We start from the raw sequence: 230,686 nt of genomic DNA, 5'->3' as shown, positions 1-230,686 counted from the left end.
GTCCTCGGCGCTGCGATAGAGATAAGCCTGGATGACGATGCCCACATGGTCGTGATTCTGCGGGCGGGAGTGCAGCTCGCGGACCAGATCGATGGTCGCCTGCGTGTACTCCGAGCCTTCCATATCCACGCGGACGAAGGTATTGGCCGCTACGGCATGGTCCACCAGATCGGAGACGATACGCCGCGCGAGTGCGTGGTCCGGATCGAGATCCATACCCATCTGGGTGAGCTTTACGCTGACGTTGGCCTTGAGCTTGCGCATGGCGATGGCGTCGAGCAGCCGGTGATAGATGTCGGCCGAGCGTTGCGCTTCCTGGGGGGTGGTGACGTTCTCGCCGAGACTATCGAGGGTAGAAGCGATCCCGTGAGCCTGCAGCGCCTCGGCGGCGGCAACGGCTTCACTGATGGTCATGCCTGCGACAAAGCGCGAGGACATGCGGCGGCCGGCTGTGGAGCTTTCAGAAAAACGGCGGAGAGGCTGATTCCGCGACAGGGCAATAAAAGCAGAACGAAGGATGGGCATCGTGACAGAAATAATCGTGAATTCGATCGGTCGAGGGCTTATCGGAAGGTGAGGGAAGCAATCCGGGGGAGGCCGCGCCAACTGGCTATTGTCTCACAGGGATGCAGTATCGGGCTGGGGTCATGCCTGCCCAAGAAAGACCGAAATGAAACCAGGGGATGCGGGGGATAGAGTGATTCCGGCGAATTTTCATCGGATACCTGTATTTGGTCAGGGGGCATCTCAAGTAGAGTTGGGCAAAAGTAGTGCCTGAAGCAGGTGCTTCGTTGGAGCAGGATTTGAGCAACGATTTGGGGCACCGGACAGTCCTATAGAAAGCACGAGAAAGTCAGCCGGGGAGATTCCCCATCTCAGGAGCATCCATGCTAAACAGTTGCGCGAATCCTGACTGTGCAAAGCCACTGCACTATCTGCGCGAAGGGCGGATCTTCGTGTTCGATGCTGTTCGTACGCCGGGAAAGGACGACGAGTCGAAGGCTCATCGTATGGAGCATTACTGGCTCTGCGGGAAATGTTCGCAGTCCATGATTCTGGAGCGGACGGCCGAGGGGGTGCGTGCCGTGAACCGCGCGCGTTTCGAAGTGCGCCGGGTAGAAGAGCTAAAGAGTCCGATCCCGCTACAGGAACAGCCTCTGGCGTCGTAGTTTTTACAGTGAAACGTGCCGCCTGATGCCGGGCAGGATTGAGAGAGAGCGCCGTCATGGCGCTCTCTCTGCTTGGAGTTAGAACTTGGTGGCGGGAATTTCGACTGGGTATTCCTTGACCTCGCGGCTGTAGACGCCGGTGAGGGCATTCCAGCGCACGTAGACCAACTCCTCGAGCATCTTGATGCCATCCTTGAGATAGCTGATGCGGGAACGTTCATCGTGCCCCCAGGTAACCGGGACCTCCTGTACGCGATAGCCGCGTTTGATGGCAATGAACAGGATCTCGGGATCGAAGCCCCAGCGCTCGATGCGCTGCAGTTGGAAGATGGTGCGCGCCGCCGGACGGGTGAAGGCCTTGAAGCCGCACTGGGTATCGGCGAAGGGTAGATTCATCACCATGCGCGTAACAGCGTTGAAGCAGCGGCCGAAAAACTGCCGGTAGAGCGGCTGATGCACGGTCTGGCGTCCGCGGTCGAGCCAGCGTGAGCCGATGGCCACATCCGCGCCATTCTGGATGGCAGCGAAGAGCCGTTCCGCCTCCTCCATCGGGGCGGAGAGGTCGGCATCGGTGAACATCACAATATTGCCGATGGCCTCGAGCATGCCGTGGCGCACGCTGTAGCCTTTGCCGCGATTACCGGGGTTCTCGATCAGGCGCAGCCGCGGATGCGAAGCCATGAAACCCTGCACGATGGCGGCGGTGTTGTCGGTGGAACCGTCGTTGACGACGAGTACTTCGGCGTCCCACTGGCGTTCGGCGATGATGCGCAGAACGTCCTCGAGCGTGCGTCCGATACGGGCACTTTCGTTATACGCGGGAACAACAATACTGATCTGAATGGGCACGGAAGAGACCTTACTGTTCACAAAACGCCATTAAATATCATACGCTTCCCTCATAAAACGGAGAGCGATTCCTCAAGTTTCGTATCGGCTGTCATCTTTTTTAGCGGGCGGAGAAGAAAATTAGTTATGCAGATGCGCGAATTTGCCGCATCTACTATTGTGTTAAGGAGTTAACTGGAGGCGAAGCGCGGCTCACCATGACAAAGGCAGACCTGGTTGAGGAAGTGACGAATCTCGGCGATCTGACTCGGCGTGACGGCGAAGTGATTGTAGATACCATCTTCGACGCAGTGATCGGGGCATTGAAGTCGGGAGACAAGATCGAAATCCGTGGGTTCGGAAGCTTCCGTATCCGGCAGCGGAAGCCCCGTATTGGCCGCAACCCCAAAACTGGGGCCAAGGTGGATGTACCCGCCAAACGTGTGCCGTATTTCAAGCCCAGCAAGGAACTTCGCGATCTTGTGAACCCTGGCGAGGCGGGAACCGGCCATGACGCCGATGATGGAGACGACGAGTCCGACGAGGACTGAGTCACACCTGCTTTGAGCAAGAGGAACCGGCCGCCGTTCAGGGGCCGGTTTTGCCTGCGCGGATGTCAGGGGAGTATCAGGGACGGCCGAAATAGGGCTGAGGAATGCTCTGCGGCACCTGGTAGGGCTCGACAGAGAGCAGATTTCCGAGTACGGTCCGCTCCTGCGGCGTAAATTGGCCGCCATAAACCTGGGAGCTCAGCAGCTGCTGGCGCTGCGCAGGAGGCATCCGGCGCAATTGCTGGAAGGCCCGGCGCACCACCTGCTGGCGATCCGGTCGCATCTGTTGTAAAGCCTGCGTGGCGCCGCGAACTTCCTGCTTGCGCTCCGGAGACAGCTTTTCGAATGCTTCGTTGCGGGCCATCCGGCGCTGACGCTCTTCCGGTGTCATGGCATCGAGTGCCTGCAGGCGGTTAATGAGCCTTTGCTGCTGGTCTGCAGGCAGGCTCTGAAAGCCGGGTTCACGGCGCAGGGCGTCGATCTGCTGCTGCGTGCTCTGGTTCCGATGGCTGTTGTACCAGTCGGGGAGATGTTGCTGGCCGGGGCGAGACGTTGCGGGGGAAGGCTGCGTACCTTGCCGCACCTCAGGCATGGATCGCTGTGCCGGGGCCGCCGCTTGGGGCTGTGCGGGACGTGTGGCCTGGGACCATGCTGCAGACAGGCTGAAGAGGCAGGTCGCAAGGACAGCATGCACACGAAGCCGGCGCAGGCGGAACAGACCTCCGCCATCCAGCCAGCGATGCTGGCCCGTCGACATGTGCTTGCGTTCCCTCATGGTCATCGTCTTCCAAGGCATGGCCGCTCTTCGGCGGCTGATGGGTGCTGCGGTGCGGAAGCAGGCAGGATCACCGGCTTCCGCGGATGGCTGTTCGGCCTACAGGCTGTTGTTTGCCGCCGGGGCGTTATCGATCTCCGTGTCCTGCTGGTCAAGTGCATTCAACTGCTGGAATACGGCCTGGTTCTCATCGAGCGACTGCAGGTCCTGAATGGTGGCCGAGGTATGCGCCGGTGCCGGGGTGGTGGACATGAGTCCGGCATAGGTGCCGCCGCCGATCAGCAGCAGCAGGGCCAGCGCTCCGACCGCAACCGGGCGCAGTTGTACATTCGAGCCGAAAAGGAGCCTGGTCTTCAGGCGTTCGAAAAACCCGGCTGGAGCCGCGGCGCGCTCTTCGCGCAGCAGCGCGGACATCCGGGCATGGAAGTAGGGCGAGGGCTCGGGCGCTTCCCAGGCGTCGAGCGCAGCCATCGTGGCTGCAAGCTCGGCCAGTTCGCCGGCGCACTCCGGGCACTGCTGCACGTGGTTGCGTGCTTCGGCTAAAGCGGGCTCGTGTCCCGTCTCGTCAGCCAGCAGGTCCATCAGGACTGTTTGGGGCAGTTTCGTTTTTGTCGTTTGGCAGGTCATTATGTCACCAGTACTGCTCTCGGGCTGATTCGCCGGAACCCCTTGTTCCGGCAGGCGCGCTCGCCGCCTCAGGCAAACTCCTTCAACTTTTCCCGCAGGGTCTGATAAGCCCGGAAGAGGAGTGATTTTGTAGCCGATTCACTCAGCTTGAGTATCTCTCCAATCTGCTTATAGTCCAGTCCCTGATATTTGTGCATCAGTACCGCATTCTTTTGACGTTCCGGAAGTGCCAGAACGTGCTGGCGGATGGCCCGCATCCGCTCATCTTTCACCAGTTCCTGCTCAACCGAGGCTGTCAGGTCGGCCACATCCGGCGTCGTTCCCGTTTCGGGATCCGGCTGGTCGAGGTACACATTCTGCGCGGTCCGCTCGTACTTCGTGTCCCGGGCATGGTTCACGCCCAGGTTGGTGGCGATGCGATAAAGCCAGGTAGTGAACTTCGCCTCTGCCCGGTAGCTCTGCCGTGAGCGATAGACGCGGAGGAACACCTCCTGGGCCAGCTCCTCGGCCACCGCCTGGTTATGCACCATGCGGAACATGAAGTGAATCATCGGCTTGTGGTACTTGTGGATCAGGTATTCGAAGCCGGAATCGTCGCCCTCGCGGACGCGGAGCATGATCTCGGCATCCGACATGGCGCTGAGCTCGCCGGCTGTGGCTGGACGAGGGGGGCTGCCGGCGGGTCTGTCCGCAGGCTGAGTCAGCGTGGAATCCAAAGTCTGATCGAGTGCCAAGGTCGCCATGTCCTCATCAACCCCGTTTTCCTCGTCAGGTTGCGCTTCGAGTTCGGTGTATTCGGGATCGAGGTCCGCATTGGCATCTTCGTCCTCGCCGGCGTGGCGCGGCGGGTGGCCGTCAGCGGGATTGTCTTCCGGATCCGGGAAGCGAGATACGGAGGATGGAGGGTGATAAGGCATTGGAAGACAAGCTCGATTGTAGCTGTTCCCGGCGGGACAGCAAGAAATGGAAGGCAGCCGGGGGAGGCAGCTTCAGCGTATATCGCTCGAAGGAAAGATGCCGTATCTGGCTCCGAGGAAGCCCTGATGGCCGGATTCTAATGTCGCAGCGATCTCCTGCCAGGTGAGCAGCTTGAGGCGGATGCGCAATTCGAGTGGCCGGATACAGCGCTGCACCTGGAGCCAGGACTCGATCAGGTCGGGTCTCCGGGCGTCGCACAGGACGGCGAAGCTGAGGCCGGTGGCATGAGCGGCAAGGGCTCCGCGAACCAGCTGGTAGCCCGGAAAGCGCCCATCCTCAAGGCGAGGAAGTGATGCGATATCAATGACTTCTTCGATATCCCGATAGCGATGGATAAGCCTTTCCGGGGCAATTTGAAAGTCCGATTCTGTGAGTTTTGCCTCGACGAGAAGATGGCCGATGCGCATATCGATCTCCGTTGTGTCGCCACGGCCTGAGGCCAGCGGAGTGCGCGGCCTGATTCCGAATTCCGGTTCGGAGCCGGCCGCTTCGCCAAGCAGGGCATGCAGCGCGGTATTCCTGCTCGATGCCGGGTGGCAGAAGATATTCATCAGTAACGCGTCCGAGCTGACCGCTGCATCGAGCTCCCGCCATGGCCAGTCGGCGCGGGCGCGGGAGCGCCGGTAGGCGGTGTGGACTTTTTCGAGCCGCCTGGCCCAGGCTGGTCGGGCGAGAATCTCCGCGTGGACTTCGGGTAGAAAATTGTCGCGCCGGCCCGCTTCGTTACAGCCGAACAGCACGCTCGAGGCTTCTCCTCCCAACTCGGCTGCCATGCACCCATGCATCTTTGCCCAGAGCCGGGCGCGGAAGTTGAGCTCATCTCGCAGGCTCATTCCTTCCGGGACGGGGATCGGTTCAGGTATCACGAATTTTATGATAGGCGAACAGAAGGCGAATTATAATTCGAAATGGGAAGCGGAGGGATTTGCCTCTGCTGGCACCTATGCTTGCAGGCCGCAAAATCGTGCACGTAGACATGGACGCTTTCTATGCGTCGGTGGAGCAGCGGGACGATCCCGCTTTGCGCGGCCGTCCGGTAGTGGTTGCCTGGCGCGGGCGCAGGTCGGTGGTTTGTGCGGCCTCGTATGAAGCTCGGAAATTCGGCGTGCGCTCGGCGATGGCGGCGTTGACCGCCGAGCGGCTCTGTCCGCATGCGATCTTTATCCCGCCGGATTTTACCCGCTATCGCGCAGCTTCACAGGCGGCGCGGCGCATCTTCGAAGAACATACGGACCTGATCGAGCCGCTTTCGCTCGATGAGGCCTACCTCGATGTGACCGAGAATAAGAGCGGTCTGCCGACGGCAACACGCGTGGCCAAGGCGATTCGAGAAAAGATTCGGCAGGAGCTGAACCTGACTGCTTCGGCGGGCGTGGCACCGAATAAATTTCTCGCCAAGATTGCCTCTGATTGGAAGAAACCCGATGGACTTTTTGTGATCCAGCCGGATGAGGTCGAAGCATTTTTGGAGCCATTGCCGGTGGGGCGCATTCCCGGTGTGGGCAAGGTGATGGAGACGAAGCTGCGCGAGCTGAGCCTCGCAACCGTCGGAGCCCTGCGCCACCAGTCTCTCAGTGAGCTCGAGGGACGCTTCGGTCGTTATGGAGCGCGTCTGTATGAGCTGGCCAGGGGCATCGACCACAACCCGGTTGTCACCGGGAGGCCGTCGAAGCAGATCTCGAAGGAAGATACCTTCGAGCGTGATCTGCCGCTCGAGGACTTGAGCGAGATTATCCGTGAGCTGGCTGCAAAGGTGTGGAAGGCTTCGCAGGGCAGTGGGCGCATCGGCCACACCGTGGTCCTCAAGCTCAAGACCAGTGGCTTCGCCATCATGACCCGCAGTCTGACGCTTGCCCAGCCGCCGTCTTCCGGAGAGGAGCTTGCAGCTATCGCACTCAGCCTGCGCGAGCGCGTCGATGTTTCCGCACGCCCGCTCTTTCGGCTTGCAGGCGTGGGGCTCAGTAATTTCCGTGATGATGAGGAGCCGCAATTCCCGCTCTTTCGAGATGAGGTTCAGGAAACGAGTGAAGCGGCAGCTCTGTCTCTTCCATCCCAGGAGCAGGAAACGAGACCTGGGGCATCCGGTTAGCGCTATGGGTGAAATACCTTCGGGTGGCTCACGGCCTGTCCGTCATCTTTGCGCAGGCTGCGGAAGACCAATGTCGAGACAATCGTCATCAGGCCGAGAGCGATCAGCGCCTTGTGCAGTCCATGGATCATGCTGACGTTCGAGGCATGTTCTTCATGCGGCAGGAAGAAGGCCGTAGCCAGGCCGGCGCAGGCTACGCCGAAGCTGACCGACATCTGCTGCATGGTGCTGGCGATCGAGCTGGCCGCGCTGGTCTGTTCCTCGGTGGTATCCGAATAGACCAGCGTGTTCATACTGGTGTACTGCAGCGAGGTGAATCCGCCGTAGAGGAAGGCCAGCAGCACGATCATCCACACCGGCGTATGCAGGCCGATGGTGGCGAAGAGCAGCAACAGGCAGCCGATGATCACCGTATTCGACACCAGCACATTGCGATAGCCGAGCCGCGCCAGCACCTTCGGCATCACAGCCTTCATGCTCATTGAAGCGACGGCCTGCGGCATGATCAGCATGCCCGACTGCACGGCGGAATATCCAAGACCGACCTGGTAGAGCAGCGGCAGCAGGAACGGCACGCCGCCGATGCCGAGGCGCGTGAAGAAGCTGCCGCTTACGGAGGCGCGGAAGGTGCGGATGCGGAAGAGTGTGAGATCGAGCAGGGGATAGGCGATGGATCGCGCGTGCAGCCAGTAGCCGAGGATCAGCACCAGCGAGATCACGAGCATGCCGGTGATTTCGCCGGCGCCGAGTGTGTGCTCGCCGAAGACCTCGAGCACATAGGAAAGCAGCGCCACGCCGGAACCGAAGAGGATGAGGCCCACGGCATCGAGTGGATGCGTGTGTTCCTCACGGAAATCCGGCAGATGCAGGTAGACCATCACCAGTCCGAGCAGGCCGACTGGGATATTGAGGAAGAAGATGACGCGCCAGTGCAGGTAGCCGACGATGAGACCTCCCGCGACGGGGCCGAGCATCGGCGCGACCAGCGAGGGGATGGAGACGAAGCTCATCTGCCGGATCAGTTCGGATTTTTCAAAGGCCCGCACAAGTGTGAGACGGCCCACCGGGACCATCATCGATCCACCCATGCCCTGCAACACGCGGCAGGCTACGAGCAGGTGGATGTTCGTCGAGAGACCGCAGAGCAGCGAGCCGAGCGTGAAGAGGCCGATGGCTGCGGAGAAGACTCGCCGCGTGCCGAAGCGGTCGGCCACCCATCCGCTGATGGGGATGAAGACAGCGAGCGCCAGCGTATAGCTGGCCAGCACGGCCTTCATGCTGAGTGGGCCTACACGCAGCGCGGCCGAGATGGCAGGCACGGCCGTATTCAGGATCGTTGTGTCCAGCGACTCCATGAAGAAGGCAACTGCGACCAGCCACGGCAGCAGCCGCCGGGTCGAAGGGGAGATCGCAGGCAGAGAGGTAGGGGGTAAAGGAGAATTCATCGCGTCGCCGTGCTCATGTGTCTTCCTGACTGGGATGCTCGCACATGCGGCTCCGTTCGTCATGGTTTTGGTAAAGGACGAGAGCGGCGATGTTCAAAGTCTGGATCATGGAGGCCGGAGCAGGCCTCAAGTTCGATCCTGTGATTCAGGATTTTGCGGAGGAGCGCAGGCTCTCCGAGAGGACAATCGCGTCCGCGACCTCTTTCATGGACTTCCGCCGCTGGCGGCTCTCCTTCTGCATCATGCGATAGGCTTCGTCCTCGGATATCTTGAGATCGCGCTGCAGGATTCCTTTCGCGCGATCAATCAGCTTCCGTGACTCAAGGCGGTCTAAGAGCTGGAGATTTTCAGTCTCGAGCCGTGCCCGTTCAATTTCTGCACCGACCAGGACGCCGATTGTAGCCAGCAGGCGGCGCTCCATATCGGTATGGAAGTAGGGCTTCTGATGTTGCAGGTTGAGCACGCCCACTACGCGTCCGGCGCAGAGCACGGGGACACAGAGCATGGCTTCGAAGGTGTCTTCCGGGAGATTGCGGAAGGGCGCGAAGCGCACGTCTTCGCTGGCATGTTCGGGGATGGAGACGGGCTCGCGGTGCTCGGCGACCCAGCCGGTAACGCCCTGTCCGACGGAAATTTTAAGGTGATCCAATTCTTCGGCGTGAGGGTTCCGCGATGCGCGCAGGACCAGTTTGTCCTCTTCGAGCGTATAGAGAAAGCACGAATCGCAGGGAACAATCGCGCAGACGCAGACGACGATGCGCGAGAGCACGACATGCAGCGGATCTGTGGAACTGAGGCTGCTGCTGACCTGTTGCAGCACGTCAAGCGGAGCGAGCCCGTCGCGAAAGCCGGCCATGGTAGATGTGGAGGTCGCTACCTGGGGAACGGAACGCTGAAGCGTGCGCGCCACCGACTGCGGAGGAGGAGAGGCTTCTGCGGCCGTGGTGCCCGGATCGATGGCATTTTCCGCGCGCTTGGCGGCCAGCACCTTGCGCGCGTATTGTGCGGCTTCATTCACCATGAAGCCCATGCGCGGCCGTGACGGCTCGAAGTCCGGCTGCAGTCCGTAGTGGAGAAGCTCCTCTGTGGTGGTAGGGCCAACCGAGATGACGACGATATGGCTGAGCGCGCGGCGTAACTCTTCGGCGACACCCATCTCCTGCGCTACGTGAAAAAGATGGATGGCCTGCACTGCGGTCATGAACAGCGCGACATCGATCGATCCATCCATGATTTCGTGAATGGCCTTTTCGAGCGGCGCGATGTCGTGGGGGAGGCCCCACTGATAAACAGGAATCTTGGTGACCGAGGCGCAGCGATCCACGAGCTCGGCGATCAGCTCCGGATTCGTGGCCCCGTATTCCTGCACGGCTACGTGATAGCTGGAGAGCTCGCTGCCGAATTTCTGATCCATCAGCGCCAGGACTTCACGCCAGGTGCTGGGTTCGGATGTGGTCACTGTGACCGGGACTTTCAGCTCCTTGAGCGCTGCTACCGGCTTCACGCCACGCGCGACAATCTTGCGTTTCCGCAACTCCTCAAGGATCGTTTCGGGGTCGAAGCTGGTACTGAGCACCTCCATCATCTTGCTGACGCCTACGCCGGTCATGAAGATGACGACATCGTATTCGCCTGCCAGGAGGCGCTTCCCAAATTCAATGCAGGCAGTATTCGAGCTGAGTGGAATCTCGCGCATCGACTGCACGACGAGGGGATCGCCACTGTACGCCCGGATGAGTTTTTCTACCTCGCGCGCACGACGGGTCTCCAGAGACAGTACTCTAAGGCCATCGAATGTGGCGTGCGGCATAGAGCTCCAGAAAATGTAGTTGAGTCGAGTGAACTATCGCAGATGATGAAAGGAGAATCAATTTCATTCTATGTCGCGTATGTGGGGTGTGCTTCCGGAAAGATGAGAGAAACGCACAGAAAGCCGTGTTTTCTTGTGCATGGAATCTGATATCGGGCGGACGAGAATGAATCCACCCGATCTGGAACTTGAAAATTTGCTTTTGCGATCGGGCTTGCATCGCAGGAATCCTGGCCCTATACTCTGCGTATTGATTCCGTCAGCCACGGCAGCTGATGGCAATCGGATGTGAGCGTGGCCCCTCGATGCGTCCGCCGCTCCTCCAGAATTGAATTTTGCACTGAAAACAAAAGCGCTCCGCGACGAGCCTGAGATCACCGCTGATCTGCGTGTGGAACTCCTGCGTTCGTAACGGGGCTTTCGTGTTTTTGCAGACTTCGCGATCTTCAGGCCGTCGTGTATCCACCGGTTCCTTTCAAAGGAGAGGATGCACATGCCATCGATGCCGTCACAACTCGAATCGCTGTCATCCGCCTTTTCGGCGGAGCAGGAGAACTATCTCCGCGGATTCTTTGCCGGTGTCATGCAGCGCCCGTTTGTCGGCCAGAATGCCGCCGGACAGCTGACCTGCCAGCCCGGCACTGGAGCGAATCTGGCCGCCCCGCAGGAAGAGATGTTTTTCGGCACGCCGGTCTCCGATCTTTGCGCCGAAGAGCTTTGGAAGTACCAGAGCAACCCGCTTGATCTGTGGGATGAACTGCTGCGGACCGCAGCCAGCAACGAAGCACCGAATGCAGAGAACCGCTTCCGGCTTAAATTTCATGGACTGTTCCATGTCGCGCCAGCGCAGGATTCCTTCATGCTGCGTATGCGCGTGCCAGGCGGCGTAATGACGGCTGCGCAGCTGCGCGGCGTTGCGCAGATTGCCGAACAGTGGGGCAATTCTCGTATCGATCTGACGACACGAGCCAATATCCAGTTGCGTGAATTTGCGCCCAAGAATGTGGTGCATGTGCTGAACAGTATTCGCAGGCTGGGCATGAGTTCGCTCGGTTCGGGCGCGGACAACATCCGCAACATCACCGCCTCGCCAATTTCCGGCTACGATCCCCAGGAACTGCTCGACGTGCAGCCCTATGCGGATGCGATGCAGAACTACATCACGCATTCGCGCGATCTGTTCGGCCTGCCGCGCAAGTTCAATATCGCCTTCGACAACGGTGGCGTGATCAGCGTACTGGCTGACACCAACGATATCGGCTTTGTCGCGGTCCGAGTGGCGGAAGGCCGCAACGTGCCTGCAGGCATCTACTTCCGCGTGCTGCTCTGCGGCATTACCGGCCACAAGCAGTTTGCGACAGACTGTGGGCTGTTGCTTCTTCCTGAGCAGGCGGTTGCCGTCGCGGCTGCGATGGTGCGGGTCTTTGCGGAAAACGGCGATCGTACGGACCGCAAAAAAGCGCGGTTGAAGTACCTTCTCGATCGCTGGGGCGTCGAACGGTTTCTGCAAGAAACCGAGAAAAAGCTAGCATTTCCTGTGTTGCGTGTTGCAGCTTCAGAATGCGAATCGCGTGGTCCTGTTGATCGCGCGGGGCATCTTGGCACGCATGCGCAAAGGCAGGAGGGGCTCTCCTACATCGGCGTTTGTGTCCCTGTGGGATTGCTGTCTGTTGAGCAGGCGCGCGCCATCGCGGAAGTCGCAGAGCGTTTCGGCTGCGGCGAACTCCGGCTGACGGTCTGGCAAAACCTGATTCTTCCCAATGTCCCCACTGCGTGTCTCGATGAAGCGCGTGCTGCCTTACTGGGCGCGGGGCTCGAGATCTCCGCCGGCACGGTGCAGAGCGGTACGGTCGCCTGCACCGGGAATCGCGGCTGCAAGTATGCGGCGGCCGATACCAAGAGCCATGCGCTTGAGATTGCCCGCTCGCTCGACAGCGCATTCCGCATTCTGCAGCCAGTCAATCTCCATGTGACAGGCTGCTCTCATTCCTGCGCGCAGCACTATGTCGGCGATATCGGCCTGATGGGCGTGAAGGTCGACGGAGACGAGGGCTACCAGGTGAACCTTGGCGGCGGAGCGGATAGCGATCAGGCGATTGCCCGTCAGCTCTTTCCCGCGATGAAGTACCGTGATCTTCTTCCTGCTTTGCATGCGCTGTTTGACCGTTACATGGCACAACGCCGTGATTGCGAAAGCTTTCTTGTTTTTACACAGCGGCACAGCATCGACGAGCTTCGCGGCATGTGCGCAACACAGCAGGGAGATATCGCATCATGACACCGCAGAATATTCCGTTTATTCCCCATGACGCGCCTTTCACGCACGATCAGCGCGCATGGCTCAATGGTTTTCTGGCGGGGCTGTTTTCGAATGCTTCTGCGGCCCAGACGATGCCTGAGAGTGCTGGACTGGAGGTCGCCGTTTACTTCGCCACGCAGAGCGGCACCGCGGAGCGGCTGGCCAAGAAGTTTTCCAAAGAGCTGAAAGATGCCGGACACACGGCAACCGTTGCGTCTCTCTCGGATGTCCATCCTGCGCAGCTGGCGCAGCAGGCCCATGCGGTGTTTTTTGTAAGCACCTATGGTGATGGCGAGCCGCCTGATCACGCAAAGAACTTTCGTGAAGCATTGATGCTCGATAGCGCGCCAGCACTTGGATCTTTGCGCTACGCCGTATTTGCGCTCGGGGATCGAAACTACGAGCAGTTTTGCGCATTCGGCACAGAACTCGATGAGCGGCTCATTGCGCTGGGAGCGCAACGCATCGTCTCCCGTGTAGAAAGCGATGTAGATGTCGACGAACCGTTTGCCGCATGGACTCCCACATGCATGATTGCGCTGAAGCGCAGTTCCGATAAAGCACCGGCAGAGGCGCGGACTGTTGCCATCTCATCCTCCAGCAAGAGCGCGCCACTCTATTCGCGCGAAAATCCATATCACGCGCAGATCGTCGAGCGCCGAGCGCTTACGGCGAGCGCGTCGGGCAAGCTCACCATGCACCTTGCGCTCCAGCTGGGTGAGGCGTTGTCCTATGAGGCAGGGGATGCCTGCGGCGTTGTTGCCTGCAACGATCCATCCCTGGTTGATGAAACGCTCTCCCTGCTGGCAATCTCTGCTGATGAGCTGGTCGATGTTCCGAAGGCAGGCAAGAGCACGGTGCGCGATGCGCTCCTTCACCACTACCAGCACACGCGGCTGACGCGCAAAATCGTGCAGGCCTTTGCCGAGCGTACTGAGTGCAAGGTGCTCTCGGCCCTGCTGCCTGCGGAGCAGTCCGCGCATCTCGATGCATTTTTGTATGGCCGTGGTCTTATCGATCTGCTACAGGAATATCCCGGCGCCATCGATACGGCAGAGACGTTGTTTGCTATGCTGCCTCGCCTCTCACCGCGCCTGTACTCCATCTCCTCGAGCCCGGCCAAGCATGGGAGCGAGCTGCACTGCACGATTGGCGTAGTGAAGTATCGTTCGCATCATCGCGAGCGGGGAGGTGTGGCCAGTACGATGCTGGCAGAGCGCATCGGCGCCAAGGAGTCCGTGCCTGTTTATATTCAGCCGAACAAGAAGTTCCGTCTGCCTGCGGATAGCAATGCGCCGATCATCATGATCGGTCCTGGCACCGGCATTGCACCTTTCCGTTCCTTTCTCCACGAACGCGAAGCGCTGGGGCACAAGGGGCGCAACTGGCTTTTCTTTGGTGAGCGCAGCGCGCAGACCGACTTTCTCTATTGTCATGAACTGCGGTCGATGAGTGAGAGCAGTCATCTTACCCGGCTTGATACGGCCTTCTCTCGCGATCAGGAGCACAAGATTTATGTGCAGGACCGCATGCTTGAGCAGGGCGAGACCTTCTGGCGTTGGCTGCAGGAAGATGCCCGCGTGTATGTGTGCGGCGATGCTTCGCGCATGGCCCAGGACGTGGATGCAGCCCTGCATGCGCTGATCGAAAAGCATGGGGCCATGAGTGCGGACGCAGCGAGGGAGTATGTCTCTCGGATGCACGACGACAATCGCTATCACCGGGACGTGTACTAGCTGTACCTATTATCAGGCCGATTAGGAGTGAACGATTTTGGGACTGCCACTGTATGAGCTGGCCGCGGATAGCGACAGCGCCGAACTGGTTCGCCTCACTCTCACCGAGAGTGGCGCGGTTTCGGTGCCGCCACTTATTCCTATGCGTCCGCTCGAGCCCGGGGAGCAATATCGCTTTCACTTCGACATGACGAAGTGCATCGGTTGCCGCTCCTGCGAGATCGCCTGCAACGAGCAGAATGGGAATCCGGCAGATATCAAGTGGCGCCGCGTCGGAGAGCTCGAGGGTGGCACATATCCGGATGTTATGCGTACCTATCTTTCGATGGGTTGCAACCATTGCCTCAGCGCGGATTGCCTGCGCGGGTGCCCGGTAGATGCGTACAAGAAAGATCCTCTAACTGGCATCGTGCTGCACTCCGCGGATGCCTGCATTGGTTGCCAGTATTGCGTATGGAATTGCCCTTACAGTGTGCCGCAGTTCAACCCGGAACGCGGCGTGGTGGGTAAATGCGATATGTGCCGCAATCGGCTGCTCGACGATCGCGAGCCGGCATGTGTGAATGCCTGTCCGGAGAACGCAATTCAGATCGAAATCATCAACAAGGATGAGTGGCGCAGAGACTATGCCGCAGCCGAGTCGCCTGGCATGCCGCCGGCCGGGCAGACGATCTCAACGACACGCATCACGCTGCCGGCGAAGCGGGCTTCCGCGGCCTGGTTGGACCGCGTCGACACGGGTGCCATGGTCTTGGAGCATGCGCACGGATCGCTGATTGTCATGACCTCTGCCATGCAGGCAGCCTTTGGCCTGCTTTGCGCCCTGCTCCTGACGCACCGTACCGATGCCATCAGTCTCGCGTTGCTGCTTGGGATCACGATCGTGGCTATTAACACCTCAATCTTTCACCTTGGCCGCCCAGCCTATGCCTGGCGCGCGTTGAAGATGTGGCGCCGTTCCTGGCTCAGCCGCGAGGTGCTCTGCTTTACGCTCTTCCTGCTCGCGTTGAAGGCAAGCACGCTCTGTGCGTGGATTCCTATACTCAAGTTGCGTGCTCTGTCGCAGCCTCTTGCTTTTGCCGCGGCACTCATCGGACTTGCAGGGACACTTGCGAGCGCTCGCATCTATCTCGTGAAGGCGCGGCCCGCATGGAATCTGATTCACACTCCGATTGACTTTGTGCTGTCTTCGTTTCTGATGGCAGGTCCACTCGCTGCGATTCTGACTGTGCCTGTGGCGTGGTCGTTTCACGAACTCCAGGCTCTTGTTCTCGTCTGGCCGGAACTTGCTCCTTATATTCCCGCTGCCGATTTGCCAGGGAAAGTGCTGAGCTGGCACTGGATCGCCATGATCACGGCGCTCTGGCTGGTCAATCAGATGGTTCGATTAATCCGCCTCCGCGCCTCACATAACTTTGAGATGCGCGCCAGCTTCCACCATCTTCGCGGGGAGCAGCTTTGGTGGAAGGTTGCGCTTAGCTGGATTGCTGCTGCGCAGTCGACAATTTTCTTTGTCGCCGGCCTGCATGGGCTATCGCTCCTCGCAGCCGTGACAGCGGTCATGCTTAATCGCTATCTCTTTTTTGTTTCGGTGGTGCCGCTCAGCATGGGATTGACCTTTATGAGACCGAAGATGGCGCACGGTGAAGCGGCATGAAGAAGCGGCGTGTGCAGTATGCGAATGCCGCGGCCAGCGATCGCTCGGCATCTCGCAAAGAGTCGTTGCTGACGAGCGCGTTGCGCTGGCTCGGCATCGATACCAGCCGCGCGCAGTATGCCTATGGAAGAGACCCGCGCTTCGGCTTCATCTCCGAATCGCGTGTTGCCGACACCTGGACCCGCACGACATGCGGCTATTGCTCGGTCGGGTGCGGCATGCTTGTCGGGACGAAAGATGGGCATCCTGTGGCCGCACGCGGCAACCCGGATCATCCGGTGAATCGTGGCAAGCTTTGCCCGAAAGGTCTGAGCGAGCATCTCATGGTGGAATCACCAGGCCGCGCTACGACACCGCTCTATCGCCGCGGTGGGCGTGGCACACAGCTGGAGCCGATTTCCTGGGATGAGGCACTGGACCTCATGACATCGCGTATCGGCTCTATACAACAGCGCTTTGGAAACAATGCTCTCGGAGTTATTAGCACAGGGCAGCTTCTGACCGAGGAGTTTTACACGCTTGGAAAGCTGGTTCAGCTTGGCTTTGGTACGCGCAATTATGACGGGAACACTACGCTCTGCATGGCCAGCGCCGTTTCGGGGTACAAGTTAAGTTTTGGTTCGGATGGTCCGCCTGGTGCATATGCCGATCTCGAGACCGCGGACGTCGTGTTGCTCATCGGTGCGAACATTGCCGACAATCACCCTATTCTTTGCAACCGGCTTCGTAAGCGACCGGGGCAGGTGCTGATCGTTGCTGATCCGCGCGTGACCAAGACTGCGATGATGGCCGATCTGCATCTTCCCGTGAAGCCACGCTCTGACATCGCATTACTCAATGGCATCGCGCACATCCTTCTCCGCGACGGACTGATCGACCGTGCATACATCGATGCGCATGCGGAAGGGTTTGAGGCATTTGTCGAGTTCGCTGCCGACTTCACTCCGGAAGCTGTCAGCGCAACGACCGGTCTTTCAACTGAAACGCTTGAGCATGTGGCCCATCTGTACGGGCGCGCATCTTCGGCCTTTATCGGCTGGACGATGGGGGTCAATCACTCTACTCAAGGTGCGGTGACTGTTGCTGCCATCAATAATCTCGCGATCCTCACGGGGAATATCGGCCGGACTGGTGGTGCGCCGTTCTCCATTACCGGCCAGTGCAATGCGATGGGTTCGCGCGAGAGCAGCTTCACCTCTGCGCTCCCCGGCTATCGGCGCTTTGAGAATGCGCAGGATCGGCGCGACCTCGCCGGGATATGGAATGTTTCCGAGGATTCTTTGCCGACGGCGCGCGGGCTGGCTTATCCCGACATCATCGAAGCCGCAGTGAAGGGGCAGATCAAGGCCCTCTGGATTATCGCGACCAACCCGGTAGTTTCCTTCCCGAACCTCAAGCTGCTTGAACAGGCCTTCGAGTCGACGGAATTCGTGGTCGTCCAGGATGGCTTTTATCCCACGCCGACGATGGATTATGCCGATCTTGTACTGCCTGCGGCTATCTGGGGGGAAAAAGAAGGTACTTATACCAACTCCGAGCGCCGTATTAGCAAGGTGAATGCGTTCGCTGTACCTCCCGGCGAGGCGCGCCGAGACTTTGACATCTTCCTGGCGCTGGCAGAGAGGCTCGGCGCGAAAGGCTCACTCTTTCTAGGATGGAGCTCAACACACGATGCATGGCTGGAGTGGCAGCGTGTTTCTGCGGGCCGTCTTTGCGACTATAGCTCCTTCACATGGCAACAGATCGAGGAGCAGGGAGGCGCGCAGTGGGGTGGTGACCGCCTGTACCGCGACGGCATTTTTCCGCGTGAAAACGGACGAGCTCTCTTGCATCGTGTGCCATGTCTCCCCTTCGTGGAGCAGCCGGATCATGAGTTCGATCTCATCCTGAATACGGGCCGCACCGTGGAGCATTGGCATACGCGGACGAAAACCGGCGCGGTCGCCATGCTGGATGCCATGCAGCCGAATGCGTGGCTGGAGATGAATCCGGCGGATGCAGAGCGGCTCTCGCTCAGCCAGCATGACCGGGTTACGGTGTGCTCGCGCCGTTCCAGCGTGCGCAATGTGGAGCTGCGCATCACCGGCATCGTTGCACCGGGGCAGGTCTTCATGCCGTTTCATTTTGCAGAGCAAAATTCCAATCTCGTGACATTGGGCGCATTCGATCCCATCAGCCGCGAGCCGAATTATAAGCAGTGTGCTGTTCGTGTCGAACGCACTCGCTGACCCTATGCTTTCCACTCGCGCCCATGGCCGCCGCGAGTATCTCTACCCAGAGCTGAACCAGGAAGTTCGCTCCTTTGCTGTCGTCCTGCCGCGACACTGCACTTCCATCCATCTGTTTTGAATAAGGAGCTTCCAGTGGCCAACATCAAGCAGTTTCTTCATTCGGGTCATCCCATGACCCTCTTTGCTTCATTCCTCTATTTTGACTTCACCTTTGCTGTCTGGGTACTGAATGGTGCCATGGGGCCATTTATCTCGGAGCAGTTTCATCTTTCGCCGGCGCAGATCGGCCTGATGGTGTCGCTTCCCACCTTCGCCGGAGCACTGATGCGTTTTCCGCTGGGTGTTCTCGGTCAGTACATCGGCCGCAAGAATGCCGCGATAGTGGAGATGAGCTGCATTATTGCGGCGCTGCTCTTCGGCCTCTTTTTTGTTCATTCCTTCTCGACGGTGCTTGCCATGGGCGTACTGCTCGGTACTGCTGGAGCCAGCTTTGGCGTTGCGCTTTCACTCGGTTCCGGATGGTTCCCGAAGCAGTACAAAGGGCTGGCGATGGGCATTGCCGGTGCAGGCAATAGCGGTACTGCTCTTGCTGCGTTCTTTGCTCCCAGGCTGGCACATGTTTACGGATGGAACCATGTCTATGGCCTGGCTGCTGCTTTCATGCTGATACCGTTGATCGTCATGGCAGTATTCGCGAAGGAGCCGCCCGATACAGAGCATCGCTCCCTGGGTGAGCATCTGAAGTGTCTTGTTGAGGCAGATGGCTGGTATTTCAATCTGATCTACATCATCACTTTTGGCGGTTTTCTTGGGCTTGCCACATTTCTGCCCTCGCTTTTCGTCGCTCAGTTCCACATCGCAAAGACACAAGCCGGGACGTTAACGATGTGTGCGACGCTGGTCGGTAGCCTGACCCGTGTATTGGGCGGATGGCTCTCGGACAAAATCGGCGGCATTCGTACGCTGTACGGTGTTTTTGCAATTGTGATCGGTGCACTCATCGGCCTGAGCACTTCGCCCGCGCTTGGCGCGACCACTGCGTTATTCATGATTGCCTTCGCTGCGCTGGGTGCAGGTAATGGAGCCACGTTCCAGCTCGTGCCGTTCCGCTGGCCGCTGGCAACCGCGGTTGCCGGCAGCATGATCGGTGAGATCGGCGCTCTCGGAGGCTCGATTCTGCCTAATGTGCTGGGACAATCCAAACAGCATCTGGGATCGTTCGGTCCGGGTTTTGCCGCCTATGCAGGTTTTGCCGCTCTGGTGCTGGTCATGATCACGGTCGTATCGCGAACATGGACTCGGACCTGGATCGGTGCCGGTGGCCTTGCTCTGCAGACTCACAGCGCGGATGCAGCTGGTGTTGCATCTGAGGATGTTGTCGCAGCATAAGCCCTGTCCTTATACCCCTCTTTCGTGAACTATGCCGAGCGAGACCGGCATGTGCCATTCCGTGCCTATTCGTCTACTTCTTTTCAGGAGCTTGCAAGTGAAGCACTTTCTTACCGCAACCCTACTTGCCGCATGCAGCTCTGTGTTGTTCGCACAGAGCGGATCGCCCACTTCGTCAGCGAGTGATGTCCACTTCAGCGCGAGTGTGCGTGAGCGGACGAACGTTACGCAATGGTTTGCTGCTACACCGAACGCCGAACAATATGCGCACCAGGACTCTTTAGTGCGTCTTGCCGTCTGGCAGCGCATGCATCATTGGGATTATCAGTTGGAATTGGGTCAGAGTGCCGAGCTCTGGCTGCCCACAGATGCCGTTTCCACCGTTTCAGCGCAGGGACAGCTGGGTCTTGGCGGTACTTATTATGCTTCCAACAGCAACAACGATATGCCCGCTGCTGCATCTTTCCGCCAGGGATTTCTGCGCTACCACTTTGCAGACGATAAGTCCGCAATTCGCATCGGACGTTTCGAGTTCTTCGAAGGCCAGGAAACAACGCCTGGTAACAGCACTCTCGCATGGTTGCAGACCAATCGTGTTGCGCAACGACTGGTCGGCAACTTCGGTTTCTCCAATGGGCAGCGTTCTTTTGACGGCGCGGATGCCAAGTTGGGCGGCAAGGACTGGGATCTTACCGCGATGGCAGGACGCGCAATACAGGGTGTCTTCAACATGAATGCGAATCCGGAACTCAACGTGGATATTCAGTACCTGGCTTACACTCGCTCGCTGGCCCGGCAGCATGTTCTTCTGCGAGGCTTCGGGCTTGGTTATCACGATGGGCGCACCGGTTTAACCAAGACAGATAATCGATCGGCCGCGGCACGTGCGCAGGACCACAAGAATATCCGCATCGGCACTTATGGCGGAGACATGATCGCCACGGCGCCCGTAGCAACAGGTGTTACTGCAGACGTTGTGCTCTGGGGTGCCGGCCAGTTCGGCTCGTGGGGAAAACTCGGGGATTCCGCGGGAGCAGTGGCTGCGGAAGGTGGATTGCACCTCGATAGCGTTCGTACGACACCCTGGATTCGCGGCGGCTATTTCCGCTCTACTGGCGACAATAACGCCACCGATGGAACCCATAACACCTTTTTTCAGGTGTTGCCTACGCCACGCGTGTATGCGCGCTTTCCTTTCTATAACCTGATGAATTCAACGGATTCCTTTGCGCAGGTGGTCGACAAGCCGTCGAAGCGAATTGACCTGCGCTCGGATTTGCATTTCCTCAAACTTACTTCTGCTTCGGACTTCTGGTATCAGGGCGGCGGAGCCTTTGATAACACCGTATTCGGCTATACCGGCAGACCGGCCAACAGTCATAACAGCTTCAGCTCTGTCTTCGATGCCAGTGCGGATATTGCTCTCACGAAGCAGCTTTCATTGGGCACTTATTATGCGCACGCTTACGGTAAGTCCGTGATCGGCGCCATTTATCCAAAAGCGACAGGTGCGAATTACGGATTCTTTGAGCTGGATTACAAGTTCCAGGGGCTATTGTCCAGAAGCTCTTATTAAAACCCTCGTTTCCTGGGACCGATTCGCGCATTACCATGTCGGAAAGATTTCCCGACGATTTTGCAGGTACAGGTGTGCCGGATCGATGCCTTTGTGCAGGAATAAGGCAGCTAGGATCGAAGAACAAGCACATTTTGCAGTTCGCGGATATTTTCTGGCCACGCATAGGGCTTCATCTCGTTGAGGCGTTGCTTGAGAATGTGGCGAATCTTTTTCCTTGTCTTTTTTGATGAACGCGCGACGAAGTGCTCCACCAGTTTGTGCTTTAAAAAGCATGTGGAGCCAGACTCACCATCCACGCAGACGATAAGCGACGCCGATCTGCACTCCACTGGGGCGAATGCCGAACTGTGGTTCATCGGTGAAGTTAGGAGAGTGGAATAGATACTGGTACTGATACTGAATCCGTGTGGACCAATGTGTATTCAGGCGGTATTCAACTCCGCCGGTGGGGGCCAGCGTAAAGAAGCTGCCATTGCCGATATCGAAGGGGTAGTGCATGCGGACGCCTCCGACTTCCAGAGAGGCATAGGGTCTCCACTTAGGGCTGTGCAGAAAGGTGTAGCGGGGGCCGATGAGATAGTCGCTCTCCGTTTCACCTTCGAAGCCCTGAAACCGCAGCCACGCGGCCTCTCCCTGTATGCCGAGATGATGGTTCCAGTTGAAGTTGGCATAAGCGCCCAACCCGCCGATGCGATAACTGCTGTCGTAGGGGAAGCCGGCGCGCAGATTGGTGTATTCTCCGCCGACCCATAGTGACTGGCCGGCACCGCTTGAGGACGCAGCGACCTGTGCGCAGGCTGGCACGGCTCCTCCGATCAGATCGAAGAGGAGTGCCATTCCAAGCACGATGCCGTGCCATGCCAGCGCTGTATTGCATGATTTCTTTCCCTGCAAAAACATGAGCCTTCTCATCCTTCGCCTCGCGGCCTGCGTTTAGAACATCGACTTCACGATGAGCGTCGTGGTGGCCGTCTTTGTTGTGGTGACGGAGCCGTCGACGGCGGTTCCTGTGACCGTGATGGTGTACGTGCCGGCGGGTGTTCCTCCGGTCAAAGTGCCGGATGAGCCGCAGCCGCTCATGCATGCAGTGGTCAGCAGCACGCCCGCGAGGGCGATCAAGAGTCCACGTACCGTTCTGCGGGCATGCCAGGGCAGAAGCAGCATCAGAAGAGCGAGGCACGTAGCCAGAAGCCCGCGGCCAGAGAGTGTTGCAATGCCTGCAGAGGATTGAGACGGCGCCGTAGTCGCGATGGTCAGCTTCGATGTGCCGCTTCCACCTGTGACGGTCGAAGGCGAGAGGCTACAGGTGGTATTGCTGGGAACGCCTGAGCAGGTGAGGGCTACGCTGAGTGTAAAGCCGCTGCCCGGAGTGACTGTGACGGTGTAGGTGGGCGACTCGCCGGTGTACACGGTATGCGAGGTGGGCGTGATCGAAAGGCTGAAGGTCGAGGTGATGACCTCTGTGACAGTGTTCGAAGTGCTGGCCCCGTAAGGCGCCGAGCCCGCATAGACGGCAGTAAGGCTGTGCGAACCGACAGAGAGGCTGCTGGTGGAATAGCTGGCCACGCCATCGCTGAGCGTTGCGGTGCCAAGCTCTGTCGAGCTGTCATAGAAAGTGACGGTGCCGGTGGGTGTGCTGGACGATCCGCTGACCGTGGCGGTGCAGGTGACCGTTGCGCCATAAGCCGCAGGATTCGGAGAGCACGCAAGCACGTTCGATGAGGTCAGCAGCGACTCGACGACCTGCGTAAGGCTGGCAGAAGCACTTTCGTGCGAGCTGTCGCCGCCGTAATCCGCGGTGATGGTGTGTGAGCCCACGCTCAACGCGCTGGTGGTGAAGGTGGCTGAGCCGGAGGACATCGTTCCAGTGCCGAGTTCGGTCGAGCCGTCATAAAAGGTGACCGTACCGGTGGGGGTGTCGCCGCTGCTCGATGCTGTCGCAGTGAAGGTGACGCTCTCGCCGTAGTAGGAGGGGTTCAGTGAGCTGGTGAGTTTGAGCGTCGTTTCGTAGGGAATGGTGATGAGGGCAAGTACGCCATCATGGCTCGAGGCGTAAAGCGCAGTGCTCGAGTCATTGAGGTCGACGACAGGGAAGTCGGCACCGAAGCGCGCATAGGAGATGCTGGTCTCGCTGCTGAGGTCCGAGGTGACGAGAATGTGATCTACCTGTTCGGCGGAACCGTCTTCGACATAGTTATAGCGGTTGGTGCTTGTGTTTGCGGTGAGAGTGGTGAGGTTCGTCAGTTCAGGCGAGGTAGAGGTCGTGCTGGCCAGGGTGACGAGGCTTGAAGATACGGGGTTGCCGACGACAGCGCCGGTAGTATCGACGTAGCCATCGGAGAACTCGAAAGAGTTGAGGCCGCCGGCTACGACGACATGCTGGCCGGCTTCCTGGTAGCCATCGATCAGCGAACTCAGGTATTCGGCCTGTGCGTTGCGTTGCGATCGAACGTCGGCGCCGAGGGAGGTGGAGTCGATGTTGGTACGGTCGAGCAGCTCGGTGTTGACAATGGTGAGGGCATAGCTTGATGAAGTGCCGCGGGAGACAGCAACTTTCAGCACCAGAGGTGGCCGCGCGAAGAGCGCGCTGCTGGTGCCGGATGAGGATGTCCAGGTAGATGAGGCGCCGGCCTGGGCAATGGATGTGAAGCTGACGCGGCCGGTCTCGTTGACCAGGAAGCCATTGGCGAGGCCGGTCGAATCGTTGCCGGCGAGCCAGTAGACAGTGTAGGTGGGGCCGCCGTCTGAGCTGATCTGGCTGGCGAGTGCGGAGAGCACAGCCTCGCTTTGCGCTTCCTGCACGGCGATGATGTCAGGGGAGTTCTCCTCGTTGACAATGGCCAGAGCCAGCTTGGCGATACGGCGTGAGAAGGCGCTTGAGCTGATCGTGCTCGTGTCGTAGAGCGCATCGAGGTTCTGCTCCGCGACGGTGATCTGTCCACTGGATGCGGCCGTGGCTGCGGTGGCTGTGACCGTATTGCTGGCCGTGAGTGAGCTGACACTTGAAGAAGTGAGCAGCAGACCCGTATAGCCGAGTGTGCTGACGTGGTAGTCGATGATGCCGACGAGGTTCGAGCTGCCGGTGTAGAGCGTGCCTGCCGCAGCGTTGATCGCGGTGCCGCCGAGAGTCGTAGTGTCGACGAGCAGAAGCTGCGGGTTGCCGGACCAGCGTGAAACCGTGGAAGGAGCCGTGGAGGGAACAGTCTCCAGTTCGCTGATGCCCGTGGCGCGGAAGGGCCGGTCGCTGGCGCTGTCACTATCGGAGAAGATCGCCCAGAACTGACCGTTGGTGGTAGCGGTCTCGCTCGAGGTGGTGACTGTGCCTCCGGTTCCCTGCGTGACCAGCAGGGAAGAGCTGGAGGGCACGTTGACGCGCATGCCTTCGAAGGGGAGCCACTCTCCAAACGTGTCAGCCGAATAAAGCGAGCAGGTGCCGTCGATGGCTTCGGACAGGGTGCTGGCCGAAACCGCGGTAGGCAGCGAGTTGCCGGTGGAGTTCGTGACGACATTCGAGGTGCTCGGCGAGGCGATATAGATCTGCGTGCCAGCGTAGCTGGAGCTGTTTGATGCCTGGACAACGCCGGTGACGGTGACACTGTTCTCGAGCACCGCATTCGAAGGCACGCCGGTGGGCGTGTAGACGTAAATCCCCTCCGCGGTGCAGACATTCGAATCGAAGTCAGCGGCCGGGTTCTCGATATAGAAACCATCGGAGAGCACGGCGATGACGATGCCGGTGGTGGTCACCGTGTCACCCAGGTAGGGGGAGCTGGGCAGATCGATCTGAATAGCGTGAATGTTGACGGTGGAATCTGCCCAGAGGCTGGGAACGCCTGCCAACAGCCCGAGAGCAATGAAGAATCGCACAACCGAGGTAAGCCCCCGTCGTTCCGTGGGATTGTGCCGCACTGTATCCTCCTCACGCATGGACGTCGCAAAGCTGCCTGACGCGCAGAAAAAATATGCGTTGAGAGAGTGGGAGCGCTATCGAATGGAGTCGTTAATTAGTGTGATTCCCGGTTTCCTGCACACGCCACGCAAGGATGGTGCTGCGGACTGCGCTTCCACTCATGTTGTTCGTGCCGAGGACAACTTCAAAGTATGGAATGCTTCCATACCTGCTTCCGATCTTTTGCAAAAAAGGGAGCAGTCTCGAATCGTCCGAGGCGAAATCCCAGGCGCACTCGGTGCCCGCCATCGATGTGCCTTCGAGGATGAGAACTTTGCCGTTACCGCTCAGGTTGGGCCGATAAGCCACCACGCAATAAACCCGATGCTCTCGATCGCTGCCGCTCGAGGAGTCCCAGGCAGCAGGCTCGCCGGATTGAGGAACCTTATTCCATACGCTGAACACATGCCGCTCGCGATCCATGTGGAATACGAAGTTCATATCCTTCTCAAAGAGAGAGACCCACGGATTCGCCTCGGTCGTTCCGATCAGAACAGCATTGCCTTCTTTGAAATCATTCGGGCGCACATCGCGGGCATAGCGAATCTGCGCAGCGCTGTTGAGCCGGACTGCAAGCTGACTGAGCCAGCTCGCAGTTTCAAGATCGACGATCGAGGTATAGCGGCCCTGTGCGAACTGCAGTCCGGTTTTTTCAGTTCCTCTGGCCTCTTCGATGGCCGTGTCGCGGAACGAACCCTTCAGATAGTCGGCGAGATCGACATTCTGCTTGGCTACGCTCTGCCAGAAAACCATTGGGCTATCGGCGGGAACAATCAGGGTAGGGTTGCCAGGCTGAAAGATCTGGCTCCAGAGGGGATGGGCGGCTGCGCCGGTGATTCTTCTCCTGGCGTCGCGCACCAGGACCGTGAGTAGCGCGAGCGCCAGCAGCGCGGCGAGTCCCCAGGCGAACTGCCCGGAACCGCGGCGGTGTGGTTGCGCCGGTACCGACGGCACATTGCTTGCAGAAGGTGAGGACGGCATCTCGAGAGGAAGGGAAGCGAGCGGCATGACGTTCACCATGGCTTCCGGCTTTTTAACCGGCAGATGGGGCACGAAGAACGGGACGTAACCGCCGCGCGGGATGACGATGCGGATAGTTTCTCCGCCACCGTCTGCTTCAAAGTACGCATCGAGTTTCTGGCGCAGGCGGCTGATCTGCGTGCGGACGATGCCATCATTTGCCGAGTCATAGTTTTGCTGCCGTCCGAAGACAGCCTGGCCGATGGACTGCTCGCTGATCTGCTCGCCGCGCCCCTCGAGGGTGAGATCGCAGATATAGATGAGCAGGCTGGAGAGCCGGCCGGATTTTACAAACCACGAAGAGGCGAGAATGCGATCGAGCAGGTCGCGGCGGGGATCGGTCGAGATGCGTTTGGCGGGTTCCTGATCGGTAAGGATCATGGGGGCATTTCCTCATCTCTTATGCAACCAGCGGCCTGTGTACACGCTATTAATGCCCTCTTAATACCGCATTAACTGAATCAGACACGCTGTATCGTTCTCCAAGTGATTGATAAGGCAATGATTAGTGGATGTATCGTCGCGTGGCAGTGAATTGGCTTTCCATGCCGACGGGCTGGGCTGATTCTGCGGCTGAGCCTCCGTGTGAATCGAGAGGCGGAATGATGAGGAGATAACAAAGTGACACGCAAGCTCTGCTTCCTGCTGTTCTTGCTCGTGACCTGCTCCGCCGCGTCGGCCTTCGGCCAGGCCAATGCTGTCGATGCCGCTGTGAACGGCTACGTCTTTGATCCTTCACGCAATGCGATTCCCCATGCTCACCTGACCCTCACCAGCATGAAGACCGGGATCAGCCAGAATGCCGAGAGCGACGGTCAGGGATACTATCGCTTTCCGCTGGTTCCGGTGGGCACATACCAGCTGGATACGGTGGCAGATGGGTTCCGGCACAGCACGCTGCAGGGAATCGTGCTGAATGTCGGGCAGGAGGCGCGGCTCGATGTTCCGCTCGAGCTCGGTGCGACCAGTCAGACTGTGGAGGTGCAGGCCGAGGCGAATATTCTCGATACCGGAAGCTCGACCGTCGGTACGGTGCTCGATCAAAAAGAAGTTGAGAACCTGCCGATCCTCTCACGCCAGGTCTATAACTTCCTGCTGCTCTCGCCGGGTGTCATCGGCATGCCGACCAGCACCTTCTCGACCACGCAGTTCACCTTCGGCGGCACGGAACGTTCGCAGTGGAACCTGGACGGTCTTGACGATACCCAGCATGGTGGCAACCGGCAGATCCGCCTCATCATTGTGACGCCGGAGGCGGTCGCGCAGACGCAGACTCTGGCCAACGGCTACTCCGCAGAGTTTGGCCGTGCAGCCGGCGGTCAGATCAACGTAGTCATGAAGTCGGGAACGAACCAGTTCCATGGCTCGGCGATAGGCCAGTGGCGTGCCACCGACATCCAGGCGATTCCCACGCTTGAAACCGAGCAGCCGGATCGCAGCTGGAACGACGAGGCCTTCACGCTCGGCGGCCCGATTCTCAAGGACAGGCTCTTCTTCTTCGGGCAGTTCGAGAACAATCCCTATACACTGCCCAACGCGATCACCATTACTCAAGCCAATGCCGAGGCTCTGGGACTGCCCAGCGATGAAATCGGCACGGCTCCGTTCGGGGAGACCTACCGCACGCTGGTAGGCAAGACGGACTACAAGCTCGGCAAGCGGAACAGCGGCTATGTGCGTTATGCGCGCTTCACCAATCATCAGCCCAACACCGCCAGCGGGCTTGCTATTGTCGATCGCGGCGCGCGCTACACGGACCACCAGAACGGCGGTGGTGCGCAGCTGGCTACGATCCTTTCCGACAGCATGTTGAATGAGTTTCGCGTGGGCGTGATTCAACGCGACACCGAGGATACGCCTGTGGTCAGCAGCTCACCGGCCGGAGACGTACTGATCAATATCAGCAGCGTGGCCGACATCGGCTTCAGCGATCTGACGACGACCACCACCACCGAACGCAGCACCAGCGTGGTGGACAATCTGACCTGGACCCATGGCCGTCACACGATGAAGTTTGGCGCCGAGTACGACCATGAGCTGTTTGCGAATCTCTCGGCAACGGCTCCCACGTTCACCTTCAGCGGTCTTGCGGCAGAGAACGGACGCGGGGCGGTCAGCGCTCTCGATCAATATCTCTACACGGTCGCTGGTGATACCGATCCGGCCACGGGCAATCCTTATACCTATACCAACCTCACGGCTTATAGCGGTGACCCGAGCATCCGTATGGCATTTAATTTCGCCTATGGCTTTGCTCAGGATGAGATCCGTCTGCGGCCCAACCTGAATGTGAACGTCGGCGCGCGCTATGAGGTAATCCTGTTCCCAACCTTCGATTCGCTTGCTCCTTATCCGCTTTCACGCAGCGTACCGAACGACTACAGCGACATTGCGCCTCGCTTCGCCTTTACGTGGTCGCCAGCCAACAACCAGAAGACGGTCGTTCATGGTGCCTACGGCATGTTCTACGATGTGCCGGGACTTTCGACCTTCTATAGCGCAGGCCAGATCAACGGTCATCGCCTGCTCAGCTATCTCGTCACCGGGGGAACGACTGGGGCTCCGACTTTTCCCAATGTGCCGAACCTGAGCGGCAGCGGCTTTGAGGTCAAGCCCAGCATCACCGCCTTCGCTCCCAACTTTCACGATGCCTATCAGCACCAGGCCAATCTTCAGGTGGAGCAGGAACTGCCGTGGAACCTGCACCTGACCGTCGGCTATATGTTTGCCGGCCTGCGCCACGGTCTCTATTACGCGGATACGAACCTGACTCCCACCGGTCAGCATCTTGCCGATGGCCGGCCAACCTATGAGGGTACCGCGAAGCGCCCCAATACCGAGTTCGGCGCCATTAACCTGATTCACTCCGGTACGAGCGCTAACTTCAACGGCGGTTTTCTGACACTGAACAAGCGTATCTCGAACGGGCTTGAATTCACGGTCAACTACATGTACTCGCACGCGCTCAACGACAACATCGGCGAAGGCGGCAGCATCACCGATCCGTCGGACCTGCATCGCGACTATGGCAATGCGGACGCCGACGTGCGGCATAACCTGGTGCTGCAGGGACTCTATCAGCCAACCTTCAAGGCCTCGCCCCTGCACTGGATGAATCAGTTCGAGCTATCGACCATCTCGTATCTGAACTCCGGCTTTCCGATCAACGTCACCGCGGGCACTGACTTGAACAACGACGGTGTGGTCAACGACCGTCCTCTCTTTGAAAGCCGCAACAGCTATCGTGGCCGAGGCTTCTCGCAGATCAGTATGCAGGTGAAGCGCTACTTCAATATCGGTGAATACGTGAAGGCCTCCGCTTATTTCGGCGCCGAAAATCTGTTTAACTCCAATAACCTGAGCTGCAACACCACAACCGGTTGCACGGGGGCCGTCGTCAGTACAGCCAATTCGAGCGATCTCTTCCGCGAGACTGCAGCTGGAACCTCGCGTAACGCGCAGGTTGGTTTTAGCGTGAAATTCTGAACTGCCCGATGGACAGGGCTGTTCCTGCAATCCGCAGCCCTGTCGTTTTTCTGCCGCTTCAGCTATCGAATTTGTGAAAATATCCCCCCTGGACACTATGTTTCGAACGATTGTCTCTGTATTTCTCGGTGCCGCTGTTTTTACCTCGAGCGCATGTGCGGCCTCAGCGCCTGAACCCCGGCCTCTGCCTCTGATAAATCCGTTGGCAGATAAAAATTTCTATCTTCTCTCCCTCTTTGATCGGCAACCGGAGTTGCAAAAAGCCCTGGTTCATGACGCTGCCCTCGCGCAGTTCGCCCGGCAGCGAATCGCAAGGAGCGCTGCTTGCAAGAACGATGCGAATTGCATCATCGCTGCTGCTCTCTGGACCGATGATGACGCAGCGACCACTGCGCACGAGTTGTCCGGGCTTTACGCACGGGATGCTGCCTTCCGCAAGGCTCTGAATGACGCGCTGCCGGCAAGCGGTGCTTATGCGCTTTATGGAGACCGTGCACCAGTGGATCTCCTCCAGCAGGCGTGGCTCACCTGCGTCCGAGGTATGAACGAGATTCTTACTGTCTATGGCCAGGGACACGATCCCCGATATCCAAAAATTGACTCCGCATCGGTTGATATGCACACCTCTGCATTCCAGCAGGCGGTTGCAGACTGGCAGACGAAATCTGCGGGTGCTGGAGGCCTGTTCTTCGAGCCAGCCATGCAGCTCTCTCTGCGCCTGTTACTGCTCAACCGTCGTGATGAGGCTGCGCGCTTTGAACCGATCGAGAACAGTGAGAATCGGGCTGCGTTGCAGGGTATGGCGCAGGTTTCATGGGGAAAATATCCCTATTCTGTGATTGTTGTTCCGGGAGCAGGCCCGGAGGACTACCAGACTGCGCTCTCAAGTGCAGGTCGCGAGCGGGTAAGACTCGCCGCGGAGGCATATCGCAAGGGCATGGCTCCCTTCCTTCTTCTGAGTGGCGGTTATGTTCATCCCTCGCAGACACACTATGCCGAGGCGATCGAGATGAAGAAGGTGCTGGAGCAGGAGGAGCATATTCCGGCATCCTCGATCCTGGTAGATCCTTTTGCCCGGCACACAACAACGAATCTTCGGAATGCAGTGCGAGAGATCTATCGGTACGGCATGCCGGTTACGCGGCCGGTTCTGATTGTCTCAGATCCATTGCAGACGGCATATATCCTGGCTCCGTTTTTCTCTGCACGATGTGAGAAAGAGCTCGGCTACGTCCCATACACTTCGCTTAAGTTCATCTCGACGACGGAAGTGTCGTTTCTGCCGAATCTTGACTCACTGGAACAGGATCCCATCGATCCTCTCGATCCATAAATTACATCGATCTATCAATGAGGCATACCGCGGCGATCTACCTTGATGAAGATGGATCACCGCAGTGGCGTGTGAAAGACGGCTATCGAAGGATAAATGTAGCTTTGAGGTTAGCCAGAGAAGAGTCGCCGGCCCAGAGGGTATAGCTCCCTGGTTCCACCACCCATTGCTGCTGAGCATTCCAGATTTGAAGATCGCGTGGTGATAGCTCGAAGGAAACTGTTTTCGTCTCTCCGGCCTTGAGATGCACGCGCAAGAATCCTTTTAATTCCCGCTCCGGTGTTTCGACGCTGCTGAAGTCACGGCGCAGATAAAGCTGCACCACATCGTCGCCATCTCTCGATCCATCATTTGTGACATCGACGGTTACATGTACTTCAGCATTGTCTCCTTGCTTTGAGGGCATTGCTGCAAGCCGGTCGTAGTGGAATGTGGTGTAGCTCAAACCCCAGCCGAACGGGAATAAGGGCTTGCCATCATCATCGACGTATTTATGCACGCGAGATGGATCGGAGCTGTAATACATCGGCAGCTGTCCTGTGCTCTTGGGGAACGTGATCGTAAGATGGCCCGCCGGATTGTTGTCGCCGAAGAGCGTCTCCGCAATGGCCTGACCGCCGAATTCTCCCGGATACCATGCCTCCAGGATGACTGGTATGTGCTGCTTTGCCCATCCGATAGTTAATGGCCTTCCATTTTCCAGAATGAGCACCATCGGCTTGCCCGTTGCTGCGACTGCCTCAAGCAATGCTTCCTGGTTGCCCGGCAGATCGAGATTCATGCGGTCGAACCCTTCGCCCTCCACTCCCTGCCATTCGCCCATTCCGAGGATTACGACGTCAGCCTGCTTCGCCGCTGCAACGGCGGAAGCAATATCTTTTCCGTCATCGAACGTTACAGAGGCTCCGGGCACCTCAGCCTTGACTCCGTCGAGAATACTTATCCGCTTGCCATTTGTTTCGCGCTCGTAGTCTCCATACCGTGCGATGTTTCCATTCGGACCGATCACGGCAATACGCTGGATTGTCTTTGCGAGTGGAAGAAGATGGTTCTCGTTCTTCAGAAGCGTCATGGACTCGCGCGCAGATCGAAGCGAGAGTGCAAGATGCGCAGGCGCGCGTTCGGTGCGCGCCATCAATGCTGGGTCCACATAGGGGTGATCGAACAGCCCCAGCATGAATTTCACGCGCAGCACACCGCGAACGGCGCGATCCAGATCTTTTATCGGCAGAGAGCCGGAGCTGACGCAGTCCTGCAATGCCTTTTGAAATACCTCGTGATCGAAATCGTAGAACTGCATGTCCACGCCGGAACGGATGGCGAGGCACGAGGCTGCCTGGGGCGACGGTGCGACACGATGGTCCTCATACAGTCTGCGGATCGCTCCCAGATCGGATAGAACAAAGCCTTGAAATCCCCACTCACCGCGAAGAATCTGCTTCAGCACGAGCGGGTCCGCAGTCATGGGGATGCCGTCGATTTCGTGATACGCGGCCATCGTGCTCATCGCATGGCCTTCTCGAAATGCAGGCTCAAAGGCTGCAAGCATCTCGGTGCGCAGTTCACGCTCGCCCATGTGAACGGGCGAGGTATTCTGTCCGCCTTCCGGAGAGCCGTGTCCGACGAAATGCTTTGGCTCCGCAATCGTTGTGTGGTCGCTCGCAAGCGTGTCGCCCTGCATACCGCGAACATAGGCCAGGCCGAGCTGACCTGTTAGATAAGTGTCCTCACCGAAGTCTTCCTCGACTCGGCCCCAGCGCGGATCGCGTGCAAGATCCAGAACCGGCCCGAGAATCATATGGACTCCATGCGAACGTGCCTCGGAGGCAATGGCCGCGCCTGTTTCGCGGGCAACGTCTCGATCCCAGGTTCCTGCCAGCCCGATCGGCGCCGGAAAGACCGTCCCGGTGTCGTACCCATGCAGCCCTTCTTCAATGAACAAGGCCGGGATTCCAAGCCGGTTATGGGAGATCACCCACCTCTGGATCGCATTCGCCTGCTCCGGAGTCGGATTCAGGTCATGAACAGCGCCGACCCCGAGATCGCCCCACAACGTCTGGGCCTTTTCGGGAACAAATACCGCATCCAGTGCAGCGTGGGTGTCATCGGTATGCATGCTCATGATCTCTCGGGCACTTGAGTACATGTCGAGTTGGCGAACTTTTTCCGGAAGCGTCATTCGCTTCAAAAGGTCGTTTACTCTCTCCTCCAGCGGAGCTCGAGCATCCCTGTATTGCGCGCCTGGTTTTGCCTGCGCATGAGCAAGAAGCGGCGATACCATCAACAGGGTCGATAAAAGCCGATATCGAACCGTTTTTCCTCGGAATGCCGGGATGACGCCACTTGCTCTTTTGAGGTTCCTGCTCATGCATGCTCCGGATCATGGATTCTGGCTCGATTTTCGAACAGCCGCGAGCCATATCCAGCCTATATAGAGAGGCGAGTCGATGAGTCAACCGCCCCCAGGCTGTTCCTGGAGATCGAGCGCCATGGGAGACGCGGGCTATGGCGAAAGAGATGCGATGACGGACTCCATCGCGCTCCTATCTTTTTACAAATTGAAATAAAGAACGAATACCCTTGGGACTCGCCCAAAATATTCGGAACAGACGATCGGAATGCAAATGCGAATGATCCAGGGATTGAAGTGGAGCCGGAGAGAATTCTTGTGGCGAGCTGTCGTCGCTGCTTTCTGCGTGGGCCTGTTCCCGTGTGTCCAGGCGCAGACAGCGGAGGCTATCCATGCTGTCCACACCATCCAGATCGATTCCGTGGGCAATGGGCCCGGCGCCACTGCGATGCGGCAGAGATTGATCCAGCGATTGAAAAAGAGCGGAAGCCTGGAGGTCGTCGAGAAAGCTCCGACCGCGGATGTTACCTTGCGCGGCACATCGAGCATCTGGCCGACGGGTGTCGTCTCCCTCAATCCACGTTCGAACAGCTCCACCGTAACGAATTATCAGGGGTATCTGTCGGTGGAGGCTGTCAGCAGGTCAGGTGAGGTCCTGTGGTCCTATCTTGTGACGCCTACCCGCTTTCATACCACCAGCATTACGAACGACCTTGCAGACCAGATCGCTTCGCGTCTGCTACAGGCGATTCATGCCGGTGTTGTGGATCCCACTTCTCCGGCTGCTGAAGCAATGACAGGGCTGCATTTGCGTGCTGCGGGAGCTACGCTTCCGGCGCCACTCTATCGGAAGTGGTTTGAATCCTCCGGCATCTCCATCACTTATGACGCAGTGGGTTCTGAAGCAGGAATTCAACAACTCAAGGATGCCAAGGTCGACTTCGCGGCATCCGATATGCCCTTGCGCGAGGATGCTTCTCCGGCGCAACTTCATCTTGTGCAGATTCCCACCGTGCTGGGAGGCGTGGTGCCGATTTACAACCTGCCTGATCTGCACGGCAGCCTCCGGCTGACACCGGAGATTCTTGTCGGCATCTATGCGGGTACGATTCGCAAGTGGAATGATCCACGGATTCTTGAAGCCAATCACGGGGCTCATCTTCCGAATGCGGATATCAGAGTGGTTCATCGCTCGGACGGGAGCGGCACGACCTTTGTCTGGACGAGCTACCTTTCGCTGAGCAGCCCTGAGTGGAAGAACGCGGTGGGGAGTGGGACTCATGTGAGCTGGCCGGTAGGCACAGGTGCGACTGGCAGTGAAGGTGTCACGGCGCTGGTTCAAAACACACCGAACTCCATTGGCTATGTCGAGTTGATCTATGCCATTCAGCATCAGTTGAATTACGCTCCCGTGCGCAATCCTGCCGGCCGTTTTATCAAGGCTGACCTTGTCAGCATTACCGCTGCTGCCATGGGTGCAGGCATATCTCCAGGCCAGGGGCAAATCCTTTCCATACTGAATGCCTCGAACAAGGATGCTTATCCGATCAGCACTTTTACCTGGTTGCTGATTCCGACGCAGGGCATAGAGCCGCAGAAGAAAGATGCAATGACTCGATTATTGTCGTGGATGCTGACAACGGGACAAAAGCAGTGTGCCTCCCTCGGATATGCACCCCTGCCGCATGATCTGGCAGCGCAGGAGCTAGAGATCATCCGGGCACTCAAGTAGGCATAGGAGATCTGTCTGCGAGCGAAGCAGGGAAGTTCCTCGCTCTGTCGCGAACGGAATTCGGCTGGCCCCATCGTTCGTGACAGGGAATATATCCGCAATCTGATTTTCGAGGTGTGATTGGTGGTCGCAGCAGGATTCGAACCTACGACTTCTTCCGTGTGAAGGAAGCACTCTACCGCTGAGTTATGCGACCCGGGGTGGGTTCGATATTCAGATTAACATTCGATGGGCCTTATGCCAACTCTTGGAGGGGACAAGGCTGTGGATCGCAGGCACAAAAAATGGCCTGCTCCTGACTCTTGCGAGTCGCGGAGCAGGCCGTATTACCGTTCATTCTCTGCCGGTTTTTAGAACTGGAAGCGTGCAGAGAATTGCAGGCGCCGCATCGAGGTTCCATCCTGCGAGGCGACGATGTCGTTGATGAGGCCAGAGGTGGTCGAGCCGCAGTCGACGCAGGCGTTGGGCTGGCCGAGATTGGCATGGTTGAAGGCGTTGAAGGCCTGCGCCTGAAGCTGCATATTCAGCTTCTCGGTGAGGAAGAACTTCTTCGTCAGGCCAAGATCGGTGTTGATGAGGCCAGGACCCCAGAGCGAGTCACGCTCGATGTTGCCAAAGGTGCCCGGATTAGGACGGCTGTAAGGACCTTCCACCTGGCCGGCGGTCGCCAGCGTGGGGTAGTTGGGGAAGTAACGGACGGTATGAGCTACCGGATCAAATGAGCCGATGTGCATGTCGGCACCCAGCTGTGAGCCAACCTTGTTCGGGCGGCAGAGCGTTCCGCCAGCGCCGTCTACGTCCTGATCTTCGGTGCACAGGCTGTAGTACGGAGTGAAGGGCAGGCCGCCTTCCCAGGTGAGCGTGCCGTTGAGGACGAAGCCGCCGATGATCTGGTTTACCCAGCCGGGGACGTTGCTGCCCACCAGCTTGTTTTTGCCAAAGGGCAGATCCCAGTTGCCGGCGGTGACGAAGACGTTGCGGCGGTTGTAGTAGCTGTTGCCGTAGTCAGCGCGCGAGTTCATGAAGAAGTAATCCGACTCGTTGGCGCGGGCGTGCGACCAGGTGTAGTGAGAGAGCAGCTGGAAGCCCTGCGAGAAGCGCTTCTCATAAACCACCTGCAGGGCCTGGTAGCTGGTGGTGGCCTGGTTGGCGTTATAGCGCAGCGACTGCGTCCAGCCGTAAGGCGCACCGAATTTCACACCGAGTTCGGACTGTGCCGTGCCGTCATAGTAGGGCAGCCGTTCGTCGTAGGTGTATGCCACACCGGTGTTGGGATTGATCGGCAGGTTGCAGCCTGCGGGAGCATTGCTGCAATCGAAACCGGCCAGTGTGTTCTGGTTCGGGTTTGCCTGGTTCGACGAGTCGAACATGTTGTGGATGCCATGGCTGCCGATATAGCCAATCTGCAATGACGAGGTTGCACTGAGCTGCTGTTGGACCATGAAGTTCCAGGCATCCAGCGTGGGGATACGCATGGTCAGCGGACGCGTTGGCTGTTCGATGCCATCCGGCAGTACATAATTGCCATTCGTCGGGATTGATGGGAAGGTATACGACGGAGGACCGTCGGTCAGGTTGAAGTTGTAGTAATAGGAATTCGGGGCGTTGAGGTTCTGGACGATTGCCGTTGGATAGGAGAAGGTCAGCACCTCACCGAAGGTGTCACCCGACCAGCCCATGCCGTAAACACGGCCGTATCCGGCGCGGACGACCGTATTGGGGCGTACCTGCCAGGCCACGCCGAGGCGCGGAGCCAAGTGTGCATACTCCATGTTCACGTTCATGGAGTTGTTGTAGCCGCCGTAGCCCGCAATGCGGACATCGCCCGTATTCAGGTCAAGCAGGCCGCCCTGGCCCTTGCCGGCAACCGACTCGGGGAAGTAGAGCTCCCAGCGGAGTCCATAGCTAAGAGTAAGAGTCTGGGTGGCGCGCCACTGGTCCTGCGCATAGAAGAACATGCGCTTCTGGCGTTCGGCAGCGCTGGTGTTCTGCAGCTCCGTACGATAGAAGCTGTAGACATCGCCCAGCATGAAGGTGGCAAAGCCGAGGCCCTGGCTGCCGGTACCGGAGGTGACCGTTCCCGGAAATTCGAATTGGCCGGAGAGCAGGTTGTTGTTGTTGACGCCGACCAGGTGGTTCATGGCATAGCGAATATCGGCGCCGAACTTGATGTTGTGGTTGCCCACCGAGTGGGTCCAGTTATTCACGCCCTGGAATTGGCTCTCGGTCTGGAGGTAGGTCTCCGCCGAGGTGCCATAGGTGACGGTCGAGCTGCCGTTGGAGCCGTTCGACGGCACGCCGATCTGGAATTGCGGCAGCCCGCCGGTAAGCGAGAGGTCGCCCTGGTTTACACCCGGGATGCCCAGAGCGGTGCCGAGAGCCTGGTCGTAGTCCGGGCCTTCCTCATTGATGTGCAGACGGAACCAGCCGAAGCGGAAGTCCGTAAGCCAGCTATTGGAGAGGGCATAGTCGCCTCCGGCGGCCACGCTCTGATCGAGTGCAGTGTCGGTTCCGGCGAAGTCGCTCAGTCCGTAGCCCGGACCACCTGCTGCGCCAAAGACCGGATCGCCATCGAGGTTCGAGTTGAAACGGGTATAACGGCCGAAGGTGTGGAACTTCGGAGTGATCTGGTAGTCGATGCGGACGTCGAACTGGTCGGTGTTGAAGCCGCCCGAGCCCGAACCGGCATAGTTGTCATAGATGCTGCCGTTGCCATAGTTCGGGAGCGGCATGTCTTTCATGAGGTTGATCGCCGGGGTGGAGAGACGGCTCGCCGGAATGATGTTGTCGGTAAAGGCCGTACGACCGGTCAGGCCGGATGTGTTCGTCTCGGGATCATAGACCTGATAGGTAGATCCGCCGCTGAGCGAGGTATTGAGGTAATCGCTCAGGTTGCAGTCGCCGGTGGTGCAGCTGGTGTGTGCGAGTGCTGTGGGTACGGTGGTCAGGATCGTGGTGCCGGTCTTCTCGCGCAGGCCCTGGTAGTCGCCAAAGAAGAAGAGCTTGTCCTTGAAGATGCGTCCGCCGAGGGAGCCGCCGAACTGGTTGTGGACGAAGGATGGGATGGAACCGGAGCCGATCTGGGTGAACGGGTCACGCGCCTGCTGTGCATCGGTGCGGCGGAATTCGAAGGCTGAACCGTGGAAGTCGTTGCTGCCCGAACGGGTCTGCGCCGTGACCAGGCCGGCGACCGCCTTGCCGAACTCGGCGTCATAGTTCTGCGAGGTGACCTTCATTTCCGAAACGGCATCGAGGTTCGGGTTGATGACTGCCACGCCCTGGATGGGGTCCTGGTTGTCCGTGCCGTCCAACTCATAGCCGGTGGCGAAGGGCAGCTGGCCGTTGACCTCGATCTGCTGGCTCTGCTGCGGGTTGGTCGACTGGCCGACGCTCCACCCGATATAGGTAGTGCCCGGGGTCAGCAGCTCAAACGAGGTGAAGTTGCGGCCCAGGTTGGGGAGATCTTCGATGGCGCGCGTATTCAGGACGGTGCTGACGTCGGCGCGGTCGGTCTGGAGCAGCGGAGCGGCCCCGGTCACCTGGACGGTCGTCGTAGCCGAGCCGATCTCGAGCTTCACGTTCACCTTGGGGGCGGTGTCGGCATACACCACCACGCCCGGTACCGCGCTGGTCTGGAAGCCGGAAGCGGCGACAGTCACGCTGTAGGTGTCCGGAATGAGGTGGTCCACGCGGTAGTCGCCGGTGGGATTCGTCTGCACATTTACCGAGGTGCCCTTGGTGGTATCGGTGATGGTGACAGTGGCTCCGGGAACCACGGCGCCGGTGTTATCGGTGACGGTGCCAAAGATGGATCCGTAAACGGCCTGCGCGAAGGCGCTGGATGAGGAGAAGAATCCAAAAGCGAAGATCAGCAGCAGGGCTGCCAGGGGGGCACGGCTGGAAAAGCACCGCGCGGGGCGGGGACGGTCTGGTAGGGACATCACTTACCTCCAAAATGTAGAGCAGCGTATGTGAAGCCCCCGGCGGCGGCTGCAGGCCTGTCCGTGGGCGAGGCAAATATAGGTATTAGGATGCAAACCCGGTCGGCAGCGCCTGTAACTACATGAAAGCCATCGACCAGTAAATTGAAACCGCTAGAAAGCCTGCGCTTTAAAATCAATATCTGACAACGTGGTTCACGGTGATTTGACCCGTGAAATGCCGTGTGAAAGACTCGATTGTTGCAATGGCAGGCGATGCTACAGCTCCTATTCCCGAGGGTCCCCAGCTGGATATTTCCGACAGCGAAGGGGTCGATGCACGTCGGGCGTTGGTGGAGCGGATTGCCGTCAGTCAACGCTTCCGGTCTTCGATCCGGCTGCGCGACTTCCTATTTTACGTAGCGGATTGCGCCCTGCGTGACGCCCCGGAAGAGGCGACCGAGCAACAGATCGGCATGCGTGTATTTGGCCGCGCAGCCGGATATAACTCGAGCGAGGACAGCATCGTCCGCACGCAGGCCCGCCTGCTGCGCATGAAGCTGACGGACTACTTTTCCGATGAAGGCGCCGGGGAAGAGCTGATCCTCGAGATCCCCAAAGGACATTATCTTCCTGCCTTCCACCTCCGGAATGAAGCCGGGAAGGCTCCGCATCCGGTGGAAGTTGCTGTCGTGGAACCTGCGGCTGCGCTTCCCCCGGCTGTGACCGAGGCTGCTTCCGACCCGGAGCGGCAGAGGCCTGCACGTCTTCCAAAATGGCTGCCGCTTGTGCTGGCCTTGGCCGCCTTGCTCGTTCTCGGTGGCGCTGGATGGTGGGGCTGGTCACACACACCCGTCAAGCGCTCCAGCCTGGAGCGCCTGTGGGGGCCGTTCTTTGCGGAAGACTCGCTGGTGATATACAGCAACGCGCTTTTTACCGGTGACTCGCGCTCCGGCCTGCGCTATGCGCCACCGGGTACACAGGCAGGTTCCGACGCCAACCTGGTCGATACTTATACCGGAATTGGCGAAACGGCTGCGGTCTACGATATCACCCGTTTATTTGACGCCCATCACGCGGATTTCACCCTGAAACGCAGCCTTCTCGTCACCTGGGATGAGGCAAAACTGCGCAATCTGGTCTTTATCGGCTCGGTGGCTGAGAATCTATCCCTCCGCGACATCACCTCGACGACCGACTTCACGCTGATGCGCGGGGATGACTTTGCCGGCATCGCCAACCACCATCCAAAACCCGGTGAGCCGGCCGTATATGCCAGGCCCGAGCATCCTCTCGACAAGGATTACGCCATCCTTGCGCTTCTGCCCGGCGTGCAGCCCGGAAAAAAGATGCTGGTCTTCAGCGGACTCACGACCATGGGCACGCAGGCGGCGGTGGAGTTTGCGTGTCATCATGAGACACTCGATGAGCTGGTAAAGGCGGCTTCCGGTGCACACGGCGAACTGCGTCCTTTCGAGGCTGTGCTCGAAACCTCCATCGGCGGTGGCGTTCCGCTGCAGACGCGCCTCGTCACCGTCCACGTCCATTAAGAGAATTACGGTGAGGGCTGCAGTTTAAGCTCGCCCGCGGCGTGGATCTTGGCCGCCGTGTCGAATTCCTGCTTCGCCTCGGCTTCCTGTCCCGAGGCGCGTAGCGCCTGCCCTATCAGCGTATGTGTGATGAAGTTGCCCGGGTCCATCTTCTCTGCGTGCCGCAGGTAGAGAAGCGCCGATTGCGGATCGTTCCGCCGCAGCAGCACCTTGCCCATCAGGATGAACGGCCCTGTCCGCGACGTGTCGAGGGAGATGGCCTTCATCAGCGCTTCCTGGGCTTCCTGATACTTGCCGACGTGGGCATAGGTGTCGCCCAACCGGTCATAGACCGGAGCATATCCGGGATTGAGCGCACGCTCTGCTTCAAATTCCTTTGTAGCTCCGTCGATATCGCTCTTGAAGAGAGCTACCTCGCCGAGGAGAAAATGCGCCATGGGCAGGTTCGGCGTTGCGACCAGTGCTTTCTGCGCCTGCGCCGCGGCCAGTTCCGGGAGATTCGCGTTGATGAGCATGTTGCCGGTCAGCAGGTAGGCCGCGCCCGAATCCGGAGCCACGCCGTACTGTGCGGCGAAGGCTCTGCGGGCGTCATCATATCGCTGCGAGTTCATGTAGCAGAGTCCGAGCACGTAGTTTGCATCAGCCTCTGAGTTGGGTGTCCACTGCCGCACCTTCTCAAGATAGGGAATTGCATTTGCCGGCTGTCCCATGCGGAAGAGTGTCAGTCCCATCATCTGTACGGACTCTTCGTCCGATGGATCGTTCTGCACTGCCCGCGAGAAAGCCTTCTGTGCCTCGGCCAGTTTGCCGGTGCGATAGTAGGCAAGGCCAAGATCGTGAAAGACGCCCTTCGGGAGCGGAGTACTCTGGCTCAGCGCTTCGAGGATCGGCACTGCGTCCTGGTTGCGCCCATGCTTCATGGCATCTTCCGCTTGAGCGAGCTGTGCCGTGGGTGTCGCGGCCTGCAGAGGAGGCGTCGCGGGCGTGGTCTGGCCGAAAGCCTGAAAGGAAAGAAAGAGTGCGACAGGTAACAGCGTGCGCATCACATAACAGGATACGCTGCTAGCATCGAGGCATGTCTGGGCGGTGCTGGTTTTTGTTCGTATGCGTTATCGGGATATGCGGGATCGCCATGGGACAGGCGCAGTCTGCGAAGTCTCAGCCTTATCCGCCGAATAGGGCACATCCTGGTCCCGCCTGGTTCGTCGACGTCGCACAAACGGCCGGTCTGACGATGCAGAACATCAACGGCGATGCGGCAACGAAGAAGTACATCATTGAGACCACCGGCGGCGGCGTTGCCATCCTCGACTACGATCACGACGGCTGGCCCGACATCTTTCTCGTCAATGGCACAGCTTTTCCCTTCGAGCCGCATCCGGATACGCCGCCGACCAGTCATCTGTATCACAACAACCATGACGGGACGTTCACCGATGTGACGAAGCAGGCTGGTCTTACGGCTACCGGCTGGGGGCAGGGCGCCTGCGTCGGAGACTACGACAACGATGGGTGGGACGATCTTTACGTTACTTACTACGGCAAGAATCGTCTTTATCACAATGAGCACAACGGCACATTTAAAGAAGTAGCCGAAACGGCAGGTGTCGCTGGCACTGGTGCCGAGTGGGGGACCGGATGTGCATTCGTCGACTATGATCGCGACGGCAAGCTCGATCTGATGGTCGCCAACTATGTCCACTTCGATCTTGCTACAATCCCGAAACCGGGCGAAGGCGTGATGTGCCTGTGGAAGGGCACGCCGGTGATGTGCGGTCCGCGCGGGCTGCCTCACACGACGAACATCCTGTATCACAATGTGGGCGACGGCAAGTTTGAGGATGTCAGCGCAGCTTCCGGCATTACCAAGACCAACGCGCACTACTGTTTCAGTGTCTCCACGCTCGATTATGACGACGATGGCTGGCCGGATATCTATGTCGCCTGCGACAGTACGCCGAGCATCCTTTATCGTAACCGTCACGATGGCACATTCATCGATGCCGCTTCGGATGCGGGTGTAGCCTACGACGAAGATGGCCGCGAGCAGGCCGGGATGGGCTCCGCCATTGGGGATTACAACGGCGATGGCCGTCCGGATATCTTCAAAACCAATTTCTCCGACGATGTTTCTTCACTCTATCGTAATGATGGCGGTGGCATGTTCACCTCTACGATTCGCGAGGCTGGACTTGGACTGAACACACAGTATCTTGGCTGGGGCGTTGCGTTTATGGATGTGGAGAATGATGGCTGGCCGGATGTGCTCATCGCGAATGGCCATGTTTATCCTGAAGTCGATACCGCACATCTTGGTTCGACATACCGAGAGCCGCGGCTCTTCTATTCGAATCGCGGTGACGGTACTTTCAAGGATCTGAGTCGTGATGCCGGACCGGGGGCAACCATGCCTGCCTCGAGCCGTGGGCTTGCAACTGCCGATCTCTGGAACGATGGCCGCGTCGAAGCGGTGATCAACAATATCGATGGGACCCCACTGCTGCTGGTGAACGAAGCCGCGAATAGCAATCACTGGATCGGAGTGATTCTTGAAGGAACAGCTTCGAATCGCGATGGCATCGGAGCCAAGGTAACGGTTCATGCGGGTAGCCGTAGCTTTGTGCAGGAGGTGCGCAGTGGCTCGACCTATATCTCGAGCAGCGATCTTCGCCTGCACTTCGGCCTGGGGAGCACCAGCAGCGCCGAGAGCATCGACGTGCGCTGGCCCAGCGGTAGGGAAGAAATATACAACCATGCCATCGTGGGCTCGCAGGTAGACCGCTTTGTCACGCTGGTTGAAGGCCGCGGAGCGTCAGCATCTGCCGTTGCAGGAAAATGATACGGTGACGGTGGCAATTCAAGATGGCGCAGCAGCCGGGGATAGACGGGAATGAAGAAGCAGAGTTGGATCGGTGGCGTCACGGTGGCAGTCAGCATGCTGGCCGTTATGCCTGTACGTGCGCAGAATGCAGATCATCTTCCGGCACGGGACCTCACGCTCTCGACCGAATCCGTAGGCACGCGATTCATCGCCGCTCATGGGCAGCGTGCTGCCATCTTCGGCTACCCGGCCCAGGGGCTCGAAGCATGGGCGTGGCCGTATCAGATCTTCGACGGTTACAAAATCAGCTTCGTCCCTGATGGATCAGCCAGTGAAATCGCAGGCGACTCCATCCTTCGCCGCGTCGAATACCGTCCTGAAAGCGTTACCCGGATTTATGTTGGCACGGACTTTGTCGTCAGAGAGAAGCTCTTTGCTCCCATCGACCAGCCGGGTACGGTCATTACTTATACCGTAGAAGGCCGTGGGCAAGTCTGCATCCGCGTCCACTTCCGTCCACAGATGAACCTGATGTGGCCTGCAGCTGTCGGAGGACAAGGGACGCAGTGGAGCGATGCGCTGAAGGGATATGTCCTTCGCGATACGCTCAACGGCTACAGTGCGACGATCGCTTCTCCGGAAATTGTCGCGCATGACGACACCGCGAATGTGGCCATTCGTACGAGCGACGATCTCGCTCTGGAGATACAGCCGCATGCTTCCGGCGAGTACACGGAACAGGCTTCGCTGGTGATTGCAGAGGATGATCCCGGAGTGGCTGCAGGCTCCGCGGCGAAAGATCTCCTGACAAAGAAAACGGTCTACATGCAACAGGCCGCGGAGCACTACGCTGCATTGCAGTCGCACTCGCTGCGCATCACTACGCCCGATGACGAAGTGAACCAAGCGCTCGCCTGGGCTGAGGTCGCGCTCGACCAGGCGTGGGTCTGTAATGCGCGTCTCGGTTGTGGGGAGGTGGCTGGCTATGGCCCTTCGCGTCCGGGACGACGGCCGCAATATGCGTGGTTCTTCGCCGGCGATGGCCTTGAAGCTGAACAGGGACTTGTCGCTGCCGGAGAATATGCGCGCGCTCGGCAGGAGCTGGAGTTCATTCTGCATTATCAGAATCATGAGACCGGGATGATCTGGCACGAGCTCTCGCAGAGCGCCGGTTTCCTCGACTGGGAGCACAAATATCCCTATATGTTTGTGCATGTCGATGTGACATTTCAGTTTCTTGCCGCGGTTGCAAACTATGTGCAGGTGAGCGGCGATAACGATTTTGCCCGCAGACACTGGATGGAAATCGAAAAAGCCTATGACTACTGCCGCGCGCTGATCGATCCCGCCACGCATCTGCCCCGGATTCCTGCGGACAAGGAAGGCAGCAACGAACAGGATCGTGAGAGCGATGAGCTGAGTCTCTCCGCGGCATGGATGGATGCTGCGGGTGCATACGCCGTCCTAGCCATGGCTGCTGGTCATCCCGATGATGCGGCGCCGGCGATCCGGCAAAAAGAAGATGCCGCGCGCGCGATAGCGGCGCGTTACTGGGATGCATCGCACCAGTTCTGGATCAGTGCGCATACCGTTGCCGGTGCGGATATCTTCAATGGTGGCAGTCGCCCAGCCGAGCTCCTTGTCGCTCCGGTCTTCACGGAGCAACAACGTAGTACCATGCTTGACCGCATTGCGTCTTCCGATTACCAGGCGGACTGGGGGACGCGTGGCATTCCGGCGTCCGCATCGGACTATGATCCCAATGCCTATGCGCATGGCAGCATCTTCGCTCTGGGCGCAACCAGCATGGCATCGGCGTACTGGCAGGCGCATCGCCCGGCCACAGCCTTTGCCATCTGGGATGGCGTTATTGCATGGAACAGTCTCGATTCGCTCGGCCATCTGCACGAGGTGACCGCAGGCGATCTCTATTACCAGGAGATGGAATCTGTTCCTGAGCAGACCTGGTCCTCGGCTGGTTTGCTGACTTCCGTCACAGAGGGGCTTCTCGGCCTCAAGATCGATGGGGCTGCGAAGCAGTTGCGCATGGCTCCGCATTTTCCTCCGCAGTGGGGTGAAGTCTCGGTCTCCAATATTGCCGTTGGTCACGGCACGCTGCAGGCGGTTCTGCAGCAGACGATCGAATCTGTATCCGTGCAGGTGACAAATACGGGAGAGGCGGTGAACGTGACCTTCGCGCCAGAGATTCCGCAGGGTGCGGAGGATCTGAGCGCGGAGTGTGACGGCCGGATGGGACCGCTAAAGACAGATCCGGCGAAGGTCATCCATGAAGAGCAGGATGAACACGCGGAGCTGAGTTTTATCGCGGCTCCCGGCGATACGAAGTGCCGTATTCACTTCCATGGAGGCGTAGCGGTGCTGCCGCCGCTCATCAAGCCGCAGGTTGGTGAAAGCAGCCGTGGGCTGAAGCTCGTAGACGTGAATCTTGCGGGGCGTCTGCTGACTTTATCCGCGGATGTGAATCCGGATGGTCCGCATGCGGTGGAACTGCGTTCATCATGGCGTGCTCTTTCTGTTGATGGTGGACTGTTGACGGACGAGGGCAACGGTCTTATCCGTGTCGAGTTCCCGCATGGAGGCGCAGAGAGCGCGTCAGATGGATATGTGCGCCGTAAACTCGTCGTGCATTTCGAGTAGTTCTGAGCATCGAGATAAGCCCTTCAGCACGGGACAGCGGCTTCGGCCGCAAATGCTGCTGTCGCGTCAGTCTGAACTCCCGCGCGTACGCACAGGACTGGGCAAGGCACATGCGCAATCACATTCAGAATCGTGCTCGAAGGGTAATCCTCTTCTGACAGCTCATTATCCGGAGCTCCGAGAACAACCAGATCGGCGTGAAGTCTGCGGGCATAGCTGGCGATCGTCTCTGCCGGGTCGCCTGGTGTGACGACATGCTCCACGGGCACGGTATGCGATTCGTTGAAGGGCGCGATGAAGCGTAACTGTTCCAGCTTGAGGGATTGCTCGTTGCCTGTGCTCGGAGAGACATGCAATGCGACCAGGTGCGAATTGGCGATGCGATGCGCCGTCTCGAGCGCTGTCAGCGAAGCAGCAGAGAAGTCCGTAGCGGCAAGCACGCGCCGCCAGTGGCCTGCCCAGGGAAGCAATGCTTCGGCATCGGGGGAAACGGTGAGGATGGGGCATGGAGCTTCGGCCAGCAGATGGCGGGCGATCATTCCCAACGCTGCGCGTCCCGCCTCTGTGCGAGCGCGTGTTCCCAGCACCAGGAGGTCAGCATGGTGGTCTTGCACTGCCTGCAGAATGCGTTCGCAGATCGTGCCGCGTGCCAGCACAGAATGCACGGGAATATTCTGCAGCCGGAGTTCGGCCTCCATGCGTTCGACCTCGTGCCGTGCCTGCTCCTCGAGTCTTGCGAATTGCGTTGTGCCCTCGGGAAAGGCATAGCCTACCGGGTCGATCACATGCACGATGATCAGCGTTGCGCCGTGCTGCCGAGCCAGGGCCTGCGCATAGCGGAGTGCCGAAGATGCGGTCATGCCGAGATCGGTAGCGAGGACGATGGTGGAGAATTTAAGACTGGTTTGCATGGCAGTTTTCCCTTCGCCATGACTATCGCGCGTTTTGGCTATTTCTGCGGTGATTCGAGTCACCGCAGCCTGTGACGAGGATCACAGGCTGCGGCTTAATCCGAGGAGGCGACCAGTCCATCCGGATCGAGGATGGTGAGCGTCGCGCCCTTGCGCAGAATGAGATGGCTCTTTTCGAAGCGGTTGAGCAGGCGCGTGACGGTCTCACGCGAGGTGCCGGCCATGCTGGCCAGCTCTTCGTGCGTCAAGGCCATGGTAAAGCGCAGCTCCGGTTTGCCGCATGCCGCAGCACGGCCCCATTCCAGCAGTAGAGTGCCTAGCCGGCTTGCCGCAGAGCCGGACAGCGCGAGCCGGCGGGCGTCGAGAAAGACTTCCTGATACTCGCGGGCCATCACGCGCGCGGTATTGTTACCCACCTGGCGATAGCTTTCGAGGAAGGCCAGAAATTCATGCCGTCGAATGGCCTTAAGACGCGTGGGTTCGAGCGTTTCCGCTGTGACTTCATGGGGAAGATTGTTCAGCGCGGCGCTGAGTCCCAGCACATCGCCGGCCGCAGCCAGGCGCAGGATCATGGTCCTGCCTTCACGTGAGGTCGCCGAGAGCTTGAGCTGGCCGTCGCAGACGATGAATACGTCGCGCAGAGCTTCTCCCTCTTCAAACAGCACGGCGCGTCCGGGCAGGGATACGAAGACACCCATGGCATCCAGGCGAAGCAGAGCCTCGTCGTCGAGGTTACAGAAAAGGCGGAGAGAACGTTGCGAGCAGTTCAGGCAGTTCTCTGCACCTGTGCGTCCGGGTAATGGCATAGGCACCAGGGGAGAGGGAATCGGCTGTTCCGAAGTCTGTCTCTCATGGTGCTCCTGATCGCTATTTCCTGCAAGGTACGCGTTCCATCTGTCTCTTCCGGGGAGATTATCCGTGCAGAACGAGTTCAGCTTCAGAGTAGGACTCCATCGGGGAGAATTCGGCATGAGGTTTACGGCGGAGCTGTTCGCCGGCGGGTCGCCAGCTCTCGACGGTCCATTCGCGGGTGCAATGCGGGCAGAGCCAGACGATTCGCTGCCGCTTTTCCTGCTTCTGGCCGCCCTGTCCGCAATCGACCGAATGCAGGCTGCCGCTGCGAAAGTATTTGGCTTCTACCTGGCATGAAGGGTTGGCGCAATGCATACGGATTCCTTTCTATCGAGCTCGATGGTTTGCCGGTCGCCGTAGCCTGGAGATTGCTCCCCGCAGCTACGGGTGAGACCTTTCACGAATAGAGCTTGCCCGCCTGGGCCGAAACTCTGCTCTCTTCCAGTGCCGCAAGCGGAGGCTTTTCCCCGATGGCTTTCCGGCCGCAGGTAAAGACCGGGCATAGTGCGCTGGCCATCAGGCGATAGGCGGTGCTTTCCTGGAGAGGCCAGTAAGGTGGCTTGGCGCCCAGGCCAGCTATAATCCAATCCGCCGAGATACGATCGGCATACTCGAGAATTTTTTCGGTCCGTTCTCCGAGGCATACCTGGATATCGACCTTGGTCTGGAGCCCGGAAGACGGCAGTAGTTCTCTGAGCGCATGTTGAGCACGAAGAACGGCTTGGTCGGTTCTCCCTGGCTGATCCGCCTCGAGAACGTGCAGCAGGGTAAGCTGTGCTCCGCAATCGGCGGCTACGGCATGGACGAACTCGGCATGCGCCAGGGAATTGCCGGTAAGCGAAACGGGGTGAAGGATCTTGCGGGGTGTTGCATGCCGCATTACCTGTGATGCGGCATGCCGGCCTACAGCGAAGATCGGAACCGTGATGCTGCGAAGCAGCTCGGCCGCTACGGAGCCAAGGGCCAGGCGGCCGAGCTTGCCCCGTCCGTGGGTGGCCACGATCAGCCGGGTCGCCTGGCGCGTTTCGATCTGCTTCCGGATCACATCGGCGCTGAAACCGTGCTCAGCTACCACATCGCAGCTGACGCCCAGAGCGCGGATGCGCGCTCCGAAATCGATGACCATGCCGGTGATGCTGCGATCCAGCCTTTCCTGCTCGGGGTACGACAGGGTGCCATCCAGTGTCAGCAGGTTCGCTGGCAGGATGGCGTGCACCAGAGTGACATGCGCGTGATGGGCGAGAGCCTGAGAGACGATGTGCGGCAGAAGAATCTCGCTGTCCGTAAGGTCGGTGGCAACGACGATCTGTGATGGTGCGATAAGCAGCTGGCGTTGCGTGTCGCTGTTTGCGAAGAGGTAGGACATAGTCCCTCCTGACAGCTCTACTATCCAGCCGCTTGCCGGTGCCTGGCAGTGACGGCCGTCACAGGCCTTGCAGAGAGGGTGCTATCGCGGTTCGGAGGGGCAAGGCTGTGCGTCGGAAAGCATGCCATGCGATACTTCAAGGAGCATGTATAAACGGGTCGTCCTCAAACTCTCAGGGGAAGCTCTGGCCGCAGGCAAGGGCTTTGGCGTGGATGTGGTCCGCGTTCACGAGATCGCAGCAGAAATCGCGGAAGTACACGCTCAGGGCGTGGAAGTGGCCATCGTCGTCGGGGGCGGGAATTTCTTTCGTGGCGTTGCCGAACAAGCAAAGGCCATGGACCGCGTTTCGGCCGACAACATGGGCATGCTGGCCACGGTGATCAATGCGCTCGCGATTCAGGATGCGCTTGAAAAGCAGGGACTGCACTGCCGTGTCATGTCCGCAATCGAGATGAATCAGGTCGCCGAGCCTTATATTCGGCGCCGGGCCATCCGGCATCTGGAAAAAGGCAGGGTGGTGATCTTTGCTGCTGGCACTGGAAATCCTTATTTCTCCACCGATACGGCGGCTTCGCTCCGGGCAATGGAGATCAAGGCCGATGTGCTGCTCAAGGCAACCAAGGTGGAAGGCATCTACAATGCCGATCCCGTTATCACCAAGGATGCCGTCAAATTCGAGCAGATTACCTACATGGAAATCCTGCGGCTGGGTCTGAAGGTCATGGATACTACCGCGGTGAGCCTGTGCAAGGATAACAATCTGCCGATGATCATCTTTAATATGAATCATTCCGGCAATATCCGCCGCGTCATCGCAGGCGAAAAAGTCGGATCGCTGGTGACGGCCTAAAGTTTCTCCGGCTAGAACTTATTCGGCCAGGAGCCCGTCCAACGGGGGAGTGGTTTTGAGTCTTTCGAACCAATTCGCGCCCACCTCCCCCGTGGCGAGCCAGCCTTCTGCCGGTTCCGCGGTGCTCGATCCTCCTATTCAGGCTGGCCAGTCACAGGCGCCTCCGGCTGCTGCCGGGAATGCCAGCCGTCCGAAAAAGGAAATCCTGCCCGCGTTGACTGGGCTGCGCTGCTTTGCGGCACTGAATATTGTCTTCTTCCACTTCTCGAATCCGAAGTGGTTCGGCCCTTTTGCCCCGATTGTCGATAACGGCTATACCTCGGTCAGTTTTTTCCTGCTGATGTCGGGCTACATCCTGGCCTACAACTATGCCGATCGCGCGGCTGCCGGCCAGTTGCGCCCGCGGCGTTTCTGGCTGGCGCGTTTTTCCCGCCTCTACCCGGTTTACGTCTTTGCGCTGATTCTTTCGCTCGGCATGCTTGCTGCTGAGTGGCAAGCACGTAGCCATGCTCAGTTCGCTCTGGGCGTGATTTTGACCCCGCTGCTGCTGCAGGCCTGGCATCCGCTGCTGGCGACCTTCTGGAATACGCCGGCCTGGACCATGTGCACCGAGGCCTTCTTCTATCTCATCTTCCCGGTCGTGGTGCTGTGGAAGCGTCCGAAGCGGATGGGAGCCTTGCTGGGCGTCATGGCCGGCTTATGGGTGCTGGGTATGATCCTGCCCAGCCTTTATATGTGGCTGCACCCGGATGGAGACCTTCACCCCGGCCGCTACACCGATGGCTTCTGGATACGGGCGCTGAAGTTCACGCCGCCGCCCCATGTGCCGTCCTTCCTTTTTGGCATTGCGCTGGCCGATCTCGACGCCATGATCCCCCGCACGAGCCTCCGACGGCTTCTGTATGGGATTCTCGGTATGTCCGGGCTCTACGCGGTGCTCTATTTTGGCGACCACATGCCGTATCCGCTGATGCATGACGGCCTGCTGATGCCGCTCTTCGCGCTGGCCATCCTCGGCCTGGCGGGACAGAACCTGATTGCCCGGTTCTTTGGCTGGCTGCCTTTCCGGACTGTGGGCAAAGCCAGCTATTGCCTCTACATCCTGCACTTCAATCTCTGGAACCTGATCCATGACTCGCATATCCTCGATCGTCTCCACCTGGCCTCATACGATCCCTGGTTGAGCTATCTTCTACTGATCGCCGGTGCGATGGTGGTCATGTTCACGGTTGAGCGACCCAGCCAACGCTGGATTCGTAGCTGGGGCGCTTCCCGGGTCTAGGTCCAGCACTGCGATCATACTTTTCCCGTGTTTGCCGATGGAGCTTTTGGAGGGCGCATTGGCAGAGGAAAAACGTCCGCCGGATGTTCCTGAGGGGTTGCAGGAGCCAAAGGAAGCGAGCGCAGCAGGAGTTGCGGAGCCTATGCCGCAGTCACCTTGCGCGGAGCGCAGGCGCGAGCCTCGCTTTCTATGTGAGGGGCACGCGGAGATCGAGGTGCCGCACATCGGCCTCAAACTTCAGGGAGAAATTCATGATTTGAGCCGCTCCGGGTGCTTCATCGAGGCACCCACAGTAAATCTGGAGCGGGGAACACACGTCGAGGTCTATTTCGAGACACGGAAGATCTGTATCCGGGTAGCCGGGAATATCCTCGTTCTGCGTCCGCGTACAGGAGTGGGGATCGCTTTTTTGCCCATGAGCCCACGTATCGCCTGGCAGATTGAGATGCTGGTGGAAGAGCTGAAGGCGCTGAATGGCGCACCGTGCCCGGAGAAGCATGAAGTGAACCCAACTCCTGAGGCTGCAGCGGAATAGATCGGAAAAGAAAATGGCCTGCCGAAATCGGCAGGCCATTTTCCTCGGTGCGGAGGGGCGATTAAGCGCCGTTTCCGGAGGTGGACTGAACGTGCTCGCCGGCGTGGTTGCCGTGGGTGACGGCAGCGACGCAGGTTGGCTGGCCAGCGCTCGGGTAGGGCGAGTTTTCCGTGCCCGTGAGCACACCGGAGTTGGTGTTCAGCTCGAAGCCCGAAACCGTATTGCCCAGGAAGTTCGTCGTGTAGAGGAACTTGCCGAAGGCCGGTTCAACCAGCACGCAGGTCGGGCCGGTGTCGGTCGAGTAGGTGGACGATCCAGCGAGACCCGAAGGTGCGCCCGTCGACTGCGTGATGGAATAGGCGCTCACGCTGTTCGAGTTGTAGTTCGAGACGTAGATGTAGCTGCCGCTCGGGTCGATGGTGATGCCGTCTGGATAGGTGCCGGTCGAGAACGGACCGTTCTCAAGCGGGGTCAGCGCGCCGGTTGAGCCGATAGTGTAGGCGATCAGCTGGTTGGTTGAGCTGTCCGTTACGTAGTAGAAGCGGCTGGTCGGATCGCTGACGCTCGCATTGGGCGTAACACCTGCGCTGAAGGGGCTGCCGCTGATGGCGGTCAGTGCGCCGGAGGTGCCTACCGAGAAGGCCGATATGGTGCCCGCGCCCGCCGAGGTGTTCTGGTTGACCACGTAAACGAAGTCGTTGTTCTCGGTGACGTTGACGCTCATGGGGTTATCCTGCACCGGGAAGTAGCTCAGGCTGCCGTTGGTGACAGCCGTACCCAGGCTTCCGTCACTGTTGATCGGATAGACCTCGATATCACCCGGGCCAGAATTAGTGTCGGTATAGCCTGGCTGATAGGTATCCACAACGTAAAGGTAGGTGCCCGCAGCATTGATCGCGATGGCCTGCGGCTCGGTACCAACTGTGTTGTAGGTATTGCGGGGATAGAGCTTGGCATCCGTGCCGACGTCGAACTTCTGAATGGTGTTGTCATCGTGATTGATGACATACAGATAGCTGCCATTGGGCGATGTCACAATGCCCACCGGATCGCGGCCAGCGGTGTAGGGCGAGTCCTGAATCTGGGTCAGAGCGCCGGACTCAAGATCGACGCGGTAGACGCTGATCTGGCCCGGGTTATTTTTGGAGGCCGTCACATAGAGATAGTCGATGGTGTTGCTTTCACCGCAGGAGGTGATGCCCAGTCCGGCTCCCAGCGAGACGGCGGCGGCCAACAACCCCTGGCTCAATTTGCTGAACTTCATGTGTTTCCTTCGTCCTGGCGGCCCAGGTGGTCGATGTCGGGAAAGCTCCCGCTTGCATTGTAAATCCCGGATATGGAGAGCTCTCGGAGCCTCTCATGGCCGGGGCTTATATGATTCGGGCGGTGCGTAAGGCCTCAATGAGCCCCGCGGCACCGCCCAGATACGGCTCCGACCTTAGTCGGTATGGCTGTCGGCCACGCACCAGGTGGGATTGCCCACCGTCGCATAGCTGGTCTTGTTCCGCAGATCGGTCAGCACGCCCGAGTTCGGGTCGAGTACGTGACCGGTCACCGTGCTGCTGGTGTAATCCGCGGTGAAGATGTACTGGTTCGAGGGATCCTCGATGATGCAGCGCGGGCTCGATCCGGTGCCGAACGGCGCCCCGCTGACACTGGCCAGCACGCCGTTAGACGCAATCGTATAGGCGCTGATGTCGCTGCTGGTATTGCCCAGGGTCGAGGACGGGCCGTCGTTGGCGACGTAGAGGAACTTGCTCTTGCTGTCCGAGGTCAGCTGTACCGGGTTGCCGGCAGCCGACTGGCTGTTCGTGAACGGACTGTTCGAGATCGCCTGCAGTACGCCGTTGGTGCCGATGGTATAGGCATCGATCTGGTCCAGGCCCGAATCGAGCAGGTAGATGTACTTCGAAGCCTGGTCAGAGCCGATCATGGTGATGGTTTCGGCGCTGGTGATCGTCTGCGGGCTTGAAGAGCTGACCGTCAGTTGGCCGCTGCTCGAGTTCAGCGCGTAGATGTAGACGCTGGTGACATTCGATCCCGAAGCGTCGGTCTGGTTCACCGTATAGACATAGGACGCGCCGACCTTGAAGTCGATCGGGTTGCAGCCCACCGGGAAGTAGGGCAGCTGCGTGCCGCTCGAAGTGGTCTGCTGCGCATTGGTGATCAACGAGAGGCGGCCGGTGTTTGAGTCCACGCTGAAGGCGGTGATGTCGCCTACCGGGTGGTAGAGGCCGCTGGTGCTCGGGTCGGGGCATGGATAGCCAGCCGCAGTCGCTGCAGACAGGCTGTCAAAAGTCTCGCCTGTGTCGCCGGCAGTGGTCGGCTCGTACTGATCCAGCACATACATGAAGCTGCCGCTCGAGCTCAGAGCGAAGCGGAGAGGCGCATTTCCCTGGCTGGTGTAGGTCTGCTGGGTGGCCAGAGTGCCGTCGCCGCCCACCGAGAACACGGCAACGTTGCTGCCGCTGTAGGTCTCGGTCGAGCTGTCCAGCGAGCCCTCGTTGAGCACATAGAGGTAGCGGCCCGTCGTAGAGACAAGGGAGCGTACCGGATTGGTTCCACCGGAGCCGAATGGCTGGTTCTGGATAGCAGTGAGATTTCCGGTGTTATTGGCAATCTTGAAAGCGCCGATCTGGTTGTACTGTTCGCCGGTGACATACAGGTAGGCGATGGTGTAATCGACGGTGCAGGATGTAAGACTCAGGCAAAAACCTAGGGATACAACCAGAGCCAGGACCAACTGGCCATATTTCTTAAACTTCATGCGCTTCCTTCATCCTGGGGTGACAGTTCGCCAGGCAACTGGATCAGGGATATCTCCCGTCTGCATTGTAAAAGCTGGACGCGCTTTCGGCTATAGCAGAGGCAGCGAACGTCCCGGTACACACACTCTCGGACAAGTCGTTTACTTTGCAACAGGAAGGAGACGGGTGCGGGGGCTTTCGGCTCCTTGCCTCTTCTGCGTTGTTTGGACGGTGCCAGGGAACAGATAGTTAGGAGCTTCCGGCAAGATTTGTTGCGGAAATTGGGCAGCCCGCGCTGGTTTGGTTCTCCTGAAGCTTTCCCGGGTCGGCCGGGGCTCCAGAAAAGGGAAACGGCCGGGGGATCGGAATTCCCCGGCCGCCGGTTTTGTGCGTGTCCGGACTACCAGACCACGCAGGGGTTGTCGGGCACCATCGGCTGGCCCTTCTTGCAGCCGAAAGCCTTGCCGAAGGCCTCGAAGTTCTGCACCGTACCGTTGGTCCGGAACCGGCCCGGGGAGTGCGGATCGGTCAGGGCGCGTACACGCTGTACCTGGTCGGTACGGTTTTCGCACCAGACCTGGGCGAAGGCGATGAAGAAGCGCTGTTCCGGCGTATAGCCATCGATCTTCTGGTTTTCGGCCTTCTTGCCCTCTTCGGCCAGTACCGACATGAGCGCCTGGTAGGCGATGCGGATGCCGCCGTTGTCGGCAGTATTCTCGCCGAGCGTCAGCTTGCCGTTCAGCTTGGTGCCCGGGACCGGCTCAAAGTTGCCGTATTCGTTCACCTCACAGCCCGTGCGCTGGTCAAACTGCTTCTTGTCCTCAGGCGTCCACCAGTTCACGACATTGCCCTTGGCGTCATACTGGCTGCCCTCGTCGTCGAAGCCATGGGTCATTTCGTGGCCGATGACCACGCCGATGGCGCCGAAGTTCACCGCCGGGTCCTTGGTGACGTCATAGAACGGCGGCTGCAGGATGCCGGCCGGGAAGTTGATGTCGTTGTTGCTGGGATCGTAATAGGCGTTGACGGTCGGGGGCGTCATACCCCATTCCTTTTCGTCCACCGGTTTGCCGATCTTCTGCAGGTCTCGGGTGGTCTCGAAAGCGTCCGAGCGATGGATATTGCCGAGCAGGTCGTCGCGCTTGACCTCGAGCTTCGAGTAGTCGCGCCAGTTCTCCGGATAGCCGATCTTGCGGCGGAAGGCGGCTAGCTTGACTTCGGCCTGCTTCTTGGTCTCCGGGCTCATCCAGGGAAGGTTCTGAATGTCCTTGTTGAGCGAGGTGTCGAGGGCATCGACCAGCTTGTCCATGTTTTCCTTGGCTGCGGGAGGAAAGTTCTCCTTCACCCAGTCCTGGCCTACGGCCTCACCCAGGGCGCGATCGGTCAGAGCTGTGCACCGCTTCCAGCGCGCCGACTGCTGATCCTGCCCTTGCAGCGTCTTGCTGAAGAAGCCAAAATGCAGGTCGTCGAAGGAAGACGAGAGCCACGAGGCTGCGCCGTTGATGGCGTGGAACCGGAGATAGCTCTTGATCGCGTCCAGGCTCTGCTGGTCGATAACCGCATTGAATGCCTTGAAATAATCCGGCGTGGCGACGTTGAGGCTGTCGATGGCCGGAGCCGGGGTTCCGGCGAAATAGGTATCCCAGGCAAAGTCTGGAGCCAGCAGCTTCAGCCCGGAAACTGGTTGAGGGTGGTAAATCTTGTCCGGATCGCGCATGTCCACGCGCGGCATGGAGCCCTTGGCCAGCGCCGTCTCAATGGTCAGGACGGCATCGGCTTCGCTGGCCGCCTTCTCGTCATTGTCGCCGGCCAGCTTGAAGAGGGCCACGGCGTATTCCTTGTACTGCTCGCGGATCTTCGCCATGCGCGGGTTGTCGGCGAGGTAGTAGTCGCGGTCAGGAAGGCTGAGTCCGCCCTGCATGACGATGGCGATCTGTTTGGTCGCATCCTTCTGATCCTGCTCGCTGCCGAAGCCGAAGAAGACCCCGGTGCCGTCCTTCTGCTCCAGGTCTGCCGCCAGTGCCGCCAGGCCGCTCTTCGAGGAGAGCGCGTCGATCTTGTCGAGCGCCGGCTGGATCGGCTTTGCCCCAAGCTGATCGGCGAGATCCGAGTTCATGCAAGCAGCATAGAAGTCGCCGTACTGCTTCTGCAGCGGTGTCTTCGGATCGTCGGCTGCCTTCTTCAGATCGAGGTAGAGCAGATAGCGGTTGTGCTCGGCCAGCTCATTGAAGCGGCCCCAGGTCGACTGGTCGCTCGGGATGGGGTTGTTCTTCCGCCAGTTGCCGCAGGCGTAGGTGTAGAAGTCGGTGCACGGGTCGGCGGTCTTGTCGATGGCGCTCAGATCGAAGCTGACCGGTGTCTTGGGCACTGTGGTGGGACCGCTCGAGGCGGAATCGGCGGGCAGCAGGCTGGACTGCGCCAGCGCGAGACTGCTCGAAAATAAAAGGACACTGGCCATGCGAAACGGCTGCATCGGATCTCCCTAAGTAAAAGGCCGCCCTCCGTGGACAAAAGCGGCGGACTACGGCGTGATTACGCCTGAAGGGAAATTACCACGCATTCACACAAGAAAAAACGCCGGGCAGATTTGCCCGGCGCCAGTCTGGCTTGTGGAAGGTTCCTGAAAGGGGTATCTCAGAAGATTTTGAAGTGGATGGTCAGGTATTTCTTCGGATTCTGGCGGATGGCCGTGACCAGGTTGCTGCTGTTCTGGATCATCTCGTCGCTGTGGTTGTACAGTGCGGGATTCTTCACCAGCTGTCCCAGCGTGCCTTCGCCGCTGTTAACGCTCGTCAGCAGGGAATCGAGTTTGTTTACCGTGTCATTCAGCTGCGCGGCAAACTTCGGATCCTTGGCCATCATGCCGATGGCGCCCTGTCCTTGATTGATGCCGGCGAGCAGGTGGTTCAGGCTGTCGGTCGATTCCTTCAGGTTGTTGTAGAGCGCGTCATCCTTGAGAAGCTTGCCCGCGGATCCCTTGCCCTGGTCCAGTTCGTCGGCAATATGCTGCAGCCGGCCTACCGTATCGTTGGCGCGCGTATACAGCGTATCGTCGGAAACCAGCTTGCCGATGGAGCCCTTGCCGTTCGAAATGCCGTCAATCAGGGCCTGGAGCTGGTTCACCGTCAGTACCGCTTTGTTGTAAAGCGTGGGGTCATTGATCAGCTGGCCGATGGAGCCTTTGCCGCTGTTCAGCGCGTCCACCAGGTTATCGACCTTCGCAAGGATGGTATTGAGCTGCTCGATCGTCCCCTGGCTCGACTTGATGACGTCGCTCAGGTTGGGCGTCTCGGTCGTCTGCAACTCGGCATTGTTCTGTATCTGAGGACCGGTCGCATCTTTGCTCGCGATATCGACCACCGTGTCGCCCAGGACGCCTACCGTTTCCAGACTGGTCTTCGAATCAGTGTGAATGGCATCCAGGTACTTCTTACTGATGCGCATGGTCACTTCCACCGGCGTGAGCTTGCGCTCAGGCACAATGCGGATGCTCTTCACATTGCCCACAGTGACGCCTTCCAGGTTGACCGGTGCTCCCACCTTGACGCCAGCCGAGTTCTCGAAATAGGAGCGGATCGTGATCTTCCCATTCCAGAAACCGCCGGTCGAGCCGGACATCAGAAAGACGAGTGCGGCGAGAACGGAAAGCGCAACGATCACCAGCACGCCGACCTTAAGTTGTGACCACTGAACTTGCTGCTGGTTCGGCACAGGCCCCCTTGGGGAAAAAGGCTAAAACTGCAATCGCGCTATGGTCAGAGCATAGCAAACGCGGGTGTATCTTCCCTACACCCGCCTGTTGGATGCACCCAGGTAGAAAGCTGTTGCAGGAATCTCTTTTTGAATCAGTCTTCCAGGTGTACCGAGGCCATGGCGACGGTGCGGCTGTGGGTAAGGGACAGAGAAATATGCCGCACCCCGAGCCGGCGGGCGAATTCTTCGGCGCGCCCGCTGAAATGCAGCGTTGGACGCTGGCCCGGCAGGCGGCGGACCTCGATTTCCTTCCAGTTCACTCCGTGCTGGATACCGGTTCCCAATGCTTTAGCTCCGGCTTCCTTGGCGGCAAAGCGAGCGGCATAGCTCTCGGCAGCATTTTTCTTGCGTGAGCAGTATGCGATCTCCCCGGGTGTGAACACGCGCTCCAGAAAGCGTTCGCCGTAACGCTCCACCGATTGGGTAATGCGGTCGATCTCGATCAGGTCTATTCCGGTGCCCAGCAGCATGGTTTGAAGCTACCGCAAATCAGTCGATGCAGGCCAGAGCAGATCCGGGCGGTGGCGCGTCCTGTTCTTGCTGGTAACCATGCCGGTTCTTTTTAGAACTGCTGACGCGGGAAGATGTGCGCGTTCCGCGACCGCGTTTTCTTCATCCGGCATCTCAGTCCCAGAGCCAGTCGTAGCTGCGGTAAGACAAGGGAATCCTTTAGCACACGAAAGTACCATGCGCCGGACGTTATGCAATCGTAATCCCGGTCCGATCAGGAAAAGTATGCGTGGAAGTTACGAATCGACGCCAATGCTGAAGTTGACCGCGGCCAGCGGGGAGGATCCCGAGAAGCTGGTGCGTCTGCTCAGCGGCGTGTTGCTGGCCAGTGGTGGATGGGTACTTTCCCGGGCTACGCAGGGCAGGGAAGTCGCTGAGATCGACTTTGAATTCGTGCGCTCTACCTGCATCGAGATTTATGCCGCGCTGGTCGCCTCCGGCATCGAGCTCAGCCGCGAATCCCATTACCAGCTGGCAGAGCTTTGCGCATGTACCCGGCGGCTCATGCGCGAAAAGGCCTATGGGATCGCCAGGATCGACTTGGTTATTTATGGCGATGCATCGGCCAGAGTGGCCGATCCTGAGCTTTCACTGCGCGAGGTCTAGAGATCGTTCTGCTTTTGAGGCATGGTGCAGGAAAGTCCGGCTCAGCCCACCTCGACCAGTCCGTACCGCCGCTGCCATGGCCCGCGCAGCTGCGCCCAGACCATTCGCTTGGCTTCATCGCTGGTCTCGCCGTGCCGGTTTTCGACAAACCCCGCCGCCTCGCTCTTGGCCAGCTCCAGCAAGCCGCGATCGCGAACAATATTGGCCACGCGGAAATCCGGCAGCCCAGCCTGCCGCGTGCCGAAAACCTCACCGGGGCCGCGCTGCTCCAGATCGATCTCTGCCAGCTCGAAGCCGTTCTGCGTGCGCACCATGGCTGCAATGCGCTCCTCGCCGCCAGGCGATACGCGCCCGCTGGTCATCAGGATGCAGTAGGACTTCGCCGCGCCGCGTCCTACGCGCCCGCGCAGCTGATGCAGCTGTGCCAGTCCGAAGCGCTCTGCGTGCTCAATGACCATCACGCTCGCATTCGGTACATCGACGCCCACTTCAATGACCGTGGTTGAGACGAGCACATCGATCTCGCCACGCTGGAAGCGCCGCATGATGATGTCCTTCTCGTCGGCGTCGAGGCGTCCGTGCAACAGTCCCAGCTTCAGCCCGGCAAGGTGCGTGGCCCGCAGGTTCTCGTACATTTCGGTTGCGGACTTGAGCGACGGCTTCTCGAATAACTCTTCCTCTTTGCCCTTGGTCTTTTTCTTCTTGCCCTTGGGCGCCTTGCCCTTTGCCGGTTTCGCCGGCTCTTCGGGCTCGGGCGGCGCAAAGTCCAGCTCCGGCTGGTCATCCTTCGAGCCCTCGATCACCGGATACACGATGTAGGCCTGATGGCCGCGCTCCACCTGCTGCCGCAGCAGCTTCCATACGTCTACCTCGCGCTCGTCGGGCACATGTTTCGTCACGATGGGCGTGCGCCCCGGCGGCAGCTCGTCGAGCACGCTTACATCGAGATCTCCATAGAGCGAGAGCGCCAGCGTGCGCGGGATTGGCGTGGCTGTCATCACCAGCACGTCAGGATCGGCCTCACCTGGTTTCTTCATCATGCGGAAGCGCTGCAGCACGCCGAAGCGGTGCTGCTCGTCGACCACCACGAGGCCGAGCTTCGCGAACTCCACCTTCTCTTCGATGAGCGCATGCGTGCCGATGACCAGCTGCGCCGTGCCGTTGTGGATCGCGCGCCGTGCCAGCTTTTTGCGCTCTTCGTCGAGCGAGCCGGTCAGCAGCGTGGTTTTGTACTTGCGGCCGCTCTTTTCGAGCAGTTTCTTGATGCCCAGTGAGTGCTGCGTGGCCAGGATTTCAGTCGGAGCCATCAATGCTGCCTGGTAGCCGTTCTCGATTGCCACCAGCATGGCTTGCAGCGCCACGATCGTCTTGCCCGCGCCTACATCGCCCTGCAAAAGCCGCCGCATCGGCGAGCTTTGCCGCATGTCGCCCACAATCTCGCCCAGCGAGCGCTTCTGCGCGCCGGTAGGATGAAATGGCAGTACCTGCCGCAGCGCTTCGCGCACATGGTCGCCGGTCTCAAAGGCGATGCCCGCTCGTTCCTTCAGCTTGCGCCGCTTCAGCTCGAGCCCGAATTCCAGATAGAAGAGTTCTTCGAAGATCAGCCGCCGGTGCGCAGCTGTTGCCGAGGCCTGCAGGTCCGTCATGGGCGTTCCCGCCGGAGGAAAATGTGCCAGCCGCAACGCCTCTTCGCGGCTTGGCAGTCCCAGCCGCTCGACCATGGTCGATGGCAATGTCTCCGGGATGCGCCCACGCAGCTCTTCGAGCAGATTATGCTGCACCCGCCTGATCCACCGCGAGCTGAAGCGTGAGCCGCCCAGCGATTCGTATACCGGCACGATGCGGCCCACTTCAAGCAACTGCGCTTCGTCGTCCGGGTTGTCCGGCAGTACCTCGATCTGCGGCTGGATCATCTTGAAGCCGCGCGTCGAGCGCGAGCCCTCGACCTTGCCGTAGAGCGCCAGCATCTGTCCCGGCTTGAAGCGTCCTTCGAGATATGTGCCCCGGAACCACATGCATTTCATCGTTGCCTGGTTCTGGCCCACGGTCATTTCGAAGATCGGCATATTGCGCGTCTTGAGCGTGGCCGTGCCGCGTACCTCGGCAATCACTGCCGCCATCTCGCCCGCCTGCAGGTCGGAGAACTCCCGCGGATGGGCGCGGTCCTCATAGCGGAAAGGCAAATGGAAGAGCAGATCCTCGACAGTCAGAATGCCCTTCTCGGCAAGCGTAGCGGCGATCTGCGGGCCGATGCCCTTGACGAATTGGATCGGAGTATCGAGCTGCACCACTCCCCGATGGTATCAAGGGCTGTTGCTCCCGCTGATCGTTTGCCGAGCCGGTTGCCCCACCCATGACAAGCACTTGGTCATGGGTGGGTCTCACAGCAATGCGGGATCGCGACCAAAGGGAGCGGAGGCCGAAGGCGATTCGCCCTACGCGAAGCAGGAGTTATTACCTCGGAGCAATAGAAATCATGGGATAGACTCGTTCTGATATTCCAGGGGAGAGTTCGACGCATGTCCACTGTGGTGCACCTGGACCGCATCTCGAAGTCCTATGAGAACAAGGTTGCGGTTAAAGAATTAAGCCTGCGCATTGACGCCGGCATGATGTTTGGATTGCTTGGACCGAACGGAGCAGGGAAGACCTCCAGCATCCGCATGATGATCGGCATCACCATGCCGGATTCCGGCACCGTGAACCTCTTTGGCAAGCCCTTTACCCGTGAGAGCCTGCGCCGTGTCGGCTATTTGCCCGAAGAGCGCGGCCTCTACAAGAAGATGAAGGTGATGGAGCAGCTCGTTTTCATGGGGCAGCTCCGGGGGCTCGAACCTGCCGTCGCCGCTCGCCGGGCCCATGAGTGGTGCGAGCGTCTGCAGATCCTCGACGCCGCGCAGAAGAAGACCGAAGAGCTTTCCAAGGGCATGCAGCAGAAGATTCAATTCATCGCCACGCTGCTGCATGAGCCAGAGCTCATCATCATGGACGAGCCCTTCTCCGGTCTCGATCCGGTGAACGCCACGCTGCTCCAGGACACGCTCATCGAGCTCAAGAAGGCTGGTAGGGCCATCCTCTTCTCCACCCACCGCATGGACCAGGTGGAGAAGATGTGCGACGCCATCTGCCTCGTCCATGGCGGCGAAGCGGTGCTCTCCGGCTCGATGCGTGAGGTCAAATCCCGCTACGAGCGTGATCGTGTCGAGATTGTCTACACCGGCGACAACAGCTTCCTCCAGCATCCTGCCATTGCCTCCTATAAGGACTACGGCGGCCAGGTCGAAATCACTCTCCACCCGCATGCAGATGCGCAGCAGTTGCTTTGCGCTGCCGTCGAGCGGGCTACTCTCTATCGCTTCGAGCTGAAAGAGCCGTCTCTCGAAGAGATCTTCATCCGCACCGTGGGGGAACAAGTCCGTGCGTGACATTCTGCTGATCGCAAAGCGTGAGTACCTGGAGCAGGTCAAAGGCAAGGCCTTCAAGCTCACCACGATTCTTATTCCTGTCGTTTTTGCCGGGCTTATCGGCGTCATGACTTTCGCCACCCGGAATTCCGGCGTCGGCAAGCATCTGGCGATTGCCAGCTCGGATTTCTACCTGGCCAGCCGCGTTGCCGGGCAGATCGCCAACGACCGCGATGCGCAGGCCACGGTCGAAGTTGTTTCCCCGGCAACTCCAGAGCAACATGCGGATCTGATCCGCAAGGTGGATCAGAAGCAGATTGACGGGTTTCTTTGGATCGATACTTCTTCTCCAAATAACGTGAAAGCGAAGTATGAGTCCCGCTCTTCTGGAGACTTCGCTACGGAAAGCCGTCTGCATAGCGCTCTCAACCACGCCCTTGTCGCCAATCGCCTCATCGCTCGCGGCATCGATACAAAGGATGTGGATGCGCTGACGCGAACCGTCGATATCGACACCATGCAGATCAAGAACGGCCAAGAGGTCGAGAGCAGCGCCATGGGCACCTTCTGGGCAGCCTATGCCATGGCTCTGCTGCTCACCTTCAGCGTCGTGATGTACGGCATGAATGTCGGCCGTTCCGTCATCCAGGAGAAGACTTCGCGCATCTTTGAGGTCATGCTCTCCACCGTGAAGGCCACGGACCTGCTCGCAGGCAAGCTCATTGGCATTGGTGCTGTTGGCCTTACACAAATCGCCATCTGGGGTGTGGCGGGGGCGCTTTTTGCCGGAACCGCACTGGCTCAGAGCCTGATGACCAGCGGTGGTGTGAGCATCGAAATCTCTCCGCTGCAGATCGTGCTCTTCGCCGTGTACTTTCTGCTCGGCTATCTGCTCTACAGCACGTTTTTCGCTGGCATTGCCGCCACCTGCGACACAGAGCAGGAGCTCCAGCAGTATGCGCCGCTCGCTGCCGTTCCGGTATGGCTCAGCTTCGGCATGATCACCTTCATCATGTCGAACCCGAACTCCATCTGGTCCGTCGCCATTTCGCTCTTTCCGCCCTGCGCGCCGATTGCGATGTTTCTCCGCCTGGCCTCGCAGTTTCCGCCTGCCTGGCAGATTGCCGCTTCGCTCGGACTTCTGGCGCTTTCGGTCGCCGTGGTGGTCTGGTTCACCTCGCGCATTTATCGCGTCGGCATCCTGATGTACGGCAAGCGCGCCACCTTGCCGGAGATACTCCGCTGGCTGCGCTACAGCTGAGTGTGTCCATAGAAATAGAATGAGAGCGTGAGCTCGGAACGCCGTTTTACTTTTGGACAGCGAGTGGCCGTGGCCGTGGTGCCGCGGCTCACCGCGTTGGTTCTGGCCGCGATCGGCATGACCCTGCGCTTTGAGGTGATCGCAGAGGAGGGCGCGATTCCGGCGACGCCGCCTGCGAAGGGCATCTTCTGCTTCTGGCATCGCTGCACCCTGCCCTGCGGCTGGTACTTCCGCAAGTTCCGCTGCTCCATTCTCATTAGCCAGAGCTTTGACGGTGAGCTCATTACCCGCACCCTCGGCCTGCTTGGTTACAACGCGGTGCGCGGTTCGAGCTCACGTGGAGGTGCGGCCGGGCTGCTTGCCCTGCGCGATGTGCTCGCCAAGGGCGATCCGGTTGTTTTCACGGCGGATGGCCCGCGTGGCCCCATCTACCAGACCAAGATCGGCCCCGTAAAGCTGGCGCAAATGACCGGGCAGGAGATGGGCTGCTTTTACCTGTTGCCGGAGCAGTCCTGGGTGATGAAGTCCTGGGACCTGTTCCTCATTCCGAAGCCCTTTTCCCGTGTCGCCGTGAGTTGGGCGCGCGCGGTGCCCGCACCCGGCCCTCATGACTCGCCGGAGATGCTCGAAGCGAAGCGCCAGGAGCTGAACGACGCGCTTGAGCGTGCCCGAGCCCAGGCGGAAGCGCACTTCGCAGGGTAAATTCAGAGCTGCCAAAAGAAAAAGGCGCCGCTCGCAGGCAGCGCCCTTTATTTCGCAGTGCGGTTAGAACCGCATGCTGAAGGTGCCGGTAAAGGCGCGGGGCGCGCCCACCTGCAGCGTGTTGTTGCCAACCCCGGTCGGGTCCGAAGCGATGAAGCCGTTGGTGCCGATTGTCGAGTAGTACTTCGCGTTTGCCAGGTTGTAGATGTTGAACTGCAGCTTCAGCTGATCGAAGATGCCCACCTCATCCTTGTGGTAGGAGGTGCCCATCTCGGCCAGGAAGCGGCCGTCCACGCTGCTGTCGTCGGTGTAGGTGTAGTAGCGCTTGGACATGTAGTCCGAGCCGATGTGCGCGTCGAAGCCCTTGTGGCTGTAGCTCAGCGAGTTCTTCCACATGAACTCCGGCGCATCGACCACGATCTTGCCGCCGGTCTCGATCTCCGTGCCGTCCGATGTGTAGTTGTCGTTGTAGGTGGAGCGGCTGAAGGTCAGGCCGTTATAGAGCACCCAGCCGTTGCCGAATTGCACCGAGGCCGCGCCGTCCAGGCCGTTGGTGGTGACCCCGCCGACGTTCGAAAGCAGCGAGGCGTCACCTGCGATAGCAGCGCCTTGCTGGATGGCCAGCAGGCGGTTGCTGAAATTGACATGGAAGTAGTTCGCCTGGATGGAGGCGCGGTTATCCGTGTAGCGATAACCCACTTCCTCGCTCCACGAGCTCTCCGGCTTCAGGCTGCTGGTGAGCACATCGAAGCCCGCCTGCGAGGTTCCCCATGGCGAGGTGCCGAAGCCCGGGCCGCCGGTCTGATAGGCGCGCGTGTTCTTCGCCACGTCGGCAAAAACTTCGCTCTTCTGGTCGAGCTTCCAGTCCACGCCAACCTGCGGCAGAAAGGGGCTGCCCGACTCAAGGCTGCCCTGCGCGTAGCTGCTGGCCACTGTCGTCGGAGCCAGGTCCAGGCCGGTGTTATAGGCCTTCAGGTTGCCGGTCTGGTTGGTCTCCTCAGCCTTGAAGCCCGCCGAGACTGTGACCTTATCGTTGATCTTGTACTTGTCCTGCAGGTGCAGCGCGTAGAGGGTGCTCGGGAACTCGTAGGCCCACTGCGTGTAGAAGGGGTTGGTGGGGAAGTCGTAGAGGGAGTGAATCGGGCCGGCGAGCGAGGTGTTGTAGAAGCGCCGCGCCAGCGTGAAATCTTCCTTCTCAAACCACGCGCCGCCCTCGAGCATGTTCTTCGCGGTCTCAAAGCTCAGTGAGGTGAGGAAGCCGCCGCGCTCGATGCCGTATTCGGAGGTGCGCAGCGAGATGGGCGAGACTGCTTCATAGTTGGAGTTGTAGGTCGGCAGGTAGGGTGTGAACCACAGACCGTCGCCGTCGTTGCCGTGGCCGTAGGCCGTGGTTTTCCAGAAGAGGTGGGTGCCGATGGCGGTCTTGTAGCTCACGTAGGCCAGCCTGTCCCGGCGCAGGCCGGAGGCGCCGAAGTAGGCCGCGTCTTCCGGGTCCTGGCTGGAAGTCAGCTTGCTTACCGGATTGGGATAGGCAATCGTGCCGCCTGACTGGTAGGCCTCAGCGGCCTGCAGTGCCTGGTTCCAGTTGCCGAAGTTATCCCAGTTGTAGCCCAGCGTCTTGACCCAGATCTTGTCGAGATCCTGGTAGTCGACTTCCTGACGGTTGGAGAGATCGGCGTAGGCAGTGAAGGTTCCGTTCGCGCCTACTGGTTGTACGTACTTGAGGTTGAACTGCTCGTAACGCTGGTTGCGCTGACCCGCGCTCTTCCACTTGTCCGCGCGCTGCCATACGCCGGCGAAGTAAAATTTGCCTCCGCCCGGCAACAGGCCGCTGTCCAGCCGGCCATAGCTGCGCACGCCGTCGAAGCTGCCGAAGGACTGGCGCGCATCGAAGTGGAACTTGTCCAGCGGGTCGGCGGAATAGAACTGCACCGCGCCGCCCAGGTTGCTGGTGGAGGCGACTTCCAGCGCGCCGGTGCCCTGCGAGAGCGTCACCCGGCCCATGTCTTCGTCGATGATGGCGCGGCTGATGTGCAGGCCGTTCAGGTTGCCGTAGGACATGTCGCCGAGCGGCACGTCATCGAGCGTGAAGCCGAGCTGGTTCTGGTTGAAGCCGCGCACCGAGATGCGCAGCGCCCACTCGTAGGCGCCGTAGGGGTCAGCTGTGGTCACTTCCACGCTGGGCAGGCGGCCCAGCACGGCAATGGGGCTGGTACCCGGAGCCTGCTGCAGCAGCACCTTGCTGTCTACGGACTGTGTGTCGCGTGTCTCACCCGGAGCCGTGACGGTGACCGTCTCGGATGTGGAGATTTTCTGGTCCTGCGAGGTGTTCGTGCTCTGCGCATCGGTTTGAGCGGTAGAGGCAGGGCTGGAAGTTTGCTGGGCCACTGCGGGCAGAGTCAGAGTGAGAGCGGCCAGCAGGACTGGCCATCGATAGGCGTTCACGGTTCCTCCAAAAGACTTGCGCGGGACCGGTTCGTTCCTGCACAGCAAAGCGCGGCAACCTTGGTTGCAGCGCTCATAGGAAGGACGACGCGCCTGTACTTACTTGGCTTATGCGCGACAAAACCGGACCAACTGTATCAAACAGTAAGTCTGGTTTCTCTTTGAAGTTTGAAATGCGAGTGAATATCCGTTGAACGGAGCAACCGTTTCATAATGAGAGCGCTTGAGCAGCCGCTATAGCCATCCTTTTGCCCGCGCGATGCGCGCCGCGTCTACGCGATTGGCCGCGCCCAGCTTGCTGATGGCCTCGGAGAGATAGTTCCGCACCGTGCCTTCGGAGAGACGGAGTTCGGCTGCAATCTCTGCGCTCGACTTGCCCTCACCTGCTCGCCATAGAATCTGCCGTTCGCGCTCGGTCAGCGGATCGGGCCCGCTGTCCCACGCCTCTGCTGCAAGATCGGGATCGATGACGCGCAGTCCGCGATGCACGCGCCGCACGGCCTCTGCCAGCTCTGCCGCCGGCCGGTCTTTCAGCAGATAACCGCGCGCGCCGGCATCGAGTGCGCGGCGCAGATATCCGGGCCGCGCGAAGGTGGTGAGGATGATGACCCGCGTTTGAGGAAAGCGCTCACGCACTTCGCCTGCCAGCGTCAGCCCGGTCATTTCCGGCATCTCGATGTCGGTCACCAGCACATCCGGTTTCTGCTGCGCAATCGCTGTCAACGCCTCGCGGCCATTGGCAGCGCGTCCGCACACGCGGATGTCGTTTTCCGTCTCCAGCAGCGCAGCCAGAGCGCCCAGAACCATGGCCTGATCTTCCGCAATCGCAACACGAATCGACATGTCTTACACTGAGCTCCAGGCTGGTTGGTTGGGAGTGGAGGTTCCGGGAATGCGAATGGTCAGCCGCGTCCCGCTACGGCCTTCTACGGTATCGGTAGCGAACTCGCCGCCCAGAGCTTCGATACGCTGCCGCATGCCACGTACGCCATTGCCGTCTTCCTTCAGTCCGCCGCGTCCGTTGTCTTCCACGATCAGCCGTGTCTCTTCGCCGCTCTTCTCCACGCGCAGCAGGCAGCGGCTGGCCTGCGCATGGCGAACAATGTTGGTCACGGCTTCGCGCAGCACCAGGGAGAGCACGCTTTCTTCGCTCGCCGAAAGTTGCAACGGCTGTTCTTCACATACCAATGCCACGCCTGCTGCGTCGAGTACGCTCTGTGCCCGGCGCAGCTCGGCTGAAAGGCCCTCGGCCCGATAGCCACGGATCGCCTCACGCACCTCGGTGAGCGCCTTGCGCGCAATCTGCTCCACGTCGCCAATTTCCGCTGTCGCGCGCGAGTGGTCTCCCTCCTGATCACGCCCGATCAGCCGCCCCGCCAGCTCTGCCTTCAGCACGATGACAGAAAGCGTATGTCCCAGCACATCGTGCAGGTCGCGGGCGATACGCTCGCGTTCGGCCATCTTCGCGAGCTGCTCAATTTCTTCCTGTGCCATGCGCAGCTTTTTGTTGGCGCGCACGCGCAGCGACATGAAGATGTTCGTGCCGCCGATCACGAGTGTGAGGCAGGTGCCGAAGCCCCATGTCCACGGATTCGGCTGCAAGAGCATGCCTTCAACGCAGGTCAGTACTGCCATGGCAGCGACAGCCACTGCGCCCACGACCACTGATTCTGAAACGAATGGCGCAAATGCAGCAACATACATGAACATGCCGTACGCTGCTGCGTTGTGCCGGTAGTAATACACCCCAAGTGCCACCATAGCCAGCAGGCACAGGTACACATAGAGCTGACGGCGCAGGAAGACCAGGCCCATGTAGAGCGCAACAAAGATTGCGTACACGATGCCGAACTGAACCCAGTAAGCGCCGTTGTGCCGTTCGATCGGCTCAATGAATAAAAAGATGGTGTAGAACAACCAGATGACATCCCACCAGTCGGGCGCAGCAGCTCGCTTGCGGAGGAGTTCGCGGCGCACGCTGTCGAGAATGGTTGCCATGTTATGCCTTGGCCTCGCGGCGGGAGAAGACCAGCCATGCGGCTCCCAGCATGAGGCAAGTAAAGCCTAACAGAGCCTCCCAGTGCCCGCTCAGCGAGCTGCCCGACCGGGCAAAGCCGAAGATATGCAGCGCGATCTGCGCGAAATGATACGCCGGCAGAGCCGGAGCTACGTGCTGCATCCACTTGGGCAGCACATCGAGCGGCATCCACAGGCCCGAGGCGAATGACATCGGCAGATAAATCAGATTGATGATTCCCGGTCCCGCCGTGGGTGGCACCAGCAGCGAAACCAGCAGCCCCATGCTGGCGAAGGGAATTGCTCCGGCCAGCGTGATGCCGATGAGCTTCGCGAACTCGAGTCCGGTCATGTGCACGCCGGCGAGTGTCACGCCGATCAGCGAGAGCAGGCACGTCACCACCAGCGCAAACCCTGCGGCCGACATGGTCTTCGCGAAAAGATAGGCGAAGCGTGGCATCGGGCTCGCCATCTTCAGGTCCAGCCATCCCTGCGCCCGCTCCATGGCAATGCCAGCACCGAGTCCGAAGAGCGCCGCGCCCACCAGGCCAAAGCAGCTGTAGCTTGCCAGCAGATAGCGTGCATATTGGTTGTGGCTGTTCAGTGTGCCGAAGAGCAGATAGAACATCACCGGGAAACCGATAACCGAGAGCGAGTAGCTGCGCAGCCGCAGCATGCGCAGGAATTCGTAACGGACCTCGTTGCGAAACAGGTTGGCATAGTAGCCGAAGCTCAGCTCGGCGCGGGGAACGGAAACGGAGGCGGTGGCCATAAGCATCTCCTTAAAACCAGTGTGGAAGTCTGTGTGTGTTAGCTCGCCTGCGCGGCGGTTTTACTGGAGTCGCCGGTGAGCGCCAGGAATGCATCTTCCAGGCTGTGCGACGAAACCTCGAGACCGTGCACCGTGGCATCGCGCCGGAAAATCTCGCGTAGCACCGCCTCGGCATCGCCCGCTGTGATTACCACGGCTTCGCGATCCTCTTCGACGCCCAGCACCGTAGGCAGGTTCAATAGAGCTTCGCGTCCCATTGCCGTCACGCAGCGAATGCGTCGTCCCGAGGCACGATGGCGAATCTCCGCCGGTGTACCCTCGGCCTGGATGCGTCCCTTGTCGATGACCACGATGCGGCTGGCCAGTGCGTCGGCTTCTTCGAGGTAGTGGGTTGTCAGCAGCACCGTGCGTCCTGCTGCTGTCTGTTTGCGAACCTGCTCCCATAGCGCGCGCCGTGAGGCGATGTCCATGCCTACCGTCGGTTCATCGAGGATCAGCAGCTCCGGGTTGCCTGCCAGTGCCAGCGCAAACAGCACACGCTGCTTCTGTCCACCGGAGAGTGAGCCGAAGAGCCGGTCTTCGATTCCTTCCAGTCCCGCGGCCTTCACCAGCTCTGTCTCCGCGAGAGGCGCAGGATAATAGCTGCGGAAGAGCGCAATGTGCTCGCGGACTTTCAGTGTCTCGGGTACGCGCGACACCTGTAGCATTGCGCCGATGTGTGTGCGTGTCGAAGCCTCACGCGGATCGAGCCCCATCACCCGCACCGAACCGCTGTTCGGCGAGAGCAGCCCCAGCAGCAGACGCGCTGTTGTCGTCTTACCTGCGCCGTTCGGTCCCAGCAGGGCCACCACTTCGCCCGGATAGAGCGTAAGGTTCAATGCGTCGAGCGCCAGGGTTTGGCCGTAACGCTTTGTTACTGCCTGCAGTTGTGCGCACGGCTCACTGGCCGCCGGAGTGGAATGGATGCGTGCGGGTTTCGGCTGGCCGTAGTCGACGGCGGGCTGCCGAAGACCGGGAGCGATCGATGCAGTGGACATGAATGTCCTCCTAAGAAGAGCCTTCGCGTTTGCAGGCTGCGCCTGCGAACATATTCAGCATCGCGCTCTCCCGCGCCTGCTCCCAGTGGGCTCTGTCACCGATGGGGAATGACAAACGTCATCTCGCTCCCCCTATACTGGCCACGATGCGTCGCATGCCATTCATCCGGGTTCTGGCTGCTTGCCTCCTGCTGCTGTTTACCGCCTTCGCGCCGCCTGCTCAGGCGGAGAAGCCGGGCAAGCCGCTGGTCATCTATCTTCAGCCCTTCGGTATTCCACACGGGCTGTTCGGCCGTGGAGGACCATTTCTCTGCCTGCATCAGCACAAGGTCGGCACGCGTCTTTTCTGGCTCGACAGCACGCATCTCTTTGCCGCATTCACCGTCAACACGCCATGCACGCTGCGTAATAGCGCCGAACCGGCCGTGCTGCGCGGGCTGGTCTTTGATACGACCACTGGCGTAAAGATCGCACAGCATGACTGGACCATCGACGAGGTCGGAGGCGACTTTAATGTCTTTCCTGGCCCCGGAGCTTCCGTCGTCGTTAAGCAGGGAGCGCGTCTTGACTTCCTCGATGTGCTCCTGCACGCGAAGGAGTCCGGCGAGCTTGACACTGCGCCGCGTGGCCTCTGGTCCACGCCTGCGCATCGCACCATCCCGCTGCTCACGGCCGATGGCCGCGTCTACGAGTTTTACGCTGCCGATCCGCTGCGTCTGCTCAACCGCATCTCGCTCGATGCCTCGGACGATGTCCGCGCGGTCAAGGAATGGATCGCCGGTGACGAGCGCATCGCCGGCAGTCTTTGCACCGATAAGTCGCAATACTCCTGCACCCGCATCCTCGTTGAAACACCGGATGCGAAGTTTCTCGACCGCGATGGCGCGCCCTGGTCGTATGCCGAGACGGAAAAGCCTGTCGCGCTTGCGCCGCTCGGCTTCCTCGATGCGACCCATCTCGTGATTACGCGCGAAGACAAGAATTTCTTCCACGATGCCCAGATGCTCATCGTCACGCCTACGGGCGCGCGTATTCAGCTTCCGCCGATTGGCAGCTTTTATCCACGCCGCCTTGCCGGTGTCTCCGGCAATCGCTTCGGTATCGAAATGTATGCTCTTGGTTCCTGTGCTAACTGCATTGTTGCCAACGAGTTCGTGGTCGCTGAGCCGGACACGCGCAAATTCCTCTTCGAAGAGCGTGGTACGCCCTATATGTCTGTCGGAGAGCTGTCGCCGGACGGCAAATGGATGGCGATTCTCGACAACGACATGATCCTCTTCTATCCCATGCCGCAATAAAAACGGCCCGCCGTGGGGACGGGCCGCATACTGCCTGCAATGGCTTTCGCTACTGATAGCGCCAGAGGGCCACGCCGCCGAAAAGGCCGTCTTCATTGGAGATGACGGTGACATTTGTCGGCAGCGTGAAGCTGATCTCCTTCGCGTTGCCGCCGCCAATGTACAGGTGATCCCAGTTGAAGGTCCTCTGTGTTTGCTCGATAGTCTTTTCCAGGTGTTTGTTCCAGCGCTTCTTGCCCAGCCTCTTCAGGCCCTTGCGCCCCAGGTAGTCTTCGTAAGTCTTTCCCTTCAACCAGGGGTGATGGCCGAGCTCAAGTCCGGGGCAGAGATGGCCATTCGTGAACAGCGCTGAGCCCATGCCGGTGCCGAGCGTGATGGCCATTTCGACACCTTTACCCGTGATCGCACCGTAGCCCTGCACGGCAGCATCGTTTGCGAGATGAATCGGCCTGCGCCACATCTCGTGCAGCTTTGCTTGCAGGGAGTAGCCCACCCATGACGGATCGAGATTCGCCGCCGTCAGTGTTTTTCCATGCTTGATGACGCCGGGAAAGCCGACCGAAACGCGGTCGAATGCGGTCAGCTGGCGCTTCATTTTTTCGAGAGCGGCCAGCATCTTCTTCGGTGTCGCCGGATCGGGCGTCGGCGTGCGCAGCCGCTCAGAGAGCGGGTTTCCGCGCGCATCGAGAAGCATGATCTTTAAACCAGTGCCGCCGATGTCGACGGCCAGCGTAATAGGGTGCGGAAAATGCGATTTCGACTTGGCCATAGAACTCCCACAAAAAGATATCGCGCGCCCCGATCATGCCATCGAGCTGGGGTAATCCAGGCCTGAAGGGAAGATCAGGAGCGTTGGATCAGTAGCCGGACATCACGATAGGCAGCGTCGGAGTCTGTGCCCCCTGCGCGTCCTCTATAGTGACGCCAAAACCCCTGGCTTGGATGCCGGAAGGCACGCTGGGAAGAATAACGGATGCACTGCCTGTTGTATCGGGGTGGAATAGCCCCGCCGGGATAGGCGGCTTTCCATCGGCAGGCATCAGCCACAGCTCGTAGGTCTTGTCGGCCTTCAGCGAATGCAGGTTCCTGGCCATGAAGACCAGCGCGCCCTTCGCCGGAAGGTACGTGGCATAGCCCGACGGTTGCGGCGTCTGTCTTGTCTCTGCCAGCGTTACCTGTTTTGCTTCGGGCGAGGTCAGCGCATCGGTCAGCAGCTGCGCGTGCTCCGCCTGTGCCGAAAGCCGCGCCAGGTCGGAGCGGTCTGCCAGCTGCGTCTGCTGCATCTGTATGCCGCGATTGCCAAGGTAGATGGCTACGATGATCGCGGCGGCTGCCGTGATCCAGCCAAGGACGCCAAAGCTGATTCCGCCACGGCGAGCCGTTTCCGGTTCCTGGTCCGGCGTGTCATTCGGGTTTCGAGAATTTTCTGGCATGGAGAACGTCTCAGCATCCGATCTTTGCAGCCTGGTCCCTGTATCCACCAGAATAGAAGCAGGCAGGCGCGATCATACGATGAAGTCAAGGCTGGATAAGTTGCTTGTGGAACGTGGTTTAACGCCGACCCGGGAGCGCGCTCAGGCGCTCATCCTTGCGGGCCGCGTGCTGGTGGATGAACAGAAGGTCGAAAAGCCCGGTACCGCGGTAACGGCCGATGCTGCCCTGCGCCTTCTCGGGGACGACCTCCGCTATGTCAGCCGTGGAGGGCTCAAGCTCGAAGGCGCGCTCGCGCACTGGGGCATCGATCTTACCGGCCGCTTCTGCCTGGATGTCGGCGCTTCGACGGGCGGGTTTACCGACTGCATGCTCCAGCATGGCGCAGAGCGGGTGCTGGCCGTCGATACCGGTTATGGTCAGATCGCCGAAAAATTCCGCTCCGACCCGCGTGTCTCGCTCATGGAGCGTACGAATGCCCGCAAGCTTGTCCCCGGCGAGCTGCCTGCGGGGATCAGTTTTCTGGCGATGGACGTGTCGTTCATCTCCGCCACGCTGGTGCTGCCTTCGGTGGTGGCTGCCGCCGTGCGCTCGGACAGTGAAGGCCTGGAGGCAGTGATCCTTGTAAAGCCGCAGTTCGAGTCCGGACGCGAGCATGTCGGCAAGGGAGGTATCGTGCGCGACCCTGCTGCTCACCAGCTTGCGATCGACCGGGTGAAGGCCTGCGCCGTGGAACTTGGCGGTCAGGAGTTGGAGATGATCGATTCGCCAATTCACGGCGCGGAAGGGAATCGCGAGTTCCTTTTGCACGCCGTCCGGCTCGGTCTGGAAATGGGGCGGGGAATCGGGCCGGGAAATCCGGCACAAACTCCACGCTGAATGGACCGACGGAAGCTCCAGCCTTCGTTACACTGAGAAAACGCATGTCTGCCGTCGCCATTATTTCGAAGCCCCAGAAACCCGAGCTGCAAGCCCTGCTCCCTGAGCTGGTGCTATGGCTGCGGGCACGCCAGTTCGATCCCGTTCTCGATCCCGTGAGCGGGAACTACACCCAGGCGGCACGGATTGTCCCCCGCCATCTGCTGCCGGAAGAGAATCCCGAGCTGGTGATCGTGCTCGGCGGCGACGGGACGCTTCTTTCGGCGGCGCGTGTCTTTGCCAAGACCGGCACCCCGATTCTCAGCGTGAATCTCGGCTCGCTCGGCTTCCTCACCGAGGTGCGCCTTGCCGATCTCTACTCCACGCTCGAGGGCTGGTGTACCCGATGCTTCACCACGGATACCCGCTGGATGCTCCACACCGAGCTCTGGCGCGACGGCAAGCTCTACAGCCAGCATGAAGCACTCAATGATGTTGTCGTAGCCAAGGGCACCATCGCCCGCATGGGTGATTTCCGCGTGATGCTGAACGATCAGCTGGCCGCGGCCTTCCGCGCTGATGGCGTCATCGTCTCGACGCCCACCGGGTCCACGGCTTATTCGCTCGCGGCCAATGGGCCTATCCTGATGCCGAATGTCGATGCGATGATCGTGACGCCGATCTGTCCGCACCTGCTCACCATTCGCCCGATGGTCGTGCCCGGGGATGCCCAGCTCGCACTGCGCATCGAAGGGATTCCTGACCAGACATACCTCACGGTCGATGGGCAGGAGGCTGTGCCGCTCAAGGTAGGGGATGAGCTGCGCTGTCGCCGCTCGCAGTACAACGTCAAGCTGGTGCGTCTCGGCTCGGCCGGATTCTTTGACGTCCTGCGCGCCAAGCTCAAATGGGGCGAGCGCTGATTTCCTGCCTCACACGCCGGATAGTCAGCCACAACAGCGGCACCGGCACCGCGTAGCTCCAGAAAGCCGCAATTCCGTGGGATACAGGGCCGTATCTTTGCAAGCCGGCTCTTCCATAAAATTCGGTGAAGATCAGCACGGCGATCACTGCCAGGATCAATGGAGCCAGCGGTAATTCCCGCGACCATGCGACGGCCACGCGCGGGAGTATCCGCGCAAAATAGTGCCAGCTTGCAATCAGGAACGGTACTCCCAGGCCAATTGCAATCCACCAGGGAGAGCATCCCAACCCGCGTTCCGTGGTTGCCATGTCTGCATGAGCTGCAAAGGTCCGGTTCGGCACGTAGGCGATGAAGTTCCCCACGCACATCAGGCACACCAGCAGCCAGAACAGCCCGGCTGCCTGATGCTTTCGTGTCTCCGCCTGCTTCAGCCCCAGCCGCGAGATCAGGTAGAGTCCGCCATTGCCGAAGAGCACGCCTGCTACGGCGATCAGCGATGCCAGCCATCCTCGCCCGGCCGCGAAGATCGGGTCATAGTCGACATTCTCGTCAACATCTCCCTGCAACAGGATGTTCGATACGGTCGCGTGGCCGTAGTTCAGAGCGAAAGGATTTGCCTTCGCGCCAAAGATCCATGCCGTGAAGGAATGCGCGTATTCGTGTGCGAAGTACCCGATCGCGTGCGCCAGCCAGAGCAGGGGAATGAGCAGCAGAACGAAGCGTGCCGTCTTCAGGGGAGAATCTCCTTGGTGATGTGTTTCAAGCTTATTCTGCCCGCAGTGTCTCTGCCGGGTCGATCTGGCTGATCCGCAGCGCCGGCACCAGGCTTGCTGCCGCTGCCGCCAGTGCCAGTAACGCCAGCACAGCCGCCAGTGTCACCGGATCCCACGGTTTTACGCCGTAGAGATAACTCGCCAGTACGCGCAACGCGCCGAGGGAGGCGACAATCCCAGCCACCATTCCCGCGCCGGCTGCAAGCACTCCTGCCGAGCCCACCTGCATCATCGCCTGCCGGAGTGAGGAGCCGAGCGCCATGCGGATGCCGATCTCCCGCCGCCGCTGCACGACGAGGCTAGAGACCAGCGAGCCGATGCCGATGGTCGAGAGCACAAGCGCGAGCCCTCCCAGCGTCGTCAGCAGCAACACCTGGATGCGCTGCGTCGCAAGCTGGGTGGCCAGAATGTCGTCCATCGACGAAAAGTTCGAGAAGGGGAGGGTCGGATCGGCCGCCGTCAGAGCTGCCTGCATGGCGCGCGGCAGCCCGGCGTCGGAATTGGCTGTGCGGACAATCCACGAGGGTTGGAACCAGATATGTACGAGCGAGAGAAACTGTGGATCGATCTGGCTGGCCGGCAGATACCAGATCGGTTCGGTTCCCAGTGGTTCAGCCTGTGCCATGGCGCGCGACTGATCCTGGACGTCGCCCACCACGCCGACGACCGTGAAGCTCTTCTTGCCGTCTTTAAAATGCTCCCCGACCGGGTTGGGTGTTCCGAAATATGTCCGCGCGAAGCTCTCGTTGATCACAGCCACCGGCAGAGATGTTGCGGTGTCCGAATCGAGGATGGCGCGCCCGGCCAGCAGCGGTATCCGCAGCGTCTGGAAGTATCCTGGCGTGACATAGCTCAGGCTGACGGCCTGCTCTGTGCCTGCCTGCGGCCCCTCCACAAACGTCGCGGCATCGTTGACCATGGCTTCGTATGGCACGCTCAGTCCCACGGCGGCGCTTTCCACGCCCGGAATTCTTTTCATCGCATCGAGGCTGCGGGTAAGTAGTCCCTGGAAGGTTGCGGGATCGTGATAACGGGCGTCGTCGAGCGATACCTTGGCCGTGGTCACGTGGTGCGCGTCAAAGCCCGGCGGCAATGTTTCGAGGTGAATCAGCGTGCGCACCAGCAGGCCGGCTGCGGCCAGCAGCAGCACGGTCAGAGCCACTTCTGCGCCGATCAGCCACTGCCTCAACCGTCCCGAGCCGGCCGAAACGCTCCGGCTTCCCGAGGCCAGCGAGGAGCGCAGGTCGATGCGCCGCGTGGCCAATGCCGGCAATGCGCCGAAGAGCAGACTCGAAATCAGCGCGGCCGCAAGAGCAAAGCTCAGCACCCGCAGGTCGAGATGCAGGCCGCCGAGCGGCAGCATCTCCGGCGGCAGAAAGCCGTCCAGCCCGCGCAGAATGCCATAGCCCAGCGCTACTCCCAGTCCGGCACCGACCAGCGCCAGCACCACCGTTTCCGTCCACAGCTGCCGCAATACATCACCGGACGAGGCCCCCAGCGCCAGCCGCGTCGCGATCTCCTGCGTGCGCCGCGAGACCCGCACCAGCGTCAGCCCTGCCAGGTTGCCGCAGGCGATCAGCAGGATGAAGCTCACCGCCAGCATCAGCGCCCGTACTTCGCCGCTCATCTCCCCGGCCAGCGCCTGCTTCATGGTCACGGGATACACCCAGGCATGCCCGTGGTACTGGCTCTCGAGCCTGGCCATGCGCGGCAGATGCAGCCGGCCTAATGCCGAGTCGGCCTGCGTCCACGTTGCGCCGGAGTTGAGCCGTGCGATCATTTCGCAGTTCTGGCCGCCACATTCGCCGCTCATGTCCGACGGATGCAGCGGTGTGAAGATGTCAGGGTTGCCTTCGAGCCGCGCCGCTTCAGGCAGTATGCCGACAATGGTATAGGCCTCGCCTTTCAGATCGACGGTCCGGCCCACCAGTGATGGATCGCCATGGAATGCGGATTGCCATAGCGGATAGCTCAGCACGGCGACAGATGGCCCGTGGGCCAGATCCTCTTCTTCCGTAAAGCCACGGCCCAGCTGCATCGGCACGCCGAGCACGCGGAAGTATCCTGCGGAAACGCGGCTGTTGTGCACATAACGTACCGCGCCGCCATCTTCAGCACCGGCCTTCAGGTTCACGCCATCTATGCCACCGCGAGCTGCGATGTCCACCGGAGCACCTGCGCTCTTCAGGGCAATCCAGTCGTCGCTGGTGAAACGGTCGCCATCGCTCGAAGATGCAGGCTGTCCCGCCGTCTGCGGAGATTCGCGGTGCAGAGCGAGCACGGCCAGCCGATCCGGCTCGGGGTAGGGAAGCCTGCGCAGAAGAAATCCATCCAGCAGTGTGAACACCGCAGTATTCACGCCGATTCCCAGCATGAGAGTGAGAATCACGGCCAGCGAAAAGCCCGGGGTCCGGCGCAACTGGCGTACGGCCAGACGAAGATCGTGAGTGAACATGGCAGCTCCCTCAAAGAGAAACGGCAATCCTCCTGCCAGATACGCAGGCATCGGCACTCTGGTTCGACAGTATTTTCTTTGGATACACGGAAAAGCAGGTGTCTAAAAAAGTAAAGCCCGCTGTCCGTATGCGAACAGCGGGCTTTACTCCAAATCAGCTACAGTGGATTCGTTCCTCGCGACCAGCGGGAGCGGGTGCCGAAGGCGAAAGGCCTGGACGGCTAGTCCCGCACTGCGCGCAGCAGTCAGCTCTTGGTCAGCTCGCTCAGCAGGACCTTGGCCTTGGTGGCCAGTGTCTGGGCGCCTTCGAGGTCGTTCTGCTGCAGAGCCTGACGGGCTTTCTGCAGAAAGGCCCGGATCTGGACTACGGTTTCCTGTTCGGAGGAGGAAAGCTGCCGCTTGAGATCGTTCAGCCCTTTCTCCGTGCCGGAGAGGGACTCGCGGATCTGCTGCTCAGAGGGCGTGGCGCCACGCTCTCCGGTTGTCGTGATCTGCCCGATGGGCGAAACCGCCGGAGCTTCTCCACTGGCTGCCTGTTGTGTGCCGGCTGCCTGATCCTTGTTCGTCTCCGTCGTGTTCTGTGTCTTCTTCCGGTGCGTGGAGCGTTTCGGCTTCTGCGCCGGTTTTTGCTCGCTCGGCGGAGCGATGTTCGGCAGCTCGGGCGGCGGTACGGCAGGCAGAGCTGCAGCGCTCTGGTCGATAGTGCGGGTGGGCGGAGGGGGCGCCGTGGCAGCGGCTGGAATGATGGCGACTTTTCTGTGTTTGCAGCCGCTCGTCAGTACAGTGATCGCCAACAGAACCGCCAGCTTGCGTGCGGACGTCATTCCCTGGGTCCCTTTAAGGCAGATAAGTTCGGTTCAATAAAAGTACGCAGTTTATTCTCAGGGGGATTGGTTACCGGGATGCTAAATATGAATGTTGTTCCGGTGCCTGGTAACGATTCTACGTCAATGTGTCCGTTGTGCAGTTGCAGAATGCGATAGGTCATGGAAAGGCCAATGCCGCTGCCTTCCCGTTTAGTAGTGAAGTAGAGATCAAAAATGTGCGGCCGGATGTCTTCGGGAATGCCATCGCCCTGGTCCTGCACCCGGAGCCGAGCTGTCCGGCCATCTTCCTGGAGGCGAACCGTCAACGTTCCGCCTTGATTCATAGCCTGCGCGCCGTTGATGACAACGTTCAGCAGAGCCTGCTTGAAGAGGTCGCTGTCGATCTTGACGATGACCGGATGCGCGGGCAGATAGCTGTCGAGTACGATATTCCGGGTTTCGAGTTCTGCGGTCGCCAGCATCTGCACGCTGGCCACAATCTGCCGCAGATCCTGATCTTTGAGCTGCAACTCTACCGGGCGCGAGAAGTCCACCAGTGTCTGCACCACGCGATCGAGGCGTCGGATTTCGCTCTGAATCACATCCAAATGACGCAGGCCGCTGGCTGCCGGGTCGAGTTTGCTGCGCAGCAGCTCGAGATGCACCACGATCGCGTTGATCGGATTTTTGACCTCGTGGCCGACACCGGCGGTCAGCCGACCGATTGCCGCCATGCGCCGCGAGAGTTCCAGCTCGTTTTCGATCTCCCGCACCGATTCGAGATCATGCAGCGTCAGAAGCGCGCCCAGGGAGGTTGCCGCATCGCCGGCGCGATCGTCGTGGATGAAGTCGAGGGAGATCTCCACGCGCCTGCCCGTTTCCGTCACCACTTCTTCCTGCACAATGGCAATGCCCGCGTCGAAGGCCTGCCGCACTGTCCGGCCCAGTACCGAATAGCGGTCGAAGATGTCATGCACCTCGGCGCCCAGGATGTCGTCCCGGTGTACGGAAAGAAAGCGCTCGACCGAGCGGGAGACCAGCACGGCCCGCGCATCCCGCGTGAACAGCATCATGCCGTCCTGCAGGTTGGAGAGAATCTGGTCGAGATTCTCCTTGAGGGCCGAAAATACCTCTTCGACATTGCGCATGCGCCGGCCCAGCCGCTCGATTTTGTGCGAAACCTGGATGACCGTGTCGCGGGAGGGCGGTTCGAGCTCGCCTGCGGGTTCGAGCCCTGCCTGTGAGAGCGCATCCAGCCGCGCGCTGATCTGCTCGATCGGCTGCAGCGCCAGGTTGGTCAGGAAGGCGGCCGCAATCAATGCCGCCAGGATTGCCAGACCGATATAGGTCAGCGACTCCACGAGCCAGGGACGGAAGGCATTTTGCAGAAAGGTTGTCCGGATGCCCACCCGTACGGTCAGGAATGGCTGATTGTCACGCTCCAGTCCAAGTGACAGGTTATAGACCTGGGGCGGTCCGAAGACCGTATGGATGGCGCGCAGCGGTGACTTCTGCAGCAGCGAGGCATAATCCTGACGCTGCGGAAGGCGATGATCCTGAAGCGCCGGATCGGGAGCAGTAACCAGTCCGTAACCATTGCGATCGGCAATGGCAATGTCGAGCACCGTCGGCGAGTAATTGATGACCGAGTTGATGAAGGAATTCAGGCCCGGATCGTCGCGCAGCGAATCGGCTACGGCCTGGCGCAGCGCTGCTGGGTCATTGGCATTGAACTGCTTATCGCGCAGCCCGTTTTCCAGCGCCTCGCGGACGGCGAACTGCAGCTGGTGGGCGATGATGTCGGTCGATGAATACGCCTGCTCGATGTGCTGCTGCAGCAGCTGCGTCATGTACAGCCAGGAGAGGACTGTAGCGATCAAAAATACGAGTACGGTGATCGCAGCGGCGAGTTTTGTCTTCAGTCGCATGTCTGAGGCAGCCATGCTCAGTGTAAGCCCGCAGGGCTGCGTCGCGCAGAGGCGACTATTCTGATATCACATTGCGGGAGAATGGCTTAGTGCTGGGCGTCCGAGTCTGCGGCGGCGCTGCCATACTCCTTCAGCTTGTTGTGCAGCGTCTTCAGGCTGATACCCAGCTTCTCGGCAGCGCGGGTCTTGTTATTGCTGGTGGCTTCGAGCGTTTTGAGGATCAGCATCTGCTCGGCTTCGTCCACCGTCGCGCCGACACGCAACTGGATGGCATCTTCCGCGATCTCGCCCGCGGGTCGGGCTGCGCGCGTGCCAAAGCCAGGCGGCAGATGCTTCGCCTCGAGCTGGTCTCCCAGAGAGAGCACCACGGCGCGTTCGATGGTATTGCGCAGCTCGCGCACGTTACCCGGCCAGTCGTAGCTCATCAGGCGTGAAAGCATTTCGCCATCGATGCCATTGACACGCCGGTCATGCTTGCGGCCCATATCCTCAAGCATCGCGTCCACGATTGCCGGAATATCTTCCTTATGCTCGCGCAGGGGAGGCATATGGATATTAAAGACATTCAGGCGATAGAAGAGATCCCCGCGCAGGTGTCCGTCGGCAACTGCCGTTTCCGGCTGCTTGTTCGTGGCGGCCAGCACACGCACGTCTACCGGAGCCTCGATCTTGCTGCCCAGCCGGCGCAGCTTCCGCTCCTCGAGCACGCGCAGCAGCTTGGCCTGTGTTCCGATCGGCATTTCGCCAATTTCGTCCAGCAGCAGCGTGCCTTCCTCGGCCAGCTCAAAACAGCCGGCCCGGCGTTCCACCGCGCCGGTAAATGCGCCTTTTTCGTGGCCGAAGATCTCGCTCTCGATGAGGGTTTCCGGAATGGCCGCGCAGTTCACAGCGACGAATGGCTTGGTCTTCCGCGGGCTCAGCTCATGCAGCGTCCGTGCCACCAGTTCCTTGCCCGTGCCGCTCTCGCCGGTGATCAGCACCGAGACATTCGACGGTGCTACCCGCTCGATCAGAGCGAAGACCTCCTGCATCTTCTTCGACGAGCCCACCAGCGGTCCCAGCACGCCGGTATCGCGTAGTTTGCGGCGCGTCACTTCGAGCTCACGCTCGGTTTCGCGCTGTCGCGTGGCATTTTGCAGGATAGTCCGCAGGCGTGTCGGATCGACGGGCTTCTGCAGAAAGTCGTAGGCGCCCATCTTCATGGCTTCGACCGCCAGCTCAATGGAGCCCTGGGCAGTGAGTACGACCACCGCCTGTTGCTCTTTCAGGTCATGCAGCCGCGAGAGCAGCTCGAGGCCGTCCATCCGCGGCATTTTCAGGTCGGTGACCACAATGCCAGGCTGCCAGGCCTGGATGCGCTCGATCGCCTCGAGGCCGTCGCGCGCAGTGTCGGTGCGATAGCCCCAGCCGGAAACCAGCTCCGCAAGGCCCATCAGGGCATGCGGTTCATCTTCGACAATCAGGACTTTCTCTTGGTTGACCATAGAGTACTGAGGGGGCACTCTCTCTTGTATCACGGAGAGAAGCGCTTGGCGCGGCTTTCAAAGCCGCTTCCCATGCGTATGGGATGTATCCTTATCACAGTGATGGACTTCGAGATTTCGCCGACCGATCTGCAACAAATTCTTGCCAGCCATTCCACTCCGGCAGACACTCAAAACTTCGTCCTGCTCGATGTGCGGGAGCCGTGGGAGTTCGAGGCGGCCAGCATCGCAGGCAGTACCCTGATGCCCATGGGAGAGATCCGCTCCCGCTTGCAGGAGCTCGATCCCGAGGCACACATCGTCACCGTCTGCCACCACGGTGTCCGCTCGCTCAATGTCGCACTCTGGCTCCGCCAGCAGGATTTCGAAAACGTGCAGTCGCTGCGCGGCGGCATCGATGCCTGGTCTGCGCAGATCGATTCGGCCGTTCCTCGCTACTAGGGTGTATCGACCTATTCGGGGATGCAGCGTTGCTGGGCCAATTTGCCCCGCAAACCGGAGGGCCGGGGCCGATTTTCCCGCTCTCCTCGTCACTCGTCGCTCGCAGATGTCCAATCTGCGTCGCTCCTCGCTCCTCGATAGCGAAAAAATCGGCTCCCGGCGCTCGCTCCTCGAATAGGTCGATACACCCTAGCTCGCATCCCTATCGAGTTGGGGCGAGCTGGGTGCCCCAACTCTCACTTCTGAGACATGGGAGAGCTTAAACCCCGACGAGAATAACCCACCCCACACAAGCCAACCTCTGGCTTGTATGGGCCACCCAGACTCTTTACTCGCGACCAAAAAGGAGCGGGTGCCGAAGGCGGGTCGCCCTATGCGGAATAGATATACTCGACTGTTGGATTCTTACCCCGCAGGAGTTTTGTCGATGTCCTCTGCCGCTGTCACGTTTGCCCGCGAAAACCAGCCCCGCTTCCTCGAAGAGCTCAAGACGCTGCTGCGCATCCCGTCGATTTCCACGCTGCCCGAGCATGCGAAGGATGTGGCAGCCGCTGCGAACTGGCTTGCGGCTGAGCTGAAGCGCATCGGCATGGAGAACGTCGAGATCATTCCCACCTCGGGTCATCCGCTGGTCTATGCCGACTGGCTCCATGCAGCAGGCAAGCCTGCCGTTCTCTGCTACGGACATTACGATGTGCAGCCGCCCGACCCGCTCGATGAGTGGACGACCCCGCCCTTTGAGCCCACCGAGCGCAACGGCAACCTCTATGCGCGTGGTGCCGTCGACGACAAAGGCCAGATGATGATGCACGTTAAAGCGCTCGAGTCGCTCTTTGCGGCGAACGGCGGCAAGCTGCCCATCAATGTGCGTGTCATCCTCGAAGGCGAGGAGGAGGTGGGCGGAGAAGGCATTGCCGCATTCGTGCGTGAGCATGGCGATCGCCTCAAGGCGGATTTCGCCCTGGTTTCCGATACGGAGATGTTCGCCCCTGAGCTGCCTACTCTCTGCGTCGGCCTGCGCGGCATGATTTACACCGAGATCGAGGCTCGCGGTGCGAAGACGGACCTGCACTCCGGCATGTATGGCGGTGCTGCCCCCAATCCCTTTGTTGCGCTTGCGCAGATTATCGCCCAGCTCAAGGACTCCGCCGGCCGCATCCTCATTCCCGGCTTCTACGACGCGGTGAAGGCGCCGAGTTCCGATGAGCTCAAGGCCTGGGCCTCGCTGCCCTTCGATGAAGAGGCTTACCGCGAGCATGAAGTCGGCTCACCGCAGCTCACGGGCGAGCCCGGTTTTTCCGTCCTCGAGCGCACCTGGGCGCGGCCCACGCTTGATGTCCATGGCATGCCCGGAGGTTTCACCGGCGCCGGCGCGAAGACCGTGATCCCCGCGAAAGCCGTGGCCAAGGTCTCCATGCGCCTTGTGCCAGACCAGACCCCGCAACAGGCCTTTGCTCAATACAAGGCTTATGTGGAGTCGCTGAAGCCGAAGGGGATCGAGCTCGATGTACGCATGATTCACTCCGGTGATCCCATCGTCATCGGTACCGATAACCCCTATATCGAAGCGGCCCGCGAGGCCATGCACCAGGTCTGGAACAAGGACACGGTCTTCGTGCGCGGCGGCGGCTCGATTCCCATCGTCGGCGATTTTGAGCGTCACCTGAAGATCCCCACCGTGATGATGGGCTTCGGCCTTCCTGACGACAACCTTCACGCGCCGAACGAGAAATTTCACATCGCGAACTACCATCGCGGCATTGAATCGATCATCGTTTTCTTTGAGCGGCTTGGAGCCGCGAAGTAAGCGCACACCTTCACACAGGGAACAGTCATGAGCTACGAACCGAATCCGAAACGCTACGATACGCCTGCCTTTCGCCGCTGCGGACACTCCGGCCTTCTTCTGCCGCCCATCTCTCTGGGCCTGTGGCAGAACTTCGGTGGCGCCGATGTCTTTGAGACCGGCCGCGCCATCCTGCGCCGTGCCTTCGATCGTGGCGTCACGCACTTCGACCTCGCCAACAACTATGGTCCGCCTTATGGCTCGGCCGAGGAGAATTTCGGCGAGATTCTTCGCAAGGACTTCCGTCCCTATCGCAATGAGCTCGTCATTTCGACCAAGGCCGGCTGGGACATGTGGCCCGGTCCGTATGGCATCGGCGGCTCGCGCAAATACCTGCGGGCTTCGCTCGATGACAGCCTGAAGCGCATGGGGCTCGATTATGTCGATATCTTCTACTCGCATCGTCCCAGCCCGGAGACGCCGCTTGAGGAGACGATGCGTGCCCTTGCCGACGCGGTTCGCCAGGGCAAGGCGCTTTACGTCGGCATCTCGTCTTATAGCCCGGAGGCCACCCGCGAGGCTGCAGCCATCCTCGAGAACGAAGGTGTGCACCTGCTGATCCATCAGCCCTCCTATTCCATGCTCAACCGCTGGATCGAAGAGGATCTGCTCGGCACACTCGATGAGCTGGGCGTCGGCTGCATTGCATTCTCTCCGCTCGCGCAAGGGCTGCTCACGGATAAGTACCTCAAGGGGGTGCCGCAGAACTCCCGCGCCACCGCAGCCGGCTCGTTTCAGAAGGGATTCCTGAACGCCGAAAACCTCAAGCGCGTTCGCGCCCTCAACAATATCGCAAAGAAGCGCGGCCAGAGCCTCGCGCAGATGGCTATCGCCTGGACGCTACGCGATCCGCGCGTGACCTCGGCGCTGATCGGCGCGCGCAATGTCGAGCAGCTCGACAACTCGCTTGATGCGTTGAAGAAGCTGAAGTTCACCGATACTGAACTAAAAGAGATCGATCGCCACGCGAAGGATGCGGAGATCGATATCTGGAAGGGTGCCCGCGAGGGCACGGCCTAAGCATGCGCGGCTTTGTCCTGGCCGGCGGCCAAAGCCGCCGCATGGGGCAGGACAAGGCCCTGCTTCCGTGGCAGGGACGCGCGCTCATCGAGCACTCGCTGGCGAAGTTCGAGGCCATGGGCATTTCCGCGCAGATTCTCGGCAGCCGTCCCGATCTTGCGGCATTTGCCCCGATCATTCCCGATCGTTTCCCCGGACACGGACCGCTTGGCGGTATCGAGTCCGCGCTGGCCGGCACGGACGCGGAGCTCAACCTCTTTCTCGCTGTCGATGTGCCTTGCGTGCCCGTGGATTTTTTGAAGTGGCTGGTAGAGCGCGCCGAAATGACGCGTGCGGGCGCGACCATCCCCAGTGCCGGAGGCCGGCTGCATCCTCTCTGTGCGGTATATCACCGCGGGCTGCACCCGTATCTCCGTACTGCGCTCGAAGCCGGCGATGCGAAGGTACAACATGTGATCCCGCAGGCTGCGGCCAGCGCCGGTCTTCGTGTGGATGATTTCGATATCGAGTCGATTGCCGCTACGGGTGCATGGCTTGAAACTGCGGGGAAGGTTCCGCTCCATCGCTGGCTTGAGAACTGGAACACCCCGCAGCAGTTTGCCCATGGAACTGCCGGTTTGTCCGGCAGGAGTCTGGCTGGCTCTAGTTCAGCGGCTGCTTCTTCGCCGAGGGGGTGAATTTGCGCAGTACGAACTCCTGGATCACGCCATTGGCCATGTTTGCCGCCAGGTTGACTCCGAAGGTTGAAATCACCAGTCCTGCACCGCGGTCGCGCTCGGGGTAATACGTCTCGGCCAGCGCGCCCGAGATGAGAAAGCCGCCCATGCTCGAATAGTTCACCTGCATCTTGCCGTTATCGCCATGGCAGAGGAAGGCGCTGGTAAGCGCATGCATCAGGCGTGACTTGGTCGACCCCTCACCCTGGTAGTAGTAGCGGGGATCCTGGTGCAGCAGGGAAGGAAGCACGGCGCCGCCGAAGAAGATATCGGTGAAGCCGTTGGCGTAGTTTGCCCCAACGCGCTGCCCGAACCCTGCCCATCCCTGCTGATAGTGCGGCGTATCCGCTGCCTGGTCGACGGCCGAGATGAATCCCACGCCGAGGAACGTAACCGGATTGCGTTCGGTGGCCATTGCCAGCTGAAACTTCAGCTTCGCGCTCAGGGGCACCGGGTGCTTGTCATACACCGTATAGAAGTTGGGGATGAAGCCCAGCACCTTCTGCTGTTCCGCCACGTGGACTTCCTGTTCTGCGATGGCGTTGGTGTCGAGCGTCGCGGTCACCGTCGTCACGGCAGCTGCAACGTTCATGCGGATGCCGGTAATCTCAAAATACTGGCCGGGCGTCAGCGTGATCTCCTGAGATTTCCACTGCGTAAATCCAGGAGCATCGATGGCCAGGTGATAGATCACGCCGGGATGCAGTCCGGCCTGCGAGAAAAAGCCGGTATCGTTGGCCGTGAGCATGTGATGCTCGTCGCCGCCGTCAATCACGACTGCTGCCTGAGGAATCACATCTCCGCGGATATCGGTAACGGTGCCTACCAGGGTGCCGGTCTGCGGATCAGGAGCCGCAACCTGTTGCGCAGGAGCGTATACAACGAGCGCACAGAAAATCAAAGCTATAGCAAACGAGCGAATGCGCATCGTGATGGAAGGTGCTCCTCATGACAGAAAAATATTCGTTATGTAAGACTCACTAACCCCCCGGTCTGGTGCAGAATTTTGCCGGAAATAGCCATGAAACAAATCTTTTGGCCAGAAAAACAGGGCACGGAGTAGCTATTCGGTCACAAAATCTGCATCTACGGTTGTTTATCCACGAATTTTGGCTTTTGCCGTAATCTGATGAGAGGAGTGGAATCTTTGTCGAATCAGGCTGATGAATCCGGGACATCACAGAATGATTTGCCCGTGATTGAGGCAATTCTGCCCAGCGGCGCCGCAGAGTCAGATTCTGTTTCCGGCAGAGAAGCCACTGGCCCGTCGGGTGAGATCGCCCCCTATGTCGCCTTCGAGCATGTCTCCAAGTCCTTCGGTAGCCTCACCGTCCTCGATGACGTGAGTTTCTTTGTGAATCCCGGGGAAACACTTTGCATCCTGGGCCGCAGCGGTGTCGGCAAATCGGTCTCGCTCCAGCAGATCATGGGGTTTCTCAAGCCCGATTCCGGCCGTATCGTGGTCGCGGGAGAAGACCTCTGCGGCTATACCGAGGAGCAGATGCAGCTGGTGCGCCGCAAGGTCACCATGGTCTTTCAGAACGGTGCGCTTTTCGACTCGCTCAGCGTCGGCGAGAATGTGGCCTTCCCGCTGCGCGAACGCCGCGAACTGGCCGAGGACCAGATCCTGCAGATCGTGAACGGCCTGCTCGATATGGTGGGCGTCTCGGGGATGAGCGATCTGCTGCCCTCCGATCTCTCGACCGGCATGAAGCGCTCGGTCGCCATCGCTCGTGCGCTTTCGGCGCAGCCCGAAGCCATTCTCTACGACGAGCCGACGACCATGGTCGATCCGCTCATTGGCCGCCTGCTCGGCGACCTCATCCAGAAGCTCAAGCACCAACTCCGCCTCACCAGCATTGTTGTTACCCACGACATGCGTTTTGCCGAGCGTCTTGCCGACCGCGTGCTCTTTCTGCACCAGGGCAAGGCCCACTTTTTCGGAACCATGGAGGAGATGAAAGCGTCCGACGACGAAATTCTCCGCCAGTTCCTCGAACTCGACGCCCTGGTGCTCCCAAGGGTCTAGCTTTTTCTTTCATGTCCGATACCATCGCAACTGCAAAAGACTTCATCGGCACCTGGCGCCTGATCGACTACGCCTTCATCCACGACGACGGGATCGTCGAAAAGCCGTGGGGCACGGACCTGCGCGGCTATCTCATCTACACCGCCGAGGGCTACATGAGCGGCAACCTCGGGCCCGCGCGCCGCAAGCGCGGGGTGATCGAGCGCATCAGCCCCGATCCCACCACGGATCGCCCACGCCGCAACCGCAACTACATTGCCTACACCGGCCGCTTTACCGTCGAGGGTTCGAAGGTGATTCATCACGTCGAGGCCAGCCTTTTCCCGCACTGGGTCGGGCGTCCCGAGGTGCGCGAGTACAGGTTCGAAGGCGACCGGCTTACGCTGCGTACAGAGCCGCTGCGCGCCGGCCGTCACACCATGGTCGCGCAGTTGCTCTGGGAGCGGGTCCGCGGCCATATCTGAACGCCTTGCGCGTGCATCGATAAGCCGTCGATTTTTCTCTGGCAAAGATCCCGCCCCATGCGCTAAAGTGCGCGGCGATGCTGCCTGTTCCGGACAATGCGAGGAGTTGGATACGTCCCGCAGTTCAGATTGCTGCTGCCGGGCTCGGCGCTTCCGCGGGCAAATTCGTCGAGAAGTATGCCGAGAAATATGGCGAAAGTGCCGCTGAGAAGATCCTGGATCTCGGCGAGGATTCCGTTCTCGACAAGCTCAAAGACCCCGCCCTCCATCTCGACGATCTCTATCGCCAGACGCTGCGCGTGAGCCTGCAACAGCTTGCCGGGCAGAGGAAAGACGACGAAGATCGCAGCTGGTTTCAGAACTGGGAGACGAGCCTTGCTGCCCCGCAGCCGCTCGCGCTGGATGCTGTGCCGTCCGGTCAGTATCGCCAGCTGGACGATGTTTTCTGCCGCACCATGATCCGCATCGACGCTGAAGGTGCGGCTATCGGAGCAGGCGGTAAGGCATCGATCACACTTACGCTGCGTGAGCTGCCTGTATCGCTGCGCGCAGCTTTGCTGGAAAGTATGCCGGCGCTCCTCGACCAGAACTTTCGCGCGCTCATCATTACTCCAGCCTACGAGCAGGCGTGGAAAAGCAGTCAGCTCATCTTTCAGGAGGGGGTACAGGACAAGCTCGAACAGATTGGGAATGACGCTGCTGCTACGCGGCAGCTGCTCGAGTCCTTCCTCCAGCAGCAATCCGGCGCGTCTGAAGAGAAAAAGCGTCTGGAGGCCGAGCTCGCCAGCCTTCGTGCTCAGCTGCTGGATGCAGACAAATCACAGCAGACCGCCACGCTCGTGAGCCTGCTGTCCATTCACGACTTTGCCGGGGCCCTTCATCTCAAAAACGACAAGATTACGCAGGACCGCAGCAAGCTGCAGCAGGGAAGTGTGAAGCCGGAAGAGCTTGCGCACGATCTTTTCGAACTCGGCATGATCCACGAGCTGCAGCGCGACTGGCTGAAGGCGCGCGACGCCTATGGAGAAGCCTGGCAGCTTGATCCGTCGTGCGGGCATGGCTTCAAATACGCCTACGCTTCGCAGACGCTCCATGACGATCGGACTGCCATCGAGATCTACGAGAAGATTGCCGATATGCCGGCTTCGTCGCCCGAGCGTGCTCCTCTGTTTACCAACCTCGGCATCCTCTATGCGCGTCAAGGCCGCAGCGCTGCTGCGGAAAAGGCGTATCTCAAAGCCATCGATCTCTATCGTGCGCTCGCCAGTCAGCAGCCCGATGCCTATCTTGCTGCGCTGAGCGGAACCTATGGTGATCTGGCCCAGCTGTACGGAAGTACCGGCGAGAGTGCGCAGAAAATCGACGAGATCTATCGTCTGGCCCTCGATCCGCTGCTTGAGGCAGGCAAGGCTGCTCCGCTGCTCTGGTTGCCGCAGATCGCCGAAATCTATACCGGAATTGGTTTTTACAAGGCTCGCATCGGCGACGACTCCGGTGCCGCATGGAGCTATCGCAAGGCTCTTGGAGCTTATAACGAAATACGCAGCCGCGGGGGTACGGCCGATATCGGCAAGCTCGCGGTGACACTGGCTCAGTTTGCCACGCTCGAAACCCGCCTCGATCCAGCTGCGGCAGGGGAAGACTATGAGTCGGCGATCGCTGTTCTAAGAGTTCTTACAGATAAGGCAAATGCCGCTATTTATGGCCCTCTGCTGATTGAGGCGTTGTATAGCCGCGCGCAGTGGCTGGCCGTGAACGGTCAGACCAGGGAGGCGGTTGCCGACTATCGCGAGGCCTTGAGCCTGTATCCCCATGACCTTGCCGCGATCGCGACGCCGGATGCCCGGCATCTGGCCGAAGCGCTGGACGCTCTCGGCGCGCTGCTTGCCGCTCAGAAAGACTGGCCTAACGCGGAAAAAATCTTCGATCGAGCTGTCACCGTGCGCACCGATCTTGCCCTTCGCGCCTCTCAGGCGCCGGATGCCGCCGCAGTGACCAGTCTCCTCAACCGGGCAAAGATGCGCGCTGCCGCCGGTCGTTTCTCCGATGCTTGGACGGACTGTGTCGAAGCTGGGCGCCAGATCGAGCCACTTTGGCGGGCCGATCCGCTGGCATGTGGCGATCTCCGCGCCCTCATATGCATCCTTCAGGCAGGTGTCGGCTCTCGTTTGCCCGATCAGCGAAAGGATCAGCTCTGTATGCTCGCCCAGGATGCTCTTGCCTGCGCCAGAGAAGCTGCGACAAGAGCAAAGGCCCAAACGATTGTGAACCAGCTTTGCGGTCCTAACGCCTCTCCTGCGCCAAATTCCTGAGCCTGACGCTTTTTCTCCTGCATCCAATCGAGCAGCTATCATATAGAGGTGTGGACGGCATCGGGCTCTGCCTGCCCGGAACGGCTGTCCGCATACCGTACAGCCTGTCGCTGATCAGACTACAACCGAGATATTTTCCGGAGACTACAAGCCTCGATGACCGCCTCGCTCTCCCATGCCGGCCGCCACCCCAGATGGATTCTCGTCCTTCTCGGCGCTCTCTGCGTGGTTACGCCTTTTGCCATCGACATGTATCTCCCCGCGTTCTCGCATATCGCCCGCGAGTTCCATACCGAGACACACTCTATCTCCCTCTCGCTTTCGAGTTACTTCATCGGTTTTGCCATCGGCCAGCTTTTCTATGGCCCGTTGCTCGATCGCTTCGGCCGCAAGCGCCCGCTCTATTTCGGCCTCATCGTTTACGTCGCCTGCTCTATCGGCTGCGCGAAGGCGCCCACCCTGCATGCCTTTGTAGCGCTGCGTACGCTGGAGGCCCTCGGCGGATGCGCCGCGCAGGTCGCGGCGATTGCCATGGTCCGCGACTTCTTTCCGGTTGAGCAGAGCGCCCGCGTTTTCTCGCTTCTTTTTCTCATGATCGGAGCCTCGCCGCTGCTCGCGCCTACCATCGGGAGCGCGCTCATGTCTGGTCTTGGCTGGCGCTGGATCTTCGTCGTCCTTGCCGCCATGGCATTTGTCATCCTGGTGGTTACATTCTTCCTGCTGCCGGAAGGTCATCAGCCGGATGCTTCCGTTTCGCTGCGCCTTGCGCCGATCCTGGGAAATTTCTGGACGATCTTCGCCACACCGCAGTTCCTCGTTTACACTCTTGCGGGAGCGTTCTCCTTTGCCGGCCTCTTCACCTTTGTCGCAGGCTCACCGGTTGTTTTTATGGACGGCTTCCATATGGGCACCAAGGGTTTCGGCATTACCTTCGCCGTGCTGGTGATGGGCTTCATCGGTGGCAACAATCTGAATGTTTTCCTGCTGAAAAAGTTCAACAGCCAGCAGATCTTTCTCGCAGCGCTTACCGCACAGGCCATCCTCGGCAGTGCATTTCTCGTCGGGGCGCTTGCCCACCTGCTCGATCTACGCGGCATGATGGTGCTCTTCTTCCTCTATCTCACCTGCATCGGTTTCACTTATCCGAATGGAGCAGCCATCGCGCTTGCGCCCTTCTCGCGCGATGCGGGCAGTGCCTCGGCCATGTTCGGCTCCGTGCAGACTGGTATCGGCGCCATCATCTCCATGAGCATCGGCTTTCTCGGTGCGCAGGCAGTGATCGCCATCATGGCGGGTACGGCAGTCTCCGCATTGCTGATGCTGCTGATCGGCCGCCGGGTCGTGGGTGAGACGGTCGTCAGCGAGGACGGGGCGGTCGCCATCGCGCATTAGCGCCCCTTCGCCCCTCCCGTTGCTACACTGGAGGGGTGAAGATCGCGCTTGCCCAGATCAATCCCACCGTCGGAGACTTCGACGGCAACAGCCGCAAAATCCTGGAATTCGCGGCGCGTGCGGCTGAAGGCGGAGCCGAACTCGTACTCTTTCCTGAGCTCTCTGTCTGCGGCTATCCGCCTGCCGATCTGCTGGAGAAGCCGGCCTTTCTCACCCGCGCCGGGCAGGTCGTTGAGGAGATTGCGACGAAGACCGCCGGCCTGGGCATTGCCGTCGTTGTGGGATATCCCACTCCCGCTCCTCATGGCAGTGGTAAGCATGTCTCGAACTCGGCGGCGCTGCTGCGCAACGGGCACATCGAATTTGTCCAGACGAAGATGCTGCTTCCGTTCTATGACGTCTTCGACGAGCAGCGCTACTTCGCGCCTGCTGAAAAGCAGCGGCTCTTCTGTTTCGAAGGGCAGGACATTGCGCTGACCATCTGCGAAGACGCCTGGAACGACAAGAGTTTCTGGGAAAACCGCCTCTACAAGGTCGATCCCATCGATGAGCTGATGCGCGCCGGCGGCCGTCTCATTCTCAATATCTCGTCCTCACCCTATTGGCAGGGCAAGCGCGAGACCCGCCGCAGGATGCTCTCCGCGATCGCGAAGCGCCATAAGGCCCCGGTACTGCTGGTGAACCAGGTCGGCGGCAATGACAGCCTGGTCTTCGATGGTTCGAGTCTGGCCATCGGCCCCGATGGTGAACTGATTGCACAGGCAAAATCTTTCGAAGAAGATTTGCTCTTCGTGGATCTTTCTGCACCGCACGCACAGCCTGCTCCGATTTCAGAGAATGAGCACGAGGCCATCTACAAGGCACTCGTTCTGGGCACACGCGATTACGTCGGCAAGTGCGGTTTTTCGAAAGCCATCATCGGCCTCAGCGGCGGTATCGATTCTGCTCTTGTTGCCGCCATTGCTGTCGACGCGCTGGGTGCCGAGAATGTGCTGACCATAGGCATGCCCAGCCCTTATTCTTCGCAGGGCTCGATTGACGATAGCCGCCGGCTTGCCGCCAACCTCGGCATTCGCTATGAGGTGCTCGGCATTTCGCAGCTCTTCGAGGATTTTCAGCAGACGCTCGCTCCGATGTTCGCCGGTCTCAAGCCCGACATCACCGAGGAGAACATCCAGTCGCGCATCCGCGGCAACCTGCTCATGGCCCTCTCCAACAAGTTCAATGCGCTGGTGCTCACGACCGGGAACAAGAGCGAGATGTCTACCGGCTATTGCACGCTCTACGGAGACATGGTCGGAGCGCTCGCCGTCATCGGCGACGTGGTGAAGACCGAGGTCTACGAGCTCTGCCGCTGGATCAACCGCAATGGCGAAGTCATTCCCTGGGCCATCCTGGAGAAGCCACCTTCCGCCGAACTGCGACCCGATCAGAAAGACACCGACTCTCTGCCTCCCTACGAGGTGCTTGATCCGATTCTTGAGGCCTACGTCGAGCGCTATGAAACGGCAGAGGCCATTGCTGCCTCGCAGCATGTCGATCTCGAGCTGGTGCGCCGTGTCGTGAAGCTCGTCGAACGCAGCGAGTACAAGCGCCAGCAGGCGGCGCCGGTGCTCAAGGTCACCTCCAAGGCATTCGGCATGGGGCGCCGTTTCCCCATTGCTGTCAAAGTTCAGGTATAAGCAAGTTGGGAATACCCACGGGAAACGAGGATTTCATGCAGTCTGCCCTTCGCTCGGCCAGCCGCCGGGTCTCTGCCGTGATTCTGGCCGCCACGCTCTCGACCGCTGCTCTTGCATTTGCGCAGGATGCACAGCCATCCGCTCCTGGAGAGCCGCAGTTTCCGCTGGCGAATGCGGCGAACTTCACTGCTGCCTCACCGACCAAGGCCGAAGTCAATGCCTTCCTCAATGTCTCCTGGGGCTATGACAAGGACCGCGTCTGGAACGTCTACGCTATCGAGAAGACGCAGGCGGCCGGCATCAGCAGGGTGGTCGTACAGGTAGCGCAGAAGAGCAATCCGCAACAGATTTCGCCGCTCTCGTTCTTTGTCACGTCAGATGGCAAGCACCTCATCACGAATGAGATTCTGCCTTTCGGTGCTCATCCCTATGTTGAGACGCGTCATCTGCTAACCGAGCGCGCCAACGGCCCCAGTCGTGGAGCTGCCGCGAAGACTCACGAAATCGTCGAGTTTGCCGACTTCGAGTGCCCACACTGCAAGGCGATTCAACCCATCATGGAGCGCTTGGTGCAGGACTTCCCGCAGGTCCACTTCGTCTTTGAAAACTTCCCGCTGACTTCCATCCACAGCGAAGCGGAAAAGGCTGCGCTCTATAGTGTGTGTGTGGCGAAGCAGGGCGGAGATGCGGCTTTCTACAAGTTTGCCGACGCGGCCTTCGAAAACCAGAACGGTCTCACACCGGAATCCTCTGACGCTACGCTTGGCGATGCGGTGACCAAGGCTGGGCTCGACCCTGCCAAGATCGGTTCCTGCTCGTATACCGCTGAGGCCAAGAGTGCGGTTGCGGCTTCGATCGCGCTCGCGCACGATCTGCAGATCGACGAGACTCCGACGGTATATATCGATGGCCGTCCCATTCCCGTCGGCGAAGTGGCCAACAACCAGCTGCCCTATGAAAAGCTGAAAGACATTGTCGCCTTCCAGATGCAGATCGAACCGTAGTGTCTGGGCATCTCCATTGTAAAAACGGCCGCCGGAGCAATTCTCCTGGCGGCCGTTTTTGTTGCTGATAGTGGTTTTGTTCTCAGGGAACACTGACCGTGATCGGACCGGCATCCTGCTCCTTACGCACATAGATGCGATAGCCGAAGGGTTTCGTGCCTTCACCGGCCCATAGCAGCCGGTGCGGGGGGACGCGGTCGGCGTAGAGAGCGTAATGGGCGCTTAGGTAGTCTGCGAACTGAGGCCAGTCACGCAGCTCGTCGTAGTGATAGGTCATTTCTCCCAGCCCGCACTCGTGGCTGGTTACGACGAAGGCGCGAGGTGGGTGCTCCCGGATTTCATCCAGGAATCGTCCCCGGTATGCCTCGCCGGTTGCATTCTGCTCTGGAGAGAGCAGGTAGCAGTCGTAGAGAAAGCCGGTGCTCTGGACCAGATTCATGCGGTAGAGTGCGTTGAGGCAGCCTGCGGCCACATCCAGGCACTGTACCTGATGGTTGAGCTGTTGCCCGCCAAGCTGGGTCAGGTCGGCGCGCAGCATGGTGTCGAACTCCTGGTTATGCCAGTCATAGCGTATGGCGTGTCGCAGGGAGCCGAGACCAGTTACCAGCAAGCCAAAAACTAACCCTGCCACACTCAGAGTTGCGAAGACTTTGCCGCGCGCCTTGGTTGGCTCCCGCAGTGCCATGGTGAAGTCGAGCGCGATCATCAGCAGCAGCAGCGATTCCATCGGATAGCGATGGTAGGGGTATCCTTTGCCCTGCGCATAGAAGGAGAGCGCCCCGAAGAGCACGCCAAGCAGCAATGCTGCACCCTCCCAGGTCCGCCAGAAACGGCGGTGGATCGCAACCGGAAGCCAGAGCAGCACCAGCGGCAGCGTCACGGAGGAGATCGCATTCTTGAGCAGGTATCCGGCGCTTTGACGCCGCAGACCCGCATGCTCCGGGATCAACTGAAAGAGAATGACGGAGAAGTCATGCAGCGCATGCTCATGCGCCAGCCAGCCTAGTGCAAGAAGCCATGGCAGCACGAAAGCCACACCGCCGGCGAGAATAAACCGCACCCACGGCTGTCCGCGCCGGTGCAGAGTGAAGGCTGCACCGGCAAGGAGTGCCGCTCCGAGTGCGAGAGGAAACGGCTTAATGGTTGCCGCCATGCCGGCCAGCAGGCCGAAGAGCAGGAAGCCCGGCAGGCGCATCGTCTCTGACCGCATCGCTCGGAAAAGGCAGGCATAGGCCAGCAGCAGCAGGGCCGCAATCTCCAGGTCGCGTTGCCCTAGGTCGATGAGTCCATCGCGGCCATGCAGCAGGAGAAAGAGCACTCCGGCGAACAGCCCGGCCAGCGCATCATAGGGCAGGGAAATGACGATCATGGCCGCCGTGATCACGGCGCAAAGCCCCAGGTCGAAGAGTCTCCAGGCCAGCGAGCCGCCTCCGAAGAGGTGCATCACCGCTGCCTCGAGCGCATAAGTGCCGGGCAGGTTGATATCCACGATGTCGCGGTAGGGCGCCAGGCCGTGATCCATCAGGAAGACGACATAGTGCATCAGCGGCGCATCGCCCACCAGAGGCCAGTGCCAGGTGCGAAGTACGAAAACAATGGCCAGCGCTGCCAGGCACAATCCGAGCGCTGCCCGGATAAGCAATCTCCAGGTCTTGATAACTGTCTGCTCCGGTCTTCAGGATAAGGTACAGATTGGACAGGCAATGCGCTGGAGGAGGCTGCCGGAATTTTTCCCGGTCCGGGCCTTTCCCCGGGGTCGGATGTGAATCTCAGGAAGGGAAGCAGATGCCGTGCTGGGAGGCAGGAGCGATATGCGTCGGAGGTGGCTGGAAGGGATGCATGGGATGGAGCGAAAAATCATCGGTGTGGCAATCGCCGGGCTGCTGCTCTGTGCGCCGTATGTCCATGCGCAGGACAATGACGACGGCTCCGTCGACAAGGCGCACCGAATTCTGGAACTCACCAACCAGGATCGAGCCGAGCATGGCTTGCAGCCGCTGATCTGGGACGATGCGCTGGCTCAAGCGGCACAGGCGCATACCGACCGCATGGCGCAGGAAAAGTCGCTTTCGCATCAGTACCCTGGTGAGCCTCCCATTACGGATCGCGCCTCACAGGCCGGCGCTCGTTTTCAGGCCATCGCTGAAAATACCGCCATGGGCGGCGACGCTCGGGCCATCGAAAAAGAGTGGATGAACTCCACGCCGCACCGCACGAACATCCTCGATCCGCAGATGGACCACATTGGCATCGGGGTAGCGGAGAAAGGAGGCTATCTCTTCGCCACCGAAGATTTCAGCCGTGCGGCTGAGATACTCACCACGGCTCAGGTGGAGGATAAGGTTGCCGCGCTTCTCAAGGCGCAGAATATCGATGCCTCCATGGCGCACGACGACGCCGAGAAAGCCTGCGCCGGGCAAGGAGCGATACCGGCGGGTAGTCCGATCCGTTCCATTGTCCGCTTCCAGACCACGGATCTGAGCCAGCTGCCGTCGCAGGTCGCGACCCGGCTCGGCAGCGGACAATATACGCGGGCAGCGGTCGGCGCCTGTCCGCCCACCCCGCAGCCCGGAAACTTCACCAGTTATCGAGTGGCGATTTTGCTGTACTGATTTTCCGGGGAACGCATCTTTTCCCGGGAGCATGGGTTCATACCTTCGTCCGTCTACCCATGAAAGAGGGGATGCAGAGCGCCAGGCAGGTTTCGCTTGACCGCATCCGCGCATGCCTCCTATCCTGCGACGGAGACTCAGCATCGTAACGCTTCAAGAGAAGACACGCCGGTTGAGACCGGCATCCAAGCTACCCTGGGCTACTTCTCCCTCTGCTCAGGGTCCGCAATACCATCATCTGGAGAACTGTATTGATGTTTTTGCGCCGTACGCTCTGTTTCCTTGCCTGTGCAGTGATAGCGCTGCCGGGGTTGCTCCCGCATCCGGCTCTCCTTGCCCAGGAGCGGCTTGATGACAGGGATTTGGAGCACATTATGAAGAACCTGCACGATGATTCCAAAGACTTTCGGCAGGCCTTCGACAACTCTGTGCACAAGAGCTCCATCCGTAATACCGGCCAGGAAAAGAACGCCCGCTTTCTCGCGGAGCAGTTCGAAAACCAGGTCGACGAGATGTACAAGCACTTCAAGGGGTCGAAGAAGGCGGATGCCTATGTCGGCCCGGTCGTGCAGACGGCGGCTCAGCTCGATCAGCTGGTGTATTCGCTGAACATGGACAGCAAAACCACGCTCGCATGGGAGAAGTCCCGCTCCGAGCTGCACCAGGTCGCGGCCTCCTACAACACACCAGAGCCCTATCTGCAGAGCACGTCTTCGTTTGCCGGGGCGACTGCCGATACGCAGTCCTGTGCGGCCTCGATTGGCGCTGCGCCCGCGCAGAAGCTGGTTGACCGCTGCCTCAAGGTCTCGACGGCGACCCACCCGCCCTGCAACGTGCAGAACAGCTGCGCCCTCATGCGGGACGAGATTCGCCGCAGCTGCAACCTGCTGGGCGAAGACGATGCACCGGGATTCTGCAAGGAATACCGCTAACTTCTATCCGCGCAATTGAAGAGAAGTGGAATGCCCCTTCATGCATGGTCATCCTGGCCGATGCACAGATCCTGATCGCGACCAGCGGGAGCGGGTGCCGAAGGCGATTCGCTCCACGCGCAGTGGCCGCGAAGCGATATGCTTCGCGGCCTTTTTTGTTTTCCTGAACAGGATAAGGGTTCTAGTAGCGGTAGTGGTCGGGCTTGAAGGGGCCTTCGACCGCGACGCCCAGGTATTCGGCCTGTTTGGCGGAGAGCGTCGTGAGCTTCACGCCGATTTTCTCCAGGTGCAGGCGGGCAACCTCTTCGTCCAGCTTCTTGGGCAGCACGTAGACCTCGGCCTTGTAGCTGTCTTTGTTCTTCCACAGGTCGATCTGCGCCAGCGTCTGGTTGGCGAAGCTGTTGCTCATCACGAAGCTGGGGTGACCGGTGGCGCAGCCCAGGTTCACCAGGCGGCCTTCGGCCAGCACGAAGATCGAGTGTCCATCGGCAAAGGTGTACTGATCCACCTGGGGCTTGATGTTGATCTTCTTTACATCCTTGGCCTCGTTCAGGCGATCCATCTGGATCTCGTTGTCGAAGTGGCCGATGTTGCAGACGATGGCCTGGTCCTTCATCTTCGCCATGTGCTCGAAGGTGATGATGTCCAGGTTGCCGGTGCAGGTCACATAGATGTCGCCGCGGCCCAGCGTGTCTTCGAGCGTCGTGACTTCGAAGCCTTCCATCGCCGCCTGCAGCGCGTTGATGGGATCGATCTCGGTGACGATGACGCGCGCGCCCATGCCGCGCAGCGAGTGCGCCGAACCCTTGCCTACATCGCCGTAGCCGCAGATGACCGCGATCTTGCCGGCGACCATCACGTCGGTGGCGCGCTTGATGCCGTCGGCCAGCGACTCGCGGCAGCCGTACAGGTTGTCGAACTTCGACTTGGTCACCGAATCGTTGACGTTGATGGCCGGAACCAGCAGCTGGCCCTGCTCCTTCATCTTGTAGAGGCGATGCACGCCGGTCGTGGTCTCTTCCGAGACGCCGCGCCACTCCTTGGCTAGCTTGTGCCAGTGCTGTGGATCTTCTGCATGCACGCGCTTTAGCAGATCCTTGATGACCTGCTCCTCGTGGTTCGAGGAAGGCGTGTTCACCCAGCCGTCGCCGTTCTCGAGCTCGTAACCCTTGTGGATCAGCAGGGTCACGTCGCCGCCGTCATCAACGACGAGCTGAGGTCCGAGGCCGCCCTTGTGCGAGAGCGCCTTGAAGGTGCAATCCCAGTACTCTTCGAGCGTCTCGCCCTTCCAGGCGAAGACCGGCACGCCCGCCTTCGCAATGGCTGCCGCCGCGTGGTCCTGCGTAGAGAAGATGTTGCACGAGGCCCAGCGGACTTCGGCGCCGAGATCGACCAGCGTCTCGATGAGCACGGCCGTCTGGATGGTCATGTGCAGCGATCCGGTGACGCGGACGCCGGCCAGCGGCTTCTCGGCGGCATACTTGCGGCGAATCGACATCAGGCCGGGCATTTCATGCTCGGCAATGGAGATTTCCTTGCGGCCCCAGTCGGCCAGGGACAGGTCCGCAACCTGGAAGTCGGTCGCGTTGGTTTCAAGCGTAGCGGTTGCCATGCAGATCACCTCATATCGTTACATCAAGATATGTTGATATTATCTCAGAAGAGCCATGTCTTCGCTTGTGAAAATTTTGCGGGCCACTGCCGACCCCAACCGCCTGCGTATTCTCCTGCTTTTGGAGAACGAGGAACTCTCTGTGGCTGAACTGCAGGAGATCCTCGTGATGGGCCAGAGCACCATCTCCACGCATCTTGCGCAGCTCCGGCAGGCGGGTTTGGTCGAGGACCGGCGCATCGGTAAATACAGTCTCTATCGGCTGAGCGCGGATGGCAGGACAGGGGTGTTTACCGGACTGCTGGCCGAGGCCCGCGGACAGATTGCCGAGGCTGCGAGCGATGCGGCCGTCGTTCGCAGCGTGGTGCGCAAGCGGCAGGACCGCATGCGCAGCTTCTTCGACGAGGTTGCCGGGCGTTATGGCCGCAATTACGTGCCGGGGAAGAGCTGGAAGGCGATGGCCGAGACGCTGCTGAAACTGATGCCGCCGATGGTGATTGCCGATCTGGGTGCCGGAGAGGGTGCTTTTTCGCTGCTGCTGGCGCAACGGGCTGTAAAAGTGATTGCCGTAGACAACTCCGCCCGCATGATTGAGGTAGGCCGTGAACAGGCGCGAAAAGAGGCCATCACGAATCTGGAATTCCGGCTTGGGGACATGGAAGAGCTGCCCATCGAGAGCGCATCGGTCGATCTGGCTTTCTTCTCGCAGTCATTGCACCATGCACTGCATCCGGAGCGAGCAGTGCTCGAAGCGGCACGTATTCTCCGTCCGGGCGGCCGCATCGCCATCCTCGACCTGGTGAAGCATCGCGTTGAAGAGGCCCGCGAACTTTATGCGGACGAGTGGCTGGGTTTTGCCGAGGCAGAGATCGAAGCCATGCTGGGAGCCGCAGGCTTCGCTGCGGTGCATACGTCGGTCGTCCATCGTGAGAGCGAGCCGCCTCATTTCCAGACACTCCTCGCAGTGGCGGACAAGGTCGGTTGATTCTTCCAGCGTATCCGGATACAGCAAGGACGATCGAAAATGAATACATCCTTCATTCCGCCCCGTTCGTCTCTTCCTGTGTGAGACCTCGGCACTCCTTTTTTCCTTTGCTGCGCTGGATGCTATTCGGCACCGTGATCCTCGCCTGTGTAGCCGGCGCGTTGCCTCTGGCGCATGCGTGGTCATTTCCCGGGCATCATCGTGGCCGGCGCCCGGTCGTTGTGGGATATTTCCCGCAATGGGGGCTCTATGCCGGCAATCCCTACACGGTGAAGGCGATTGTTATCAGCGGCGCGATCCGCCAGCTGGACCAGATCAATTACGCGCAAGGGTTTGTCACCAATGGCCGTTGTTCGGTTGCGGACCCGCGTGCCGATCTGCAGACCGCCTATACCGCGGAGCAGAGCATCAGCGATCATGCCGACGATCCGGCCTCGCCTTTTCGAGGGTATTTCCACCAGATGCAGGAGCTCAAGCACCGCTATTCAAAACTGAAGGTGCTGATCTCGCTCGAAGGCAATCCGAAGGATTTCGCCTTCGATGCGCAACCGGAGAATCGTGCGGCCTTTGTTGCCTCCTGCATCGACACCTTTATTCGGGGCAACTTCGCTCCCGGGATTCATGAGCCCAGGCTTTTTGACGGCTTCGATATCAATTGGGAGTTTCCGCAGGAAGAGGATGCGGCGAACTATCGCGCTTTGCTCGAAGAGTTCCGTCGCCAGATGAATGCGGTGCGCCGCGATCTGCGCCTGTCTGTTGCCGTCGGACACTCGCCTCGCATGCTGCCGGGTACGGATTTCGGTGAAATTGCCAGGATTGTCGACCAGGTGGGCGTGATGAATTATGACTACACCGGTCCCTGGGAGCACAGCACCGGCTTTATTGCGCCGCTCTTTCCCATCCCCGGCGCTCTCCACCATGGCAGCGTGGAGCAGAACATCTCGGAATACAAAGAGGCAGGCGTGCCGCCGGAAAAAATACTCATGGGGCTGCCGTTTTACGGCTATAGCTGGACCAACGTGGTGGATTCCAACGACGGCCTGCACCAGACAGGCAAGCCCATCCACGAGGATCAGCCGTACCACTTTATCCAGGCATTGCTGCCTGAGTTCACCATCCATCGCGACCCGCATTCGCAGGCACCATGGCTCTACGACGGCAAGACCTTCTGGACCTATGAAGACCCGGTCTCGGTGCGTTACAAGGCCAGCTTCGCTGCGAACCAGCATCTCGAGGGCATCATGATCTGGGAGCTCAGCGGCGATACCAGTGACGGCATCCTGCTGCGCACGGCATGGGAAGCTCTGCGCCACCCGCTTGGCCCGGAGGATTTTGTGCAGGCGCCCGTGGAGTCAGAACATCCACAATCGGAGCAGGCTCTCCCTGCTCAGTAACGCCGGGATTCGGATTGCGGCTATCCTGATTGCGTCATGAGCCGTGCATTCGCAGCGCCGTCTTCTCCGGTTTCGCAGCCGCGAGCGTGGCTGCACTGGCTCTTCGCCCCGAACCTCTCAGGCCGAGGACACCTGATCACGCGCTGGCTCTTTCTGCGTGCGCTCGCGCTGATCTATTTCTCCGCCTTCTACTCGCTCGCGTTCCAGATCAAAGGGCTTATCGGCCCTGAGGGCATTCTGCCGATCACCCAGTATCTTCCGGCGATTGCACGAGCGCTCGGCCCGGCGAGGTTCTGGTTTGCGCCGACGCTGCTGTGGCTCTCCCCGAGTTCCGACATGCTCATGGCGCTCTGCTGGATTGGCATGCTCGCGGCGCTGGCTGCACTGCTGAATCTCTGGCCACGCCTGAGTTTCCTTGTCTGCTTCGTCTGCTTCCTGTCTTTTGTGGTTGCCGCGTCGGATTTCTCCGGCTACCAGTCAGATGGAATGTTGCTCGAAGCCGGCTTCCTCGCGCTCTTTTTCGTCCCGAGCGGACTGCGGCCGGGTTGGGGAGAAGCGACACCGCCTTCGCGTGTCAGTCTCTTCCTTTTGCAGTGGGAATGGTTCCGCATTTACTTCGAATCCGGTATGGTCAAGCTGCTCTCGGGCGATGAGCAGTGGCGCAACTTCAGCGCGATGGACCAGTACTACCAGAACGGTCCTCTGCCAACCTGGGTTGGCTGGTATGTACAGCATCTTCCGCATAGATTCCATGCCACTACCGTCGCTCTCACGTTGGTGATGGAATTTGGCGTCGTGCTGCTGCTCTTCTGCCCGCGCCGCCTGCGGCTGATCTGCTTCTGCATCGTCACGCCATGGGAAGCGGGTGTAATTCTCACGGCGAATTACACCTTTCTGAATTACCTCGTGCTTTCGCTGGGTATCCTGCTGCTCGATGACGGCTGGCTTCGCCGCTGGATACCGCGCCGCCTGCGGACGCCTGATCCTGTGGCACCAGTCGCGGACGCCGGCTTCGAAGATGAGCCGCCGCTCTCCATTTTGCATACGGATGCAGAGCAGCAGGGAAGTGCGGCATCATCGCGTGGCCTTCAGGGGCATCTGGGAGCGCTGCGCCTGGCTGTGAGCGCAGTTGCCCTCACCTGGATTGCTTATGTGACGACGGCAAAGCTCATCCTCATCCCGCTTCATGATCTGCCGCTGCCGATGGAGCCGATCCGCGCTCTCGAACCGTTTCGCATCGCCAACCAGTACGGCCTCTTTGCGGTCATGACGCGGGGCCGGTACGAGATCGAGTTCCAGGGCTCAAACGATGGCCAGACGTGGATTGCATATCCCTTCCGATACAAGCCGCAGGCGCTCAATGAGCGGCCGGGCATCTATGCGCCTTACCAGCCCCGCTTCGACTGGAATCTCTGGTTCTCTTCGCTCGGCGAGTGGAGGCAGAACCAGATCGTGCCTCTCGCGGAGGAACACCTGTTGCAGAATGATCGCGATGTGTTAGCCCTCTTCCGGAGCAACCCCTTTGCTGCTGCGCCGCCGAAGTATGTCCGGGCCGTGCTCTGGCAATACTGGTTTACTTCGCTCGAGGAAAAACGCAGGACAGGGAACTGGTGGCGCCGCGAGCTCCTCGGCCTGTACGCGCCGGAACTGACGACCACGGCAAACGGGGAAGTGACCGTCGTCGCCATGCCGATGAGCCTGCCTCCGCACGATTAGAGCATTTCTGATCTTTGATACGGTGGTGCCGCCAGTGGCGTGCGCATTCCTGTCCGCAAGAGGCGGGTTCCTGTTGTAATACGGATGTGCCTCGCGCTTCTGTGATCGGAGCCGGTCCCAATGGTCTCGCCGCCGCCATTACGATGGCGCAGGCCGGATATGGTGTGACTGTTTTCGAGGCAGAGAGCATTCTTGGCGGCGCTTCGCGCACGCTCGAGCTGACGCTGCCCGGCTTTCGCCATGATTTCGGATCGGCGGTGCATCCCATGGGTGCGAGCTCGCCGTTTTTCCGCAGCCTGCCATTGGCCGATTACGGCCTCCGCTGGGTGCATGGGCTTATTCCCCTGGCTCATCCGCTGGATGACGGGACGGCGGTGGTGCTGGAGCGGGATCTGGGCGAAGCTGTCCGCCTGCTGGGCGAAGACGGCGAGGCGTGGCGGCGTTTGGTCGAGCCGCTCGTCCGGAATTGGGATGTCTTTGCGAATGAGATCCTGGGTCCCATTCCACATCTTCCGCGGCATCCGTTGCTGCTTGCCGGGTTTGGGCTCCGCGCCATGCTGCCGGCTACGCTTCTCGCCCGGCGCTTCCGCAGCGAGCGGACGAAGGCGCTCTTTGCCGGGATGGCGGCCCACTCTTTTCTCAGCCTTGAGGCGCCGCTGAGTTCGGCGATCGGCATTGTTCTGGCGGCCTCGACGCATGTCGTCGGCTGGCCGGTTCCGGCAGGGGGAGCGCAGGCGATTCCGAATGCATTGGCTGGGTACCTTCGCAGCCTGGGCGGAAGCGTGGAAACAGGCCGTCGGATTGTCTCTCTTGAGGAGCTGGCTGCTTCGGATGCTGGCCACCCTGTCTTGTTTGATACGGCCCCGCGGCATCTTGCCTCTATCGCCGGATCGCGTCTGCCGGCAGGGTTCCGGCGCTGTCTTGAGCGCTTTGAGCCGGGTCCGGGCGCCTTCAAGATCGACTATGCGCTCTCGGAGCCGATCCCCTGGACCGCAGCCGATTGCCGCCGCGCCATCTGCCTGCATCTCGGCGGATCGCTCGCAGAGATTGCCCGCTCCGAGGATGCGATGTCCCGCGGCCGTATCAGTGAGCGCCCCTACATGATCCTCGCGCAGCCGACGCTCTTTGACCCGTCACGCGCGCCGGAAGGGAAGCACATTGCGTGGGTCTACTGCCATGTGCCGAATGGCTGCACCGTGGACATGACGGAGATCGTCGAGTGTCAGATCGAGCGCTTTGCCCCTGGCTTCCGCGATTGCGTTCTGGCCCGACGTGTTTCGACCCCTGCCGATCTTGAAGCTGCCGACTCGAATCTCGTCGGTGGAGATATCAGCGGTGGTGCGATGACCCTCGGGCAGACCTTCCTGCGCCCTACCTGGAAGCAATACGCCACGCCGGATCGTAACCTGTATCTCTGCTCGTCTTCGACGCCGCCAGGAGGAGGGGTGCATGGCATGTGCGGATACCGGGCGGCGCAGCTGGCCCTGCGCACGCATGGTCTTTGAGGGGCGATTGGGCGATGAGGCGCCGAGGCGGATGTTTCTGATTCGTCAGCCACCGAACGCTGCCAATTGCGCATCTCAATGCCTGAACAGGCAGAATCGGCAGAGAGCGTGAGTCCTTTTCCCCAGGAAAATGCGGCGGAGCGCAGGGAGAGCACGAGAACGATGGCGACAGGTACGGTGAAGAAGATGCGTAAGCCAGGGAGTGTTTCTGATCCTCTCTGGTACAAGGACGCAATCATCTACGAACTGCATGTGAAGGCCTTTGCCGACAGTAACAACGACGGCATCGGAGATTTTCGCGGCCTGATGCAGAAGCTCGATTACCTGACAGATCTTGGCGTGACCTGCATCTGGCTTCTGCCCTTCTTTCCTTCGCCGCTGCGCGACGATGGCTACGACATCTCCGATTACATGAACGTGCACCCCAGCTATGGCACGATCAATGATTTTCAGCTCTTCCTCGATGCCGCGCATGAGCGGGGGCTGCAGGTCATGATCGAGCTGGTCATCAATCACACTTCGGACCAGCATCCCTGGTTTCAGGCTGCTCGTACTTCGCCTCCCGGTTCGCCGGCACGTGAGTTTTATGTCTGGTCGGACAGCGATCAGCTCTATAAGGACGCCCGCATTATCTTCACCGACACGGAGAAGTCGAACTGGTCGTGGGATCCTGTTGCGCAGGCGTATTACTGGCACCGATTCTTTTCGCATCAGCCGGATCTGAACTTCGACAACCCGCGTGTGATGGAAGAGGTCATCAAGGTTCTGCATTTCTGGCTCGATATGGGCGTGGATGGTTTGCGGCTGGATGCGATTCCCTATCTCGTCGAACGAGATGGCACCAACTGCGAGAATCTCGCCGAGACGCACGCTGCCATCAAGAAAATCCGCGCCGCTCTCGATGAGCGCTACGAAGGCCGCATGATCCTGGCCGAAGCCAATCAGCCTCCGATCAACGTGCGCGACTACTTTGGCGATGGCGACGAATGCCACATGGCTTTCCACTTCCCTCTGATGCCGCGCATCTATATGGCTCTGAGCCAGGAGGATCGTCAGCCGATTACCGATATCATGGCGCAGACTCCGGAGATTCCTGAGATCTGCCAGTGGGGCATGTTCCTGCGTAACCATGATGAGCTCACGCTTGAGATGGTCACCGGCGACGAGCGCGATTACATGTATCTGGCCTACAGCGCCGACCCGAGAATGAGAATCAATGTTGGTATCCGTCGCAGGCTCGCCCCGTTGATGGACAATAATCGCCGTCGTATCGAGCTGCTCAACAGCCTGCTCTTTTCCTTCCCCGGCACGCCTATTCTTTATTACGGCGATGAGATCGGGATGGGGGACAACATCTATCTCGGCGACCGGAACGGCGTGCGCACGCCGATGCAGTGGTCGGGCGATCGCAACGCAGGCTTTTCGCGCGCCAATCCCGCGCGTCTGTACAGCCCGGTCATCATGGACCCGGTTTGGGGCTATGAGGCGATCAATGTCGAGGCGCAGCAAGGCGATCCCTCGTCGCTGCTGAACTGGATGCGCAACATGATTGCTCTGCGCAAGCTGTTCCCGGTCTTCGGGCGCGGCACGCTGCGCTTCCTGGGAGCCCTGAATCGCAAGATCATGGCCTATATCCGTGAGCTCGACGGAGTACAGATTCTCTGCGTGGCCAACCTCTCGCATGTCTGGCAGCCTGCGGAGCTCGATCTCTCCGGCTTTGAAGGTATGCTCCCTGTCGAGATGCTCGGCTATGTCGAATTCCCGGCTGTGACCAGTGCACCCTACCGGGTGACTCTCGGCCCTTATGAATTCCTCTGGCTGGAACTGCAGCAGAACATGGCAGCGACATACGGCAACTTGTAAGGATTAAGGAGCGATGGCTAGATTCGAGCTCTCAGAAGAGACGCGCAAACGAGTCGAGGAAATTGGCAGCGCAGATCTGGTGATCGGCGTGGCGGGTGTTGCGCCGTTCGAGCTTCTGCTCGAAAAGATACCGTCATGGCTGCAGCGGCTCTCTCCATCGCCGGGACGCACGGTACTGGCCTTCGCTGGCGTGCAGGAGATGCCGTCGCAGCCCCTGCCTGAAGGCCTGGAGCTTCTGCCTTTTGTTCCGGCGGCACATGATCCTTCGCTTGGGCCCTGGATTGAGCTGTCCAGCGCACAGCTTGCGGTGATCGGGCTGGCTTCCATCCTTGAGGCTCGCGGCTGCATTGTCTTTCACCCCGATCTTGCTGCGTTCGATGATCCTGGTTCCTTGCAGCTCGCTATCCCCATTCTCGAAGGCAACTGTGATCTGGTCATGCCTGTCTACCCGGAAGGGAAATACGAAGGCCTGCTGAACAAGGGGCTTCTTGCTCCGCTTTCGCGTTCGCTTTGCGGGCGTCGTGTTTCAGCACCGCTGCCTTCTGACTTCGGAGTTTCCGCGCGCATGATATCCCGCATGACTGCGGGGCAGCCGCAGCGCGCACTCACCGCACCACGGTTGTTATGGCCGGCAACAGTGGCGGGTATGGATGGCGGAGAGATATGCGAAGCGCCTCTGCATATCCGGCACAGCACGCAGAGTGAAGGACTCGAGCTGAGTACGGTCATCGGGCAGCTCGTCGGCTCGCTCTTCCAGGAAGTAGAGCTGCAGGCGGCGCAATGGCAGCGTGTCCGCGGCTCTCAGGCCATGCGTGCCCTCACAGCGCAGAGCGGAGCCGGGCCGGAGACGGCTGAGCTGCCCGCTCCCGATCCGCAGCCGCTGATCGATTCCTTCGTGCTCGGCTTCCGCAACCTCGAAGAGGTATGGCGGATTGCCCTGCCGCCTCTCTCACTCTTTGAGCTGCAGCGGCTCGCTCGTCTGTCTCCGGCGGAGTTTTCCATGCCGGATGAGCTCTGGGTGAAGATCGTCTATGACTTCGCAGTCGCCTGGCACGTGCGCCGCATCAGCCGTGGACACCTGCTGGGCGCGCTGACGCCGCTCTATCTTGGCTGGGTTGCTTCCTATGTGCGAAGCGTAAGCGATCTTTCTCTGGTGAAGACACAGGCGCGCCTGGAAGAACTGGCGCAGGCATTTGAAGTGTATAAGCCCTATTTCGTATCGCGTTGGAGATGGCCGGATCGCGTGAGCTGATTCGCGAAGACCAGGAGGATTTCGTCATGTGGAACCAGATTGAACAGGCACTGCGGGACTCGATGAGCCGCGTGACGACGAAGATTGCCATGCTGCTTCCCGGCATACTGGCTTTCATCGTCGCGCTGCTGATCTTTCTTGCCCTGGGATGGCTCTTCTCCTGGCTGGTGAGGAGCGTTCTTACCAGGCTGCGCTTTGACGAGCGGTTGCGGAAGGGCGCGGATACTCTGGCCGAGTGGTCGCCGACGAATACTCCAACCACCCTCGTCACCCGTGTTGTCTTCTGGATCTTTGTTGCGCTCGGTGTTCTGGTCGGTGTCTCGGCCTTCGATGCCGCGTCCGCCGAGCCTGCCATCACGGCCTATGTTTTTCCCTACCTGCCGCACATCTTTGCCGCTGCGCTGCTCTTTTTCATCGGCAACATCGTCGCACGCTTCCTTTCACGGAGCGTGCTGATCACGGCTGTCAACCTCAATCTGCACTATGCCCGCCTGCTGGCCACGGGTGCGAAGTGGCTGGTGCTGATCCTGACGACAGCCATGGCTCTCGACCATCTTTCCATCGGAGGCCAGATTGTCGATCTTGCCTTCGGCATCCTCTTCGGCGGCATTGTGTTGGCGTTGGCGCTGGCGGTCGGACTAGGATCGCGCGATCTGGTCAGTCGCTCCCTGGAGCGTGAAAGCGCGCGTCCGCCGGAGCATGCTCCGGCGGAGCGGCTGCAGCACTTTTAAGGAATGAGCAACGCTTTGCCAGTGGTTTTTCTGCCTGCAAGGTCCATCTGTGCCTGTGCCGCATTGGCCAGGGGATAATCATGCTCTGTGCGTACCTGCAGCGTTCCGGCTTTGACAGCCTGAAAAACCGCGGCCGCTCGCGTAACCAGCTCATCCCGGGTCTGCACATAGTGCTTCAGCGTCGGCCGCGTCACGTAGAGCGATCCCTTTGTCGAGAGCTCGATCAGGTCGAAGGGCGGTACTGCGCCACTGGAGCCTCCGAAGAGCGCCATCAGGCCACGCGGGCGCAGCACGTTGAGTGATTTTTCAAATGTCGTCAGGCCCACGGAGTCGTAGACGACATCCACGCCGCATCCCTCTGTCAGCTCGCGTGTCCGTGCTTCGAAGTCCTCGCGCGTGTAGAAAATGATCTCCGCGGCGCCGGCCTGGCGTGCGAGTTCGGCCTTCTCTTCGGTTGAAACCGTGGCAATCACCCTTGCGCCGATCTGCGCAGCCATCTGCGTAAGCAGCAGCCCCACGCCACCGGCTGCGGCGTGCACCAGAGCCGTGTCGCCTGCCTTCAGTGGAAAGGTCGAGTATGCCAGGTAGTGGGCGGTCAGGCCTTGCAGCATCACGGCCGCGGCGAGACGCAGATCGACCCCCTCCGGGATATGCACCAGGCGGTCCGCGGGAGCGATCGCATACTCGGCATAGGTGCCAAGTACATTGCACCAGGCTACCGGGTCACCAGGCTGGAACCCAGTTACACCTTCGCCGACAGATTCCACGATACCGGCTGCCTCCTGCCCATCGATCAAGGGCAGCGGCGCTTTGTACCGGCCTTCGCGATAGTAGATATCGATGAAGTTGACGCCGGAAGCGCGAATCTTGACCAGAACCTCTCCAGCTTGGGGGGAGGGAATGGGGAGATCGACCAGTTCGAGGACTTCAGGACTGCCGGTGCGGGTGATCTGGATGGCTTTCATAAGACACAGGATGAGCAAGCCGTTGCGAAGGATGCCGAAAAGAAAAGAGCCGTCCCGAAGGACGGCTCTGGGGTTTTCAACTGCTTAATCCTGGAGGATGCTCGGCTCGCCCGGAGCGCGCAGGCGCACCAGCCGGTCGATGGTGTAAGGCGCGCGGTGCGAATTGGTGTGGTAGTGGCGAACCTGCAGTTCGCCCAGCAGGCCGATAGCCAGCATCTGGATGCCGCCCAGGATCAGGACACCGGCGATCACAAACCACGGGCCATGCTGATCCATCACGTGCTGGTGGGTGAAGAGCTTCAACACGCACAGGCTGAAGGCGATGATCGAGCCGAAGAGCATGCCCAGTGCGCCGAAGATGCCGAAGAAGTGCAACGGCCGGGTCATGTACTTGAGCAGGAAGCGGATCGTCAGCAGGTCGAAGAAGACGCGGAAGGTGCGGCCGATGCCATAGTGGCTCTTGCCCCGCTCGCGGTTCACGTTCTTGATCGGAATTTCGCAGATGCTGGCCCCGTACCAGGCTGCCAGGGCCGGGATAAACCGGTGCATCTCGCCATACAGCGGAACGTTGTGAATCACCTCGCGGCGATAGGCCTTGAAGGTGGTGCCGAAGTCGTGGATATCGACGCCGGAGAGCTTGGCCATCAGCCAGTTAGCGCAGCGCGAAGGGAAGCGGCGCATGACAAAATTGTCGATACGCTCCTTGCGCCATCCGCTGACCACGTCATAGCCTTCTTCGAGTTTCTCGAGGAAGTTGGGGATTTCGTTGGGGTCGTGCTGCAGGTCGCCATCCATGGCCAGGATGTAGTCACCCTGGGCGTGGTCGAAGCCGGCGGCCAGGGCCGAGGTCTGTCCGAAATTGCGGCGCAGCTTTACGACCAGCACGCGGCTGTCCACCGCGGCGATCTCCTCCAGCAGCTTGTAGCTGCGGTCGCTTGAGCCGTCGTCGACGAGCACCAGCTCGAAGCTGTCCCCCACCTGCTCCATGACAGCCTTGAGCCGGTCGTACATGGCGGTGATGTTTTCTTCTTCGTTGTGGAAAGGGACGACGATGGAGTACTTCGGCATGCTTCTATTCTAGCAATTTTCCCCTTGCAGCAAGTCACCAAAGGTTTCTTGGGGGGCTTTCTCGGTATACCCCCTCCCGATATATAGCCCTTCAGCGGGACGACAGATACGCCCTGCTTGGCTCGTGGGAGCGTTTGTCCTGCAGAGAGACGCATGTTGCCCTATAAGGCCGTCCTGATCCTCCTCATTGCGTCCTTTTTTCCTGCTTGCATCAGTGTCCAGTTGTCTATACCTTTATCTCCACATTCATGATCGGCGGAAGAACTGCCGGCAGAAATGATGTAGCCAATGCAGCAATCTTGGTCCCGTTTTGCTGTCGTTTGCACTGCCGTATGGCGAAGAAACACCTGTTTCAAGAAAGACCCGTTTCTCTTTGGAGGCAACAAAACTATGAAACGCATATCCACATGTCTCATGTGGGCGCTGATGCTGGCTGTCGCGTGTATCCCGGGGATGGCACAGACCGTCACCGGCTCCATCCGCGGCACCATCACTGACCCAAGCGGGGCCATTGTCCCTAGTGCGAAGGTGACGGCAACAAATACGGCTACCGGTGTTAATACGGTAGCGACGACCAACAATGCGGGTGAGTATTCGGTTCGCTTCCTGCAAATTGGTCAGTACACCATCACAGTGGAAGCGCAGGGGTTCAGCACTGCGCACTACGGTCCGTTTGCGCTGGAAATTGATCAGGACGCCAAGATTGATATTCCCCTTACCGTAGGCCAGACCAGCACTACCGTGACTGTGAAGGAAGAGCTCCAGCCGATCCTTCAGACCGAGAACGCGACCAACGGTGAAACCTTCACCGAGAACACCATCAACAGTGTGCCGCTCAACGGTCGCGACTTCACCCAGCTGACCGCCTTCACCCCCGGCGCGGTGGTCACCGGCTACGGCAGCTTCGGCGGATCGAACTCGACCGAGCGCTCGACTGGCGACTCGAACGAAGCCAACGTCAACGGCAGCCGCCAGCAGTCGAACAACTACCTGCTCGACGGCCAGGAAATCAACGAGAACATCAACAACACGGTCGGCTATACTCCCAGCCCGGACTCCATCGAACAGCTGCGCGTCGTCTCGTCGAATGCGAACGCCGAATTCGGCAACGTGAACGGCGGCGAAGTGCTGATGGTCATGAAGAGCGGCAGCAACAAGTTCCACGGTTCGGTCTTCGGCTTTCTGCAGAACGACAACCTGGACGCCAACTCCTGGGCCAACGACCATAACGTGATTCCTGTCGCCAAGAATCCGTTTACGCAGGCGATCTTCGGTGCTACCTTCGGCGGTCCGATCATCAAGGATAAGCTGTTCTTCTTCGTCGACTATGAAGGCATGCGGTACCACACGGGCGGCGAGACGGACTACAGCCTTGCTACCCAGGACATGCTGAAGGGCGACCTCTCCAACCTATACAGCATCAACTCGACCGGTGGCATTCAGTTGTACGATACGCAGACGCTTGAGGCCAACGGTACGCCGACGCCTTATACCAACAACCAGGTTCCAGTAAACAGCTCGATCGCCCAGTATCTGGCTGCTCATCAGAATGCCTATCCGGCCCCGAACAACCCAACCAGCGATCCGACGGGGATCTATAACAACTTTGTCGGTCCTTCGGGCACCTTCCAGACGAACGACCAGGGTGACGTCAAGATCGACTATCATCCCCGGCTCAACGACGTCATTTCCGGCCGCTATTCTCAGGGATATGCGCAGAACGCTACGACCAAGGATCCGCTCCCGGTCGAGTTTCCCAGCGCCTCGAATTACCCCGACCACCTGGGTAACATCACCTGGACCCACACCCTCTCGCCTGCCATCGTGAACCTGGCGCGTGCTTCCTACTCGCGCATCCAGTTCAACAGCGGCGTCACCACTGACCCGAGCGGTATCTTCGGTCTCGACGGCAACTCCATCGTCGGCATTCCCAGCAAGGCGCAGGAAACCGCGGGCTTCAGCCTTCAGTCCTTCTCGACCAACGATGCCACCGGCATGCCCAGCAACTTCGGCGCCAACCCGACGCCGGAAGTCTTCGTCGACAATGTTTTTGAATACGCCGACGATCTGACCTGGCAGTATGGCAAGCATCTGTTCAAGTTCGGTGCTTCGTTCATCCGTTACCAGCAAAACAGCTTCTATCCCGGCAATGACGGTGAATTGGGTAGCTTCAGCTATGACGGTCAGTACTCGACCGATGGCGGCACCGCTTATCCTTTTGCCGACTTCCTGCTCGACCGTGTGAACTCGGCTTCGGTGGGCGCGGTCACCGGCCTTACCGGTCAGCGTCAGTGGCGCGACGGTATTTTTGCGCAGGACGACTGGAAGTTCAGCGACAAGCTGACGCTGAACCTCGGCGTCCGCTGGGAGTTCGATCAGCCCATCTACGAAGTGAATAACAAGATGGCCAACCTGAACCTGGCGACCGGTGCGGTGGAGTATGCAGGCGTGGACGGCAACAGCCGCGCTCTCTACGATCCGTACTATGCGCAGGTCCAGCCCCGTTTCGGCTTTGCCTATGCGATCACCCCGCGCTGGGTCATCCGCGGCGGCTACGGCATCACCAGCTACTTTGAAGGTATGGGCGCCAACCTTCGTCTGACCCAGAATCCGCCCTTCCATACCGACTATCAGGAAACTGGTGTCAATCCGACCATCAGCGATGGCGTTGTAACCTCTACGGGAACCTACTACGAAACTTCGAATGGCTTCCCGACCACTACGCCGCCGACCACCACTTTTTACGCGTGGCCGAAGAACATGAAGCCTTCTTCTACGCAGGAAATCACCCTTACTACCGAATATCAGCTTGCCGCCAATACTTCAGTACAGCTCGGTTATGTCGGCATCCTCGGTCATCACCTCACCGACCCGTACTGGGGCAACCAGCGTCCATCGCCCGACCAGCTTGGTCCCTATGACAGCCTGGTGGGCACGGTGAACGGTGAGAATTATGCCGCTGGCACCAACCCTGATCCGTCGACGGTGGACACCGGCGTGGTGAAGATCAGCGCCACCAACGCCGCCAGCAACTACAACGCCATGCAGGCGGTCCTTCGCCAGCGCCTGACCGACGGTCTGGAACTGACGGCCAACTACACGCTTTCGCACTCGATGACCGACAGCTTTGGCTACTACGGTGTGTCGAACATCAGCGGCGGTTACTACCAGCAGAATGCCTATGACATGCGGGCCGAGTGGGGCGACGCGGGTTTCGATATCCGCCAGGCTCTAAGCGTCTCGGGTGAATATGCATTGCCTTTCGGCCGCGGCCGTCAGTTCGGCGCCAACATGAACCGTGCTTTCGACGAGGCTGTCGGCGGCTGGAAGCTGGCTTTGACCGACGTTACCTACACTGCCTTCCCCCTGACCGCGGGCACGACCTCTAACTACTCCAGCAAGGTGTATTCGGCGACCGCCCGTCCCAACCAGTATCGTCCCCTTCACGTAACCGGCCGCTCACTGAATGCATGGTTCGGAACCGCGGTACAGCCCGGTGGCTCCGAAGCGGCGTGCTCGGTCGATACCAACAATGGCACCTGCGTCTTCGGGCCGCAGCCCACGACCACCTTCGGCGACGTTCGCCCCATGACCCTGCGTGGCGATGGCTACGAGCAGGTTGACGCAGCTCTCTCCAAGTCCTTCCCGATCTGGAAAGAACATGCGCTGGCCTTCCGTGCCGATTTCTTCAACCTGCTGAACGTAGCCAGCTACAGCGCACCGCATGCTACGGTTACCGACTCGAACTTTGGCCAGATTACCGGCACGACCTCCACCGAACGCCGTATCCAGCTTTCGCTGAAGTACGCGTTCTAACTCGAACCACAGCTCTTGCAGTGGGCTTATCCTGCCTGCAGCAGGATAGATAAGAAAGAAGGCCGGGAGATTTTCTCCCGGCCTTCCTGTTTCGATTCGAAGTTCGCGTTATGAAGCAGTGAATGTCTCAATAGAGATGGCCAGTGCATGCTCACAGGCTTCGCGCGAAATATCATGATGCGTCACAAAGCGGATCTGGTCTGCTGCTGCCGCGCCCGCCAGCACTCCTTTTTGCTTCAGCTTCGCCAGCACCGGCGCAACATCCGCGACGCCGCGCAGGCGGAAGATCACGATGTTTGTCTGTACTGCCGTGAGATCGATTTCAATCCCTGGAATTGCTGCTAAACCTTCAGCCAGCAGTCGTGCGTTGGCATGATCTTCGTGCAGGCGCTGCGGCATCTCTTCAAGTGCGATCAGTCCTGCTGCCGCCAGAATGCCTGCCTGACGCATACCTCCGCCCAGCATCTTGCGCACGCTGCGGGCCCGCTCGATGAAGCGTCGGCTGCCGACCAGAATGGAGCCGACCGGCGCGCAGAGTCCCTTCGAGAGGCAGAACATCACGCTCTGGAAGCCGCTGGTCAATGTGGCCACATTGATGCCGAGCGCTGTGGCTGCATTGAAGACACGGGCTCCGTCGAGGTGTACCGGAATGCCGGCATCGCGTGCGCCGTTCCAGATCTCTTCGTACACTTCAAGCGGCGTGACCGTGCCTCCCGCCATGTTGTGCGAGTTTTCGAGCGAGATCAGCCCCGTTTGCGCGCGATAGTAGAGCTTCGGCGCAATCGCTGCCTTGATCTGCTCCCATTGCAGTACGCCGCGATCGCCGGGAACGGTGCGCAGATGGCAGCCGGAGAACGCCGATACCATGGCCATCTCCCAGTCGACGATATGCCCGCGCGCGTCGCAGATGATTTCCTGTCCTGGCTGTGTATGCAGCTTGATCGCGATCTGGTTGCCCATGCTGCCGGTGGGCACAAAGATGGCAGCCTCACGTCCAAAGAGCTCCGCGGCGCGCGCTTCGAGGCGATTCACCGTGGGGTCTTCTCCGTACACGTCATCGCCGACTTCGGCATCGGCCATCGCCGCGCGCATGGCTGCGGTGGGTTTCGTGACTGTATCGCTGCGCAGGTCGATTACCGGGGTGGAGAGTGTTTCTGCAGTACTGGACATACAGGATCCTTATTCGGATAAAGTGAGGGCGCATTGCGCTGCGCCCGTGGGATCAGCCTTCGACGTGAAGCTCGCGCAGGAGAAAGGCATAGTCCATTGCTATCTCTTCGAGATAGTCGTAGCGCCCTGAGGCGCCGGAGTGTCCGGCTGTCATATTGGTATGGAAAAGCAGCGTATGGTTGTCGGTCTTGAGCGTCCGCAGCTTCGCTATATATTTGGCCGGCTCCCAATACATTACCTGGCTGTCGTGAAGCGAGGTCTTTACCAGCATTGCGGGGTAGGCCTTGGCTTCCACATTGTCATACGGCGAATAGCTCAGCATGTAGCGGAATGCCTCAGGTTCATTTGGATTGCCCCACTCCTCGTACTCCGGCACCGTCAGCGGCAGAGAGGCGTCGAGCATGGTGTTCATCACATCCACGAACGGCACGTGCGAGAGCACCGCCCGATAAAGGTCGGGACGGAGGTTGCACACTGCGCCCATCAGCAGCCCGCCTGCGCTTCCGCCTTCCATAGCTATGCGCTTCGCATCGCCATATCCGCTGGCAACGAGATGTTCCGTGACCGCGATGAAATCGGTGAACGTGTTCCGTTTTTCCATCAGGCGGCCTGCATCGTGCCATTTCTTGCCGAGATCGCCGCCGCCGCGGATATGCGCGAAGGCCATGACGAAGCCGCGGTCGAGCAGGCTTAGCCGGCTGCTGCTGAAGTTGTTCGGCAGCGAGTAGCCATACGAGCCATATCCATAAATGTAGAGAGGATTCTTGCCGTGCTCGAAGCGATCAGAGCGATAGACCAGCGACACTGGAACCTGCGTGCCGTCGGAGGCCGTGGCGAACAGACGTTCGGAGTGATAGTGCGAGCGATCAAATCCGCCCGGTACTTCAATCTGTTTGAGCAGCGTCGACTCCCCGGTGGCGACGTCATACTCGAAGACAGAGCTGGGTGTCACCAGCGACTGATAGCCATAACGGAATTTGTGCGTGTCAAAGTTACGATTGATGTGCGGATGTGCGCTGTAGGCCGGCTCGGGAAAGGCGATCTCCTGCACCGTGCCCAGCGTGCCGTCTTGTCCGGAAAAGGGAAGAATGCGCAGGTGCTGCAGGCCAAGCGTTCGCTCACAGGCGACAAAGAACGAAGCAAAGAGATCGATCTCTTCGAGCATCGAGTCTTCGCGATGTGGCAGCACTTCACGCCAGTATGCCTTTGAGGGGGTCTCAACCGGTGTCGTGACCAGCCGGAAGTTGCGTCCCGTGTCGTTGGCGCGGATATAGAAGAGGCCGTGGCGGTGATCCACGTAGTACTCGAAATCATCGCGTCGCGGCTCAATCAGTTGCCACTTGCCGGCGGGATCATCGGAGCGCAGGAACCAGTTCTCAGTCGTTGTATGGCTCGAGCTTTCGAGAATCGTGTAGATACCATCCCGCGTGCGGCCTGCGCCGAGATTGAAACGCTCGTCTTTCTCCTCGAAAACCAGCACATCTTCACTGTGCGGACGGCCTAGAGTATGGCGGAAGAACTGGAACTGCCGCTTCTGTACCTCATCTTCGACGGTGTAGCAGAGGGTCGCATTGTCCGCAGCCCAGAGCACGGAGCCGACGCGCTCCACGCGCTCGCTCAGCAGCGCGCCGGTGCGCAGATCCTTGACCTGCAGCGTGTACTGGCGAAAGCCCTTGTTGTCTACGGCATAGGCCAGCAGATGACCGTCATCGGAGACGGTGAGTGCGCTGACTGCCATGTACGGCTCGCCCTTGGCCAGCTCATTGATATCGAGCACAGTCTCTTCCTGTGCGGCATCACCGGGAAAGCGGTCGAGATCATCGGTAAGAGCAGCTTTGCGGCAGTAGATGGGATACTGCGCACCCTGCTCGGTGCGCGAGTAATACCACCAGCTGCCGTCGCGGAAGGGAACCGAAACGTCGGTTTCCTTGATGTGACTCACCATTTCCTGGTAGAGCGTTTTTTGCAGTTCGGCTGTCGGTGCGAGATCTGCGGCGGTCCATGCATTTTCCGCTTCAAGGTAGGCAATGACCTCGGGATTGTCTTTCTCGCGCAGCCATGCGTAGTCGTCCACCAGAGTGGTGCCGTGCAGGGTTGTTTCGGTGTGGCGGATGGCGGCGACGGGAGGCTTCATTTCGGTGGGGTTCGACATACCGTTCTAGGATATAGCGGCCTCTCTATGCGGCAACAGTATGGCGGCTTGCATGCTTTAATGGGCAGGTAGCCGCAAATCGCATGCGCATCCTGCATATCATCCCGTCTCTCGATCTCGCGTACGGTGGACCGCCGGAGGGGCTGCGCCGTCTTGCTGCGGGCTATCTCCGCGAGGGCCACGATGTCGAAGTGGCGACACTGGACGATCCGCGGGCGGAGTTTCTCCGCGAGTTGCCGTTCCCGGTCTCGGCGCATGGTCCGAGAAAGAATACCTATGGCTATTCGCCAACGCTATTGCCCTGGTTGCGCGAGAACGCTTCACGTTTCGATGGCGTGGTGGTGAATGGGCTCTGGCAATATCACGGCCGCGCGGCGTGGCTGGCTCTCCACGGACGCCAGAGGTATGCCGTTTTTATGCATGGCATGCTTGATCCTTATTTCAATAAGCCGTATCTCACCAAGTTTGCGAAGAAGTGGCCTTACTGGCTCTTCAACGAATACAAGCTCATCCGCGATGCTCACCGTGTGCTTTTTACCTCGGAGGCTGAGATGCATCTTGCCGCGAAGAGCATGTGGCCGTATCGCGCCGAAGGCATGGTCGTTCCGTACGGCACTCCTGGACCTGGTAAAGACACGGCTCTGTATCGGCGTGCTTTCCTTGAGCTTTGCCCGCAGATGGAAGAAAAGAGGTTCCTGCTTTTTCTGGGCCGCATTCATCCGAAGAAGGGATGCGATCTGCTGATCGAAGCCTTTGCCGCGGCTGCTGCGGCCGATCTTCACCTGGTAATAGCTGGTCCTGATCAGACAGGATGGAAGGCGCAACTCGAAGCCCGCGCTGTCGAGCTTGGAGTGGCAGACCGCATCCACTGGCCGGGAATGCTCAGCGGAGATACGAAGTGGGGCGCATATTTCTGTGCCGATGCCTTTATTCTGCCTTCGCACCAGGAGAACTTCGGCATTTCGGTTGCAGAAGCTCTGGCCTGCAGGCTTCCGGTGCTGATCTCCGATCAGGTGAATATCCATGCCGAGGTCAAGAGCGATGGCGCTGCGATCGTCGAGCCGGACACGCTCGACGGAACCCGGCGCATGATCGAGCAGTGGGAAAACATGCCTGTTTCACAGAAAGATGCCATGCGTGCTGCTGCTCGGCGCTGTTTCGAGCAACGCTATAACTCGCAACGGCTGCCTTCCTCGATCGTCTCTCTGTTTCAATCCTCCTGATTGCACCCGAGCAAAAGCAGAAGCCCCGGCTAGGACCGGGGCTTCTTTGTTCGTATGGAGATTAGGGTTAGAAGTGGAAGCCAAGCTCGGCCGTCATCGCGCGCGGACTTACGTAGTGCGTGCCGCTGAAGGTTGAGAGGAAGTTATAGAGCGCGTACTTGTTGGTGATGTTGGTGCCGGTCAGCTTCAGGCTCCACTTATAGCGGTCGCCGTTGAAGAGGTTGTCCTGGCCGACGGAGAGATCGAAAAGATTTCTCGACGCAATGCGCGGAGGATTCTTGTCGTTGTCTCCGGTGCCAGGAGCCGGAATCTTCACCAGCTTCGAGGTTAGGCCGGCAGCGTCGCACTCGGTAAAGCCCGAGGTCGGGGTGGCCTTCACGCCATCGCAGGTCAGGCCAGCCTCGAATTCCTCATCGTTGGTCAGGCTGCTCAGATCGACCCCCGGACGCCCATCCGCCAGCGTGATGCTGGTGTCTCCGCAGGCCGTGTTCGGATCGTTGGAGTCGGGGTTGTAGCAGGGCACCGAGCCGGCGACGAGGCCGCTGTCGAAACGCCAGTTGAAACCGACCCAGGGCGAATGCTTGCCGGGGATCAGGTACTGGACGTGCGTGGTCTCGTTGTACCGCTCATCATGGTCGATGCGGAAGGGATAGCCGCTCTGGCCGACGGTTGCACCTGCGCCGGCTACCTGCGGCGGGAAGAAGCGCGCTGCGACCGAGGACATTACGACATAGGCCGAGAGGTGATGGAAGTCCGGCACATCGGCGCGCAGCGCGAAGCCCGGAATCTTCGAGTTATGCCAGTCGATAGGGAAGGTGATCGGCGTATTGCCGAGCACGCTGAAGTCGAAGGCGTTGTGCGTGTATTTCCAGATATAGTCGCCGCTGATGACGAGGTTCTTGCCGAAGGCCTGCTGCAACCCGGCATGAAACTCGTTCTTGTAGCCTGGCTGCATCGTGGTAGCGACGCCGGACGAGCAGAGGAGCAGCGGCGAGAGCACATCGTTGCCGCAGCCAAGACTGGAGAGCACCAGGTTTTCGTTGAACGGGGTTTCGAGGGTACGCGCATAGGAGGCACGTAACACCGTGTTCGTCTGCTTGATGGTATAGGCCGTGCCGAGACGCGGCTCCGCCTGGCTGGCCTTGGTCAGGCCGTTATACATATCGCCACGAATGCCCAGGTTGAAGAGCCAGTTTCCGGCCTTGATCTGGTCCTCGACGTAGAGCGCGAGTTCCTTTACATCCGTGTGTCCGAACCAGTGATAGTAATTGCCGCCGCGCGTGATGTCATAGGGGCCGAGCACCGCGATGTAGTCCGGGTTTGCTGCCACCGGGCATTCGTTGGTTGCTGAGTAGCCCGCGACCGGGTTGCCGTTTGCATCCACGCAGGGGGAGTTGTAGGTCGGGTCCACGATACCCAAAGCGTCATTCTCGCGCAGGATCGTCTGCTCGTAGCGCGCGCCGGCCTTCGCCGTGTTGATGCCCTTCGTCCAGGAAATATCCGAATGCACGCCCGCGTTGGTCAGGGTGCGGTTCTGCTCGATTGACGAGGTCTGCAGGTTTGCAGGACCACGGTCGGCCAGAGGATCTGCGCTCGGATAGTAGTTATAGGAGTCTTTGCGGATATAAGGACCAAAGTTGAAAACGGAGTTCGCATTCAACACGCGCGTATAGAGCGGAGCAATGTTGAAGGTCTCGATCTTCGACTTCTGGTCTGTGTCGCCCACGGTGCCGATCACCGGGTTGTCGGTCGCGCCGCCGCTGATCACGTTCTGCACGTTCAGGTTGTCGTAGGAGTTCGGGTTCTGGAACCACGAACGGCTGTAGTTCAGATTCAGATGAACCGAGTCCTGCGCGCTGAGCGTGCGGTCGATGCGGTCGAAGAAGTTTTCCTCGTTGCCGCGATCGTGGAAGACTTTGAACTCAGGCGGATCGAGGAAGCGCGAGGTATTCAGACCGTCGGCCTCGAGGAAATTACCCCAGTTCTGCTGGCCATAGCTCAGGTCGAAGGACTCCGTGGTCGCTCCGAACGTCCCGTAGGAGCTGGTGATGCTGCCCGTGGGCCGGGTGATGCCCTGGCCGGAGCGCGTCGTGACATTGATGATGAGGCTGGTCTTGTCGCCATATTCGGCCGGAGGCGCGCCGGAGATGACCTCGATCGACTGCACGGCATTCGAAGGAAGCTGATTCGAGAAAACCTTGCTCTGCTGATCGGTGATGTCCTGCCCATCGACAGCGAAGGAGTTCGAGGCGTGATCGCCGAGGCCGTGGAAGAGGCCGTTGGAGTCGGCAGCGACGCCCGGTGTCGCCATCGTGACCAGCGAGCTCAGGCCTGAAGACTGGCTCTCAAGCGGAACCTTCTGGAAGAGGCCGCGGTCAAGATCCGTGTGCAGGCTCGAGGTGTCCTCGATCAGATCGCTACCGGTGACCGTCACGGTTGTAGAGGCCGTGCCGATCTGCAGTGCGATCTTCACCGCCTGCGGTACTGTCGAACGCACGCTCACGTCCTGCGACTGAGCTGCAAACCCAGTCATCATCACCGACAGGTGATAGGGGTTCAACGGCAGGTTGGTGAACTGGCTGTTGCCGCTCGCGTCCGTTGTGGCCTTGCGATTGAGCCCGCTCACCGGGTTTTCGATAATGACCGTTGCGCCGGGGATGACTGCGCCCGAGGCATCGGTGACTGAGACATTGACGGTGCCGGAAGCGCCCGCGGACTGAGCAAAAAGGGAATATGGAAATGCCTGCACCACGAGTGCAGAGAGTAGAACGACGAAGCATCGCACGAATGTGCGCATGATGACGACCTCCCGGGGAAGCTATGAATTGTGAATTGGGTCCTGCTCGGAAATCAGGCTGGAAGCTGATCTGCAGGGGGCGGCCGGGAGGCCAGTTGCACGAAGAATCGCCTGACAGGCAGGACCGATCGTGCTTCGGTGGTGAGGGTGCCGACTGGCAGGCTGGTCACATTCAGCCGGACCGAAGTAGCAACCTGGATGACGTGATGCGCTGAAATACAGAGCGAACAGTCGTGATCGGGTTGCCCCGAAGTGTGACTGTGTGTCACCTGCACGACGGCTGCCGCAAGCACCAGCGCAATACAGAACACTCCCAGCAAGGCAAGCCAGGAACGTCGCGAGCGCAGTTGTGCCAGCAATGGACGCATGTAACTGGACTATAACGTAGATTTTCTGCTCAAACAAATAATGAATGCGTCTTTGCAGCGCAGATTGTGTCACTTGAGAGAATGCATCGTGAGCTCTCGGCCCTGATGGACATGGCCGAGAGGGCCCTGCGAAGTAAGGCAGATACGCGGACTAGTGAAGGAAATCGAAGTCCAGCAGCAGATGCCGGCCGTAGTTTCCGAAGAAGGTTCCGTACTCCGGATCGGCGATGTTGTTATGCACCTGAAGCCAGTTGTTATGGTTCGTCAGGTTGATGCCGGTGACCGACAGCCGGATCGCGTGATGCGAGCCTACGTCGAAGTCCTTGGCGAGCCGGGCATTGGCTGAGAAATAGCGTGGATAGCGTGGCTGCGGAGCGGACTCGAGGGGGATATAGTTCTGCATCACGTCGACCGGCTGCCAGGTAAAGCCGTTGCGGTACTCGAGGTGCGGCGAAATGCGCATGCGCCAGGGCAGCTTGGACATGCCCCAGAAAAGAAAACGGTTCGGCACCTCGCCTGGAGTGCTGGCTTCGATCTCCTGCTGCACCACCGGAGAAGGGAAGTCGCCGAGATAGCTCGATGCGTTGGAGATATCTCCCCGTGCAAACTGCCTTACATAGGAGAAGAAGAACTGCCGCTCTTTCTCAGCGCCTACCCGTGCGGTGAATTCGGTCTGGTGCGTATTTAGCTCTCCCGATCCGTTGAGGACCAGTGCGCTCTGTGTGGAGGTGATCTCCGGGGTCAGCGTCAGCTGGTTCCGTGCGGCCGAGTTCACATAGCGCACCCGCAGTGCGAAGGCAGGCACAATGGTGTGCTCCGCTTCCAGGTTCCACGCAATGCTGTAGGGGGCAAAGTTTCCTGCATGCGGGTCCTGATCGAGAAACGGAAACTTCGACTGCGCATCGGTGCTGGTCAGATTTAAATAGGTCCGCGGACCATCGGTGATTTTACCGTTGCCGTCGTAAGTCGTGACTACCTGCTCCGGATAGCTTTCAAAGGCATAGGTGTCGAGCGGCACGGTGTCGTAGAAAACGCCGATTCCGCCTCGGATGACCGTTCGGTTGTTTTCCCACGGTGTCAGGGTGAAGCCGGTTCGCGGCGCGATGCGGTTGGTATAGGTAAGCGACTGTGTCTCGGCGCGCAGACCGGCATCGATGGCCAACCTCGAGTTGAGAATCCAGTGATCCTGGCCGTAGACGGCGCCTTCGAAGTCTTTCAGGCTGTAGAGGCCATTGCCCTGCCAGGAGATCGTGCGCAGCAGCTGGCCGCTGGTGTTGTGAATCTCCACATCGCGGCTCGTGACCTGGCCGTCGTCCTCGGCGTGGCCCATCACCGTGCCGAACTGCAGCATATGCTGTCCATGCAGCTCGATCGGCGCCGGACTCCACGTCTCCAGCCACTGGTAGCGCGTGGCCTCGCGGGTCTGCTGGTTGAAGTAGCTACCGGAGTTGCCGGTTGGCGAGAGCAGCATGGTTGCTGTTCCCTGGCCATCGATATTCGAGGCATCGCGGATTCCGGCGACCGTCGACACCAGCTCGCCTCCACCCAGACCCAGCCGGTGGGTAAGCGCGCCTGAGTCCTCCTGGTAGTCGCCATTGGGCGTTACCGGTTGAGGATCGAAATAGTTCAGGTTGGCATATCGCAGGGAGTGGGGCGCAAAGTGCAGCGTGCCGGTGAGCGTGTTGCGTGAGCCGATCAGTGCATCGACCTGCGTGAATGAGTTAAACGCATTGAAGCGTGTTTCGTCGTCGGGAAAGGGAAGCGTTCGTACTTCAGACTTGTCGACCAGGTATTCCGAGCCTTCGGCCACATAGAGGTGGTTCTTCACCAGCGGTCCGCCGAAGTTCAGCCGTGGCGAGGCGTCGCGGACTCCTACCAGGTGGCCGCTGCGAATGCGAAAGTCCGGCAGCGGATCGTTCAATCCGTAATCCCACTTGTCGCCGCCGCGCTTCGTATCGGCATTCACCACGCCGGTCAGAAAGCTGCCGTACTGCGCCAGATAAGGAGATTGCAGCACTTTCAGCGTCTCCACGCTGTCTACCGGCACGCTTAACCCGAAGTCGCCCGTCGCCGGATCATTCACATTGACCGAATTGATCAGAAGAGCGGAGTGGCTCTCATCCACGCCATTGATCTGCGTGCGCCCATCGGGGGTGCGAATTACCCCCGGCACCAGAGGCAGTGCGTCCACCAGCGTCGCCGGACGCAGCGGGCTGACTTTCGCCTGCTCTACAGGCAGCTGGCCTGCACTGCTCGTCGTCTCCGTCAGCGGACTCTCGGAGTCGGCCTGCACGGTGACATTTTGCTGCACAGTCTGGGAGCGGAGCAGCGTCATCTCGATCTCCGCATGGCTGGCTGCTTCTTCCTGCGTAACCGCAGCCGTTGCCGGGACGTAGCCATCGAGGCTGACCTGCAGCTGTAAATCATGGACGACAGGACAGATGAGGCTGGCATGGCCGGCGGCATCGGTGATGCCGCGGCAGACCTCCGCACCCTTCTGCGTGCCGACGACGGCCGCGCCCGGAATCGGCAGATGATCTTCTCCCTGCACGGTAATTGCAATGGCACTTGTTGCCGCGCTTTGAGTGGTAGCTTGCTGAGGTGAAGGGCTCTGCGCCTTCATCTGCGGTGTTGCAAAAGCAGCTGTGCCGGCAAGCAGCAGACCTGCAATTCTGCGAGAGAAAGGGCAGCCCATTCTCTTCGGGGGACAATCTTGTATTGTGCCTGTCATTCTGCCGAGCCTGTGCTCGCTGCGCTCCATTTTCAGCGGCGTCCAGCGCCTCGATGCCGTGTTGCTCTTATCCGTTTAGACGCCTGCGGGGACCTGCCGATTCGAAATCCTCGTATCTTTTACACACCGTTACAATTCCTCCGAGCCCGCTTTTTTTGAAAGGACACATAACCGAATGCTCAGGTCGAAGGCCGACACGCTGCTGCTTGTCCTCGATTTTGCAGGCACCTACATCTTTGCGATTGAAGGAGGCATGGCGGCTGCCCACGGCCATCTTGATCTGTTCGGCGCGATGGTACTGGCCTTCGTCACAGCACTGGGTGGCGGAATCATTCGCGACCTACTCATCGGAGCCGTTCCACCTAACTCGATCCGCAACTGGCGTTATGGAGCGATTGCTTTTTTCGGCGCGGCGACGGCCTTCTTCTTCCATTCTCTGGTGCAGGAGGTGCCGGCATCGCTGCTCACGCTGTTGGATGCCGCTGGTCTGAGCCTCTTTGCCGTGGCCGGAGCAGAAAAGGCGCTGGAGTACGAGATCCATCCCTTTATCGCCATCCTCATGGGTGGCGTTACCGGTGTTGGTGGAGGGACGATTCGCGACCTTCTTCTTGCGGAGGTTCCTACCGTTCTGCGCGCGGATGTGTACGCCACCGCCGCGCTGGCAGGTGCTGGAATCGTCATTCTTGGGCTCAGGCTCAAGCTGCCTCGCACGCCTGTGACCATTGCTGGCGGTACAGTCTGCTTTCTGTTGCGCATGGTGAGCGTATGGCTGCACTGGAGCCTGCCGACGGTGAAGTAAGTCAGCCGCGCAGCAGCAGCTGTTCGTGGCGCGAGAATACCCTTCCCACCACGAGATAGCTCGTCACCAGGCAGGAGAGCCCGGTGGAGGCCAGGATAGTCGTGAGCACGACGAACTGATACAGCGCGGCATAGACGGGTGAAGCTCCGGAAAGCACGATGCCCGCCATCATGCCGGGAATCCATACGATGCCCAGCGACCGCAGGTTATCGATGGAGGGGATCAGGCTGGCGCGAAAGGCGGCCTGCATGGATCGTTCGATGGCTTTCTCTGCTGTTGCGCCAAGCGCCAGCGCCGACTCAATCTCACCTACATGTGCGGCAATTTCTCCGCGCAGCCGGTCGAGAAACATCGATTGCGTATTCATGGTGTTGGCAATCACCATGCTGCCCACCGGTACGAGCATCGAAATGCCCAGCGGAATCACCCCCAGGATCACCAGCAGCGTGAGCACAGCTCCGGCGCCGCCGGTGATGCCTGCGAGCGCCAGCGAATAAATGCGAGGAATCTGCCTGGCACGCTTGCGCACGATGGACGCGGCGGCCAGTGCCATACCGGCTAATACGAAGATCGATGTCCACTGCGGTCCATGCAGCAGGAGCGCAAGGATCGCGCCAACGGCAAGGATCTGCGCGAGACCGCGTATCTCTGCAAGGGCAACCTCGCCAAACAGCTTCGGCACCCGCCGTCGCAGTAGCAGTACGACACCCAGCGCCAGCAGGCCGGTCAGCAGGCACTGTACTGCTCCATGCATCACCTGATTGTGTGCGAGAGCGGGGAAAAGCCGCGTCATCATCGCAGCACCTCTGCCGGTGTGCCCAGAGCTTCGACGCGCCCGGCGCGCATGGCCAGCACGCGATCGGCCATGGTGCGCGCCTGCTCGCGGTTGTGCGTGATCCAGATACAGGTTAAACGCTGCCCGTCCTTGTGCTTCTCTTCGCGGATCAGCTTCCTCAGCAGGGCTTCGACATCTTCTCGTGAGGCGTCGTCGAGCGCCGAGGTCGGCTCATCCAGCAACAGTACCTCCGGACGGTTGGCCAGCGCCCGCGTGATGGCTACTCGCTGCGCTTCTCCGCCGGAGAGAGTGGAAACATCGCGGCTGGTATAGCCTGCCAGGCCCACATGCGCGAGCAGCGTATCGATCTCTTCCGCCGGAAGAGAAATACCCTGCTGTGCCGGGCCGAAAGCGATATTTTCTGCGACTGTACCGGGAAAGAGCCAGGCTCGCTGCATCACCATGCCGACGGCACGGCGCAACTCGTTCACCGGGATCTCGCGCGTGTTGCGCTCTTTGAGCAGTACTGTGCCTTCGGTCGGCTCATCGAGGCGGTTCATAAGCCGCAGCAGCGAGCTTTTGCCGGCCCCGCTCGGCCCCACGATGGCCAGCACTTCGCCTTCATGCAATGAAAAACTCACGTGCCCGGGCATCAGTGTTCCCGGCGACGAAGGCAACTCCCGTCCGAGGTCGCGGCATTCCAATATGAGTCGGTCGCCCACAGGATGGATTGAGTGTACCGGAAGCCGTTCTCACTTTTGCCATGGATGCAAATGGCTGCATTCGAATCTGCCTCTCCAAATAAAACGCGAAGAAAGGAGAAATGTGATGCGTCAAAGCGGAAATAAAGGGAACAGGATCGAGAACTATGCCGGAATAACGATGCTTGCTGCTGGCCTACTTTTTGGCGGCAGCAGTTTGTTCGCACAGGCAAGTGTCAGCGGTACGCAAAATTCACCGTCGCAGAATCAGCCGCAGAGTACAACCATGGCGCCTGGAGCGAATGCGAACGCGATGAATACTGCCACAGGCGATAACGGTGCCGGAGCCATGCAGGACAAGGATTTTGTTGAGACCGCATTGCAGGGAGGGATGGCCGAGGTGCAGCTTGGGCAATTGGCCGCACAAAAAGGTTCAAGCGGCGATGTGCGGCAGTTCGGCCAGCGCATGGTTGCCGACCATACAAAACTTGGCGATGCGATGAAAACGGTGGCTACACAGCTCGGAGTGAAACCGCCGAAAGAGCCATCCAAGAAGGATCGCGAACTGATGGAGAAGCTGCAAGGGCTCTCCGGCCAGCAATTTGACGATGCGTATATCGCCGCCATGGTGAAGGATCATAAGAAGGATAATCAGGACTTTCAGCTGGAAGCCCAGCAGGCGCAGAACCCTGCCTTGAAACAACTGGCAGCGCAAGGGGACCAGATGATCCAGCAGCACCTGGCCATGATCGAGCAGATCGGCAAGGCGCATAACGTCGTCAACGACAAAGGAAAGGTCGTGAACGGCGAGTAATCGGCTTTTCATCGGACACGACAAGGGCGTCCATTATGGGCGCCCTTGTCGTGTCTCGATGGGGTTCGGAGTGAATTAGCCGGTAGAATGAGGAGCGATGTCGAGAATGATCCGAGTTGCCGGCGGCCTGTTGCTGATGCTGGTTTGCATCACACGGCTGGCTTCCGCTGAATCCGTTCAAAGCCTTCCCAAGCCGACCGATTACGTCAGCGATCTTGCGCATGTCATGTCCCCCGAAGCTATCCGCCGGCTTGACCTGCTTTGCGGCCAGGTGGACCACGAAGCTCACGCGCAGATTGCCGTCGTTACCATCAACACCACGGATGGTGAGCCGATCCAGCAATACGCGGTGGATCTTTACCAGGCGTGGGGTATTGGCGGGAAGAAGACCGACCGCGGTGTGCTCTTCATTGTCGCGGTGAAGGATCGCAAGCGCTTCATCTCCACCGGCTATGGCCTCGAGGGCGTTTTGCCCGATGCGAAGCTGGGTCAGATCGGCCGCCAGATGGTCCCGGCGCTCCGCTCCAATGATTTCGATTACGCCTTCACGATCGGCGTCGGCCAGGTGGCGCAGGCCATTGCCGATGACGCGGGCCTAAAGCTGACTGCGCTCACTCCGACGCAGCGCCAGCAGCAGGCTCACATCGGCATCGGCCAACTGCTTATCTTTGGCATCATCATTACTCTGGTCCTCATCTTTCTGATACGCACCGGCGGTTCGGGGCTGATCGGCTTTCTGCTTGGCATGTTCCTGGGGGGCGGCGGCCGCGGCGGAGACGGCTGGGGAGGCGGTGGTGGAGATGGCGGCGGCAGCGGCTTCGGCGGTTTCGGTGGGGGCAGTACCGGCGGCGGTGGAGCGGGTGGCGACTGGTAGCTGCTGGTCATGAGCCTTTCGCTCGAGGCATTCGTTTTTCCGGGCTATTGATAAGATCACAGTTGGTTCGCTCATGCGAACCGGGAGAATCAAACGATGATGCGTCGTGGTTTGTGGGTCGCAATTGGCATTGTGGTGGTACTTGTCCTGGTGGTGCTGATGATCTTCGGCAGCTACGTGAGCGCCAAGAATCAGATGGTGGCCAAGCAGGAGTCGGTCCACGAAGAGTGGTCGCAGGTCGATGTCGTCCTGCAGCGCCGTGCCGACCTTATTCCGAATCTCGTCTCTACCGTGAAGGGCTATGCCACGCACGAGGAGAAGGTGTTTGATGACATCGCCAGCGCGCGCTCGGCCCTGCTCAACGCGCACGATCCGGATGGCAAGATCAAAGCGAACGGACAGCTCGACGGCGCGCTCGGCCGCCTGCTTGCGCTTTCCGAGAGCTATCCGAACCTGAAGGCGAACGAAAACTTCCTGCAGTTGCAGGATCAGCTCGAGGGGACGGAGAACCGCATCGCTGTCGAGCGCCATCGTTATAACGACACGCTGCGTGACTACAACACATTCATCCGCCAGTTCCCGAACAGCATCTGGGCGGGCATGGCCGGCTTCCAGCCGGATAACGAGTACTTCGAAGCCAGCGAGTCTTCAAAGACCGCGCCGGTGGTGAAGTTCTAACAGGTGAGAGTGTAGGGCATAAAGGGCAGGGTGTCGTTTGCCCTGCCCCTTTTTCATGCTTCGCAGCTGGGCTTGCTTGGGTGGGTAGGCGCAAATCCCGATGAATCAATAGGCACAAGAAAAGCTGCCCGGAGCCATGCTCCGGGCAGCTTTTCTGTAAGGCGTTGTGGGTTATATCGCGTTTACGAGCGCGAATAGGAAGCGATGGCCGAAGCCTCGTCGTCCTTTACGTCGAACACGGTGTAGAGCTTGGTGATCTGAAGCAGGTCGTGGACCTTCTTGGTGAGGTTGAGCAGCTTCAGTTCGCCGCCCTGGTTGCGAACCGTCGTGTAGGCGCTCACCAGCTCACCGATCCCCGAGCTGTCGATGTAGTTCACATCCCCGAGGTTCAGCAGAATATACTTCGAACCCTTGGCCAGAAGATCCCGAACAGCGTCGCGCAACTGCACACTGCCTTCTCCGAGGGTGATGCGTCCGCTGAGATCGAGAATTGTTACACCGTCTACCTGACGGGTGCTTACCTTCATGCTCACGAAAAGTCCCTCCTTAGCTGCCTGATTGAGTCGTCCCCAGATGCTTGATGAGCGTCAACTCAGTGCCCGGGTGTAATTGCTTGAAGTGTACCTCATCCATGAAAGAGCGAATGAGGAAGATACCGCGCCCGGAACCGCGCAGAAGGTTTTCCGGTGCGAGAGGATCGGGAAGCGTCTCGGGGTCCAGCCCCTTGCCCTGGTCCGTGATGCGGATGACCAGTGATTTCCCGTTATTTTCAAAAGAAGCCGTGATCCGCTTGTCCGGATCGTAGGAGTTGCCATGGAGTACAGCGTTGACGGCCGCTTCACGCACCGCCATGGTGATCTTGAAGATCTCGTCTTCGTCGATGCCGGCCTTCTTGGCCAGCTGTTCGGCGGTCTCCTCGACCTTGTTGACGCTGTCCAGCGAGGACTCAAGTGTGTAGGTGATACGGCCTGCCTGTTGTCCCGTCAAATGCTCTTCCTCGCAGTGCGGCATGACGTGCTGTGGGTGGCTTCGCCAACCAGCCTGTACGTGGCAGTTTGCTTGCTGAAGCGGGTAATGTCAAGCAAAGCTGATCGTTGGCCTTACGCTCCCCGAAAACGGACTCTCCATCCGCTGTGGGTAAGAAGTCGTTCTCCGTGTTTGGGTGGCCAGCTCTCCGGCAGATTCCTGAAATTTTGTATGCCCCGGTCTTTGCCGTGGAAGCTGCCATGCTTCCCTGCATGCAGGCGCGTCAAATCGGTATAGACTTCAACGGAGACCACGCAAAAATGATGCAGGAACGCCAGCCCATGATCACGCTGACTTCGCTGATCGGCACCCCGGTGACCGATGCGCAGGGGCAGCTCCGCGGCCGCGTGGCGGATCTGGCCGTGGGAACAGGCGATGAGGCCGGCCGCGTCATGGGCCTGGTCCTCAAGGCGCGTGGAGGCCGAGCCCTGGTTCCCGCCACCGATGTCCGGCAGACACCCAGTGGAGCCCTTGAGCTGCGTCCGGAGGCTTCACCCCGCCCGCTTGCCGATTTTGAGAATTACATCCTGCTGCGCGGTGATCTGCTCGACCGCCAGATCATCGATGTCCATGGGCGCAAGGTGGTCCGCGTGAATGACGTGGACCTGCAGTGGTTCGACCCCGCAACCCAGGCGCCTTCTGCCGGGAATCTGACCGCTACCTGGGATCTGCGTGTGCGCGAAGTCGAGGTTGGCATGCGCGGCGCGGTGCGGCGCCTCCTGCAGGGCCTTTTGCCCCGGCCGGGGATCGATTCGATCGCCAGCCGCTTTTCTCCGCGTGTCATCCCCTGGGACTTCGTCGACATGATCGAGGTCGATCCCGCCCGCCGCGTCAAGCTCAAGATCGAGCACGAGCGCCTGGCCCAGCTGCATCCTTCGGACATCGCCGACATCCTCGAAGAGCTTGCCCCGGCTGAGCGCGAGGCCATCCTCATGACGCTCGACGAGGAGGTTGCCGCCGAGGCGCTCGAGGAGGTCGAGCCCAAGCTGCAGGTTTCGATGGTCGAATCTCTCGATTCGGAGACTGCGGCTGCCATCGTCGAAGAGATGGACCCGTCCGCCGCTGCCGATCTGCTGGCCGAGCTGCCGGAAGAACGCTCTGAAGCGATCCTCGAGGAGATGCACCCCGAGGAGCGGCAGGAGGTCGAAGAGCTCCTCGAATTCCGCGAGGATTCTGCTGCCGGCCGTATGACCACCGAATATGTCGCTGTGCCTGTTACCGCCTCGGTGGGAGAGGCCATCCAGGCTCTGCGGGAGTTTGAAGGCGATGTCGAGACCATCACCGAGGTCTATCTCGTCGATGCTGATGAGGTGCTGAAGGGGGTTGTGTCGCTGGCGCGGATGGTCCTGGCCCAGCCCGATACGCGGCTCGATGTCCTTACCGAGATTCATTTCCATACCTGCCCTGCAGATGCGCACGAGAACGAGGTGGCCGAGCTCTTCGATCGATACAATCTCCGCGCTCTGCCCGTGATCGATTCGAAGGGGCGTCTCGCAGGGGTGATTGAAGCCGATCACGTGATTGCCTTTCTCCGCGCCGACCGGTAGACAGCAGCAATCGCTGTCCGTGTCTGGTATGTTCGGCTGAGAGCCTTCCTGCGAAGGCGTGACCCCTTAACTGCTGACTGCTTCAGGAGCCTGCCGTGAAACGCTGGAGAACCCGGATACTGCTTTTTCTCGCCGTCCTCGGTCCGGGATTCATCACGGCCAACGTGGACAACGATCCGAACGGCATATTCACGTATTCTCAGTCCGGCGCGCAGTACGGCTATGAGCTGCTGTGGACGATGATCCCCATCACGCTTTCGCTCTACGTGGTGCAGGAAATGTGCGCGCGCATGGGAGCGGTGACGGGCAAGGGGCTCAGCGATCTCATCCGCGAAGAGTTTGGCCTGCGCGTTACGGTCATCATCATGGCGCTGCTGGTGCTGGTGAACTTCGGCAACGTAATTGGCGAGTTTGCCGGCATCGCCAGCAGCCTCGAGCTCTTCGGGCTCAGCAAATACATCTCCGTACCCATCTGCAGCCTGCTGGTATGGCTTCTGGCCGTGCGCGGCGACTACAAGAAGGTCGAGAAGGTCTTTCTCGCTGCGTCCGTCTTCTACATCGCGTACATCATCGCCGGGGTGCTCTCAGGCCCCAGCTGGCATACGGCGTTGCTGGACACGATCAAGCTTCCGCCTCATGCCGTGTGGGGAAATCACGCCTATCTCTTCATGGTGATTGCCGTCATCGGCACCACCATCGCCCCGTGGATGCAGTTCTACCTGCAGTCCTCGATTGTCGAGAAGGGAATTACCGCCAAGAACTATGCCGCATCGCGGCTCGACGTGATCGTCGGGTCCATCTTCACGGATATCGTTGCGTGGTTCATCATTGTGGCGTGCGCGGCAACGCTTTACGTGCACGGACTCGGCTCTATTCAGAGTGCCGCGGACGCGGCGACAGCGATGAAGCCGCTCGCCGGAGCGTATGCGTTTCTCCTCTTTGCGGTCGGCCTTTTCAACGCCTCGTTCTTTGCCGCTTCAGTGCTTCCGCTCTCGACGGCCTATGTGGTCTGCGAAGGCCTGGGCCTTGAATCCGGTATCGACCGCAAGTTCAAAGAGGCGCCCTTCTTCTACTGGCTGTACACCATCCTCATTGCCGGCGGAGCTGCGGTGGTGCTGATCCCGAACTTCCCTCTGATCAAGTGGGCGGTGGAGTCTCAGGTCCTCAACGGCGTTTTGTTGCCCATTGTTATCGTGCTCATGTTGCTGCTTATCAATCGCAAGGACCTGATGGGTGAGCACGTAAACAGCCGCTGGTTCAACATCGTCGCCTGGGTGACTGCCATTATCGTCAGCATCCTGTCCGTGATGCTGATGATCCACGGCGGCTCGTAGACGGAAATCTTGCTCCACCTCACGCATTGTCATCCCGACCGAAGCGTAGCGAAGTGGAGGGACCTGTAGTTTTCGCTGGACCAGGGGGGAACAGCAGGTTTCTCCACTTCGCAGGACGGTAAAGCTGTCCTACTCCAGTCGAAATGACAACAATTTGCTGAGCTATAGAGTGGATACGACTTAAAGCAGCTTGCCGGCGGCCAGATCCCGGATCAGATCCCGGTCCGCGGCGAGAAAATCGTAGGAAATAAGGTCGCGGAGCGATACCCAGCGCACATCGTGAAAGATGCGGTTCACAATTTCCTTCTGGAAAGAGTGCACGGCAAAAAATTGCAGATCCACCGCTCCGCCGCTGCGGTAGGTATGCCGGGTGCGGGCAATGCGCGCGCCGATCTCCGCTTCGATCGCCAGCTCCTCGTCGAGTTCCCGGGCCAGGGCCTGTTCGGCGGTTTCGCCGGCCTCGATCTTTCCACCGGGAAACTCCCACTTGAGCGCCATGGGCTGGTCGGGGCGGCGTTGGCAGATGAGTACCTCGTCACCCCGAAGGATGAGTGCGGCAGCCACGTAGCGCACCGTCTTCTGACCGTTTTGGGTTGCTGTTTCCTCCATGGTCTCTACAGTTTAGACGCAGTGAGGCGGAAACTGCGAAAGCGGTCGGCCGGAAGGGGGTGCGAGGGTACCAAACACGTCAGGGTGCAGGCATTGGGCCAGAGCGGCCAATCCTGCGGCCAGCGTGGGCGCCGGCGTATTCAGCATCTCGTCGGCAATGCAGTAAACACGCCCTTCGCGCACTGCGCGGAGCTCTTCCCAGGCTCGCTGTTCCACCACGCGCTCGAGCGGAACGCGGTTGCCTGCGCCGCACCATGCCATCACGATGACATCGGGATCGGCTTTTGCAATGTCTTCCGCCTGCGTATGGGTACCCGGCTCACCGAGAAAGCTTCCGCCCGCGGCCTCGACCAGCTCTTTGACCCAGATCTGCGAGTGGATCATCGGTTTACCCCATTCCTCGCAGTAGACACGCGGCCGCTGGAAGTCCCGCGTCCGTGCGCGCATGCCGGCGATGGTGGTATCCATAGCCGTTACCAGAGCTTCTCCCTTTGCGGTTTCACCCACTACGCCGGCCAGCAGGCGAATCTCCTGATAGATGTCCTCGAGCGTGTGCGGAGCGAGCGCCAGCACGGGCCGGCCGGCGCGCAGAATCGCTGCCAGCGACTCCATGCGGTAGGGAATAGAAGCAACGATGAGGTCGGCCGCAACCGGCAGCAACTCATCCGGGGTGATGGACCAGGAGTCCTGCACGATGGCCAGTTTCCCGGCCAGGTGTCTCTCGCGCAGCTCCGGTACTGCGTCGAGGCAGTACCGCGTGCAGGCCACCAGCGTATCGAGCCGCCCCAGGTGGTGCAGCAGGATCGATACGCTGGGCTGCAGCGAGAGAATGCGCATTTAGAGTTTCTGGTCGGCGAGCACAGCCTTGGGATAGAAGACCGTCCAGCCCTGCTCCGCCGAGATGGTCGAGAGCGCAGGGGTGGGGTTCACCGGGAAGGCCTTGCGCGCGATCGCCAGCATCGCGGCATCGTGGATGGAGTTTCCGAAGACCGCATCCGGGTTAGGAACACCGGCTTCGACCAGCCCGGAAGCCTTGGCCTCGTCCGTGGGTACAGCCAGCAACTGGCTGGTGATCAGCCCGTCATCCACGCGCACCCGCGCCGCAAGTACTCGCGATGGGGAAATGCCGAAGCGCTTGACGCCCTCTTCGATGACCCAGTGATTCGTCGAGCTTACGGCCCATAGTTCCACGCCATCTTGCGTGAGGCGTGCCAGCAGGTCGCGCATTTCCTCGAAGATGTGCGCTTCGATGTGGTGGCGGAAATACTCCTCAGCGGCATGCCGCAGCTCTTCCTCGCGCAGACCGGCGTAAATCTGCACCATCTCGCCGCACATCTCCGCCTCGGAGACCTCACCGGCCCGGTACTGCCGGTACCGGGAGTCGATCCAGTCGGCGGCATTGCGCGAAACCAGTCCGGTCTCGATCGACCAGATCATGAAGCCATAGCCGGCGTCTCCACCCCACAGCGTGCCGTCGCAGTCGAAAACTGCGATGGACGGGGAAAGCGAAAGGACGGCTTGCTCAAACTCTTCGGTCTGATAGCGTGCGGGCGATGTCGATACGGTCGTCAAAATAAAGATGCTCCTCCCTATATTGTGCTGGAGACAGAAGAAAATTGCATTACAACTGCTTCGCGCAGCGTGGGACGCCTTCGGCCTCCGCTCCCGTTGGTCGTGCTCAGGCCGGGTGCCCAATCAGGCAGTTCTTGGACGGGGTTCCCGATTTCCTCGCCTGTGCGCAACACGCTGGATCGCGATCATCTGCGCGCGGCAGCATGTATTTAACTTGATGCGCACATCCGGCATTCCTTCCCCGAATCCCCGATAATCAGACCGTGCCCGAGTCTGCGGAGTCGAAGACGAATCTCTCGTTGTTGCGCGGCTATCTTGCCTATTTGCGCATCGAAAAGGGGCTGCGCCCGCTCAGTTGCGAGGCCTACGAGCGCGATCTCCTGCAGTTCGCCGAATATCTTGAAAAAGAGCAGACCGCGCTTATCGCATGCCGCCGTGAGCAGGTCTCCGGTTTCCTTGCGCACTTGAGCAGCCACGGCGTGGAATCCCGCTCGGCCGCGCGCAAGCTTTCCTGCCTGCGCGGATTTTTTAAATGGCTCCTGCTCGAGAAGAAGATCGACCGAGATCCCACCGTCACCATGGAGTCGCCCGCAGCCTGGAAGGTGCTGCCCAAGTCGCTGGCCGTCTCCGAAGTGAAGGACATGCTTGACCGCGCCAATCTCAATGCGGAGCATGCCGACGCCGTCTCGCTGCGTGACCGGGCCATTCTGGAAATCCTCTATGCGGGGGGGCTCCGTGTCTCCGAGCTGACCGATCTGAATGTCGCCGATCTCTCCCTCGCCGCCGGCCGGGCCCTGGTACGAGGCAAAGGCGATAAGGAGAGGATTGTGCCGCTCGGCCGCATCGCCATCGAGGCCATAGAGACCTATCTTCAGCACGGCCGCCCGGCGCTTGCCCGCTCTCGTCGAGACCGTGGGCGGCTCTTTCTCTCGGTACGCGGCCTGCCGCTCACCCGCCAATGGATCTGGCAGCTCGTCCGGTCCTCAAACGCAACGGCCAGCCCGCACAAGCTGCGTCACAGCTGCGCGACGCATATGGTTGAAGGTGGGGCTGATCTGCGCACGGTGCAGACCATTCTCGGTCATGCCGATATTGCGACGACGCAGGTGTATACCCACCTGGCTCTTGGCCGTTTGAAAGAAGTGCATCGCTCGCACCATCCCCGCGGGCGCGCCACACGTACGAAAGGGCAAACAGAGGAGACGGCGTCGTGAACTCCGAATCAAGCACGAAGCTCGTGGAGCAGTTCCTCGCCTCGCTGGCCGGGGAGCGCAATGCTTCACTGCATACGCAGCGTGCCTATACGCGCGAACTGCATGAGTTCGCTGCCTTTATCGAAAAAAATATCGGCAAGGGAACGGCACCTGCGGCTATCGAGCATCAGACTATTCGTTCCTATCTCAGCGAGCTTTATGGCCGAGGGCTCTCGCGTCCCTCGGCTGCACGCGCGCTTGCGGCCATTCGCTCCTGGTTCAAATGGCTGGCCCGCAATGGCTACGTCGAGCAGAATCCGGCGGCTCTTGTTGCCTCCCCGCGCCTGCCCAAGCATCTGCCCCGCGTTCCGACGATTGAAGAGATGAACCGGACGGTCGATGCGATCGGTGACGCGGAAACCGTTGCCTGGCTGGAGCGTGACCGCGTCATCTTCGAGCTGTTATACGGGTGTGGTATCCGCAATGCCGAGCTGGTCGGTCTCGATCTCGGCGACCTGCACTGGGCCAACGATGCCATTCTCATCCGCGGCAAGGGGCGCAAAGAGCGGTATGTGCCCATGGGAGATGCAGCGGCAGCGGCTCTTCGCACCTATCTGGCGCAGCGCGAGGAAAAGCTGGCCGTCCGCTTTCGCGAGAATGCAAAAGCCGCAGCCCGTCTCGACAAGGACGCCCTGCTGCTCAATACCCATCTACGTGGCAATGGGCGACTGACGACCCGTTCCGTTGCCCGCATCGTCAAGCGCATCGCCATGACGTATGGATTGCCTTCCGATGTGCATCCTCACACCCTGCGCCACGCCTTTGGTGCGCACATGCTGGAGGAGGGCGCCGATCTGCGGGCAATCCAGGAGCTGCTCGGCCACGAGCGGCTTTCCACCACCCAGCGCTATACCCAGCTCACCATCGGCAAGGTCGCTGAGGTCTACGATCAGACCCATCCCCGCGCGAAATGAAATTCCATTAGCTAAACAGTCTGAAGCCTTTAGCTATCAATATAGATGTGATTTTTGAGCTATAAGTCCAAAGAAGGCCAAACCAAATGAGAGATGTGATTCCGAAGCATAGAAGAGGTGCCAAATTCGCAGGCTGCTTCTTTGGCGATCGGTGGCCCAAATTCACATTCACACTGCTCAGAATTGCCGCAATCGTGAACCAGAAAATGGCAAGACAGATCAGCAGGGATAATTCAGTATTCTGAGTGGCTGAAACATAGAACACCCAGCCATGATTGTTCATGGGATATGTCAATCCAGCATATGGATTAGGTATTCGTGGTTGTGTATCCATAAGCTGCGACCATCGATAAGAATGAAAGCACCACGTACTTGCCGCCATACCGGCCAACATGGACGCTATGATAGACCGGGTGTTGCGAGTGTGCCCTAACCCCATCCCATGAGTTTGCATCATTCATAAACATTCGCTCAGGCCAAGCCCGGGGAAATTTATCAAATCGCCGCCAGCAGGAGCTGCAAGCCAAAGGTGGCTGCTTGGATGGTCAGTTCTCGCTCTTCACGCAGCCGAGCGTTTACACTATACGCTGAGGAAATTTCGCTTTGATCGGTAGTGCACTTACCAAAGTATTCGGCACCAGCAATGAGCGCGAGGTGAAGCGCCTGCTGCCGCGCGTTCAGGCCATCAACGCCTTCGAGCCGGCGGTGCAGCAGCTCTCCGACGACCAGCTGCGCGCCAAGACCGATGAGTTCCGGGCCCGCATCGCTGCCGCCGTCGAAGGCATCGCCGATGCCGACGAGCGGCTGGCCGCAGAGAAGCAGGTACTCGACGAGATTCTTCCCGAGGCCTTTGCCGTTGTTCGCGAAGCCGGTCGCCGCGTGTTGCAGATGCGCCACTTCGACGTCCAGCTGATTGGCGGCATGGTGCTGCACGCCGGCAAGATCGCCGAAATGCGTACCGGTGAAGGCAAGACGCTGGTTGCGACGCTGCCCTGCTACCTGAATGCGCTCGCCGGTCACGGCGTGCACGTCGTCACCGTAAACGACTACCTGGCCAAGCGCGACGCCGAATGGATGGGCAAGCTCTACGGCTTCCTTGGGCTTTCGGTCGGTGTCATCGTTCACGATCTCGACGACCAGGCTCGCCGCCAGGCCTACGCTTCGGACATCACCTACGGCACCAACAACGAGTTCGGCTTCGATTACTTGCGCGACAACATGAAGTTCGAGCTGACCGACTGCGTGCAGCGTGGACATTATTTCTCGATCGTCGATGAGGTCGATTCGATCCTGATCGACGAAGCCCGTACGCCGCTCATCATCTCCGGCCCCACTGACCAGACGACGGACAAGTATGTCCGGGTCAATCGCATCATCTCGTCGCTCGAAGAGGGCGAGGAGATCGAAAAGGGCGAGGAAAAGATCCTCACCGGCGATTTCGTCGTCGACGAAAAGCACAAGACCATCGCCGTCACCGACGAGGGTTGGGAAAAGATCGAAAAGCTGCTCGGCATCGGCAACATCGCCGACGTCGAGAACTGGGAGCTGAAGCATCACGTCGAAGTCGCGATCAAGGCGCACAAGCTCTATCGCAAGGATGTCCAGTACGTGGTTAAGGACGGGGAGGTCATCATTGTCGATGAGTTCACCGGCCGTCTGATGCCGGGCCGCCGCTGGTCCGATGGCCTGCACCAGGCTGTCGAGGCCAAGGAAGGCGTGAACATCCGCCGCGAGGACCAGACCCTCGCGACCATTACCTTCCAGAACTACTTCCGCCTCTACAAGAAGCTCTCCGGCATGACCGGTACGGCCGAGACGGAGGCCACCGAGTTCGACAAGATTTACAAGCTCGAGATCGTCGTCGTTCCGACCAACCGGAAGATGAGCCGCATCGAGCACCCCGACGTCGTCTACCGCACCGCGAAGGAGAAGTACTTCGCCGTGGCTGACGAGATCGCTGTGCTCCACGAAAAAGGCCAGCCTGTTCTGGTCGGCACCACGTCCATTGAGAAGTCCGAGATCCTTTCACAGATCCTCCAGCGCAAGGGTGTTCGCCATGTGGTGCTCAACGCTAAGTATCACGAGCGCGAGGCGGAGATCGTCGCCCAGGCTGGCCGCCTCGGTATGGTCACCATTGCGACGAACATGGCGGGCCGCGGTACGGACATTCTCCTCGGCGGCAATGCGGAGTTCGTTGCCAAGCAGGATCTGGTACGCAAGGGTGCGGCACGCGCCATCAGCGTGGCCGAGGGCTCGATTCATCCCACGGCTGCGCCGGGCATGACTCGTTTCTACTATCAGGGGCAGGAGTTCGAGACCACTGAGCAGAACTGGAATGCCGCCAACGAGGCCTTCACCGCTGCAACGGTGAAGGAGCGCGAAGCGGTGCTCGAGGCCGGTGGCCTCTGCATCATCGGCACCGAGCGTCACGAGTCCCGCCGTATCGACAACCAGCTCCGCGGCCGCGCCGGCCGTCAGGGCGATCCCGGTGCTTCGCGCTTCTATCTCTCGCTCGAAGATGACCTCATGCGCATCTTCGCCAAGGAGTGGGTCTCGACCCTGCTCCAGCGCATGGGCATGGAAGAGGGCGTGCCCATTGAGTCGCGCATGATTTCCAAGCGTATCGAGAAGGCGCAGGAGCAGGTCGAAGGCAACAACTTCGAAGCTCGTAAGCACCTGCTCGAGTACGACGACGTCATGAACAAGCAGCGCGAGGCCGTTTACGGACTGCGCCACCAGCTGCTCGAAGGCCTCGACCAGAAAGAGCTCATCGTCGAGGATTATGTCGCCAACATCCTCAGTGATCTGCTTGATGAGCACACGCCGGAAAAGGTCCATCCCGACCAGTGGAAGTATGACGAGCTCAAGACCAAGCTCATGGAGCAGTTCGGATTCCCGCTTGAGACGGAGATTCCTGGCTACGGGGAGATGACCCGCCACGAGCTTGGCGAGAGCATCTTCGAGAAGCTCAAGGAGCGCTACGAGGCCAAGGAGGAGTTCATCTCCGAGAAGGCGATGCGTTTCCACGAACGCATGATCATGCTCAGCGTCCTTGACGGCCTGTGGAAGGATCACCTCCTGAACATGGATCACCTCAAGGAGGGTATCGGCCTGCGCGGCTACGGCCAGCAGGACCCGCTCGTGGCCTATAAGAAGGAATCCTTTGACATGTTCGAGGGGATGATGACGCGCTTCCAGGAAGATACGGTGCGTTATCTCTTCCTCATGCAGATCGTCGGGCCGGACGGCCAGCCGGTTGCCATTCCCACGCAGCCGCGCCGCGTCGCCGCCGCAGCTCCGCAGGTGATTCCGGCCGAGGTATCCGCGCCGGCACCGGAAGCCGCCGGAAACGGTCACCGTCCTCCACCGACGCTCCCCGGGCGTTCTGCGTCGGATGCGCCGACCACGACGATCGATTCGATCGAGCGCGAGTTCCAGCGCCGCAAGGAGCGCGATCTTGAACACGCGCGGATGGCCGGCGGTGGCAACAGCTCCAGCGAGCCCGTACAGCGCCGCAGTGACAAGATCGGCCGCAACGATCCCTGTCCCTGCGGTTCGGGCAAGAAGTACAAGAAGTGCCACGGCGCAGGTGAGGCATAAAGCGCACTTCCTACGTGGAGCGCTAGAACGAAACGGCTGGGCACGATGCCCAGCCGTTCTGTTTTGCTCGGAGACCTGGCTAAGCCAGTGCTTCGCTGCCCACGGCTGCAAAGGTCAGATGGGCGGCGGTGCTGCCGGTTTCTCTGCGCCAGTCGTCAAAGAGCCGGCCGTAGCTCTTTGTCAGCAGTACGGATGGCTCAAGTCCCAGCTCCTGCGCGCGCCGGTCGATCCACTCTTCCGGGCCCTCCAGCTCGGCGAAGACACCGATCGGCGTCTCGTCGATAACGCAATGTCCGGTTGCATCGGCGTATTCCGTGCGCCACTTCTCGTAGGCGAAGGCCGGCTCATAGCCAAGCCGCTCGAAGACCGAACCCAGTGCCTCGCCGTCGGCGATCTCCGTCTCCGTTTCCACGCGACGCTTGTGCCGGGCTTCGGGATCGTCATTCTCCGGCACGCACTTGTGCGTTAGCACCCAGCGCTCGCCGTAGAGACGGATGCGCAGGATGGAATGCTGGCTGCGCAGCCGGCGGTCCGGCGTGTCGTACAGCATGTTGCGTTCAAAAGTACGGGGCGTGATGCAGGAGAAGCCGAGGCCGGAAAGCCGTTCCTGGAGTGCGGCTACGTCCTCGACGCGGAACTTCACTTCAATTTCGACCGCGCTCATAGAAAAAGTATAGGCCTCGGCGTTCTCTCCTGGACGTGCAAGTCAGCATAAGCAGGCGATAATAAGCAGATACCTGTCGTATTCGCATGCATACAGAACGCCTCATCGTCGAAGCCGCGGCTCCCGATTCGCCTGATTCCCGGAGCGCCATTACCGCTGCGGCTGCCATCCTGCGCGGCGGCGGTACCGTAGCTTTTCCGACGGAGACGGTCTATGGACTGGGCGCGAATGCCCGGAGCGCCCAGGCGGTGGCGAAGATCTTTGCTGCCAAGCAGCGCCCGTCGTGGGATCCGCTCATCGTGCATATCGCCGATCGCGATAGGCTTCCGTCGGTCGTGGCCTCGGTTCCGGACAGTGCGAAGCGCCTGATCGACGCATACTGGCCCGGTCCTCTCACGCTGCTTTTGCCGCGGCAGGCCGCCATTCCGGACGCTGTCACCGCAGGCCGCCCTCTGGTTGGCGTCCGCATACCGCAGCATCCGGTCGCCCAGGCTCTTATCCGCGCGGCGCAGGTGCCGGTAGCTGCGCCCAGTGCCAATCGCTTTGGGCACACCAGCCCGACGACCGCTGCGCATGTTCTGGAAGACCTTGACGGCCGCATTGACGCCATCCTCGAGCTGCGCTTTCCCGAGGGCGCGGCTGCTGAAACAACGCACGGAGTGGAGTCGACTGTTGTGGACCCGACTGGACAGCCTGTGCTGATCTATCGGCCCGGCGCGATCACCCTCGAGCAGGTGCGTGCGCTTTGTCCCAATGCCATTGCCTACGCCGAGACCGCGCGCACGGTGGCCGCAACGCCGGAGTCGATGCCGTCTCCCGGTGTGGGAATCCGCCATTACGCGCCTCGAGCCCGGCTGCTATTGGTGGAACCTGCTTTCGCGCAACAGGCGCTCTTTGAAGAGGCTGCGCGGCAGCATGCCGCAGGCTCGCAGAAGCTCGGCCTGATGCTGCCCGAGGGGTGGGGCGCTCCGGAGAGCGCAATTCGTTATGCCTGGGGATGCTGGAGCGACACGGAAGAGCTGGCCCGGCGTCTCTTTGCCGGCCTTCGCTGGCTCGATGCCGAGGGCGCCGAGCTGATCCTCTGCCCGCTGCCTGAGCAGCAGGGCATCGGCGCTGCCATCGCCGACCGGCTTCGCAAGGCCGCTCGTACGGAGTAGAAAAAGCTCGGCTCTAGCGGATTCTGCTCTAGTCAGGGTGCCGCTCCCCGGCTTTGTAGAGATACTTGATCGCTGACTTATAGATCAGGGTTTTCCGCCCGTTCCGCACCTTGATCGTGCTGCGGTCGAACCACTCGATATAGCCTTCGATCTCTTCTCCGTCCTCGAGCACAAAGACCATCAGTGTCTGCGTCTGAATCTGTTTCTGGAAGTAAAAGGCTTCCGCGTGCGCATCTTCGGCATCGTGTCCATGTCCGGCCAGTGCGCCCAGGAGCGCAGCCTGGTGAGTCAGCATGGTGTTTTCGCCGCGATTGCCTGTATTCCGCCGTGCGGAGCCTTCCGGCAGCCTGGGGCGGACAAGCTTGCGCGGGCCAAGTGCGGCGGCCTCTGTTGCGGGGTCGTCGGGGACGGCAGTCATAGCAGGACGCACTTCGTGCAACGTCCCGATGGAAAAGCGAGAAGGATTGGCCATGAAATTGGGTTCGTTACAGGCTCGGATGCAGCTTTACCCTTTGCTGTCGCCTGCCTTCGCTGCAGATTGCTTTTTTGTTTGACCCGTATCCTACCGGAGAGTTCTGAGCGGGGTCAGCATCTTTTGGGAAGCCCCCCAAAAAGCTCATCCTGGATCTCATTTTTGGGATCTCATTTTGGGTTCGGGGTGCGGAGAAATCAGGCCGGCGGGGTGAGGCTCGTCGCAAAGCTGTCCAGCGAGAGCGAGCGCAGCAGGTTGCGGCGCATGCCCGACTCCACCTGCGCGATGCCGCGTTCGGCAAACTCTATCCATGAGAAGGTAGTCTGCCCGGCAAACTCCGTCAGTTGCGGTGTCAGGTCGATATTGCGAATCATCGCTAGCGCCCCGGACTGAATCAGCAGCAGATCCTCGAGCAGGCTGCGCAAGGCGCGCAGCATCCCCGATGTCTTTTCCTGCCCCTCGGCTCCGGCGCGGTAGGTTTCCGTCGTCTTGAACAGTGCCGAGAAGTCCGGGTCCTTCAAGCCGTGCCGCAACAGCAGGAGGGCATCGTTGCGGCTTGCCAGATAGCCTTCCAGATCGAAGCCCAAAGCCTGTCCCACCGCGCCCTGCGCGAGCCGTGCCACCAGCGCTCGCTGCTGCGGCTTCCAATGGCTGCGCCGCGCAGCCAGCAGGGTTTCAATTTCTTCGAGCGGCAACGCCCCCAGGCGAAAGATACCAGCCCGTGAGCGGATCGTCGGCAGCAGGTCGCCGACATTTTCTGCCAGCAGGAAGATGCTGGCGTACGACGGCGGCTCTTCGAGCACCTTCAGCAGCGAATTCGCGGCTTCTTTCATGAAAGAAGCGCTGGTAAAGATGTAGACCGCCCGGCTCGCCTGCGCAGGAATGCGATAGATCTCGCGGATCACCGTGCGAACCTGCCCCAGTTTGATCAGCAGCTGTGGCGGATCGGGCGGAATGACCAGCACATCCGGATGCGTCTGCACCAGGATGCGGGTTTCTTTCTTGTCTGTTTCGCGCAGTTCCTCGCGCGCGGCGATAGCCTCGTCGATTCGCGCGTCAAGGTCGGCCGACTGGCCGATCCGCGTGCAGTTCGAGCAGGTGCCGCAAAAATCCGGCAATCCATCGGTTACCGGCTGTTCGAGGCAGTTGACGGCCTGCGCCAGCATCACGGCCAGCGTGTATTTGCCTGCGCCCCGCGGCCCGCTCAGGATCATGGCGTTCGGCAAACGGCCGGCGGCAATGGCCTCACGGAGATGCCGTACCGTCGTCGCATTGCCCAGAAAGTCGCCGAATCCCACGGCTCCAGATTACGGCATTTCTCCCGTCTCTAACAGGCTCTGGGCTCGGCAAATACCCTGATGCCATGCTTCGGACGCAGCGTGATCTTCGGCTGTACTTCGAAGGATTGCCCTGACACCAGTCGCAGACGCCAGTGCTGTGCCAGGGTTGCCAGCACCAGGATCATCTCCATCCACGCGAACGACTCGCCGATGCACTGCCGGTTCCCGGCGCCGAACGGAAAATAGACGAACTTCGATCGCCCGGCTTTTTGCTCCGGAGTAAATCGCTCCGGCTCGAAATGCAGAGGGTGAGGGAAGTGCTCCGGGTTTCGCTGGATCAGGTACTGGCTGAAGAAAAAAAAAGTACCTGCGGGCAGTTTGTAAGGCCCGATCTCCACATCCACCGTTGCCTGCCGTCCCATCGCCCATGCCGGCGGATAGAGCCGCATCGATTCGGACAGCACCATCTCGGTGTAGTGCAGTCGCGGGATGTCCTCGAGTGTCGGCAGCCGCCCGGCGAGCACCTCATCGAGCTCCACATGCAGCTTCTTCTCGGCTTCAGGATTTTGCCCCAGCAGCATCCATGTCCACGTCAGGGCATTGGCCACTGTTTCGTAACCGGCCAGGAAGATGGTCATGACCTCATCGCGCAACTGCTCATCGGTCATGCCGGAGTGGTCGCCTTCTGCGTCCTGCGAGCGCATCAGCATGGAGAGCAGATCGCCCTTGTCTTCCCCGCTGGCCCGGTGCTCGGCGATCATCCGATGCACCACCGTGTCCAGCCGCTTGCGTGCGCGCCGGAAGCGCATCAGTCCGGGAATCGGCCAGTGAAGATAATCCTCGGCTTTCGGCAGTGCGATCAGGAAGTTGTAGAGCTTCATGATCGCGTTCACCTCGTGGCTGATGCTCTCGATCTCCGGCGTGACCTCCTGCGCGAAGAGCGTGCGCGCCACCACCTGCAGGGAAAGCCGCATCATCTCCGCTGCGACATCGATTTCTGTACCCGGTTGCCATGCCTCGCGCATGGCTGCGGCGCGCTCCACCATCAGCTCGCTGTAGGCCTGAATCCGTTGCCGGTGAAAGGCCGGCGCAGCAATGCGCCGCTGCCGCCTGTGCATTTCGCCTTCGCTGGTAATCAGCCCGTCGCCCAGCAGAATGCGCATTCGCCTCTGCGTGCGCTCTTTGATGAAATGCTGTGCCTGGTGGATGAGGATCTCGCGTACGAACTCCGGCTCGTTCACCAGTACAATGTCGCTCGGGCCGATACGGTAATGCGCCATGCGTCCGTAGGTCGAAGCCAGGTGCTCGAAGAGCAGGATCGGATTGCCGACGCGAAAGAAGCGGCGCGAGAGATAGAGCGGAAGATTCAGCCTGAGGCCGGGAGGGAAGCGATAGCCATCGCGCTCCAGGACAACCCACTCGCGGTTCTCTTCGGGTGCGCCGGTGAAATCAGGACTGGGCGTTTCCGTTCTGGCCTCGGGCATCATGGTCCGCCAATCGTTTCAGTACAACATCCACAATCTGTTGATGGATCTCATCGATACCCGCGTCACCCTCGATGGCCACCACCCGCTGCGGCTCGCGGATCGCAATCTGGCGATACGCATCCCACACGCGCTGGTAAAAGGGATCTTCCTCGCGCTCGAAGCGGTTTTCATCCGTTTCCTGAGATGCCGTGCGCTGATTGCGCCTGCGCGCGCGGGCAAGGGAGCGAGCCAGGTCAGGCAGCAGCAGGATGGTGAGATCGGGTTGCAGGCCGCCGCAGATGGCTGCATGCAGCCGCAGCACCAGCTCGCTGCCGAGTTCGCGGCCTCCGCCCTGGTAGGCCTCGGTGGAATCGGTAAAGCGATCGCACAGTATCACGTGCCCTGCGGCCAGCGCCGGCTCAATGATCTCCGAAATAGCTTGTGCGCGATCGGAGAACATCAATCCCAGCTCCGCTTTCGGCGCAAGATTCTCGGTGCGCGAGTCCAGCAGCAGTGTGCGGATGCGGTCGCCGATGCGCGTCCCGCCCGGCTGCCGGGTCACCGTCATGGCATAGCCCTCAGCCTCAAGCCGTGCGGAGAGCCTGCGCAGCTGGGTCGATTTGCCAGACCCGTCGAGGCCTTCGAATGTAATGAAAAAACCTCGCGGATTTCCTGCCTGCATGGCCGGAGTGTAGCATCCACACGCTTGTGGCAACTTCAAGGAAGCCTGTGCGTCTGTAGTGGATAGACCAGGGCCTGTTAACACTCCCCAGGCGGCTGGCGTTGCGAGCGAAAATCGGGCCCGACGAAGCCGAGCCTGAGGGCTGTGGCGGGACCACTGTCGAGGGCGAGAATGAAGTCGGGCCCGATTTCCGCCGCAACCCGAAGGGCCGGGGCCGTTTTCCCTCATTTCGTCGTCGCGCGTCGCTCGCGTACACTCGGTACGCGTCGCTCCTTGCTCCTGGAACTGAGTAAAAATGGCTCCCGGCGCCGCCGTCTGGGGAGAGTTAGCAGGCCCTAAACAGTGGTTCCTGCGTGGAGGATCTTTCTTTTGCATCGTCGCCGCTTTTCGGGTCTTTGCCTGTCCTTTCTGATCGCCGTGCCTGCCGTATGGGCGCAATCCTCGACGCAGAGCTCTTCGCCGATTCAGGTAACCGTCGATGTTACAGATGCGCCCCGCAAGATCCTGCACGCCCATCTGGTGATTCCGGTGCAGCCTGGCCCGCTCACGCTCGTTTATCCCAAGTGGATTCCCGGCGAGCATGGTCCTACCGGCCCCATCGATAACCTTGCCGGACTCGTGATTCGCGCCGGAGGTCCCGAGGGAAGACTGCTCACCTGGACTCGCGACGATGTAAACATGTTTGCTTTCCATGTGAATGTGCCCGAGGGCACCACGTCGCTCGATGTGCGTGACGACTTTCTCGCCACGGCAGCGGCTTCAGGCTTCTCCGCCGGAGCATCGACGAGTGCAAATCTCGCCATGCTTAGCTGGAACGAGATTTTGCTCTATCCGGCGGGGTTGCAGGCGTCGCAGATTACACTCGCTCCTGCTGTGAAACTGCCTTCCGACTGGAAGTACGGTACTGCGCTGACGAAAACCACCGAGGCCGACGGCGTGATTCATTTCGCCCCGGTTACGCTCGAGCAGCTCATCGACTCGCCATTGCTCACTGGCCGCTATTTTGCCGAGTTTCCTCTCGCGCCCGAGGTCTCGCCGAAGCACTACCTCGACCTTGCCGCCGACGGCCCGGAAGATCTGCGCATCAAGCCTGAAGCGCTGGCCGCATTCAGCAATCTCATCCGCGAGACAGGGGCGCTCTACCGCTCGCGCCACTATGAGAGCTATCACTTCCTCGTCACCCTCAGCGATCAGGTTGCGCACTTCGGTCTCGAGCACCACCAGTCCAGCGACGACCGCGTGAGCGAGAAGACCTTCCTGGACGACAATCTCGCACTGCTCTCCGCCGACCTTCTGCCGCACGAGTTCACACATTCCTGGAACGGCAAGTATCGCCGTCCCGCGGGCCTCGCCACCGGTAATTACGAAGATCCGATGAAGGGCGATCTGCTCTGGGTCTACGAGGGACTCACGCAGTATCTCGGCGATGTGCTGGCTGCGCGCAGCGGCATTGAAACCTCCGATGAATATCGCGGGGCTCTCGCCTACAGCGCCGCTACGCTCGACGCGCGTCCCGGCCGCACCTGGCGCAACCTGCAGGATACGGCCACCTCCGCGCAGATTCTCTACGACACCAGCTCGCAATGGGATAACTGGCGCCGCAGTGTCGACTACTACCAGGAGGGCGAACTCATCTGGCTCGACGTCGACACCACCATCCGTCGTCTTACGCATGACAAGAAGAGCCTCAACGACTTCTGCGCGCTCTTTGAAGGTGTAGGCGGCAACACGCCGCCGAAGGTCGTGCCCTATCGCTTTGATGACGTCGTTGCCGCTCTCAATCAGGTTGCGCCGTATGACTGGGCCGGCTTCCTGCGTGAGCGTCTCAACCGTAAGTCATCGCACGCGCCGCTTGAGGGCATCGAACACGCAGGCTACCGCCTCGTGTACTCCGACACTCCCGGTGAATATATTCAGGCACGTGAAGCTGCTATCGGCGACGCGCCGGCATGGTGGGCTCTCGGCATCGATGTGGGCAGTGATGGCCGTATCGAAGATGTGCTGGTGGGCTCGGTATCGGACAAGGCAGGCCTCGGCCCCGGCATGCAGATCATTGCAGTGAATGGCCGCCAGTACAGCGCTTCGCTGCTGGGCGACGCTATTACCAGCTCCAAGGGCAACACCACGCCCATCGAGCTGATCGTCGTGAACACCGGCTATTACAAGGTCATCAGGCTCGATTATCACGATGGGCTCCGTTTTCCGCACCTCGAACGCATCCAGGGCACACCGGATCTGCTGGATGAGATCCTGAAGCCGATGGCCACGCAGCCAAAGCCGCAGTAAGCCGAAAGAAATACGGTGCGAAAACGCGGCAGGTGAGGGATAGTAGGAGGCGATGCGTCTCGCACTTGCCCTCTTTCTTCTCGTTGCAGCCGTTCCAGCTGTTGCACAGCGGCACCCCCGGGACGGTGAGCTCCACGATGCAGACACGACGGCCTGGTGGCACACCACGGAGGCGCTTTCGAATGATGCGATGGAGGGCCGGGACACCGGCTCTGCCGCGTATCAGCGCGCCGCCGAGTATGTTGCCGATCGTTTCCACAAGGCAGGGCTCAGCCCGGCCGGAGAGCATGGCAGCTACTTTCAGTCCGTCCCGATGAACCAGATCGAGGCCGATCCCATTGCTTCTCTCTTTACCCTGCTGCGCAGCAACGGCGACGTCGTTTCGATCGGCTTTCTCACGCAGATCACCATCTCACCCATGGCCGGCCTTCTTCCGGATACGGAAGCGCCGCTCACCTTCCGCGGCTATTGCGGCAAAGATGCCATGCAGGATATCGCCGGGAAGATTGTCGTCTGCTTTGGCACCCAGCGCAGCGGCCTGCCTTCCGGCGGAGAGCGCGTCGCCAACGCCCGTGCCGGTCATGCTGCTGGTCTCGTCAATGTGGACGATCCTTACTTCAGCATTGAGCCGCCACGCTGGCCCTACGCCTATGCCCGCAGCGTGACGCTTGCCTCGGAGTCCGCTCCGATAAAACCTGAAACGACGCCCCTGCCTGTGATGCGTCTCAGCGCCGAGGCTTTCACCACCTGGCTCAAGGGCACGCCTTACCATGCGGCTTCGCTCCTGGAGACTGGCGGCAGGCAGCAGCCGCTGCCATCTTTCGATATCCCGGCGCGCCTGCATATTCATCTGCGGCTCGGAACCCGCACCCTGAGTTCGCCGAACGTGCTGGCGGTTTTGCCCGGCTCTGACCCGGTGCTGCGCGATCAATATGTCGTGATCGCGGCGCACCTCGACGGCTATGGCTACGGCACCTCTGTCGATGGCGATGCTCTCTATAACGGCACGCTCGACGACGCTGCCTATGTGGCGCTGCTGATCCAGTTCGCCGACGACCTGAAGCGTGAACATCTCCAGCCGAAGCGCTCTATTCTCTTCTGTGCCTTTACCGGAGAGGAAAAAGGCTTGCTCGGCTCGAGCTGGTTTGTCGAGCATCCCACCGTGCCGGCTTCGCAGCTTGCTGCTGACATCAATCTCGACCAGCTCCGTCCGCTTTTTCCGCTGCATATCCTTACCGCGCTCGCGGTGGACGATACCACGCTGGGCGCGACTGCCCGTAAGGTCGGTGCGTCCATGGATATCGAGATTCGCCCGGACCGCGAGCCGGAGCGCGGTCTGCTGCGGCGCGCCGATCACTATCCCTTTCTGCGCAGTGGCGTGCCGGCTATCGGGTTTATCTTCGGCTACGATCCCGGCACGGATGCCGAGACCCGCTACCGCGAGTGGTACCGTGTCCGCTACCATCGCCCGCAGGACGACCTGACGCAGCCCGTGGACTTCGACGCTGCGGCGAAGTTCGATCATTTCTTTTACAAGCTGGTCGAAGCGGTGGCGGATGACCCAAAGCGTCCTGCCATTCTGCCGGAGAGCAGCTTCGCAAAGCCTTCCCAGAAGTAGGCCTGGTGCTTCAGTCAGCCAGTGGCTGCAGGTCGGCGATCTCCAGCTCCAGGCCGCCAAATTCCGGATGCTCGTTTTCGCGCATCCGGTAAGCCACATCCACGCGTGAGCCTACAGTCAGCCCCATCGCCGTCACTCGGGCGGCCCAGTTCCAGCCCAGTGCTCGAATTCCCTTACCGTTGCCCCCCTGCGCGAGTTGCAGGGCCACATGCCGCTCCTTCATCAGGCGAGGAGGCGCAGCCAGGCGCACATCGCGTGCCACAAACACCGGCTCCTCGTTGCCCATACCCATGGGTTCCAGGCGGCGTAGCCAGGCGAAAGTCGCCGGCGTCACGCGATCCAGCGGTAGTTCGGCCTGGCACGCGAGCGGAGGTCCCGTCATTTCTCCTGTGATGGCATTTGCGGCATAGGCAGCCAGCCGCGCCCGCAGCTCCGGCACGCGCTCCGAGGGCAGGGAAAAGCCTACCGCATGCGCATGGCCGCCGAAGCGCGTGAACAGCTCGTGGCAGCTCTCGATTGCCTCCAGCAGATGGAAGCCCGCAACCGAGCGTCCCGACCCGTAGGCTTCGCCGTCTTCATGTGCCAGCACCAGCGCAGGCTTGCCCGTCTGGTCCACGATCCGCGAAGCCAGGATGCCGATGACGCCTCGATGCCACCCCTCGCCGTCCATCACGACGCAGCGGCTCTCTGCGAACTCCGGGAGCGCCACGCGTTCGAGAATCTCGGCAAGAATCGCAGCCTCGGTCTCGCGCCGGTCTAGATTCAATTGTTCAAGCTTGGCGGCCAGCGTCTGCGCCTGTACCGGGTCGCGGGTGGTGAAGAGCTCCACCACGTCCGAGGCGACATCCATACGTCCCGCTGCGTTGATGCGCGGTCCCAGCCGAAAGCCGATATCGAAAGGGGTGAGCCGCTTGCGCGCCGGATCGAGCTGCGCCACCTGCATCAGGGCACGCAGCCCCGGGTTCACCGGCTTGCGCAGCTCTTCGAGCCCCAGCGCGACGATGGCGCGGTTCTCGCCCAGCAAAGGCACTGCGTCGGCGACCGTGGCAATCGCCAGCAGTTTCAGAAAAGAGGGCAGAATCTTCGTCCGCGCCCGTTCGCGATCTTTGGCTTCGAGCAGAGCCTGGGACAGTTTGAAGGCCACGCCCGCGCCGCAGATGTACTTGCACGCATAGCCGCAGTCCGGCTGGTTCGGGTTCAGGATCGCCCGTGCCCGTGGCAGCCCCATGGCCGTCTCCGGCAGATGGTGATCGGTCACAATCAGGTCCAGTCCCAGCGTCTCGGCGGCCTCGGCCGCGGCAAAGGCGCGGATGCCGGTATCCACGCTGATGACCAGGCGCACGCCCTCGCGGGCCGCGATCTCGAGGATTTCGCGCTGCATCCCGTAGCCCTCGCGGATGCGATGCGGTACATGGAAGCGCACCACGCCGCCCAGCATCTCGATGGCCGTCTTGAGCAGCACCACAGCGGTTGTGCCGTCCACGTCATAGTCGCCGTAGATCAGCACCGTCTCGCGTGCGGCTGCGGCCTGCTGGATGCGCGCCACGGCCTGCTCCATGCCCAGCATGGTGTAGGGATCGAGCAGCTGGTCGAAGCTGGGGTGTAGAAATGCCTGGGCCGCTTCGGCGTCGGTAATGCCGCGGGTCACAAGCAGCTCGGCAATCAGCTGAGGCAGCTGCGCCTCGTGTGCGAGCGCCGCTGCCTGCCGGGTGTCGAGTTCAGGGAAAAGCCATACGTGCCGGGATCGAGCCGTTTCCGTCACGGTTACGACTCGTCGTCGGCATCCTCGTCGTTGAAGACGATGTCGCTGAAGCCTTCCACCGAATCGAGCAGCTGCTGGTAGCGCTCATACCACTGCGTCATGCTCTCGTGCAGAAAGAAGACGCCCTGGTGCACAAAGCCCAGCTGGATATATCCGACCTTGCCGACCTGGCTGGTCAGCGCCTGCGCCTCGTCGAACTCCGGCGCTTCTTCATCCGGAAAGTTCGCTTCCTGGAGCTCCTGGATCAGCAGTTCCAGGTCTTCCTTTTCGAGCGTGGTTTCGCTCATGGTTACGAACACGGAGTTCGAAGCCTTCGCTGTTTCTACGAAGTCCTTCCAGCTGTCTGGGTTGGCTTCGTCCTCCCACAGCACGGAGGGCACATCTTCGCCGACAAAGGTGGGGACGCGGCGCATTCCGTGACCTTCGATGAAGGCCACCATATCGTCGATAAGTGGGAGCAGATTATCCTGAAGCATCATTTTTCTCTTAGCGGAACTGTCAGTCTATCCCATTGTCCGCCGCGCTGTCGGAGTGGAAAACTGCCCGTCGGATTGTTCCGGCCGCATATCGAGAAGCTCAGGCATTTTCGTAAAATGAAGCTATTCGATAGCCCAAGGGGGAGTTTCATTTGCCTCGTTTCGACCGCCATGTCTTTGTCTGCACCAACTTCCGCGCGCCGGAAGCAGCCCGCCCTTCCTGCACGGCCAATGGCAACAGTGAAATCCATACCCTCATGAAAGATGGCGTTCGCGCTGCCGGGCTCGGCAACCGCGTCCGCGTCAACAAGTCTGGCTGCCTCGACCAGTGCGAGCATGGTCCCGCGGTGGTCGTCTACCCGGGAGAGGTCTGGTACGGCTTCGTAAAGCCCGAGGATGTGCCCGAGATTGTCAGCGAGCACCTGGTCCATGGCCGCCCCGTGGAGCGCCTTCGCCTGCCCGAAGGATGCCTGAACACGCCGAGCTGCCCGCACCGGCAACCGCCCCCGGCCAAGTCGTAACCTGCTTCTGTGTGCTATATTTCCAGCCAGATACATGATCTTTTCACGCGAATATGTGGGATATCTGGCACGGCAGACGGTGCGGCATCTGATCGACGCCAAGATGATCCGGACGGACAAGCTGCCCGTCGTTCAGGAGCGCGTCCAGGCGGGTTTGCAGGACGAACTGTCTCTTGAGGATCGCATCAACGAAGAGGTACGCGTCATCCTGGAGGCCTACCAGGACGAGATGCGGCGCACAGGAGCGGGCTACGCCGAGATGTTCAAGAAGGTGAAGACCGAGCTGGCGCGCAAGTACAAGGCGGTGCTGTGAGAATCTCTCGGGACAAGCTCAACAAAATAGCCCATACGGTGGCTGATACCCTTGCTGAAACCGACGAGTGCGAGTTTCTCGAGGATCGCAACACCATCCGCCAGGAAGCCCGTAAGGTCCTCGAAAAGCTGCTGATGGAAGAACTTAGGATCGACCAGGCGGCCCGTCTCAAGATCCAGTCCCAACGCCGGATCATCCCCGAGGGGAGCCAGGAGTGGGATATCCTCTACCGCAAGTACTACAACGACGAGGTCAAGAAGCTCGGCATTTAAAACGGAATCTGGATAACCGTACCCACTCCATGTGCATGCAGGTGGCCTTTCCTTGAGGAAAAGGCCACAGAAGGAGTGTGGCTTCTGGGTATATCTGTCCTGATTCCGCTATAGCGGCTTGGACATCCTCTGAACTTATTCGTATGCAACGAGAAAGGCGGCTCCAGATGGAGCCGCCTTTCTCGTTGCATACGATGCCGAAATGCTTAATCTCATGGCTTAAGTAATTTGCATCAAATTATTGAATTTAGATATGTTTTATGTGGCCGCAAAAGTCTGCGTTACTTGGCATTGGAATCTGCCTGGGCCGGCTGAGGAGGTTTCTGCGCGAGCAGTAGCTTTACCGCATCGCGATAGCCCCAGTCGGCCGGGACGGGCTCAAAGTCGCTCTCATCTTCGGTCGTGGAAAAGTTCAGTGTCTTGACGAGGAGCGCCTTGCCCTGGAGGTTCATCTTGAAGTGGAACTGCTCCCAGTGGCCGTTGCCGACGTCCTTCTGCTCCACCAGGATCGAGCCACCTTTGTAAAGCTTGCCCAGGATGCCCCAGCCGAAGTTCACATCGGCGATCAGGTGCACATCGAGCCGCACCATGCGTTCCTGCTTTTGGTCGATCCATAGCTCACCGGCCATCCCGGCGTACACCTCCGCCTCGCGGTCCGGGGGATGGAAGTTCGGGTTGGGCTTCAGCGTGAGCCGGAAGGCAGGTCCACTCGGCCCGTCGGCCATCCCTTCAAAGTGATAGAGGAAGGCGTCCGGCAGCATGCGAATCATCTCGTTGGCGCGATTGCTGTCTTCCTGCTCGCGCTTGCGCCGGTGTTCCTGGATATCGGGGTGGTCGAGCAGGTTGGTCAGGCGGTCGATTTCGTTCTGATTCACGATCGGGCCGACGGGCTTGTCGTTGTACTCGACGATCCGCGCTACATCGCCTTCCTTGGTTTCTACGGTCAGCTTCGTAATGATCTTCTCATCGTCGACCTTGCGCAGCCGGAAGCGGTAGGGATGGGGATCGGAGGGCTTCAGTTCGTTGGCCGCGGCCCGGCGCACCAGTGGTACTGGATCGGATGCCACCGACTCCGGTGTCACCTGGACTGCGTGTCCTGCCGGGGATAAAAGAGCTGCGCCCACGCCCATGACGAGGCACGGGAGCAGACTGGAAAACGAGAGAAAATGGGATGAGCAACGCAGATCTTTCATGGACCTCAGCATGTTTCTGTGACGTTCCGCTTCCGGCAGAGTACGCTTTTTCAGTCTTATACCGCACCACCGCACGAATTCTTTAGACGCACAAACTGAGGCCGGAGTTTTGCCTGGGGTGGGAGCCGCTTCCCGGCAGCGGGTCAAAATGCATACAATGAGGGGCATGAAGACTGGAGTCTCGCTTCGCTGCCTTACTGCACTGCCGTTGCTCGCAATCGGACTTGCCGCTACCGCCCTGCACGGCCAGGATGGCCGTGGGCGCAAATACCAGCCGCCACCGCCGACAGCCAAAATCACAGTAACCGTGACCAAGGCTACCAATGGCAAGCCCGTCGAAAATGCCGCGGTTATCTTTCATCCTATGAAGAACGGCAAGGATGAAGGCGGTCTCGAGCTCAAAACAAACGAAGAAGGTAAGGCCGTCATCGAAGTGATTCCCATCGGGGACGTGGTGCGCCTCCAGATCATTGCGAATGGCTTTCAGACCTTCGGCGACGATTATCCGATTACTACGGATACGCGCGATATCGAGGTCAAGCTGAAGCGGCCCAGCGGACAGTATTCGATTTACGAAAAGCATGCGGATACGCAGCGTGGCGGAGCAACCGCTACCGGCAGCACGCCGACGGCAACGGGATCGCAGGCCAATAGCTCTTCGACCACACAGCCTCAGCAGTAATCCGCAGCTATGTGCGGGAGAAAGAGCCGGGGGATCCCCGGCTCTTTCTCTGTTTAGAGCGGAATGGGATCGGGCGCCGCAGTCCGCTTCTTCCATCCGAAGAAGGCCAGCAGGCCGGCTGTGATCAGCAGCGTGCTGGTAAGGGACACGCAGCCGGGCCATCCCGCCATGCGCCACGCCGCTGCGGGCAGAATGCCACCCACCGTTCCGCCAATGTAGTAGCTGCAGATGTACATGCCCGCGGCAGAGACCCGGCTTCCCGCCGGTGCGGCGTCACGGAGGAAGCTGTTGGCGCAGGTCTGTGAGATGAAGACCCCGGAGCTGGCCATGGCCAGTCCCAGCCCGATCACCGGCAGGGAAGGCACCAGCGTCAACATCAATCCACCCAGGCAGAAGCCGATCGCGGTTACCATGCCGTGCCGCAGGCCAACCCGCGCCAGCACTGTTCCCGCCGCCAGCGTCGCTGCCAGCCCGCACAGGTATACGGTGAAGAGCCAGCTCAGCTCCGCCGTGGAAAGGTGAAAAGGGGCGGCTGCCAGGTAGAAGGTGATGTAGCTGAAGATCGAGATCAGCGTGTACAGCATGCAGAAGCCGATGCCGAAGGTTGCGAGTAAGCGTGGATTCTGCAGGTTTGCCAGCACCGGAGTAAAAGGCGATGCGCTCTTGATTCTGCGTTCTTTCGGGCGGGCGGGCGGGAGAACTCTCTGCGCCAGGGCTGCGCCGAACAGGCCCAGAATACCCAGCACCAGGAAGATCGGCCGCCAGCCCAGCCGTTCTGCCAGTATTCCGGCCGAAATGCGTCCCAGGAATCCGCCAAAGACCGTGCCGCCGACATAGTAGCTCATCACGCGGGGAACCTCGAGCGGCGGCCACTCTTCGGTGACATAGGCAATGGTGAGAATGAAGACGCCCGGCGTAATCAATCCCTGCAGCATGCGCCATAACGCCAGCACAGGCAGACTGGTGGCTGTGGCCGTCAGCAGCGTGCATATTGCCAGGGCCACCATGGAAGCGACGATCGTTTTCTTACGGTCCAGGCGTTCTCCGAAGAGCGCCAGCAGCGCGGCCGAGATGGCCACCCCGAATGTCGAAGCACTGATCGTGCCGCTCACGCTGGCTTCTGAGGCGTGGAAGACATGCGCTAGCATGGGGAGCATCGGCTGCGTGCAGTAGAGCTCGAGAAAAGCGAGCATCCCGCACAGGAAGACGGGAAAAACGCCGCGTTGCGGCTTCAGGCTGGAAGAAGACAGGGAAGATTGGCTCCCGGCGGCCAACAGGGCATCGTCCGAGGCCCTGAGTGTGGCGGTGGGCATATATACAGGATGTCGTTATACCCCTCTTGGTCGCAACCGCTACCCTGTCAGCTCTGCGGAGGACGGAGGACGCGCGATTTCCCAGATATGGCCGAATGGGTCCCGGATGCGTCCGACACGCCAACCATGGTCTTCCTGCACAGGGCAAAGCAGCTCTGCGCCCATCTCTACTGCGCGTGCGACCCTTGCGTCTGGATCGGGAACAGAAAGGATCAGGCGCACCGAGCAGCCATGAATGCTCTCCGGGCTGTAGTTGCCATGCTCCGGAGACTCATCGGAGAGCCAGAATTCTGCGCCATGGATCGAGAGCCGGGCGACGATGTGCCCATCCCCATCATCCACGTGAAAGCGCTCTTCGGCTCCGAGCGCGGCTTTGTAAAACTCCAGCGCGCTGGGGCTCGAGCTTGCGCGGACATTCAGCCAGGGAGCAAGCGTGTAGGGGAAGGCAGCCATAGGAGTCTCCAGCGGCATGCCCGCGAGGATACCAGAACAGGGCATGCCGCTGGCACGCCCTGAATCTTAGCCTTCGAGCCGGTACTTCGTCTCCGCCAGACGGTAAAGCGGACGCCACACCAGCCGGTTGATCGTCACCACCATGAGAGCCATGATGATCGTAGCTAGCAGCAGCGTGGGGAAGTTGCCCTGGTTGCTGGCCAGGCTGATCTGCGATCCCAGCCCGGTCGTGGTCAGCGTCTTGTCCTTCAGCTGGAAGTACTCGGCCACGATCGACGCGTTCCACGCGCCGCCTGAAGCCGTAACCAGCCCGGTGATCAGAAAGGGGAAGATCCCCGGCAGGATCACCGTCGTCCAGCGCTGCAGGCTCGAGAAGTGGAAGATGTCGGCGACCTCCTTCATGTCCGAAGGAATAGCCATCGCGCCGGCAATCACGTTGAACAGGATGTACCACTGGGTGCCCAGCATCATCAGGGCCACGGAGCCGATGCCCAGTCCCAGCCCGACATGCGTCAGCGCCAGCAGAATCACGGGAAAGAGCGCCGTAGCCGGGAACGATGCGGCGATCTGCGCCAGTGGCTGCGTGATATTCGCGAGCTTCGGATGGAAGCCGATGGCGACGCCCACGGGAATCGTCCACGCCGAGGCCAGCAGCAGCGAGAGGTTCACGCGCAGGAAAGTCATGCCTGCGCCCTCAAACAGGGCAACGACCTCGTGGCCATGGATGTTGTGCAGCAGCAGGACAGCGCGAACTGCGGCATAGACAATCGCTGCAGCGAGAAAGATGCCCAGCACGACGAACAGAACCGCGGAGCGTGGCCGGGTGCCGGCTTTCTGTGTCACCTGCCGCGTGATGCGCTGTTCCGTGCGTTGTGCAACGCGCCGGTAAAAGCCCTCGCTGATGGGAGTAAACGCCGTACGATGCAGCGTGCCCAGAAGATTGGAGTTGCGGATCAGGTGCAGTACCGGCGAGGTGATCCGCACCGAGGATTCGACACTCTCAAACTTGAACTTGTCGCTCCAGGCAATGATGGGCCGCCACAGCAGCTGGTCGGTCATCACGATAATCAGCACCATCGTGATCAGGCCGTAGACCATCGCCATTTTGTCGCCATCGGCGGCGGCGGTCTGCAGGTAGGAGCCGAGTCCGGGCAGGCGGAAATTTCTGCTTCCGACCGGGAACATCTCGCAGACCATCAGGAAGAACCAGCCGCTCGCGACCGAAACCATCGAATTCCACACCAGGCCGATGGTGGCGAAAGGCAGCTCCAGCTGGAAGAGCCGCTGCCAGCGCGAGAAGCGGTTGATGCTGCAGGCCTCATTCAGCTCGCGCGGAATGCTCTTGAGGGAGCTGTAGAAGCTGAAGGCCATGTTCCAGACTTCGCCGGTAAAAATCAGCAGGATCGCGCCCAGCTCGATGCCGATCTGTCGGGAAGGGAAGAGCGACATCATGGCCAGCATCACGCCGGGCAGGAAGCTGAGAACCGGGATCGATTGCAGGATGTCGAGAATGGCGATCATCAGCGCTTCGAAGCGCTTGTTATACGCAGCGGTGTAGCCATACGCGATCGCGAAGCCCAGGCTCAGCAGGTAGGCGACGAAGATGCGTACTGTCGAGTAAAACGCGTAGAGCGGCAGATGCGAGGGCGAGCGATAAATCTGTACCTCGGGGATCGCGCCGCTGAACCAGAACCTGGCGATCCACAGGATGGCATAGAAGCCGGCCAGCAGGGCTGCCGCGACCGTGAGGTCCATGAAAAACGGCCAGGTTCGCTCGATGACCAGCTCGCGCGAGAAGGTTTGGTTGCGCGTCTTCACTCGGAGGTGACCTCCTCCGTCTCTTCCGAGGGTTCTTCCACCTCCGGCAGAATGAAGCGCCGCCGTCCGGCGTCGAAGTCGAAGAGCTCGGCGTAACGGCCCCAGTTGATCGCTGTTTCCAGCTGGCGCTGCGTCTCTTCTTCGCTGAACTGCTCGTCGAGCATGTCGAGGAAGAACTCCTCGGGCACGGTGTGATCGCTCTTGTTGCTGAGCGCGCGCGTGATCTGCCGCAGCAGCAGGACATTTTCGAGCGCCGCCTTGTGGAAGAGCTCCTTCTGCTTGAGAATCTCCGACTCGGCGAACTCGTGCCCCGCCGGGGTGATGTTCACGTCGCCCTCTTCCACCTTGAGGAACTTCAGCAGGCTCGCCGCTTCGACAATCGGCAACAGATCGTCGATCTCGAAGGCCAGCTCGTCGGCCAGTTTGTAGATATCTGCCCGTCCGCCGAGATCGATGATCAGCTCGAGCAGGCCGGCAATGCCGCCTGGACGCGCATGCGGCAGCATCTCGTAGTGCATCTGTCGCTGGTCGCGCACATTGCGACGGCCTGGCTGCAGCCGGGGCATCTCGGCCGGAGAGACATCGGGCCGTGTGAGTACCTTGTAGATGTAATCGACCAGCTGGGTGAAGGCCGGGCTCTTTCGGTCGCGGGGATGCACGAGGTTCGTCACCTTGAAGTCGGTGCGCACGTGTCCCGGGTTGCGTCCCAGCACGATGATGCGGTCGGCCAGCAGTACCGCTTCCTCGATGTTGTGGGTGACGATGAAGATTGCCTGCGTGGGGATCGTCTTCTTCTGCCACAGTTCGAGCAGTTCGCTGCGCAGGTTTTCGGCCGTCAGCACGTCGAGCGCTGAAAATGGCTCGTCCATGAAGAGGACTTCAGGCTCCACGACCAGCGCACGGGCAAAGCCGACACGCTGCCGCATGCCGCCGGAGAGTTCCTTGGGATACGCTGCCTGGAAGCCGTCGAGACCGACCGTGTCCAGGATTTTGAGGCTGCGCTCGCGCCGCTCGGCTGCGGCCATGCCGCGCGCCTTCAGTGGCGCCTCGACGTTTTCAAGCACCGTCAGCCAGGGAAAGAGCGCGAAACTCTGGAAGACGATGGACACGTTGATCTGCACCGTCGAGATTGGCTTGCCGTGCCAGTAGACCTCGCCGGCTGAGGGCTGCGAGAGCCCGGCGAGCATGCGCAGCAGCGTCGATTTACCGGAGCCTGATGGCCCGAGCAGCGCCACAATCTCCCCGGGAACGATGGACAGGTCCGTTGGCGAGATCACCTGAATGCGGTTCTCGCTGGGCTGGGAATAAAACTTTTCCACCTGTTGCGCGCGAATGATCGGTTCGGCCATCGCTGAATTCCATTTCCAAGAAAGTAGTCCCGGGAGCCGGGCCAGTCCGCAGACTGGGATGAGACCGGAGAGAAACAACGGAAACAGACAATGAGGTATTTGAGAGACCGTCGTTGTGCCGGCGAGGCAGCGTTTCCGGGGGTTGTGGTTTTATTTCTGGCTTATTAGTAAGTTGTTTTGATTGCAGGAAGATGAAGCATCCTCCTGGGGACAGGGTATCATCAGAGGAGCCTGTTTTCCGGTTTGAAAAAACACTGGGGGACGGGCGGGTGTGTGTATAGGATTGTGTTGGATTCGTGCGCACGTTGCTCGAAGTCAATCCGCGATTTTGAGGGAAGATCAAACATCTTCCGATTCATTCAAGCCAAGAAAGCGAAGAAAAAGAGCGAATGCCCGAAACCCTGGCAAGACCCAAGGTACTGGTAGCTGACGACGAACGTGTGATTGCCGATACCCTGGCCATCATTCTCAATCAGAGCGGTTTTGAAGCTCGCGCTGTGTACAGCGGCGAGAAGGCTGTCGACGCAGCCAGAGAATGGGCCCCGGACATGCTCATCAGCGACGTCATCATGACCGATCTGAATGGCATCGATGCCGCAATCAAGATTCGCAGCTTCCTGCCCTCATGCAAGATCCTGCTCTTCTCCGGACAGGCTGCGACTGCCGATCTGCTCGACCGCGCCCGCGTGCAGGGTCACGAGTTCGAGATTCTCGCCAAGCCCGTCCATCCTCAGGATCTGCTCGCCCGCCTGCGCGCTTAAGGACTGCCCGTCCAGGCGCCCTGTGCCTTCGGTCGCGGCCCGGCAGCATGCCAACAGTCAGTGATAAAGACGGCCAGTGATGAAGCGGTCAGTATTTCCATCCGGCTGAGTTTCACTGACTGCTGGCCGTTTTTGCGACTGGCTGCTCGTTTTTACATCTCTCGCCGTCCATCCATCGCCCGCGACATCGATACCTCATCCGCATATTCGATATCGCTGCCTGCCGGCACTCCGGTGGCAATCCTGCTGATCCTGACGCCGCTGCTTCGCAGCAGATCGGCAAGATAATGTGCCGTAGCCTCGCCTTCCACAGTCGGCGAGGTGGCCAGGATAACCTCTTCGATGCCGCCTGCGGCTACCCGGGCTTCAAGTCCGGCAATGCGCAGCTGTTCCGGTCCGACACCATGCAGGGGAGACAGGGTGCCGTGCAGCACATGATAGACGCCGCTGTAGCGCGTCTTCTCGACCGTCGAGATATTGGTCGGTTCCTCGATCACGCACACCAGGTGCTGGTTGCGCGCGGGGCTGCTGCAATATAGGCAGGGATCGACATCGGTGATGTTATTGCACACCGAGCAGAGCTGAAGCTGGGCCTTTACATCGCGCACCGCGGCAGCCAGCAGTTCGGCGTCTTCGGCGCTGGCGCGGAGAATATGAAAGGCAAGCCGCTGGGCGCTCTTGTTGCCGATGCCCGGCAGTTTGCGCAGCTCTTCGATGAGACGGGTGAGGGGTTCGGCAAAACGAGACACGTTAGTTCTGATGCACTCCCGTTCTGTTTGTAGCAGAGTCCGGGTCAGGATGCAGCGACTGCCCTGCCGCCCGCGAGTCTGGCTTCAAGCCGCTGCTTCACCTCGGGCCAGTCCTCCCGGGTGATCGAAAACCACACTGTATGCCGGATGCTTCCGTCGGGCTGGATCATGTGATTGCGGAAGACACCTTCGCGCGTCGCTCCCAGCGCCGCGATCGCGGTCTGCGAACGCTGATTCTCGTGGTGCGTCTTCAGCGCCACGCGGATCGCCCCCATGGTCTCGAAGGCATGAGTCAGCTGCAGCAGTTTGGCCTCTACATTGATGCCCGTTCTCTGATACTGCGCGGAGATCCAGGTCGAGCCGATCTCAAGCCCCCGGTTGCGCGTGTCGATATCCAGGAAGCGGGTGGAACCCACCAGCCGGCCATCGGCGAGCGAGCGCGTCACCCAGGGCAGCGCCTTGCCTGCGGCAGCCTGCTCTATGGCCTGATTCATCCAGGAGCGCAGATCCGCCGGGTTCTCTACCCGCAGTGGCATCCAGCGCCAGATGGCTGGATCGAAAGCCACCTCGGAGAGCGCCTCGAAATGCTCCATGGTCATCGGTTCCAGCTGTACGTGTTTTCCTGTGAGTGTGGCCGGGGCGACGGCCATGATGGCGGCAGAGGTCATGATGGGGCAAGTGTAGCGAAATGCGGCTATCCGTATGCCCGCTTGCGGTCTAAGATGGAAAAGGTCCCCGGCCAAAACATTCGCACCATCTACACACTCCCCGCGGAGTATGCATACACATCACAGATTTGGTCCGTACGAAATCGTTGAGCAGATTGGGCATGGTGGCATGGGGCTCGTCTATCGCGCCCGCGATCGACGCCTGAACCGTGACGTGGCCCTCAAGGTCGTTGCCGACAACTTCCTGGGAGAAGGCACGTCGACTGCTGCGTCCCAGGAACGCTTCCTGCGCGAAGCCCGCGCTTCCTCCGCTCTGAACCACCCCAATATCTGCACGATCTATGACGTTGGCGAACAGGATGGCCAGCCTTACCTGGTCATGGAGCTGCTCGAGGGGAAGACGCTCAAGCAGCTCATCAATGGCCATCCCATCTCGGTAGAGAGCCTTCTCGATTACGGCGTTCAGCTTTGTTCGGGACTCATCGAAGCACATAGCCGAGGCATTCTTCACCGCGACATCAAGGCGAGCAATCTTTTCGTGACTCGGCTCCAGCACGGCAACGGCGTACTCAAGGTGCTGGATTTCGGCATTGCCAAACGCACCGCTCTGGCTTTGGCGACTTCTGACACCATGGAGGAGATGGTGCCGGGGGCGACGGTGACTCTTACCGACCATGGCACCACGCTCGGTACCTTTGCCTACATGTCTCCCGAGCAGGCGCGCGGTGAGGTCGTGGATGCCCGCGCCGACGTGTTCTCCGCCGGTGTGGTGCTCTTCGAAATGGCGACCGGCAACACGCCGTTCTACGGCAACTCTGTGGCGGAAATTTTTGCAGCTCTGCTGACGCAGGATCCCGAACCCATCCGCAGCCGGCAGCCACGCTTTCCTCGCGAGCTTGAGCGAGTGATCTTCAAGGCGCTGGCCAAGGATCGCGAGAAACGCTACGCTTCGGCTGCCGATCTCCGTGCGGACCTGCAAAAGATGCAGGCCGTCTTCTCCGGGGCTACCGCCGCAACGCGTTTTACCAGGCCGGTCCGGGTCGCCGATGGCTTCCCTCAGCCCGGAGGATCGCGGCGTGGCCGCCGGATCGCTCTGCTTGCATGGATTCTCCTGGCGGTGATTGGAATGGGCTGGGGTGGATATCACTGGTGGAGCAATCGCCCGGTCGCGAAGGTGGCTCAGCCAGCCGCTGTCGTCATCTCCGAGTTCACCAACCACACCGGGGACGCGGCTTTTGAGGGAACGCTCCGTCAGACGCTCAGCTTCGAGCTTGGCCGCTCCCCGCAGCTCACCGTCGTCGGCGATGCCCGCCTCCACGATATGCTCGCCTATCTCGTGCAGCCCTCCGATGCGCACATCACACCGGCTGTGGCGCGCGACATTGCAGAGCGCGAAGGCGATGCCGCGGTGGTGAACGGTACGATCTCGGCTATCGGCAGCGATTATCTCGTGACCCTGGAAGCTCAGCACGCTGCGACGGGCGATGTGTTCGCCCGCGCCCAGGCGCAGGCCGACAGCAAACGGCATGTGCTCAGCGCCCTGCGCGAAGCTGCCGAAGAGCTGCGCGCTCACATGGAAGAGAGCCTGGCCTCGGCGCCTCCAGCCGCCGCGAATGAGGTGAAGCCGGCGACGACGGCATCGGCCGATGCTTTCCGCGCCTACTCCGCCGGCGAGCGCGAGCTGGCGCATGCGAACTTTGCTCAGAGCATCCGCCAGTATCAGCGTGCTCTCGAGCTCGATCCCCAATTTGCCATGGCCTATGCCCGCATGGGCGTCGCGCAGGTGGCCATCGGCAGCCCCTCCGAGGGCGATACCGCGATTGCCCATGCCTTTACGCTCTCCAGCGGGGTCAGCGAGCGGGAACAGCTCTACATCCGCATTCAGGACTCGCTGAATGTCACCGGCGATCTGCCCGAGGCCATCGACGCCCTGCGCCTTTATGCTCAGAATTATCCGCAGGAGCCGCTCGCGCCGACCGATCTCTCCGGTGCTTATCTGACCCTGGGTAAATATCAGGAGGCATACGAGCAGGCGCAGAAGGCCATTGCCATGAACCCGCAGAAGGGTTCCGGCTATGTGAACGCGCTGCTGGCTCTCACTGCCCTCAACCGCTTCAGCGAGGCCAGGGCACTTTATGAGAAGGCTGCTTCGCTCGGTCTCGCCGATGACGGGTCGATTCGCGGGACATGGATCTTCACCGCGTGGCTGACCGGCGACCGCGTAGAGGTCGAGCGCCAGCTCGAATGGGCGCGGGATCGCACGGACGGTTTTCTGGTGAACTCGCAGGCCGCCCTGCTCGATGAGTCGGAAGGACGCTTTTCCAGGGCTGGCGACGACTGGCAGCGTGCCGTCCGCCAGATGGAGCAGCAGGGCATGCAGAATGCCACCGCCATGATGATGGCCCAGCGCACGCTCGACGCCGCGCTTGCCCGGCATTGCGACGGTTCTGCGGATGCGCTCAATCTCGCCATGCACCGCGACCGGGATCGCTTCATGCAGGGAACCGCCGCCATCGCTTATGCCCTCTGCGGCGATGCGGCGAAGGCGCAGTCCATCGAGACATCGCTCGCAGCAAGCTATCCGCAGGACACGCTCATCAACCATGTCTATCTGCCGGATATTGCCGCCGTAATTGAACTCGAACGGCACCATCCGGATGCCGCCCTGCATGCTCTGAGTGCCGCCGAAGGCTACGAGACGCTCGGCATCTCCAGCTACCTGCGCGGCCTTGCCCATCTCGATCAGAAAGAAGGCATCGAGGCTGAATCCGCTTTCCGCATTCCGCTCGCCAGCCGGAGTGCCTTTGTCCTTTCGCAGCAGCCGGGCATGAACGTCGCCTATGCGCTCAGCATGCTTGGTCTTGCCCGCGCGGAAGCTCTGGGAGGTGACAAGGCTGCTGCAGAGAAGGAATATGCCGACTTTCTGGAGGCATGGAAGAACGGGGATGCCTGGCTTCCACCCCTGATGAGTGCTCGCTCAGAGGCCGATGCTTTGAAGCGTTAGAGCCTGTTATGCCGTTGCGCTGTGATTGTGCATTGCCCAGGCATGATGAAAACGTGTACATTGACGCGAAAGGCACTGTTCCAACTCCCGCACCTCCGGCATCGCGTCGCTCCTGACAGGTAGATCCCTCTCGATCCTGTTTCCGCCACGTCTGTGTCCGGCCGCCGCGGGTTGCGGCAGTACCATGCAATGAGACTGGGCAGAGCGCCGGCAAGCCCTGATCGGATCACTGACCGATCTTCGACCGGCGCCGTTCAAATTCCGTGGGGTTGAGAGTAGACGTGAACCTGACACTTATCGACTGGCTCATCATGCTGCTGTACTTCGTGTTCGTGCTTGGCATTGGCTTTGCGCTCAAGCGGTTCATGAAGACCAGCAAAGACTTCTTCCAGGCCGGGCGCAGCCTGCCAGCCTGGATCTGCGGCCTCGCCTTTATCTCGGCCAATCTTGGCGCGCAGGAAGTCATCGGCATGGGCGCCTCGGGCGCGAAGTACGGCATCGCCACCAGCCACTTTTACTGGATCGGCGCCATCCCCGCGATGATCTTCGTCGGCGTCTTCATGATGCCGTTCTACTATGGCTCCAAGGCGCGCTCGGTACCCGAGTTTCTCCGCCTGCGCTTCGATGAAAAGACCCGCGCCTACAACGCCTGTTCGTTCGCGGTGATGACCGTTTTCTCTTCCGGTATCTCGATGTACGCGATGGCCCGCCTCATCCAGACCCTGCATGTCTTCGATGGACTCTTTATCCACCTGGGACTGCCGTTGGGCTGGATCTTCCACTTCGCCATCGTCCTTTCGGCGATCATTGTGCTCGGCTACATCTTCCTCGGCGGTCTCACCAGCGCCATTTACAACGAGGTGTTGCAGTTCTTCCTCATCGTTGCCGGCTTCGCGCCGCTGGTCTGGGTGGGCCTCAAGAATGTAGGCGGCTGGAACGGCCTGAAGGCTGCGCTCCCCGCGGCCTATACGCATTCCTGGCGTGGCATGACGAATGCCCATACCAATCCGTTGGGTGTCGAATGGTTTGGATTGTCCATGGGGCTGGCCTTCGTGCTTTCGTTCGGCTACTGGTGCACGGACTTTCTTGTGATCCAGACCGCCATGGCTACGGACACCGAAGAGTCGGCGCGCCGCGTGCCGCTCATCGCCGCAATCCCGAAGATGCTGTTTCCGTTCCTCGTCATCCTGCCCGGCCTGATCGCGATTGCGACCCCGGCAATCACCAGCCATGCTACGGCCATGAGCGCGGGTGCGCATGCCGGCGATCCGGCAGCCATGGGCAAGGGCCTGATTCCTGCGAAGGTTGACCCGGTGAACGGCAAGGTGATGTATGACGAGCACGGCCAGCCGCTGCTCGACTACGATCTCGCCATCCCCAACATGCTGCTGCATTACTTCCCGACGGGTATTCTGGGCCTCGGCCTCACCGCGCTGCTGGCCAGCTTCATGTCCGGCATGGCGGGCAACGTCACAGCCTTCAACACCGTCTGGACCTACGATCTCTACCAGTCCTACATCAAGAAGAATGCGAGCGATGCGCACTATCTCAAGATGGGCCGCTGGGCGACGGTCGGAGGCATATTGTTGTCGATGATGACGGCCTACGCTGCCATGGGCTTCAACAACATCATGGATACCCTGCAGCTGGTCTTCTCCTTCGTGAACGCGCCGCTCTTCGCGACCTTCCTGCTGGGCATGTTCTGGAAGCGCACCACAGGACACGCGGCCTTCATCGGCCTGGTCAGCGGCACGGTGGCAGCGATCATTCATCACGGCCTCACCCTGCCGGCGGACGCCCACCCCGGCATCCATGGCGGCTGGATCACGGTCATGCATCTCTATCCGAGCGAAATGGCGCAGAATTTCTGGACTGCAATCTGGGCCTTCTCCACCAACTTCGTGCTCACCGCGCTCCTCAGCCTGGTGACCAAGCCGCATCCCGAGTCGCAATTGGTCGGTCTGGTCTACTCGCTCACACCCAAGCCGGTGGAGCATCACATGGCCTGGTATGCGCGTCCCAAGGTGATTGCCGTCGGCCTCATTGCCATGCTGATCGCGCTCAACCTGATATTTAAGTAAAGACCGGAAAGGAAAGCGAGGACATATACGATGAATCTCGATCTGCGCATCCCTATGGGCCTGATGTTCACCATCGTCGGTGCCATCCTGACCATCTTCGGTCTTGTTACCCGGGGTTCGGCTATCTACCAGCGCTCGTCCGGCATGGATATCAATCTGATCTGGGGTGTGGTGATGCTGGTTTTCGGGCTAACCATGTTCCTGCTGGGGCGGCGTGCCGATGCGCACCAGCAGGCGGAGCCGGTCGATGGCACCGCTCGCCCGCTCAATCAGGGCCGGGGACACGGCCACTAATTCAATATCTATCGGCAGGAACAGCTACTCGAGCTCGGTCATCGTGTCCTGGCAGGCAGGATGACCGCACTCGCAGGCTACCGCCTCGATGTGCCGCTTTGCCCCTTCGCACCATGGCCCGCAGTAGAGCCGGTCATCTTCTACCAGGCACCGGCAGCTCTGGTGAGCGCAGGTCTTGTGTGGGGAGAGGACTTCGTTCGGCATCGATTCTCCTTTGGGAACATAGGATGCAGCTGTCTCTTCCTGAGGCGGAAGAGATTTCTATGCCACATTTAGGCCATTTCGTTCTATGGCATTCATGCAAAAATCAGTGCTGGGTTTTATGCCCGGGATCGTTTGCCCATGTCTGTAGGAAGCGAAACACTCAGTGAACTCGACCGTACCATGGCGCCCCGGTTTCCCCGCGCCGGCCGCATCTTTCTGCTGATCTGTATCCCCATCGTGTTTGCCGCCATCTACTATGCGCCGGTGCTCATGTCGCTGGGCTGGCACATCATGCATGGTCAGGCTGTGGACTATCGCGGTCTCCGCGTGAGCGTCCCCTGGGGATGGACTGCGGATCTGAGTGCGGTCAAGGAAGATTATCCTGCCAATCCGCAGGGAGTTACGCTTGAAAAACCTCCAAAGACATTGAACATCGAAGCCCGGGGGCCGGAGCTGATGTACATCAACCTGCTGCTCCCGGATGCGCACAGCACCTCTACGCAACAGGCGGCACAGTGGGAGGAGCTCTTCCGCGAGTCCCATCCGGCTTCGGATTTCAGTCTCGCGGTTCCCGCGAACCTGCCCGCGACCGCGCAGTGCCTGCAAGCCACACCCCGTCAGGCCCAGGACGGTCTTCATGCCGGAGCAGCGATTGCCTGTGTCTCGGAGAAGGACGGCTGGCTGGCCAACTACGCGGGTTCACAGAGAAATGTCCCGCTCTTTTTCCAGGTTCTCGACGGGCTCAAGCCCAGCCATTGAAGAACATCTGTCCCTCATTGGGGATGGACCTGTACTGTGAACCGCATCGCGTGAAAATCGAAGCTGTAGCCTGCCAGCTGATCGAGCGCATCGTCGCCCAGTGTGCCTGCGAACGAAGTAGGGCTCTCATTTTTGCTGAATCCTAGTTGCAGAAAATCTGCCTCAACCGGTCCGAAGTGGAGCGTCAGGTTGCCGTCTTTTGCGCCTGCGGCAGGTTTCAGCCGGGGGCTTAGTGCAGAAGTGAGCTTCACCGGATCGATTGCGAACAGCATCCCATCCGTTGTCTCCGCCAGCAGCTGTCCATCCTCTTCAAAAAGTGCCGCGCCGTCTGCCGGAATACCCGTGTCGCGCACTCTGAGATGATCGTCGTCCGTCGCCGTTATTGTTCCCAGCATGGCCAGCAGCGGCAGCGGAAGCACACCGTCTACTCCATCTGGCAGTGCCTCGTCACTGCAAAGCAACACCGGTACCGTGCGGAAAAGTGCTCCGCCGAAGCGTAATTGCGGAATGACTGCGACCTCTGCTGCCATCGGCTTGTCGCCGCGTCCGGTGATAGGAACTGCCCCCAGTGTTTTGAGGCCGATTGTCTTGGCCTGCGCATGCGAGAGCACTGCCAGCGGTGCAGCCGGGGCAAAAAGCCACCGGCTCGCATGCCCGTCCACATAAACTGTCGCCTCGCGCAGCCCGCTCCCGGTGCGGCCCAGCGGGACCGAAAGGCCTGCTGTCTTCTCGAGCGTCATGGCTGGAGTTCCAGCCAGCAGCGGATAGATCGCCGCGCCGCTCTCCGCCCGCGTTCGTTCAACTTCTGTGAGCACTGCCGCGCAGCATTGCCGCACCGCGGCAAATTCCTCACCCGCCGCCTTGGAGTCGAAGAGCCGCGCCGCATCTTCTGCCAGCGCCATCCGAGCCAGCGCCTCGCGCCTGCGATCCGAACCTTGCGCCAGCTCTGCGAGCAGTGGGGTCAGCTCCGCCCGGCTCGCTTCGAACTGGCCCTCGTGTTCCAGCAGCAGCCCGCGGTAGAATCGCCCCTCCGGAGCTTCATGGCTTGAGGACTGCAGCATCGCGGCCAGTCCCGGCCAGTCGTGCGCTGCGACCAGCACGTCAGGATTCTGGACAGCCTGGGCCCGGAGTTCCGGAGATGCGGAAGACGTCAGGAGCAGGCCAGTGAGCAGAAAACAGGCAAGAGAAGGGAAGTACCGCGGCATCACAGCCAGCATAATCTCATCCGGCGTTGCTGGAACCCGGAACGGTACTCTTTCCTGGCGCTTTTCCACCGTCTGCCGGATGGAATTACAAGTCCTTTATCCCCCTGCCGATACACTGGAAACAGCATGAAAAATCGGATGATTGAGCACTACCAGCTGGTGCGGCGTATCGGCGCCGGCGGCAGCGGCGTCGTTTACCTGGCAAATGACACCCTCCTGATGCGGCCAGTCGTGCTCAAGGTCCTCAAGCGGGGCTCCCTTACCCTCGAGCAGATGCGCACCACCGTGCTCCGAGAGGCCCGCATGGCCTCGGCCATCGAGCACCCTAACGTCTGCGCTATCTACGAGGTAGGTGAAGAAGGCGAGGAAGCCTTCATCGTCATGCAGTATGTGCCCGGCCAGTCGCTGGACAAGCTTATCGCCCGCGGCCCCTCGAGCCTCCAGCTCGTTCTCTCTGTCGGCATCCAGATCGCCGACGGTCTCTCGGCTGCCCATTCGCTCGGCATCTTTCACCGCGACCTCAAGCCCGCCAACGTCATGCTGACCGACGGCGGCCTGGCCAAGATCCTCGATTTCGGCCTCGCCCGCCGTCTCAATCCTGAAGAGGCGGAATTCGACCCGGCCAAGCCCTCGCGCCGCAAGGTGGGCCCGGTCGCCGCAACCTATACCGCGCGCGGCGGCACCATCGCTTACATGGCTCCGGAGCAGTTTGTTACCGGCCACAGCAGCGTGCAGAGCGACCTCTGGGCCCTCGGTGTCATCCTTTATGAGCTGGCCAGCGGCCGCCATCCCTTTGCCCGCCCGGACGGAGACGAGTTCCAGAGCATCCGCGCCATCCAGTTCGCCGATCCCGCGCCTCTCGAAGCGCCGACCGAGCTCAGTTCACTCATCTTCCGCTGCCTGCAGAAGATTCCTGCCGAGCGCTATGCCAGTGCTGCCGACGTCCGCGAAGGTCTCAAAACCATCATGAAGGCGCTCCAGATCGAGACCGGCATCATTCCCGGCGATGCCGCGGCGAATCTGCCGCCCTCGACTGCCGAAGCGGAGAAGCGCGCCACCGGTCTGCTTTCGATGCTGGCCGAGCGTTTCCGCGAGTCCGCCGACCAGAAGGAGAAGGAGAATACCATTCTCGTTCTTCCTTTCCAGAACTTCGGCCCTGCGCAGGTCGCGCCGCTCTATGGCTATGCTCTTGCTGATGCCATCGCTGCGCGTCTGGCCCGCATGTCCTCGCTTGTCGTCCGTCCTTCGAGCGCCCTCATGCACCTGCCCGTATCGCAGATGGACCCGCTCGCTATCGGCCACAAGCTGCTCGTCGAATGGGTGCTTGCCGGCAATTTCTTCCGTTCCGATCAGGGATTCGACCTTAATTGGCAGCTGCTCAATGTTCCTGGTGAGAGCGTCCGCGCCGGCGGCGCCATCAGCGTTCCGTCCTTCGATCTCATCGCCGTGCAGACAGAGATCTGCAACGAGGTCTTCAGTTCGCTCCAGGGTCTCGGCCAGCTCAGCGCCTCGGCCGAGCGCACCGGCGCCCGCAATCAGCCTCTTGCCGAAGATCTTTCGGAAGAGTATCTGCAGGCTCGCGCCATGCTCTCGTCCTTCATGCAGCGTACCGGCAGCAAGGTTGATCTCGACCGCGCCCGTGAGCTTTTTGAAAGTGTCACCGAACGCGATAACGACTTTGCGCCAGCGTTTACCGGCCTCGGCATCACACATCTGCAGTATGTGCGCCACGGCTTCGGCGGACGCCTGCACGTGATGGCTGCGCGCCGCGCCTTCGACCGCGCCCTCGAAATCGATCCCGGCTCGGTCGAGGCCAATCTCTATCGCGTCTACATGCTGCTCTCGCGCGGCGAGAAGGAGTCGGCGCGTCACGGCATCGAGAATCTGCTCCAGTCCGCCTCCAATGACTGGAACGTGCACATGGTCGCCGGCATGACCCTGCGGCTCGACGGCATGTACGAGGAGGCGCTCGACCAGTTCAACCGCTCATTGAGTCTGAACCCCTCGAACGCGCCCATGATCTACAACCACCGCGCGCGCGTTTACCAGTATCAGAACCAGCTCGAGCTGGCACAGGAAGAGCTCGACAAGGGGCTTACCCTTGAGCCGAAGCATCCGCTGCTGCGAACCTCGGTCGCATACCAGCGCATGCGCAAGGGCGAGCTGCGCGGAGCCATCGAGCTATTGGAAGAGGTCATCCGCGACGACGAGAGCATGCGCATGGCTTTCCCCACGCTGGCCATGTGCTATGCCATGGTCGGAGAGCGAGACCGCGCCGCCAGGTTGATCGAGGAAGACTCGATGGCCGCCGCCGAGGCCGACAGCGAGATGGCTTACCGCCTCGCTACCTACTTCGCTGTCGATGGAGACGAGAGCGAGGCGCTGCACTGGCTGCGCCGCGCCATCTATCTCGGCAATGAGAATTACCCGTGGTTCGCCAAAAATCCAGCCTGGAACCGCCTGCACGGTCACGGCGACTTCGAGCGCATCCTCGACGACCTCAAGAAGACGTACCGCCGCAATCAGAAGAACTGGAAGCGGCTGCTGGGCCAGCTCCGCCAGAACTAGCTGCTGCGCGCAGGGCGGATCGCCTTCGGCCTCCGCTCCCTTTGGTCGCGATCCGTTCTTTTCGCGAGAAAAGCATGGCCCGTGCCCCACGTCTCGATTCTCAGACTCGGGAGAGAACGCACCAGCTCGGGCCGCTACATCTTCAGCGCTTCGAGCTCGTTCTTCGTCAGGTCTTTGATATGCGTCCCCAGGTACCAGGAGTAGCCGAACGGGTCTTTCACGCCGGCCATGCGGTCGCCATAAGGCTGGTCTGCCGGCTCACGCGTGGAGGTCGCCCCTGCGGCCAGTGCCTGCCGGTAGACCGCGTCGCAATCGTCTACATAGAACATGAGGCTTACGGGTGATCCGCCGTAGTACTCCGGGCTCAGTGCCCCGATCTCCGGGTGCTCATCGGCCAGCATGATGCAGGAATCACCGAATTCAAGTTCGGCGTGCGCGATGAGTCCATCCGGCCGAGGCATGCGCAGCCGCTCTGTCACTCCGAATGCGCGTTGGTAGAAATCGATAGCCGCCGCCGCCCCTTTGAAGATGAGATAGGGCTGGATCGAGTGGTATCCGTCAGGAATAGTCTTGGCCATGGGTTGCTCCTTGGGTCTTCGTAGTCAACGCTGCCAGTTTTGCGTGGGAGGTGCGCTGCGGGATTGGAAAAATCGGCACTCGCCTGCCGTTGTCGATTCATCGGGCATTACAGCAGGGGAACGTGGTTCAGGTGCGGCGTCTTGCGAGCGCTGTACTCGGTTGGTGTAAAGCCTGAGAATGCGCGGAAATCATGGATAAAATGCGGCTGGTCGTAGTAGCCGCATGCCAGCGCCATCTGCGGCCAGTCCATGCAGCGTGTGCGCTGCACTTCGTGCAGCACGCGCTGGAAGCGCCGCACGCGGCAGAAGCTCTTCGGACTCAGGCCGATCTGCTCGGTAAAGATATCGAGTAACCGGCGCTGGCTCCATCCCACCTCATCGGCGAGCGCAGCCACGGTAGCGCGCGGCGGCGCGGCGGTCATGCGCGCGGCGGCATACGTCACGGCGGGATGCAGTGCGAGAGGCCGGACAAGCTGTTCGAGCAACGTAGCGGATGCGGCGGCGAACATCGCCTGCACAGATGCGCAGGCCAGCAGACGCTCGCGCAACCTGTCTGCGCCGCGCCCCCAGAGATCGGAGAGGCATACGTCGCGATTGGAGAACTCCCGTCCCGGTTCGCGAAAGAAGGGAAATGTGCCACCCGGATGGAACTGGATGCCGAAGACCCGTTCCTGCTGGCTGGTTTCAATGACGAAGGGTTCGGAGCGTGGTCCGGCCAGTACGGCATGCCCGAAACTGCCGAAGTGTGTGGTGTCCTGCCAGTCGTAGACGCGGATCGGCTCCTGATTGAGTTGCACGACCAGCGATGCCTCGCCGGTTGGCATCAGCCGTTCGAACTCATGCGAAGGCGCAGAACCGGGCGTCGTCTCCCAGTACCAGAAGCAGGAGATGAGGCGGTCGAGCGGCGGAGGTGGGCTGGAGAGTGCCTGCATGGGAGCTCTGCGAGAGACGCCGTGATTGTATTCCGCTGGCTCGTTTCGTGGCAGAGCAAACAAAACGGGATGCCCGCAGGCATCCCGTGAGTGGATTCTGAGGCGAAGTTTAATTGCGCGTCGGAGTCAGCTCCATCGGCTCGCTCAGGCTGAAGGTCACCACCGAGCCGGCCGGCAGAACTGCGGCTTCGGGATGCTTCATGAGCAGATGGGCGGTCACCAGCGTCGCGCCCACACCTGCGCCGACCAGTGCGCCGGTCGGGCCGGCAAATTCGGCGCCGACCACTGCGCCGGTACCTGCGCCCACGCCATATTCAGCCGTATCCTTCTTCCAGTGCGAGCTGGGCTGTACGCCGCCCTCGGCATCGGTTTTTGTGCCCCGGGCTTCGGTCCCAACCAGCTGCGCGTAGAGGTGATACGCGGTTCCATCGGGCAGAATCACCATGTCCGGCCGCAGGCGCAGTGTCGCTGGACCGCTCAGGTGATGTCCCTGGCGCACCGACATGACGCGTCCTTTCAGCACCGATCCCGGAGGAATGATGACCCGGCCGTCCTTGAAGACCGCCGTCGTGATTTCGCCCTTGAAGGACGTGCCCGCCTCGGTATCTCTGGTGGAGAGCCGATCGGCAAGCCGCACGCGGATGTCGGTGCCTTCGCCCAGTTCATTGGCAGGAGACGAAACGGAGGTCACAATGCCGGCATTCGAATCGCGGGTCTGCAGTGTTGCGCCTACGGGCGCCGTATTGCGGTAATACGGTGTGGCGTCATTCTGCTGCACCGGCACGGACGTCACGATGTCGTAGTTGTCATCGCTCGCGGGCGTCGCAGGACGCACAGGCGGTGGAGGCGGCACATACGCGGGCTGTACAGGAGCTGCCGCAGGCGTGGCGGGAGAGGGCTTTACTGCCGGGGGCGCGGGGTCCGGCGATGCGGTGATCGTGTCGTCCGGCGGTGGCTGCGAAACGCCCTGATACTGGTCGGATTGCGGCGTGGTTGCCTGCTGCGCCCAGGCTGCTCCGGAGAGCGCCAGCGTGGCAACGACGAGCAATCCCGGCTTCCATGCGCTGCGCAGACCCTTCATCTGTAGATCCTTCATGTGTACCTCGTCGGGGGGAACGATTCTGTATTGCCTTGCATGCTCATGGTTCCGGGCCTGAAAGATGTGTGTCCGTATGACAACCGGGGAGGACACAGTGCTTCTGACTGGAACCCGGAAAAGCGGAATCCGTTGTCCCTCATTCGCCCGGCTATTGCACCATCCATGCGACACAGTCCGGGTGTTTTCAGCGTAGCCGAGCGGGCATGCTGCTGCCAGAGATCAAATCCATCCTATGCGTTTTGCGTACCATGGCGGTTACCGGTCAGGCTTCCCCGTCCATCTCTGCCCGATGCAGGCCTGCAGTCGGGAAACTCCTCCGCCGGCTTTGTTAGAATCGCGAGGGAACCCCATATTTTCTGCGCGGAAGGCTGTTTCGACACAGTTATGACGAGCTTCATCGACACAATCAGCGGAGCGTCCGGTGAAACCATCCTCGTCGATCGCCGCCCCAAACTCAAAGACCGCTTACAACACAAGATTTCAAGGAGTGACATGACGGAGATTGCTGCCATTCATGCGCGCGAGATTCTCGATTCGCGCGGTAACCCGACTGTGGAAGCGGATGTGGTGCTGGCCGATGGCACCCTCGGTCGCGCGGCGGTACCCAGCGGCGCTTCAACCGGCGAGCATGAGGCGGTCGAGCTTCGTGACGGCGACAAGTCGCACTATCTCGGCAAGGGCGTGCTGCAGGCCGTCGAAAATGTCGAGAGCATCATCGCTCCCGAGCTCACCGGTCTTGATTCCACCAATCAGCGCCTGATCGACGCCACCATGCTCGGCCTCGACGGCACGGAAAACAAGGGCAAGCTTGGCGCCAACGCCATCCTCGCCGTTTCGATGGCCGTTGCCCGCGCGGCAGCGAAGTCGCTCGACATTCCCCTCTACCGCTATCTGGGCGGTGTGAATGCCTCCATTCTGCCCACCCCGATGATGAACATTCTCAACGGCGGCGCGCACGCGGATAACAACGTCGACTTCCAGGAATTCATGGTCATGCCGGTCGGCGCCGAGCGTTTCTCCGATGCGCTGCGCTGGGGCACGGAAGTCTTCCACACGCTGAAGGGCGTGCTGAAGAAGCGTGGCTACAACACCGCGGTCGGCGACGAGGGCGGCTTTGCTCCCTCGCTCAAGTCGAACGTGGAAGCCATCGAGGTCATTCTCGAGGCCATCGAGCTTGCCGGTTACAAGCCCGGTGAGGACATCGCGATCGCTCTCGATCCCGCGGCCAGCGAGTTCTACAACAAGGAAACCGGCAAGTACGTCTTCAAGAAGTCGGACAAGAGCGAGCGCACCAGCGAAGAAATGGCTGCCTTCTGGCAGAGCTGGACGCAGCAGTATCCGATCGTCTCGATCGAAGATGGTCTGGCCGAGGACGACTGGTCCGGCTGGCGTCATCTCACCGAGCTGATCGGCGACCGCGTGCAGCTGGTCGGCGACGATCTCTTCGTCACCAACACCGAGCGCCTGCAGCGCGGCATCGACGAGGCTATCGCCAACTCGATTCTGATCAAGGTCAACCAGATTGGCACCATCAGCGAGACGCTCGAAGCGATCCAGCTGGCGCGCCGCTATGGCTATACCTCGATCATCTCCCACCGCAGCGGCGAGACCGAGGACACCTTCATCGCCGACCTCGCGGTAGGCACGGGCGTGGGCCAGATCAAGACCGGCTCGGCCTCGCGTACGGACCGTATCGCGAAGTACAACCAGCTCCTCCGCATCGAGGAAGAGCTGGGCCAGACGGCGGAGTTCCTCGGCCTCGAAGCCGTGAACTTCGGCGAGTAAGCATTGCATCTGCGGCGCGCGGGGTCTCTCTTTGCGCGCCGCACCTCTTTCCCCCATTTCCCCATTTCGGAGTCTCCATGCGCAGGCAAGTCACGCTGTTTGGTTGCTGTCTCCTGGTGGCTGCTTCTGCGATTGCGCAGCAGGCTTCCACCTCCGCCTCCACCCCTACCAAGCCCGCCTCACAGGCTGCCCCGCAGCAGCCCGCGCCTCCGGCGAATCCGATTACCGATGCCCAGGCCCACGAGCTGATGGAGCTTACCGGCGCCTCGAAGATGCAGGAGCAGCTCGTGACGGGCATGACCGCATACTTCCAGCAGCGCATCCCGTTTGCCCCCAAGGATGTGATCGACGATCTCGTCCAGTCGCTCTCGAAGGTCGATCTCCAGACGCCGATCATCGCACTCTACAAACAGCACATCTCGACCACAGATGCGGACGCGATCATTGCGTTTTACAAGACGCCTGCCGGCAAAAATATGATCCACACCATGCCCGCGATCATGATGCAGAGCGAGCGTATCGGTGCAGAGCTAGGACAGAAGACCGCGCAGCAGGTCTTCGAGCGCCACAAGCCGGAGATCGAGGCTGCTCTGAAGCAGTATCAGGCCGAGCATGCGCCCAAGTCCGGCAGCTCGACAGGGACTGGCTCTGGAAGTGGCTCCTCCACGACCTCGACCGCTCCCGCAGCAAAGCCTCAGCAGTAAGTAGACTCAACCACGGGCCGCGCACAGCGGCCCAAGCTTTTCAGGAGCAAGAGTGTCGACCCCTAAAACGCCTATCGTGCTGACCATCCTCGACGGATGGGGTTATCGTCCGCAGGTGGAGAACAACGCCATCGCGCTGGCTCGCAAGCCGACTTATGACAAGCTGCTGGCTGAGTTCCCGAACACGCTGCTGCACGCCTCCGATCACTTCGTCGGCCTGCCTGACGGGCAGATGGGCAACAGTGAGGTCGGTCACCTGAATATCGGCGCGGGTCGCGTCGTGCGCATGGATATCTCCCGCATCGATGGGCTGATCGCCAGTGGTGATTTCTACTCCGATCCGGCGATCGTCTCCGCCATGAAGAAAGCCGCCGCAGGCGGACATGCGCTGCACCTGCTCGGCCTGGTCTCCGACGGCGGCGTGCATGCGCATCAACGCCATCTCTACGCGCTGCTTGAAGCCGCGAAGCGTCTTGGTCTCGAGAAGGTCTACGTGCATGCTTTCATGGACGGCCGCGATACGCTGCCCACCTCTGGCGCCGGCTATCTTGCGGCTCTCGAGCAGAAGATGCGTGAGTTGCAGATCGGCAAGATCGCTTCGATCTCCGGGCGCTACTATGCGATGGACCGCGACTTCCGCTGGGAGCGCGAAAAGCTGGCCTTCGACGCGATGGTGAAGGGCCACGCCGAGGGCGGCGCCTATGCCGATCCGGTCGCGCGCGTGAAGGAGCTTTACAACAACGGCATTACGGACGAGTTCATCATTCCCTTCGTAGTCACCGATGCGCACGGTCATCCGAACGGCCCCATCCGCGATGAAGATGTCTGCATCATGTTCAACTACCGCGCCGATCGCGCCCGCCAGATCACGCGTGTGCTCACGCGTAACAGCGGTCTGACGAAGAAGGACGGTCTCGATCTCGCGAAAGCAGAAGAGCTGGACACGACCATCCCGCGCAGCGAGGTGCCGAAAGATCTGACGTACCTCTGCATGACGCAGTACGACAAGAACTACACGCTGCCGCTCATCATTCTGCCCGAGTCGATGGACAACCTGCTCGCAAACCTGATGTCCAAGGCGCAGATGCGCAACCTGCGCATCGCCGAGACGGAAAAGTACGCGCACGTCACCTACTTCTTCAACGGCGGCATCGAGACGCCATTCCCCGGCGAAGATCGTCTGCTCATTCCGTCGAAGAAGGTTGCGACCTACGACTTGCTGCCCGAGATGTCGGCGGCCGGCATTGCCGAGGGTGTGGTCAAAGCCTTGCAGGACCGCACCTTTGAGCTATTAGTCGTCAACTTTGCGAACGCGGACATGGTCGGTCACTCAGGCAAGCTCGAGCCGACGATCAAAGGCGTAGAGACCGTCGATGCTTGCCTCGGTGAGATCTACCGCGCGCTGAAGCAATATGGCGGATCGATGCTCATCACTGCCGATCACGGTAATGCTGAGATGATGGTCGACCCCGTGACCGGTGGCCCGCATACCGCGCACACTACCAACCCTGTGCCCTTTATCTACGTGGCGGAGGATGCCAACCAGTACACGCTGAGCCCGAATGGCTCGCTGCGCGATATTTCGCCGACCGTGCTGGGCATGCTCAATCTCAACGAGCCCATCGAAATGACCGGCTCCGATCTCCGCCAGCGGATCGGCTAGATCCTGCGAACCCACCTCTCAAAAACGAGAGGTGGGGGCACCCACATCCTTCTCCCACAAACCCCGGGTGCCCCATGTCTCGCCATTGAGACATGGGTTCGAAGCGTGCCAGATCGCGACCAAAGGGAGCGGGTGCCGAAGGCGTCTGCTCCATGCAATGGTTAGAACTTCTTTTCCAGCTTCGGAAACCAGGTGAACTGCGCTTCGACCGTCGTGTCGCCCTGCTGACCGGTCTTGTAGATCGGGGCCTTCCACTCTTCGTGCTGAACGGAGCCACGGATCTCGATGTCCTTCATCACCCGCTTCACGGCTGAGATGGTGTAGAGATTCTGCGTGGTGCCGCCGGCAATGAATGCCTGGTCGACTTTTGCATTGCGATAGGCGAACTGAATGTTCTCATTCGGTGAGAGGTGATAGGTCAGCCATGCTTGACCGCCCTTTGCACCACGTCCAATCCAGTCGCTGAACATGAAGCCTTTGTTTGTCGTGCCTTGCTTCTGGACGCTCTCGTTGTAAAGGAAGAAGCCGGGTGAGTTGGCATCGCTGACCGGCATCGTGTCCGCTGCCTCCACGCGCAGATCGAGCTGGGGCAGTCCCGGCGTATGAGAGAGATAAAGTCCCGGTCGGATGCCGGAGCGGCGCGGCGCGCTGATGGGGTTCACATCGTCATGCGCTTCCGAATCGGAGTACAGCGTGAGCCAGTTGCGGACGAAGGGCAGGCGATAGTTGAAGTCGAAGCTGCCGAAGCGCGCGCCTGGGTCGTCGCGGGAGAACTTCTCCTGGTACGTCACATTCTGGACGCTGAAGAAGCTCTTCAGGAATGTGTGGATGGTAATCGGTTCGTGCCCTTTACCGCCCCAGATCACCGTGCGCTCGAAGCCGAGCTCGAGATTTTTCGTTGGCTTGAAGCTGATCTTCTCCATGTGCGTCCATGGATCATTCGGGGCCGTGTGGCCCTTCAGGCTACCGACAAAGAACTCATAGCGGAACGGACCTGTGATCCGCGAGAGTCCAGGAATACGCAGTGGCTCCACGCGGTTGATATCGAAGGTGTAGATGTTTTCGGCGTTGGTGCTCCACGACATTGCGCCGCCGCTGGCGGGGCTTAGCCAGTGGTCGTTCTTGCCAAACGAGATTTCATGTCCCAGCAGGTGATAGGAGAGAGACGCTTCCATCACGCGAAATGGATTCGCTTCGGCAATCGGTCCTTCGGGGATCGTGTCCTGAACGGGGTTGGTTGCGAAGGGGACAGTGGCACGCTCGGAGAGGTACTCCGCCAGTGCCTGCGAATATCCCGCGGCACCGGGTGCATGCTGATACTCGCCGCGGAAGTAGAGTGAGAAGCGTCCTGCCTCGGCCCGTGCGCTGAAGCCACTGTAGTTGTTGAAGCCTTCCTGGTATGGACGCCCGTAATCGTTCACGATGGTCTGTCCGAGGTTGAAGCTGTCACGCAACGGGGTTCCGGCAATGCCGCGGAAGTCCGTATAGGTGCTCTCGAGCTCCATATGCGCGACACGCTGGCCGTTCCCGCCTTCTTCGTCCGCTTCGAACTCCTTGCGCAGAGCCAGAAAGATCTCCAGTGCTGCCTCATCGTCCGGATGCGAATCGATCTTGTTGCTCGTCTCCTGCAGCATGTGCGCGATGCTCAGCCGGGTCCACGGCCGCATGCCAAGATAAGCCGTGTCCAGGTAGCCCATTCCATGCAGCCGGTCCAGCGCCGGATAAATCCAGCTGTCCATGGGCACATAGGTTGAGCCCAGTGAGCTGATATAGGTGACCGGCATGGCTGGTTGATAGTTGGAGGGCACACCCTGCGGTGTAGATGCTGAGGCAGTCGCGGTATCGGTCGTCTGCGCGGCTGCGGAGGAAACGGGGATGCCCAGCAGGAGGAGCAGGCCTGATGACAGAAATACTCTCAATTACACCTCGAACGATTGGGGGTAGCCGTTTCGATGCACGACTGTGAAACCTGCAGGTGACGAAGCCCAGCCCTCAGGCTAGAGGATTGCCTTGGGGAAGACAAGCAGAGTGCCATTCCTTTTCAAATCTTCTCTTTGCTGTCATCTTCCAGCGGCTGGCAGGCAATCCCTTGCGTTGCAGATAGATATGGAACTTCTCTGCCGGGTCGGAGAGGCCTTCGACGGTGACCAGTTCGATAAGCGCCGGTGTCGCGGATTCACGCACCCGCACGATCGACTCCTGCGCCACGCGATACACCGCGACCAGGTCATGTGCATCCACCGTGATGTAGGCCATCTCGCGATGCGCTTCACGGAAGGCTGCGGAATCCGCAAACCCAGCCGGGCTTTCCAGCACGAAGACGATCGGCAAACGTCCACCGACTGCGGCGGTGAACAGGGCATGGAAGCGCGCGAGGCTCTCTGCCTGATCGAGCTCGAAGAAGACGAGCACGATCCCATTGTCTCCGCGCACCTGGTGCAGGACTGCCGCGCGGATCGCATCGGCGAGCCTGTCTTCCGCATTGCTTGCGGTTGTATCTTGCTGCAGCAGCGCAGGGAGCTTCGTACCCTTGAGCCGATGTGCGAAGTGCACCGGAGAGGGCATCAGCAGCGTGTCTTCTTTACGCAAGTCGAGTACCAGCGCAGCTGGACCGGCCTCGCGATGCAGGGAGTCGTTTCTCAGCCCCTGCGTGCGCAGCTGTTCATGCAGCAGCTGGCCTTCGAGAAGCGCATCGTACAACGCGCGGAACTTTTCGTCGCTGATCAGCGAATGCCCGTTCTTGCCGGCAATCGCCGCTGCAGATTTCTGCCTGGATGATGACATGGGGTGCGGACAGGTGCCTCGTCTGTGCGATTGTAGCGGAAGTTTTTTCGCCGGCGCGCGCAAACTTTCCCACGCGGAGGCGAAAGGATTTCAACAGAAATGTGAAAAAGCCTGTGCAAGACCGGGGAAAATAGCGCGAAAGTGCAGTGTTTATGCGGGGTCTAGCAACCTGCACACATTTTGATGCACTTTCGCGCGGTCTATCGGTCGCGTTTTTAGGTCGAATAATCTGCGTTAATGTGCACGTATTCCGTCGTCAGATCGGTCGTCCAGAAAACACAGCTGCCCGAGCCGAGGCCGAGATCCAGACGAATCGTCACATTCCGTTGCGTGAGGTACTGATGGGCTCTGCTCTTATCGAAATCGGCAACACGGCCACCGTTTTCGCAGATCTTCTGCTCGCCGAGCCAGATGTTTATCCGTGCCGGGTCGAGCTCCGCGCCGGAGTAACCTGCTGCGGCCATGAGCCTTCCCCAGTTCGGATCGCTGCCCGCCCACGCGGTCTTGTTCAGCGGAGAATGTGCAATCGCCTTGGCCACGCGCAAGGCGTCGGCATCGCTGGCTCCGCCGTTTATCTGCAGCTCGACGACATGCGTTACGCCTTCGCCATCATCCACAATTTGTTTGGCAAGCGACGTGCAGATTTCGCGCAGTGCCGAGCGGAATCCCTCGTGGTGCTCGTCCACGCTCGCGCCGCTCACGCTGGAGGCCAGCAGCAGCACGGTGTCGTTGGTGGAGGTGTCGCCATCGATCGAGATGCGGTTGAAGCTCAGCTCCACCGATCCCTCGAGCAGCGCCTTCAGCGCTGCCGGCGCAACCGCCGCATCGGTGAAGAGATACACCAGCATCGTCGCGTGCGGCACCAGTTGCGGATGGATCATGCCCGCGCCCTTGGCCGCGCCAAGGATGCGCACCTCGCGTCCGTCCACGTGGATCGTGGCCTGGGCCACCTTTGGCCGTGTGTCCGTTGTCAGGATCGCCGTCGCAAAGGAGGAGAAGGCCTCCGGCGTAGCCGCGAGCGTTCGCTCTACTTCCGGCAGAGTCGCGATTAACTTCTCATAGGGCAGCGGTACACCGATAATACCGGTGGAAGAGGGGAAGACCTCATTCTCAGTCGTGCCGAAGGTCTTTGCCGCAGCGGTGCAGACCGCTTCGGCAGCCCGCAGGCCAGCTTTACCGGTCGCGCAGTTGGCATTACCCGCGTTCACAGCTACCACGCGGATCTTTCCGCCACTGTGTTCGAGGTGCTTTGAGCCGACCTGCAGCGGAGCAGCCTTTACCTTGTTTCCGGTGAACATGGCGGCTGCGCTTGCAGCCTCATCCGCAACAGCAACGGCAAAGTCCGGCTTGCCGCTCGGCTTGAGCCCTGCGGTGACTGCGGAAAAACGGAACCCGCCCGGCAGCGCACCGGCGGGGACGAGCGATGTTTGAATCATGGTCTGGTTTTACTTTATCAACTCTAAAGGGGAGCTAAAGATGAAGGAGAGCCAAAGGTCTGCCCCGGCCTTTGCTCATAGCCCGAACCCTCGCGGTCTTCTCCGTATGGGGCGGCACTGGAATGAAAGGACAGGCGGTTGAAGACTTCAACGTTTCTCGAGATGCAGCATGTCAACGTGGCACGCGGTGAGAATGTGGTCCTGCACGATGTGAGCCTCACCATCCATGAAGGCGAGCATGTTGCCATCCTCGGGCCGAACGGCTGTGGCAAATCCACGCTCATCAAGACCATCACCCGCGAGTGCTACCCGATTGCCGATCCGGAGACAAAGGTCGAGCTCCTGGGGCGCAGCCGCTGGGATGTCTCGCAGCTTCGTACACACCTCGGCGTGGTGGAAGCGCATCTGCCGGGCGAGCGTACGGCTGTGACTTCCGGTCTTGAAGCTGTCGTAGCGGGCTTCTTCTCCGCCTCTTCGCTCTGGCCCAATCTCACGGTGCTTCCCGAGATGTGGGACAAGGCCGAAGCCGCGCTCGATCTGATGGGTGCGGGCTATCTTCGCGAGAAGCTTGTCGGCGAGATGTCTGCGGGCCAGCAGCGACGCATCATGATTGCCCGCGCCCTTGTCCATGAGCCGGGAACCCTGCTGCTCGACGAGCCGTCCAATGCACTCGATATCTCCGCGCAGCGCGAGCTTCGCGAGGCCCTGCGCCTGGTTGTCCAGCAGGGCACGGGTATCATCATGGTCACGCATCACCTGGCCGATATCCTGCCTGAAGTGAACAGGGTCATCATGATGCGGGATGGACGCATCTTCGCCGACGGTACCAAGCAGGATCTTCTCACCGAAGAGCGACTGCGCAATCTTTTCGGTGTCGATGTCACGCTGGTGGAGCGCGACGGATATTTTCATCACTGGTAGCGATCAAAAGCAGCAAAGCCCGCACAGGATGCGGGCTTTGCTGCTTTTGGTCGCCTAGATTCTGTTCAGACCGTTTGTCCGGTCAGCCGTTTTTTTCGTGGGGCAGGGTCCTTCTCTTCCTTGGTCTCAGGAATTTCCAGGTGCCCATGCGAGAGGAGATAGCGCATCACCTTTTCAGCCTCTTCGGCCGGCGTTGCCTGATTCGTTTTCAGCACAATCTCTGCGTGTTCTGGAGCCTCGTAGGGATCGTCCACGCCGGTAAACGAGCTCATCGTTCCCTTGCGTGCCTTGGTGTAGAAGCCCTTTACGTCGCGCTGTTCGCAGATGGAAACCGGTGTGTCGACAAAGATTTCGACAAAGGCTCCGGGCTTCATCATCTCCCGCACCCGGTCGCGCGACTCGCCATAGGGGCTTACTGCGGCGCATACTGCCACGCCGCCATGCCGCACGATCTCGGCGGCTACAAACCCGATTCGCTGTACGTTCGTGTCGCGGTCCGCGCGCGAGAAGCCCAGGCCTTTTGAGAGATGCGTCCGCACCACGTCGCCGTCAAGCAGCGTGACTCTGCGATTGTTCTCCATCAACCGCACCACGACCTGCTCTGCAATCGTCGATTTTCCTGCTCCGGGGAGTCCTGTAAACCAGAGACAGAAGCCGCGCTCGGCCTCGCGCGTGCTCAGCGAAGCCAGGGTCCGTCTGCTCGCGTTCGATGCTCCCCAGCGTGTTTCGGGAGAGAGGGTAGTGAGGCCGAGTGCTTCGATCCCTGCTTCCCACTGCGCAAACTCTTCGCCTGAGAAGCCTGTCATCGCATCGGCTGTGAGCAGATATACATCCGCACCATAGTTACGATGAATCAGTGCGCGGAGAAGAAGACATCGCGCTCCCGGCTGCATTTTCGGCACGCTGACAAGGTTCAGAAACGCCCGGGGACCCAGCATCTCGTGATACTCGGACTCACATCGGCGCAGTCTCTGGAACAATTCGAAATCGTCTAGCCGTTCCTGGGACATCATCAGGTTGATCAGCAGGCGTCCATCGAGAGACGCGGCCATCTTGCGCAGCCACGAGGTCTGCGCTCCATCCAGCGGATTCCATTCGTCTGCTACCAGCACGCGTTCGCTGTCCAGGCTATGGAGCCCGGAGCGCAGCTTGGCGGGAGATTCTCTCAGGTGCGGGAACAGGAGGGAAAACGGTGCCTGCAGCACGTCCATGGGACCGCTGATGGCCCAGGTGCTGTGTCCGCCGGCGGTATATTCAAACACCTCCTCGATGGTGAACAGCGCGAGCAGATGATTCTGCCGGCTGCGCAGGGCCACGCGCTGGCCTGTACGGTAGGTTGCGGCGTCGTTCACCGGAAGAATCACAGGAACAGGGAAGAACGTGCCGTTCGCCAGCCGCATCTCCCGCTCTACGCTTGTTGCGTCAGCGCTGCCCATGAAGCGGCTCAGCGGAGCGAGTGCGCCGCCGGCCAGCAGTTCGAACCATGCCATGGTTTCATCGGATAACTGCAGCGAGGGGAGGTTCGATGCCTCATCCAGGAATGCTGCTCTTCGCTCATTCCGGGAGACGGCATCGCGTATGTCGTTCTGCTGATCGATATGCGTCAAATTTCCCCTACCCTTCATTCCGTGAGCTTCGACACCGCTCATCTTTTGCCGCAACTGCGCCCAGTTTTGCGATGATCCACTCTTCCACCGCCTTGGGCACGCACAGGCTTTGATTTTTTCCCGTCCCGATCGCAATCCCCGGCTTATTCGCACCGTGAAAGTCCGACCCTCCGGTGATTCCCAATCCAAGTTCCGATGCCGTCTGTACCAGGTACTGGCTGAGCTCCGGTGAGATTTCCGGGTGAAAGCACTCCACAGCATCGAGTCCGAGCGTAGCGTACTGGGCAATGAATTCTCCGAGTGCCTCTGCATCGTTTGCTATGCGCACCGGATGTGCGAGAGAGCTCACCCCTTCTGCTTCTCTCAGCGCGGCCAGCGTCTCCGTGAGCGGCGGTTCGTCCCGCTCCACCCATGCTGCTGCTCCTTCGCCGAGGTAGCGGTCGAAGGCTTCGCGGAGCGAGGAAACATAGCCGCGTGCTACCAGTGCCTGCGCAAAGTGCGGCCGGCCGACCTGTCGCTGTGCCAGGCGCTGCACTTCGTCCCACGTCAGCTCCAGCCCCAGGGACCGCAGCCTGGCAAGGAGCTCGATATTGCGCTCGCGCCGGCCTTCCTGCAATTTCCGAAGCCAGTTGCAAAAGGATTGCGGCGGCAGGGTAGAGAAATACCCGAGAAGGTGTACCGAGCGTTCGCTTGGTTCGGCATGCGTACTCAGTTCCACACCGCAGAGCAGCTGTATCCCCAGCCGTTGCGCCTCTTCGAGCGCAGGGAGGTAGCTGTCGACCGTGTCGTGGTCGGTAACTGCGAGCAGGGTGATTCCGCTCTCCGCCGCATGTTGTACCAGAGCCGCGGGAGCGAAGGTTCCGTCCGAAAAATCCGTATGCGAGTGAAGGTCGATCAATGGGTGCACATCGTACTGTGATGGCTTTCGGAGCCGAAAGGCTTACAGGCCACCCGGAAAGCCAGACGAAATATGGAAGGGAAAAGTTGCACCTTCTATAACGCAGCGGCATGGTTTACTTTTCGCCCTTTGTTCCTTAGCGGAAAGTAGCGTCATCCTGTAGCCTGATTCCATGCTTTTAGCAGCATCTGTCTACACGACGCAGAACGCCCGCCTTCGCGCGCGCTGGAAGCTGGAAGGTGGGCTGCCCGCAGTCCCCGGCCAGAAAGTGGCAAACGCCATCCCTGTTACCGCCAGCGCTCCGCCGGCGCCTCTCACCTGGGTCAAGGAGGAATACCGCTTTCTTCCCGCCGATCAGCTCGGTCCGACCATGGATGCCACCTCCGACTATCCCGGCACCTTCGTGGTCTATGACTGGGACACGCAGGAAATCATCTGGCAGTCGGATTGGGGCAATCTCCTCGGTAATCCGGCAGGCTACTGCTTTGCCGACGGCATTCTTTACATGAACGACTTCGAAGCAGGGAACATCTTCCGCATCGACGCCGATCGTGAGCCGGGCAAGCTGCTGCAGCGCATCTCGCATCCCTATTTCAACGATCTCCACAGCCTCGAGCGCACAAAGCGCGGTCTGCTGGCCGCCTCCTGCGGTACCGACCTCGTCGTCGAAGTCGATCTTCAGGGCAATGTGATCTGGGAGTGGTGGGCCGCCGAGCATGGCTACGATGTGACACCCTCCGGCGAGCGCCGCGAGAGCGGACGCGGCGGCGAGCACCGCGATCGCTACTATCACACCAAGTACCAGAGCACGCATGTCAACTGCGCAACCATCCGCGACCCTGAGAATGAGCGCTATGTGCTGGCGATGCTTTTCCATCAGGGCGTGGTCGTGCAGATCGACCGCAGCCTGCCGCCATCCGAGCAGAAGGGCGAAGTCGTCATTGATGGACTGGCACGGGCACACAGCCTGGAGAAGATTCCCGGCGGCTGGATTCTCGCCAACAGCCTCGGCAAGGAACTGGTCCTGCTCGACGATAACCTCAAGCGCACCGGCGTCATCCCCTACGATGGCGGCTGGATTCAAGACTGCACCCGCCTGCCCAACGGCAACGTCGTTCTCAATGATGTCGATAACACCGTCATCGTCGAGTTCGCCCCGCCTGCCGGCGGCTCCGCGGAGTGGACCATCGTCCGCAAGGTGCCGTACGTCGATACCTGGCGCATGGGCGAGCTGGCGGTTGTGCCTGCACAGCACGAAGCTGCCTTCCGCAACGCGGCACTTACGGCAACCGCGGCCCACTAAGCTATCACGCTGGAAAAGCAGAAGTCCCACATCTCACTTCCGAGATGTGGGACTTTTGTTTTACTGGTTGCTTGTCATCGCGACCAACGGGAGCGGAGGCCGAAGGCGAATGCCGGGACGGTCAGTCCCGCGACCAACGGGAGCGGGAGCCGAAGGCCGTTCGCCCTGCGCGAAGCAGCCGAAGGCGGGTACCTGGATGGCTAGTTCCACTGCACGCCGGGATAGAGGCTCGGCAGCCGCTCGGAGCGATACGAGTTCGAGCGCTCCAGGTGCAACTGCCACACCGTCTGCGGATGCTCCTCCCGCGTCACCTCGAGCACATTCGACGCCATCCCCTGGTTGCACAGATCGATCTCCACATCGCCATTCGCGAGAGACTGAATGCCGCCGCCCCACAGAGAGAACTGCTTCGGCGGAAACACATCGTGGAAGACAAGTGTTGCGGTCTTTGCGGCCTCGTCGATGTGGTAGATCGGTACCGTCGTGTAGCACGGGCCAGCGCCCTTGGTGCCGCAGACCTTCCCATCCGCGAGCAGCCGCTCGTTGCCGTTGTCCATTACGCCCATGTCGAAGACACCGGCATTGTTCGTGCTGAAGATAGCCGGCTGGTGCTCTCCATACTGCCAGTCTTCGGGATCATGGCCGCCGATCAGCTGGAAGTCGCCGCCATGTCCAAGGTGCCAGATCACGTTGCCCGTACCGTGGCCATTGCGATAATCCACCTTGATCACCCAGTGCTGCGAGCGCATGGAGACCAGCAGGTTGCCGTCGTCCTTGGTGTAGACCACCGCATTCGTATGCGTCCAGTCAGGAAAGTCCATCGGGTGCCGCGTAATGTCGAGATGATCGAAGGTGCTCCACGTCCACACCGGCTGGAAGTTCTGATCGAGATCCACCAGCACGTCGCCCACCACGCGCGTCGCGCCTGGCCGCCCGGGCAGATCGCGGTAGACCTTCGTTCCGTTCGCAATCACGATCATGTGCCCGTTCGGCAGCACCTCTACGTCGTGATGCACCATCTCGATCTGCGGACCTTTGTAGCCAATGGTGGCGAGCCTCTTGTTCAGCTCCGCTACCGGTAGGTCATACACGGTCTCGCCTGCAAGATTGATCTCGCGCAGCGTGCTCAGCGTCCCCGGCGGGGGCGTGCCATCAGGACCATCGACCAGCGCGTGCGAGGCGAGGCCGATCACCAGCAGAAAATTCCCGTTGGGCAGCGGCTTGATCGGGTTGATGATCGTCGCGAAGCGGCGCATCGGCGGCGGAGACTTCCACAGCTTCGCATCCCACAGCTTTGGATCTCCGGCCGGATGCATGCCCACATGCTTTTCCAGCCACCAACCCCAACCCTTCAGGGTGAAGGCGGCCGACTGCTCATAGCGATGGAACTGCACCTTGGCCACGGATTGCCGGTCCTTGTACTCATAGGCCCAGAGCAGATTGCCCTGGAGGTCGACCACCGTTGCCTGGAAGCCCGAACCGATCGACGGATTCAGCAGCTCCACGCCTGGCTGCGGATTCCCATGGCTCTCCACGGTGATGTGCGGCCGCAGGTGCTCCGGATAATGCCCGGTGGCAAAGCTCTGGTCTGTATCGTTTACCGTGGTGCCGTCGTTGAAATGCACCACCGCACGCATGTGATAGGTCGCATCCCCGCGCATTCCCGCGACCAGCATCTCCACCGGCTGATCCGCATTCGCATGCACGGTCCAGGTCTTCGAGCCATAACCTGTCGTAGGCCCGAACTCGACTGTGATATCGGCAGCGGTGCGCGGTGTCACCGTGTAGCGCGCCACCTGCGGGTTACCGGTCTTTGCCGCTCCCGCCGAGAGAAAGCTGTCCGCTCCCTGCCCTATCTCCACGGCTGTGTGCCGCCCGCATCCGGGTAGAAGCAATCCCGGCAATAACAGCAGCAAAGGGGTAGAGCGCAGGATTCCGCGCTTTCCAGAATGTCTTTCACCGATCACGGGTTTCACTCCAACCTGCAAATTCTGAGGATATTGTTCTCATAGGACGCTCTCCCCCGTACTGGGGACGCACATCTTCTGCTTTCTGTGTGCCGCACCGTCCGTTTTCTATCATTTCATGCCGGTAACTCTTTCCGGACAGCGGCACTTCTGTCGTTTATCCTCATTCCCATACCTCGCACGGAGCAACTGACTCTTCCGATGACTGCGCTCTCGCACCGCCTTCGCGGCCCGTTCCTTGCCTCTCTCTGCTTTGCTTCCACCTGCTTCCTCGCCCATGCTGCGCCAGCCTCGCGGCCATCGCTTGCCGAGCCTGCGCTCTCGCCCGACGGCAAGGAGATTGCTTTTGCCTCCGGCGGCGATATCTGGACCGTGCCGGCCGAGGGCGGCATCGCGCACCTGCTGGTGACCGACCCCGCCACCGAGTCGCGCCCCATGTATTCGCCCGACGGCACGCAGCTTGCCTTCATTTCCACCCGCACCGGCAGCGGAGATATCTATATCCTCACCCTCGCCACCGGCGAACTCCGCCGCCTCACCTTCAGCGATCTTCCCGATCAGCTCGATGGCTGGTCCCGCGACGGTAAGTGGATTTACTTCACCTCCGCGGCGAACGATATCGCGCATCTGCCCGATATCTTCCGCGTGAGTGCGGCCGGAGGCACACCGCTTGAGGTCAGCCGCGAGCGCTACCTGTCCGAGTTCGAGAGTGCCCCGTCACCCGACGGCGAAAACGTCGCCCTCATTGCCAAGGGCATCAGCTACGCACAATGGTGGCGCAGCGGCCACGCTCACATCGACGAGACCGAGCTCTGGCTCAAGCCTCTCGCCGACTCTACACCTGCAAAAGTGCTTATCCCTGCCGATGCCAAGCACGCCTGGCCCATGTGGTCGCAGGACGGACACACGCTCTATTTCATGAGCGACAAGAGCGGTGCCGAGAATCTCTGGTCTCTCACCTTGGGTGGTGAGCCGAAGCAACTCACCCACTTCGAGCATGGCCGCGTTCTCTACCCCTCCATCTGTGTCGATGGCAAGGCCATCGTCTTCGAGCGGAATCTCACCATCTGGAAGTATGACATCGCCTCCGGCAAAGCGGCCGAGGTGCCCATCACTCTGCGCGGTGTGCCTTCGTCGCCCGACATCCGCCATACGACTGAGAATCACTTCGACGAGATGGAGCTCTCGCCCGACGGCAAGAAGATGGCCCTCGTTGCACACGGCGATGTCTTTGTCATCCCCGCCAAAGATGGAGGCGATGGCTTCCGCGTGACCGCGACGCCCGAGCGCGAAAGCGATCTGCACTGGTCTTCCGATTCCATGCGCCTCGTCTATGTTTCCGAACGAGGCGGGCATCACAACCTCTACGAGTACGACTTCAAGACGAATAAGGAACGCCCGCTCACCAGCGGCACGGATGAGAATGAAAATCCTCGCTGGTCACCCGACGGTAAGAGCATCGTCTACACCCGCAACGAGCGCGAATTGCGTCTCATCGCCCTCGAGGGCATGAGCGATAAGGTGCTCGCAAACGATCTGATGGAAGAACCCACGATCGAGTGGTCCGCCAATAGCCAGTGGATCGCCTACACCACCGTCGGCGTCGATGCCTTCCGCAATATCAAGGTGATTCCTGCCGCAGGCGGGGAAGCGCATTTTGTGTCGTTCCTCGCTAATGGAGAAAGCGCCTTCAATATCGTCTGGGCGCCCGATGGCAAATACCTGCTCTTCGAGACTGCACAGCGCAGTGAAGACTTCGAGATCGCACGCGTCGATCTCACCCCGCACGTGCCGAAGTATCGCGAAGACGAGCTCCGCGATCTCTTCCACGCGCCCGGTCAGCCTGCTCCCAAACAGGACGACACAAAGACCAAGCCCGCCACCACCACGCCGGAAGAAGCCAAAACCGGCGATAAGGAAGCAGACAAAGACGCGGAGAAGGACAAGAAAGAAGCCGACAAGAACAAGCCCTTCAACATCGACTTCGACGGCATCCGTGATCGCCTTACCCTGCTGCCTCTTGGTCTGAATGCCATGGAGCCGCACATCAGCCCCGACGGCAAGACCCTGGTCTTCTCTGCGCGCTCGGAGAATCACTCCAATCTCTATTCCTACTCGCTTGAGGAGAATCCCAAGGAACCTCCGGTCCCCAAGCAGCTCACCGCAAACGCCGAGGACAAGGGAAGCATCACCTTCTCGCCGGATTCGAAGGAGCTGCTCATCCTCGAAGACGGCCAGCCTCGCCGCATCACGCTCGAAAGCGGCCAGGCCAAGCCCATCCAGGCCACGGCCACCATGGATATCGACTTCAATACCGATAAGGTTGTCGCCTTCAACGAGGCATGGAGCGTGCTCAACCGCCGCTTCTATGACCAGGATTTCCACGGCCGCAACTGGAGCGAGCTCCACGACACCTTCGCGCCCTACATCGCCGGCAGCCGCACGCCCGACGAGATGCGTCGCGATATCAACCTCATGATCGGTGAGCTCGATGCCTCGCACTCCGGCATCTCCGGCGGCGCGGCGCACCCGGTGAAGACCGGCCGCCTCGGTCTGCGCTTCGACCGCGCCGATTATGAAGCCGGCAAGGGGCTGGTCATTCGCGAGATCGTCCCCCTCGGTCCTGCCGCAGTCGAAGGCTCCATGCATGTCGGTGAGAAGCTCGTCGCCGTGAATGGCACGCCCATCGATGGGCACACCAACCTGAACCAGCTCCTTGAGGATCAGGTCGGCCGCCGTGTCGTTCTGCGCATCTCTGCAACCGACGGCAAAGAGCGCGATGCCGTCGTGCAACCGGTTGACTCTGCGACGGAGTCCGGTTTGCTCTATCGCGGCTGGGTGGAACACAATCGCGCCATGGTGGAAAAGCTCAGCGGCGGCAAGCTCGGCTACGTCCACATCGCAGACATGGGCGACCACTCGCTCAAGCAGCTCTACATCGATCTCGATGCGCAGAACGAGGGCAGGGAAGGCGTTGTCGTCGACGTGCGCAACAACAACGGCGGCTACGTCAACGGCTACGCGATCGACGTTCTCTCGCGGAAAAACTATCTCCTCATGACAACCCGCGGTGAGCCGACCACGCCCTCGCGCCAGATGCTTGGTCAGCGTGCCCTGGGGTTGCCCACTGTTCTTCTTACCAATGAAAGTTCGCTCTCCGACGCTGAGGACTTCACCGAAGGCTACCGCGCGTTGCACCTCGGCAAGGTCGTCGGTACGCCGACAGCGGGCTGGATCATCTTCACCGGCGGTACCGGCCTTATCGACGGTTCCGCCGTACGTTTGCCTGAGATTCGCGTACAGGATCTACGCGGGCAGACGATGGAAGGCCATCCCCGCCCGGTCGATGTTGAGGTCGTCCGCCAGCCCGGAGAAACCCTTGAAGACCACGACTCGCAACTCGAAAAAGCAGTCTCGGTTCTTCTCGACCAGCTCAAGGCCGGAAAATCGTAATCGTCACCGTAACAAATCGGGTGCCCCACCCATGACAGATTTTGTCATGGGTGGGTCTCACATGAATCTTTAAGAAGTCCGGGTGCTCAGGTCTCGATTCGGAGATCTCGGGCGCCCGATTTGTCACTGCTCTAGAAGTACGTCTCCACCACATCGATGACGTCATAGTGCGTATTCACCACCAGCAGCGTCCGCCATTTGTCGAAAGTCAGGCACGGATGCGCCACATCGCAGGCGATCATGTCTCCAGGCCGTATGTCATCGCCTGCCTGAATATCGAGATATGCGTGCTGGTCCATCATCTTCGCCAGTTTCCAGTGCGCAGGCGTCGTTCGCGGAGCATCCTCACCTGGACGATAGTGCAGTGCCGGCTCCGGCAGCCCCGCATCGAAGGCTGCATCGCGCTTGCCCATGCCTAAAATAGCTCGTTCCGCCTCCGGCACAGACTGCACATAGGACCACACATGCTGCGCCGGCAACAGTCCGGCGCGCAGCTTCTGCGCGATCGGGTTAGTCGCCAGGATGCGCTCCTGCGCCTCGCGATACGCGCCCACGTCGTGCGTCAGGTAGCAGCCCGGGCGCAGCACAATTTCCACCGCCTCGCCAAAACCCGCGCCTGTGAAGACCTCTGCTACCACGTCATACCACGCCGAACCCGCACCGGTCAGGATCGCCTTACCGGGAGCAAGATGTTTCTCCGCGAGCAGTTGCCGCATTACTGCAGTCGCACGCTCCAGAAAGCTGCGCACCGCACTCTCTTCCTTCAGTAATCCTTCGAACAGCTCCACGCCGCGTAGCGCCAGAGTGTCCTTCCACCGTGCGAGAGCCGCGAGCACCTCGACGATCTGCGCTGCGTTGCGCACCCCGGCCCGGCCGCCTTCTATACCCACTTCCAGCAGCACCTGCACCCGCTGCCGTTTTGCATGGAAAAACGTCCCAAGCTGCTCGATCTGTGCCGCTGAATCCACCAGGCAGTAGAAATCGAACGCAGGATCTTCGAGCAGCCGTGACACAGCCTCCATATTTTGTCTGCCGACAAGCTGGTTCATCATCAGCACCCGCCGTATACCGTGCTCATATGCTGCCAGTGCCTGTTGCGCCGTTGCCAGCGTGATACCCCACGCTCCGCCTGCAATCTGCCGCGCAAAGAGCTTCGGCGTCATCGTCGTCTTCCCATGCGGAGCCAGCTTCACGCCATACTCCTCGATGAAACGCTGCATCCACTTGAGGTTGTGCTCCAGTCGCTCCTCGTAGAGCACCGCGCACGGCAGGCTCACGTCCTCGCGAAGAATGTTCCAGTGCAGAGCCGCCATCGCGGCTGCAGGCAGCGGTTCGGCCAGCGTGCCCAGTCCTTTGTTGAGTGGTGAAATCAGCGGCGAAGCGAGTGACGAGGAATGTTCCAAAGCAAGGGCTCCTGCGGGGAAGTACGATGACGGTTATAGGCTATATGGGAGCAAGCATGTATGAAAAACTGCGATCTCCTTATCCGTAACGCCCGCATCTATGACGGCCTCCATGAGAGCGATGGCCGGGCTGGCATTTTCAACGGCGATCTTGCCGACCTCGCCATCGAGGGCGATCGCATTCTTGCCATCGGTTCCCGCCTCGATGTCCAGACCACGGCTGAGCTCGATGCCCGCGGCCTCGCTCTTGCTCCCGGCTTCATCGACGTACACACGCACGACGATACCGCCGTCCTGCGCAGTCCGCAGATGCTGCCCAAAATTTCGCAAGGCGTCACCACGGTCATTGTCGGCAACTGCGGCATCTCCGCGTCGCCCGTTACGCTGAAGGCTGAGCCGCCCGACCCGATGAACCTTCTTGGGGAAGCAGCCGATTTCCGCTATCCCGCCTTCCACGACTACATCGCGGCCATCTCCGACGCGCAGCCCGCCGTCAACGTAGCCGCGCTCATCGGTCACACCGCGCTGCGCAGCAATCACATGGACCGCCTCGATCGCGCCGCCAGCTCCAGTGAAGTTGCTGCCATGCGCGCACAGCTCGAAGAGGCACTCGCGGACGGAGCTCTCGGCCTCAGCACCGGCCTCGCCTATCTCTCTGCGATCCATGCCACCACGGAGGAAGTCATCGCTCTTGCCCAGCCGCTCGCTGCGCACCGCGCCGTCTACACCACGCACCTGCGCAGCGAGACGGAGACGATTCTCGACGCGCTCCGCGAAGCCTTTACCATCGGCGGCGAGTCGCAGGTTCCAGTCATCGTCTCGCATCTCAAGTGCGCGGGGATTGCTAACTGGGGACGCAGTGCGGAAGTCCTCGCTGTGCTCGAAGCTGCGCGTGAAACGCTGGCTATCGGTTGCGATTGCTATCCCTATGCTGCCGGCTCCAGCACCCTCGATCTTCGTCAGATCGACGAGCGCGTCGCCATCACCATCACCTGGAGCACCCCGCACCCTGAGGTTGCAGGCCAGTCCCTCGCGCGCATCGCAGAAGGCTGGGGCCTTACGCAGCTTGAAGCTGCGCGCCGCCTCCAGCCCGCCGGCGCTATCTACCACAGCATCTCCGAGGACGACATGCGCCGCATCCTCGCCCATCCTGCCACCATGATCGGCTCCGATGGTTTGCCCCTCGACCCACGCCCGCATCCACGCCTCTGGGGAACCTTTCCCCGCGTGCTCGGCCGCTATAGCAGGGAGGAGAAGCTGCTCCCGCTTGCCACCGCGATTCATAAAATGACCGCCATGCCTGCCGCGCGTTTCGGCCTTGAAGGCCGAGGTGTGATCGCGGAAGGCGCCTTTGCGGATTTGGTCCTCTTTGATCCTGAATCTGTCACCGATACTGCGACATATTCCGATCCCATCCAGGCCGCACAGGGCATTTCGCATGTCTGGGTCAACGGCGTGCTCACGTATACTGCGCAGGAGCCCACCGGCGCGCGTGCCGGCCGCTATCTTCCCCGCGGCCGCACCCACTGGATTCAGTAACCCAATCAGGAGTGAAGATGAGTATGAAGCGGTATGGAGTAGAAGGAGGCAAGGGCACCGGCGGTCAACATCTGCCCTTTGCCCGCGCAGTAGAAGCCGATGGCTGGCTTTACGTCTCCGGACAGGTTCCTATGGTCAACGGCGAAGTCATCTTCGGAGGCATCATCGCCCAGTCGCACCAGGCCATCAAAAATCTCTTTGCCATCCTCAATGAGGCAGGCTACTCCGCCGAGCATGTCGTCCGTTGTGGCGTCTGGCTCGATGATCCCCGCGACTTCCAGTCCTTCAACGGGGTCTTCCGCGAATACTTTGGCGAGCATCCACCCGCGCGCGCCTGCGTCGTCTCCAGCATGGTGGTCGACTGCAAGGTTGAAATCGACTGCGTCGCCTACAAGGCACCTGCCAGGTAGACAATTTCGCCATAGCGCTTCACTTCTGCCGGAGACACGACGCCCCCGATGATCGATCCGCATAGCCTCTTTTTGCTTCTCTCGGCGCTCGTCGCCGTGGTGGCGCTCGTCGTGCTCATCGCCGTCTTCCGGCTCAACCCCTTCATCACGTTGCTGCTCGCCTCGCTCGGCCTCGCGCTCGCGGTGCACATGCCCGCGGTGGACATCGTGCACTCCTTCGAGGTCGGCGTCGGCAACACGCTCGGACATATCGCCGTCGTGGTAGCGCTCGGCACCATGCTCGGCAAAATGATGGCCGAGTCCGGCGGCTCCGATCAGATCGCCTTCACTCTCATCCGTCTCTTTGGCGAAAAGCGCGTGCACTGGGCCATGATGGTCATCGCCCTCATCGTCGGTCTGCCTGCGTTTTTTGAGGTCGGCTTCGTTCTGCTCATTCCCATTGCCTATACCGTTGCCCGGCGCACCGGCCGCTCGCTCGTCTTTGTCGCGTTGCCCATGGTTGCAGGCATCTCGGTCGATCACGCGCTCGTGCCGCCGCACCCGGCCGCCATGCTCGCCGCGACCGCGTATCACGCCGATATTGGCCGCACCATCTTTTTCGCGCTTGCTATCGGCATTCCTGCGGCCATCATCGCTGGTCCGCTCTGGACAATGATCATTGCGCCGCGCATCCGTCTCTCGCATGAGAATCCCATGGCTGCGCAGTTCGCCGAACGCGACCCCGGCCGCCGTCTGCCATCGTTTTCACTTACGCTGTTCACCATTCTCGCGCCTGTGCTGCTCATGCTTGTCGGCAGTGGGGCGGATGCTTTTACTGCGCCAGGCAGCGGCGTAAACCAGGCTCTTCATTTCATTGGCAACGACGACATCGCCCTGCTCATCGGCGTTCTCGTCAGTTTCTTTACCCTCGGACGCGTGGGCGGCTTCACACGTGAGACCATCCTTCGCTTTACCAACGAGTGTCTCGCTCCCACTGCGACCATCACGCTGCTCGTCGGCGCGGGCGGTGGCTTCGGCCGCATCCTTCAGGACAGCGGAGTTTCGCACGCCATTGTCGGAGTGGCGCTTGGTAGCCACGTGCCGCTATTACTGCTGGCCTGGCTTCTCGCTGCGCTTCTGCGCATCGCCACCGGTTCGTCGACGGTCGCCATGACCACGGCCGCCGGCATTGTCGCCCCCATCGCTGCGCATGCTGCCGGTGTCCGGCCGGAGTTGCTGGCCGTCGCCACCGGAGCGGGTTCCGTCATCTTTTCGCACGTGAATGACGGCGGCTTCTGGCTGGTGAAGGAGTACTTCGATATGAGTGTCGTCGACACCATCAAGACCTGGTCTGTTTGCGAGACGCTCATCTCCGTCACCGCGCTGCTGCTGGCCATGGGGATATCGCTGATCTAGAGGGCGATAGGCCGCGTTGCAGGTTGCGAAATCTTCATCGCGTGGTCACTCCTTCCCGGCTGGCACGGTTTTCGTTTCCGGAATCGCTTCGTCCCATCTATGCTGGAGCAAGGAAGACCTTGAGTTCAGAATCCATGAATCGTAACGCTGTCAAAGCCTTCTCCGCCGTTGTTCTTGCCGCGGCCTTCGCCTTCACGCCCTTTCTTCGTGCGGAACCCCGCACCATCGAAGTGCATGCCAAGCGCTATGCCTTCGTCCCGGATCAGCTCACCCTCAAGAAGGGCGAGCCGGTCACGCTCGTCATGTACTCCGATGACGTTGCGCACAGCCTCAAAATCGATGGCCTCGGTGTGAACATCAAGGCCATGGGCAGTGAAAAGGCCGAGCAGACCATCACCCCCGGGCAGACCGGCGACTTCACAGGCAAGTGCGGTGTCTTCTGTGGCTCGGGCCACGGCAAGATGCTGCTCACCGTCCACGTCGTCGACAAGTAATCCTGCTACGGACGCATGACCTCGCGCCCCTCTTTCGCCCATGTTGCCGCGCTTCTTGCCCTCGCCGCCCTCGCCGGTTGCAAGGCAGGGAAGCCCGGTCCTGCGCAGACCCACACCGTGAACTGGGTCAAGCACCACATCACCGTCGGAGGAAAGCACGATCGCAATCCCTTTCCGGCTACGGCTTCGAACATCGATGACGGCAAGCAGGCCTTCACCCAGTACTGCATGGTCTGTCACGGTCTCGATGGCCAGAACACGGGTGTTCCCTTTGCTGCAATGATCGACCCGCCGGTCCCATCGCTCGCTTCCTCCGAGGTGCAGAGTTACACGGACGGCCAGCTCAAGTGGATCATCCAGCACGGCATCGGGCCCTCCGGCATGCCGCCGTCCGAAGGTGTCTTCGCCGATGACGATATGTGGAAGATGGTTCTCTACATTCGCCATCTGCCCAGGGCTGGCAGCCTCGGCGAGCCCGCTGTTTATGGTGGTACGGTTCCCTCGAAGTAAGTTCATAAAACAAAGCTCGGCGGATTTCTCCGCCGAGCTTCGCCGTTCGCGATCTGACCTGTTTAACCGGCGATGATCTCCTGCTTCTCTGCCGGAATCTTTCGCAGTGTTGCTTCGCTTAGATTCAGGTGTGCCTGCGCCATCTCCGGAGGCATGCGCCGGATCCAGTTGTTCAGCGAAACATCCTGGAACTGGCTGGTCTTGAACATTTCCAGGAACAGCACGTCGGTATCGCCGGTGTTTTCGATGTAATGTGCCGCAACGGCCGGCACAAAGCCCACGTCGTTGGCGCGGAAGTCCACGGTGCGGGCCCTACCCTCAGGCATCATCACTGTCATGCGGCCTTTGCCAGCCAGCCAGAACTGCCACTCCGAAGCATTCGGATGCCAGTGTAATTCGCGGATCGCGCCCGGCTTCAGACGCACCAGGCCGGCCGCGATGGTCGAGCTTGCCGGGAAGTTCTTCGAGTCCACCACGCGCACTTCGCCGCCGCGCCCCTTTACCGTCGGCTCCATCGCCGTCATCTTGAAGGTGTACTGCTGCGGAGCCCGTACGCTTGCGCCGCCAATAGAGGCGCGGTCCGAGGCCAGCGAATTCGGCAGCTCGGCCGGGAAGATGTAGAGCTGTTCCTTGGGTAACCGCGCGATCTCCTCCATGGTCAGATTCGAATTCTTCATCAGCACCTCGGGCGGGGTGTGTGCCACGGTCTCTGAGAGCAGGAAGGTATTGTCCTCGGAGAAGTTGCCTTCGTCGAAGACCAGCAGGAACTGACAGCCATCCGGTCCCAGGCCCTGGATCGAGTGCGGGTAGCCAGCCGGGAAGAACCATAGGTCGCCCTCGCTCACATCGTCGATGAACATGGTCCCGTCCGGGTTCAGCACCGTAACGCGCGCATTGCCGTATTCCATGAAGGCCCATTCATTCGCAGTGTGCCAGTGCAGCTCGCGAAAGCTGCCTGCTGTCAGGCGCATGTTCACCCCGGCCAGATCCTTCGATGGGGCCAGTTCGCGCTGCGTTACCTGGTGTGTCCAGCCGCCTTTTTCCATGCGCTTGCGCGCCAGGTCGAAGGAGTACCAGAGCGGGCCGGTATCGCCGTGGTCGGTCACAGGCGGCATGTTCACGTTTGAGTTCAGTTCCAGCAGGCCGCGATTCTCCGGCCCAGGATCGCTGGTCGGGCCGCCTGGCTTCTGCCCTGCCGATGCTTCCTGCGCATGCGCCGTGAATCCCGCCACTGCGGCGGTTGCCAATGCGGCCGAGCCTACACCAAGAAAGCTCCGTCGTGATACGCCTTCCAATCCGTCCTTCTCTGCCGTCAGCTCTTTCATTGTCTTCTCCTTGCGCTGGACGCGCTCTGCATGCTCGCAGGCGATGCGTCCTCACACAGCTATTGGAGAAGGAATGGGGCTCAATGGTCCAGTCGTATCTTCCGAAGCCAGTATTCGGATTGTCCGAATATGGCGCAGACCGCTACCGGTTCACCAAATTGGGCATGCGATTGTCCTCCCGGAGCACTTCATCCACTGTTTCGACAAAATGCTCGATCAACGCAGTCCATCCGCTCCGGCGCACTGCCATGGCGATCTCCGAGGTGCCGACAGACTTGGGAAGCGGCTTCACCGCCACGCCCTGCGACGGCGCCAGCGCCACCGATCGAGGCAGGATGGCCACGCCTACGCCGGCGGCGACCAGCGCCATCGTCGTGTACATCTCGCCCGTCTCCTGTACGATCTCCGGGCTGAAGCCTTCGCGCGTACACATCTGCATCATCGCGTCGAAGAAACCCGGTGCCCATCGCCGCCCATAGCTGACGAACTTCTCGTCGCGAAAATCTCCGAGCTGGATACTCTTCGACTGTGCAAGACGATGATCCTCCGGCAGCGCCAGAACAAAGGGCTCGCGATGCACGATTGTCGTGAGGAGCTGCGGCTGCGCCAGTGGCAGCCGCACGAAGCCTGCATCCAGAGTGCCGGCCAGCAGCCGCTTCACCTGCATGCTGGTGCGCATGTTGGTCAGATCCAATGTGATGTCTGGGAATTTATGCCGGAATGCGAGCGCAATCCCTGGCACGATCTCGAGCGCAGCCGAACTTACAAAGCCGATACGCAGCCGTCCGGTCTCGCCGCGTGCGGCCTTCTGAACGCGCTCTACGGCTTGCTGTGCCCGTACCAGCGTAGCCCGTGCCTCTGTCAGAAAGATCGCTCCGGGCTCGGTCAGGGCCACGCTTCGCTTGTCGCGCAGGAACAGTTGCACGCCCAGTTCCTGTTCCAGCTTTTGAATCTGCTCGGTCAGCGCTGCCTGCGAGAGATGCAGCATACCGGCCGCACGCACGAAGCTCAACTCTTCGGCCACTGCGACGAACGATCGTAGGTGTTTCAGCTCCACCCTGCTGTTATCGCACAAGACGCGGTATTCTTGCCGATTTCATCCGCGATCTTCTCGTGTTGATCGGTGATTTATTGGGGAGCCGATCCCTTCTTCTGTCTGCGCCGGAACAGCGGAGCGCCCCATGCCCCGGCCGCAAGCAGCGCACCGAAGAGGATCACCGCATCGATGCTCTCGCGCCCCTGCGGCGACCAGTAATCATTGGCAAGGTTCAGCCATAGCGCGAATTCATCCAGTGTCAGCGCCGCGCCGACACCGTACAGGATCGCAAAGAACCGGCTCCAGAAGATGGAAACTGCGCTCGTGCCGCTGCCCCATTCGGCCATCCACGCATAGCCCACTGCCAGCAGGATGAAGATGCCCCACACCAGGTGGTGGATATGCCGTCCGCCCATCATCACCCAGCCGAATGGGCCGACGTGGTGAGTGATACACCGAACCAGCAGGCGCACGCCCGCGAACGTGACAAAAAAGCTTAACGCTGCGAGAAACATCCGCCGCCTTGGCCGGTCAGGAATACCTTCGTGGACCAGCTTCCCCAGCCGCGTCAGGTGCAGCAGAGTCAGCAGTATTCCTGTTACGAGTACAGCGAACAACAGAAGGACAAACGCCCCTGTCCAATGCATCCGTTTCCTGCTCCTTCTCTGTGCGCATTGGATTCAGGCGCATGCAACGTCGTTGTGTGGGGACAGAAAGATTTGCTGCGAATGCTGTTGTATGGCTTTTATCCCCCCAGGGGAGGAAGCCGGTTCGAAGATCCAAGCAGAAAGATGATGCCGATGCCCAGGCTGTAGACCGCGCCCGCGATTGCGGTCCAGCGATACACCGTCGGACGGTGCATTCCGGCGCCGAAGATGCCGCCCAGTCCCGCCGTCATCAGCGTATTCATCGTCACCAGCCCCGCGGCAAAGGCAATCAGTCCGAGAAAGCCATGCAGCGTTCCGCCCAGGCTCGCCGCCAGCAGGAAAAGCATCAGCTGGCTCGGAGTCTCCGCGCCAAGTCCATGCAGCACGCCGATGGCGAACACTGAGCTGCCGTTGTAATTCCATGCGAAGGGTGCGGGCTTTGCCGCGTGGCTGTCGAAGATCCGCTGCAGCCGCCACCACGCGTACTGCGCACCGCCGATCAGCAGCGCCCACCGGCTCTGGATGGCGCGATGCGAATGCGAGCGGCGGGCCAGATTTGCCACCACCCCGATACCCAGTACAATCAACGTCGCTCCGATCAGCCGCTCTGTCCAGTCATCCAGCCGGGTCGGCAGCGGAATGCGCAGCATCACCACCAGCGCCCCCAGCACGACAACGGTCATGGCATGGCCAAGAGCATACGTCACGCCCAGCCGCATGCCCTGCTTCCAGCTCTTCTGCACCGCCGTGATATCGGAGATTGCCGCCAGGTGGTCGTAATCAAACCCATGCCGCAGTCCAAGCAGCGCACACGAGGCCAGGGCAAGTTCGAGCTTCCAGTTCATACATGCAGGGTACAGGGAATAGGGGATGGGGTGTAGTGGATGGCGTACAGAGAAGACACGAGTGCCCCCCAAGCTCTGCTTGGGGGGAAGGTTCATACCGCATACGCGACCAGCGGGAGCCAGTGCCGAAGGCGATTCGCCTGGACGGCCAGTCCCGCTCTGCGCGCAGCAGCTTATCCAGTCAGTCGTACCAGCTGTTCCGCCTGCACGCGTGGTCCCAGGATCGAAACCCGAGGCAGGTTCCCGCGCGCCATTGCCACTTCGTCGCAGCGATAGAGCCGCGGGCAGTTCTGGCAGTCCTTGAAGATCTTGTCCGGCAGCGCCGCCCGGTCTTCCACTTCGCGAAAGCCATAGCGGAAGAAGAAATCCGGAATGCGCGTGAAGAGGCACACGCAGCCCACGCCGTGATCCTCGGCCTCATCCAGCAGCGCTTGCAGCAAGCGGCCGCCCGCGCCCTGGCCCTTGGCCTCGGGCTTCACGACGATGGACCGCACCTCGGCAAGATGCGGCCCGTAAAGATGCAGCGCGCCGCACCCAAGGAAGACCCCCGAGTCTGTTTCCGCTACTGTGAAATCACGCACGTTTTCGCAAATCTCTGCGAAAACGCGCCGCAGCAGGGTGCCATCGCCCGAAAGGCTGTTCACCAGCTCGTAGATATTGGTTGCGTCATGAAGCCGAGCCTTACGCACCCGCATGGCTCAGCTCCTCCTCCTTCGCCGCACCGCTTGCCGCCAATGCTTCTACGCGCGCCGCTGCATCCTTGAGCGCAGCCTTCACGCGTGCCCGCGCCGTGCCGCCGATCACGTCATGGCAGTCGAGCGTGGCCTCGAGCGAAGCTGCTTCGAAGAAGTCTGCCTCGAACTCAGGTCCAAACTGCTTCAGCTCCTCGAGCGTCAGCTCGCCCAGCTCCTTGCCATGATCGAGACCATACCGCACCGCATTGCCGATCTTCTCGTGTGCCTTGCGGAAAGGAACGCCCTTGTAGACCAGGTACGTCGCCGCAGCCATCGCATTCAGGTAGCCGATCTCGCATGCGATCTTCATCCGATCGGTGCGGAACGTCAGCGCCGCGGTGAATGCACCCAGCAGGGAAGTGAGCATGTGCGCCGTGCGCGAAGCTTCGAAGACCGGCTCCTGCGTCTCCTGCATGTCTTTGTTGTAGGCCAGCGGCAGGCCCTTCACCAGCAGCGTTACCGTCTGCGCCGCGCCGTTCAGCCGTCCCACCTTGGCGCGGATCAGCTCCGTCAGGTCGGGGTTCTTCTTCTGCGGCATCGCGCTCGATCCGGTCGAGAAAGCCTCAGGTAGCTCGACAAAGCCGAACTCCGCCGTGGCAAACAGCGTGATCTCTTCGCTGAAGCGGCTCGCATGCAGACCAATCATGGTCAGAGCCTGCAGAAACTCCAGCACAAAGTCGCGATCGCTCGTTGCATCCATGCTGTTCGCCGTCGGAGCCGTGAAGCCCAGTTCGCGCGAAGCGATGGTGCGGTCGAGCGCCAGCGTCGCGCCCGCAATCGGACCCGACCCGAGCGGGCAGTAGTTCAAGCGTCGTGCACAATCTTCGAGGCGCGTTGCATCGCGCAGGATCATCTCCACGTATGCGAGCAGCCAGTGCGCCACCAACACAGGCTCTGCGCGCTGCAGGTGCGTGTAGGAGGGCATCACCGCGTCGCCGGCCTTTTCGGCCTGCTCTACCAGCGCACCCGCCCAGGCCGCGAGATCGGCAAGAATCACGCTGATCTGCCGCCGCACAAAGAGCCGCAGGTCGGTTGCGATCTGCTCGTTGCGGCTGCGCCCGGTGTGCAGCTTCAGGCCCAGGTCGCCGATCGCTTCCACCAGCTTCAACTCGACGAAGTGATGAATATCCTCGGCGTCGAAATCGATCTTCTGCGCCGCGGATTCTTCTCCGTACTTTGTCACCAGCTCGTTGAGCCCGGTCGTGATCGTGGCAAACTCCGCCGCGGTCAGGATGCCGGCAGCCGCCAGCGCATGCGCGTGAGCCTTGCTCGCCGCGCACTCATCGGCCAGCAGCGCCTGATCGAAGCGGAACGAGCGCTGCCAATGATCGAACGTTGCATTCAGGGGCTCGCGAAAACGCCCCGACCACATCTTCACTTGGTCGCCTCTTTCCGAACATTCTGTGCGCCACCGAGCAGCAGAAGCATCAGCGCCTTCTGCGCGTGCATGCGGTTCTCCGCCTGGTCAAACACGACCGACTGCGGACCATCCAGCACCGCATCCGTCACCTCTGCGTTGCGATGCGCGGGCAGGCAGTGCATGAAAACCGCGTGCGGCGCGGCATGCGCCATCAGCGCTTCGTTCACCTGGTAAGGCTTGAAGATCGGTGCGCGCTTGGTTACTTCATGCTCCATGCCCATGCTCGTGCACACGTCGGTATAAACCGCGTCGGCGCCTGTTACCGCCGCCACCGGATCGCTGACCAGCTCAATGCTGCCGCCGGTCGCATTGGCAATCGCCCGCGCCTGCGCCACGATATCGGCCTTCGGCGCATAGTTCTTCGGAGAGCCGACCACGCAATGCGCGCCCAGCTGCGCAGCTGTCAGCATCAGCGAGTGGCAGACGTTGTTGCCGTCGCCCACGTAGCTGAAGCGCAGGCCCTTCGCCGTGCCGAACTTCTGCTCGAGCGTCAGGAAATCCGCCAGCGCCTGGCAAGGGTGTTCGAGATCGCTTAACGCGTTAATGACCGGGCAGGCCGCGTAGGAGGCCATCTCCGTGATGGTCTCGTGCGCATAGGTCCGCAGCACGATCAGCGATACCCAGCGCTCCAGGTTCCGCGACATGTCGGCCAGCGATTCGCGCTCGCCCAGCGGCGACTGCGTCTGATCGACGAAGATGGCCGAGCCGCCCAGCGTGTTGATGGCCGTCTCGAAGGTGAGCCGCGTGCGCAGCGAAGCCTTCTCGAAGAACATCACCATCTGCTTGGCGTCGAGCGCCCAGCGATAGTCCATCGGCCGCGCCTTCACGTCATGCGCCAGCTTCAGAACCGCCTCCACTTCTATCGTCGAAAAGTCCGCGATCGAGCACAGATCGCGTCCAGCCAATGACTCGACAGGTGAGGGAACCGAGCCCGCCACCGCTTCCTTCAAATCCAATGCGTTGCTAGCCAATGTTGGTTCCTCCCTCGTTTGCGGCGCCCGCGGTCTGCGGAGCACGCTCTGTCAGAATTTCGTCTAGCGCATCTGCGGCCGCATCCACATGCTCGCGCTTGAGGATGTATGGCGGCAGGAAGCGCAATACCGTCTCGCTGGTGCGGTTGATCAAGATCCTGCGTTCCAGCATCGCGTTCAGCACATCCTTCGCGAGCTCCGCGGAGTCCAGCTCAGCGGCCAGCATCAGTCCCTTGCCGCGAACCTCGACGATGGCCGGATGCTTTGCCTGGAGCTCATGCAGCCTGCGGGTAAAATATGTGCCGACTTCGGTTACATGTTCGAGCAGCCGCGTCTTTTCCATCTCGTCGAAAACCGCAATGGCTACCGCGCAGGCCAGCGGACCGCCACCGAAAGTCGTTCCGTGCATGCCGGGATGGATCGCCCGCGCCGCTTCTTCCGTGCACAGCATCGCGCCCAGTGGCAGACCGCCCGCCAGCGGCTTTGCCACTGTCGTCACGTCCGGCAGAACGTCGTAATTCTGGTACGCAAACCACTTGCCGGTGCGGCCAAAACCAGCCTGGATCTCGTCCACGATCAGCAGCGCGCCGGTCGACTGCGTCAGCGCACGCGCCACTTCAAAGAACTCGCGCGAGACCATCCGGATACCGCCTTCGCCCTGGATCACCTCGAGCACAATTGCGCAGACATCGGTCGAAAACTTCTCGTTCAGGTCGGAGACGCTGTTGAACGCTACAAACTCGACGTCGCCCATGACCGGAGCGAATGGCTCGCGGTACTTCGCCTTATGCGTTGTCGCCACCGCGCCCATCGTGCGTCCGTGGAAGCTGTGCTCGAGTGCCAGGAACTTCGTGCCGATCGTCCGTCCCTCGCTGCGCAGGAGCCCGGCATGTGCGCGGGCCAGCTTCAGCGCGGCTTCCATGGCCTCGGTGCCACTGTTCGAGAAAAAGGCGCGATCCAGGCCGCTCGCCTGGGTCAGTCGCAGCGCCAGCTCCGCCTGTCCTTCATGGAAGAACAGGTTCGAGGTGTGAATCAGTTTGCGGCTCTGCTCGAGGATGGCCTTCTCTATCGTCGTATGGCCATAGCCCAGAGCATTTACGCCGATCCCGCTCAGCAGGTCCAGGTAGCGATTGCCCTTTTCATCGACAAGATACACGCCCTCACCCGATACAAAATGAATCGGGTTCCGTTCGTAGGTCGAAAGCAGTAGCTTCGCTTCCGCTGCCTGGATTTCCTCTAATGTCATCTCAGCTCTCCATCCGGTGAGGTCAGGCCATTGCGGGTCGACCGAGTGAAATCTCTCTATAAGGTGATGACTCTTCGTGCATACGTGATGCTTGTGGCGTCTTAGGCCACGAGCACTTCCGTCCCCTGCGTTACACGCGTATTGCAAAGATCGGGCAGCACCGCCGCTGCTTCCGCGGGAAGAATGCGCACGCGTTTCACGCCCTGCAGCAGAGCCTCGCGGCAGGCGCCGAGCTTTGGCAGCATGCCGCCGCTGATGACTGCATCGCGCGTCAGTGCGGCGATCTGGCTCACGCTGAGCCAGCGCATCACTTCGCCGTCGGCGCCACGCACGCCCGGTACGTCAGTCAGAAACACCAGCGCATCGGCCTTGCATGCGGTCGCCGCGGCCGCAGCCATCTCGTCCGCGTTCACGTTGTAGTATTCGCCGTCAAAGCCCAGCGCAATGCTCGAGAGCACTGGCACCGCGCCCATCTGCCAGATCGCCTCCAGCCAGCGCGGATCGGACGAGGCAATCTCGCCTACATATCCAAGGTCCGGCGCCGTCCGCTTCTTACGCGCGCGGAAGATGAGCCCGTCGCCGCCGGAGAGCCCCACCGCTGCCTGCCCATGCGAGCCCAGCGCCGCCACCAGCGCCTTGTTCACCTGGCCGCTCAGTACCATCACCGCCGCATCGCGGGTCTCGGCATCGGTCACGCGCAGGCCGGCGATGAACTCGCTCTGCTTGCCCAGCTGCTTCAGCGTGCGCGTCAGCTGTACGCCGCCGCCATGCACCAGCGCCACCTGATGACCGTCCTTCACCATGTCGGCAATCGCCTGCGCGCAAGCCTGCCGCAGTTCCAGATTTTCCAGTGCCACTCCGCCCAGCTTCACTACGAATTTCATGTGCGTCCCACCTTCATCTCTTGCGAAAACTTGATTGTTCCACTCTGCGCCGGGAGTCTTACTCCAACCCTTCGGACTCGCCCCAGCCGCATATAAGGTTCAGATTCTGCACCGCCTGTCCGGATGCACCTTTGAGCAGGTTGTCCAGGCAGGAGACGAGAATCAGCCGTCGCCCACTCTTATCCAGCTCAAAGCCGATATCGCAGTAATTCGTTCTCACCACGTACTGGATCTGTGGCAGATTCCCCGCGCCGAAGAGCCGTACCATCGGGCTGCCGGCATAAAACTTCGTGTACAGATCGGCGATCTCCGCCGCCGTCTTCGTTTCCTTCAGCGAGACATAAATCGTCGACAGAATCCCGCGCGGAATCGGCAGCAAGTGCGGCTGGAAGACAATCTCGTCGCTGTTGAGAGCAAGCTGCTCCAGCAGTTCGCCCGTGTGCCGATGTCCGAAGACGCCATAGGCGGAGAGATTATCGGCCGCATACATAAAGTGGGTCTTCGCCGTTGGCGCCTTGCCCGCGCCCGAGACACCCGACTTCGCATCACACACAATGCCGCGCTCCGTATCTGCCCATCCCGCTTCGGTCAGCGGCTTCAGCGCCAGGATCACCGACGTTGCATAGCAGCCCGGATTCGCCACCAGCTCCGCATTGCGAATCTCTTCGCGATGCAGCTCAGGGCTGCCATACACGGCTTTCGCCTGTGTCGCCTTGGCGACTTCGGTGCCGTCATCTTCGAACTTGTAGACCGCGCGATTCTCGGCAGCCTCCAGCCGCCACGCCCCGCTCAGGTCGATGACCTTGATCCCGTGCTCGAGCGCCAGCGGCGCATAGGCGCGCGACTGCTCATGCGGCGTCGCCAGGAACAGCACCTTCACGCCGCGTTCCTTCAGCAGCTCCCAGGAGAAAGGCTCGATCTTCAGGCCAGCCGACCCATTGCCGTCGCGAAGCTGCGGATGCAGCGCCGTCAGCAGCTCTTCCTTTGCGGCTGCGCCTTCCGCGACCGGACGTCCCAGGAATACAGGAGGGGTGTTCTTCAGCCGTGGATGGTGCAGCAGCAGCCGCGCCAGCTCCGCACCCGAATATCCGCTCACTCCAAGTACTGCAGTCTGCACCGAATCTCCCTCGTTTCTTTTGTTGGTGACGCTCTTTACAGCGTTCATCTCAAAAATTGACCCGCGCCCTGCCCATCCGACGTCGGACCATGAATCGCGACCAAAGGGAGCGGAGGCCGAAGGCGGATCGCCCTGCGCGAAGCAGCTAGCCGATCATCTCTGCAAGCTGTACCCGCAGCCCCGCGGCTCGTCGTTCGTCTTCGCAGATGATCAGGATGGTGTCGTCACCGGCGATTGTGCCCAGCACCTCGTCCCAGTCTTCATGGTCGATCGCCGCTGCTACCGGCTGCGCCCCGCCATGGGTCGTAATCACCACCAGCTGGTTCATCGCCTGCTTTACCTTCAGTCCAAAGGTCGAAAGCACCTCTTCGACCGTCAGCCCGCCGTCGTCTTCTTCGTCTTCCGCCAGCGCCACGCCGTTGCCATTCGGCAGGGCATAGCCATTCGGTCCTTTGTATAGTCGCAGTTCGTGAATGTCGCGTGACACGGTCGCCTGCGTGACGTCGAAACCTCTCCGCACCAGCTTGCGGCGCAGCTCGTCCTGGTTGGAGATGGCCATCTGCGCCACCAGCTCCCGAATCGCGTTGTGCCGATCGACCTTGGTCACTGCCATGCTCCGTTTCCTGAACCAAATAGAAAATCGCGGGTCAGAAGTCCCCCGCGCCACGCTGCATAAAAATACATATTGATGTATAAATATACGCAGGCCGTCTGTCAAGACATCCGGATAAAAATTGCTGATGCATTCGATTGCATTTCTTTATGAAGTGCGCGGGAGCCCTGTCCACCCTGCATTTTCGTGATGCCATCAGCGCAGAAGGGACTTATAGTGGCATATGGGCTGCATAAATAATTCTGATTTTGCCTCGGCATTCGAGCGCCCACAGAGCTCGTCTACCTTCCCGTCTATCTCCGCTCCTGCCGTTTCCCAGCCGGCTGCCACGCTGATAGACCCGCGCTTTGAGCGTGAGTCCTGCGGCGTCGGGTTTGTCGCGACCCTGACCAATATTCCGTCGCACGACATTCTGGAGAAAGCACTTACAGCGCTAGCCCGCCTCGAGCACCGTGGCGCCATCGCCGCCGACGGCAAATCCGGTGACGGTATCGGTATTTCCACCGGCATTCCGCGCGAGCTGCTGCTCGCCTCCGTCGGTAAGACGCTTGCAGACGAGCGTCCCCTGGCTGTGGGGGTAATTTTCTTCCCTCAGCAGGACGAGGCCTCGCTTCTCGCGGCGCAGGCCGCCTTCGAGGCTTCGCTCGCCACGCAGGATCTGCAGCTGATCGCCTGGCGTGAGGTGCCCATCCGCCGTGAAGTCCTCGGCGAAATTGCCCTTTCGACGCTGCCCATCATCCGGCACGCACTCATCACCGATGCGACGGATGCAGAGTTCAAGGTTCGCGCCTTCGCGCGCCGCCTCTATCTCAGCCGCAAGCACTTCGAGCGTGTCGAGAATGCCCTGATCGCGGCCAATCCGCAGCATCAGCTCCCCTACGTCTGTTCGTTCTCGACCTCGAACATGGTTTACAAGGCCATGTGCATCGGCCGCCTGCTTGCCGATTTCTATCCCGATCTCACCAACCCCGAGTTCACCACGCCGTATGCGCTCTTCCATCAGCGCTATGCGACGAACGTCGCTCCCTCATGGGATCGCGCGCAGCCGCTGCGCATGATGGCGCACAACGGTGAGATCAATACTGTATGGGGCAACCGTGCTCGCATGCGTGCCCGTGCGGCCAGCTTCGCCGCGGAGTTCGGCGACGCGCTCGAGCCGCTCTATACGCCCGAAGGCTCCGACTCGACGTCGCTCGACGAAACGGTGGAGATGCTCTCCCGCAACGGCCGCACCGTCGCCGAAGCGCTGCGCATGCTCATCCCGCCCGCCGCGCTCGAGAAGCCGTCGGCGTTCTTCTCCTATGCGGCGGACAGCGCCGAGCCCTGGGATGGTCCTGCTGCGATCGCCTTCTCCGATGGCCCGCTGGTAGGCGCTATTCTCGACCGCAATGGCCTTCGTCCTTGTCGATTCTTCGTGACGCAGGATCAGCTTGTTGTCCTCGGCTCCGAGGCCGGTCTCGTCGATCTCGACCCGGAAACCATCGTGCACAGCGGCCGTCTCGGCCCCGGCCAGATGCTGGTCGTCGACCTCAAGGATAAGAAGCTCTACGAAGACGAAGAGCTGCAGACCGTCTTTGACGGTGCTGCTCCTGAGTACGAGAGCCTCCTCGAGGATCACACTCTCGAAGATCACATTCCCGATCCGCCTATCGAAATGGCTGAGCTCACCCGTCTGCACATGAGCTTCGGCTACTCGCGCGAAGACGTGAACATGATTCTCAAGCCCATGGCCACGGACGGCAAGGATGCTATCTGGTCGATGGGTGACGACACGCCGATTGCGCCGCTTGCCCGTGCGCCGCGGCCCGTCTACGCCTATTTCCGCCAGCGTTTTGCGCAGGTCACCAATCCGCCGATCGATTCGCTTCGCGAGGCACGTGTCGTTCAGCTGCACACCCGGCTTGGACCCTGGCCGCACATGCTCGACAAGCATGCGCCGCTGCCTGGCCTCTCGCTGCGCTCGCCGATTCTCTCGCTGGCGCAGATGCACGATCTCCGCGCCCGCGAGCATGCGCTGGCGAACAACCTGCCGCTCGCGCTGCTCGAGTGCGTCCTGCCGGCGGGGCAGTCGCTCCAGGCGACGTTGGATGAGCTCTGCACCAAGGCCATCGAACTGGTGCGCGGCGGAGCCGCCATCCTGCTGCTCACCGATCGCGTAGTCGAGCGTTCTGGAGAGCGCGTCGGGCCGACCATCCCTATGGCTTTGGCTCTCGGTGCCGTTCATCAGGCTCTGATTACCTCGGGTGATCGTGCCCGTGCCGGTCTCGCTGTCGAAGCCGGCGACTGCCGCGATCTGCACCACGCCGCCGTCCTGCTTGGCATGGGCGCTGGTGCTGTCTGCCCATGGCTTGCACTTGAGACTGCGCGCAACCTGAATCCGGAGAAGGGGGAAAGCAACACGCTGCACGCCTTCGACGCCGGACTGGCCAAGATCATGTCCAAGATGGGCATTTCGGTGGTCGACAGCTACCGCAGCGCGCATCTCTTCGACTCCCTCGGCCTCTCGCGGGAAGTGGTGGATCGTTGCTTTACCGGCGTAGCCGCTCCGCTCGGCGGCATCGGCTTCGCAGAGCTCGAGGCGCAGATCCGCCAGGCCTGGCAGCAGAGCCAGCCTGCGAATCCCGCTGAGTCCGGTGATGGCGGTGCGCCCGTGCCCACCCTGACCGCCACCAAGGATCTCCCCGATTACGGCTGGGTTCGCTTCCGCAAGGCGGAGGTCGCTGAGCCGCATAGCTGGCAGCCGACTACCGTCAAGGCGCTGCAGACCGTCGTGGGCAGTGCTCGCGGTGTCGCCGCCGTGGCCGAGCCGGCCGTGGCCTGGCAGGCCTTCTCGACGCAGGCCGTCGATCCCCAGCCTGCTAATCTGCGCGATCTCCTCGAGATTCGCCCTGCCGGCGCGCCGCTGCCGCTCGAGCAGATCGAAGCGCCGACGTCGATGTACAAGCGCTTCATCGCTTCGGCCATGTCGCTCGGTTCTCTGAGCCCCGAGGCGCATCAGACCGTGACCGCGGCGATGAACATGATCGGTGCCAAGTCGAATACCGGCGAAGGTGGCGAAGATCCTGCCGTCTACCAGCCGAATGTCGATCTCGACCTGCTCGGCAAGCCGACCCCGTCTTACCTGCTGAATAACAAGGTCAAGCAGGTGGCCTCGGGCCGCTTCGGTGTCACCACCGAGTACCTGATGCATGCCGAAGAGATCGAGATCAAGGTCGCCCAGGGTGCCAAGCCCGGCGAAGGCGGACAGCTTCCCGGCCACAAGGTCACCGAGCTGATCGCCCGCCTGCGCCATGCGCAGCCCGGCGTCACTCTGATTTCCCCGCCGCCACACCACGACATCTACTCGATCGAAGATCTCGCCCAACTCATCTATGACCTGAAGCGTGTGAACCCGCGCGCCACGGTCGGCGTCAAGCTGGTCTCCGAGTGCGGAGTTGGCACCGTGGCTGCGGGTGTGGCCAAGGCCTGGGCTGACTACATCGTCATCGCCGGCCACAATGGCGGCACCGGAGCCTCGCCGCTTTCGAGCATCAAATACACCGGTAACCCGTGGGAGATCGGTCTTGCCGAAGCTCAGCAGGTTCTGCTCGATACCGGCATGCGGCATCGTGTCCGCCTGCGCTGCGACGGCGGACTGCGTACTGCCCGCGATATCCTCATCGCCGCTCTCCTTGGCGCCGACGAGTTTGCCTTCGGTACGGCCGTGCTCGTCGCCCTTGGTTGCGACATGGCTCGCCAGTGCCACCTCAACACCTGTCCCACGGGCATTGCAACTCAGCGCCCCGAACTCCGCGCCAAGTTCCGCGGACGTCCGGAGCACCTGGTCCGCATGTTCGAGGAGCTGGCCCGAGACCTGCAGGCGCTGCTCGCCCAGTATGGCCTGCCTTCGATCGCGTCCGCCATCGGCCGCACCGACCTGCTGGAGCAGGTGCGCCACGACGGCAATCTCGATCTGGCGCCCATGCTGGCGGCTCCGGTCAGGGAGCACTCGCGCTGGGGTGGGGAAGCGAACACCCAGAAGACCGCGCATCCTCCCATCGACGAGGCCTGGACTGCTCCGGCGCTCGCGGCATGGAAGGCCGGCGAGCACTATATCTATGACGCCCTGGTCTCCAATGAAGATCGCACCCTCGGCGCCCGTCTCTCCGGTGAGCTTGCGCTCGAGCACACCGCCGGGCACCTCACGCCGGGCCGCGTCACCTTTAATCTGGCCGGTGTCGCCGGGCAATCCTTCGGAGCCTTCGCTGTTCCTGGCGTCGAGCTGGTACTGAAGGGCACAGCCAATGATTTCGTGGCCAAGGGGCTCTCCGGTGGCGAGGTCATTCTCAAGGGAGCCGGCCGTGCCGCGCTTCAGTCCGAGCTGCATGTCATCCTCGGCAACGTCGCCCTCTACGGTGCTACCAGCGGCGCGCTCTTTGCCGCAGGCCGTGCCGGTGAGCGCTTCGCCGTCCGTAACTCGGGCGCGCTGGCCATCGTCGAAGGCGTCGGCGATCACGGTTGCGAGTACATGACCGGCGGTCTGGCGGTCATCCTCGGCGACACCGGCTACAACTTCGGTGCGGGCATGACCGGTGGCCTGGCCTGGGTCTTCGATGAGACAGGGAACTTCCTCAGCCGCAACAAGTACCATGCTGATTTCCTCATCGCCGAGACCTGGGATGGGCTCGATGAAGAGGCACGGCAGAGTATCCGTGGCCTGGTCGAGCTCCATCTGGGCAAAACTTCCAGCACTCGTGCAGCCTGGCTGCTCGGCAACTGGGAGGAGCTGGCGAAGCGTTTCATCCGCCTCAGCCCGAAGCCGCAGGCATAACTAACGCCATACCAGCATGCGAGACCCGGCTTAAAGCCGGGTCTCGTTTTTTCGTGGCAAACCTGGGTGCCTTGCGAGCAATCTTATGGGTGAGTCCAGACCATGCCAAACGACCTCCGCACTCATGCTCGCACCGCTGGAACGGCCCTGTTCAACTGGTGGAAGGCGGTCACGCTCGAAGCGCTCTGCGTTGCGGTGCTCTGGTGGATTGGGCTTTTTCTTTTAGGGGTGCCGTGGGCTCCCGTGTGGGCGCTGATCGGCGGCCTGATGACCTTCATCCCCAATTTCGGTGGGGTGATTACGGTCATCTTTCCGGTGCTGATGATCCTCTTCAGCGGCCATGACATGTACCGCCTTGGCCTGGTTCTCGGTCTCTACGCGGTGATCGTGGTCATTGACCAGCTTGCGCTCCAGCCATTGCTGCTCAAGAGGGTTAGCCGCATCCCCATCTGGGCGTCGATTGTCGTGCCCATCGCCCTCGGCATCATCATCCCGTTCTGGGGCGTGCTACTCGGACCGCCGCTGCTGGCTATCATCTACGCCTTCCGCAAGCCTCCTCAGCCATTGCCGCCGCCTCAAACAGGGCCAAGGTAGTCATCTGTGGGCATAGCCACACGGAGCTATTCTTTGCAGAAACAAAAGGGGTTATCAACTCCATTCGTCACGTGAGGCATAAAATTCAATAATTCTTATTGACTAATAGTAGTTATTGATTGCGGCTCTTATTCTGCGCCAGCATACTTTACGCTGCAGCCGTAGGGCCGGGTGTATCCGGTGGCCACCGGCTGGCCGTTCATGGATTCGGTCAGCGCTGCCGAGACGTAGTTCTTCGAGCCAGCGACGTCGCTGGTATCGGTCGTCGGATGGTCATCGATGGCCCCGGCATAGATCAGTTTGCCTTGCGGATCGATGACGAACATATCCGGCGTCGTCTTCGCCTCATAGAGGTGGCCGATTGCGCCGCTGGGGTCAAGGAGCGCGGCGGTCGGATCGGCATGGACTTTTGACATGTAGGCGTTTTCTTCCGCAGGCGACATATAACCCTGGTTGCCCTGCGCAGACGAGAGCACGGTCAGCCAGACGACGCCTTTCGTCGTCCACTGTTTCTGAAGCGCCTGCATGTTGCCGCTCTCGTAATGCTTCTTCGTATATGGGCAGCCGTTGTTCGTCCATTCCAGTACCACATATTTGCCGCGATATTCCGAGAGTGAGTGTGTCTTGCCGTGGGAATCCACGCCGGTGAATGCGGGAGCCTGGTCGCCGACACGGACGGCGTACGCGGAGAGGGAAATGGCGAAGGAAAGCGAGGCGACAGACAGTCTGGAGAGCAGGCGCATGGGGATCTCCTGGCAGAGATGGGATCGTCCTGCCGGTTTAGACGCGAAAACTGGCCCGGCAGGACGCGCATCTGGAAACTGCTTTTAGAAAACCTTCTCGCCTGGAGCGGCTGTCTCGGCCTTCTGCGTATCCGGTTTAGCCATGGCTACGGAATCCAGGGCCGAGATGACGATGCCCGGTGTCAGGACTTCAGGCAGTACCTTCGGCGGCTGGCTCGGATCGGCGGGGTAGACGGCGTAGGTGGGGATGCTGCTCCGTCCCAGCGCGGCCAGTGCCTGGGTGATGGCGTCGTCGTGCTGCGTCCAGTCGGCCTTGATCAGCGCCACTCCGCTCGAGGCGAGCTTCTGCTCTACATCGGCCCGCTCCAGGACGACCCGCTCGTTCACCTGGCAGCTCAGACACCAGCTGGCGGTGAAGTCCACGAAGACCGGCTTACCCTGTGCGCGGTACTGCGCCACCAGCTGCGGCGTGAAAGGCTCCCACTTGGTCGCGCTTGCTGCTGTTCCGGTTGTTGCCGCCGAAATGGGTGCACCGAGCTTGTCCGCTGCATAGACTGGCACAGCCACTGCCAGCGCGAGGACCAGTATGGCTGCAATGGTCGCCGGAGCCTTTGCCGGCCAACGGCCTAGAATCCAGCCTGCGATGGCCAGCAGCAGGAAGGCGGCGAGCAAGGCGAGCAGTGCGGTCGCACCGGAAACCTGGGTAAAGACCCACACCAGCCAGATCACCGTGCCGAAGATCGGCACCGAGACGGCCTGCTTCAGTACTTCCATCCACGCGCCCGGCCGCGGTAACAGCCTTGCCCACGAGGGGATGAAGGTCAGCAGGAGGTACGGTGCGGCCAGTCCCACCGCCAGTGCACTAAAGACGGCAAAGGTGATGACCGGTGGCTGCGCCAGCGCGTAGCCCACTGCCGCGCCCATGAATGGCGCCGAGCAGGGCGTCGCGACGACAACCGCGAGTACCCCGGTAAAGAAGCTGCCCGCGTATCCGCTCTTCTGGGCGAGTCCGCCCCCCGCGCTCGTCAGTGTGAGGCCAATCTCAAACTGCCCGGCCAGTGAGAGGCCGAGGAAGAAGAGCAGCAGGGCCATCAGCGCGAGGAAGATCGGCGACTGGAACTGGAAGCCCCAGCCAAGCTGGTGTCCGGCGCCACGCAGGACCAGCAGTGCTGCAACGACTGCCCAGAAAGAAATGAGGATGCCGAGCGTGTAGACGAGACCGTGGCGGCGCATCCGGCCGCGCTCCTCGCCTGAGGATTGCACCAGAGCCAGTCCCTTGATGAAGAGCACCGGGAAGACGCACGGCATCAGGTTCAAAATGATGCCACCGACGAAGGCGAGCAGCACGATGCCGGCAAGGCTGCTCGCCGCGCGGCTCCCCGAGGCTGCAGCCAGCGTGCCGGGAGTGGCGTGAATCTCATAAGCCCGTCCGCCGCTCAGCACGAGAAGTCCATGCAGCTCCGTTGGCGCCGAGGTCAGGTTCTCGTCCTTGGTCAGCGCCAGCTCGACGCCATCTCTGCGCGGGGTGACGGTCTGCGGTGCGGGGTTCGAGACCACCGTCTGGTCAAAGGGGAAGAACTCTGCCGAGTTTTCCTTCTGCCCTGTCGAGACTGCGAGTTTGAAACCCTGCGGCGTGGTCTCGAACTTCGCCTGATCGTCCGAGGGCAGAGGCTTGGGGAGGGTCGAAGCGAAGCGTGCAAGGAGTGCCGCATCGTCTGCAATCTGGCCCGGCTGCGAGGGCGCAGAGCCCAGGGCTGCGCGCGTGACGGCAAGCTCCGCCTTGCCGGGAATGCACACCTCACGGCAGACCAGCCAGCTCACCTTGCCGCCGAGAGTTGCCGTCGGACCGGCCGGCTTGTAGCTCTGCGCCACCGTCACCGGGATGGGGAAGAGGACTTCGTTCTCGTAGCCGAAGTCCATCAGCGGGCCGAGGGGCAGGCGCTTCGGCGTCGGGAACTGGAGATCGCCGGCAGTCACGCCATCCGGCAGCGCCCAATGTATTTCGGGGGGCTCGCCCGAGTCGCCGGCGTTGATCCAGTAGACGTGCCAGCCGGGCTCGAGCTTGAAGTACAGCCCGGCGGTGAAGTGCTGGCCGGGATAGATCTGCGCGGGTGGAACCACGAGCTGGACGGTGAGATGAGGCACAGAGGCGCTGGGCGCGGCCTCCGAAGCCGCATCCGGCGCAGCGAAGGCGCGCCCGGTCACGAGCAGGAAAAGGGCAAGCAGAATCGAAGAGAGGCGGCGTCCGCGCATACACCATTTTAGAGCGCGAAGCCGGGGTTCTGGTTACACGTGGTTGGGTGGGAACCGTGGTGCCGTGTGGGATTTCAGGGAGGGGCTTGCTTCTGGACTCTCATGAGACCCACCCATGACCAGGTGCCTGTCATGGGTGGGGCACCCGTTCCTTCGTGGAGTTTTGGTCCGAGCCTCCCACGTCTCAAGATCGAGACGTGGGGCACCCGCTTGCTCAGGCTTACCGGAGGTTGGTGTAGCCGCCGTCGATCAGCATGTCTACGCCGGTGATGAAGCTGGCTGCGTCGGAGCAGAGGTAGAGCGCGAGGTCGGCGATCTCGGCCGGCGTGCCCATGCGGCCGATCGGCTGCGCGGCGGCGAGGGTGGCCATCATCTCCGCTTCGCGGCCCGGATAGTTCTTGGCCAGGAAGCCATCGACAAACGGTGTGTGCACGCGTGCCGGAGAGATGCAGTTGCAGCGGATGCCATGGGGCAGGCAATCCTTGGCGACGGAGAGCGTCATGGCCAGCACTGCTCCCTTGGTCATCGAGTAGGCGAAACGCTGGCTCAGTCCGGAGGTCGCCGCAATCGAGGCGAGGTTCAGGATCACGCCTGATTTTGCCGCAGCCATGAGCTTCACTGCCTCTTGCATGGTGAAAAATGTGCCGCGCACATTCACCTTGTAGAGACGGTCGAAGTCGTCGGTCGAGGTTGTCTCGATCGAGCCGACGTGCGCGATGCCCGCGCTGTTCACCAGCACATCCAGCTTGCTGCCCGGCAGTGCGGCGAAGGCCGCCGCCACGCCGGCCTCGTCGCTCACATCCGCTGCCAGCGCGTGACAGGTGCTGCCTGTGGCTGCTGCGATCTCTGCCGCGGCTTTCTCCGCTGCGTCGGCCTTCAGGTCAAGTACGAAGACCTCCGCGCCTGCCTCGGCGAATTTCGTCGCAATGGCCCGTCCGATGCCGCTTGCCGCGCCGGTGACCAGCGCCCGCTTTCCTTTGAGAGTGATCTCTGCCATGAATCCTCCGGTGTTCCGGTATGTGTTTGAGGGCCGCTTCCAGATTTGGAGCGACCCTCGGGTTTATGCCCTGGTTTCGGCTGCCTTTGCTTCTTCGAGCCATGCCTGCCCGTTGGGGAAGGCAAACTCGGCGAGCGACTCGGGCTTGATTTCGATGCTGTAGCCTGCGGCTTCCGGCAGCATATAGCGTCCGCGCTCGATGCGCACCGGCGTGAGGAAGTGCTCGTGGAGATGGTCCACGTACTCCACCACGCGGTTTTCGAGTGTGGCCGAGGCCCAGAGGTAGTCGAAGGCCGAGAGATGCTGCACATACTCGCAGAGGCCTACGCCGCCTGCGTGCGGGCACACCGGCACGCCGAACTTGGCCGCCATCAGAATGATGGCCAGGTTCTCGTTGACGCCGGCGACGCGGCAGCTGTCGATCTGGCAGACATCGATGGAACCCGCCTGCAGAAGTTGCTTGAACATCACCTTGCTGTGGCAGTGCTCGCCGGTGGCGATGCGCACGCCGCTCTCCTTGCGGATGCGGGCGTGGCCGAGGATGTCGTCCGGGCTGGTGGGTTCTTCCATCCACCAGGGGTCGAGCTCCTTGAGCGCGGTGGTGCGTTCGATGGCTTCGAGGACGCCCCACTTCTGGTTGGCGTCGACCATCAGCTTATTTTCCCAGCCGATCTCGGCGCGCACCAGCTTGCCGCGGCGCAGGTCGTCGGCTGCGTCGCCGCCTACCTTCAGTTTGAAGTGCGTCCAGCCGTCGCGCAGACCCTCCTGGCAGAGACGCTTGATCTTCTCATCGCTGAAGCCGAACCAGCCTGCCGAGGTGGTGTAGGCCTGCAGCCCATTCGCGCGCAGTTTTGCCACGCGGTCTGCTTTCGTCGGCTCATTGCGCTTGAGGATTTCGAGAGCTTCGGCCGGAGAGAGAGCATCATCGATGTAGCGGAAGTCGATGAGCGAGACGATCTGCTCCGGGGTCATGTCGGCGAGCAGCAGCCACACCGGCTTGCCTTCAACCTTGGCCCACAGATCCCACACGGCGTTGATCAGCGCTGCCGCGGCGAGGTGCACCACGCCTTTTTCCGGCCCGAGCCAGCGGAATTGCGTGTCGCCGATGAGGTCGCGGCAGAAGCTTGCCATATCAAGTTGTATGGACTCGAGCGTGCGGCCTACGACGAAGCGCGAGAGGTACTCGACCGCCTGCACGCAGAGGTCGGTGCCGCGACCGAGCGTGAAGGTGAGACCGTGACCCTCGAAATTGCTGTCAGTTTCGAGAATGCAGTAGGCCGCCGAGTAGTCGGGGTCCTTGTTGACCGCGTCCGAACCGATATGGAAACGCGAGGTAGGGAAGCGGAGATCGATGGTGCGAATGCCCGTGATACGAATCGTGCTCATGCTTACGCCTGCTTCTCCGAACGGGTTTTGTTGCGCAGCTCGCCGAGACCTTCGATGCGGACGACCATCTCTTCGCCATCGCGCAGCCAGCGCTGCGGCGTGCGGCCCAGGCCTACGCCTTCAGGCGTGCCGGTGCTGATGATATCGCCTGCCTCGAGCGGCGTGAGCGCGGAGATGTACTCGATCAGCTGCGGGATCTTGAAGATCAGGTGCTTTGTATTCGAGCTCTGCAGCGTTTCGCCGTCGACCGTCAGGCTGATGTCGAGTGCGTGTGGATCGGCGATCTCGTCCTTGGTCACAATGCTGGGGCCGAGCGGCGTGAAGGTGGGGAAGCTCTTGCCGAGCGTCCACTGCGTGGTGGCGAGCTGGATATCGCGGGCGCTCACGTCGTTCAGGATGGTGTAGCCGAAGACGTACTCCTGCCAGTCGGCGGCCTTGATGCGATAGCCGGACTTCGCAATCACGACGGCCAGCTCGGCCTCGTAGTCGGGCTGCGTGCTGTTGTAAGGCAGGATGACGTCTGTGTCCGGACCGGTCACCGAGGAGGCCAGCTTCATGAACACCGTCGGGACAGCCTGGACCTTCATCTGCGACTCGGAAGCGTGGCTCGCATAGTTGAGGCCGATGCAGAAGATGCGCGGCGGCCGCGCGATGGGCGCCAGCAACTGAGCCTGAGCCTCCGGGGTGCCGTTGCCTCCGGCGATTGCGGCCTTGGCGGCGGCTTCCGCCTTCGCCGGCTCGGCGATGACAGCGTGCATATCTGCAAAGCCGGCCAGTTCGTATACCGAACCTTCAGACAGAACGCCCACGCGGCTTCCGTTGGCTGCTCCTTTATAGGTGACAAACTTCATCTTGGAATCTCCTTGGGGATTTGGATAGTGAGGGACGGTCCGCAGTTCATGCGCCGACTGTCGCCGATAACAAAGAAAGTTGAGAAAGATCGAGGCCGTATACGCGAGCCGCGGTGCGTCCGAGAATCTGTGCCTTTTCGGTTGGGCTGAGCGCGCTGATCCAGCCTTCGAGGGTCTGCCACCACACGGCATAGCTTGCGCCGACCGTCAGAACGGGCCAGTCGGTGCCGGCCATCAGCCGGTCCGGGCCAAAAGCTTCGAGCACTACGTCGAAATAGGGTTGCAGCTCGGCGGAGGTCCATGAGCGCCAGTCTGTCTCTGTGATCATGCCGGAGAGCTTGCAGGCCACATTCGGCCGCTGCGCCAGTGCACGGATGTCTTTTGTCCAGCTTTGGATGGCGCCTGCACGGATATCGGGCTTGGCGATGTGATCGAGGACGAAAGCCTGATCCGGGTGACGATCCACGAAGCGGATGGCTTCGGGCAGCTGGCGCGCGAAGATGAGGATGTCGTAGACAAGCCCGGCATGGGTGATCGATGCGATGCCGCGGTTGAATTCCGGCGCATCGAGAAAGCCGTCCGGCTCTGCCTGTACCACGTGGCGGAGGCCGCGCAAACGCGGGTTCGCGGCAAAGCGCTCGAGTTGAGAGGGAAAGTCTTCTGCCGCGATCGGCAGCCAGCCGACGACGCCGGCAACCGGCGATGCCGGCGTCGCCAGTTCGAGCAGCCACGCGGTCTCCTCGAGCGTCTGCCGGGCTTGTACGGCGACTGCACCGGAGATACCCACCTGCCGCATCTCTGCGCGCAGGTCTTCTACGAGGAAGTCGCGGCGCAGCGTAGCCATGTCATCGCTGATCCAGGCGTATTCGTCTGAGAAGCGCCAGAGGTGATGGTGGGAGTCAATCTTCAGCATCTTTTACCGGGCTTCCAGGTAAACCCATATACGAACGTATCATTTTGCATGTGGAACATGCTCGCCGTTTTGCAAAGATCGATCGCGGACGGCATCATGCCGCTCTGCCTGCCCTTCCGAGCCGCCATTGACGGAGGCGTGGCAGCGTGGTTCGATCAGGTTTGGTGAGTACAAGAAAATCTCTGTCCCTGCCGGTCGATGCGATCCTGCCTGCGATTGTGTCTTCATTGGAACGGCATCCAAACCTGATTGTCCAGGCCCATCCCGGCGCGGGCAAAACAACCCGCATCCCTGCACATCTGCTTTCTGTCACCCGCGGCGAGGTGCTGGTCCTCGAACCGAGGCGAATCGCCGCCCGCATGGCCGCGCGGCAGGTTGCGCGCGAGATGGGGGAGCCGGTCGGCGAGACGGTGGGTTACCAGGTGCGGTTCGAGGAAAAGAGCGGGCCGAAGACGCGGCTGCGCTTCCTGACCGAAGGCATTCTTACCCGGCGCCTGCTCTCCGATCCGACGCTGCGTGCCGTGGATGTGGTGGTCTTGGACGAATTCCATGAGCGGCATATCGAGGGAGACCTTGCCCTGGCCATGCTGAGGCAGCTCCAGCAGCGCAGGCCGGAGCTGAAGCTCGTGGTCATGTCGGCGACGCTCGAAACTAAGGGGCTGAGCGAATTTCTCGACGGCGCTCCGCTGCTGCACTCCGAGGGCCGTACCTTCCCGGTCACGGTCGAGCATCTGCCCTATTCCGCACAGCCTCTGGAGGCGCAGGTGCGGAATGCCGTTGAGAAGCTGATGGCCGAAGGCCACGACGGCAGCATCCTCGTCTTTCTGCCCGGAGTGGCAGAGATTCGCAGGGCGATGCGGGAGTGCGAGGCGGTAGTCAGGAAACACGATCTGCTGGCTCTGCCGCTTTATGGCGGATTATCGCCGGAGGAGCAGGATCTGGCCGTGGCGCCATCGCCCCGGCAGAAGGTGATCTTTGCCACCAACGTAGCCGAGAGCTCGGTGACAGTGGCCGGTGTGACGGCGGTGATCGACAGCGGGCTGGCGCGGGTCGCCAGCCACTCGATCTGGACGGGGCTGCCGACCCTGGCGGTGGCGAGGGTGAGCCGGGCTTCGGCAACGCAGCGTGCCGGTCGTGCGGGCCGCACAGCGCCGGGGCGGGTACTGCGGCTTTATCCGGAAGAGGATTTTCTGCGCCGTGCGGAGTTCGATACCCCGGAGATTTTGCGCAGCGATCTCTCGCAGCTCTGCCTTGCGCTGCGTGCCGCTCCTTCAGAGGCGGTGCGTGGCCTGCAGTGGCTCGATGCTCCACCGGAGGTCGCAGTGCGCCAGGCTGAAGCGTTGCTCGACCGGCTTGGCGCACAGGGGGAACCGGCGAAGGAGATGGCGCGCTATCCGCTGGCGCCGCGGCTGGCCAAGCTGGTCATGGCGTCTCTGCAGGCAGGCGCCGGCGAAGAAGGCTGCCTGGCCGCGGCGGTGCTCGCTTCGGACGTGCGGAGCCGCAGAACCGACCTGCTCGAAGCCATGGATGAGCTGCGCTCGAACCCGCAGGTTCGCCAGCAGCTGGAGCAGATTCGCCGTGTGGCCAGGCCGCCGCGCCAGTTGGAGAAGCATGACGACGCGCTGCGGCGGGCGGTGTTGGCCGCCTTTCCGGACCGCGTGGCGCGGCGGCGTTCGGGCAGGCTGGTGCAGCTCTCGATGGGCGGCTTGGCGGAGCTGGCCGGGGACGATGCCATCCATGAATTCCTGGTGGCGGTCGAGGCCGAGGATCGCAAGGATAAGGCTCTGCCGGGGATTCGCATGGTTTCGGCGATTGAGCCCGACTGGCTGCTCGATCTCTTTCCCGAGCGCGTGACGGAGCGCAACACGGTGGAGTGGGTAGCCTCGGGTGAGCGCGTAGAGTCGGTCAGCACGCTGCTCTACGACGACCTGGTGATGGATGAGACGCGGGGTGCGAAGGTCGAAGAGCAGGCCGCCTCGGCATTGCTGGTGAAGAAGGCGGTCGAAGCGGGACTGGCGCCTTTCGTCGATGCCGATGCGCTGGAGGCACTGCTGGCGCGCATCGAGTTTGCCGGCCTCGAGCCGCCGGATGTGGAAGGCACGCTGCGTGAGCTGTGCGCAGGCCTGCGCAGCTTTTCTCAACTGCGCACGGCGGCAAAGGACCTGCTGCCGCTGCTCGAACAGCAGGCTGGATCGCAGCGTCTGCAATCGCTCGCGCCTCATAGCATCCGCCTGCAGGGCGGACGGCAGACACGGGTTCACTACGAGCGGGGCAAGCCGCCGTGGATTGCCTCACGCCTGCAGGATTTCTTCGGCATGAAAGAAACGCCGCGCATCGGTCCCGCGCAGACGCCGGTGGTGATCCATCTGCTCGCGCCGAACCAGCGTGCCGTCCAGACGACGGCGGATCTGGCGGGCTTCTGGCAGCGGCTTTATCCGCAGGTACGGAGGGAGTTGATGCGGCGCTATCCGCGTCATGCGTGGCCGGAGACGCCGTAGGAATCGGGCAGAGGACTTGTTGTGTGACCGAAGGGGAATTTTGGTGGGATGAAGATGATCTCTTAGTTAACAGCTTGTCAGGCTACCTCATCCGGATGGGTTGCATCAGAACGCAACGTTGCAACACATCCGGAGGCCCCCCTATGAGATGGTTCCCACTCTCCCTGAGGAGAGTTCCGACTCTCTTCTCCGGTGCGGTTCTGCTGATCGCAACGCTTTCCGCACAGGCCCAGTTCAATGCTCAACTCACCGGCACGGTGACAGATACCACCGGTGCTGTGGTGGCAGGCGCGACGGTGAAGTTGACCGATGACGCTACCCATGTGAGTCACACCGCCGTTTCCTCGGCGCAAGGGTTTTACAGCTTTCACGAACTTCCGCCGGGCAGCTTTTCGGTGGAAGCTGCGGCGAAAGGCTTTAAGACCACGACGCTCAGCAACGTCGTGCTGGTAAGCAATGTGCCGCGCAATATGGATGTAAAGCTTGAAGTTGGCAGCGCGGCGCAGACGGTGACCGTAAACGGTAACGAGGCGCCGATTCTGCAGACTGCGGATGCGAGTATCAGCGGAACGCTGGACAGCGAGCAGCTGCAGAAGATTCCGGCCTACGGACGCGATCCCTATGAGCTGCTGCGGCTGACTCCGGGCATGACCGGCGACAGCTCGCGCGCGGGCAATGGGCAGGCCGTATTTCTGCCGAATGGCGCCGGGCCAGGGCAGTCGAACAGCGGCATTTTCCAGACCGAGAATCAGATCCAGATCAGCGCGAATGGCCAGCGCATAGGCGACAACAATTATTTGTTGGACGGCGTGAGCGTAAACAGCCTCACGCATGGCGGCGCCGCGGTCGTGACTCCCAACGTGGAAGCTGTGGGGCAGATCACGGTGCTGACCAGCGCCTACTCGGCCGAGTACGGACGTAATTCCGGCGCGCAGATTCTCACCGTAACGAAGAGCGGCAGCAACCAGTTTCATGGCAGCGGCAGCTTTACGTATGACGAGCCGGGTTTGAATGCCTTCAACGATTATGGCGGTCCGGCCGGTCAGCCGACGGTACGCGTGCAGAACAAGGAGCGCGACTGGGCAGGCGGATTGGGCGGACCGATCTATAAGAACAAGCTCTTCTTCTTCCTTTCCTTCGAGGGCTTCAAGGCGAATAACCCGACCTATGCTTCGCAGTGGGTCGATACGCCCGAGTTCCGATCGCTGCTGGGCTCGCAGCGCGCCGGAGGTATTTCGGCGGGGATTGCGACGCGCAGCGGCGAAGTGCCGCGCATCAATGCCGTGCTGGACGGCACCTGCGCTCTTGCCAATGCGACCCAGGTTGCCACGGTGGTCACCGGCGATCCAGCGGCGTATCCGACAACGCAGTACCCCTGCAATGCGCTGCCGGGTGGTCTCGATTTCGGATCTCCCTATGGGAATCTTGGCTCCTACCTGCCTGCGACGGTGACAGGCACCAGCACCAGCCAGTATTCGATCGGCGGCGGTCTCGATAACATTCCCGACGTCGAGTATGCGCAGCTGATCGAGCCGGCGCACAGCCGGGGCAAGCAGTGGAATGGGCGTATCGACTACTACCTGACGCCGCATGACCAGATTGCGGGCAGCGCGTACTTTACCAAGCTGGACAGCTACTCGACGGGAACGGCGACGGGGTCGCGCCCGGACAACGATGTTCCTTTCAAACCGCTGAACTCGGCGATCACTGCGATCTATATCCACACCTTCGGTGCGAACACAGTGAACGAGCTGCGTGCCAATGGGACCCGCTTTGCCGATAACGGAATCAAAGACTCCGAAGGGACGGTGAACTGGGGCATTCCCTACGACAACCTCCAGACACAGTCTTTCGATGGAACGAACGATATCAATTTCGGGCCGGGCACTTCGACCACGACGCCGTCGATTCTGGCCGAGAACACGTACGAAGCCCGCGACATGGTGACGCATACCTTCGGCAGCCACACGCTGAAGGCTGGCTTCGAGTACCGGATCGAGCAGGACAACGACAACCTGAGCGGCGCGGCGCGGCCGACCTATGCCTTCGAGGGCATGTGGGCGTTCGCCAACGACACGCCGATCTATGAGGCGATCTATGCCGATCCGACAACGGGCGGCGTGCCGAACACTGCCCGCTATCTGTGGGATCACTATTACGGCGCCTTTGTGCAGCATGACTGGAAGGTTTCCTCGAACCTGACGCTGAATACGGGCATTCGCTGGGAGTACTTCGAGCCGCTCTACAGCCATGGTGAGGACATCAATTACCCGGTGCTGGGACCGGCCGGTTCGGAGCTGGCCGATGCGGCGCTCGTTCCGCATCATCATCTCTGGAATTCGCAGTTCGACAACTGGTCGCCGCGGTTTGGATTTGCGTACACGCCGCCGGGACAGAATGGAAAGATGGTCGTGCGCGGCGGTTTCGGCATGGCCTATAACCGGCTGCCGGTGGCGCTGTTCAACAACGCGGCAGAAGACGGGCCGGGGTACTTCAACTACAGCCTGTGCTGCGCGACCACCTCTTCGGCGGTGACGGGCGGCAACATTGTGTATGAGACAGGCAGCAG

Annotated in this window: 178 protein-coding genes, 1 tRNA gene and 1 pseudogene (2 of these 180 only partly in view); 82 read left to right on the top strand and 98 right to left on the bottom strand. The window is 60.6% G+C overall.

Translation table 11 applies throughout. From position 1 onward, the window contains the following. Both ESZ00_RS01125 and ESZ00_RS01120 read right to left on the bottom strand, forming a co-directional pair. Positions 1-438: the 5' portion of a proline dehydrogenase family protein gene (locus tag ESZ00_RS01125; RefSeq protein ID WP_308419036.1), read on the bottom strand. Its footprint begins 408 nt before the window's first position; the window shows 438 of its 846 coding nt (coding positions 1-438); the start codon lies at positions 436-438; its stop codon lies beyond the left edge, outside the window. Between the two features lie 809 nt (positions 439-1,247). Further along, positions 1,248-2,039, bottom strand: coding sequence for a dolichyl-phosphate beta-glucosyltransferase (locus ESZ00_RS01120; RefSeq protein WP_229740872.1), 792 nt, complete (start codon positions 2,037-2,039; stop codon positions 1,248-1,250). A 176-nt stretch (positions 2,040-2,215) separates the two neighbouring features. On the opposite strand from ESZ00_RS01120, the gene ESZ00_RS01115 reads away from it, so the two are divergent. Then, positions 2,216-2,548: an HU family DNA-binding protein gene (locus ESZ00_RS01115; RefSeq protein WP_129206332.1), complete on the top strand. Its 333-nt coding sequence runs from the start codon at positions 2,216-2,218 to the stop codon at positions 2,546-2,548. Positions 2,549-2,624: 76 nt separating this feature from the next. On the opposite strand, the gene ESZ00_RS01110 is transcribed toward ESZ00_RS01115, so the two are convergent. From ESZ00_RS01110 to ESZ00_RS01095, 4 genes are all read right to left on the bottom strand, one after another. Then, positions 2,625-3,344 carry a DUF3106 domain-containing protein gene (locus tag ESZ00_RS01110; protein WP_129206331.1) on the bottom strand — a complete coding sequence of 240 codons (720 nt, stop codon included), beginning with the start codon at positions 3,342-3,344 and terminating at the stop codon, positions 2,625-2,627. Between the two features lie 78 nt (positions 3,345-3,422). After that, complete coding sequence (locus tag ESZ00_RS01105) at positions 3,423-3,905, bottom strand: Rossmann-fold NAD(P)-binding domain-containing protein (RefSeq protein ID WP_129206330.1); 483 nt, start codon at positions 3,903-3,905, stop codon at positions 3,423-3,425. Positions 3,906-4,018: 113 nt separating this feature from the next. Beyond that, positions 4,019-4,867, bottom strand: coding sequence for an RNA polymerase sigma factor (locus tag ESZ00_RS01100; protein WP_129206329.1), 849 nt, complete (start codon positions 4,865-4,867; stop codon positions 4,019-4,021). 72 nt (positions 4,868-4,939) lie between these two features. Further along, positions 4,940-5,761 (bottom strand): PGN_0703 family putative restriction endonuclease, encoded by an 822-nt coding sequence (locus tag ESZ00_RS01095; protein WP_129206328.1) that lies wholly within the window; start codon positions 5,759-5,761, stop codon positions 4,940-4,942. 92 nt (positions 5,762-5,853) lie between these two features. On the opposite strand from ESZ00_RS01095, the gene dinB reads away from it, so the two are divergent. After that, complete coding sequence (dinB, locus tag ESZ00_RS01090) at positions 5,854-7,017, top strand: DNA polymerase IV (RefSeq protein ID WP_308419035.1); 1,164 nt, start codon at positions 5,854-5,856, stop codon at positions 7,015-7,017. 2 nt (positions 7,018-7,019) lie between these two features. Here the strand turns inward: dinB and ESZ00_RS01085 are convergent, their stop codons facing one another. Continuing rightward, positions 7,020-8,462 (bottom strand): DHA2 family efflux MFS transporter permease subunit, encoded by a 1,443-nt coding sequence (locus tag ESZ00_RS01085; RefSeq protein WP_129206327.1) that lies wholly within the window; start codon positions 8,460-8,462, stop codon positions 7,020-7,022. A 145-nt stretch (positions 8,463-8,607) separates the two neighbouring features. Then, positions 8,608-10,272, bottom strand: coding sequence for a uroporphyrinogen-III synthase (locus ESZ00_RS01080; RefSeq protein WP_129206326.1), 1,665 nt, complete (start codon positions 10,270-10,272; stop codon positions 8,608-8,610). 493 nt (positions 10,273-10,765) lie between these two features. Between ESZ00_RS01080 and ESZ00_RS01075 the strand changes: the two genes are divergently transcribed. The 6 genes from ESZ00_RS01075 to ESZ00_RS01050 all read left to right on the top strand — a co-directional run bounded on the left by ESZ00_RS01075 (position 10,766) and on the right by ESZ00_RS01050 (position 21,160). After that, positions 10,766-12,550: a NirA family protein gene (locus ESZ00_RS01075; protein WP_229740871.1), complete on the top strand. Its 1,785-nt coding sequence runs from the start codon at positions 10,766-10,768 to the stop codon at positions 12,548-12,550. Next, positions 12,547-14,307: a diflavin oxidoreductase gene (locus tag ESZ00_RS01070; RefSeq protein ID WP_129206325.1), complete on the top strand. Its 1,761-nt coding sequence runs from the start codon at positions 12,547-12,549 to the stop codon at positions 14,305-14,307. The genes ESZ00_RS01075 and ESZ00_RS01070 overlap by 4 nt, the downstream gene beginning before the upstream one ends. Before the next feature lie 37 nt (positions 14,308-14,344). After that, positions 14,345-15,964, top strand: a complete 1,620-nt coding sequence (locus ESZ00_RS01065; protein WP_129206324.1) for a DmsC/YnfH family molybdoenzyme membrane anchor subunit — start codon at positions 14,345-14,347, stop codon at positions 15,962-15,964. Further along, entirely contained in the window at positions 15,961-18,192 is a 2,232-nt protein-coding gene (locus ESZ00_RS01060) for a molybdopterin oxidoreductase family protein (protein ID WP_129206323.1), read from the top strand. The genes ESZ00_RS01065 and ESZ00_RS01060 overlap by 4 nt, the downstream gene beginning before the upstream one ends. Before the next feature lie 135 nt (positions 18,193-18,327). After that, positions 18,328-19,584 carry an MFS transporter gene (locus ESZ00_RS01055; protein ID WP_129206322.1) on the top strand — a complete coding sequence of 419 codons (1,257 nt, stop codon included), beginning with the start codon at positions 18,328-18,330 and terminating at the stop codon, positions 19,582-19,584. A gap of 97 nt (positions 19,585-19,681) precedes the next feature. Then, positions 19,682-21,160 carry an alginate export family protein gene (locus ESZ00_RS01050; protein WP_229740870.1) on the top strand — a complete coding sequence of 493 codons (1,479 nt, stop codon included), beginning with the start codon at positions 19,682-19,684 and terminating at the stop codon, positions 21,158-21,160. A gap of 110 nt (positions 21,161-21,270) precedes the next feature. Here ESZ00_RS01050 and ESZ00_RS01045 read toward each other — a convergent pair whose 3' ends face one another. The 4 genes from ESZ00_RS01045 to ESZ00_RS01030 all read right to left on the bottom strand — a co-directional run bounded on the left by ESZ00_RS01045 (position 21,271) and on the right by ESZ00_RS01030 (position 26,513). After that, positions 21,271-21,519 (bottom strand): AAA-type ATPase lid domain-containing protein, encoded by a 249-nt coding sequence (locus ESZ00_RS01045; RefSeq protein ID WP_444544606.1) that lies wholly within the window; start codon positions 21,517-21,519, stop codon positions 21,271-21,273. Next, positions 21,449-22,063 (bottom strand): outer membrane beta-barrel protein, encoded by a 615-nt coding sequence (locus ESZ00_RS01040; protein ID WP_164981275.1) that lies wholly within the window; start codon positions 22,061-22,063, stop codon positions 21,449-21,451. Before ESZ00_RS01040 ends, ESZ00_RS01045 begins: the two co-directional genes overlap by 71 nt. 33 nt (positions 22,064-22,096) lie before the next feature. After that, the gene (locus ESZ00_RS01035) at positions 22,097-25,072 is read right to left on the bottom strand and encodes an Ig-like domain repeat protein (RefSeq protein WP_164981274.1); all 2,976 of its coding nucleotides are present in this window, start codon (positions 25,070-25,072) and stop codon (positions 22,097-22,099) included. A gap of 91 nt (positions 25,073-25,163) precedes the next feature. Then, positions 25,164-26,513, bottom strand: coding sequence for a helix-turn-helix domain-containing protein (locus ESZ00_RS01030; protein ID WP_129206318.1), 1,350 nt, complete (start codon positions 26,511-26,513; stop codon positions 25,164-25,166). Between the two features lie 240 nt (positions 26,514-26,753). On the opposite strand from ESZ00_RS01030, the gene ESZ00_RS01025 reads away from it, so the two are divergent. Continuing rightward, a complete protein-coding gene (locus ESZ00_RS01025) occupies positions 26,754-29,618 on the top strand; it encodes a TonB-dependent receptor (RefSeq protein WP_129206317.1) in 2,865 nt (954 codons plus the stop codon). A gap of 163 nt (positions 29,619-29,781) precedes the next feature. Here the strand turns inward: ESZ00_RS01025 and ESZ00_RS19975 are convergent, their stop codons facing one another. Beyond that, positions 29,782-30,195: a hypothetical protein gene (locus ESZ00_RS19975; protein ID WP_164981273.1), complete on the bottom strand. Its 414-nt coding sequence runs from the start codon at positions 30,193-30,195 to the stop codon at positions 29,782-29,784. A gap of 39 nt (positions 30,196-30,234) precedes the next feature. Between ESZ00_RS19975 and ESZ00_RS19970 the strand changes: the two genes are divergently transcribed. Next, complete coding sequence (locus tag ESZ00_RS19970; protein ID WP_164981272.1) at positions 30,235-30,951, top strand: YdcF family protein; 717 nt, start codon at positions 30,235-30,237, stop codon at positions 30,949-30,951. 82 nt (positions 30,952-31,033) lie between these two features. Here the strand turns inward: ESZ00_RS19970 and ESZ00_RS01015 are convergent, their stop codons facing one another. Continuing rightward, positions 31,034-33,130, bottom strand: a complete 2,097-nt coding sequence (locus ESZ00_RS01015) for a glycoside hydrolase family 3 N-terminal domain-containing protein (protein ID WP_268235268.1) — start codon at positions 33,128-33,130, stop codon at positions 31,034-31,036. 487 nt (positions 33,131-33,617) lie between these two features. On the opposite strand from ESZ00_RS01015, the gene pstS reads away from it, so the two are divergent. Next, positions 33,618-35,033 carry a phosphate ABC transporter substrate-binding protein PstS gene (gene pstS, locus ESZ00_RS01010; protein ID WP_229740868.1) on the top strand — a complete coding sequence of 472 codons (1,416 nt, stop codon included), beginning with the start codon at positions 33,618-33,620 and terminating at the stop codon, positions 35,031-35,033. A 121-nt stretch (positions 35,034-35,154) separates the two neighbouring features. Here the strand turns inward: pstS and ESZ00_RS01005 are convergent. Further along, positions 35,155-35,229, bottom strand: a tRNA-Val gene (locus ESZ00_RS01005). Positions 35,230-35,383: 154 nt separating this feature from the next. Further along, a complete protein-coding gene (locus ESZ00_RS01000) occupies positions 35,384-38,974 on the bottom strand; it encodes a TonB-dependent receptor domain-containing protein (RefSeq protein ID WP_129206314.1) in 3,591 nt (1,196 codons plus the stop codon). Between the two features lie 224 nt (positions 38,975-39,198). Here ESZ00_RS01000 and ESZ00_RS00995 point away from each other — a divergent pair, with 224 nt between their 5' ends. Then, entirely contained in the window at positions 39,199-40,503 is a 1,305-nt protein-coding gene (locus ESZ00_RS00995; protein WP_129206313.1) for a hypothetical protein, read from the top strand. A 5-nt stretch (positions 40,504-40,508) separates the two neighbouring features. On the opposite strand, the gene ESZ00_RS00990 is transcribed toward ESZ00_RS00995, so the two are convergent. Beyond that, entirely contained in the window at positions 40,509-41,546 is a 1,038-nt protein-coding gene (locus ESZ00_RS00990; RefSeq protein WP_129206312.1) for a tetratricopeptide repeat protein, read from the bottom strand. An 89-nt stretch (positions 41,547-41,635) separates the two neighbouring features. On the opposite strand from ESZ00_RS00990, the gene ESZ00_RS00985 reads away from it, so the two are divergent. Together ESZ00_RS00985 and ESZ00_RS00980 are read left to right on the top strand one after the other, a co-directional pair. Next, positions 41,636-43,342 carry a CRTAC1 family protein gene (locus tag ESZ00_RS00985; protein WP_229740867.1) on the top strand — a complete coding sequence of 569 codons (1,707 nt, stop codon included), beginning with the start codon at positions 41,636-41,638 and terminating at the stop codon, positions 43,340-43,342. 51 nt (positions 43,343-43,393) lie between these two features. After that, the gene (locus tag ESZ00_RS00980) at positions 43,394-45,982 is read left to right on the top strand and encodes a glucosidase family protein (protein WP_129206310.1); all 2,589 of its coding nucleotides are present in this window, start codon (positions 43,394-43,396) and stop codon (positions 45,980-45,982) included. A gap of 23 nt (positions 45,983-46,005) precedes the next feature. Here ESZ00_RS00980 and ESZ00_RS00975 read toward each other — a convergent pair whose 3' ends face one another. The 4 genes from ESZ00_RS00975 to ESZ00_RS00960 all read right to left on the bottom strand — a co-directional run bounded on the left by ESZ00_RS00975 (position 46,006) and on the right by ESZ00_RS00960 (position 49,111). Continuing rightward, a complete protein-coding gene (locus ESZ00_RS00975) occupies positions 46,006-46,893 on the bottom strand; it encodes a universal stress protein (RefSeq protein WP_129206309.1) in 888 nt (295 codons plus the stop codon). Positions 46,894-46,988: 95 nt separating this feature from the next. Continuing rightward, positions 46,989-47,591: a Crp/Fnr family transcriptional regulator gene (locus ESZ00_RS00970; RefSeq protein WP_229740866.1), complete on the bottom strand. Its 603-nt coding sequence runs from the start codon at positions 47,589-47,591 to the stop codon at positions 46,989-46,991. 214 nt (positions 47,592-47,805) lie between these two features. Beyond that, positions 47,806-48,060: a hypothetical protein gene (locus tag ESZ00_RS00965; protein ID WP_129206307.1), complete on the bottom strand. Its 255-nt coding sequence runs from the start codon at positions 48,058-48,060 to the stop codon at positions 47,806-47,808. A gap of 82 nt (positions 48,061-48,142) precedes the next feature. Then, a complete protein-coding gene (locus tag ESZ00_RS00960) occupies positions 48,143-49,111 on the bottom strand; it encodes a universal stress protein (RefSeq protein ID WP_129206306.1) in 969 nt (322 codons plus the stop codon). 145 nt (positions 49,112-49,256) lie between these two features. Here ESZ00_RS00960 and pyrH point away from each other — a divergent pair, with 145 nt between their 5' ends. From pyrH to ESZ00_RS00945, 3 genes are all read left to right on the top strand, one after another. Beyond that, a complete protein-coding gene (pyrH, locus tag ESZ00_RS00955) occupies positions 49,257-49,961 on the top strand; it encodes a UMP kinase (RefSeq protein ID WP_229740865.1) in 705 nt (234 codons plus the stop codon). Between the two features lie 55 nt (positions 49,962-50,016). Then, a complete protein-coding gene (locus tag ESZ00_RS00950) occupies positions 50,017-51,243 on the top strand; it encodes an acyltransferase family protein (protein WP_229740864.1) in 1,227 nt (408 codons plus the stop codon). 142 nt (positions 51,244-51,385) lie between these two features. Then, a complete protein-coding gene (locus ESZ00_RS00945) occupies positions 51,386-51,778 on the top strand; it encodes a PilZ domain-containing protein (protein WP_164981271.1) in 393 nt (130 codons plus the stop codon). Between the two features lie 61 nt (positions 51,779-51,839). Here the strand turns inward: ESZ00_RS00945 and ESZ00_RS00940 are convergent, their stop codons facing one another. The 5 genes from ESZ00_RS00940 to acpS all read right to left on the bottom strand — a co-directional run bounded on the left by ESZ00_RS00940 (position 51,840) and on the right by acpS (position 58,748). Next, the gene (locus tag ESZ00_RS00940) at positions 51,840-53,042 is read right to left on the bottom strand and encodes a lactonase family protein (protein WP_129206303.1); all 1,203 of its coding nucleotides are present in this window, start codon (positions 53,040-53,042) and stop codon (positions 51,840-51,842) included. A gap of 174 nt (positions 53,043-53,216) precedes the next feature. Beyond that, entirely contained in the window at positions 53,217-54,545 is a 1,329-nt protein-coding gene (locus ESZ00_RS00935) for a lactonase family protein (protein WP_129206302.1), read from the bottom strand. Between the two features lie 380 nt (positions 54,546-54,925). Then, positions 54,926-56,998, bottom strand: a complete 2,073-nt coding sequence (locus ESZ00_RS00930; RefSeq protein WP_129206301.1) for a M13 family metallopeptidase — start codon at positions 56,996-56,998, stop codon at positions 54,926-54,928. A 161-nt stretch (positions 56,999-57,159) separates the two neighbouring features. Continuing rightward, on the bottom strand, positions 57,160-58,236 hold the full coding sequence (locus ESZ00_RS00925; RefSeq protein ID WP_164981270.1) for an MlaD family protein: 1,077 nt from the start codon (positions 58,234-58,236) through the stop codon (positions 57,160-57,162). Positions 58,237-58,370: 134 nt separating this feature from the next. After that, positions 58,371-58,748, bottom strand: a complete 378-nt coding sequence (gene acpS / locus ESZ00_RS00920; protein ID WP_129206300.1) for a holo-ACP synthase — start codon at positions 58,746-58,748, stop codon at positions 58,371-58,373. Positions 58,749-59,013: 265 nt separating this feature from the next. Here acpS and ESZ00_RS00915 point away from each other — a divergent pair, with 265 nt between their 5' ends. Beyond that, complete coding sequence (locus ESZ00_RS00915; protein WP_129206299.1) at positions 59,014-59,394, top strand: hypothetical protein; 381 nt, start codon at positions 59,014-59,016, stop codon at positions 59,392-59,394. A gap of 41 nt (positions 59,395-59,435) precedes the next feature. On the opposite strand, the gene recG is transcribed toward ESZ00_RS00915, so the two are convergent. Next, positions 59,436-61,685: an ATP-dependent DNA helicase RecG gene (recG, locus tag ESZ00_RS00910; protein WP_129206298.1), complete on the bottom strand. Its 2,250-nt coding sequence runs from the start codon at positions 61,683-61,685 to the stop codon at positions 59,436-59,438. Between the two features lie 228 nt (positions 61,686-61,913). On the opposite strand from recG, the gene ESZ00_RS00905 reads away from it, so the two are divergent. From ESZ00_RS00905 to ESZ00_RS00895, 3 genes are read left to right on the top strand one after another with little or no spacing between them, the layout of a single operon-like run. Then, positions 61,914-62,819 (top strand): ABC transporter ATP-binding protein, encoded by a 906-nt coding sequence (locus ESZ00_RS00905; RefSeq protein ID WP_129206297.1) that lies wholly within the window; start codon positions 61,914-61,916, stop codon positions 62,817-62,819. Further along, positions 62,812-64,059 (top strand): ABC transporter permease, encoded by a 1,248-nt coding sequence (locus tag ESZ00_RS00900; protein ID WP_129206296.1) that lies wholly within the window; start codon positions 62,812-62,814, stop codon positions 64,057-64,059. Before ESZ00_RS00905 ends, ESZ00_RS00900 begins: the two co-directional genes overlap by 8 nt. Before the next feature lie 27 nt (positions 64,060-64,086). Then, positions 64,087-64,761 (top strand): lysophospholipid acyltransferase family protein, encoded by a 675-nt coding sequence (locus tag ESZ00_RS00895; RefSeq protein ID WP_129206295.1) that lies wholly within the window; start codon positions 64,087-64,089, stop codon positions 64,759-64,761. 63 nt (positions 64,762-64,824) lie between these two features. On the opposite strand, the gene ESZ00_RS00890 is transcribed toward ESZ00_RS00895, so the two are convergent. From ESZ00_RS00890 to ESZ00_RS00870, 5 genes are all read right to left on the bottom strand, one after another. Then, the gene (locus tag ESZ00_RS00890; RefSeq protein WP_129206294.1) at positions 64,825-67,206 is read right to left on the bottom strand and encodes a TonB-dependent receptor; all 2,382 of its coding nucleotides are present in this window, start codon (positions 67,204-67,206) and stop codon (positions 64,825-64,827) included. 234 nt (positions 67,207-67,440) lie between these two features. Then, the gene (locus ESZ00_RS00885) at positions 67,441-68,049 is read right to left on the bottom strand and encodes a response regulator transcription factor (RefSeq protein WP_129206293.1); all 609 of its coding nucleotides are present in this window, start codon (positions 68,047-68,049) and stop codon (positions 67,441-67,443) included. Positions 68,050-68,052: 3 nt separating this feature from the next. Then, the gene (locus tag ESZ00_RS00880; protein ID WP_129206292.1) at positions 68,053-69,204 is read right to left on the bottom strand and encodes a sensor histidine kinase; all 1,152 of its coding nucleotides are present in this window, start codon (positions 69,202-69,204) and stop codon (positions 68,053-68,055) included. A 1-nt stretch (position 69,205) separates the two neighbouring features. After that, positions 69,206-69,994 (bottom strand): ABC transporter permease, encoded by a 789-nt coding sequence (locus ESZ00_RS00875; protein ID WP_229740863.1) that lies wholly within the window; start codon positions 69,992-69,994, stop codon positions 69,206-69,208. 38 nt (positions 69,995-70,032) lie between these two features. Further along, positions 70,033-71,031, bottom strand: a complete 999-nt coding sequence (locus ESZ00_RS00870) for an ABC transporter ATP-binding protein (protein WP_129206290.1) — start codon at positions 71,029-71,031, stop codon at positions 70,033-70,035. Between the two features lie 155 nt (positions 71,032-71,186). Between ESZ00_RS00870 and ESZ00_RS00865 the strand changes: the two genes are divergently transcribed. Then, a complete protein-coding gene (locus ESZ00_RS00865; RefSeq protein ID WP_129206289.1) occupies positions 71,187-72,329 on the top strand; it encodes a hypothetical protein in 1,143 nt (380 codons plus the stop codon). Positions 72,330-72,378: 49 nt separating this feature from the next. On the opposite strand, the gene ESZ00_RS00860 is transcribed toward ESZ00_RS00865, so the two are convergent. Further along, a complete protein-coding gene (locus ESZ00_RS00860) occupies positions 72,379-73,098 on the bottom strand; it encodes an ROK family protein (RefSeq protein WP_129206288.1) in 720 nt (239 codons plus the stop codon). A gap of 88 nt (positions 73,099-73,186) precedes the next feature. Beyond that, positions 73,187-73,762, bottom strand: coding sequence for an anti-sigma factor (locus ESZ00_RS00855; RefSeq protein WP_129206287.1), 576 nt, complete (start codon positions 73,760-73,762; stop codon positions 73,187-73,189). Between the two features lie 79 nt (positions 73,763-73,841). Here ESZ00_RS00855 and ESZ00_RS00850 point away from each other — a divergent pair, with 79 nt between their 5' ends. Both ESZ00_RS00850 and ESZ00_RS00845 read left to right on the top strand, forming a co-directional pair. After that, on the top strand, positions 73,842-74,639 hold the full coding sequence (locus ESZ00_RS00850) for a TlyA family RNA methyltransferase (protein WP_129206286.1): 798 nt from the start codon (positions 73,842-73,844) through the stop codon (positions 74,637-74,639). A 44-nt stretch (positions 74,640-74,683) separates the two neighbouring features. Continuing rightward, on the top strand, positions 74,684-75,541 hold the full coding sequence (locus tag ESZ00_RS00845; protein ID WP_129206285.1) for an NAD(+)/NADH kinase: 858 nt from the start codon (positions 74,684-74,686) through the stop codon (positions 75,539-75,541). Here the strand turns inward: ESZ00_RS00845 and ESZ00_RS00840 are convergent. The 5 genes from ESZ00_RS00840 to ESZ00_RS00820 form a co-directional block, all read right to left on the bottom strand. Then, positions 75,522-76,109, bottom strand: a complete 588-nt coding sequence (locus tag ESZ00_RS00840; protein ID WP_129206284.1) for a hypothetical protein — start codon at positions 76,107-76,109, stop codon at positions 75,522-75,524. The genes ESZ00_RS00845 and ESZ00_RS00840 overlap by 20 nt on opposite strands. A 199-nt stretch (positions 76,110-76,308) precedes the next feature. Next, positions 76,309-78,771: an ADOP family duplicated permease gene (locus tag ESZ00_RS00835; protein ID WP_129206283.1), complete on the bottom strand. Its 2,463-nt coding sequence runs from the start codon at positions 78,769-78,771 to the stop codon at positions 76,309-76,311. 245 nt (positions 78,772-79,016) lie between these two features. Then, entirely contained in the window at positions 79,017-79,595 is a 579-nt protein-coding gene (locus tag ESZ00_RS00830) for a hypothetical protein (RefSeq protein WP_129206282.1), read from the bottom strand. Further along, a complete protein-coding gene (locus tag ESZ00_RS00825; RefSeq protein WP_129206281.1) occupies positions 79,592-81,505 on the bottom strand; it encodes a two-component system sensor histidine kinase NtrB in 1,914 nt (637 codons plus the stop codon). The genes ESZ00_RS00830 and ESZ00_RS00825 overlap by 4 nt, the downstream gene beginning before the upstream one ends. Positions 81,506-81,591: 86 nt before the next feature. Further along, the gene (locus ESZ00_RS00820; protein WP_129206280.1) at positions 81,592-82,989 is read right to left on the bottom strand and encodes a sigma-54-dependent transcriptional regulator; all 1,398 of its coding nucleotides are present in this window, start codon (positions 82,987-82,989) and stop codon (positions 81,592-81,594) included. Between the two features lie 72 nt (positions 82,990-83,061). Between ESZ00_RS00820 and ESZ00_RS00815 the strand changes: the two genes are divergently transcribed. From ESZ00_RS00815 to mobA, 4 genes are all read left to right on the top strand, one after another. Continuing rightward, positions 83,062-83,430, top strand: coding sequence for a rhodanese-like domain-containing protein (locus tag ESZ00_RS00815; protein ID WP_229740862.1), 369 nt, complete (start codon positions 83,062-83,064; stop codon positions 83,428-83,430). A gap of 427 nt (positions 83,431-83,857) precedes the next feature. After that, positions 83,858-85,237, top strand: a complete 1,380-nt coding sequence (locus tag ESZ00_RS00810; RefSeq protein WP_129206279.1) for a dipeptidase — start codon at positions 83,858-83,860, stop codon at positions 85,235-85,237. 27 nt (positions 85,238-85,264) lie between these two features. Then, positions 85,265-86,296: an L-glyceraldehyde 3-phosphate reductase gene (gene mgrA, locus ESZ00_RS00805; RefSeq protein ID WP_129206278.1), complete on the top strand. Its 1,032-nt coding sequence runs from the start codon at positions 85,265-85,267 to the stop codon at positions 86,294-86,296. A gap of 2 nt (positions 86,297-86,298) precedes the next feature. Then, a complete protein-coding gene (gene mobA / locus ESZ00_RS00800; RefSeq protein WP_129206277.1) occupies positions 86,299-86,973 on the top strand; it encodes a molybdenum cofactor guanylyltransferase in 675 nt (224 codons plus the stop codon). Here the strand turns inward: mobA and ESZ00_RS00795 are convergent. Next, entirely contained in the window at positions 86,939-87,940 is a 1,002-nt protein-coding gene (locus tag ESZ00_RS00795; protein WP_129206276.1) for a carboxypeptidase-like regulatory domain-containing protein, read from the bottom strand. The two genes, mobA and ESZ00_RS00795, sit on opposite strands and share 35 nt — an antisense overlap. A gap of 348 nt (positions 87,941-88,288) precedes the next feature. Between ESZ00_RS00795 and ESZ00_RS00790 the strand changes: the two genes are divergently transcribed. The 6 genes from ESZ00_RS00790 to ESZ00_RS00765 all read left to right on the top strand — a co-directional run bounded on the left by ESZ00_RS00790 (position 88,289) and on the right by ESZ00_RS00765 (position 95,895). Continuing rightward, entirely contained in the window at positions 88,289-89,041 is a 753-nt protein-coding gene (locus ESZ00_RS00790; RefSeq protein ID WP_229741076.1) for an ABC transporter ATP-binding protein, read from the top strand. A gap of 11 nt (positions 89,042-89,052) precedes the next feature. Continuing rightward, entirely contained in the window at positions 89,053-89,505 is a 453-nt protein-coding gene (locus tag ESZ00_RS00785) for a lipocalin-like domain-containing protein (protein ID WP_129206274.1), read from the top strand. Positions 89,506-89,582: 77 nt separating this feature from the next. Then, positions 89,583-91,817: a tetratricopeptide repeat protein gene (locus ESZ00_RS00780; protein WP_129206273.1), complete on the top strand. Its 2,235-nt coding sequence runs from the start codon at positions 89,583-89,585 to the stop codon at positions 91,815-91,817. Between the two features lie 156 nt (positions 91,818-91,973). After that, entirely contained in the window at positions 91,974-93,209 is a 1,236-nt protein-coding gene (locus ESZ00_RS00775) for a multidrug effflux MFS transporter (protein WP_129206272.1), read from the top strand. A 35-nt stretch (positions 93,210-93,244) separates the two neighbouring features. Then, positions 93,245-94,891 carry an NAD+ synthase gene (locus tag ESZ00_RS00770; protein WP_129206271.1) on the top strand — a complete coding sequence of 549 codons (1,647 nt, stop codon included), beginning with the start codon at positions 93,245-93,247 and terminating at the stop codon, positions 94,889-94,891. A gap of 35 nt (positions 94,892-94,926) precedes the next feature. Further along, positions 94,927-95,895 (top strand): DsbA family protein, encoded by a 969-nt coding sequence (locus ESZ00_RS00765; RefSeq protein WP_129206270.1) that lies wholly within the window; start codon positions 94,927-94,929, stop codon positions 95,893-95,895. Positions 95,896-95,977: 82 nt separating this feature from the next. Here the strand turns inward: ESZ00_RS00765 and ESZ00_RS00760 are convergent, their stop codons facing one another. After that, entirely contained in the window at positions 95,978-97,537 is a 1,560-nt protein-coding gene (locus ESZ00_RS00760) for a hypothetical protein (RefSeq protein ID WP_129206269.1), read from the bottom strand. Between the two features lie 202 nt (positions 97,538-97,739). Between ESZ00_RS00760 and ESZ00_RS00755 the strand changes: the two genes are divergently transcribed. Further along, positions 97,740-98,507 (top strand): CAP domain-containing protein, encoded by a 768-nt coding sequence (locus ESZ00_RS00755; RefSeq protein WP_164981269.1) that lies wholly within the window; start codon positions 97,740-97,742, stop codon positions 98,505-98,507. A gap of 374 nt (positions 98,508-98,881) precedes the next feature. After that, the gene (locus ESZ00_RS00750) at positions 98,882-99,439 is read left to right on the top strand and encodes a hypothetical protein (RefSeq protein ID WP_129206267.1); all 558 of its coding nucleotides are present in this window, start codon (positions 98,882-98,884) and stop codon (positions 99,437-99,439) included. Between the two features lie 181 nt (positions 99,440-99,620). On the opposite strand, the gene ahcY is transcribed toward ESZ00_RS00750, so the two are convergent. Then, complete coding sequence (ahcY, locus tag ESZ00_RS00745; protein WP_129206266.1) at positions 99,621-101,051, bottom strand: adenosylhomocysteinase; 1,431 nt, start codon at positions 101,049-101,051, stop codon at positions 99,621-99,623. 55 nt (positions 101,052-101,106) lie between these two features. Here ahcY and ESZ00_RS00740 point away from each other — a divergent pair, with 55 nt between their 5' ends. From ESZ00_RS00740 to ESZ00_RS00710, 7 genes and pseudogenes are all read left to right on the top strand, one after another. Further along, a complete protein-coding gene (locus ESZ00_RS00740; RefSeq protein ID WP_129206265.1) occupies positions 101,107-102,036 on the top strand; it encodes an ArsR/SmtB family transcription factor in 930 nt (309 codons plus the stop codon). 134 nt (positions 102,037-102,170) lie between these two features. Then, on the top strand, positions 102,171-103,430 hold the full coding sequence (locus ESZ00_RS00735) for a glycoside hydrolase family 18 protein (RefSeq protein WP_164981268.1): 1,260 nt from the start codon (positions 102,171-102,173) through the stop codon (positions 103,428-103,430). Positions 103,431-103,466: 36 nt separating this feature from the next. After that, on the top strand, positions 103,467-105,146 hold the full coding sequence (locus ESZ00_RS00730) for a lipase maturation factor family protein (RefSeq protein ID WP_129206263.1): 1,680 nt from the start codon (positions 103,467-103,469) through the stop codon (positions 105,144-105,146). A gap of 86 nt (positions 105,147-105,232) precedes the next feature. Further along, entirely contained in the window at positions 105,233-106,651 is a 1,419-nt protein-coding gene (locus ESZ00_RS00725) for a phytoene desaturase family protein (RefSeq protein ID WP_129206262.1), read from the top strand. 186 nt (positions 106,652-106,837) lie between these two features. Then, positions 106,838-108,481: pseudogene (gene treS, locus ESZ00_RS00720) on the top strand (maltose alpha-D-glucosyltransferase); the annotation flags it as partial. 46 nt (positions 108,482-108,527) lie between these two features. Continuing rightward, on the top strand, positions 108,528-109,766 hold the full coding sequence (locus tag ESZ00_RS00715; RefSeq protein WP_129206261.1) for a hypothetical protein: 1,239 nt from the start codon (positions 108,528-108,530) through the stop codon (positions 109,764-109,766). Next, positions 109,745-110,497: a mechanosensitive ion channel family protein gene (locus tag ESZ00_RS00710; protein ID WP_229740861.1), complete on the top strand. Its 753-nt coding sequence runs from the start codon at positions 109,745-109,747 to the stop codon at positions 110,495-110,497. The genes ESZ00_RS00715 and ESZ00_RS00710 overlap by 22 nt, the downstream gene beginning before the upstream one ends. Here the strand turns inward: ESZ00_RS00710 and ESZ00_RS00705 are convergent. Further along, positions 110,494-111,462, bottom strand: a complete 969-nt coding sequence (locus tag ESZ00_RS00705; protein WP_129206260.1) for a quinone oxidoreductase family protein — start codon at positions 111,460-111,462, stop codon at positions 110,494-110,496. The two genes, ESZ00_RS00710 and ESZ00_RS00705, sit on opposite strands and share 4 nt — an antisense overlap. An 84-nt stretch (positions 111,463-111,546) precedes the next feature. Beyond that, the gene (locus tag ESZ00_RS00700; protein ID WP_129206259.1) at positions 111,547-112,530 is read right to left on the bottom strand and encodes a glycosyltransferase family 2 protein; all 984 of its coding nucleotides are present in this window, start codon (positions 112,528-112,530) and stop codon (positions 111,547-111,549) included. 390 nt (positions 112,531-112,920) lie between these two features. On the opposite strand from ESZ00_RS00700, the gene ESZ00_RS00695 reads away from it, so the two are divergent. Continuing rightward, a complete protein-coding gene (locus ESZ00_RS00695; protein ID WP_164981267.1) occupies positions 112,921-116,346 on the top strand; it encodes a TonB-dependent receptor in 3,426 nt (1,141 codons plus the stop codon). A gap of 108 nt (positions 116,347-116,454) precedes the next feature. On the opposite strand, the gene ESZ00_RS00690 is transcribed toward ESZ00_RS00695, so the two are convergent. Together ESZ00_RS00690 and ESZ00_RS00685 are read right to left on the bottom strand one after the other, a co-directional pair. Continuing rightward, positions 116,455-117,516, bottom strand: coding sequence for a threonine aldolase family protein (locus ESZ00_RS00690; protein WP_129206257.1), 1,062 nt, complete (start codon positions 117,514-117,516; stop codon positions 116,455-116,457). A 52-nt stretch (positions 117,517-117,568) separates the two neighbouring features. Next, on the bottom strand, positions 117,569-119,668 hold the full coding sequence (locus ESZ00_RS00685; RefSeq protein ID WP_129206256.1) for a S9 family peptidase: 2,100 nt from the start codon (positions 119,666-119,668) through the stop codon (positions 117,569-117,571). Between the two features lie 83 nt (positions 119,669-119,751). Between ESZ00_RS00685 and ESZ00_RS00680 the strand changes: the two genes are divergently transcribed. Further along, positions 119,752-120,891 (top strand): glycosyltransferase, encoded by a 1,140-nt coding sequence (locus tag ESZ00_RS00680; RefSeq protein ID WP_129206255.1) that lies wholly within the window; start codon positions 119,752-119,754, stop codon positions 120,889-120,891. A gap of 67 nt (positions 120,892-120,958) precedes the next feature. On the opposite strand, the gene ESZ00_RS00675 is transcribed toward ESZ00_RS00680, so the two are convergent. Together ESZ00_RS00675 and ESZ00_RS00670 are read right to left on the bottom strand one after the other, a co-directional pair. Continuing rightward, a complete protein-coding gene (locus tag ESZ00_RS00675) occupies positions 120,959-123,688 on the bottom strand; it encodes a carboxypeptidase regulatory-like domain-containing protein (RefSeq protein WP_129206254.1) in 2,730 nt (909 codons plus the stop codon). A 519-nt stretch (positions 123,689-124,207) separates the two neighbouring features. Further along, positions 124,208-126,679, bottom strand: a complete 2,472-nt coding sequence (locus tag ESZ00_RS00670; RefSeq protein WP_164981266.1) for a TonB-dependent receptor plug domain-containing protein — start codon at positions 126,677-126,679, stop codon at positions 124,208-124,210. 283 nt (positions 126,680-126,962) lie between these two features. Between ESZ00_RS00670 and ESZ00_RS00665 the strand changes: the two genes are divergently transcribed. After that, complete coding sequence (locus ESZ00_RS00665) at positions 126,963-127,586, top strand: trimeric intracellular cation channel family protein (protein ID WP_129206252.1); 624 nt, start codon at positions 126,963-126,965, stop codon at positions 127,584-127,586. Between the two features lies 1 nt (position 127,587). Here ESZ00_RS00665 and ESZ00_RS00660 read toward each other — a convergent pair whose 3' ends face one another. Further along, positions 127,588-128,382, bottom strand: coding sequence for an ABC transporter permease (locus ESZ00_RS00660; RefSeq protein WP_229740860.1), 795 nt, complete (start codon positions 128,380-128,382; stop codon positions 127,588-127,590). After that, positions 128,379-129,002, bottom strand: a complete 624-nt coding sequence (locus tag ESZ00_RS00655) for an ABC transporter ATP-binding protein (protein WP_204520139.1) — start codon at positions 129,000-129,002, stop codon at positions 128,379-128,381. The genes ESZ00_RS00660 and ESZ00_RS00655 overlap by 4 nt, the downstream gene beginning before the upstream one ends. 187 nt (positions 129,003-129,189) lie before the next feature. On the opposite strand from ESZ00_RS00655, the gene ESZ00_RS00650 reads away from it, so the two are divergent. From ESZ00_RS00650 to ESZ00_RS00640, 3 genes are all read left to right on the top strand, one after another. Continuing rightward, entirely contained in the window at positions 129,190-129,876 is a 687-nt protein-coding gene (locus tag ESZ00_RS00650; protein WP_164981265.1) for a DUF4142 domain-containing protein, read from the top strand. A gap of 106 nt (positions 129,877-129,982) precedes the next feature. Continuing rightward, the gene (locus ESZ00_RS00645) at positions 129,983-130,750 is read left to right on the top strand and encodes a TPM domain-containing protein (protein WP_164981264.1); all 768 of its coding nucleotides are present in this window, start codon (positions 129,983-129,985) and stop codon (positions 130,748-130,750) included. A gap of 96 nt (positions 130,751-130,846) precedes the next feature. Beyond that, a complete protein-coding gene (locus ESZ00_RS00640; protein WP_308419034.1) occupies positions 130,847-131,428 on the top strand; it encodes a LemA family protein in 582 nt (193 codons plus the stop codon). Between the two features lie 182 nt (positions 131,429-131,610). Here ESZ00_RS00640 and ESZ00_RS00635 read toward each other — a convergent pair whose 3' ends face one another. Together ESZ00_RS00635 and ESZ00_RS00630 are read right to left on the bottom strand one after the other, a co-directional pair. Beyond that, positions 131,611-131,961, bottom strand: a complete 351-nt coding sequence (locus ESZ00_RS00635; RefSeq protein ID WP_129206248.1) for an STAS domain-containing protein — start codon at positions 131,959-131,961, stop codon at positions 131,611-131,613. Positions 131,962-131,974: 13 nt separating this feature from the next. Then, a complete protein-coding gene (locus ESZ00_RS00630) occupies positions 131,975-132,415 on the bottom strand; it encodes an ATP-binding protein (RefSeq protein WP_129206247.1) in 441 nt (146 codons plus the stop codon). A gap of 299 nt (positions 132,416-132,714) precedes the next feature. Between ESZ00_RS00630 and ESZ00_RS00625 the strand changes: the two genes are divergently transcribed. Both ESZ00_RS00625 and ESZ00_RS00620 read left to right on the top strand, forming a co-directional pair. Continuing rightward, positions 132,715-134,001: a magnesium transporter MgtE N-terminal domain-containing protein gene (locus tag ESZ00_RS00625; RefSeq protein ID WP_229740859.1), complete on the top strand. Its 1,287-nt coding sequence runs from the start codon at positions 132,715-132,717 to the stop codon at positions 133,999-134,001. Positions 134,002-134,096: 95 nt separating this feature from the next. Then, entirely contained in the window at positions 134,097-135,335 is a 1,239-nt protein-coding gene (locus ESZ00_RS00620) for an NRAMP family divalent metal transporter (protein WP_229740858.1), read from the top strand. 180 nt (positions 135,336-135,515) lie between these two features. Here the strand turns inward: ESZ00_RS00620 and ESZ00_RS00615 are convergent, their stop codons facing one another. Genes ESZ00_RS00615 through ESZ00_RS00605 form a run of 3 tightly spaced genes read right to left on the bottom strand, consistent with a single transcriptional unit; the run spans position 135,516 to position 137,516 of the window. Next, a complete protein-coding gene (locus ESZ00_RS00615; protein ID WP_129206245.1) occupies positions 135,516-135,944 on the bottom strand; it encodes a (deoxy)nucleoside triphosphate pyrophosphohydrolase in 429 nt (142 codons plus the stop codon). 12 nt (positions 135,945-135,956) lie between these two features. Beyond that, positions 135,957-136,781, bottom strand: coding sequence for an ABC transporter substrate-binding protein (locus tag ESZ00_RS00610; protein ID WP_129206244.1), 825 nt, complete (start codon positions 136,779-136,781; stop codon positions 135,957-135,959). Then, positions 136,782-137,516 carry an HAD family hydrolase gene (locus tag ESZ00_RS00605; protein ID WP_229740857.1) on the bottom strand — a complete coding sequence of 245 codons (735 nt, stop codon included), beginning with the start codon at positions 137,514-137,516 and terminating at the stop codon, positions 136,782-136,784. Between the two features lie 263 nt (positions 137,517-137,779). Between ESZ00_RS00605 and ESZ00_RS00600 the strand changes: the two genes are divergently transcribed. From ESZ00_RS00600 to secA, 3 genes are all read left to right on the top strand, one after another. After that, a complete protein-coding gene (locus ESZ00_RS00600) occupies positions 137,780-138,730 on the top strand; it encodes a tyrosine recombinase (RefSeq protein WP_129206243.1) in 951 nt (316 codons plus the stop codon). Further along, on the top strand, positions 138,727-139,683 hold the full coding sequence (locus ESZ00_RS00595) for a tyrosine recombinase XerC (protein WP_129206242.1): 957 nt from the start codon (positions 138,727-138,729) through the stop codon (positions 139,681-139,683). The genes ESZ00_RS00600 and ESZ00_RS00595 overlap by 4 nt, the downstream gene beginning before the upstream one ends. 603 nt (positions 139,684-140,286) lie before the next feature. Next, positions 140,287-143,283, top strand: coding sequence for a preprotein translocase subunit SecA (secA, locus tag ESZ00_RS00590; RefSeq protein ID WP_129206241.1), 2,997 nt, complete (start codon positions 140,287-140,289; stop codon positions 143,281-143,283). 79 nt (positions 143,284-143,362) lie between these two features. Here secA and ESZ00_RS00585 read toward each other — a convergent pair whose 3' ends face one another. Next, complete coding sequence (locus ESZ00_RS00585) at positions 143,363-143,947, bottom strand: class IV adenylate cyclase (RefSeq protein ID WP_129206240.1); 585 nt, start codon at positions 143,945-143,947, stop codon at positions 143,363-143,365. A gap of 86 nt (positions 143,948-144,033) precedes the next feature. Here ESZ00_RS00585 and ESZ00_RS00580 point away from each other — a divergent pair, with 86 nt between their 5' ends. Continuing rightward, the gene (locus ESZ00_RS00580) at positions 144,034-145,104 is read left to right on the top strand and encodes an L-threonylcarbamoyladenylate synthase (RefSeq protein WP_129206239.1); all 1,071 of its coding nucleotides are present in this window, start codon (positions 144,034-144,036) and stop codon (positions 145,102-145,104) included. A gap of 28 nt (positions 145,105-145,132) precedes the next feature. On the opposite strand, the gene ESZ00_RS00575 is transcribed toward ESZ00_RS00580, so the two are convergent. The 4 genes from ESZ00_RS00575 to tmk all read right to left on the bottom strand — a co-directional run bounded on the left by ESZ00_RS00575 (position 145,133) and on the right by tmk (position 149,004). After that, the gene (locus ESZ00_RS00575; RefSeq protein ID WP_129206238.1) at positions 145,133-145,576 is read right to left on the bottom strand and encodes an RNA chaperone Hfq; all 444 of its coding nucleotides are present in this window, start codon (positions 145,574-145,576) and stop codon (positions 145,133-145,135) included. Between the two features lie 197 nt (positions 145,577-145,773). Further along, entirely contained in the window at positions 145,774-146,874 is a 1,101-nt protein-coding gene (locus ESZ00_RS00570) for a DNA polymerase III subunit (RefSeq protein ID WP_129206237.1), read from the bottom strand. Between the two features lie 29 nt (positions 146,875-146,903). Then, the gene (locus tag ESZ00_RS00565) at positions 146,904-148,340 is read right to left on the bottom strand and encodes a cytochrome P450 (RefSeq protein ID WP_129207842.1); all 1,437 of its coding nucleotides are present in this window, start codon (positions 148,338-148,340) and stop codon (positions 146,904-146,906) included. Then, positions 148,306-149,004, bottom strand: a complete 699-nt coding sequence (gene tmk, locus ESZ00_RS00560) for a dTMP kinase (RefSeq protein ID WP_129206236.1) — start codon at positions 149,002-149,004, stop codon at positions 148,306-148,308. The genes ESZ00_RS00565 and tmk overlap by 35 nt, the downstream gene beginning before the upstream one ends. 369 nt (positions 149,005-149,373) lie before the next feature. Here tmk and ESZ00_RS00555 point away from each other — a divergent pair, with 369 nt between their 5' ends. Together ESZ00_RS00555 and ESZ00_RS00550 are read left to right on the top strand one after the other, a co-directional pair. After that, positions 149,374-151,290, top strand: a complete 1,917-nt coding sequence (locus ESZ00_RS00555) for a M61 family metallopeptidase (RefSeq protein WP_129206235.1) — start codon at positions 149,374-149,376, stop codon at positions 151,288-151,290. A gap of 52 nt (positions 151,291-151,342) precedes the next feature. Then, positions 151,343-152,908 carry a M28 family peptidase gene (locus ESZ00_RS00550; RefSeq protein WP_129206234.1) on the top strand — a complete coding sequence of 522 codons (1,566 nt, stop codon included), beginning with the start codon at positions 151,343-151,345 and terminating at the stop codon, positions 152,906-152,908. Between the two features lie 10 nt (positions 152,909-152,918). On the opposite strand, the gene recJ is transcribed toward ESZ00_RS00550, so the two are convergent. Together recJ and ESZ00_RS00540 are read right to left on the bottom strand one after the other, a co-directional pair. Continuing rightward, positions 152,919-154,670: a single-stranded-DNA-specific exonuclease RecJ gene (recJ, locus tag ESZ00_RS00545; RefSeq protein ID WP_129206233.1), complete on the bottom strand. Its 1,752-nt coding sequence runs from the start codon at positions 154,668-154,670 to the stop codon at positions 152,919-152,921. Positions 154,671-154,672: 2 nt separating this feature from the next. Next, on the bottom strand, positions 154,673-155,149 hold the full coding sequence (locus ESZ00_RS00540) for a hypothetical protein (protein WP_308419033.1): 477 nt from the start codon (positions 155,147-155,149) through the stop codon (positions 154,673-154,675). Between the two features lie 149 nt (positions 155,150-155,298). Between ESZ00_RS00540 and ESZ00_RS00535 the strand changes: the two genes are divergently transcribed. From ESZ00_RS00535 to ESZ00_RS20380, 3 genes are read left to right on the top strand one after another with little or no spacing between them, the layout of a single operon-like run. Next, the gene (locus ESZ00_RS00535) at positions 155,299-155,667 is read left to right on the top strand and encodes a (2Fe-2S) ferredoxin domain-containing protein (protein ID WP_129206232.1); all 369 of its coding nucleotides are present in this window, start codon (positions 155,299-155,301) and stop codon (positions 155,665-155,667) included. A 34-nt stretch (positions 155,668-155,701) separates the two neighbouring features. Beyond that, positions 155,702-155,980 carry a DUF507 family protein gene (locus ESZ00_RS20385; RefSeq protein ID WP_129206231.1) on the top strand — a complete coding sequence of 93 codons (279 nt, stop codon included), beginning with the start codon at positions 155,702-155,704 and terminating at the stop codon, positions 155,978-155,980. After that, positions 155,977-156,252, top strand: coding sequence for a DUF507 family protein (locus tag ESZ00_RS20380; RefSeq protein WP_129206230.1), 276 nt, complete (start codon positions 155,977-155,979; stop codon positions 156,250-156,252). The genes ESZ00_RS20385 and ESZ00_RS20380 overlap by 4 nt, the downstream gene beginning before the upstream one ends. Before the next feature lie 281 nt (positions 156,253-156,533). Here the strand turns inward: ESZ00_RS20380 and ESZ00_RS00520 are convergent, their stop codons facing one another. Next, complete coding sequence (locus tag ESZ00_RS00520; RefSeq protein ID WP_129206229.1) at positions 156,534-157,319, bottom strand: hypothetical protein; 786 nt, start codon at positions 157,317-157,319, stop codon at positions 156,534-156,536. A gap of 292 nt (positions 157,320-157,611) precedes the next feature. Between ESZ00_RS00520 and ESZ00_RS00515 the strand changes: the two genes are divergently transcribed. After that, the gene (locus tag ESZ00_RS00515) at positions 157,612-158,127 is read left to right on the top strand and encodes a transthyretin-like family protein (protein ID WP_129206228.1); all 516 of its coding nucleotides are present in this window, start codon (positions 157,612-157,614) and stop codon (positions 158,125-158,127) included. 53 nt (positions 158,128-158,180) lie between these two features. Here the strand turns inward: ESZ00_RS00515 and ESZ00_RS00510 are convergent, their stop codons facing one another. From ESZ00_RS00510 to ESZ00_RS00495, 4 genes are all read right to left on the bottom strand, one after another. Continuing rightward, on the bottom strand, positions 158,181-159,440 hold the full coding sequence (locus ESZ00_RS00510) for an MFS transporter (RefSeq protein ID WP_129206227.1): 1,260 nt from the start codon (positions 159,438-159,440) through the stop codon (positions 158,181-158,183). 39 nt (positions 159,441-159,479) lie between these two features. Next, a complete protein-coding gene (locus ESZ00_RS00505; RefSeq protein WP_129206226.1) occupies positions 159,480-159,893 on the bottom strand; it encodes a VOC family protein in 414 nt (137 codons plus the stop codon). A gap of 66 nt (positions 159,894-159,959) precedes the next feature. Further along, positions 159,960-161,711 (bottom strand): ABC transporter permease, encoded by a 1,752-nt coding sequence (locus ESZ00_RS00500; RefSeq protein WP_229740855.1) that lies wholly within the window; start codon positions 161,709-161,711, stop codon positions 159,960-159,962. After that, on the bottom strand, positions 161,708-163,060 hold the full coding sequence (locus tag ESZ00_RS00495) for an ABC transporter ATP-binding protein (RefSeq protein ID WP_129206225.1): 1,353 nt from the start codon (positions 163,058-163,060) through the stop codon (positions 161,708-161,710). The genes ESZ00_RS00500 and ESZ00_RS00495 overlap by 4 nt, the downstream gene beginning before the upstream one ends. A 389-nt stretch (positions 163,061-163,449) precedes the next feature. Here ESZ00_RS00495 and ESZ00_RS00490 point away from each other — a divergent pair, with 389 nt between their 5' ends. Then, complete coding sequence (locus tag ESZ00_RS00490) at positions 163,450-163,821, top strand: response regulator transcription factor (protein WP_129206224.1); 372 nt, start codon at positions 163,450-163,452, stop codon at positions 163,819-163,821. Positions 163,822-163,973: 152 nt separating this feature from the next. On the opposite strand, the gene recR is transcribed toward ESZ00_RS00490, so the two are convergent. Continuing rightward, positions 163,974-164,570: a recombination mediator RecR gene (gene recR, locus ESZ00_RS00485; RefSeq protein WP_129206223.1), complete on the bottom strand. Its 597-nt coding sequence runs from the start codon at positions 164,568-164,570 to the stop codon at positions 163,974-163,976. A 44-nt stretch (positions 164,571-164,614) separates the two neighbouring features. Further along, a complete protein-coding gene (locus ESZ00_RS00480) occupies positions 164,615-165,238 on the bottom strand; it encodes a GNAT family N-acetyltransferase (protein ID WP_204520138.1) in 624 nt (207 codons plus the stop codon). Positions 165,239-165,347: 109 nt separating this feature from the next. Between ESZ00_RS00480 and ESZ00_RS00475 the strand changes: the two genes are divergently transcribed. From ESZ00_RS00475 to ESZ00_RS00465, 3 genes are all read left to right on the top strand, one after another. Beyond that, entirely contained in the window at positions 165,348-168,242 is a 2,895-nt protein-coding gene (locus ESZ00_RS00475) for a protein kinase domain-containing protein (protein WP_164981262.1), read from the top strand. A gap of 281 nt (positions 168,243-168,523) precedes the next feature. Further along, positions 168,524-170,323: a sodium:solute symporter family protein gene (locus tag ESZ00_RS00470; protein ID WP_129206221.1), complete on the top strand. Its 1,800-nt coding sequence runs from the start codon at positions 168,524-168,526 to the stop codon at positions 170,321-170,323. A 30-nt stretch (positions 170,324-170,353) separates the two neighbouring features. Further along, complete coding sequence (locus ESZ00_RS00465; RefSeq protein WP_129206220.1) at positions 170,354-170,617, top strand: hypothetical protein; 264 nt, start codon at positions 170,354-170,356, stop codon at positions 170,615-170,617. Positions 170,618-170,641: 24 nt separating this feature from the next. On the opposite strand, the gene ESZ00_RS00460 is transcribed toward ESZ00_RS00465, so the two are convergent. Beyond that, positions 170,642-170,821: a hypothetical protein gene (locus ESZ00_RS00460; RefSeq protein WP_129206219.1), complete on the bottom strand. Its 180-nt coding sequence runs from the start codon at positions 170,819-170,821 to the stop codon at positions 170,642-170,644. Between the two features lie 138 nt (positions 170,822-170,959). Here ESZ00_RS00460 and ESZ00_RS00455 point away from each other — a divergent pair, with 138 nt between their 5' ends. Further along, positions 170,960-171,580, top strand: coding sequence for a hypothetical protein (locus tag ESZ00_RS00455; protein ID WP_129206218.1), 621 nt, complete (start codon positions 170,960-170,962; stop codon positions 171,578-171,580). A gap of 14 nt (positions 171,581-171,594) precedes the next feature. Here the strand turns inward: ESZ00_RS00455 and ESZ00_RS00450 are convergent, their stop codons facing one another. Beyond that, positions 171,595-172,797, bottom strand: a complete 1,203-nt coding sequence (locus ESZ00_RS00450; protein ID WP_129206217.1) for a pepsin/retropepsin-like aspartic protease family protein — start codon at positions 172,795-172,797, stop codon at positions 171,595-171,597. A gap of 114 nt (positions 172,798-172,911) precedes the next feature. Here ESZ00_RS00450 and ESZ00_RS00445 point away from each other — a divergent pair, with 114 nt between their 5' ends. Continuing rightward, entirely contained in the window at positions 172,912-175,353 is a 2,442-nt protein-coding gene (locus ESZ00_RS00445; RefSeq protein WP_129206216.1) for a serine/threonine-protein kinase, read from the top strand. Positions 175,354-175,487: 134 nt separating this feature from the next. Here the strand turns inward: ESZ00_RS00445 and ESZ00_RS00440 are convergent, their stop codons facing one another. The 3 genes from ESZ00_RS00440 to ESZ00_RS00430 all read right to left on the bottom strand — a co-directional run bounded on the left by ESZ00_RS00440 (position 175,488) and on the right by ESZ00_RS00430 (position 177,959). After that, the gene (locus tag ESZ00_RS00440) at positions 175,488-175,931 is read right to left on the bottom strand and encodes a VOC family protein (protein WP_129206215.1); all 444 of its coding nucleotides are present in this window, start codon (positions 175,929-175,931) and stop codon (positions 175,488-175,490) included. Between the two features lie 107 nt (positions 175,932-176,038). Further along, positions 176,039-176,863 carry a DUF6597 domain-containing transcriptional factor gene (locus ESZ00_RS00435; RefSeq protein WP_129206214.1) on the bottom strand — a complete coding sequence of 275 codons (825 nt, stop codon included), beginning with the start codon at positions 176,861-176,863 and terminating at the stop codon, positions 176,039-176,041. Positions 176,864-176,972: 109 nt separating this feature from the next. After that, a complete protein-coding gene (locus ESZ00_RS00430) occupies positions 176,973-177,959 on the bottom strand; it encodes a glycine zipper family protein (RefSeq protein WP_129206213.1) in 987 nt (328 codons plus the stop codon). A 495-nt stretch (positions 177,960-178,454) separates the two neighbouring features. Between ESZ00_RS00430 and eno the strand changes: the two genes are divergently transcribed. The 3 genes from eno (at position 178,455) to gpmI (ending at position 182,114) form a co-directional block, all read left to right on the top strand. Beyond that, entirely contained in the window at positions 178,455-179,747 is a 1,293-nt protein-coding gene (gene eno / locus ESZ00_RS00425) for a phosphopyruvate hydratase (protein ID WP_129206212.1), read from the top strand. Between the two features lie 77 nt (positions 179,748-179,824). Continuing rightward, positions 179,825-180,451: a DUF2059 domain-containing protein gene (locus tag ESZ00_RS00420; protein WP_129206211.1), complete on the top strand. Its 627-nt coding sequence runs from the start codon at positions 179,825-179,827 to the stop codon at positions 180,449-180,451. A 52-nt stretch (positions 180,452-180,503) separates the two neighbouring features. Next, the gene (gene gpmI, locus ESZ00_RS00415) at positions 180,504-182,114 is read left to right on the top strand and encodes a 2,3-bisphosphoglycerate-independent phosphoglycerate mutase (protein ID WP_129206210.1); all 1,611 of its coding nucleotides are present in this window, start codon (positions 180,504-180,506) and stop codon (positions 182,112-182,114) included. 161 nt (positions 182,115-182,275) lie between these two features. On the opposite strand, the gene ESZ00_RS00410 is transcribed toward gpmI, so the two are convergent. The 3 genes from ESZ00_RS00410 to argJ form a co-directional block, all read right to left on the bottom strand. Beyond that, complete coding sequence (locus ESZ00_RS00410; RefSeq protein WP_229740854.1) at positions 182,276-184,033, bottom strand: capsule assembly Wzi family protein; 1,758 nt, start codon at positions 184,031-184,033, stop codon at positions 182,276-182,278. Positions 184,034-184,106: 73 nt separating this feature from the next. Further along, complete coding sequence (locus ESZ00_RS00405; protein ID WP_129206209.1) at positions 184,107-184,898, bottom strand: thiamine pyrophosphate-dependent enzyme; 792 nt, start codon at positions 184,896-184,898, stop codon at positions 184,107-184,109. Between the two features lie 215 nt (positions 184,899-185,113). Beyond that, entirely contained in the window at positions 185,114-186,334 is a 1,221-nt protein-coding gene (gene argJ, locus ESZ00_RS00400) for a bifunctional glutamate N-acetyltransferase/amino-acid acetyltransferase ArgJ (protein ID WP_129206208.1), read from the bottom strand. A 138-nt stretch (positions 186,335-186,472) separates the two neighbouring features. On the opposite strand from argJ, the gene ESZ00_RS00395 reads away from it, so the two are divergent. Continuing rightward, positions 186,473-187,255, top strand: a complete 783-nt coding sequence (locus tag ESZ00_RS00395; RefSeq protein ID WP_229740853.1) for an ABC transporter ATP-binding protein — start codon at positions 186,473-186,475, stop codon at positions 187,253-187,255. Between the two features lie 65 nt (positions 187,256-187,320). Here ESZ00_RS00395 and cysC read toward each other — a convergent pair whose 3' ends face one another. Then, a complete protein-coding gene (gene cysC / locus ESZ00_RS00390; protein ID WP_164981261.1) occupies positions 187,321-188,880 on the bottom strand; it encodes an adenylyl-sulfate kinase in 1,560 nt (519 codons plus the stop codon). Further along, the gene (locus ESZ00_RS00385; RefSeq protein WP_164981260.1) at positions 188,870-189,760 is read right to left on the bottom strand and encodes a PHP domain-containing protein; all 891 of its coding nucleotides are present in this window, start codon (positions 189,758-189,760) and stop codon (positions 188,870-188,872) included. The genes cysC and ESZ00_RS00385 overlap by 11 nt, the downstream gene beginning before the upstream one ends. A 172-nt stretch (positions 189,761-189,932) precedes the next feature. Between ESZ00_RS00385 and ESZ00_RS00380 the strand changes: the two genes are divergently transcribed. Continuing rightward, positions 189,933-191,063, top strand: a complete 1,131-nt coding sequence (locus tag ESZ00_RS00380) for a hypothetical protein (RefSeq protein WP_129206205.1) — start codon at positions 189,933-189,935, stop codon at positions 191,061-191,063. A 200-nt stretch (positions 191,064-191,263) separates the two neighbouring features. Here the strand turns inward: ESZ00_RS00380 and ESZ00_RS00375 are convergent, their stop codons facing one another. Continuing rightward, positions 191,264-192,925 carry an aryl-sulfate sulfotransferase gene (locus ESZ00_RS00375; protein WP_164981259.1) on the bottom strand — a complete coding sequence of 554 codons (1,662 nt, stop codon included), beginning with the start codon at positions 192,923-192,925 and terminating at the stop codon, positions 191,264-191,266. Between the two features lie 306 nt (positions 192,926-193,231). Here ESZ00_RS00375 and ESZ00_RS00370 point away from each other — a divergent pair, with 306 nt between their 5' ends. Beyond that, positions 193,232-196,483 carry a S41 family peptidase gene (locus ESZ00_RS00370; RefSeq protein WP_129206203.1) on the top strand — a complete coding sequence of 1,084 codons (3,252 nt, stop codon included), beginning with the start codon at positions 193,232-193,234 and terminating at the stop codon, positions 196,481-196,483. 131 nt (positions 196,484-196,614) lie between these two features. Here ESZ00_RS00370 and ESZ00_RS00365 read toward each other — a convergent pair whose 3' ends face one another. Continuing rightward, on the bottom strand, positions 196,615-197,886 hold the full coding sequence (locus ESZ00_RS00365; RefSeq protein WP_229740852.1) for an amino acid deaminase: 1,272 nt from the start codon (positions 197,884-197,886) through the stop codon (positions 196,615-196,617). Positions 197,887-197,946: 60 nt separating this feature from the next. Here ESZ00_RS00365 and ESZ00_RS00360 point away from each other — a divergent pair, with 60 nt between their 5' ends. The 5 genes from ESZ00_RS00360 (at position 197,947) to ESZ00_RS00340 (ending at position 202,234) form a co-directional block, all read left to right on the top strand. Beyond that, positions 197,947-199,425 carry an N-acyl-D-amino-acid deacylase family protein gene (locus tag ESZ00_RS00360; RefSeq protein WP_129206202.1) on the top strand — a complete coding sequence of 493 codons (1,479 nt, stop codon included), beginning with the start codon at positions 197,947-197,949 and terminating at the stop codon, positions 199,423-199,425. Between the two features lie 17 nt (positions 199,426-199,442). Beyond that, the gene (locus ESZ00_RS00355) at positions 199,443-199,835 is read left to right on the top strand and encodes a RidA family protein (protein ID WP_204520137.1); all 393 of its coding nucleotides are present in this window, start codon (positions 199,443-199,445) and stop codon (positions 199,833-199,835) included. 48 nt (positions 199,836-199,883) lie between these two features. Then, a complete protein-coding gene (locus ESZ00_RS00350; protein WP_129206201.1) occupies positions 199,884-201,230 on the top strand; it encodes a GntT/GntP/DsdX family permease in 1,347 nt (448 codons plus the stop codon). A 134-nt stretch (positions 201,231-201,364) separates the two neighbouring features. After that, a complete protein-coding gene (locus tag ESZ00_RS00345) occupies positions 201,365-201,724 on the top strand; it encodes a cupredoxin domain-containing protein (RefSeq protein ID WP_129206200.1) in 360 nt (119 codons plus the stop codon). A 15-nt stretch (positions 201,725-201,739) separates the two neighbouring features. Further along, complete coding sequence (locus tag ESZ00_RS00340) at positions 201,740-202,234, top strand: c-type cytochrome (protein ID WP_129206199.1); 495 nt, start codon at positions 201,740-201,742, stop codon at positions 202,232-202,234. A gap of 62 nt (positions 202,235-202,296) precedes the next feature. On the opposite strand, the gene ESZ00_RS00335 is transcribed toward ESZ00_RS00340, so the two are convergent. The 11 genes from ESZ00_RS00335 to ESZ00_RS00285 form a co-directional block, all read right to left on the bottom strand. Continuing rightward, complete coding sequence (locus ESZ00_RS00335) at positions 202,297-203,559, bottom strand: cupin domain-containing protein (RefSeq protein WP_129206198.1); 1,263 nt, start codon at positions 203,557-203,559, stop codon at positions 202,297-202,299. A gap of 142 nt (positions 203,560-203,701) precedes the next feature. After that, positions 203,702-204,616 carry a LysR family transcriptional regulator gene (locus tag ESZ00_RS00330; RefSeq protein ID WP_129206197.1) on the bottom strand — a complete coding sequence of 305 codons (915 nt, stop codon included), beginning with the start codon at positions 204,614-204,616 and terminating at the stop codon, positions 203,702-203,704. A gap of 71 nt (positions 204,617-204,687) precedes the next feature. Then, positions 204,688-205,242 carry a hypothetical protein gene (locus tag ESZ00_RS00325; RefSeq protein WP_129206196.1) on the bottom strand — a complete coding sequence of 185 codons (555 nt, stop codon included), beginning with the start codon at positions 205,240-205,242 and terminating at the stop codon, positions 204,688-204,690. A 98-nt stretch (positions 205,243-205,340) separates the two neighbouring features. Continuing rightward, positions 205,341-206,087, bottom strand: coding sequence for a HoxN/HupN/NixA family nickel/cobalt transporter (locus ESZ00_RS00320; protein ID WP_129206195.1), 747 nt, complete (start codon positions 206,085-206,087; stop codon positions 205,341-205,343). Positions 206,088-206,260: 173 nt separating this feature from the next. Continuing rightward, entirely contained in the window at positions 206,261-206,782 is a 522-nt protein-coding gene (locus ESZ00_RS00315; RefSeq protein WP_129206194.1) for a GNAT family N-acetyltransferase, read from the bottom strand. Continuing rightward, on the bottom strand, positions 206,769-208,193 hold the full coding sequence (gene argH, locus ESZ00_RS00310) for an argininosuccinate lyase (protein WP_129207834.1): 1,425 nt from the start codon (positions 208,191-208,193) through the stop codon (positions 206,769-206,771). The genes ESZ00_RS00315 and argH overlap by 14 nt, the downstream gene beginning before the upstream one ends. A 2-nt stretch (positions 208,194-208,195) precedes the next feature. Continuing rightward, entirely contained in the window at positions 208,196-209,212 is a 1,017-nt protein-coding gene (gene argF / locus ESZ00_RS00305) for an ornithine carbamoyltransferase (protein ID WP_129206193.1), read from the bottom strand. After that, entirely contained in the window at positions 209,205-210,458 is a 1,254-nt protein-coding gene (locus tag ESZ00_RS00300) for an aspartate aminotransferase family protein (RefSeq protein ID WP_129206192.1), read from the bottom strand. The genes argF and ESZ00_RS00300 overlap by 8 nt, the downstream gene beginning before the upstream one ends. 101 nt (positions 210,459-210,559) lie before the next feature. Further along, entirely contained in the window at positions 210,560-211,342 is a 783-nt protein-coding gene (argB, locus tag ESZ00_RS00295; protein ID WP_129206191.1) for an acetylglutamate kinase, read from the bottom strand. A gap of 58 nt (positions 211,343-211,400) precedes the next feature. Beyond that, on the bottom strand, positions 211,401-212,507 hold the full coding sequence (argC, locus tag ESZ00_RS00290) for an N-acetyl-gamma-glutamyl-phosphate reductase (protein WP_129206190.1): 1,107 nt from the start codon (positions 212,505-212,507) through the stop codon (positions 211,401-211,403). Between the two features lie 97 nt (positions 212,508-212,604). Continuing rightward, entirely contained in the window at positions 212,605-213,072 is a 468-nt protein-coding gene (locus tag ESZ00_RS00285) for an arginine repressor (RefSeq protein ID WP_164981258.1), read from the bottom strand. 223 nt (positions 213,073-213,295) lie between these two features. On the opposite strand from ESZ00_RS00285, the gene gltB reads away from it, so the two are divergent. Then, positions 213,296-217,882, top strand: a complete 4,587-nt coding sequence (gene gltB, locus ESZ00_RS00280) for a glutamate synthase large subunit (protein WP_129206189.1) — start codon at positions 213,296-213,298, stop codon at positions 217,880-217,882. A gap of 102 nt (positions 217,883-217,984) precedes the next feature. Further along, positions 217,985-218,476, top strand: a complete 492-nt coding sequence (locus ESZ00_RS00275; RefSeq protein WP_129206188.1) for an AI-2E family transporter — start codon at positions 217,985-217,987, stop codon at positions 218,474-218,476. 128 nt (positions 218,477-218,604) lie between these two features. Here the strand turns inward: ESZ00_RS00275 and ESZ00_RS00270 are convergent, their stop codons facing one another. The 6 genes from ESZ00_RS00270 to ESZ00_RS00245 form a co-directional block, all read right to left on the bottom strand. After that, positions 218,605-219,219 (bottom strand): thioredoxin family protein, encoded by a 615-nt coding sequence (locus ESZ00_RS00270; RefSeq protein ID WP_129206187.1) that lies wholly within the window; start codon positions 219,217-219,219, stop codon positions 218,605-218,607. A gap of 84 nt (positions 219,220-219,303) precedes the next feature. Continuing rightward, positions 219,304-221,472 carry a protein-disulfide reductase DsbD family protein gene (locus tag ESZ00_RS00265; RefSeq protein WP_129206186.1) on the bottom strand — a complete coding sequence of 723 codons (2,169 nt, stop codon included), beginning with the start codon at positions 221,470-221,472 and terminating at the stop codon, positions 219,304-219,306. 220 nt (positions 221,473-221,692) lie between these two features. Then, positions 221,693-222,469: an SDR family NAD(P)-dependent oxidoreductase gene (locus tag ESZ00_RS00260; RefSeq protein ID WP_129206185.1), complete on the bottom strand. Its 777-nt coding sequence runs from the start codon at positions 222,467-222,469 to the stop codon at positions 221,693-221,695. 63 nt (positions 222,470-222,532) lie between these two features. Further along, a complete protein-coding gene (locus tag ESZ00_RS00255) occupies positions 222,533-223,855 on the bottom strand; it encodes an enolase C-terminal domain-like protein (RefSeq protein WP_129206184.1) in 1,323 nt (440 codons plus the stop codon). A gap of 2 nt (positions 223,856-223,857) precedes the next feature. Further along, positions 223,858-224,706 (bottom strand): fumarylacetoacetate hydrolase family protein, encoded by an 849-nt coding sequence (locus ESZ00_RS00250; RefSeq protein WP_129206183.1) that lies wholly within the window; start codon positions 224,704-224,706, stop codon positions 223,858-223,860. Between the two features lie 46 nt (positions 224,707-224,752). Beyond that, positions 224,753-225,619, bottom strand: coding sequence for an amidohydrolase family protein (locus tag ESZ00_RS00245; protein ID WP_129206182.1), 867 nt, complete (start codon positions 225,617-225,619; stop codon positions 224,753-224,755). Between the two features lie 164 nt (positions 225,620-225,783). On the opposite strand from ESZ00_RS00245, the gene hrpB reads away from it, so the two are divergent. Further along, complete coding sequence (hrpB, locus tag ESZ00_RS00240; RefSeq protein WP_229740851.1) at positions 225,784-228,117, top strand: ATP-dependent helicase HrpB; 2,334 nt, start codon at positions 225,784-225,786, stop codon at positions 228,115-228,117. A gap of 143 nt (positions 228,118-228,260) precedes the next feature. Continuing rightward, on the top strand, positions 228,261-230,686 hold the 5' portion of the coding sequence (locus tag ESZ00_RS00235; RefSeq protein WP_164981257.1) for a TonB-dependent receptor. The gene runs 1,081 nt beyond the window's last position; 2,426 of the gene's 3,507 nt are visible here — the first part of the coding sequence; its start codon is at positions 228,261-228,263; the stop codon falls past the right edge of the window.

Origin of the sequence: Silvibacterium dinghuense, from assembly GCF_004123295.1 — a bacterium.
GTDB classification, from domain to species: domain Bacteria; phylum Acidobacteriota; class Terriglobia; order Terriglobales; family Acidobacteriaceae; genus Silvibacterium; species Silvibacterium dinghuense.
The sequence above is the reverse complement of the archived record's forward strand: the minus strand, read 5'-3'. Positions and strand labels throughout refer to the sequence as shown.

What these genes read in the sequence shown, in the direction of transcription:
- ESZ00_RS01115 (WP_129206332.1), top strand. Translation starts at nt 2,216, where the DNA reads ATGACAAAGGCAGACCTGGTTGAGGAAGTGACGAATCTCGGCGATCTG.
- ESZ00_RS01110 (WP_129206331.1), bottom strand. Translation starts at nt 3,344, where the DNA reads ATGCCTTGGAAGACGATGACCATGAGGGAACGCAAGCACATGTCGACG.
- ESZ00_RS01105 (WP_129206330.1), bottom strand. Translation starts at nt 3,905, where the DNA reads ATGGACCTGCTGGCTGACGAGACGGGACACGAGCCCGCTTTAGCCGAA.
- ESZ00_RS01100 (WP_129206329.1), bottom strand. Translation starts at nt 4,867, where the DNA reads ATGCCTTATCACCCTCCATCCTCCGTATCTCGCTTCCCGGATCCGGAA.
- ESZ00_RS01095 (WP_129206328.1), bottom strand. Translation starts at nt 5,761, where the DNA reads ATGAGCCTGCGAGATGAGCTCAACTTCCGCGCCCGGCTCTGGGCAAAG.
- ESZ00_RS01085 (WP_129206327.1), bottom strand. Translation starts at nt 8,462, where the DNA reads ATGAATTCTCCTTTACCCCCTACCTCTCTGCCTGCGATCTCCCCTTCG.
- ESZ00_RS01080 (WP_129206326.1), bottom strand. Translation starts at nt 10,272, where the DNA reads ATGCCGCACGCCACATTCGATGGCCTTAGAGTACTGTCTCTGGAGACC.
- ESZ00_RS01075 (WP_229740871.1), top strand. Translation starts at nt 10,766, where the DNA reads ATGCCATCGATGCCGTCACAACTCGAATCGCTGTCATCCGCCTTTTCG.
- ESZ00_RS01070 (WP_129206325.1), top strand. Translation starts at nt 12,547, where the DNA reads ATGACACCGCAGAATATTCCGTTTATTCCCCATGACGCGCCTTTCACG.
- ESZ00_RS01060 (WP_129206323.1), top strand. Translation starts at nt 15,961, where the DNA reads ATGAAGAAGCGGCGTGTGCAGTATGCGAATGCCGCGGCCAGCGATCGC.
- ESZ00_RS01045 (WP_444544606.1), bottom strand. Translation starts at nt 21,519, where the DNA reads ATGAACCACAGTTCGGCATTCGCCCCAGTGGAGTGCAGATCGGCGTCG.
- ESZ00_RS01040 (WP_164981275.1), bottom strand. Translation starts at nt 22,063, where the DNA reads ATGTTTTTGCAGGGAAAGAAATCATGCAATACAGCGCTGGCATGGCAC.
- ESZ00_RS01030 (WP_129206318.1), bottom strand. Translation starts at nt 26,513, where the DNA reads ATGATCCTTACCGATCAGGAACCCGCCAAACGCATCTCGACCGATCCC.
- ESZ00_RS19970 (WP_164981272.1), top strand. Translation starts at nt 30,235, where the DNA reads ATGCACACCTCTGCATTCCAGCAGGCGGTTGCAGACTGGCAGACGAAA.
- ESZ00_RS01015 (WP_268235268.1), bottom strand. Translation starts at nt 33,130, where the DNA reads ATGACGCTTCCGGAAAAAGTTCGCCAACTCGACATGTACTCAAGTGCC.
- ESZ00_RS01000 (WP_129206314.1), bottom strand. Translation starts at nt 38,974, where the DNA reads ATGTCCCTACCAGACCGTCCCCGCCCCGCGCGGTGCTTTTCCAGCCGT.
- ESZ00_RS00990 (WP_129206312.1), bottom strand. Translation starts at nt 41,546, where the DNA reads ATGCGCACGCTGTTACCTGTCGCACTCTTTCTTTCCTTTCAGGCTTTC.
- ESZ00_RS00985 (WP_229740867.1), top strand. Translation starts at nt 41,636, where the DNA reads ATGGGACAGGCGCAGTCTGCGAAGTCTCAGCCTTATCCGCCGAATAGG.
- ESZ00_RS00980 (WP_129206310.1), top strand. Translation starts at nt 43,394, where the DNA reads ATGAAGAAGCAGAGTTGGATCGGTGGCGTCACGGTGGCAGTCAGCATG.
- ESZ00_RS00975 (WP_129206309.1), bottom strand. Translation starts at nt 46,893, where the DNA reads ATGCAAACCAGTCTTAAATTCTCCACCATCGTCCTCGCTACCGATCTC.
- ESZ00_RS00970 (WP_229740866.1), bottom strand. Translation starts at nt 47,591, where the DNA reads ATGGGTGTCTTCGTATCCCTGCCCGGACGCGCCGTGCTGTTTGAAGAG.
- ESZ00_RS00965 (WP_129206307.1), bottom strand. Translation starts at nt 48,060, where the DNA reads ATGCATTGCGCCAACCCTTCATGCCAGGTAGAAGCCAAATACTTTCGC.
- ESZ00_RS00960 (WP_129206306.1), bottom strand. Translation starts at nt 49,111, where the DNA reads ATGTCCTACCTCTTCGCAAACAGCGACACGCAACGCCAGCTGCTTATC.
- pyrH (WP_229740865.1), top strand. Translation starts at nt 49,257, where the DNA reads ATGTATAAACGGGTCGTCCTCAAACTCTCAGGGGAAGCTCTGGCCGCA.
- ESZ00_RS00945 (WP_164981271.1), top strand. Translation starts at nt 51,386, where the DNA reads ATGCCGCAGTCACCTTGCGCGGAGCGCAGGCGCGAGCCTCGCTTTCTA.
- ESZ00_RS00940 (WP_129206303.1), bottom strand. Translation starts at nt 53,042, where the DNA reads ATGAAGTTCAGCAAATTGAGCCAGGGGTTGTTGGCCGCCGCCGTCTCG.
- ESZ00_RS00935 (WP_129206302.1), bottom strand. Translation starts at nt 54,545, where the DNA reads ATGAAGTTTAAGAAATATGGCCAGTTGGTCCTGGCTCTGGTTGTATCC.
- ESZ00_RS00930 (WP_129206301.1), bottom strand. Translation starts at nt 56,998, where the DNA reads ATGCAGCCGTTTCGCATGGCCAGTGTCCTTTTATTTTCGAGCAGTCTC.
- acpS (WP_129206300.1), bottom strand. Translation starts at nt 58,748, where the DNA reads ATGCTGCTGGGCACCGGAATAGACCTGATCGAGATCGACCGCATTACC.
- ESZ00_RS00915 (WP_129206299.1), top strand. Translation starts at nt 59,014, where the DNA reads ATGCGTGGAAGTTACGAATCGACGCCAATGCTGAAGTTGACCGCGGCC.
- ESZ00_RS00905 (WP_129206297.1), top strand. Translation starts at nt 61,914, where the DNA reads ATGTCCACTGTGGTGCACCTGGACCGCATCTCGAAGTCCTATGAGAAC.
- ESZ00_RS00885 (WP_129206293.1), bottom strand. Translation starts at nt 68,049, where the DNA reads ATGTCGATTCGTGTTGCGATTGCGGAAGATCAGGCCATGGTTCTGGGC.
- ESZ00_RS00880 (WP_129206292.1), bottom strand. Translation starts at nt 69,204, where the DNA reads ATGGCAACCATTCTCGACAGCGTGCGCCGCGAACTCCTCCGCAAGCGA.
- ESZ00_RS00875 (WP_229740863.1), bottom strand. Translation starts at nt 69,994, where the DNA reads ATGGCCACCGCCTCCGTTTCCGTTCCCCGCGCCGAGCTGAGCTTCGGC.
- ESZ00_RS00870 (WP_129206290.1), bottom strand. Translation starts at nt 71,031, where the DNA reads ATGTCCACTGCATCGATCGCTCCCGGTCTTCGGCAGCCCGCCGTCGAC.
- ESZ00_RS00865 (WP_129206289.1), top strand. Translation starts at nt 71,187, where the DNA reads ATGCCATTCATCCGGGTTCTGGCTGCTTGCCTCCTGCTGCTGTTTACC.
- ESZ00_RS00860 (WP_129206288.1), bottom strand. Translation starts at nt 73,098, where the DNA reads ATGGCCAAGTCGAAATCGCATTTTCCGCACCCTATTACGCTGGCCGTC.
- ESZ00_RS00855 (WP_129206287.1), bottom strand. Translation starts at nt 73,762, where the DNA reads ATGCCAGAAAATTCTCGAAACCCGAATGACACGCCGGACCAGGAACCG.
- ESZ00_RS00850 (WP_129206286.1), top strand. Translation starts at nt 73,842, where the DNA reads ATGAAGTCAAGGCTGGATAAGTTGCTTGTGGAACGTGGTTTAACGCCG.
- ESZ00_RS00845 (WP_129206285.1), top strand. Translation starts at nt 74,684, where the DNA reads ATGTCTGCCGTCGCCATTATTTCGAAGCCCCAGAAACCCGAGCTGCAA.
- ESZ00_RS00835 (WP_129206283.1), bottom strand. Translation starts at nt 78,771, where the DNA reads ATGTTCACTCACGATCTTCGTCTGGCCGTACGCCAGTTGCGCCGGACC.
- ESZ00_RS00830 (WP_129206282.1), bottom strand. Translation starts at nt 79,595, where the DNA reads ATGACGTCCGCACGCAAGCTGGCGGTTCTGTTGGCGATCACTGTACTG.
- ESZ00_RS00825 (WP_129206281.1), bottom strand. Translation starts at nt 81,505, where the DNA reads ATGCGACTGAAGACAAAACTCGCCGCTGCGATCACCGTACTCGTATTT.
- ESZ00_RS00820 (WP_129206280.1), bottom strand. Translation starts at nt 82,989, where the DNA reads ATGGTCAACCAAGAGAAAGTCCTGATTGTCGAAGATGAACCGCATGCC.
- ESZ00_RS00815 (WP_229740862.1), top strand. Translation starts at nt 83,062, where the DNA reads ATGCGTATGGGATGTATCCTTATCACAGTGATGGACTTCGAGATTTCG.
- ESZ00_RS00810 (WP_129206279.1), top strand. Translation starts at nt 83,858, where the DNA reads ATGTCCTCTGCCGCTGTCACGTTTGCCCGCGAAAACCAGCCCCGCTTC.
- mgrA (WP_129206278.1), top strand. Translation starts at nt 85,265, where the DNA reads ATGAGCTACGAACCGAATCCGAAACGCTACGATACGCCTGCCTTTCGC.
- mobA (WP_129206277.1), top strand. Translation starts at nt 86,299, where the DNA reads ATGCGCGGCTTTGTCCTGGCCGGCGGCCAAAGCCGCCGCATGGGGCAG.
- ESZ00_RS00795 (WP_129206276.1), bottom strand. Translation starts at nt 87,940, where the DNA reads ATGCGCATTCGCTCGTTTGCTATAGCTTTGATTTTCTGTGCGCTCGTT.
- ESZ00_RS00785 (WP_129206274.1), top strand. Translation starts at nt 89,053, where the DNA reads ATGTCCGATACCATCGCAACTGCAAAAGACTTCATCGGCACCTGGCGC.
- ESZ00_RS00780 (WP_129206273.1), top strand. Translation starts at nt 89,583, where the DNA reads ATGCTGCCTGTTCCGGACAATGCGAGGAGTTGGATACGTCCCGCAGTT.
- ESZ00_RS00775 (WP_129206272.1), top strand. Translation starts at nt 91,974, where the DNA reads ATGACCGCCTCGCTCTCCCATGCCGGCCGCCACCCCAGATGGATTCTC.
- ESZ00_RS00765 (WP_129206270.1), top strand. Translation starts at nt 94,927, where the DNA reads ATGCAGTCTGCCCTTCGCTCGGCCAGCCGCCGGGTCTCTGCCGTGATT.
- ESZ00_RS00755 (WP_164981269.1), top strand. Translation starts at nt 97,740, where the DNA reads ATGGAGCGAAAAATCATCGGTGTGGCAATCGCCGGGCTGCTGCTCTGT.
- ESZ00_RS00750 (WP_129206267.1), top strand. Translation starts at nt 98,882, where the DNA reads ATGAAGAACCTGCACGATGATTCCAAAGACTTTCGGCAGGCCTTCGAC.
- ahcY (WP_129206266.1), bottom strand. Translation starts at nt 101,051, where the DNA reads ATGGCAACCGCTACGCTTGAAACCAACGCGACCGACTTCCAGGTTGCG.
- ESZ00_RS00740 (WP_129206265.1), top strand. Translation starts at nt 101,107, where the DNA reads ATGTCTTCGCTTGTGAAAATTTTGCGGGCCACTGCCGACCCCAACCGC.
- ESZ00_RS00730 (WP_129206263.1), top strand. Translation starts at nt 103,467, where the DNA reads ATGAGCCGTGCATTCGCAGCGCCGTCTTCTCCGGTTTCGCAGCCGCGA.
- ESZ00_RS00715 (WP_129206261.1), top strand. Translation starts at nt 108,528, where the DNA reads ATGGCTAGATTCGAGCTCTCAGAAGAGACGCGCAAACGAGTCGAGGAA.
- ESZ00_RS00710 (WP_229740861.1), top strand. Translation starts at nt 109,745, where the DNA reads ATGGCCGGATCGCGTGAGCTGATTCGCGAAGACCAGGAGGATTTCGTC.
- ESZ00_RS00705 (WP_129206260.1), bottom strand. Translation starts at nt 111,462, where the DNA reads ATGAAAGCCATCCAGATCACCCGCACCGGCAGTCCTGAAGTCCTCGAA.
- ESZ00_RS00700 (WP_129206259.1), bottom strand. Translation starts at nt 112,530, where the DNA reads ATGCCGAAGTACTCCATCGTCGTCCCTTTCCACAACGAAGAAGAAAAC.
- ESZ00_RS00695 (WP_164981267.1), top strand. Translation starts at nt 112,921, where the DNA reads ATGAAACGCATATCCACATGTCTCATGTGGGCGCTGATGCTGGCTGTC.
- ESZ00_RS00690 (WP_129206257.1), bottom strand. Translation starts at nt 117,516, where the DNA reads ATGTCCAGTACTGCAGAAACACTCTCCACCCCGGTAATCGACCTGCGC.
- ESZ00_RS00685 (WP_129206256.1), bottom strand. Translation starts at nt 119,668, where the DNA reads ATGTCGAACCCCACCGAAATGAAGCCTCCCGTCGCCGCCATCCGCCAC.
- ESZ00_RS00680 (WP_129206255.1), top strand. Translation starts at nt 119,752, where the DNA reads ATGCGCATCCTGCATATCATCCCGTCTCTCGATCTCGCGTACGGTGGA.
- ESZ00_RS00675 (WP_129206254.1), bottom strand. Translation starts at nt 123,688, where the DNA reads ATGCGCACATTCGTGCGATGCTTCGTCGTTCTACTCTCTGCACTCGTG.
- ESZ00_RS00670 (WP_164981266.1), bottom strand. Translation starts at nt 126,679, where the DNA reads ATGAAGGCGCAGAGCCCTTCACCTCAGCAAGCTACCACTCAAAGCGCG.
- ESZ00_RS00665 (WP_129206252.1), top strand. Translation starts at nt 126,963, where the DNA reads ATGCTCAGGTCGAAGGCCGACACGCTGCTGCTTGTCCTCGATTTTGCA.
- ESZ00_RS00660 (WP_229740860.1), bottom strand. Translation starts at nt 128,382, where the DNA reads ATGATGACGCGGCTTTTCCCCGCTCTCGCACACAATCAGGTGATGCAT.
- ESZ00_RS00650 (WP_164981265.1), top strand. Translation starts at nt 129,190, where the DNA reads ATGCGTCAAAGCGGAAATAAAGGGAACAGGATCGAGAACTATGCCGGA.
- ESZ00_RS00645 (WP_164981264.1), top strand. Translation starts at nt 129,983, where the DNA reads ATGATCCGAGTTGCCGGCGGCCTGTTGCTGATGCTGGTTTGCATCACA.
- ESZ00_RS00640 (WP_308419034.1), top strand. Translation starts at nt 130,847, where the DNA reads ATGATGCGTCGTGGTTTGTGGGTCGCAATTGGCATTGTGGTGGTACTT.
- ESZ00_RS00625 (WP_229740859.1), top strand. Translation starts at nt 132,715, where the DNA reads ATGATGCAGGAACGCCAGCCCATGATCACGCTGACTTCGCTGATCGGC.
- ESZ00_RS00615 (WP_129206245.1), bottom strand. Translation starts at nt 135,944, where the DNA reads ATGGAGGAAACAGCAACCCAAAACGGTCAGAAGACGGTGCGCTACGTG.
- ESZ00_RS00610 (WP_129206244.1), bottom strand. Translation starts at nt 136,781, where the DNA reads ATGCGCATTCTCTCGCTGCAGCCCAGCGTATCGATCCTGCTGCACCAC.
- ESZ00_RS00585 (WP_129206240.1), bottom strand. Translation starts at nt 143,947, where the DNA reads ATGAGCGCGGTCGAAATTGAAGTGAAGTTCCGCGTCGAGGACGTAGCC.
- ESZ00_RS00580 (WP_129206239.1), top strand. Translation starts at nt 144,034, where the DNA reads ATGCATACAGAACGCCTCATCGTCGAAGCCGCGGCTCCCGATTCGCCT.
- ESZ00_RS00575 (WP_129206238.1), bottom strand. Translation starts at nt 145,576, where the DNA reads ATGGCCAATCCTTCTCGCTTTTCCATCGGGACGTTGCACGAAGTGCGT.
- ESZ00_RS00565 (WP_129207842.1), bottom strand. Translation starts at nt 148,340, where the DNA reads ATGCCCGAGGCCAGAACGGAAACGCCCAGTCCTGATTTCACCGGCGCA.
- tmk (WP_129206236.1), bottom strand. Translation starts at nt 149,004, where the DNA reads ATGCAGGCAGGAAATCCGCGAGGTTTTTTCATTACATTCGAAGGCCTC.
- ESZ00_RS00550 (WP_129206234.1), top strand. Translation starts at nt 151,343, where the DNA reads ATGCGTCTCGCACTTGCCCTCTTTCTTCTCGTTGCAGCCGTTCCAGCT.
- ESZ00_RS00540 (WP_308419033.1), bottom strand. Translation starts at nt 155,149, where the DNA reads ATGATGCTTCAGGATAATCTGCTCCCACTTATCGACGATATGGTGGCC.
- ESZ00_RS20385 (WP_129206231.1), top strand. Translation starts at nt 155,702, where the DNA reads ATGATCTTTTCACGCGAATATGTGGGATATCTGGCACGGCAGACGGTG.
- ESZ00_RS00515 (WP_129206228.1), top strand. Translation starts at nt 157,612, where the DNA reads ATGAAGACTGGAGTCTCGCTTCGCTGCCTTACTGCACTGCCGTTGCTC.
- ESZ00_RS00510 (WP_129206227.1), bottom strand. Translation starts at nt 159,440, where the DNA reads ATGCCCACCGCCACACTCAGGGCCTCGGACGATGCCCTGTTGGCCGCC.
- ESZ00_RS00505 (WP_129206226.1), bottom strand. Translation starts at nt 159,893, where the DNA reads ATGGCTGCCTTCCCCTACACGCTTGCTCCCTGGCTGAATGTCCGCGCA.
- ESZ00_RS00495 (WP_129206225.1), bottom strand. Translation starts at nt 163,060, where the DNA reads ATGGCCGAACCGATCATTCGCGCGCAACAGGTGGAAAAGTTTTATTCC.
- ESZ00_RS00490 (WP_129206224.1), top strand. Translation starts at nt 163,450, where the DNA reads ATGCCCGAAACCCTGGCAAGACCCAAGGTACTGGTAGCTGACGACGAA.
- ESZ00_RS00480 (WP_204520138.1), bottom strand. Translation starts at nt 165,238, where the DNA reads ATGACCTCTGCCGCCATCATGGCCGTCGCCCCGGCCACACTCACAGGA.
- ESZ00_RS00475 (WP_164981262.1), top strand. Translation starts at nt 165,348, where the DNA reads ATGCATACACATCACAGATTTGGTCCGTACGAAATCGTTGAGCAGATT.
- ESZ00_RS00465 (WP_129206220.1), top strand. Translation starts at nt 170,354, where the DNA reads ATGAATCTCGATCTGCGCATCCCTATGGGCCTGATGTTCACCATCGTC.
- ESZ00_RS00460 (WP_129206219.1), bottom strand. Translation starts at nt 170,821, where the DNA reads ATGCCGAACGAAGTCCTCTCCCCACACAAGACCTGCGCTCACCAGAGC.
- ESZ00_RS00455 (WP_129206218.1), top strand. Translation starts at nt 170,960, where the DNA reads ATGTCTGTAGGAAGCGAAACACTCAGTGAACTCGACCGTACCATGGCG.
- ESZ00_RS00450 (WP_129206217.1), bottom strand. Translation starts at nt 172,797, where the DNA reads ATGCTGGCTGTGATGCCGCGGTACTTCCCTTCTCTTGCCTGTTTTCTG.
- ESZ00_RS00445 (WP_129206216.1), top strand. Translation starts at nt 172,912, where the DNA reads ATGAAAAATCGGATGATTGAGCACTACCAGCTGGTGCGGCGTATCGGC.
- ESZ00_RS00440 (WP_129206215.1), bottom strand. Translation starts at nt 175,931, where the DNA reads ATGGCCAAGACTATTCCTGACGGATACCACTCGATCCAGCCCTATCTC.
- ESZ00_RS00435 (WP_129206214.1), bottom strand. Translation starts at nt 176,863, where the DNA reads ATGCAGGCACTCTCCAGCCCACCTCCGCCGCTCGACCGCCTCATCTCC.
- ESZ00_RS00430 (WP_129206213.1), bottom strand. Translation starts at nt 177,959, where the DNA reads ATGAAGGATCTACAGATGAAGGGTCTGCGCAGCGCATGGAAGCCGGGA.
- eno (WP_129206212.1), top strand. Translation starts at nt 178,455, where the DNA reads ATGACGGAGATTGCTGCCATTCATGCGCGCGAGATTCTCGATTCGCGC.
- ESZ00_RS00420 (WP_129206211.1), top strand. Translation starts at nt 179,825, where the DNA reads ATGCGCAGGCAAGTCACGCTGTTTGGTTGCTGTCTCCTGGTGGCTGCT.
- ESZ00_RS00405 (WP_129206209.1), bottom strand. Translation starts at nt 184,898, where the DNA reads ATGTCATCATCCAGGCAGAAATCTGCAGCGGCGATTGCCGGCAAGAAC.
- argJ (WP_129206208.1), bottom strand. Translation starts at nt 186,334, where the DNA reads ATGATTCAAACATCGCTCGTCCCCGCCGGTGCGCTGCCGGGCGGGTTC.
- cysC (WP_164981261.1), bottom strand. Translation starts at nt 188,880, where the DNA reads ATGAAGGGTAGGGGAAATTTGACGCATATCGATCAGCAGAACGACATA.
- ESZ00_RS00380 (WP_129206205.1), top strand. Translation starts at nt 189,933, where the DNA reads ATGCTTTTAGCAGCATCTGTCTACACGACGCAGAACGCCCGCCTTCGC.
- ESZ00_RS00370 (WP_129206203.1), top strand. Translation starts at nt 193,232, where the DNA reads ATGACTGCGCTCTCGCACCGCCTTCGCGGCCCGTTCCTTGCCTCTCTC.
- ESZ00_RS00360 (WP_129206202.1), top strand. Translation starts at nt 197,947, where the DNA reads ATGAAAAACTGCGATCTCCTTATCCGTAACGCCCGCATCTATGACGGC.
- ESZ00_RS00355 (WP_204520137.1), top strand. Translation starts at nt 199,443, where the DNA reads ATGAGTATGAAGCGGTATGGAGTAGAAGGAGGCAAGGGCACCGGCGGT.
- ESZ00_RS00350 (WP_129206201.1), top strand. Translation starts at nt 199,884, where the DNA reads ATGATCGATCCGCATAGCCTCTTTTTGCTTCTCTCGGCGCTCGTCGCC.
- ESZ00_RS00345 (WP_129206200.1), top strand. Translation starts at nt 201,365, where the DNA reads ATGAATCGTAACGCTGTCAAAGCCTTCTCCGCCGTTGTTCTTGCCGCG.
- ESZ00_RS00340 (WP_129206199.1), top strand. Translation starts at nt 201,740, where the DNA reads ATGACCTCGCGCCCCTCTTTCGCCCATGTTGCCGCGCTTCTTGCCCTC.
- ESZ00_RS00335 (WP_129206198.1), bottom strand. Translation starts at nt 203,559, where the DNA reads ATGAAAGAGCTGACGGCAGAGAAGGACGGATTGGAAGGCGTATCACGA.
- ESZ00_RS00325 (WP_129206196.1), bottom strand. Translation starts at nt 205,242, where the DNA reads ATGCATTGGACAGGGGCGTTTGTCCTTCTGTTGTTCGCTGTACTCGTA.
- ESZ00_RS00320 (WP_129206195.1), bottom strand. Translation starts at nt 206,087, where the DNA reads ATGAACTGGAAGCTCGAACTTGCCCTGGCCTCGTGTGCGCTGCTTGGA.
- ESZ00_RS00315 (WP_129206194.1), bottom strand. Translation starts at nt 206,782, where the DNA reads ATGCGGGTGCGTAAGGCTCGGCTTCATGACGCAACCAATATCTACGAG.
- argH (WP_129207834.1), bottom strand. Translation starts at nt 208,193, where the DNA reads ATGTGGTCGGGGCGTTTTCGCGAGCCCCTGAATGCAACGTTCGATCAT.
- ESZ00_RS00300 (WP_129206192.1), bottom strand. Translation starts at nt 210,458, where the DNA reads ATGACATTAGAGGAAATCCAGGCAGCGGAAGCGAAGCTACTGCTTTCG.
- argB (WP_129206191.1), bottom strand. Translation starts at nt 211,342, where the DNA reads ATGAAATTCGTAGTGAAGCTGGGCGGAGTGGCACTGGAAAATCTGGAA.
- argC (WP_129206190.1), bottom strand. Translation starts at nt 212,507, where the DNA reads ATGAACGCTGTAAAGAGCGTCACCAACAAAAGAAACGAGGGAGATTCG.
- ESZ00_RS00285 (WP_164981258.1), bottom strand. Translation starts at nt 213,072, where the DNA reads ATGGCAGTGACCAAGGTCGATCGGCACAACGCGATTCGGGAGCTGGTG.
- gltB (WP_129206189.1), top strand. Translation starts at nt 213,296, where the DNA reads ATGGGCTGCATAAATAATTCTGATTTTGCCTCGGCATTCGAGCGCCCA.
- ESZ00_RS00275 (WP_129206188.1), top strand. Translation starts at nt 217,985, where the DNA reads ATGCCAAACGACCTCCGCACTCATGCTCGCACCGCTGGAACGGCCCTG.
- ESZ00_RS00270 (WP_129206187.1), bottom strand. Translation starts at nt 219,219, where the DNA reads ATGCGCCTGCTCTCCAGACTGTCTGTCGCCTCGCTTTCCTTCGCCATT.
- ESZ00_RS00265 (WP_129206186.1), bottom strand. Translation starts at nt 221,472, where the DNA reads ATGCGCGGACGCCGCCTCTCTTCGATTCTGCTTGCCCTTTTCCTGCTC.
- ESZ00_RS00260 (WP_129206185.1), bottom strand. Translation starts at nt 222,469, where the DNA reads ATGGCAGAGATCACTCTCAAAGGAAAGCGGGCGCTGGTCACCGGCGCG.
- ESZ00_RS00255 (WP_129206184.1), bottom strand. Translation starts at nt 223,855, where the DNA reads ATGAGCACGATTCGTATCACGGGCATTCGCACCATCGATCTCCGCTTC.
- ESZ00_RS00250 (WP_129206183.1), bottom strand. Translation starts at nt 224,706, where the DNA reads ATGAAGTTTGTCACCTATAAAGGAGCAGCCAACGGAAGCCGCGTGGGC.
- ESZ00_RS00245 (WP_129206182.1), bottom strand. Translation starts at nt 225,619, where the DNA reads ATGCTGAAGATTGACTCCCACCATCACCTCTGGCGCTTCTCAGACGAA.